A 230,686-nucleotide genomic window follows, 5' to 3' on the forward strand; every position below is an offset into this window, starting at 1 on the left:
TTATCAATCTCATTACGAGTCAAAAAAAGCAAAGGGCGGATTATTTTATCATTTTGAACAGGAATACCAGTCAGTCCTTCCAATCCTGTTCCTCGTGTAAAATTTATTAAAAAAGTTTCCAGATTATCATCAGCATGATGTGCGGTGAGTATGTAATCAAAATTTTCATTCTCGAGCAATTCGTAAAACCAATTGTATCGCAAAACTCTCGCAGCAACTTGAGTAGACAATTTATAATCTTTGGCAAAAGCCTCAGTATCAAACTGAGTTACATAAATTGGAACTGCATTGGCATCAGCATACTCCTGTATGAATTTTTGATCTCCAAAACTCTCCACTCCTCGAAGCTGAAAATTGCAGTGCGCTATAGCAATATCAAATTTCAATTCCTGAAACAAATGCAATAAAACCATACTGTCTAAACCGCCGCTTACAGCAAGAAGCAGTTTTTTTTGATTCAAAAAAGGAATTTCTTTATTGATATGATTTTGAAGTAAATCTTTCATTTATAACTCTTAATTTGTTGGATCTAATTTGAAGACATGCATCATTACTATTCAAAAATACTCATTATTATTTAAATCAAATTGTAATGATTACTGCTGTAAGACTTCAAGCATTGCTTTGGCTTTTAGTAGACATTCCTCGTATTCTTTTTCTGGAACAGATAAGGAAGTTATGGCACTGCCGACAGAAAAAGACACATATTCATTTGCTTCATTATAGAGAATACCGCGAATAACTACATTAAAATCGAAGTCTCCATCAGGTGTAAAATACCCCACAGCGCCACTATACAGACCCCGTTTTGTTTCCTCCAGTTTTTCTATAATCCTCATCGCAGCATACTTGGGCGCACCTGTCATACTTCCCATAGGAAATGTAGTTCTTAATGCGTCTACTGCTGCGTATTTTGGATCCATTTTGGAAGTAATTGTCGAGATCATCTGATGCACCTGCAGAAAAGAATAAATACCACAAAGTTCTTTGACTTCAACCGTGGCTTTTTGGGCTGTATGTGACAAATCATTTCGAACCAAGTCCGTAATCATAATATTTTCGGCTCTTTCTTTGGGATCCTGTTCCAAATTATTTTTTGAAATTTCATCTTCAACTGGGTCAGCAAATCGCTTTGAAGTTCCTTTTATAGGCTGGGAAATAAGAATTTCTTTTTCTTTTTTAAGATATCGCTCTGGTGATGCCGAAAGCAAAAATTGCTTATTATTCTTGAAAAAGACAGTAAACGGCGCCTGCGAAATTTCATTGAGTTTTAAGAATTTTTCTAAAGGATCAATTTTCGCATTCTGAGCAAAAAACTCCATGCAGAAATTAGCTTCATACACATCTCCCTGATGAATATGCTCTAATAATTTAACCACTTTATCCAAGTAACTTTGTTTCGAAATACGCTGCTGAACTGCAATAGTATTTGAAGTAATAGTATCTTGTTTTGCAAAATTAATAATGCTTTCAAAATCTTCTTCAATTTCATCATCACACATTTTTAGATATTGAATTTCAAGCTGATTTCCTTTAAGCAGAAATATTTTCTTTGGCTGAAAAAAGAACAAATCAGGAAAGTCCAAACCATCAAATTTATTGGATTCTAAATGCTCTACATCATTTTTCAAATCATATGCCAGATAGCCAAAAAGCCAGTCTTTGGCAGTCTGCTGGTATTGTTTTAAATCTTCAAATGCATTATGGTAATCTGTTTTTATTGATGTAAACGCATCGACAGCCAGGACACAGTCAAAATTAGAATATTCATCGGAAAAAGAATTGCTGTCCAGAAAAGTGATCTCACGAAATTGCTGTCCCCACCCCACTAGCTGCTGCTTAAGAGCAATTGGTTCCTCAATAATTTTGTAAATGGAAGTTCTCAAAAATTAATCTATTTATTAATTTCAAAATTACAATAAAAAAATAAGGTTTTTCAAGAAGAAATTTCACAAAACCGGCACATAGTTAAATAAATATTAAAAAAGTTTTTTCCTATTAAAACATCATATATTTGATACAGAATTCAAGCTTGAAAATTCAAAAACAATCATTCAAAAAAAAACTATTTTTCCCCCTTTAAAACTAAACCTATGAACAAAGTTTTGAGACGAAGCTTACTATTATTTACTGTTACTGCATTATTATTTATCGGCTGTAAAAAAGCGGAAGCTCCTGAAGAAGAAGCAGTATCTGCAGAAACAGTTTCCGCGGATACTGCTTCTTCATCAGCAGCTGTCGAAAAAGAAGGAAGTACGCGAAAATTTATCCGTACTGCCGATATAAAATTTAAAGTAAAAAATGTTGCAAAATCCACTTATATTATTGAAAACATTACCAATAAATTTGATGGATTTGTTACATATACCAATTTACAAAGTACTATTCTTGACCAATTTGAAACCAAAGTAAGTCTCGACAGCACACTCCAGACAATTCGATACAATGTAGAAAATGACATTACCATCAGAGTTCCTAACAAAAGACTTGATACAGTCATCAAATCCATAGCTAAACAAATCGATTTTCTGGATTACCGCCTTATAAAAGCCGACGATGTTTCGCTAAAAATGCTTTCCAACAAGCTTTCGCAGACCAGAAGTGCTGACAGCGAAAAAAGAATAGAAAAAGCAATTGATACAAAAGGCAAAAAAATTAACGACATCATGGATGCCGAAAATACTTTGGCCAATAAAAAAGAACAAAATGACAATACTAAACTAGAAAACCTGTCAATGGAAGACCAAGTCAATTTTAGTACATTAACACTCTAAATATATCAGAACGAATCGGTAAAACAGGAGATTATCGCCAGTACTAAAGATTCTAATTATTACAAGCCAAATATTGGCATCCGCATACTCGATTCTTTAAAATCCGGCGGATATGTTCTTCTTAATCTTATTGTTGTATTATTTGAAATCTGGTGGCTGCTAGTATTAGTTATTGGCGGTTATTTTCTATACAAGAAGTATAGTAAGAAAGAATAAAACATTTTAGAATCATTTTTTTATACAAAGCGGCTAAAATCTAAACCAAAAAAGGTTTTGGATTTTAGCCGTTTTATTTTGTGTCTTTAACCAATCATTAAAAGCCACAACTATCTCAATTTTAATATATTATTCACAATAAAAACAACATAGAAATAAGTAATAATAAAAAAATTAACTAAATTTGTAGTAGGACAAAGGACTTAGTTTTCTGCCTATGAAAACTATCAACGGTAAATGGATGAATAAAGGTATTAAACAGCAACTCACGCGGCCTTGAGCTATAGCTTATACATTTAACCAAAAAAATAAAAAATATGAAAACTGCCACTCTCTTTATCCGTACAATAATTGGTATACTGCTAGTTTTAGTTTCCCTTGCCTATTTCTTTAATTTAATGCCGGATCTTTCTACCAGCGGTGATTTCAAAGCTTTTCAGCTGGGCTTAATTTCTTCGGTATATTTAATGCCGATGGTTAAGGCAATTGAACTATTATGCGGCATTTCATATCTCACAGGAAAATATGTCACCTTGTCTAACATTGTAGTTCTTCCAGTGAGCATAAACATTTTATTTATCAATTTCTTTCTGAATCCAAACGGAATACCGCTTGCACTTTTTGTATTCCTTGGCAATCTATTTCTAATCTATAGTTATTGGAAAAACTACAAAAGCTTATTCAAAGCATAACAAACTATTATCTAAGATAGTTTCACACAATAACATAAAAAACACAAAAAACCCGAGAGATTTCTCCATCGGGTTTTTTCTATTTGTAAAGATGCGCCACAGTGCATCTCTGCAGTATCTATATTATACGTGCAGAGCTCTATTGTCTGTAGCTGCCAATGCTGCTTCTTTTACCGCTTCCGCAAATGTTGGATGCGCGTGCGACATTCTGGAAATATCTTCGGCAGAAGCTTTATACTCCATAGCAACCACTGCTTCGGCAATCAAATCGGCAGTTCTAGCACCAATCATGTGTACACCAAGAACTTCATCTGTTTTTTCATCAGCAAGGATTTTTACAAATCCGTCAAGATCTGCACTCGCACGAGCACGTCCTAAAGCTTTGAAAGGGAAACTTCCCACTTTATATTTTGTACCAGTTGCTTTTAACTGCTCTTCTGTTTGTCCAACAGCAGCAACTTCCGGCCAAGTATAAACAACACCTGGAATTAAATTATAATCAATATGCGGTTTTTGTCCAGCTAAGATTTCAGCAACCATAGTTCCTTCTTCTTCCGCTTTGTGAGCAAGCATTGCACCACGAACAACATCTCCGATAGCATAGATATTTGGAACCGAAGTCTGCAGATGATCATTTACTTCTACTTGACCTCTGTCAGAGATTTTAACTCCGGCTTTATCAGCATTCAATCCATCAGTATACGGACGACGGCCAACAGAAACTAATGAATAATCACCTTCAAGGGTAATTACTTCACCTTTTGCATTTTCTGCCTGAACGATTACAGCATCACCATTTCTCTCAACCGACTGCACTTTATGAGAAGTATAGAATTTCATTCCTTGTTTTTTCAGCACTTTTGTCAATTCTTTAGACAAAGCACCATCCATACCCGGAATAATTCTGTCCATGAATTCAACAACAGAAACCTGCGCTCCTAATCTCAAATATACCTGACCTAATTCGATACCAATAACACCACCGCCAATAATAACAAGGTGTTTTGGAACTTCTTTAAGCGCTAAAGCTTCTGTAGAGGTGATGATTCTTTCTTTGTCAATTTTGATAAAAGGCAAAGAAGACGGTTTTGAACCAGTAGCAATAATAATATTTTTGGCCTCGATTGTTTCCGATGTTCCGTCAGCTTTTGCAACAGCAACATGAGTCGCATCTACAAATGATCCTAGACCATTAAAAACAGTGATTTTATTTTTCTCCATCAGAAAATTAACTCCACCTGATGTTTGATCGACAACCGCCTGTTTGCGGGCAATCATTTTTTCTAAATTAACTTTTACATCACCCGAAAGTTCAATTCCATGATCGGCAAAATGCTTAATTTCAGCATAATGGTATGAAGATGAAAGCAATGCTTTCGAAGGAATACAGCCTACGTTTAAGCAAGTCCCTCCCAAAGTTGAATATTTCTCTATAATTGCTGTTTTGAAACCCAATTGTGCACAACGAATAGCTGAAACATATCCGCCTGGCCCAGAACCTATAATGACTACGTCAAATGAACTCATAGTATGTGATTTTTATTTTTAGTGTTGCAAAATTAAGGAATAAAGTTTTGTTTAAAGTTTAATTTTCAAGGTTTTTTGTTCCAATTATAACGATTTCATCAACAATTTTAAAGAAACACTTTTAATAACTCAAGCAAATGCAGTATTCCACGTCTGGTACTTATATAAGCCCACACCCAGCGGGTTTAGAAATATTTAAAACATAGTTAGTTGTAAGAATTCTTGAGTTAGTTGTAAGAATGCCACGATTAGTTAAGGCAAATCCGCGGTTAGTTGACCTAAATCTTCAGTTAGTTGACCTAAATCTTCTGTTAGTTGTGGTAAAGTCACTAACATTGTTATAACTAACTGCGAATTTGCCTCAACTAACGGCTAATTACAGTCTTCTGAGGATAAATTATAATCTTCTGAGGCTATACCAGAGTTTTTAGAAGGTAAAATAATAACTGATTGACAAGAAGTACGTTTTATAGGATTATAATTATTATTCTCTATATTTGAAAAGAAGGAAATCTGACGGTTTATCATATAAAAAAATAAGTTAGCAGATACCAGTTAAAAAAACAATTACCTATGAAAGAAGATTTTATAACATTTGCAGAAGAGTAATCGTAGATAACAGAAACTAATAACAAAAAAAGATCACAAATAAATGCATGCAATTTTAATTATAATACCACTATTCTTTCAGATTATTTTTGGCAGAAAAGCTATTGGAGGAGATATTAAACTAAGCTTTGGAACCATTTGTTTAATTAGCTTTTTAGGCCAAATACTATTTACCATTTTAGCGTTTAATATAATTGTATATTCTCTTGAAAGAAACAATAATGCTTGCCGATTGCCATTAGTTGGACTTATAATGTTTTCGTTGTTGTTTACTGTAATTTTATTCATAACAATGATTATTCAAGACCGTATCAAAAAGTCATATGGAAATGAGGAAATTGAGGAAATTGACAAAGTCGAAGATGAGAATGATAAAATTGAAGAATATGAAGATGATGAAGATTGGGATTAATTGAAAACAACAATTAAAACAAAAACATCCAGACTGTAACTGTTACAAACAGATTTGGGCATTTAATGGAAAGGTATTTCCCTTCTTTATTAAAAACAAAAGAAAGCCGTTTTGATTCTTCAAAACGGCTTTCTATTTATTATTATTTCACTAAACTTCTTGAGTGTTCAGCTTACTGTTGTTACGGCTGAAACTAAAATAAATTATCAATCCGATGATTAACCAGATTCCAAAATAAATCCAATTCCAAACGCTTAATTCTGCCATCATATACAGGCAGCATATCAAGCCCAAAAGCGGAATCAGTGATAAGTTCTCTTTCCAGGACCAAAACACTAACCCAACGATAACGATACAAAAAATCCACATTGGTATTTTGTGTTTAAACAAATCAAATCCGCTTTCATATTTTATAGTATCCGAAATAGGCAGACCGGCAACTACGCTGGCATATTTAGCATCATCCTCTTTGTATTGGCTTAATAATTGCTCCGCATCAAGATTTTTTATATCAACAGACTTATTCTCAATACTTACCAGATATTCATACACTTTTTGAGTTTCTTCCTTATTCAGAGACGTGATTATAAATTCGGAATCATTGATTTTTGTCTCGTTGGTAATAAAATCCATAGTCGCTTTTTTATTGTAGGTAAAAGCCAAAACCAGAGCAGTAATAATCAATACCGGAAATATAAACTTTGAATTCACATAAGGCGTTTTGAATTTTCCTCTTGGAATATCAGTTCTGTTCTGCAAAGCCAAAACTCCCGCGCAGACCAAAACAAATGCAAACAAAGTACCAATACTGCACAAATCTGTAACCATCGTTAAATTCATGAACAAAGCTGGAACAGCAACTACAAATCCAGTCACAATAGTCGCATAAGAAGGAGTCTTGAATTTTGGGTGCACTGTAGAAAAACGTTTTGGCAGTAATCCATCACGGCTCATGCTCATCCAGATACGAGGCTGCCCCATCTGAAAAACCAATAAAACACTTGCCATTGCTACTACAGCACTTACAGCAATAATTCCCGATAACCATTTTAAATGCAGCTGATCAAATACAAAAGCTAATGGATCTCCCACATTCAAACTATTATAACTTACCATTCCTGTCAATACTAACGCTATGGCTATATAAAGAATTGTACAGATAATAATCGCCCACATCATTCCTCTTGGTAAATCACGCTGGGGATTTTTACATTCCTCGGCGGTTGTCGAAATAGCATCAAAACCAATATAAGCAAAGAATACTGCCGAGACTCCCTTTAAAACTCCCGAAACTCCATTCGGTGCAAACGGATTCCAATTAGCAGTGTCAACATAAAACATACCTACAGCAATTACTAGTAAAACAATGCAGAGTTTAACAATAACCATAATGTTGCTAGCATTACGTGATTCTTTCATTCCTCTATAAATCAATGCAGTAATCAAAACAATAATCAATAATGCAGGAAGATCGGCAACAAAATGAAAGGAACCTATCATTGGCGCTGTTGTCCAAGCTGTATAAGCGCTCTGCATTCCTGCACTTAAATTTTCAAAAGACTTCCCTCCTTCCATCAAAGCTGTAGCATCTTTGAAACCATTAGAAGCTGTCAGATAATCCATTTGAACCCATTGCGGTAAATCTATCCCGCCACTGGAGAGCAGTCCTGTAAAGTAATCACTCCATGAGATCGCGACCGTTATATTCCCGACCGAATACTCCATAATCAAAGCCCATCCTATAATCCAGGCAATTAATTCTCCAAAAGCAACATACGAATACGTATAAGCACTTCCCGAAACTGGCACCAGCGAAGCAAATTCGGCATAGGCAAAAGCGGCAAAACCACAGGCAACAGCAGTAAATAGAAACAGAAAAATAACAGCTGGACCTCCGTCAAAACTGGCTTTCCCAATCGTACTGAAAATACCGGCACCTACAATCGCAGCAATTCCAAAAGCAGTTAAATCTTTGGTGGTCAAATGCTTTCCTAATGTTTCATGCCCTTCCAAGTTGTTTTTCTCAACCTGCTTTAAGATATCCTGAACTGTTTTTTTTCTAAAAAGCCCTTTTAATGCCATGTTGTTAATTTTATTATTAAATAACCATAATTTAGTGTTCTTTTCAATAATATTTTCAATAAAAAAATATTAAAGCTCAAATATATAAAACAAATTCAATCTTTAAAGTTATGAATTTGATTTTTTACAGCAATTAAATATAAAAAATCATTTCTCTTTTTTAGGCTTTCTTTCAAATATACAATTCAAGAAAATCTCCATAAAAAAACGGAAATATATTCGTTTATGTAATTATATTTTAGCTACGCACGCTGTAAAAGCTGTACTTTATCTTCTTTTATGTCTCTTGCAGTCAATAGTGAATTAGACATCAGACTGATTGGGTTTATAAATTCTTTGTGGTGCAGTTTTTTTATCTACATTAGTGTAATAAATTCAGGATCAACTTCTAAAACCAAAACAGTAATGGATATAAGTATACTAAATCAGACCGAGGCTTGGGTAATTGCTCTTTTACTTTTTATATTAATGCTTATTTCATGTTTTATTGGAAAACGCACGGGAAATTATATTCGGAATAAAAAAGACAATAAAGACAAATCGACTGAAACTTCAGGACTTGTTGCATTGCTTTTTTTCTTACTTGCATTTACATTCGGAATGAGCGGTGACCGTTACGATTCTCGAAGAAAAATTGTTATCGAAGAAGCAAATGACATTGGAACAGCCATACTGCGAAGTGATTTATATCCTGATTCCACAAGAACTTTGTTCCGCAAGGATTTTAAAGAATATGTCGAAGCAAGAATTTCTTACTATCAAGTAGGCGCAGATGTAAAAGGAATTTTGAAAGCTGACAGTTTATCTCAGGTGATTTCGGGCAAATTATGGAAACGCGCCTGCAGTCTTTCCAAAGATCCTGCCAACCTTGCTGCAACCCAGCAGATGATTCCCGCTTTAAACACAATGATTGATATTACCACTTCCCGAATTGCCGGAGAGAAAGCAAAAGTTCCTGAAAGCATTTTGATTATGTTATTTTTTCTGGCTCTTATAAGCTCATTTTATGGCGGTTACTCCGAAGGGCGCAAAGGCAAAATTGACTGGCTGATCCAAATTGGATTTTGTCTTTTGGTGTCGCTGGTTGTTTTGTTCACACTGGATTTGGACAGACCGAGAAGAGGTTTCGTAAATCTTGATGTGCCCAATCAGACCATAATTGATTTAAGAAAGAATTTTGAGTGATTTTTTGCCTGAAGATAATATAAAAATAAATCATTTTTTGACACGTTTATCTGCTAGAATTTACCGCATTACTTCTTTGTAAAAGTGAATTTAATGATTGTTGGATTCCTTGCCCCTGATAGCAGTGGCAGCCTCGAAAATTAGAACACTATTTTTTACTTCCTGTATAGAGCGACCAGCGGAAGCTCCTGTACGGGAAAGTAAAAAAAGTGTTCTAATGGAGAGCTACAGCGGATAGCAGGATAAGGCACATTACTATTATTCATTTTGGAAATAATGTAAAACAGGAACGTTAATCCAAATTTATTGGCAATTAGTTTAATAAACTTGGCTAAAAAAACTACTTTTGATTTCTTTATAAAAAGATTAAAAATGATTTTGAAGAAGTCTCTGTTATTTCCAACTATATACCTCCTGTTTTTTGCTGTCATTGGTTTTGCCCAAAGAAGAGAGATGCATCCTAAAAATGAATTTCGAGCGGTATGGATTGCTACCGTTGTTAATATTGACTGGCCTAAAAACAGCTGGGATTCTGTAGAAAAACAGAAAGCAGATTTTATCCAGGTTTTAGACACGTATCAAAAACTCAACTATAATGCAGTCGTTGTACAGATACGTTCAGTAGGTGACGCTTTATATCCCACCATATTAGCACCTTGGTCCCGTTATTTAACTGGATCTGAAGGGAAAGCCCCAGCTGGAAATTTTGATCCTCTCGAATGGATGATCGAAGAAAGCCACGGACGCGGTTTTGAATTTCACGCTTGGATGAATCCGTATCGCGCCACGATGGATTTAAAAACCGAAAACTTAAGTATTGATCATGATTATAATAAACATCGCGATTGGATGATCGAGTATGGCGGTAAATATTACTACAATCCTGCGCTGCCAGAAGTTCAAAAGCATTTAACTGCAATCGTTGAAGAAGTGGTGATTAAATATGATATCGACGCTGTACATTTTGATGATTATTTCTATCCATATAAAATAAAAGGGCTTGACTTTAACGATACAGCATCATACCAAAAATATGGAAACGGTCTTTCTCTGGAAGACTTTAGACGTTCGAATGTTACCGCTTTTGTCAAAAATATTTCTTTTGGCATTAAAAAACTAAAACCGTGGGTGCAGTTTGGCATCAGCCCGTTTGGAGTTTGGCGCAACAAATCTGTTGACCCAAAAGGATCAGATACCCAGTCTGGTCAGACCAATTATGATGATTTATTTGCTGATCCTATGGAATGGATGAATAACAATTGGATCGACTACATCATCCCGCAATTGTATTGGAGTATTGACCACAAAACAGCTTCTTATGCTAAATTAATGAAATGGTGGTCTGAGAATGTCCCAAATAATACTGCCTTATACATTGGAAACAGCTCGTATAAAATCAGATCGGATTCAGATAAACACTGGAATAACATGTACGAAATTACGAATCAGATTGACCTTACGCGAAACTATCCAAATGTCCAGGGAAATGGTTTTTTTAGTGCCAAATGGTTTATCAATAAAAATCAGGATGTGGTAAAATATCTCAAAGAGAACCAATACAAATATCCTGCTCTGCCATTGCCTGTTCCCAACTTTAAAAAAACGCTTACCGAAACTTTGCTGATTAATTCAATCACTAAGGACTCAGCCAGCTATTATATTACTTTTAAAAAGCCTAATCTTCCGACACAAGTGCGCTACATTGTTGTGTATGGCGCTAAAAATTCAGCCAAAATAAAAACCAATGATGTCACTCAAATCATAGAAAAAATTGCTGTTACCGAAGAAAATAACGAATTTAATATTGAAGTTCCTGCTTACAAAATGATTGGTAAAGCAGCGTTTGCTTTTACTTACATCGATTATTATGCTAACGAAAGCCCAGAAACTGTAATTGATCTGGAAACAGAAACGCAGACGAAGTAAAGTTTAAAATAGTTTAATATTGTTTTAACTTTAAACTGTTAGCCCTCAAACAAAATTAAACCTTTAAACCTATAACCCCTTAAACCTCCTTAAATAATGAAAGACAGTAAACCTTGGTATTGGATTCCGTTTTTAAATTTTGCTTCGGGATTTCCGTATGCTATTATTATTTCGGTATCGGTGATTATGTATAAAAATCTGGGAATTGCGAATGAAGACATTGGGGTGTATACCAGTTTATTATACCTGCCATGGGTAATCAAACCGCTTTGGAGTCCGTTTATTGATTTGTATGCCACTAAAAGAAAATGGTTTTTGGCGATGCAGTTAGTTATTTCAATTGCGTTTTTAATTGTGGGACTGACCATTCCTGCAAATCACTTTTTCATGCTGAGTTTAGCATTATTTTGGGTTGCTGCGTTTGCATCTGCATCAAATGATGTGGCGAGCGACGGTTTTTATATGCTGGCTTTAGCCAAAGAACAGCAGTCTTTTTTCTTAGGAATCCGAAGCACATTCTACAGACTTTCGATGCTTACCGCAAATGGGCTGATTGTAATTTTGGGAGGATATTTGGAAAACAAATTCGGGGATAAAAGCCAAGCCTGGTCTTACACTATGATCGTTGTGGCGCTGATTATGGCATTATTAACAATCTATAATTTTTTCATCACTCCAAAAGTGGAAGAAACCAAAGAGATCGAAAGTACTCATAAAGCGAGCTTCGGTGAAGTATTTGCTACTTTTTTTCAAAAGAAACAAATCGGTATTATACTGGCTTTCATTTTGCTTTTCAGATTGGGCGAATCGCAGTTATTAAAAATGCTGACTCCCTTTTTGATTGATGAAAAAGCCAAAGGAGGTATGGGTTTAACTACCGAAGATGTCGGGATTATATATGGAACCTTTGGAGTTGCTGCGCTTGTTGTCGGGGGAATCCTTGGCGGAATAGCTATTTCAAAAGGAGGACTGCGCAAATGGATGCTGCCTATGTTCTTGGCAATGCATCTGCCGATAATTGGTTTTGTTTACTTATCACATTTTCATCCTGCTGCAGCTTTCAATCTGCATTTAGAATTATACTTTTACACTTTTGATTATGTTTTAAACCCTTATATTACAGGAGTAATAATTGCGGAACAATTTGGATATGGCTTTGGTTTTGCTGCTTTTATGATGTATTTAATTTACGTTGCAGAAGGAGAATCAAAAACTTCGCACTACTCGATTGCAACAGGTTTTATGGCTCTGGGAATGATGGTGCCCGGAATGTTAAGCGGTTATATACAGCAATATTTAGGTTATGGAAATTTCTTTATCTGGGTGTTTTTGGCAACGATTCCAGGATTAATTCTATCTCAGTTGCTGCAATATCCTGCTGATTTTGGAAAGAAAACGGAGGAGAAATAAAACTTTTTTTATTCCAAATTCAAATATTGAAAAATGAAGAAGCAAATTGATTTTGAATTATGTCACAATTAAGTAATCAAACAGACGAGAATTCACTTTTCAACAAAGTATCCGAGTTACTCGAACTTGCCCGCAAACAAGTTGTAACAACGGTAAATCTGACTATGGTTCATACCTATTTTGAAATAGGAAAAATGATTATTGAGGAAGAACAGCAAGGAGAGATTCGCGCTGCTTATGGGAAAGCCATTCTAAAAGACTTATCCGCCCGGCTTAAAGAACGTTTTGGAAAGGGTTTTTCAGAACAAAATTTAAGAAATATGAGGCAATTTCATCTTGCATACTCAAAATACGAGAAGCCTTCTAGTAAATTACAAAATACTAACAATCAATGCGATTCAATTCGACAGAAGCCTTCTAGCGAATTGCAAAATACCAATAAAAAACTAGATTCGATTCAGCAGAAGCCTTCTAGTAAATTCAAATTAAGCTGGTCACACTATCTTGTTTTAATGCGGATAGAGAACAGTAATGAAAGAAGTTTCTATGAAATCGAAGCATTTGAACAAAACTGGTCCGAACCACAGCTCAAACGCCAATATCATTCGAGCTTATACGAACGATTAGCTTTAAGCCGTGATAAAAATGAGGTAATGAAACTTGCTATTGAAGGGCAAAAAATAGATAGACCTCAAGATTTATTAAAGAATCCACTAACATTGGACTTTTTAGGATTACAGGAAAAGCATTCTTATACAGAATCCGACTTAGAGCATGGCATCATCTCAAAATTACAGGACTTTTTATTAGAATTAGGCAAAGGCTTCCTGTTTGAAGCCAGACAAAAAAGATTTACATTTGATAATGATCATTATTTTGTAGACTTGGTTTTCTACAATCGATTACTCCAATGCTATGTAATAATCGATTTAAAAACAGAAAAATTAGTCCATCAAGATTTAGGACAAATGCAGATGTATGTCAATTATTACGACCGTTTTGAAAAGCTGGAACACGAAAAACCTACAATTGGAATTTTACTGTGCAAAAAGAAAAATGATGCACTTGTAGAACTTACGCTTCCAAAAGACTCTAATATTTACGCTTCCGAATATAGTCTGTATCTCCCTGAAAAAGAACTTTTACAGCAAAAACTCATGGAATGGGTACAAGAATTTGAAGAAGAAAATTCATAAACAATGACACTAGAACAAAAAATAGGACAATTCTTTTTTCCTGCCGTTTTTATCAACGATACAGAAGAGAACATTCTGGAAACAGAACGTTTAATCAAAGAATACAATATTGGAGGGCTGACATTTTTTCACAGCAGAGCCAGTGCGGCAACTAATTATGAGTCTAAGAAAAAAGTAGAATTTAACGACGATAGTTTTCAGCGTTTGAAAGACCTGATTGTTCGTTACCAAAAATGCGCCTCTACCCCCCTATTAATGAGTATTGATGCCGAATGGGGCTTGGCCATGCGTGTCGAAAAAACACCGCAATATCCTTATGCAATTACTCTTGGTGCTCTGCCTGAGAGAAAAATCGATTTGGTATATGAAGTAGGAAAACAAATTGGATTGGACTTAAAATCGGCGGGGATTCATTATAATTTATCTCCTTTGGCTGATATTAACAACAATCCTAATAATCCAGTAATTGGTTACCGCTCTTTTGGTTCCAATAAAGAAAAAGTTGCTCAATACGCATTAGAATATCTTCGCGGTATGTCTGATGCTGGGATTTTGGGATGCTTAAAACACTTTCCAGGACATGGAAATACGAGCGTCGATTCACATCTAGGATTACCTGTTTTACAGGAAAATCTAGAACAATTACTCGAAAACGAATTAATCCCTTTCATAAAAGGCATTGAAAATCAGGTCGATTCTATTATGATAGGCCATTTGGCTGTTCCCGCATTGAATGATGGAAAAGAAACATCGGCCACTTTATCCAAAAATATAATAGAAAAACTGCTGCGGGAGCAATTGGGTTATGACGGTCTAATTATTTCGGATGCCTTGAATATGCACAGCGTTTCCAAATTATATGATGTGAAAGGCCAGCTGGAATGGGAAGCTTTTAATGCTGGAAATGATGTACTTTGCTTTGCTGAAAATGTACCCGAAGGTATTCAGGAAATACTAAAAAATGCAAGTCCTGAACGTATCGAAGCCAGTTTGAACCGCATCATGAAATGCAAACAAAAAGCAGGACTTTTTGACGAAAACAAAGAGACTCCAGCCGATTTTGATTTTAAAACGGTTTCGGCCTTAAATAGAAAAATAGCCGATTACTGCATTACCGAAATAAAGGACAAAAACAGTTCGATTCTGCTTTTTGATTCTAAAAATAGAGAGCGCCTAGCCAAATTAAGTATTTATAAAACGATTGACAATTCATTTTTCAAGACTTTAGCTTCGGTCCTGCCTTCTCCGGAATACGCAATAGAAAATGCCGGCGAATTAATTGAAACAACTCTCAAAGAAGATCTTGCCCCCTTTGATACGATACTAATATCCTTATTCGTTCCAAAAACCAAACCATTAAACAAATTTGATTTAGAAGATACTATTTTGGCATTTTTGGGCGAATTATTTGAAACAAAAAAATGCATTCTCTATGTTTTTGGAAATCCATATGCACTGCAGGTGATTCCAGATCTGGAAAAAACTATCGGGATTGTAGTCATGTATCAGGATTTTGTGGAATTTCAAGAAAGCGCTGCCGAACAATTATTAGAGGACAAAAAAGGCAAAGGAGACCTACCAGTTTCTATTACAGTCATTTAAAAACAACAATAATCACGCACTATTGCTTTATAAATATTAATAATAAAAATTTATTTACTATCTCTTTCTATCAGCCTTATATTTGCACCAATAAAAATTTAAATAACTAAAATTAATAAATATGTCATTAGTAGGTAAAAAATTCCCAAGTATTGCAGTAGATGCTATCTCAGAAATGGGTGACAACTTAAAAATCAACATCTTCGAAGAAGCAGTAAACAATAACAAAAAAGTACTTTTGTTTTGGTACCCAAAAGATTTCACTTTTGTATGTCCAACAGAATTACACGCTTTCCAAGCTGCTTTACCAGAATTTGAAAAAAGAAACACAATTGTAATCGGAGCTTCTTGCGATACTAACGAAGTTCACTTTGCTTGGTTAAATACTCCAAAAAACAATGGAGGAATTGAAGGCGTAACTTACCCAATTCTTGCAGATACTAACAGAAACTTATCTAACATTTTAGGAATTCTTGATATTGATTCAACTGAGTATAGCGAAGATACAGATTCAGTAATCATCGAAGGTTCTAACGTTACTTTCAGAGCTACGTACTTAATTGACGAAACTGGAAAAATCTTTCACGAAAGCGTAAACGATATGCCATTAGGACGTAACGTAAACGAATATTTACGTATGGTTGACGCTTACACTCACATTCAGGAAAAAGGCGAAGTTTGTCCTGCAAACTGGGAAGCTGGAAAAGAAGCAATGAATGCTGACAGAAAAAGTACTGCAGAATATTTAAGTTTAAACTAATAAAAAGTTTCTAAGATTCTAAGTTTCTAAGTCGCAAAGACTCTCTGAAACTTAGAATCTTAAAAAAAGAATACCAAAATATCATACTTTAATTAAAGTTGCTAAGTTTCTAAAAAACTTAGAATCTCAAAATCTTAGTAACTTAGAAACTCAAAAAAAATATGTTAATCGAATTAAACGAAGATACATTAGGAGCCCTAGTTGCTCAGAATGAAAAAGTGGTAGTTCAATTTTCGGCTTCATGGTGCGGTAACTGCAGAATCATGAAACCAAAATTCAAAAAACTGGCTTCAGAAAACGAAAGTATTTCATTTGTTTTGGTAGATGCTGAAAATTTTCCAGAATCAAGAAAACTAGCCAACGTTAGCAACCTGCCAACATTTGCCACTTTTGTAAATGGAAAATTAGTAAACGAAACCCAAACCAATAAGCAGGAAGTTTTGATCGAATTGGTTAATGAGATTGTTTAATCGTTAAATTGGCCAATCGTTAATTTGTTTAATTGACTAATAAATCATTGACAAAACGATAAACGTATAAACGATTAAACAAATAAACAGTAAAACATGAAGTTACCCGTAATAAAACATTTAACCCAATTCATCGAAGAAAACGATCAGGATTACCTCATCGAAACCATTGAAGTACTGGAAGCAATGACCGAAATTCCTTCATTGAAAGACGAAGAATTAGATGTCATAGGCGAATTAATTTCGAATATGTACGGCGCCCTTGAAGTTCACAAAATGACACAGCAGGGAACCGACAAAAAAGAGGCTCTTAATAGTTTCATGAAAAGAGTATTGGGATCTATCGACAAATAAAATATTTATAAATTAAAAAAAAGAAATGCACTCCTTAAATATGGAGTGCATTTCTTTTTTTATGATACGCCAATAGAATACATTATGTTTTAAGCAAACTATTTAAGAGACTTTCTAAAAAAATAGTTATAGCAATTCGAAATATAATATCGAATAAAAAACACTCTAAAGCACTCTTTATAAACACTTTATCAAACAAATAAATCAAAGAGGATTTGTATTCTCAAATTTTAATTTATACGGAAAATTTTCATCGTTGGCATTATTATCATCCCAAACATGATTCACATGTTCTGTTGGTGCGCCGGTAACAACAAGCCATAACTCTTTACTATCTTCCTTTATTAAAATTGATGCTGAGCCTTTTGCATCCCTTTGTATTGTTTCATAGACAGCTTTATTTTGACTATTAACTGTCACAAAACCCCAGCGCCAGCCTGCAATTGTCTTCCAATTATTATCTAGTCCCTCAAATGTAACTGATACATTTGTGCCAGCTGCGGGAACTTTAAGCTTTATGGCATTATATCCGTAACTTTGAGGAATCTGCTCCAAAGAAATCTGAAAATAACCATCATTGACTGCCGTTAAACTCGTTTTGTGTTTATATTCTTCCTGTTGGGATTTTGGCAAAGCATTGATAAAATTGTTGTTGTTTTCTCCCAAGGGATAATCCCAAGTTATATTTTTACAGGCATATTCAAAAACCTCATCATTGAATTGCTCCTGTGTGATTTTTGTAATTCGTTTATAAGCTTCTATCGGATGTTCTGGCTTAATGGCTTCTTTCCAGACTCTTCCGAGAAAATCTTTCCCGTGTTTTTGTTTCCAATATTCCATTAGATACATAGATTGGTATCTGATATCTTCATGCGAAAAGTTCTTGTGCACATTTTTTAAAAAATAAGGTAACTCACGTGTAAATTCAGCAGGATAAAGCTGCCAGGACATATACTGCGCACATTGTTCCCAAAATGACCCCACATAATTCTGATCTCTAAAACCATATCCTCCATCACAATTTACCTGGTATTGAAAAGAATGCCCAAACTCATGAGCAATTACATTACCAACTGGATTACAAGTTGTTGGATTTACCCATAATGCGCCGATAACATTGTCATAACCAGCCCCTGTTGCCAGCCATTCATCCTGATAAATCAGCATCACGATCATTCTGTATTGATCTGTTTTTGATTTTCCTTTCTGGACAAATTTCATTTCATCTCTGTAATAGGCATAAAATTTTTCTGCTTTTTCTATGAAATCTTTAAGATTTACGCGCATACTTTCTTTTTGAGTAACGGTTGGATCATCACCAAAACCAGCTTCCCAAAAAACGATAATATTCTCAGAAGAAGCACTTCGCTGGTAACACCATTTACTGCTTTTAGAGTTAAAATCATTTTGCTTTAACTCAATAGGTATGTAAACTTCTTTTCCTGTAGTAGGTTTTTTTCCAAAAATAAAAGGGGAATCAGCCGGAGGAATAACCACTTCAACTTTGGATTCGTTGCTCTCAGCAGAACAAGAGGTAAAAAGAAACATGCAGACTATTATATTTTTTAAAAATAATCCCTTTATAAAATGATTTTTCATGATTACTAATTTGTTATAAAATAAAAAAAGGAGGTAAAAAAACATTTTACCTCCCATAAAAACTAAAACTAACTCAAAACTTTTTATTGTATATATCCTGGATTTTGCTTCAAATTACTATTTCTTTCCAGCTGAACCTTCGGTATTGGAAGAATAGCTCTAAAATCACCTGAAGGATTTGCTTTATTTGAGAACCATGATTTTTTTGAAAATATTCCAAATCGTATTAAATCTTGTTTTCTATGCGCTTCTCCAACAAATTCCCAAGCCAATTCATCTAAGAAACCTCCGTATTTAATATCAGCACCACCTTCATAATTGGTAATTACACCTGCTTCATAAGTACCATATTTATAAACACTTCCTCCTAACAGTTTGGCACCTGTAACAGTTGCTTTGGCCGGATTAGTCTTTCTAAAATTTCTTTCTCTTACTCTTGTAACAATTTCTGCCGCTTCATCTGCTTGTCCTGTTCTTAACAAACACTCTGCTTTAATCATCATAGCATCGGCTAATCTATAAAAAGGAACATCATTACTTGTTTGTGCAATTTGACCTTTACCAATTTCATATTTAACCATTCTATACCCTTCGTTAATTTCGCAGCCATTAACATCTGTCAAGTAGTTAATATATTCAAATTGTTTACCATCTACCATTATTGGTTCCCCTTTGCTATCAAACTGTTTCCCTCCCAGCCAAGAATCTTTTAATCTTTGATCATCAGGATCATAAGTATCTATAAATTGAGGTATCCCACTAGAACCATTCCAAGGCCCACCAGCTAATTCATAAGTTGCCTGACTTGGTGCAGCTAATGTTTTAAATGGCCAGTAACTTCCACCAGCTTTTTTTTGATCAAAAGGAATAGAAAATATCTGTTCTGAAGAAGATTGATTTTCTATTATGAAATTATCCAAATAATTAGTTGTCAAAGCAAACCCACCATTATTTATAACATCATTAACCTGAGCTAAAGCTTCGTTCCATTTTGGCATTCCTGTATATACTTCAGCATTTAAATACAATTTGGCTAATGTCATCTCAGCAGCCCATTTTGTAACTTTTCCATAATACTTAGTTTCTCTCTTATTATTATCATTTAAATAAGGTAAAGCTTCTTTTAGTTCACTTTCTACAAAATCATATACTTCTTTACCTGTATTTTGTGTTGGCAAAAATCCTTTAGGTAAATCATATTTGGTTACAATAGGAACATTTCTAAAATTATCCAATAATAAATAATAATAAATGGCTCTTAAAGCTCTTAGTTCCTGAAAAATAGCTTCTTTATTTTCAAGATTTGGTATTTGTTCTATTTGATAAATAGCTTTATTAACATTATTTACACCTCCAAACAAATAAGCCCAATTCCCTTCTGCATGAGGTAGCGGAGCTTCATACGTGTGTTGGTGCATTGTAATGTAATAATCTCCCCAGCCAATACTTTTTCTTAATGGCGTTACTATTAAATCTGATGATTCTTCATATAAACAAAAGGCCGCATCCCAGCCCCAATAAACATCTCTAAATGATGTATATGCTGGTGCCATAAGACTTGCCAAATCTTCTGCCTTAAATACAGTTTCCTCTGCAATGACTTTATCATAAACATTCTCATCTAAATTGGTGCATCCTGTTCCTAAAAGCAGTAAGCCAGAAGCAAGAATTTTATATATTATGTTTTTATTTTTCATTTTGAATTAATTTAAAAAGTTACATTTAATCCTAAAGTTATGCCTGTAGTACTTGGATATTTATCCCTGTTGTCCATTCCTTGAGACGTAGGATCTTCTCTTTTTATTTCAGGATCTAATCCCTTGTATTTTGTAAATGTGGCTAGATTGTTTCCAGATACATACAATCTCATTGCATTTAAAAATTTAAATGGCTCAACATCAAAATTATAAGATAACGTTACATTATCTACCTTTACATAATCTCCTTGTTCAATATAATAACTTACGTAAGTTGGATCATAATTTAGTACCGCCTTATCATACACTTTGTCAAATGATGAAGCTAACATATTATAATCGGTTTTAGAATTTGCATAAAACATACGCTGACTATTTAGTATTTGAAAATCGAAAGCTCCTGTCAACACTACACTTAAATCAAATTTTTTGTAGCTAAAAGTATTGGTCCAACCTGCATAATATTGCGGAATACCATTCCCTAAATATTGCTTATTAGTATCATTGTACATAGAAGGATCAAGTGTTTTTCTTGTACCGTCTGGCAATTCAACAATCCATTTTCCATCATTAGTAATATCTACCGATTTTAGGCCCCAAAAATTACCTAATGATTGACCAACTTCTAATCTATGTGTATCAAATGAAATTGGATCCCCTGTGTTTCCTCTATTTATATAATCTCCTTCAATTTTATATAAATCATTAGAAAGACTTGTTAATTCATTTTTATTGTGTGAAAAAGTCATTGAGGAACTCCAAGTAAAATTATTCGTTTTTACAGGAATGGTATTTAGTAGAATTTCGATACCTTTATTTTCCATTTTCCCAACATTAGCAATAGTCCAATCATATACATTAGGAGGTTTGGGCACAGAGTATCTCCATAACATATCACTTGTTTTTTTACTATACACATCAACACTTCCGCTGATTCTATTATTAAAAAATCCAAAATCAAGACCTAAATTTACTTCTGCCGTTTTCTCCCAACGCAAATCAGGATTTGGATTGCTGGCTGGCTGTAATCCCCTTACCCATTTTCCATCATTATAAAAATAGCCTTCATAATTGTACAATGTCAGTGACATATAAGAGTCATTAGGTATTACTCCTGTTTCTCCATAACCTGCTCTTAGTTTTAAAGTATTTATAGCAGTAACATTTTCTAGAAAAGATTCTTTGTTTATACTCCATCCCGCAGAAACTGCTGGGAAATTACCCCATTGGTAATTTTCACCAAATTTAGAAGATCCCTCTCTCCTGATACTAACTAATAAATCGTATTTACTATTAAAGTTATAGTTAACTCTACCAAAGAATCCAATTAATGTATTATCATTTTTATAACTATCCATCCTTGCTAATCCATCAGTCAAAGCATTTCCTGTATTCAAATTATTATAGGTAAAAGCATCAGTAGGGAAATCAGAATTACTAGCCGAAAATCCTTGATTTACATTATATTGATAACTATAACCTCCTAATACTGTAAATTCATGTTTGTCTAAAATTTTATGGTATTTGGATGTTATCTCAACTAAATCATTATCACTCGTACCTGTATCCCTGGAAGCCACACCATTTCGTGAATTTATAGTATTTGAATAATGTTTTTTGGTTTCATAATACCCATTAAAGCCTGTATTTTTATTTTTTGAGAACTGTGCTCCCACATCCCATCCTGGTAATAAATCAAGAGTTAAATTAGCAGTAAATCTCTGCCATGTTTCATTTCTATCTTGTTTTGTTTCATTCATGATAGCAACAGGATTATAATACTGAAACTTTTTTTGAGTAGGATAATCTCCTTCATAGGTTCCATCTGGGCTGTATACAGGAGCTGAAGGATTTCTAATCATAGCTTGTCTATAAGCATAAGCAGCTCTTTCTTCATCAAGACCCATATTTCGGGTACCATTAAGTAAGCTTAAATTAATTTTTAACTTATCTTTTAACATCGTATGATTTACATCAAATGAAAATCGATACTCCTTATTAAATGTATTGTTAAAAACTCCTGTTTCGTTAACATAATTAAGATTTACTATATAATTTGTCTTAGCCGATCCACCTTTTAAAGCTAAATTGTGGTTTTGAGCAAATCCACTTCCAGATATTTCGTCTAACCAATTGGTATCAGCACCACCATCGTCATAAGCTATTCTTAATCCTTGAGCACGAAAATTTCTTTGTTGTGTGGCATCCAAAAAATCAGCCTTATTATAAAAATTATTTATTGTAGCAAATGTAGAATAGGTAATGGTTGGTGCAGTTTCTTTATTCACCGTTTTTGTCGTAATAAGAATTACTCCATTTGCCCCTCTTGTACCATAAATAGCCGCTGCAGAGGCATCCTTCAATACATCTATAGAAGCGATTTCATTTGGCGCAACTGTATCAATGCTTCCAGGTACACCATTAATTAATACAAGAGGTGCAGCTGACCCTTGTAAAGTAGAAATTCCACGCAAAGTAATATTTGGTCCTGATCCTGGATCTCCAGAACCATTACTAATTGTTAAACCAGCCACTTTTCCTTTAATAAGATCGGAAGCATCTTTAATATTCCCCTTAATAAAATCCTTTTCCTTTACACTAGCGATTGCAGTGGTAACTCTAGATTTTTTCTGAGTTCCATACCCTACTACTACCACTTCATTTAATTGTTCGTTACTTTCTTTAAGAACTATATTTATCTGACTGCGGTTTGCAATATCGATCTCCTGAGTTAAAAAACCTAAATAGCTAAAAACTAATTTAGAATCTGATTTTTTAACTGTAATCTCATATTTTCCATCAAAATCAGATAATACACCGCCAGGCGTATTTTTTTCCGAAATCGTAACTCCCGAAAGTGGCACTCCATTAATATCCTTAATAGAGCCTTGAATCGTTTTTTGCGCAAATGAGGTAAAAAAAGTTAAAAGCAAAAAAGTGGTCAATCCAATTTTTCCCTTCCAAAATTTACCTTCAAAAATCTGCATTGCTGAAAGGTTAGTAAAATTCATAGCTTTTGTTTTGGTTATGGTTAAAAAATTCCTTTTTGTTAATTCACAAAAATCATTTGTGTAATTTAAACACTTGTAAAATTAGATTATAAATGCAACAACAAACACCAACAATTTATCCTAAACCAATATTATATTATCCTTTTATTCTATTAATTCACCCAAATCTGAATAAATTAAACACTAACAAAAAAATATTGTTAATTCTGTAATAATAATTCATACTTATTAATGATATAAGTAAAAAATAAAGGAAGCCTGCAAAAAATTAACATCTTAAAATTTTACACATTATAAAACCTTTTACAAAAAAAATTATCAAAAGACAAATAAAAAAGACCATTACATCATATTAAAATAATTTATGATGTGATGGTCTTTTTTAATTCGGAACTATCTATTTCAAAGGTATTTCAGGAATTTCAACACCCAAGTCAATTGTTTTTACATTTCAATAAATGAATAAATTATTTACTGCTCAGCCAAGACTGTAACATCTTTTGCTGCGTATCATTGACTGAATCCAAAAACTGGAACGAGTACTTTTTTGTTTTAGAATCAGAATCTAATTGTACTTTCATTTTTAAACCAGCATAGGATAAATACTTGTCATAATTAATCTCTTTCGTAGTGTAAACGTACTCAAATACATCTGCCAGTGAGATTCCTGCAATGGTTTCGCAGGCATTCTGGAATTCAGCATCTGTAAATCCGCGTTGTAATTTTTTATAGTATTCCCAATAAAGAAACTGCATCACATTGTCCAAAGATTTTTTGTTCTGCGTTGCCTGACGAATGGCAAAATCAAGAATCAGGCCTGCAGCAGGTCCTTTTTCATAATACGATATTGCTCTATTGGCATCTTCTCCTTGTTTTCCAAAAGGCCCGTCACTCCAGGTTTCATAACTAGCCTGCGTTAATGACTGATAAAATCTGCCTGGGCTGTTTTCAAAAGCGTTAATACTGCCCTCGAAATAATTAAATAAAGTCTGATCACTTACAAGTCCCGCTCTTTTTACAATTAGGTATTCATAATACACAGACAGTCCTTCGCTTACCCATAAAAGGTTTGTTTTACTGCCTTTATCATAATCAAATGGTCCTAATTCAAAAGGTCTTATTCTTTTTACGTTATAGTGATGAAAATATTCATGAGCCAAAAAATTCATCATGGTATTCATGGCATCAGGATTGTCTAATCCGTTTCCATCAAAACTTATAGTTGTATTATTTAAGTGTTCAATACCGCCCTGACCAGGACCGATTCCTATAAATGTATATTGCTTGTATGGAATATCGCCGATAATCGCTGCTGCAGATTCTACTACTTTCTTTAAATTATTCATGAAAGTAATTTTATCAAAACTGCCCAATTTATATCCAATGAAACGGTGCTCAATTCCATTCACTTTGAATGATGGCAATTCTTCTAAATCACCAATTAAAAGAGGACAATCATACAAAATATCGAAATCAGGTGCTGTGAATTCATTCTCTTTTCCTGCGGCCTGATCTAAACCTGTTGCTATTTTGAATCCTTTTTTAACTCCCGATATTTTTACAGAAACAGGAATATTTATATGTCCGTTGATATACACAAACAAACTATTTGGGATAATATAAGCATGCGTCTCATCTAGATAACTATTGGCAACAAACTGCTTATCGGCTTTTACATCGTAGCTCAATGTAAATGGTCTTCCTTTTTCAGTTTTAATCTGCCATGTATTTTCATTTATGTTTTTTACAGCCAGATTTTCACTATTGCTTTTGGTTGCAAAATTCTCCACCATTTTACTATAACTCATTATTTGATAATAGCCTGGCATCCAATTTGGCATTTTGAAATCAATAGTCTCCTCTTTCCAGCCCGAGCAGCTAAGTTCAACATGAAAATAATGATTCTCAGGATTTGGCATGGAAACTGTATACCTCAAAACAGGGTTTATAGATTGTGCTTGTGCAGTATTATTTACAATAAAAAATACATTCAATGATAAAACAAAAAGAAATATAGTTCTGTATTTATTATATATGGCTGATAGATTTTTCATGAATTTCACTAATTTACAATCCATTCATGAATCCCCGATGATTTATCAACTGGCAATTGCACTTCCATCTTTAAAGCTGTAGTTGTTACAGGTTCAAATTGTACTGAATTATATTTATCCTTAGCTATTTCAGAAATAGAGATGTTCTTTACAGGAACCCATTCCTCTCCTTTTTTATAAAATAACTTCCATGATGCTGGAACTGCACAGCCACCCCAAGGCGTATCATCATACCAATACACTCGGGAAGATGAAACTGTATAGGCTTTATCAAAATCATATTGTACAAATTCGGCTGAATTATTTTTTGGCCACCAATGTAAATAATTAGCCTCTTTATCAGCAGAATTAGCCGGCTCGTATTGGTCGTTTAAAGCTTTTAGCATTAATTTACTTCTGGATGAAGAACTTACCACACTTCGTGATGCAATAGTACTCGCAGGTTTTGGATTTGATGCAGATGCCTCATACGGAATCCAAACTTCCATTTCATTGCTTCCTCTGTTATTCCAAGCATAATAAGGAATAGCATTTACCACACTTTTGGTCTGTTTTAGTTCTTCGCTGTTCTCTATTCTGCTGGAAGTTAAACCTACTGTCGAAAGTTCTAAAATACCATTTAACTTGTCTGCTTTATAACTCTCCGTTACAGCAGCATTTTTATCTACAACAATACTCTGCACACTTTTGTCCGGCTGATCAAATCCTTCAAGGCAGTACACAATAGGTCCTTTCTGCAATGCAAACCTATCAGTATCTGATTTTACATTCTCGTTTGCAAGTACTTTTTGAATTGGCATAGGAAAATCTACAATTACTTTATCTCCTTTGGCCCATTTACGATTAATAACAGCATAGCCTTTCTCAACAGTATAATCTATTTTTTTTCCATTCACTGAAATAGGAATCTGTACAGAATTACTATCTGTAAAACGGTATAAATCACTGGATACCGGCTTGTTTACTGCCCAGCCTGGTATACGGATGTGTACTGAAAAACTCGCCGTTTTGGAAGGATCTACATTCAATGCAACACTTCCGTTCCAAGGGTAATTTGTCTGCTGTGTTAATGAAACTTTTGCAGCATCAAGATTTACATCCATTGTATTGCTCATAAAAAGATTTACATATAAATCATTTGCGTTGTGAGCATAAACATAACCTGGAACTGATGGCAAAAATCTAGTAACATTAGAGATACAGCAGGCACAGCTAAACCATTCTCCACGCTGATGCTGCCCCAATGAAGCTAAAGGATTTGGATAGAAAAAATGATCCCCGCTTAATGAAACACCAGACAGTAAACCATTATATAAAGTGCGTTCCAGAACATCAATATATTTTGAATCTCCATGCAGTAAAAACATTCTTAAATTCCAATATACATTACCAATCGATGCACATGTTTCTGCATAAGCTGACATATTAGGCAATTCGTATGCTGCACCAAATGCTTCTCCCGCTCCAGTAGCTCCTATTCCTCCTGTAATGTATAGTTTTGTATCGACTACATCGCCCCAGATATTATCAATGGAACTAAGGTATTGCTTATTACCCGTTAACGCAGCTACATCAGCCATACCCGTGTACATATATGCCGCACGAACTGCATGACCTACTGCAGTTTTTTGATCCACTACTTTTTTATCGGCCTGATTGTATGTATCTCCTCCAGGTCCTCGAACATCCAAAAAGAATTTGGCTAAATCAAGGTATTTTTTTTCTTTGGTAACACGATATAATTTTACCAAACCCATTTCTACAATCTGGTGTCCTGGATAAATCTGCAATTTTCCCTGACCAAAATCCTTAACTAATAAATCCGCATTTTTTATTGCCACATTCAGCAGCGTACGTTTTCCTGTCGCTGTAAAATGAGCGGTTGCTGCTTCATATAAATGTCCCGCGTTATAAAGTTCATGGCTAAGATCTTCATCTTTTACCCAGCGCTTATCTCCTATCCAGTCATGCGGATGCTCGGCATGAACAGTTCTAAAAGTATACAAATAACCGTCTGGTTCCTGTGCTGCAGCAATTATTCCAACTAAAGTATCCAGCTGTTTTTCCAGAATAGGATTTTTTTTAACCTGCAGTCCATAAGATGCTCCTTCTATCAATTTATATACATCGGTATCATCAAAAGGAAATTCGGTAAGTTTATCTCCAGGAATTGTTTTCGAAGCTCTCAAAAAATTATTGATCCGCCCCGTTTCCCTGCACTTTTTTAAAATATAAGGAATAGTAACCGATGCATTAACTTCAATCTTTGGTTTCCAAAAATCATCTGTCAAATGAACGTGTGTAAAATCCACTGGCTGAATTGGATAATCATTCTTTTGAGAATAGGCTACGCTGCTTATCCCTATCAAAATTGTCAATGCGGTCTTTTTTATATTCGGTATCATTATAGAAATGTTTTAATCGTTAATGTTTGATTACTCAGCCACGCTTAGCTGTAATTTACTTTCCTTTATTTACGAAGTAGTAATAAATTGGAATTCCTAAGAGCACTATTGCTAATCCTGGCAGAGAAGAATTGTACTTGTATATTAATAACATAATGCAGATGCTGGAAGCTGCAAGGATATAAATAGCAGGTAATACTGGATATCCAATTGCTTTGTACGGTCTTTCTAATTCCGGTTTTGTTTTTCTTAATCTAAAAATACCCGCTATGGTTAAAATGTAAAAAATTAAAACAACAAATATTACATAATCCAGCAGTTCATTGTATTTACCGCTTAAACAAAGCACCGATGCCCAAATACACTGAATCCACAATGCTTTTCCAGGGACTCCATTTTTATTCAGTTTTGATAATTTTTTAAAAAACAGACCATCTTTAGCCATTCGGTGATAGACTCTTGCTCCTGAAAGTATCAATCCGTTATTACAGCCAAAAGTAGAAATCATCAATAATACAGCGATAATATAAGTTCCTGAGCTTCCAAAAATATGCTGGGAAGCGACAACACCAACGCGGTCATTTTCAGCATGTGCAATCTCGTCCAGTGTAAGTACTGACAAGTACATCATATTAGTTGCAACATAAATAATAGTTACAATCAGCGTTCCAAGAAAAAGGCTTCGGCCAATGTTTTTAGAAGGATTTTTTATTTCGCGGGCAATAAACGTAACATTATTCCATGAATCACTGCTAAACAAACTGCCAACAAGACTCGCCGCAACAGCTCCCATTATTGCAAATCCCGAATACGGAACAAGTGTATTTCCTTCTAACTTATTTATCGAAAAACCGGAACTCCAATTCGCTTTCCAAATATCAGCTTTTGCTCCCAGTATAAAACCAAAAATGATAAGACCAAACAAGGCAATCAGCTTTACCATTGTAAAAACGGTCTGGATAATTTTCCCTTCTTTAACCCCTCTGGTATTAACATACGTAAGAAAAACAACTAGAATAATAGAGGTTAACTGCGCAGCTGATATCTGTAAAATTCCTAAATCTAAAATTATATTATTCTCACTCAAGGAAGGAAAAACATAAGCTGCAAATTTGCTGAAAGCAACACCAACCGCAGCAATAGAACCCGTTTGTATTACTGCGAAAAAACTCCAGCCGTATAAAAACCCTGTAAGCGAATTAAAAGATTCTCTTAAATAAACGTACTGCCCTCCGGCTTTTGGAAACATACTGCTTAATTCTCCATAGCTCAAAGCCGCCGCTATTGTAAGGAAACCTGTAAGCAGCCATACCAGCAGTAAAGCACCAGCCGATCCTACATTGCGGACAATATCAGCACTTACTATAAAAATTCCTGATCCAATCATTGATCCAGCAACTATCATAGTTGCATCTAATAAGCCTAGTGACCGCTTAAAATTGTTTTTCTTTGTTGAAGATTTCATTTGTAGGTTGGTTAGTTATTTACTTTTTTTCATTTGTACTGCCTGGATGATGCAGTATTACTTTTTAAAATTTGGATTTAAAGATCCCTAAATCTTTTTCAATGGAACAACGATGATGGGTAATAAATTATACTATTAATTTACACCAGAAAGTCAATCAGTATGAAAGGAACCACCCTTTTTTAATTAAATCTTTCTACGTCAAATGCTTTAATATCAATACTGGTCGGTTCTCTATTAATTAATTGAGAAACTAATTTTCCCGTACCAGGACCAAGACTAAGCCCCATCATTGAATGTCCCGTTGCTATAACAACATTATTATATTTTTTTATTTTACCGATGTAAGGAAGCCCATCTGCAGAACAAGGTCGGTAACCATACCAAATATCCTCTTGCAATGGTTTCTCTATATCAAATTCCGGCAGAAAATCTTTTACCGCTTTTAGCACACCTTCTATACGGCCGTACTGAGGTTTTGCTGTCGTAGGAACAACTTCCATTGTACCTCCAAATCTAATTTTATTGCCATCCATAGGTGTAATGGCTACTCTTCCTTCGGCAAGAATCATTGGATGATTAACTTTATAAATAGAGTTTTCTAATGTTAAAGAGTAGCCTCGCCCTGGCATCAGCGATATTTTTGCACCAACTAATTCAGCTATTTCTTTACTCCAGGCTCCTGTTGCAATAACAACATCATCAGCTGTATACGCTTCTTTATTTGTGATTACTTTTGTAACTGCTCCGTTCTCTTTTTCGAAAGAAGCTGCTGTTTCTCCATATTTAAAAGTAACCCCATTAGCCAATAAATATTCTTTTAAAACTTTCATCAGTTTGTCCGGATACACATGAGCATCACATTTAAACTGTAAAGCACCTATCGCATTAATTTTTGCCTGTGGCTCTAATGCCTGCAATTCGCTGTAATCTAATAAACTTACATCCAATCCCAGCTGATGTGCTTTTTCAACTGTATGATGAGCATGTTTTGCCACGGCTTCTGTCTGAAAAACTTCGAGCATACCTTTGTGTTCGTAGCCAAATTCAAAACCTGGAATTTTATTCCATGCCTCAAATTCGTGCTGGCTTAATAATGAAATATCACGCAGCGGTATTGCAGACTTAATTACATTTGTTTCAGTGGCGCTTTTTGCAAAATTCAAACCCCAATCAATTAGTGCTTTATTAAATGACGGCTTTACATAAAAAGGACTTTTTGGGTTAAACATCCATTTGAAGCCCTGCCATATAATTCCTGGCGCGGCCAACGGTATAAAATGGCTGGGACATACGTATCCTGCATTTCCATAGGAACAGTTATTTTCAAAATTATCTTTATCGATAACGGTGACTTTACAGCCACTCTGCTGCAAATAAAATGCTGAACTAAGTCCTATAATTCCTCCGCCAATAACTATAACATTTTTCATAACTAAATTCTTTATCTGGTTTTATTAAAATTTGTAAAATTTCCAAGTGGTTTTAAAATCCCTCTGCAAAGGCTGATTGGTCAGCAATGCTCTCAATAATTCAATTGGCATTGCATTTTCATGCAAAATGGCATCGTGATATTCCTTGTAACTCATTTTTCCGTTTACAACCAATTCATTTTTTAATGCCGTAAACTGCAATCCGCCTATCATATAGGCAATTTGGTATAGAGGACTGTATCCGCCCACAAATGAGCGGCGAACTTCGCCTTCGGCATTGGCGCGTTCATGACCAACTCTGTCCACCAAAAAATCAATACACTGCTGCGGTGTCCATTTCCCTAAATGATAGTTCAGCGAAAAAATAATTCGGGCGCAACGGTGCATACGCCAAAACAGCATGCCGATTTTATCCTGAGGTGTTTGAGGGAATTTTAAATCCCATAACAGCATTTCCCAGTATAATGAGTTTCCTTCGACCCAAAATGGCGTATCAAAATGACGGTATGCTTTATATCTGTCTCTCATAAACTGCTGCAGATGATGACCTGCAATTAACTCATGATGTATTGTTGCTCTTGAAAAATTCGGGTTATTGCCACGCATGCTCATCATTTTTTCGCCATACGACATACTGCTCGTTGGATAAGAAACAATAAGAGATTCTCCTCCCAGAAAAAACGGATTTACTTTTTGCGCTTCAGGAGACATCATGTACATTCTCCAGGTTTCTTCGGCAATTGGCGGAATTGTTAAAAGATTATTCGTTTTTAAAAAATCCACAGACTGATTGTATAAATCCAGCATTGCCTGTGGCTGATCTCCAGGTGCTACATATGAATTTTTTACTTTTTCCTGAGCGGCTTTCCAGTTATCTCCAAAACCCATTTCGCGGGAAGCTTTCAATAATTCAGCATCGCACCACGCAAATTCCTTGTTAGCAATAGCAACTAATTCTTCCGGCGAATACGGAATAAATTCTGTCTGTAACTGACGTATTATTTCGTCTCTCCCGATTGGATTCCCAATAATACCGCTTCCATCATCTTTTTGAATACTTGTTTCTACTTTTTTTGACTTTAATAAAACTGCGTATTCTCCTAATACAGCATCAAGTTCCGTATATGTTTTGGGTACCCACCAGGAAAACAAAGGATCATAACCATTGTAGAAATCGTAATAATTCTTTAAAATATTCTGTAAGCCTTTTGTGTGTGATACTGCAAGTTCTGAAGCGGCTTTGTCAAGACCTTCGGATTTATTTACAATTTTTATCTGCTCACCAACAGCCTTGCGTAAATCTTCCATTTCTTTGGCAACAGCTTCGGCATTTACTTTAATTCCTCTGCGGCGCGGTTTTTCCAGTGTATATATTTTTTCTTCAAAAGGAAAATATTTTTTTATTCTTTCATACGTTTTCTGTTGCTGCTGTAATTCATACTGTTCGCTGTTTAAATTTCTGTTGAATAAAATATAATCTACTTTGCCATTGTTGCTCATGGCATCAAAATTTAAACTCTCTAATTGTTTTTTATAATCTGCTATCAGCTGCTGCAGACGCGTTCTTCGTTCCGGAGTATTGTAATTGCTTGGATCGTATTGAACTCCATAAGTATCAGCAGTACTATTAGTCGAATAAAAACGCATAATGCTTCCTTTATCGGCATCATAATGAACCATCGCATTATTTACTTCACTGGTCTGCAGATATAAATCACTATTGAAATTCTGGGCAATCACAGGTGTTACTGCCAATGCTAAAAGCATTGTAAAAATCAAAGCGATATTATTTTTAAAGAATTTAATCATAAGTGTTTTTATATTATAATTTGAAAAGCTCCTGTACAGAAAAATATTCCTTAAATTATTGATTTAACTCATTGCTGTTGCGGTCTGGAGGATCTACTCCCAATAAATGTTTTACAAAAAAATCACGTTTTTTTAATCTTCCATAAGGTCCACCATCACTGTGTCCCATGCCTGGCACTGGTAAAAATTCAAAAGTCTTTCCTGATTTAATCAATGCATCGGCTACACGATAAGTAGATTCCGGCGGTACATTTTCATCGGCTTCGCCAACAATCAATAATAAATCACCTGACAATTTGCTGGCATTAGTAACATTCGACTGTTCTTCATAATGTTTGTCAACGGGATAACCCATCCATTGTTCATTCCACCATTGCTTGTCAACACGATTATCATGGCATCCGCATGCGGCAACACCTGCTTTGTAAAACTCAGGATGAAATAATAATCCGCCTAAAGCATTTTGTCCTCCTGCAGAAGTCCCATATAATCCTACTCTGGAATCATCAACATATTGATATTTTTTTGCCAAAGCTTTTATCCAAAGAATTCTATCTTCAAAACCTGCGTCTTTCAAATTTTTCCAGCACACATCATGAAAAGCTTTGGAACGATTTGCAGTTCCCATACCATCAATCTGCACAACAATAAATCCCAGCTGCGCTAAGCTCTGCATTTCGGTAGTGTATCGATCCATAAAGTTTTTTGGTACAAAAGAATCCTGTGGGCCAGCGTAAATACTCTCAATTACAGGGTATTTTTTATTTGGATCAAAATTAGCAGGACGGCAGATTATACCCCAAATATCGGTTATTCCATCTCTGCCTTTTGCGTGAAATGGTTCTGGTAAAGACATTCCTGTTGCTAAATAGTCTGAAGCATCGGATTTTTCAATATCCATTATTTTTTTTCCATCCAAAGTACGGTGAAGTTCAATAATGGTTGGAATATTAGGTTCTGAATAGGAATCTAAGTAATACTGTTTATTTGGTGAAAAAGCTACGTTATGATTCCCTTTGGCCTGAGTAAGACCGATTAATTTTTTTCCGTCAAAACTAATACGGTAATTATGAATGTAATAAGGATCTTCGCCGGCATTCATTCCGCTTGCCGAAAACCATATTTCTCTTTTGTTTTCATCAATACTGTCAACACTTCTTACAACCCATTCCCCTTTGGTAATCTGATTTTCTTTTCCATTCAGACCATCAACTAAATACAGATGCCTCCACCCGTCTTTCTCCGAAGTCATTACAACTTCATTGCTTTTTTTCAGATAATGTGTAAATAATCGGGATTCGTAAATAAAAGTTTTAGCCTTTTCGTCAACTATCGAACGTGTTTCAGCAGTTTGAGTATTTACTTCAAATATTCGGAAACGCTGATGACCGCGATCAACTTTTTCATACGTAAAATAACCTGCATCTCCATTTCTCCAATGCAATTCGGGTGCATCGAAAAAATCAATTACAGGAGTATTTACTTTTGAAACTTTTTGATTTTCGACATGAAACAAAAACATTTCATAAGTTGTAAAAGGATCTCCCGGCTGTTTATACGGATTAGAACGTAACTGTCCGCGGGTAGTATTTGCCACTGAAGTTAGAACATAATGAACTGGTAAATCAACAATAGGAGTTATATGATACCCAACAATGTATTTACTGTCCGGAGACCATGCCAAAGAACCGTATGGTTTTTCTTTGGTGCCGTCTTTTGTAAACTGAACTGCTTCTCCTCCGCTAACCGGTTTAACAAATACATTATTGTCTTTGATGAAAGCCAGCCATTTTTTATTGGGTGAAATTGTATCTGTTCTAAAAGATTCCCATCTTGCCCATTGATTGTTAAAACCAGAATACTTTTTAAGATCTTTAGCTAATGCCGTTATTTTTTTAATACTGTAATCTGATAATGAAACTTCAAAATAGCTCTTGTCATATTTTAAAGCAATTGAGTTTGCTTTAGCATCATAATTTAAACTGTCAATAACCAGACTTTTTTGAGGAAGCGTTTTTCCTGTAATCTCACTTAAAGCTTTTTTGAGTTTAAGTTCTTCAAACAGTTTACTTTTTACTCCTTTTGAAGCATCAGCCAAGATATATTCCCTAACACTGTCCTTTAAAATATTACAGTACCAGAATGTATTTCCGTCTTTTTGCCAATGCGCATTTACTCTTGTTTTAAAAACTTTATTTTTGACCGCTTCGTCCAACTTTGATGCTTGCCTGTACCGCTCTAAAATTTCAGATTTTGAAGGCTTGTAAGGAACAATCTCTTTATTCTGGGCATAAAAATTACAACTTAGAAATATTAGCAAAAAAGCAATGGGTAAATTATTTTTCATATTCACAGGATAAAGAGACTCTACTATTTATTTAATTCTATACAGGCTATAATACTTGAAATCCATGAGCATAAGGGTCATCTTCATCATCAATTATTATGGTATTGTAACCATAAACTTTTGCCCAGCCTTGAATACTTGGAACAATTGCTTTAATGTCGCCAATACTGGTTTCCTCTTCAATACGCCCGATAAATTTGCTTCCTATGTAACTTTCATGGACAAATTCTTCGCCCATTTTCAGAAGACCTTTAGCATGGAGCTGCGCAATTCTTGCTGAAGTTCCAGTTCCGCATGGCGAACGGTCTATCGCTTTGTCTCCATAAAAAACAGCATTTCGACCTGATGAAGTTGGATCCAAAGGAGATCCTGTCCATAACATATGACTTACATCCCGTATCGTATCATTTTCGGGATGAATGAATAAATCAGGATATTTTTCATTAATTTTTTTTCTGACTACCTGACTGTACTGTACAATTTTGCTTGCTGTAAAATCCTGAACTCCTGAGAAATTTTTCTGAGGATCAACAATCGCATAATAGTTTCCTCCATAGGCAACATCAAACACTAATTCGCCTAATTCGGGGCAGTCTATTGTTAAACCTTCGGCAGCTAAATACGATTTGACATTCGTCAGTTTTACCCATTCTACCTTTTTATCTACCTGCTTGTATTCAATTTTCACCAAACCAGCAGGAGCTTCCATGTTTATTTTGCCTGCTGTTTTTGGCGTTACCAAACCTTCTTCAATAGCAATAGTTATAGTTCCTATTGTACCGTGACCGCACATTGGCAGACAGCCGGATGTTTCGATAAACAAAATACCAAAATCATTATCAGGATTGCTTGGCGGGAATAAAATACTCCCGCTCATCATGTCATGACCTCTTGGTTCAAACATTAAACCTTTGCGAATCCAATCGTATTCTTTCAAAAAATGCTGCCGCTTTTCGCTCATGTCTGCCCCAATTAAATTAGGACCTCCGCCAGCAACGACACGCACCGGGTTACCGCAAGTATGTGCATCTACACAAAAAAATGTTTTTCTTGCCATTTTTTAAACTGGATTATTTGTTTGAACATTATTAACTAATCTGGAAATTCCGAGAGGATTTTCATTCTGAAGCGCTTCAGGTAATTGTGCATCAGGCCAGTTTTGATAACTGAAAGGTCTAACCCATCTTTTGATGGAATCAATCCCAACCGCAGTAAATCGGGAATCAGAAGAAGACGGATAAGGTCCTCCGTGAACCATAGCTGGGCAAACTTCAACACCTGTAGGCATTCCGTTAAAAATGATTCGTCCAACGCGATTTCCTAAAGCATCTACAACTGATTCAAAATTATCAATCTCATTATCTTCTGCTAAAATTGTACCTGTTAACTGGCCTTCGAGTTTATTTATTATAGCAACCAGTTCCGATTCATTTTCACACTGCACTACAATTGAAAAAGGTCCAAAAACCTCTTTATGCAGCACAGGATTTTCTAAAAAGTCTTTGCCTGACACAGTTAGTATTTTTTGCAATGCGTAATTTGGATTCTCACTTTCATCATAAGCCGCTACAACCTGTACTCCAATTTGTGAACTTAGTTCTTGATTGTTGACCTTATAGTTTAAATGAATTGATGGATTCAGCATACAGCTCGGAGCAATTTTTAAAATTTCGCTGGCAAGCTGCTCCGTAAACACCTTTAAATTTTCATCTTTAACAGCAAGGATTAAACCTGGATTAGTACAAAACTGTCCTGCTCCAAGAGTTACAGATCCCGCACAGGCACCTGCCCATTTCTCAGAATTTTGTTTTAAAACTTCTGGTAATATTACGACAGGGTTTATACTTCCCATTTCAGCAAATACTGGAATTGGTTCCGGACGTTTTGCAGCTAAGTCATACAATGCACGGCCTCCTTTTATACTTCCTGTAAATCCTACTGCTTTTACTAATGGATCTTGTACTAACTGAACACCTACTTCAATACCGCTGCTGTTCAAGTTAGAAAAAACACCTTCTGGCATGTTTGTTTTTTGAGCCGCTTTTACAACTGCCGAAGCAACCATTTCGCTGGTTCCCGCATGCATTGGGTGACTTTTTACAATTACCGGACAGCCTGCAGCCAATGCAGATGCTGTATCACCGCCTGCTGTAGAATATGCAAACGGGAAATTACTGGATCCAAAAACAACGACGGTTCCTAATGGCCGCATCATTTTGCGGATATCAACTTTTGGCAATGGAACTCTGTCAGGAATAGCAGTATCAATTGTCGCTTCTACCCAGGAACCTTCTGCAACTAAGTCTGCAAAGGCATTCAGCTGACCAATAGTTCTGCCTCTTTCGCCTTCAGCTCTTCCTCTAGGCAGACCAGATTCCTGACAATATACGTCCAGTAAACTGTCTCCCAAAGCCAATATCTCTTCAGCAATTGTTCTGAGAAACAGTGCTTTTTCCTTACCAGTACATTTCTGGAAAGATAAAAATGCTTTGTTAGCAACAGTTGCCGCTAATTTAATTTCATCAGCCGTTGCTTCGGTAAACTGCCAAGGGTTCTCAATATTTAACTGCGGATTAAACGTTTTGAATGTTTTATCGCCGCTTGCCAGCAGCTGACTCCCAATGTAATTTTTTCCAGTAATCATTTATTCTATATTATGTGATTAGATAATGCTAATTTTAAGATTGAAAAGCTAATTTCAAAATGTATTAAAAACTACAGGCTTTTGTAGTCTGGAAGTACAGGTCTTGTTTTTAATGAACTATTAATGATATTCAATACTCTTTCTCTTTCAGCACCTATCAGCGGAAGTCTTGGAGCACGTACATATTCAGTTCCTAATCCTGCACCAACCTCGGCTAATTTAATGTTTTGAACTAATTGTGCATTAATATCTAGCTCCAGCAAAGGTAAAAACCAACGGTAAATAGTCAATGCTTCCTGAATACGTCCTGCTTTGGCCAATTTATAAATTGCAACTGTTTCTTCTGGAAAAGCATCTACTAATCCTCCAACCCATCCGTCAGCTCCCATAAGTAAACTCTCCAGTCCTAATGTATCAACTCCAGTAAGAACTTTAAGTCTGCTTCCAAAGCGATTAATTATTCTGGTTACATTTGAGATATCTCTTGTTGACTCTTTTACTGCTTGAATGTTGTCTAATTTCAAAAGCTCTTCAAACATATCTAAAGTAACTTCAATTTTATAATCAACCGGGTTGTTATAAATCATAATAGGTAATGAAGTACTTTTGGCAACTTCAGAAAAATATTGAACTGTTTCGAAATCCGTAGCTTTATAACGCATTGGAGGCAGCATCATCAATCCTCTTGCTCCATTAAGTTCTGCTGTATGGGCTGCTTCAATAGCACCTCGTGTTGTCTGTTCGGCAATGTTCATAATAACAGGAACTTTCCCGTCAACTATACGAACCGTTTCTAAAATTAACTCTTGTTTTTCCTCTTCCAAAAGAGTACTTGCTTCACCTAGAGTACCTCCAAGGATAACCCCTTCAATACCTGCATCTAATTGAGCATCAAGATTTTTTTGAAACATTTTAAAATCTAATTTGTCATCAGCTGTAAAATTTGTTGTGACAGCTGGCATTACACCTTTCCATTGAATATTCATAATTATATTGTTTTTTTATTTATTCAAAGATATTAAGCCATCAAAAAAAATTTAACTAGGGTTGTTATCTAAAACTGATACAATATTATCTCATTTGTAGCATTATACCAAAAAGTAGATTAATTTTAATTTATCTTTTATTTAATTTTATATCTTTCCAAAAAATATCTAAAAACATACTCAATGAAAGTTTTTCCATTTAAAATCCCCAAATCAAGTGAAGAGGCATTTATTTATCAAGAAGATAGAGAATTTATTTTTTATGATAAATACCATCAGCATGAAGAAATTCAGATTTGCTATATTAAAAAAGGAGAGGGTACTATTTTAGTAGGTGATATGATTTCTCAATATCATAAAGGAGACATATTTATATTAGGAAGCAACTTACCGCATGTTTTTAAAAGCGATCCATCCGAAAGTCATAAAATGTCTGTAATGCTTACCATCTTTTTTACAAAAAATGCATTTGGAAAAAACTTTTTTAATTTACCCGAATTAAATTCTATTGAACCTCTTTTTAATGCCATTAAAAATGGTGTACAGATAAAAAATGCAAAACCTTCCATAATCCGAAAATTTGAAAAATTTAAAGATGCAGATAAGTACGACCGTCTTATACTTTTTTTATATTTATTAAGATCCTTTAATTCGTCCGAAAAAACACCTCTTTCCAATTATGTTTTCAATAAACCTTTTACTGATGCGGAAGGAAAAAGAATGCAGATGGTTTTTGATTTTGTCATGAATAACTATAAAAAAAATATCACATTAGATGAAGTGGCCCAAATTGCTACTATGACAAAAAATGCTTTCTGCAAATATTTCAAAACAAGAACCAACAAAACATTTTTTCAGTTTTTAATCGAAATAAGAATTGAGCATGCTGCAAAACTATTGGTTAAAAACAAAGAATTATCTGTGATTGAAATATCGGAACTTAGCGGATTTAATAACATTTCCAATTTCAACAGAAAGTTTAAGGAAATAAAAAAGAAAACTCCTTTTGAATTTAAAAATTCGCTTTCTAATTAAACATAAAAGCAAAATCTCTAATAATATAATGACAGTTCTTTAAACATATATCAATAATCATTAACAAACAGTAAACGCGAATATTTTTTTTCTAATAATAAAGTAACCGATTTAACCACAGTTAATTTCAAAATTTTTAAAAACCCTTAACAATCGAAACTGTTTAAATATTAACAACCAATATTTACCTAGATTACAAAAAGTATCCTAAATTTATATTCTAAAATCAAAAAGGAATAATATAGTATTAGATATTGATAATAAAATCCGCCTTTCTCTATGTAAAACCACATACTTTTGGAAATAGCACCACTATTGACTGCCAAAAAATTAGTGCAGCCAAGAATAATCAAACATCTAAAAACTTACAACAGCATGAATAGAAAGCATTTATTCGTTTTTATATTACTAAGCATAAATCTAATTTCTTTTGGACAAAATCCGAAAGTATATACTCTTGCAGATACCTTAAGAGGAAGCATAACTCAAGAAAGACAATGGTGGGACGCATTGCGCTATGATATAACTGTAAAACCAGATTATAATAACAAAACAATTCAGGGCAGTAACTCTATAACTTACAAAGTAATCAAAGGAAAAAACAATACCAAAATGCAGATTGACCTGCAAAATCCTCTGGTTATTGACAGCGTCATACAATCTGGAAAAAAGTTGAGTTTTAAAAAAGAAGGAAGTGTCTGGTACATAGAAACACCTAAATCTAAAACAGGAACAACTCAAAAAATAGACATTTTTTATCAAGGAAAAGTTCATGAAGCAATAAATGCTCCTTGGGACGGAGGATGGATCTGGACCAAAGATGCACAAGGCAATCCATGGATGACTGTAGCCTGCCAGGGACTTGGCGCATCAGTATGGTATCCGTGTAAGGATCATCAAAGTGACGAACCAAATCAGGGTGCGAGTCTTACTATGATTGTTCCCAATACATTAACAGCTGTTGCAAATGGAAGATTAGAATTCAAAAAAGATAATAATGACGGAACTGCCACTTACAAATGGGGTGTTGTAAATCCTATCAGCAATTATTGCATTATTCCTTATATAGGCAAATATGTAAACTTTAAAGAAACTTATGCTGGTGAAAAAGGAAATTTGGACTTAAATTATTGGGTACTTGATTATAACTTGGAAAAAGCCAAAAGCTATATGCCCACAGAAGTGCATAATATGTTAAAAGCATTTGAATACTGGATGGGACCATATCCATTTTATGAAGACGGCTATCAGCTGATTGAAACTTCACATACCGGAATGGAGCATCAAAGTGCTGTTTCATATGGTAACCATTATAAACCTGGATATAGAGATAGAGATCTCTCTGGGACTGGATGGGGAATGAAATGGGATTTTATCATCATTCACGAAAGCGGTCATGAATGGTTTGGTAATAATATCACTACAAATGATTTAGCCGATATGTGGGTACATGAAGGATTTACAAATTACAGTGAAACTCTATTTGTAGATTACATTTTTGGAGAACAAGCTGGAAATGAATACAATGCCGGTACACGAAAAGGAATCGCAAATGACAGACCTATTATTCCTGATTATAATGTTAATGCTCAGGGAAGCGGTGACATGTATCCAAAAGGAGGTAATATGCTTCATTCAATACGTCATGGAATCGATACTGATGATTTGTTCCGAAAAGTAATCAGAGGATTAGGAAAAGATTTTTATCATCAGACAGTTACTTCTAAACAGGTTGAAAATTACGTTTCAAAACAACTTAATTTTAATTATGAAAAGGTATTTGACCAATATCTTAGAACGACACAGATTCCAAGCTTTGAGTTCTATTTTAATGAAGATAAATCTAAAGTTTTCTATCGCTATACGAACTGTGTAAAGGGATTTAATCTGCCTTTAACTTTAAAAAACAGTACTGCAAAAATCAAGATAATACCTTCAGATAGCTGGCAGAATATTTCTTTGACAAAAGACCAGCAATCGTTGTTTAATGTCGAAGCTATTACTAAAATGTATTATATAAATCCAGTTTCAGTAACAGCCGTAAAATAGAAATATATCATTTGACTACTATTAATAAATTTACAATATCCTAAAAAATGAAGAAATTAACTCATCTGTTTTTCTGTTTACTGCTTAATCTTTTTTTCATTGGAGCCAGTGCACAGAAAATAAAATGGACCAGCGACAATAGTGGCTTCTACAATGCCGAAAAAGGAGAAATCATCAAGTACCAATTGCCAGATTTTAATCGGATAAAAATAATCGGAGCAAACCAGCTTACTCCAGAAGGAAGTGGAAAATCACTGGATATTAAAGATTTTAAATTCAGCCAAAATGAAAAATTAGTTTTAATCTATACCAATTCTAAAAAAGTATGGAGAGAAGAGACCAGAGGTGATTATTGGCTTTTCAATAGAGAAACCAATAAACTGCATCAGATAGGAAAAGGCAGACCGGAATCTTCACTGATGTTTGCCAAATTATCGCCAGACAACAATTCAGTCGCCTATGTGAGTAACCATAATTTGTATGTAGAAGATATTGCTTCGGGAAAAATAACACCTTTGACCACCGACGGAACCGACCGCTTAATTAACGGAACTTTTGACTGGGCTTATGAAGAAGAATTCAACTGCAGAGACGGTTTTCGCTGGAGTCCGGACGGAAAAAGCATTGCGTTTTGGCAGATTGATGCTACTAAAATTAAAAACTTCCTGCTAATCAATAATACTGATTCTTTATACTCTTACACCATTCCCATTGAATACCCAAAAGCTGGTGAAGATCCTTCGGCCTGTAAAGTTGGCGTAGTTAATATTGCTACACAGCAGACAGCATGGATGGCAGTTCCAGGTGATTCAAAACAGCATTATATCCCGCTTATGCAGTGGATTCCTGATGGTTCTTCTATAATGATTGAACAGCTGAACCGCAAACAAAACGAAGCAAAACTATTTTTATGCAATCCTAAAAACGGAGAAGTCAAACAAATTTATACGGAGAAAAACAATTCATGGGTTGATGTGCAGACAACCCAAAATGAAGGCTGGAAATGGATCAATAACGGAAAAGATTTCCTTTCTCTTTCAGAAAAAGACGGATGGCGCCACTTATACCGCATTGACAAAACAGGCAAAGAGACTTTAATTACCAAAGGACAGTATGATATAATAAGCCTTGAAGCAATCGATGAAAAAACTGGTTTTGCTTATTTCTTAGCTTCTCCCGAAAATGCTACACAACAGTATTTATACAAAACAGCACTTAACGGAAAAGGAAAATTACTAAAAGTATCTCCTAGCGATGAAATCGGTACTCATGAATATGATTTATCTGCCGATGCAAAATATGCAACCCACAGCTTTTCTAACCATAAAAACCAGCAGGTATCCGAGTGGGTAAACCTTGCTGACAATAAAATAATCAAAGAAATAAGCAGCAATAAAACTCCAAGTGGCAATGTAGAAATGATTAAGATTACTACTAGCGACAACATAACTCTTGACGGATGGATCATAAAACCAACTCCATTTGATCCCGCAAAAAAATATCCTGTTATATTTTATGTTTACACTGAACCAGCTGGTGCAACTGTAAAAGATGCTGCGGGTTATGCCAGCACCTTTTTATACAATGGAGATATTGCAGCTGACGGATATATTCAAATAAGTTTAGACAGCAGAGGGACTCCAGTCCCAAAAGGTTCCGAATGGAGAAAATCTATATATCAAAAAATAGGTGTTTTAAATATTAGAGATCAAGCATTGGCAGCTAAAGAAATATTAAAATGGCCATTTGTAGATGCTGACAGAATTGCCGTTTGGGGATGGAGCGGCGGCGGATCGACAACCTTAAATTTAATGTTCCAATATCCTGAAATTTATAAGACCGGAATAGCCATTGCATCAGTGCCTAATCAATTATTATACGATAATATCTATCAGGAACGCTACATGGGCTTACCGCAGGAAAACAAAGAACCTTTTGTAAAAGGCTCACCGATTACTTATGCTAAAAATCTTCAAGGAAACCTATTGCTTGTTCATGGTACCGGAGACGATAATGTGCATTATCAGGGGGCGGAAATGCTTATCAACGAATTAATAAAAAACGGGAAATATTTTGAAATGATGAGCTATCCAAATCGTACCCACAGCATTAATGAAGGGGAAGGAACCTCTGAACATTTAGCGCAGTTATTCACTAAATATCTGCAAGAACACTGTCCAGGCGGAGGAAGATAATATCATTTTATACACAAATAACATAAAAAAATGTTTAGCAGAGAAACTTATATCCATAGAAGACAAGTCCTAAAAAAAGCAGTAGGCAGCGGACTTATTATATTTCCGGGTAATGAAGAGGTCGGAATGAATTACAGAGATAATATCTATCATTTTAGACAGGACAGCAGTTTTTTGTACTATTCAGGAATTGACCGCCCTTCCCTATTTTTGTTAATTGATGTCGATGCAGATATTGAAATATTATTTGGCGATGATTTAACAATTGAACAGACGGTATGGACCGGACCTCAGGAATCACTGGCTATTTCTGCCGAGAAATCAGGTATTACTGCTGTACAGCCATTCTCTTTTGCGGAAGCGATAATTAAAAACGCTCTGCAGCAAAAAAAGGCTTTACATTTTCTGCCGCCTTATCGTTCTGCGATAACTTTAAAACTGAGCAGCTGGCTGGAAATTAATCCATCTTTATTAGCTGCAAATGCGTCAGTTGTTTTATCAAAAGCTATTGTGGCGCAGCGTTCCTATAAGACTAACGAAGAAGTAGCTGAAATTGAGAAAGCAGTTGACATTACAGCAGCCATGCATCTAAAAGCAATACAAACGGCCCGCCCGGGAATGGCCGAATATGAAGTTGCTGCTCAGGTAGAAAGTACTGCCACTAGTCTTGGGGGTCATCTTGCCTTTCCAACGATTTTAACCGTAAACGGACAATATTTGCACAATCATGCGGGGGCTAATATTCTGCAGGAAGGACAATTGGTTTTGTGCGACAGCGGTGCCGAAAACTGCATGCACTATGCAGGAGATATGACCAGAACTTTTCCTGTTTCATCTACTTTTACAACCCAGCAGAAAGAAATATACAATATCGTTCTGCAGGCAGAGGAAGCTGCAATAGCAACTCTAAAACCTGGGACTTTATTTAAAAATTCACATCTTACAGCCTGTAAAGAAATTTTAACTGGATTAAAATCTCTTGGTTTAGTCAAAGGAGATTTGGACGAAGCTGTAGCAGCAGGTGCTCATACTCTATTCTTTCAATGCGGTTTAGGACATATGATGGGAATGGATGTGCATGATATGGAAAACATTGGAGAAGAATATATTGGTTATACCGATACTTTAAAAAAGAGCACCGAATTTGGACTGAAATCACTGCGTCTTGGAAAAGAACTGGAAGAAGGATTTGTGCTGACAGTAGAACCCGGTATATATTTTATCCCAGAATTAATAGACCAATGGCAGGCCGAAAAGAAATACAGCGAATTCATTAATTATGATAAAGTCCAAGCCTACCGAAATTTTGGAGGCATCCGCATCGAAGAAGATTTCTTAATTACAAATGATGCCTATAGATTGTTAGGCAAGCCTCTTGCCAAAACTGCTGAAGATATTGAGACGCTGAGAAGCTATTAAATGGATTGAAACAAATTTTATTATTATAAAAAACAATGGAGCTTTTAATCAAGCTCCATTGTTTTTTATATTATTCAGCTAGTGTTATAATTTAAAGAGGTTTTGCATTGACTATATTTACCTTATAAGGGAAACTTCTATATTCTTCTTTTTCATTGCCAAAAGAATGTTTTTCATGCTCTGTGGGCGCACCGCTGACAACCAGCCATAAAAATTCGGTGTTTTTTGGCACTGTAAATTCGGCTTTGCCATCATTCTTAAAAACTTTGCTGTACACTCGGTTTCCATCTTTTAATGATGCTACAAAACCGTAACGCCAGCCGGCTTTTTCTTTTAAAACAGAAGTATAACCATTGGCTCCAGCCAAACCTTTAAAACTCAATTTAACTTTTGTTCCCGCCGTTGGTACGGTAAGTTTAATGCCATTATAACCATAATCCTGAGGCGAATTAGAGGCATCTATCTGATACCATCCATCTTCGGTCTGGTTCAATTTGGCGGTATGCATATTTCGATACGGTTTTGCCACATCCTCCACCCTTTTCAAATCCCAAGTGATAAATTTTCGGGAAGCATCAAATATTTCATCATTGAACTGCTCTTGTGAAAAGCTGTTAATTCTTTTGTAAGTCATCACTACATCTTCTCCCGTCTGAGTCGATCTGCACAGGTTTCCCCAAAATTCTATACCGTGTTTTTGTGACCAGTACTCCAGTACATAAGGCGAATGGTACATATTTACAGGATGCAGAAAAGCATAATGCGTTCCTTTTAGAAAATCTTTAAGATGGTAATTTTCAAAAGTCATCCATTCAGGATATACCTGCCAAAGCATATATTGCGCAGACATTTCCATCACAGGACCATCAGGACCCGTTTTGCTGTCGACTTGGCTCATGTATTGAAACGAATGGCCAATTTCATGTGCCAATGCTCCGTACGGAATTTTATTTATTCGGGCAGCAGGAGTCCATAAAACTCCAACTTCTCCTTCTCCGCCGCCAAAAGCTGTGTTTTCATCACCACCAAAAACATAAATCAGCAGTTTGTATTTATCACTTACCGAGTAGTGTCCCTTCTGCACTAGCTTTAAATCATTTACATAAAAATTATAAAAGCGCTCACATTCGGCGATTGCCTGCTTTGGATCAAAGCGCTTTTTCTCATCAGCATTTAGCATTGGGTCGCTGCCGTATTCTTTGTGCCAAAACATCGCAATATTATCCGATTCTATCATACGGCTGTAACTGTAGTCACTGTCCGGAGCATCATAATTATTGTTTTCCGGCACGTACCAGACTTTAGCAGGAATGAATAATTTTTTTGAAGTTTTTTCCTGAGCATTGCTTACGCCAAAAAATACTAAAAAAATAAGACTGATGCTTTTTATAAAGTTGTTCATTGCTTATTAGTTTTTTGTAATAATTGCTGACCAGCCTCCGCCAGATGCCATTTTTGCAGTTATCTTTGAGTTTTTATCTACTTTCAGCGTATCTATTTTATAGTCCTGTGCGTAGGTATCTACATTGCTGCCGTCTGCGTATGCTTCCATCGAAAAAGAACCGTCACCAAGGAAAGAAAGATCTATAGGCAGTTCTCTGGCATCTGAATCTGTCATGCCACCAATAAACCATTTATCAGCCTTTTTTCTAGCAACGACAATATAATTTCCAACAGAACCGTGAAGGACTTTGGTCTCGTCCCAGACAGTTGGTATCTGCGTAATATAATCTACCGTTTCCTGTTCTTTATAATAAATCGAAGGTGACTCACACATCATCTGCAGCGGTGCTTCATACACCACATACATCGCAACCTGATGCGCACGTGTACCCAAAGTCATTGGACGCGTAAAACTGATGGAAAAATTCTTAGGTTCTTTATTAATCATCGAACCTGGCGTAAAATCCATAGGCCCTGCCGCCATACGTATAAACGGAATAGTTACTGTATGCTCTGGCGTGATTTCGTCGCTCCATTTGTTATTTTCATTACCTCTTACGCCTTCGTAATTCATAACATTAGGATACATACGCTCTAACCCTGAAGGCTTGAATGCACCATGAAAATCGACCAGCATCTCAAGTTTGGCACACTCTCTGGCAATCTGCTCATAAGAGTTTACCATATACTGATCGTTTCGCTGCATGTAGTCAATTTTGATACCTTTGGCACCCCAGCTTTTGTATGTTTCAAGAATCTGCAGGAGGTTTGCATCCAATGGTTTCCAAAGTACCCAAAGAATTATCCCAACGCCTTTCTCTTTTCCATAACGAATCAGTTCTTTGACATCGATATCAGGATTAAAGTCCAGAATCTGTGTAGTCGATTTTGTCCAGCCTTCATCAAGAATCACATATTCGATTTTATTTTTGGAAGCAAAATCAATAAAATACTTGTAGGTTTCTGTGTTTAGACCCGCTTTAAAGTCAACACCAAAAATATTATTGGCATTGTACCAGTCCCACGCAACTTTTCCTGGTTTTATCCAATCTGTGTTTTTAAGAACATTTGGTTTTGCCAATTGATACGCCAGATTGCTTTCTACAAATGTACGGTCATCATCGCTTATCATAAATACACGCCAAGGATAAGCTCTTGCACCAGATGCTTTCGCTATATAATCAGCCTCTTTTTTGATGGTCTGCACACGGTCTGAATTTCCGTTTTTATCAACTGCTTCTAAAACATATTTAGGAAAAATGGCGTCCAAAGTTGTGTTTCCATTCCCTTTTAAGAACAAACCTGGATAATCGATAAGAGCTGTTTCAGTAAATAAAACCTTTGCTTTATCTGTGGTAAAAAGTACTGGAAGGCTGCAAAAATCCTTTGAAGCAATTTCGGGCAGCGCTTTGTCTATATACAAACGCTCATTATGGGAATACATCGATTCTTCCTGAGGAAACAGTGAACGTGATCCTTTTGGAAAAGTAAAAGAAACTTTCTCTGAAATCACCTCGCGCTTTGCTTTGGCTTCATCTATGAACTGATAGGCGGCACCGTCGTTGTAAGCACGAAAATTAAGTTTGTAATTCCCCTGATAGGTAATCGAAAGCTCTGTATATTGGTCTTTTATATCAGAATCTTTATGCGATATTACAGCATGAATATTTTCGGAAACACTTTTGATCGTGTGATTTTTAACCTTCGGATTAATTCCAAAATCGGTACTGGCTGAAAAATCCATTCCAGCTTCTGCATTTTCAATGATTAAATTGCCGTTTAATGAGGCTGACCATGAAATTTTGTCTGAATTATTTATTTTTATCTGAATGCGCCCGTCCGGAGATTTAATCTCATACGTTTGAGCCGAAGCCTGATACATGGACAGCACTAAACCGCATACAATCAATAGTCTTTTTTTCATCTTTAAATTCTGTTACTTAAACATTATTTTATTTTTTTGAACCTTTGCCTTTTTTGGGTGCCGATGTTTTCATCAGGCTGGTTATCTCTTCTTTTGCAAGAGCATAATCATACATTTTTAAAGAAGTCATATAACCGGTGTAATTTTCGCCGACATCCGAAGCACCAATAATGATTTTAGCTTTATCAACCGCTGATGACAGCATCATATTCTGTGAATTATCAAGTACGCCATCTACATAAATTTTCTCTACGACACCATCAAAAGTCAATACGATATGATGCCATTTATTTTGTTCAGGCAATTTTTTATACCTCATATCAAAATGACCGTCCAAATGCGGCGCAGCGCCGTAATGCCCGCTGTTGTAAGCCAATGCATTGTATGAATTTGCTAAGTTATATTGATTTCTGTCACACCAGGAAGCCAGCATTTCGCCTTCTTTATCTATTTGAGGATTCTTTACCCAAGTGGCAACCGTGTAAGAACCATTCCAAGCCAGACTTTTAGGAACAGGTTTATCTAAAACTAAAGCACCATTAGTAAATTTAATCGCTTTTATGCCTTCGTTATCTGCTGCCAGAGTTACGTCTCCCTCTTTTATAAATGTACCTCCTATCGAACCTTTATTTGACATTTTAGTCAGTGAGTTTGTCTGTTTATCATTGACAATATCAAGATCAACCAGCATTTTATGAGAACTTACAGCAGCTGGCTCTCTATTTGATTTTTTGTTTTCTAACTGCAGCGGTATTTCAAACAGCGAACTATATACTTTAATATTCCAGACTGCAGCATAAAGTCCTGATTTTTCGGTACCCAGAACTGTTAGTTTTAAATAACGCGCCGAGATGTCATTATCATCAATCATTGGACTGCCTGCGGTGTGATTTTTAGATTTGTCTGCGTATACTTTCCAGTCTTTGCCGTCTGCAGAATACTCCAAAGTATACTGATAATAGTAACTTGCAAATTCAAATTGGGTCATTACCCTTTTTATACTTTTTACACTGCCTAAATCTATTGTCAAATCTTGCGGAAACTTATTACTGCCCGCTTTCCACATAGTAGCATTATTGCTGTCAGTCGCAAAATTAGGCTCGTATTTATAATCGTATTCTAATGACTGCAGATGATAATAAGAAGATGCTGTTGCACTTGCATTTAAAGCAATATTTTCAGGCATATTCGATTTTACAATATTCCCGATACCTTTAGAAGTAGGCACAACGGCTTTTATGGTATAGTCATTTTCAAAAATCATTTTATCAATACAGACCTGTCTTGCAAGACCGCCGCGGGTCATTGGATAATCATGTTTATGATAAACAATATAATAATCGTCTCCATCCTGTAAAACCGAATGATGACCAGGACCATGCGTGGTTTTGTCTTCGGTAGTGCTCAAAATTGGGTTGTTAGCACCTTCGGTAAATGGACCATAAGGCGTATCTGCATACGAATATCTGACATTGTAAGTTTCATCATGGCAGGAATCACCGGAATACATTAAGATGTATTTGTTTCCTTTTTTCATCATATATGCTGCTTCAAAAGGCTTTGGAGTCTGGCTCAGCGGAATGTTTTTTGAATTCATCATCTCCTTCATTGTAGAACCATTGAGTTCACCCACGGCATAGCCGCCATTGTAGTGTACCCAAGTTCCCCAATAGCTGTATATTTTGCCGTCAGTATCTCTAAAAAACTGCGCATCCAACGATGGAAAACCTTCTCTTGGATAACCATTAGAAATAACTGGTTTGTCGTTTTCGTCTAATTTTTTCCATGGCCCAATTGGAGTATCCGACACATAACCGTATATATTACAACCAATTTCGCAGTTTCCAAAATACAGATAATACTTTCCGTCATTGCCTACTACGATATCCGGTGCCCAAAAATTGGTAATTGGTTTTGATGTAAATGGAGGAATTTCCATGATATAATTATACCAGTTTTGTAAATCTTTGCTGTACCAGACTGTCGGCGCACCTGATGCCAGCATTTCGTTATCGGTAGTAGCATAGATGTAATACGTATCTCCAAATTTTTTAATAGTAGGATCTGCAAAATAGCCTGGTAAAATAGGATTTCCAGCGTTAGACAAGTTAACATTTACTTTTTCCTGCCCATAGCTGCTTACTATAAACAATAGCAGTGCATGGATAAACAATATGTTCTTTTTCATCATTTTAAGACATTAATTTTAAAAAACAACAAAGGCAATCTCTAAAATTGCCTTTGCCCCAGTATAACCCTCAAACCACTAAGAATTATTTTTGCTGTAATTTTATCTGAATGCTTTTCTTTTGCAAAGGTATTTCGTATGCACCTCTTACTTTGGTGTAAGGCAGCGTAATATCTTTGTTTATTCTTAAATAAGCGTTTGGTGTAAACTCATTTGCAGCATTTAAGGTAATCTCAACCTCATCTGTTTTTGTGTTATAGGTTACTTTTTCAAAAGTTCCAGCATCTAATGTTAACCACAATTGTTTTGGGGCAATAAATACTTTCGATTTTGAAGCGGTTGTTATTTTTACTTCGACTACATCTCCTTTTGTGGTGATATTACCTCCAAAGGCCAACCATCCTAAATCATCTTCTTTTGTAATATAAGTAGCCGTATTAACTGCATAGCCATAAAAACCAGAACCATAATCTCCAGAGATATAATCAATTCTTAATTCTGTTGGATAGGAGTGAAATGCGGCTGGACCAAATCCATCTTGAGTAATGTTTGAAATACCTCCTAAAAGACCTCCATAACCCACTTTCAATAAATAAAGATCATCCGATTTTTTTCTATATTGTTTTAATACTGGAATGGCATTTAACGAAGATCCGTAATGATGAATCTGACGCTCTACTCTTGATAATTTTCCGCCGTATAAGAAATCCCAGTATCTGCGCGCATTTCCATTATATGCCCAGTGCGGCATTGTAGGCATATAAGCCAAAATTGCGTTTAGAGTAACATCTGCCTTTTCCTCATATCCAAAATAATCAGACCACATATATACCTCTTCCTGACCTGTAGAATCCCATGGCATTTCACTTCCAAAAGGATATTCAAGTGCTCTCCAGTGATTCGCTCTTTCTTTCATATTGGATTCTAATTTGGACGACATATCAGTAAGATTTTCTGTCTTCAAATCCTCTAAAATATATAAAAATATAGAACCTTCCATTTGACCAAACTGTGCATAGTATGGAGCCTGCTCAGTCATTGCTATAGATGTATAATAGGCTTGTTTTAAATACCAGTCCCAAGACTTGCTGGTAACTAAACCTGTATTGTATCTTGCTAATCGGTACAATGTCCAGTAGGCTGCAGCTACGTGAGGATAATTATACGATCTTCCTGGATCATTTGCGTCTTTATGTTTCCATGCAGCCCAAGTAGAGTAATCAATATCTTTACTGTAAGTTCCCTTTGGCAAAGAATCCGGCTCATAATAGAAAACACTTTTTTTAACTCCGTATTTGTTCTTTCCTTCACTGTATTGAATATTTCCCCAAAGCGTTTTATCTACAAACTGCTCTAATTTTTTAATTTCTTCCTTATCAGGCTGAATAAGCTGTTTCATTATAGCAGCCAGCCAGCCTCCTGCTCCGCCTTCGTCACTTAAACCTGCTACCCATGCACGGCTGTCTTGTGTAAGCTGTTTTTTGGTTTCATAATCATAACTGATTACAGAAGGGTTTCTTTTAAAAATTGGATCAGGCTGATCAAACCATTGTGCAGTTGTCAGGAAATGACCAAAATCTTTAATAACTTCAGGTTCTGACTTGATTACTTTGTAATTAATAGTTTGTTTTATACCATTTTTATAATTGATTGTTAATCTGGCACCTCCCCATTTTACACCGCTAACTATATATTTCTTTAATCCTTTGACAGTTTTACCGTCTTCTTTTATTTGAAGTGCGCCTTTTGGCTCAATTTCGAATGAGCTTACTTCGCTTTTATAATTTAAAAATAACTGTGATTTGATATCCTGCGGAAGAACATATCCAGGAATACTTGTCGCTACAGGAAGTTCTTCTTTTACAAGTATATTCTGGATGTCCTCAATTCCTTCTGACAATGCCAATTTTATGGCGAAACTTTTGGATTCGTTAGCTTTCAAAATTAATGATGTAGGCTTGTTCCATTGTTCTACGCCTTTCCATTCATTCTCAGCATAGGCTTTGCTGTATACCATCCATTCATGAAATCCTTCAAAAACGATACTTCTTGGAGTTGGATCATCATTTAATGGGCGATACGCTTCAAAAGCCATATTTTCTTCGGGCATTACTACTAGCGCCGGTCCTTCTCCACTTAATCTTTTAACCTCAAGATATCCTGCATCCATTCCAATGTATGGGTCAAAGAATACATTTTGAGCATGTGTTTCATTAAGGGATTTGCCTTCAAGAATATTATTGAAAATCATTGGAATTCCTAAAGCTCCAATTTCAATATTAGCAGCTGTTTTGTTGGTGATTACGAATCTTAAAACCAAATCATTGCCACTGGTTTCATAATATCTTTTAATCGTAACCGGAATATCAGCAGGCAGCGTATTGGCTAAATCTGCTGCAGCTAAAATTTTCTGTGAAGTTTCCAAAGGTGTAACTGTCCCGCGTTTTGCTGCGGTAGAATAACTTTTCCAGCCAGCGTTTCCTTCTTTAATTTTCAGATTGATATCTCCTAAATGATATAAACCGTCTTTGTCTCTAATTTCCAGTCTGTCGCTTGGTGTAAAATCAAAGTTCAGATTTTTATTAGATCTAAGACCTGCAACTGTCTGTGATGCTTTGACCAATTTTAACTGAAAAGCGGGAGTGCTGTATTTTTGATATACCTCAGCAATACCTAAAGTAGGCTCTTTCTTTTCGATTCTGCTCCAGTAATCTTGGGCTTGAGTACATAATGTACCCGCTAAGAATAGTAAAAAGCCAATTCTGTATTTTATATTTCCCATGGTTAGTGTTTATCTATTTATTTTTTAGTTTTTTTAATCTTGAAATTTATTTTAGTGTTACATCCAAATAAACCGAATGGCGTCCATAGGTGTTATAAAAAGGCTTAAAAATAACTCCGTCAATAACAAATTGTAATTTCTCTGGATCACCATTTATCGATTTACTTATGTCTTTAGCGTCGAATGTTACTTTTCTCCATTCTTTTAATGGCTCGGATTCCTGAGCTGCAAGCAGAATAGGTCCGTAAAATAAACTAGCAATATTCTGCTGATCCATTACTGGGTCTAGATGAAACTGAAATGGCATTTTCAGTTCGATTGTATCACCATTTTTCCATTTACGGCTTAAAGAAAGATAGCTTCCCGGAACTGCTTTAACTTTTTCTTCCTTACCGTTTATTTTTACAAAAAAGCCTTTGATCGCCCAGCTTGGAACACGCACATTAACATCAAATTTTCCTTCGCCGTTAATCGTTAAAAGTGTATGATCTTCATTAGGAAAATCAGTTTTTTGTACTATTGTTACATTTCTTTCCGCCCATTTTAATGTAGAAGGCACATAGAGGTTTACATACAAAGCCTGGTTATCAATACTCTTGAAATAAATCGAATTCTGAAACTTTGTGTTGCTTTCTAAAGCTGTTCCATTACAGCAGGTAAAACCATTCATTCTTGCATTTCCAAACTGTTTTACTGAACCTGGGCGCAATGGAATATGATATGTATTGGCTGGGGTATTCTCTGCAACCGAAGCAAGAATATCATTATAAAGACCGCGTTCGTAGTAATCCATATATTCGGCACGCTGATCGTAAAGAAACAGATTACTAGTCAATTTCAGCATGTTATAGGTTGCACAAGTTTCATTTTGTCCTCCTGCCGAAAAACCGTTTTCATAAATTGTAGCCGGCTGGCTGATAAAACATTCTGCATTTGCAGGGTTGCTTGCTCCGGCTACTCCCCCAATACTGTACATATAATCACTTGTGGTTTTGTACCAAAAATTATCAGCAATACGGTAATAATCAGGAGTACTGGAATCCTGATACATTTCCAGCGCTCCCATAATCTGCGGTATATGCTGGTTGGCATGCAGTCCGCGGAAAGTATCTACGTTTTTCGCCAGACCGTGGGAATGCTGTGCATCTCCATAAAATACTTTGATGTTGTCGAACATTTGGGCAACTTCCAGATATTGTTTGTCATTCGTTATTCTGTAAAGTCTTGCCATAGCCTCATTCATTCCTCCAAACTCTCCGGCAATGTAGGTGTTCCACATGGTAATAAGTGTCTCGGTTGGCAGCTTAGCCATACGCGAATGCACCCAAGTACCCATACCTTTGGCAACTTGAAGAGCTTTTTCATTACCACTCACTTCATATATATCCATCAATCCAGCAAGTATCTTATGTAGAGTATAATATGGAGCCCAAATTTGTGTTTTCTGTCCACCGTATTTTGCTCCTTTTTCCAGCATTATGAATTGATCCGGAGGATAGGCACTAATGAAACCTTTACCCCAATTCCAATAATCGGTACGCATGCCTTCACTGCTCAAATCCGAATCATACTCTGTTTTCCCCGGACCTTTAGGAACGGCTGTAGGATCTGACACAGAAGGACCTCCTGCTGTTTGTGGCTGTCCTGACATTTGTGCCAATTGATAAAGTGTATTAACCATATAATCCATCTTATCAGCAAAATTCTTGTGTAATTCTTTGTCATATCCAGTGCCGGCATACGCCTGAGCAATTGCTGTTAAGTAATGTCCCGTCGCGTGTCCGCGTAATTTAGTGTCCTGAGTGTCCCATACTCCCAAAGCATCTGCTCCTTCGGGCTGTACTTGACCAAAAGCATTGCGAAACATATACAGGAAAGAATCTGGATTTGTCTTAGCAAGGGTTTTTATGAACTTATCGCGGTTTTCTATAAATTTTGTATTGTGTCCGTGAAGATCCGAATCTAATGACACTTCGTCCAGATTGAAAGCTTTTAACTTAAGATCAGGTGTCGCAGTTTCTTTAGCCGTTTTTACAGTAACAACTGCTTTTGGCTTTAAGTCAGTGCCTGCCACAAATCCTTCTACCGTGTACTGCCCAGCCTTTAGCACTGATGTATTATCTTTTGGCGCAGGCCAGATAACACGTACTTCCTGACCCTCAATTCCATTTTTGTAAACACCTTTTAAATAGCGCGGTAATCGCGGAAGACTTCCTACCACTGTCTCTATTTTAACATCAGAAACACTTGTTAGATATTGATTGTACAACTGAGGTGTAGTCTTTGAAAACTTTGGCAGATCGCCTGCTGCAGTTTCAGTTTCTTCTTCCTCTACCCCTTCTTCTTTTAATGCATTATGATAGATTTTTCCAATTTCTTTCTCAGTTAATGGAACTCGGTACAATCGTAAATCATGCAGTTTTGCATTTAGATAAGAATCCTCAGATAAAAATGATTTTCCTATATACAGCATGTTATTAGTACCTGCAGTAGTATCAAACAGCTGCTCCAATTTGAGTTTTACGTTCTTCGCAGCATTTACAAGAACACCGTTTACATAAGTATTTAATGACTGCGAAGGAATATCAATAACAATTGCTACATGATTCCACTTATTAACTTCCAAAGCTGGTGAATCTGTTTTATATTTTATACCCGAACCTGAAATAACTTCAGTATGAAAGCCAGCATCTTCTTTGGTTCCCGCCGGTGCAGCAAAAAAATGTGATTTAGCATTTTTTCCAAAATCGAAAAAATACTGATTGCGCTGTGCAGAGCGCAGATAAATCCATCCTGATATAGTAAGTGATTCTTCGCCGGCAAAAGCTTCTCCGGGAATTGCAACAAAAGCTTTGTTTTCTGCAGATACGGAAAGCACTTTACCAAATAATTCATCATTAATGAAATTCAATTTAGACTCCGAAATTTTGCCGTGTAGGTTATTTCGTGACCAGTCCTTTGTATCACCGTCTAAAACATAACGGGCAATCAGTCCTGTTTCTCCAATACCGTCCAAAATCTGATCGCCTTGTGCCAGAACAGATGTATTCATGGAACCAAAACCTATCATTGCACAAATAAAAATCTTATATAATTTCATAATTAGCTTTTTTCAATATTTATTTAACCTTAAAGTCTTTATTTTTTTTATCTGAAAGAATTTTTAATCAAAGACAAACCCTATTGTTCTATCGTTCTAAACATCTTTGATAAGATCTGCTTGAATACATATTTATCAATAATTCGATTGTGACAATGAATATCCGCTGCGAAATATTTCTGCTTACTGCTATGTATTTTGATATTTGTAAAATTAAATGCAATTATGATAATCTGCACAACTATATTTTATCCTAACCATATACTATATTATCTTATCTAAAATATTTTTTGGCACTTATCTGATTAGATATTGCATAAAAAAGATATCTAAAGTCGGGAATTTATTTTGATAATGAAAATTTATGTCCAAAGTTATCCTTCGTTTAGTATGCCAAATAAAGATATAATAGAAGCCAGTCCTAAAACCTCAACCCCAAACCCCTCTCCAAAGGAGACGGGAGCTATTGATGTATATTATTTTAGATATAATAGAACAGAAAATATTAAAACATTAGTATAAATAGACAAAGCTGCTTTACCAGCAGCTTAACACCTTAACTCTCTGCTTTTTTACACTGGCTGTATAAAAAAATAACGATGACCAGCAGGTAATTTAAAGATGGATTATACTTTTTAATAATTAAAGTATGCTTTTTAATTAATAAATTGTTCTTTTTACTTTATAAAGTATGCTTTTTAATTAATAAATTGTCCTTTTTGATTAATTAATTGATATTTTTAATTAATAAATTGTCCTTTTTGATTAATTAATTGCTCTTTTTAATTAATAAATTGTGCTTTTCGATTAATTAATTGCCCTTTTTAATTAATAAATTGTGCTTTTTAATTAATTGATTGTTGTTTTTAACTATTTAAGTGCTTTTTACAGCTATTCAGTTGTTATATATGCCTTGAAGGCTAATAAAAATTTAATGGATTACTCCCTTAGTTAACCTCACCCCAACCCTCTCTAAAGGAAAGGGAGTTAGTAACTACAAATTTTCTAAACTAAATATTTCAATCATCCTAAAAAAAAAGGGTAACCAGCAGTTAAACTGGTTACCCTTTTTTTAAAGAAATAAAAAACTAATTTATGTTTAGTGTAATATTATATCTCACCATTAGACCGTTATGTACCAAAGCCATTGAGACAACATAGGTATCGCCCGATACTGTTGAATTTGGAAATTGGCCCACATTGAATATACCATCGGGGGCATATTCTACATATACCAGCGAATTATCATTGTAGCCCTCTGCATTACCGTTTTTGCTAAACCAAAAGCCAGGAGGATTTGCCGTATAACCTTTTATTAGAGTTCTATCGTCTTTATTGATACCATAAAAAACAATATTGCTTTTTAAATCGGCTTCTGTAGTTTTTAACAGCTGTGCTGCCTGAGCTAAATCTATAGTAACCTGATAACCCGAATAATCATTAGTAGGCGGCTGATTTGTCACTAACTCAAAAACTCCCTCATAAACTGGTTTTGTAGAATGGAAACTCAGATCCAGATAAATTGCAGTATCTGGTGCAAAAGCATATTCACCTGATGAAAAATCCAATGGCAGCATATACGAATCTGTACTTTCTGTATTGATCACTTTTGGATCGAGCAGATAGGTTATTGTTAATTCATGCTTGCTTTCGTCAGCCACTATCGATTGAAAACTATAGCTGCCTGCTGGAAAACTCACATAATTGGTATTATTAGCTGTATTATAAGCTGCTACTTTACTTGGATTCGCAGTAAAGATTACTTTGGAAATATCCAGATTATCAAAATCATATTTAGCCAAAATTTTCAAAACTGGTTTAGCTACTGTATCATCAATAGTATATTTCAGTACATTTTTGTCGAAAATAACAGTCGGTTTTGATATAGCTACATGTACCAGAGCCTGAGTACCTACTTCGCTGTTAACTGTCTCACCGCTGTTTGACTGCAGTTTTATTGGAATCACATAATTTGCAGAAGCTTCTAAACCTAACTCATCTACAATTTTTTTAATATTAAAAACAATCGGCAAAGTAGTTTCGACTGCTTTAAGTTCTAATGACTTGGTTAGCGTATAGTAAGCTTCCGGAAGTATTTTATAATTGCTTTCCTGAAAACTATTGTAGTCTTTTAAAAGCTGTTCGTCAATTTTTAAAGTTACGTTCAGAGGCTGATCATCTTTGTTGATTATTTTCAGCGAATAGCTAAATTCCTCATCTACTGTTGACATTTTTGCTGCCTGAAATCCATAGGTCTCAAAATACAGATCAGCATTAAAACTCGTCCTTTCATTTAAACTTTCATCTTCCGAGTCGTTACAGGACACGAATAACCCAGAAAGTAATACGCATGTATATAAAATTAATTTTTTCATCTCAATTATATTTAAATTATTTTCTGGTTAGTTTATGCAAGTGCACTGTTATATTATATGTCCCCTGTGCATGAAAACGAAAAGCAAAAGCTACCTGTATATTTACATTGTACTCATTAAGATGCCCTTTTGGAATTTTAAAATAGGAAAGAGCATCACCGCCTTGATCCCACATTTGTCCTTCAACAACAACAACATTAAAATAAGGAAATGTAAAACCAATTAAACCCGGCATCTGATGTTCAATCGCTGTATCTGTCAGAACAGGTTTAAAATAAGGATCCCAGTTATTTAACCAAGGCCATGTTGGCAACCATCTGCTAATCTCGCCTGCTTTTGGGTTAAAAGCGACTCCATTTTTATCAACGAATTTATAAATACATTTCGTTTCCTCTTGAGTGCCAGGAACATAATCTACATCTACTGTTATGTTTTCATCATCTGTATTATTCAGGGTAGAACCATCAGAATAATCTCTAACCCTTTTAAAAACTAATGAATAAGGTGCTCCGGTAGAATTTGTTAAAACAATTTTAGCAGCATCTTCTATGGTTTTCTCTCCTTTTGTATTACTTACCTTCAAATCTATTGAATAAGTACCTCCCGGCAGATAAGTCGTTGCCGGAGTAAACTCCATGCGTCCTCCGATAGGATTTATTCTAAATGGCTGCACAATACTGTCTTTAAATCTGGAATTAAGCAAAGCCATAGTAGAATCCAGATAAGTCACCGGCTGGTCATATACCTTAATATTCTGAGGTTTCTTAAAAACTTCGGTTACATCTTTTCCTTCTGAATCTTTTACTTTTAAAAGCTCAACATTTAGAGGAGACGAAGAACCATTAGCTACAATGGGAGAAGAATAAGTAGTTTTTCCTCTTTCTACATAATAGATACTATTATTGTAAAAAATATTATCGCTTAAATAACCTATTTCCGGTTTTTCGCAGGCTACAGCAAGTAATAGTATTCCTGCTACTGTTGCTGCTCTAATTATATTTTTTCTCATAATTATTTTACTTTAAAATTAATTTCCCAGTCCTTTTGAAAAAAGATTAAAAACATGTGTATTATTCAGCACATGAAGCACTGTTCCTTTGCCATTTTGGGTTAAAATATCTGTCGTCTGGCATACTTCATTTAATTTACCTTCCTTGCAGTAATACAGAAAATAAACCGGAGCATCACTATGCTGGTAGTACACATTATCCAGCGTTTTTATTTTTTTCACTGTAATTAAAGTATCTGCCTGAGTTTTATATTCCTTACCTGCAGTAGTTGCTGTATTCAATTCTATTTTTTCATTAAATACATACTGCAGAATACTATGAGAAGTTACCTCTGGATCATTTAATAAATCATCCAATGTATATTTAGCCTCATCAGAACCCGTGCTTGCCTGAAGGGAATCTGTTTTAATCTTTAGAAAACGTCTTATGCTGTAATCATTAGGCGCAAAGAAAGCCCCTGATGAATTTATGGTTTCTTTCAGATTGTAATGATCTACCAGCGTAATAAGAGTATCAAACATCTTATACTTATGTGCCTTTAGATAATCATAGGCTGTTAATTCGGTCTCAGCTTTAGCTACTCCGCTGTCGGTTAAATAGTCATCTTTTGTACAAGCGGTAATACTCATAAAAAGGATTAAAACTATTATGCTGTTTTTTAAAAATAAATTCATACTTGCTGTTTTTATATATTTATTTATAATGATCTTGTTATTGCGCCTCTGATTTCCAATATTCGGTTTGAGTAAACAGTATATTAGTCTCTATAAGTGTTGGCTGTATTGGCCAATAGCTCTTTCCGTTTTCGAACTGGCTAGGTGTTATTTTATTAGAACTTGAATCTCCAAATTTATACACCTTCTTTTCGCGGGCCAAACGTACTAAATCATAAAAACGGTGTCCTTCCATAAACAGTTCTCTGCCGCGTTCCTGAATAACTGCCTCAAATAATTTATCATTTGCTGCGTTCGATTCTTCCAGACCAGCCTTTTCACGAATACTGTTTAATGTTGTTCTGGCTTCAGTATATTTGCCTTGTGCTGCCTGTGCTTCTGCCTGCAGTAAAGCAATATCTGCTAAACGAAAAACCACTATATTATTAATACTCAAAGGCGACGTAGGACTAGCATACATAACTTTGGAATATTTCAGCAGAATAGGCCAATCGCTTGAAAACTCAGCAAAACCTTTTGTTCTCCTTAAATCATTAGGATTGTCAAAGAGAGTCTGTTTTAATGTTGTTAGATCATATTGCCAGATTGTTTCTTTTTCATTCAGACGTGTTTTCAAATATTCTCCTCTAAGCAAATAGTTAGTAAGACTCTGACCGTTTCCTGCCTGAGCTTCTTTTTCTGAATTTTGAGCAATTTCAAATATGGATTCTCTGGACTGACCGCTGAAAATGTCTATGTAATTATTACGGTCTATATAGCTGTAAAAATTACTGTTGATAACATTGCCCGCAGCGGCTTCACATGCAGCATAATTACCAGACCAAGCCTGAATATGCGCAAGCAGTGCCCAAGCAGCACCAGCATTGGCACGAACAACTTTATCAGTATCAACATTATAATCCCATGCAAGATGTTTTATAGCCTGCTGGCAATCTTCGGTAGCTTTAATCAGTACTTTGGCGACATCTTCCCGTTTATAATTTTTTATATCAACGACATCGGGATCGGAGCTGTCAATAATCGGCACATTCCCCCAGACACGAGCCATATAAAAATAGGAAAAGGCTTTTATAAAATAGGCTTCACCAATATATTGATTATACTGGCTTTCGTATTCCGTAAATTCTTCTTTCGGAATTTCAGGAATGTGTTTGAGACACAAATCGGCTTGCTTTATAGCAGAATAAAATATTGAAAAATCTCTTACTTTATACATTGGTTTCCAATTGTCAGTCACTGCAACAGATATTCCTAATTTAAATTTCATGATGTCTGTAAAATCGCTTCTCAGCTCTTTTTCGGTCGAAAAATAATCGGTTCCAAGATCTCCATGTGCATAGTATGATAATCCTGAATTCAACGCTTTTCTTAATTGCGAATAACCTCCTGCAACTGCTGCATTAGCATCCTCACCATTTCTCCAAAAAGTAACATTAGAGGGCTGGCTAATTGGCTGTTCGTTCAAATAGTCAGAACAGGAATTCAGGAATACAACGACAAAACACAAGCTTAGTAATTGTACTGTATATTTAATTTTATAATCTGTTTTCATCTTTTGATTTTTTTGATTTTTAGAAAGTAGCTGATAATCCAACAGTGAACTTAATTGCCAATGGATAATTGTTCCCTGTAGAAAATCCATCTGCACCAACAGCCTCTGGATCAGGTAATGTTGATTTTGTGAATAATGCCACATTATCTGCCATTCCATAAAACTGTAATGCACTCAATCCCATTTTTTTACCAAAACTTTCCGGCACATTATAACCCAATCTTATATTTTTTATCCTAAAAAAACTTCCGTCTTCAATAAATTGAGAATTAGCGATATGGAAACGGTCTACTCTGCTATTATTATCAAGCAATGTTCCAAATTCAGCATCAGTATCACCAGGTCCCTGATAATAATTCAGATCTTGAATAATACCAACTGTTGATCGTAACCCCCAAGCCGCCCAAGGAACGTCAGATCTTGATCCGTTAAGTCTGTCGGAAACATAACCATTCCATATTTTGCGTCCATATACAAAGTTGCAAAATATTGACATAGACCAGTTTTTATAACGGAAATCATTAATGATACCTCCTATTGCTTCTGGGTTAGGGCTGCCTGCATACTTTTTGTCCAGACCATCAATTATAAAATCCCCGTTTTGATCTACATATTTAGGATCTCCAGCTCTAATTGTTTGTCCGTCAAATTTCATTTTCTGACCTGTTAAAGGATCTGTCGGCACTTCAGCATCAGATGCATAAACTCCTTGTGTATCCCATACTCTGTAATTAAATAACGGCATACCTTTCGTCAGTGTATATTGCAGCCATGGATCACCAACTGTCAGATCTTTACCGCCATCTGGCAGTCTGGTTACATAATTATCATTGAAAGCAATGTTAAACGATGTGTTCCATTTAAAATTGGAATTGTTTCCTAAATTGACTGTCGAGATTGTAAACTCATACCCTGTATTTCTGATATCTACAGCATTACCACTGTAAAATTTATACCCTGAGGTTGCTGGTGCCACCATATTAGAATAGAAAACATCCTGAGAATCACGTGCATACCAATCGGCGTTGATTTGTATACGATTATTAAACATATTTAAATCTACACCAATATTAACCTGCGGATATTTCTCCCAGGTTACATCTTTGGATCCTGCAAAGTCACCATAATTTTGAACTACAACCGGCACACCATTGTATGTTGTTGCCTGAGCGGGATTATTTTGACCAAAAGAGGAGCCGTCGTAACTGGCATTTCCTGTATAGATATTATATTGAGCATAATAACTGGCTGGGTCATTACCTGTTACTCCATAACTGCCTCTGAATTTCAGAAAATTAACAACCTCTTTAACAGGTTCAAAAAAAGCTTCTTCGGAAACCAGCCAGCCAGTAGCCGCCGAATAAAAATCAGTCCAGCGTTTGCTTGTATTATATCTTGATGATCCATCTCTTCTGTAACTGCTAGAGAATAGATATTTCTCTTTAAAATCATAACTAAAACGGCCAAATATACCCATTCTAGTCTTGGTTTCCAGATAAGAATTACCACTCAAATCTGCTCCTGGAGAAATATTGTAAACAGTACTTCCCAAAATACCCTGCCCGCGTAAATAAGAGCTTTTGTTCTCTTGTGATGACACTTGATGTCCTAATATAGCAGAAAAATGATGCTGATCATTTAAGCTTTTCGTGTAGGTCAAATAATTTTCCAGTTCTTTTATATCCGTTATATAATTCTCACTTACTGCCGCATCTTTATCCGCTTCGTAGATATCTGTACTTTGAAATTGGTCCCGCCTGTTTTCAGAATAATTAAATGAAAATGAGCTGGTGAATAAAAAATCTTTTGAAAGATTAATATTCAGCCTCGCATTGGACAAAAGTCCCAGTCTCTTATCCTCATCCAAATTTCCCGCCTGCCCTTGATATGATTTTCTTTGTTTATCTGTAAGATTCCAAAAAGAACTTGGAAATTCCCATGTACTAAACGGAAATGTTTGTCCATTTCCAAATCCATGATCTGTATCCATATAGGATGGCATCATATTTACAGTAAAATTTATTTTATCACTAAGGTATAAAGACAAAAACAAGGTTGGTGAAAATCTTTTTAATCTGTAACCAATAATAACACCTGTTTCATCATAATACCCAAGAGAAACTTTATACTGGTTTTTCCCAAAGGCACCACTGACACTGGCATCAACATTACTGATTTTTGCATTCTGTATAAAAAGTTCCTGCCAGTCTGTATTGTTATTAAAAGATACATTCAAACTGTCCGTCAAGGCCATATTGAAATTTTGATCTAGATCTTTGTAATTTCTGCTGATCGCATCTAATTTAAGCTGACGCTCCATTCTTCCTACAGTTACTTTTCTCAACGAAGGTTTCAGACCAATTCCTGCATAAGCATTTACTCTAAAAGTAGGTCTCTGATTTTTAGATCCCGCCTTTGTTTTGATCAAAATAACACCGTTTGCTCCTCTGGAACCATAAATTGCCGATGCCGAAGCATCCTTTAAAACATCAACCGATTCAATTTCGTTAGGGTTAAGTGAGGCAAGCGGATTATTCCCATAAGAACTTGGCATATCATTTATATCGTAAATTATACCATCTACAACATAAAGCGGATAACTGACACCTCCCAGACCCACACTATTGGATCCTCTAATATTAGTAACGGTTCTAGCCCCAGGTTCTCCAGATGTACTTAAAGAGGTAAGACCCGCTACTTTCCCTGCCAATATCTGGTCAATCGAAGCATAAGGAACATTCTCGATATCTTTAGCTTTTACAGTAGTCATGGCACCTGTAACCGTTTTCTTCTGTACACTCTGATATCCTATAAGCACAACTTCTTTAAGGCTTTCTGCTTGATCGGACATAACAACACTGATTTCAGTTTTACCATTAATTTCGACCTCTTGATCTTTCATGCTGAGAAAAGAGAAAACTAATACATTCTTTTTTTCAGGAACATCAATACTAAAATCACCATTTTTATCGGTTACAGTACCTCTGGAGGTACCTTTGACAATAACATTAACACCAGATAACGGGGTGCCAATTTCATTCATAACTTTCCCTGATACAATTTTGTCCTGAACTTGTTCCAATGGTACAGTAAATGTTTCGGCCCTAATAATACCAACTTTAAATAGCGACATTATGCATAGGAGTAAAATTGTTTTTGAAAGTGTGACAGTTTTACTTTCTTCAGTTTTCTTCATAATTTACAGAGCTTATTTAGTTAAATTAATTTTTAGTTAATAATTCAGATTTTCGAGGTAAAATCAAAAAGCTGTCTTTTTGATTTTTTAGCTTCAAAAAAATATTAACATCGGTTTAAAATTTATTCCAGACTGAATCCATAATCACCGCAGAATATATGATTCACTGCAGTCTTAAAAACAGAAATAAATAGTAAATAAAGGAATCGGGATTAATTAAAAAGGCGCTGCCTATTAACGGATGAAGCGTAATTCTTTGCAGTTTTCATGATTTTTAATTTTTTGGTTAGTTAGATTATTTTTTTGTTAAAAAATAAAATTTTAAAAACCTGTTTTTTAGTGATTCGCACTATCAAAAACAGAATTAACAATAAGCTAATTATAAATCGACATAATCTGATATACGTTCAATTATTGACAAATAATTAACAAATTTTATTTAATATTTTTTTAACATTTGTAAATTTATAAGTCTTTATAAAAGTTAAACAACGATATTTTATCCGAACCGAATACTATATTATCTTATTTAAAATATTTATAAGTCGATTCTCCACAATTTCCTACAATGGAATTTTATGCTCTATATTTCAGTTTTTTAAATTGATTTTACGATAACTTTAAAAGGACATTTTCCAAGACATATTTGTCTGCTATCATCTATAAAAAAATAAGCAGCTGTTTTGAAAATACGGCATACTTTTCTAAACAAAATTCAATTACCTGCTTCTCAGGCAAATCACCAAAAGCATTTAGATGTGCGAGGAAAAGGCAAAGGCTCAGAAAAAGTTTCCAAAACAAGACAATTAAACATTCAGATTAATATATGTCTTAATCGTGATCAGCCCTGCTGCCTCAAATCTGGAGTATATAGAAATAAGTAATCCCAAAAACACATAATGGTTTTTGGGATTTTTTATATAAAGATGTATGGTCTTTTTCTTAGATTAATTCAAAATTCGATATTCGTTTGGAGTACTGCCAACATGCTGTTTGAAAAATCGGGTAAAATGCTGCGGGTATTTAAAACCTAATTCATAAGCAACTTCATTAATTGTTTTTGCAGAATCAAATATTTTATCTTTGGCCACTTCGATAATTTTGTTCTGAATGTATTCCTGTGCCGATTTGCCGGTTTCTTTTTTAATCAAATCACCAAAATAATTCGGTGACAGATTAAGTTCGCCGGCATAATAAGCAACAGATGGAAGTCCTAATATATTTGGTTTATCTGACGAAAAATAGCTATTCAGTAATTCTTCAAATTTTTCTACGATTCCTTTGTTTTCAGTATCTCTGGTAATAAACTGGCGGTCATAAAATCTTTCGCAGTAATTTAAAAACAATTCAATATTTGATGCAATCAGTTTTTTACTGTGTTTGTCAATAGACTGCTTTAACTCAATTTCAATCTTATTAAAACAGTCAAGGACAAGCTGTCTTTCTTTTTCGGATAAATGCAGTGCTTCGCTGGTGCTGTAACTGAAAAAATTATAGTCATTAATACTTTTTGCAAGTGATGTGCCACGAATTAAATCGGGATGGAAAACCAGTGCATGCCCAATAGGCTGGTAATAATCTACTTTGTTTTCAACATCTATAATCTGTCCGGGAGAGATGAAAACTAAAGTTCCTTCCTGATAGTCATAATAATTACGGCCATATTTTAAGTCCCCACATTTTACCTGCTTTAAAACTATGCAGTAAACTCCAAAATGCATTTTAGGCCCCGTTCTTTCCTTTGCTTTTGAGAAATCAATAATGCTGACTAACGGATGCAGCGTTTCATGATTATTAAAATCATTATACTGGCTAATGGTATCAAAATTAAATACTTGTCCCATGTTTTTTTATCTTTTGTTATACAAATTTAGCTATTAAAGTCTATATCTAATACCGACTTACTTATAATCAGTAATCTTGGTAGCAGATTCAGTAATCCGTATACCAGTGCCGTCGTATTTAGTTTGCAAATTTGTAATGCAAAGAATTATAAAGCTTTAAATATAAAATTATAATGAAAAATATAAAATTAAATAACGGTGTTGAAATGCCAATTTTGGGTTTTGGTGTATTCCAAATGCAGGACATGGCAGAATGCGAACAGGCAGTAATAGATGCAATTGAAACTGGTTATCGATTAATTGATACCGCAGCTTCTTATATGAATGAACAAGCTGTTGGAAACGCTATTAAAAAAAGTGGTGTTGCCAGAGAAGAGCTTTTTATAACAACTAAACTTTGGGTAAGCGATGCCGGATATGAAAATACAAAAGCAGCTTTTCAGAAATCTTTAGACTCATTACAGCTGGATTATCTGGATTTATATCTGATACATCAGCCTTATGGTGATATTTATGGTTCGTGGCGTGCCATGCAGGAATTATATCAGGAAGGAAAAGTTAGGGCAATTGGTGTTTCGAACTTTCATCCCGACAGAGTCATGGATTTAATAACTAATACAGGTTTCATACCCGCAGTAAACCAAATAGAAACGCATCCTTTTCACCAGCAGAAAGAAACACAAAAATTTCTTGAAGATAACAATATACAGATTGAATCCTGGGGGCCATTTGCAGAAGGTAAAAATGATATTTTTAAAAATGAAGTTTTAACAAAGATTGCTGCAAAGCACAATAAATCTACTGCGCAGGTTATGCTGCGATGGCTCACGCAAAGAGGAGTCGTGGCAATTCCAAAATCAGTACGCAAGGAAAGAATGGCAGAGAACTTCAATATTTTTGATTTTGAACTACCAGCTGACGATATGAATTCTATTCAGACATTGGATACCAACGAAAGTTTGTTCTTCGATCACAGAGATCCCAACATGGTAAAGTGGCTGAGTGAACGAAAATTAAGCAGATAACTAATTATAAAAGATAAAATGGATAGAAGGTCAATATTAAAAACAGCAGGTTTAGCATTAGCAGGAAGTGCGTTGCTTCCTTTCAGTACATTTGCTTCAGAAATGGCAAATGATGATTTGGATCAAAAGGATAACTTACTATTACCCGCATCTGGTAAACGCAGATTAGGGAGTTCTTTGGAAGTTTCAAGTATTGGTATCGGTGTACAGAATATGAGCCGAACTTATCAGACTACAATTCCGCTTCGGTCTGAAATGCACAACATCATTCACAAGGCTTTTGATAATGGCGTCACTTTTTTTGATGCAGCCGAAGCCTACGGTTCTCTCGAAGTAGAAAGAATTTTAGGAGAAGGCATTGCCTCTTTTCGTAATAAAGTTGTTGTTGCAACTAAATTTGGCTGGGATATTGATCCTGAAACCGGCCGATGGCAGGGCGGACTCAATAGCAGACCCGACCATATTAAAAAGGCTGTTGAAGGAATGCTGAAACGTCTTCATACGGATCGTATAGATTTATTATACCAGCATAGAGTTGACCCGCAGATTCCCATCGAAGATGTAGTGGGAACGATTCAGGATCTTATGAAGGAAGGCAAAGTTTTGAATTATGGTCTTTCCGAGCCAGGACCGCAGACCGTACGAAGGGCTCATGCCATACATCCCGTTGCCGCTATACAAAATGAATATTCGCTCCTGTGGCGCGGTCCCGAAGAAACTATTATTCCGCTTTGTGAAGAATTAGGTATTGGCTTTGTACCTTGGAGTCCGCTGGGAGTTGGATTTCTCACAGGCGCTATCGATGCCAATACGCGTTACGCGCAAGGTGATATTCGCGGAGGAGAATCAAGATTTTCGGCAGATAATATAAAAAACAATCTGGCTCTTGTTGACGTTATAAAAGAATGGAGTATCAGAAAGCAAGCTACGCCGGCTCAGATTTCCCTGGCTTGGCTATTGGCCAAAAAGTCTTTTATTGTGCCAATTCCGGGTACAACCCAAATGGCGCATATGAAAGAAAATGCAGGTGCAAATGCTGTGAAATTTACTGTAGCTGAACTGCAGGAATTTAATAAAGAAGCTGATGCTGTCAAAATTTTCGGCGAAAGACTGCCTGCAGGAATATTGGCAATGTCGGGAGTAGAGGCCGCTGAGAAGAAAAAATAATTAAATTAATAATATCCATCAAATAAAAACTTAGATATGAAAGCAATACTAACAGCACTGTTTTTTATAATTTTTACTCAGTTATCATCTGCACAGGGAAATACAGATACAGCCAGCAGCAAAAAGATTTCAAAGGCTGAACAGGAACTTCTTGATCTTTCAAAACTAAAATGGCAATGGATGTCCGATAAAAATGTGGACAAGTTAGGGCACTTTTTTCATGAAAAATCCGTTTTTGTTCATATGGGAGGCTCATGGGGAAAAGAACAGGAAGTTAATGTTATTAAAAGTGGCGGTATTTGGTATAAAAAAGCAGACATACAAGAAGCATCTGTGAATATTATCGGAAATACAGCAATCGTTCTGAATAAGATTACACTTCTCGCCGTAGTTGGCGGTAATGAAGTCACTAATCCATTCATGGTAACGGAGGTATATGTGAAAGAAGGCGATGAATGGAAACTTGGTTCCCTCTCGTTTACCAAACTATTAACACCTTAACGAATTATTTTAAAGTAACTTACATCTAACAGTTTTTTTAGTTACTAATTACTTAGGCTGTTTGCTAAAGAGATGAGCATAATATCATAAATGAATGTAAAAGAAAATATTGATTAAAAACTTTTTGTTAATCTAAATGTATATTTTATGAAATCTAAAATTCAATTACAGCTTATTATAATTATTATGTTTGGATTTATAGCGTGTTCAAAACATAATAACGACAATGGTAACGAAAATCCTGAGCCCGAAGTTCCGGCAACAGGAACTCCGGTTGAAACTAATCCGCCAAATTCGAATTATAAATCTGCTTTTTCAGGACAGACCAGAATTAATGGTGTAACTACTGCCACTGCATATCGGGGAACTGTTATTTCTTCGGGGTTAACAGCACCCTGGGGTATAACCAGTCTTCACGACGGCCGATTATTGATTACAGAGAAAGGAGGAACTATGCGTATTGCAACAACCACAGGTACACTAGGAAGTGCTATAACAGGGATTCCTGCTGTCAATTCTTCGGGACAGGGAGGATTGTTAGGTTTGTGCATTGATCCACAGTTTGCATCTAATAGAATGGTGTATTGGGTATTTTCCGAAAATGTAACAGGAGGCACACAAACTTCGGTTGCTAAAGGCAGACTTTCCAATGATGAAAAAACAATTGAAAATGCAGCAGTAATTTATCGTGCCAATCCATCGGCCAACAGTACTGCACATTATGGAGGCCGAATTTTATTTGATGCTGCTGGTAATCTTTTGGTAAGCACCGGCGAAAGATCTAATACAAATACCCGTCCGTTTGCCCAATCCGTTTCGGCAGCGATAGGAAAGATTTTGCGAATTACGACCTCTGGCGCACCAGCACCGGGCAATCCTACGTTTAGTGGCGCAGGAGCTCTGCCGGAACTGTACAGCATCGGGCATAGAAATCCGCAGGGATTAGCGATACATCCAGTTACAGGAGATCTTTGGCAGAGTGAGCACGGTCCGCGAGGAGGCGATGAAATAAACCGCGTCCAGCCTGGAGCAAATTATGGATGGCCCACTATTACTTATGGAATTGAATATGGCGGTCAGCCTGTGGGTTCAGGTATTCAGCAGCAGACTGGCATGGAACAGCCTGTTTACTATTGGGATCCCGTAATTTCTCCCAGCGGTATGACATTTTATAAAGGAAACCGTATTCCAGAATGGCAGAATAATCTTTTCATTGGAGCTTTGAGCGGAATGCATATCGCAAGACTGGTTATTGTAAACAATAAAGTGACAGGTGAAGAAAGACTGCTTGCGGGCGAAAACCAGCGTTTCCGGGATATTACTCAGGGATTGGACGAGGCTTTATATGCAATTACAGATGGCGGAAGACTGTATCGAATTGACAGGCAGTAAAATTCTAGATTTTATAAAGGGAGCAAATAACACAAAAATCTTTAAAATCAGGATTTGATATTAGATTCAGTCATCTGAATAAAACCAAATCCTGATTTATGTATTTAAAAATCCCTATTCTAATTATCAGCACTAGACAGCTTATAAATCACAGTTTTTCCATGACTTAAACTGTGTCTCTTGATGTTCAAAGTGTTGCTCGCATAATACCCGCTAGGCATATTATGGCAGATATGGCTTTACTATAGTCAGTTTATCTCCAGACAGATCGACCTCAAATAATTTTGGAATTCGTATTGTTTTGCCATTAACTTCCTTATGGCTGTGAAGCGACATAAGCCATTTACCTTCAAATGTTTTAAATAACATCCCGTGACCAAAATTTGGCGGTGTCAGAGGTTCTTTTTCCTGAATCCACGGACCGTCTAAAGTACCGCTTACAGAATAGGCAGCTCCTTGAGTATAAACATCATAAATCCAGCTGGTCCAAAGCATGCCTAAACGCCCGGAGTCTGTCTTAAACAAATAAGGGCCATCGGTAACTTTATTGGGCTTATCATTACCGGCGGCATCTTTTTCCCTGCTCCAAGGCGAGTCACTTGCTTTAAAAAGCAGTTTCCCTTCTCCAATCGAACCGCTTAAATCTGGTTTTAGCTCTATTTTTTCAATAGTTCCATTACCATTCTGCAGCCATTCATAACAATAAATCATATAAGGTTTTCCATTTGTATCAATCCAGAATGTGCCATCAAGCGTTGGTTTATTAGCAGGCAGATAAATATCGTCTTTCATTGGCAGATAGGGTCCTTGAGCTTTATCACTTACTAAAATATGGCTTGCGCGCCGTTCAATAGCGATACCAGCGACCGTATCTATTTTTTTATTCTGATTTGTAAAAGTGGCAAAGTAGTAATATTTATTTTTAAACAGATGTAATTCTGCAGCCCAAATCATAGGCTTTGGTCCCATCCAGGAATTTGGGTCCGTTTTGGCTGCATCATACGGACCATTCCATAATTTTAAATCTTTGCTCTTCCAGAGTAAACCGCCAGTGCCAGTCATATAATACATATGGGTTTCCTTGTCTGCTAATATAGCTGGATCACTTAATCTGATTGAATCCAGAGGAACAGCTTCTTTTAGCGGTCTTTTTTTCTGCGCATGCACTGCCGAAAAATATAAAAAACATATACAGACAGAAAAAATAAGACTTGATTTCTGTTTAAAATAATATTGTGATGATTTCATTTTTGATGTTTTTTTTAAATTAATCCATAAATTCTATCCTAACGCATTATGCAGCGTTAAAAAATTATATTGCACAAGTTAAATCTCATTTACAAAGTAATGAAGTAGCAGAAAATTTCAACGGGGGCAAATTGGAAAAAAAAGAGGACTAAAATTGTAAATTGGTATTTTTTCTTGTAAAAAAATGAATTATTCAAAATATCTTAACAGTTGAACTTAATAAAGAATTACTTATTGAAAAACTAGTAAGTATATAAAAAACGTTATCTAAACTATCAGAAATAACTACTTACCTCCCAGCCCATTTCTTACCAAATGGTAATTGCAATCTGTTCATTGTTTTTGTCCTTTGTAAAAAAACAGAAACGATGAATAACAAAAGAATTTTACTCACAGGCATTACCGGCTTTTTAGGTTCCCATACCGCCATTCAGCTTTTAAATAAAGGGTATGAAGTGGTAGGAACACTGCAAAACAAAGACCGAATAAATTCCATTCGGGAAATCATTAGCAGAAAAACAGCGAATATTGATAAGCTAAGTTTTGCTGTTGCGAATCTGAATGACAGTGCTATTTGGTTCGAACTGACCAAAAATATAGATTGTGTGCATCATATTGCATCGCCTTTTCCGAGAGAACTGCCAAAACACGAAAACGATCTGATAGTTCCTGCAAAACAGGGAACTCTGAATGTGTTGAAAGCGGCAAGTGCCAATAATGTAAAGCGTGTGGTTATGGTTTCCTCAGTTGCTGCCATTGTTTACGGAAAGTCAAAAGACGAACTGAATAAAGTCTTTGACGAAAGCGATTGGACAGATGAAACCAGCGACAAAGACACCACACCTTATTTTAAAAGTAAAGCAATAGCCGAAAAAGCGGCTTGGGAATTTATAAAACAGAACAATTCAAATCTGAAATTGGTAACAGTTTGTCCGGGAGCTATTTTAGGACCTGTTTTGGAAAATGATTTTGGAACATCTGCAAATATTGTCATTAAAATATTAGACGGAAGTTCACCAGCCCTGCCCAAAATTGGATTTGATGTTATAGACGTCCGCTCGGTTGCCGATTTGCTGATTAAAGCGATGGAAATACCAAAGGCAGCAGGAAACCGTTACATTGCTTCTTCGGGTTATATGACATTCAAGGAAGTGGCCATGATATTGAAAGAGCAGTATCCCAGCAAAAAAATCCCTACAGCAGAACTTCCCAATTTTGCCGCGCGGTTATTTTCTATCTTTGAAAAATCACTGAAACCAATCTTAATTGAATTGGGAATAAAAAGAAAAACGGAAATCACTAAAGCACAGAAAGATCTGCAGTGGAAGCCTTTGTCACCAAAAGCAGCAATATTGGCCTGCGCAGAAAGTGTTTTTGAAAACGGAATACTAACATAAATGGAAAAATTAAAATCGGTATTGGGTTTTGGCGGTATTCTTTCGGCAGAAGACATCGGTTACATCGTTTCGCATTATAAAAGCAGAACCTTGAAATCGGGGCAACATTTTCAGGAGTTTCATAAAATTTGCAATGAAATCGCTTTTATCGAAAACGGAATTGTAAGAGTCTATGCAGCTGATGAAAATGGAAATGAAGTGACTAAATATTTCGTAAGAGAGAATCAGTTTTTTGTTGATTTGGAAAGCTACTACACTGCAAAACCTTCTGCAGATGCTTTTCAGGCAATGGTAGATTGTGAAACGTATACTATTTCGAAATCGGTTCTAGAAAAACTGTGTGAAGAGGTTCCTAATCTGTTCATTTTTATAAAAAGCCTCACAGAAACTGCTTTACTGAACAAAATCAAGGATAATGATTTTTTGAATTTTGGAGATGCCAAAACAAAATATCTTGAATTTGTCAGACGCTATCCCGCATTGGCACAGCAGGTACCACAGCAGTATATTGCTTCCTATTTAAAAATCACCCCGCAGTCGCTAAGCCGGTTACGGAAAGAACTTGTAAAAGGAAACAATCGGTAATTCTGATCCATATCATAATTATTTTGAACTATAAACTTCTTAAGAAATTAAGGAGTTTTTTTAATGGTAATAACTTCAAAAATTAAATTCGATTTTAGATTCATTCCAAATAATTTTTTAGGATAAAAATAAAAATCCTATTTTTACAATCGTGAAACTTACAAGCACCATACTATCAGTCATTTTTCTATTGCTTTCATGCATGCCTTGTGCAGATATGGAAGCAGATGGTTCTGCACATTCGAAATCCGAATTAGTTTCAGCAGACAATCATTCGCACACTGCGGGAAGTGATTTGTGTTCGCCGTTTTGTATCTGCAGCTGCTGCGGTTCACAAATGACTGATTATTCACATTTTTCGGTGATTGATTTTCCTATCGTTTTTAAAGTGATAAAAAAACAATTGCCTACTTACAAATCCATTCTTACTTCCAATTTCTACGGAAGTATCTGGCAGCCACCTCAATTAGTATAATGACGCCCGAGTAATTTCGGGTTAGAAAGCTGTGCTTAGCTGTTAACAAATTCAGCCACAAATTACACTAATAAACACCAATTACAGTCCTTTTTAATTATACAAATAATTAAAAATCCTGAATTCGTGCAATTTGATTACAATTGATTTGAATTAGTGATATTGGTGAATTCGTGGCTAACAAATAGAGGCAAATGTACTATCTGCCTATTTCAAATTCATTATACATTTCAAATGTTAGACAAGATTATACAATTCAGTATAAAGAACAAGTTTGTTATACTGCTTTTTACCCTTGTGCTTCTGGCCTGGGGCAGTTATTCCGTCAAGCAGTTACCGCTTGATGCCTTACCTGATATCACCAATAATCAGGTGCAGATTATTACCACCGCTCCCACTCTTGCGAGTCAGGAAGTGGAGCAATTAATTACGTATCCGTTGGAACAGGCTGTGAAAACCATTCCGAAAGTAATAGAACTGCGAAGCATTTCGCGTTTTGGCCTTTCGGTTGTAACAGTTGTTTTCAAAGAGGATGCGGACATTTATTGGGCTCGGGAGCAGATTTTTCAAAGAATTAAAGCAGCTGAGGAAAACATCCCAAAATATGCCGGTTCTCCGGAATTAGCACCAATATCCACAGGACTTGGCGAGATATTTCAATATGATGTTTATGCCAAAAAAGGTTACGAAGACAAATACGATGCCGTAAAACTGCGAACCATTCAGGACTGGATTATCATTCCGCAGTTACAGGGAGTTGAAGGCGTTGCCGATGTAGGAAGCTGGGGAGGAAAACTAAAACAATACGAAATCGCAGTTGATCCAAATACGCTGAACAGTCAGGGAGTAACCATCACGGAGATTTTTGATGCTTTAGAAAAAAATAATCAAAATACGGGCGGTGCTTATATCGAAAAAGACGAATATGCCTATTTCATCCGTGGAGTCGGAATGGCTTCAGGAATCAACGATTTACAGAATGTAGTTATCAAAAACCGAAACGGTGCGCCTGTTTTGGTTCGTGATGTGGCGACTGTACGCGAAGGAATTGCACTGCGTTATGGAGCATCAACCAAAGACGGAAAAGGAGAAATTGTCTGCGGATTGGTTTTAATGCTAAAGGGTGAAAACTCCAGCGCTGTTGTCGAAAGAGTAAAAGAAAGAATGGAGCAGATCAACAAATCCTTACCCGAGGGAGTTGTTGCCGAACCATTCATTGACAGAGGAAAACTGGTCAATAACGCCATAGGAACAGTGACCAAAAACCTGGTGGAAGGAGCTTTAATTGTAATCTTCGTTCTGATACTATTTCTTGGAAACCTTCGTGCCGGATTAATCGTTGCTTCGGTAATTCCGCTATCGATGCTTTTTGCGGTGATACTGATGAATTATTTTGGCGTAAGCGGGAATCTGATGAGTTTGGGAGCAATTGATTTCGGAATCATAGTCGATGGTGCTGTAATTATTGTGGAAGCCACAATGCACCATTTGGCAAAAATCAAGAGGAAGCAGGAACTGACGCAGGAAGAAATGGACAGCGAAGTCTATTTATCTGCTTCCAAAATCAGGAACAGTGCTGCCTTTGGAGAAATCATCATTCTGATTGTGTATCTGCCGATTTTGGCATTGGTAGGAACAGAAGGGAAAATGTTCCAGCCAATGGCGATGACTGTTGGGTTTGCCGTTATTGGCGCTTTTGTTTTGTCATTGACGTATGTGCCAATGATGACTTCTTTGTTTTTATCCAAAAAAACAGAACACAAACCCAATTTCAGCGACCGAATGATGGCGTGGTTTGAAAGTAAATATACTCCGATTCTGAACAAAGCATTGGGAATGAAAAAAACGGTTCTTTTTACTTCAATAGGTCTGTTTGCTGTCGCCTTATTTACTTTCCAAAATATGGGAGGCGAATTTATACCAACGATTGAAGAAGGTGACCTCGCTTTTGAAACAAGAATAATGACTGGAAGTTCGCTAACTTCAATGATAAAAACGACGACCGAATGCGAGAAAATATTAAAGGCAAAGTTCCCTGAAATAAAAACCATTGTAACGAAAATTGGAAGCGGTGAAATCCCAACCGACCCTATGCCTATTGAAAATGGTGATATTATTATTGTTCTAAAAGACAAAAGCGAATGGGACAATTATGACAACTGGGAAGAAATTGGAGAGGCAATGAAAAAGGAAATCCAGGATAATTTACCTTATGTAAATATTGAAGTGTCCCAGCCTATTCAGATGCGCTTCAATGAACTGATGACAGGAAGCCGAAGTGATATCGCCATCAAAATCTTTGGAGACGATCTGGAAGTTTTAGATACCAAAGCCAAAGAATTAATTTCGAAAATTAAAAAAATTGAAGGTATTGGTGATTTAAAAGCGGATAAAGTAACGGGCTTACCACAAATAACCGTCAAATACAATTACAATAAAATCGCTTTATACGGACTGAACATCAGCGATATCAATCAGATTATCCGTTCGTCATTTGCAGGAGAAAGTGCCGGAAAAATATATGAAGAAAGCAAGCGTTTTGACATTGTTGTTCGATTGAACCAAGACAATCGTGCAGACATTTCAGACGTTAGCAATTTGTTTATTCCGTTGCCAAACGGTCAGCAGATTCCGCTTTCGCAGGTAGCAACCATCAGTTACGAGCAGGGTCCTGTTCAGGTCGCCCGTGAAGATGGTAAACGACGAATAACTGTTGGTCTAAACGTCCGCGGACGTGATATCAAAAGCGTGGTTGAAGAAATTCAAGAGAAACTGCAGACGAACTTTAAGCTACCTGCGGGCTATTATGTGACATATGGCGGGCAGTTTGAAAACCTGATAGAAGCCAATAAAAGGCTATCTGTAGCTCTTCCTATTGCACTGGGACTGATTATGGTTTTACTGTATTTCACCTTCAACAGCATCAAGCAGTCTTTATTGATTTTTACTGCCATTCCGCTATCGGCGATTGGAGGAGTATTTGCGCTTTGGTTAAGAGGAATGCCGTTCAGTATTTCAGCAGGAATTGGTTTTATTGCGTTGTTTGGTATCGCCGTTTTAAATGGAATTGTTCTTATATCTTATTTCAACCAATTGAAAACAGAAGGCATTACTGATCCTCTTCAAAGAGTTTTAATCGGAACCAAAACGAGATTGCGCCCTGTTTTAATGACGGCTGCAGTAGCTTCTTTAGGATTTATGCCAATGGCCTTATCCAACAGTGGCGGTGCCGAAGTACAAAAACCTCTGGCAACAGTTGTTATCGGTGGATTGATTTCAGCAACAATACTGACACTGATTGTACTGCCAATACTTTATTTGTTATTCGAACGTGGAATTAAAAGAAAAAACACAATGAATACTTCAATAACTACAATAATCGTTTTGCTGATCAGCACTTTTTCTTTTGCTCAAAATACCCAAACGGTAACTTTGGAACAAGCTGTTTCCTTGGCAAAAAGCAATAATGCCACATTGAAAATAGCCGATAAGGAAATCGAAAAGCAAAACACTTTGAAGAAAACTGCTTTTCAGCCCGATCCTTTGGAGATTCAATATCAAGGCGGGCAGATCAACAGCGCTGATTACGATCATAATGTTTCGGTACAGCAATATTTCCCTATTGGAAAAATAACGAAAGCCAACCGACAATTACAGGAAGAACTCGCAAAACTGGCAGAGAAAAACAAAGCCATCTCTGAATATGAGATTGAAAAAGCAGTGACTTTAGCCTATTATCAATATGTATACGGCGTTGAACTGCAAAAACTCAACAACGAACTGAATTCAATTTATACCAAATTCCTTAAAAATGCGGAACTGCGTTTCAAAACCGGTGAAAGCGGAAATATTGAAGTCATCAGTGCCAAAGCCAAAGTAAAAGAAATCGAAACCATCAAAGCACAGATTGAATACGATTTAGTTATTTACCAAAAACAGCTGCAGTTTTTTGTGCAGAGTGATAATGTTGTCATTCCTAACACGGCTTCTTCTTTGCAATACAAAACAGAAGCAAAAACAGAAGCTTCTGTGGCAGAAAATCTGGTAAGCGATTATTATTCACAGCAGATGCTGGTCAGTCAAAAAGAAACCGATGTGTTTAAAGCACAGCGAATGCCTAAATTAGGATTGGGTTATTTTGCCCAAACGATCGATACTCAATCTTTGTTTCAGGGATTTACGGCAGGTTTGCAGATTCCGCTGTTTGGTGGTGTAAATTCGGCTAGAGCTAAAGCATCTGAAATCAGTGTTTCGCAGTCGCAGATGCTGTTGGACAGAAATAAATTAGCCTTAAAACTGAAAAAAGAAGAACTGCAGAATGAATTTGACAAACAGCAAAAAGCACTGCAGTATTATCAAAAAGAAGGATTGGAATACGCGGATCAGATTATCAATACGGCGCAGAAAAGCTACGCCAATGGTGATATGAGTTATTGGTCGTACATCAGTTTTCTGAATCAGGCGATTGATATTAAAAAGCAAAATGCCGAAGCGGTTCATTTGTACAACCAAAGTGCTATCGAACTGCAGTTTCCATCCATTTCAAACAATTAATATATTCATTATGAAAAATATAATAATCAATAAAATACTCCTGCTTTCTATTTCCTTTTTTCTGCTGGTTTCCTGCAGTCAAAAGAAAACCGAAGAGGAACATGAAGAAGAACAATCAGAAACCGAAGTAGCTTTAACCGAAAAACAAGTCCAGACCATCGGCATTGAAACCGGAAGCATTGAAATGAAAAACCTCAATACCATCATCAAAGCAAACGGCTATACGGCTGTACCGCCACAAAACCGTGCAGATGTTTCTACACTGATTGGCGGTGTGGTAAAAGATATTTTTGTGTTGGAAGGAACCTATGTTACCAAAGGCAAAACACTGGCAACTCTTCAAAATCTGGAAGTCTCCGGAATGCAGGAAGAATATCAGTCGGCCGTGGCGAACATTGAATATCTAGAGCAGGAATTCAAACGTCAAAAGACTTTGAGTGAAGAAAATGTCAATCCGAGAAAAACGTTTCAGGAAGTAAAATCAAAACTGGCTTCAGAAAGAGCTAAAGCACAGTCTGCCAAAAACAAACTACAGGCATTGCATGTGAATCCAAACGGCAGTACGTCGTTGGTTCCGATTGTAGCTCCAATCAGCGGTTACGTTGGTAAAATCAGTATCACTAAAGGCGCTTTTGCAGATACAGGAATTACGCTTTTTGAAGTAGTCGACAACAGCCAGATGCACCTTGACCTGAATGTGTTTGAAAAGGATTTGGGCAAAATCTCCATCGGTCAGGAAGTCGATTTTATATTGACCAATCAATCGAATAAATCCATCAAAGGAAAAATATTTGGCATCAATAAATCATTTTCCAATGAAAGCAAGACAGTTGATGTACACGCTAAAATCAACCCCGGCAATACCAAAGATTTGATTCCCGGGATGTATGTTGCAGCGAATATCAATATTTCGAACCAAACCGTTCCTGCACTGCCAAAAGATGCTGTTGTAAAAAACGGAGATAAGTATTTTATCTACATTCAGGAAGACAAGCACGAAGAAGTTTCCAAAAAAGAAGAAAGCCACAAAGAAGGAGAAGAAGCGCATAAAGAAATTCATTTCAAAGCAATTGAAATTGCCATAGGCACAACCGATTTAGGTTACACCGAAGTGAAACTGATTGAAGAAATTCCATCGGATGCTAAAATCGTAGTGAAAGGCGCTTATTATTTATTGGCACAATCAAAAGGCGGAGGCGAACACGAACATTAAAGCCTGAAAAGATGCAACATAAACACAAATATGATGCTTAGGACATCTTCACTCGCTTTTTTATTCAAAACTTTGGTATAATGCTGCGTCATACTCAAACTTTTATGCTCCTAGAAATCAAGCCTTAAATCATTTTTTTTTGTTTTTCTTAATAATAAAACTGTTCAAGTATACGGATTTAAAATTCCAATCAAATCCAAAATGCAGTTATCCTTTAGAGATAAGTACATCAATGATTCTTGTTTTTATAATTCAAATATTCCCAAGTCAAAAATAGATTATAATAAAAATCCGCTCAGTGTAATTCAAAAACGATTACATCCAGCGGGTTTTACTACAATTACAAATTATTTCCCTTTGTTTCTGGCTTTTGGAACATCTGAAATATCATAAAGAAATAATTAGAAATCTACCAAACTTCTATTTTTAAATAACATTTTTGGATCAAAACTGGGGAATTTCTACCAAAATATAAGTTTTAACTAGGATGGCCTTCCTTTTTAAGAGTCTGAACGTAAAACCAAGTTTAGATAAATCTACAATCGATACAAATGCATCTATAAAACGAACCTGATTATCTGGAGAAATAGCTTCTTCTAAACTCGAAATACGCATTTGATGGCGGGAAATTCCTGTGATATGTTGCATTCTTAAAAATACGAAAATTCCTGTTTTGACACAACTTTTTTGTTATATTTGGTGATATACAAACGGAGGTTTTTTCACAGACTGACGCTAGCTACGATATTTACACAAACCTTAAAAAAATGAATAATCAATCAAAACTTGCAAATAGATTTCGCGAAGTAATTTTAAATGGAACTTGGATTGCAAATACAAATTTTAAAAATGAATTAAATAATTTGGACTGGAAAATTGCAGTTGAAAAATATCAAAATCTGAATTCAATCGCAATTCTTGCGCAACATATTCATTATTATATCGAAGGATTGAAAAATGTATTTCTAGGCGCGAATTTAGAAATAAGTGATAAGTACAGTTTTGACTTTCTTCAAATTAATTCACAAGAAGAATGGGGAAATTTTCTCGCTAAATTTTGGGCTGATTCAGAAGAATTTGCTGAATTAATTGAAAAGCTAACCGAAGAAAAACTCAATGAAAATTTTGTTAAAGAACAGTATGGAACTTATTTTAGAAATGTTGACGCAATGATTGAACATAGTTATTATCATTTGGGACAAATTGTATTAATAAAAAAGATAAGCAGCAATCTTGCTGAAATCCCAAACCTAACTTGACAAAACATTGAAAACAAAATCCAACATTCCAATAAATTATCAAGGAAGTGAAGCTATTGGAGGTATTTATATTGTACATCTATCAATGACTGACATTAACCATATTGAAATTGACAATATGGGAGTTCACAGAGATAATTATTATGCGTTTTTTGTACTTACAAAAGGCAGCATCAAAATGGAATGCGACACAGTGGAAATTGAGTTTGATGCCGTAAGTATTGGTTTTGTAAGACCCTTTCAAGTACATTCTATTAAGCAAATATCTGACGATACAGAAGGTTATTTTATCAGCATTGCACCTTTCCTTATTCCAAATGTCTGCTCAGATTTATTCCAAAATTTAGAAATTAAAGAGCAAAACAGAAAAATTGACAAAGCATTAATAGAAGATTTACAAAGTAATATTTCTTTGCTGCATAATACTTTTAACAAAAAACAACCGAACAAAGCTCAAATTATTAATGGTCTTTTCAATGCTTTGATTTACAATTTTGCTAATTTGTTTCAATCAAATATACCACCGATAAATTTACCAAAAAATCAATCAAGATTGATTTCTGCCAATTTCAAAAAACTAATTAATCAAAATAATTTTTCAGAAAATCCAGCTTTTTTTGCAAAGAAATTAAATATTAGTACCTCTCATCTAAACGACTGTGTAAATTCAATAACAGGAAAATCTGTTACATACTGGCTGCAAAACGCTATGATTTTAGAAGCTCAAAGACAGCTTTATTACACGGAAAATGATGTAAAAGAAATTGCATACCATTTAGGATTTGAAGACCATTCCTATTTTTCGAGATTATTTAAAAAACTAACTAACGAAACCCCGCTTACGTTTCGGAAGAAATTCCGTGAATAGTCCTATCATTCCCTTTTCATGTTCAACTATCAATGTGTGCTATTGCATCAATTTTGTAAAAAATTAAATGCAGAAAGATTATGCCATCAGTACCAAAATTTATAGGCGACTTTATGGAACTTGCCTTTATTGAGAAAACGTTTAGCAGTAAAATTTGTAAAGCAACGGTTGTTTCAACAAAAATGACAAGCCGAAGTATAAAAACTATTATGTTTAAGAGTGTTTTTCCACAAGTAAATTTCAAAATCGGACAAGCAATAATTATCAGAATAGATGACACGAAATATCGAAATTATACGCCAAGCAAATGGAATAGTGAGTTAGGCACATTTGAAGTGGTTTTTCATATCCATAACAATGGACCAGGCAGTAAATTTATCGAAAATTTGAAACCTAACGACCAGCTAACGGTTGGCCTGCCAAGAGGATTTAATATTTATAACCAAAAAGCCAAATACCATTTCTTTTTTGGTGATGAAACCTGCCTGAGTGTTTTCAAAAGTTTGAAAGACGAAATAAATAAGGACGACAATAATTATTTAGGTATTTTAGAACTTGACGAAACTGCCATGAAAGTTCCCAACGAGATTGGTGTTGTTGTAGATATTGTAGCCAAATCGCCGAACAAAGCAGAATTTGCTATTGAAGCGCTGCATAAAATGGAAACCAAGTGCTGGGACTTGTGGAAGGATGGATATTTTTATTTGATGGGCAATGCAAAATCAATTCAGAATTTTCGAAAAGCATTAAAAGAAAAAGGTATACAAAGCAGAAATATTTACACAAAGCCTTATTGGGCAGACGGTAAAATTGGAATTTAACATACCCGAAAAATAATAGCAGAATTAAAACTGACGGGTAATAAAATTGCGTTTCATTATTATGCTTTCATTCCTACGCCATTAATCAAACAAAACCTGAACTGAAACTTGCATTAAAAAAGTCTATTTCATGTTCTATTTTTGCGACTTAATCTCGTTTAGTATACGTTCAACTTCTACCCGTTGGCGTTCTGCTTTTTCACCAAATGCCTTTTGTCTTCTTTTATGAATAATTTGATTCTCATGGAGTTCTTTTTCTATTCGAATAAGTTCTTTTTCTAAAGCTAATGTTTCACTGTGGTTATAAACCAAGAGAGCTAATAACGATGTAATACTGAAAAAATAAAAACGATATTCTGGCAATAAGTATTTTATTTTTGACAGCATAATATATTGTTTTAAATATTCTTTTGAAGTAAAAAAAGTGTAAAGTAAATTTACTGCAAATTGATAAAAAATAGAATACTTCTTATGATCTGAATTTTTAACTAAAGAACTTCACAAAAATAATTTAAGTCCTACAAATTTAATAATTTTATAAAAGGATCAGACCATAAAACCCAAACCTTAACAATCCTGCTTAATGACAATAAAAAGTCACTCGTTTTGAGCTTTTAACTCCCATACTGAAAAGTTCATTTTATCTTTCAATATTTTCATATCCTCACTAACTTTTCTATCCAAAACTTTGGCATAGTGCTGTGTTGTTTTCAAATTAATATGCCCCAGCATCTTGCTTACCGTTTCTATCGGAACGCCATTAGACAGAGTTACCGTCGTCGCAAAAGTATGTCGGGCAATATGAAAGGTTAAATCCTTTTTGATACCGCAAACGTCTGCTATTTCTTTTAAATAGGCATTCATTTTTTGGTTGGACAAAATAGGAAGCAGGCGGTTTTCATTTTTGCAAATCGGATGGTTCTCGTATTTGTTAATGATTTCCTGCGCCACCGGCAACAATGGAATTTTTGAAGCAATGTCCGTTTTTTGACGATTTTTAAAAATCCATTTGTCGCCGTCGATACCTAATGCTACATTGTTGGACATCAATTGTTGGACATCGATATAGGCTAAACCTGTAAAACAGCTAAAAATAAATATATCGCGAACAAGTTCCAGACGTACAGAAACGAATTCTTTATTGATAATGTCTTCGATTTCTTTTTCGGTTAGAAATTCCCGAATAACTTCCTTGACTTTGGATTTGTAGTTAGCAAATGGATCTTTACTAAGCCATCCATTAGCCAAACACTGGTTGATGATCTTGTGAAAGTTCTTGACGTATTTCACAGCCGTATTATTGGCACATTTACGCTCGCTACGTAAATAGAATTCATATTCGGTTACAAAGGCATGATCTATCTTTTCGATGGCTATGTCACTTATATTATATTTCCATGAAAGAAAGCTTTTGGTGTGTTTTAGTGAAGTCTCATAACGTTCATGTGTTCCTGCTGCATATTCCAAACCTATCAATTCTTTAATCTTACGATTGTGCTCAACGAAGACTGGAATCAGCATTATTGATCTTTCTTTAACTCCTAATAGCCTATTTTTAAATTCTTCAATATTTATGCTAACGGAATCTTTCAAGAGTTCAAAATGTACCTCATTAATTCGATTTCTAGTAAAATCAAGTAAACTATTTATTGAACGGGCTTCTTCTGAACTGCCTTTCATTTTGCTTAATTCTGCCGACCATTTGCAAGAATCAATGAATTTTTTCGTACTATACTCAAATCTTTTTCCATTAATTGTTATCCGTACATAAATGGGGAGAAGTCCCTTTGAATTGGCTTTGGTCGATTTTGCATAAAAATGCAAGGTGATTTTTTCTTTCATTTTGGTAACCTTTAAATTATACAATAATTTATTGTAAGGTTTGCCACTAAACAAGATGTTCAAATTTTGAATGAGCAATTGAACTGGTATCTCCGCTATTAATTTACACTAGCAGTTAAGTAATTGCTTTTCAATTTAGCGAGACCCAATTTTCGTAAATTATTGGGGTCTCGATTTTGAACCTTTTAGTTTAATAAAGAATGAATTTTCTGGATAGGCTTTAAAAGAAAAAACCCCGAAATTCATAAGATTTTCGAGGTTTTGTTTCCCTTTGGGATTTTTTCAGCGGAGAAAGAGGGATTCGAACAAAATTCTCGCATCCCGCTTTTATACTGCATTTCTAATATTTTTTTGACTATTGCGCCATGATTCTGCCATGAAAATTTTCGCCATTTTTATAAATATTGAAAGTTCTAGACTGGTTTAAATCAGCTTAATTTTACGTTATAATTCTTAATTAATTCTAAAACAAATATACGCTTTTTTAAGACAAACAATGACAAATAATTTTAAACATTTAAGGCGGTAACGGGGAATGGAAGAATAATTGCACTGCTTTTTCGACAGAAAAACTGTTATCTCCCTTCTAATTGCGATCTTAACATTGTGATTAGATCAAATGATTCTTCTTCAATCCATTGTTCATTCTTGATGAGATCCTGAATCAGTAGTAATTCCTTTTTATTGAAATTTTCAATCTGTAGTCCTGATAATTTCTTGTTTAAATTCCAGTGACTGTCATGATAAGCAATGTAGGTGCTTATCTTTTTATGGGGTAGATTTGGATATAGAAGTATTATATCCTTGTTTCTGAGCTTTAGTTTCCTTTTTATCCTCTCGTAAATTTCTAAACCTGCCAAATCCCAGTCACAGCAATAATAGAAGGGTTTAGGCAATTCAAACTCATCAATGTCGTCAAGTACTTTGATATTATTACCGCCAACGTACCATAATTTTACATTGGTGTTTTTAGCAATCCAGGGCTGTTTTAAGAAAGACTTGTTTTCACAAATTATAACTGCATCGGGATTCTGCCTGTCAACGACAATCCTCCATTGGTTTTCCTTTTTGTCTAAAGGAAATTGAGTGATATCTAAAATCTTAAAAACAGCATTTCTCAGCCCTATCTTATTTTTTAAGTATTTTGAGATGTCAAAAAACTCGTTGGAAAAATCCTCAATATTGGTCGGTTTACTTTTCAGTTCGGCTTTATTTTCTTCGATTAGCATCAATGTTTTTACTTCTTCCAGAGTAAAGCTATTTTTGGCATTGGCTTCAATACCGTTACTTTCTAAAAAAAATTTAGCCTCATCATACTGCATTTTAAATTCTCTCTCGTAGAATTCCTCAAACCCTTTAGCTGAAATGATTACCTTTATGTTGTCTCTCTTTAAATCAAGAATTCCCTTGTCATTTAAGAGGTAGCTGATATAAGGATGTCCCTGGATAACAGCCTTAGTCTTTTTTAAGTGATAGATGTCATCTAAAGCTTTAAGTTCTTTCCATGTTATTTTTTTATTCATCGTCTGGCATTGAATTTATATAGTCACTAATGTCTTCTACAATTTCTTCAGAAAATATACCAAGGGGAGGAACATAACTCTCCATGTCAGCGAGATTATTTTCATTCATGATATAAATATACTGATCTCCTGCTTTAATGTCTCCTGCAGTTTCAATTGCCATGGTGATGATCTGATAATTTTCTTTTTTAGCGAGTTCATGCAGCATGTCGTAATTGCTTCCCAGCCCTTCCGCTTCATCAATCGACATAATCTTCAGGCCTTTTTTGTTTTTTTCTTCAATCAATGAAAGGCGGGCAAGGCATAGTAAAGCATTTGCTGTATATGTCTGTCCGTTGCTTCCTGAGTTTGCTTCTCCATTCTCAAGCTTCAACTCAAATTCCAAATCGAAATATGATTTTGGGTTCATAAGATCCTGAGGCTCGACTTTTGGACTGCCCCCAATTTTTTGGAAGGCTTTTATCATCATTTTATCAATATCAATTTCTTCTCTAAGCTCGCTGAACAGGCCTGTATTAACCAGTTGGTTTGCAAGCTGCTTGCGAAAAGTCCCTAGCCAGCTTTCCGGGTAATGTATTGATTTATTGGCAGTAAGTGCTGCTCGGTTTCCACCAGTAATTACTTTATTCTTTTTCTTAAGGTAATCGTCTATATCATGGACTTTTGTCAGATGTGCTGAATAGGTCTTGTATACCTCATTAAATATACTGCTTAAAATCTCAATTTTTCTAGATCCTATTTCCTGAATATTAAGTGCAAGTTTATTAAGTCTTTCTGCGATGTTGGAGTCGATGAGCTCTTCATCGACGGCAGAGCTTTGAAAGACGGTCGGGAGCATCACACTGGCCAGTTTTCCCATAGAAATAGATTCATCAATTTGATAGCCGTCCATTTTTTCAATAATTGACTTTAGTTTCTCATAGTACGATATCTTAGCTGTTTCAGCCTTATTTTTAAGGGAATTATTCCCGCCCTCGTCAGGGTTTAATAATTCGTGAGTATCTGGTTCAAAGTCAATTCTGGACTGGAATATTTCGCTGTTCAGTTCTTCTGTATTTTCCAATTCACGTTTTGCGACATCGATAAAATTATTCTTTTGGTCAATTTCTTTCCCAAGCTTCATGATTTCGAGATCTAGGCTGTACTTTAGTTCCAATAGAACTACCTTGCTCCCATCTCTAGTCTTATCGGCATATTTCCCTTCCAAATCGGCCTTCTTTAATCCGGCCTGTAGCAGAAGATCCTGCAATTGCTGTTGTTTTTCTGCCAATGATTCCCTGCCGGTTTCAATTTCATTTTCTACGGTTTCAGTTGTGATATTTCCCCTTCCTATAAAGAGTTCCTTTTCAAGTTTTTCAATTGCCGATTTCTGCTCTTCAAAAGAGTTTTCCTGTTTTAAAATATCCTGGTACTGCTCATGAAGGGAATCATGTTGCTTAAGAATACTGGCTTTATCCAAGTACAAGGCAATGGACTGCTCAAACTTATTCTCTGTAATATCAATACTTTCATCTACGCTGAAGCTGATCAGGCTGTCTTTCTTTTTATAAAGCAGGATGTGATCTTTAGGATTAGTGAACTTAAACAAGAGCTCTTTGTATTTGAGCTTTTGGTTCTTCTGCTGTAACAGTGTTTTCAGTTCAGATTCAATACCTCCCTTCAGCTTTGACAGGGTGGGCGTGATGGTATCAGGATCTGCAGTATTGAGGACCTGTGTCTTGGAATATTCTATATATTCGAATATACCGTCAAAATTAAGCCAGAATCCGTGTTCAGTGGCATCTTTAATGTCGAGGTTTTCGAAGAGCTCATGCGGAAAAGGCAGGTACCTGCTTTCAGGTTCTGGTGCGGGCATATTCCTATCCATCTTTTGAAAGTAGATCAGTACGCTTTCAACTGAATGGGATATTGGAAATAAAAGGTTCTCCAAAGCCCATTTCAAGAGTGATTCAGGATTGGCAGTATCTGAAAATTTAGATAAGGATTCAAGATCTGCTATTTTGTTTTCCAGACTGATTATTTCTGTCTGAAATTTTTGTTCTTCATTGTCAAAATCTTCAAACCAAGGCGTATCTTCAAAACTTTCCAGAAGGCCGTTTTCTTCAAGGTAATTTATGAAGTTAAGCACATTTGATTTATCCAGGTCATTTTGTTTTTGGTCCCTAAACCATTTTTTGACCTGCTCAATTTCATTATCATTTGCAGAAAGCCATTTCTCTACTGTTTCAACCTGTTCTTTGGATTTTTCAATTTCTTTATAATTGCTTTTTATCTCACTAACAGTTTGCTCAGGGTGTGTGATCCTGCTATCAATCTTTTTCTTGTTATTCAAAAGCTGCATCAGGTCATTTAGGCGCAAGGACAGAAGATTATTTTCAATATAGAGGTGTCCCGCCTGATTTTTGGCCAGCTTCCCTGACGAAATACCCAGCTGGATTTCTGCTTTGTTTTTTACTGTCGTCCAATAGTTAAACCTTTTGACCAGATAGCTGCTGTAAAGTGTTTTGAAAGTTTTACTTTTTTCCACAACGGCTTTCAAAAGGTTTTCCTTCTCGTTAATGAGCTGGATTTCCTCCTGGAACCTCTTGTGTTCGTGAAAATCATTATTAATATTATTGACCTCTTCGGTATACCTCTGTATGATACTGTTTTGTTCTTCGTCGCCAAAAAGAAATTTCTTAATACTTTCAGATTCAACTTTAAAACCTTTTCCCCTGGAAAAGGATCTTAATATACTGGCATAAGTCCTAAGTGTTTCATCTTTGGTTAAGTCTAGGGACAGTATATTGTTGGAATAGAGAATATTGTGGTATTTTTTTCTGCTAAATACCTTCATCCGGGCTTTTTCAAATTTATCGCAGAGATTCCCAACAGTATCTATCTTCTGGTCAATGATCAGATCTTCAGTCAGTATTGGACTGCTCATAGGGTAGAGATCGTCCCAGTCGTAGCCATTTTGTATGATAAACATTTCTGCGGCATTGCTTGTACTCTCAATATAGGCACCAATGGTAATGAAGTTTTTATTACGGATCTCGATATTTATAAAGACGTAACCTCTGGACGATGCTTTACCCTTCAAATCCAGCAGCATCCCTTTGACATCGCGCTGTTTATTTCCATCAGTTGCAGATTTAAATTCACTTGAGCCGATCAGGATCAACTGTATGATATCGGCGACCATGCTTTTCCCACTACCGCTTTCTCCGCTGAAATCTGTACGATAGGGATGGAAAAGGTAGTCGGCATTAAAATGCTGCTTAATACCAATGGTGGATAAACTGTATATTCTAGGGAAATTATTATACATCTTTCATTTCTTTTAACAGGATGTCTATTGTTTCTATCTGTGGTTGGTAGGCTGCACGGAGTCTTTCAAAAGAAGGCATTATTTTGAATTTATTCTTACTATCCTCGTTATCCCACATCAGCCAACCCAGTTCACCAAACTTGTAAAATGCCTTTTTTATCGTATCCTCAAACCGCTGGTCATTTAAGTCTGAGCTCTTATCAGAAGAATTATCATTTACTAGTTTTCGCAGCGCGTTCTTTTCTTCTTCATATTCTTCATAAAGCAGGGAGGTAAATTCTGTAATACTGTCCAGTTCAATATTGCCGTCCATCCTGAACATCTTTAGAAATAACATGCCGATTATAACATGCTCGGTTTTCAGGTAATCCTTATTATCGGCAGGGATACTGCTTCTTCCAATCTCGTTTACGTCAAGGAAGTAGTATTGGTTAAACTCACCTCCTTCCTTGCAGAGGTTAAGGTTAAAAAAATCTCTATAGTAGTGTTTTAACGATAAATAGTTTTCGCTTAAAAAGCGGTAAAGTTCAGGCATCAGGGGATATTCCCTTTGGATGTGCATTCCGTTTTTTAAAGAATAGTCCAATTTGGCGAAGACTAACTGCGCCTTTCTTTCAAAAAGGAAATTATACTTTTCTATTTTTTCTGAATTGTCATCTGCCATATTGATATACCTTTATTTTGACCTGTATAAGATACTTCTTTATTGATGGTTATACTGTATTTGTTTTTTAGTCCAGCACTTCTTCTAAGGGTGTTATGTGCCGTTTTTACTGCAATGGATAATTTTTCAGTATCCAGAATTTTAAAGAAAAAAGGAGTGAACTCTAAGATGCTGTTCTGCTCGAGCTGAAAAAAAGCAAGTTCTGTCCAATATTTTACACGCTCTTTCTCATACTTCCACTTGGCCGTCTTATCGACTAAATCTTTTCTTTTGGACACATTAATTTCTCTTTTAGAGATAGTGATGGGAGCCTTTGGACTTATTTCCCTGATGGGGATTAATGTAAGGCGGGTAACATATTCTGAGTCTCTGAGCTTAAAATCAGGGATGCCATCAGGAAATTGGATGTATTTGTTGCCCATCCGCTTTTTGACTGACGAATGTTCTAGTATATGGGTGAGGAACTTGTTGGTCTTTCGATCAAAGTCTTTTTTGTTAAAATCATATATAAATTCCCTGATTCTTGGCTTAATCTTTTCGATTCTTTTACTGACCTGCTCGAGCTGGTTTCTGGAGCTGTCGTGAAAATCCTGGACCTTTTTTATATTTTCGACATAGACGCCCGCTGTATTTTTTTCAAGAACAGCTGTAAGGATTTCGTCGATATCGTATGATATCTGAAAAGCATTTCTTAGTTCGGAGGCCTGTTCCTTGATAATGTCCAATCCCATTTCAATTTCTTTTAAAATCACCTGAATTTCGCTGCTGTGAGACTTTACAATGAGTTTAAAGTCGCTCACCGATTCGTTGACCTGCTGATCCAATATTTCGATTTGGGAAGAGAGCGAGGGCATTCTGATATCAAAGTGGTCTTCAACCCACAGATTAAAGTCCGTTCCTGATTCTACAGCGGTTGTCAGGCTGTTGAAAAGCTCAATAAAAAACCTCTTTATTTTGGCCGGATTATATTTGGCAATAAGACGTTTTTCAAGGCTCTGGCAGAATTCAAGGCCGTATTTTTTGAATTGATAGGTTCTTTTGGTCTCGTTACGCCAAAGAAAAGATTCCTGAAGCCTTAATATAACATTATTGTTCCTGTTATGCTCTGTACGGACAGATTCATTGCCCTGGTCCTTAAAAACCTTATTGATGATGGAAACTATATTTTCTTCGGTAAAATCATTTTCCTTATATTTCCCATAAAGCGATAAAATAATTAATCCATCATTTTTTTCAGGGACTAATTTCTCATATTGATCTTTTGCTTCTATGTATAAGTTAAAGCTATCCAATTAGAATTTGTTAAATGGTAAAACGAAACTTTTATTTTGTAAAAAATAAAAAAATAAAAGTTAAATTTAATGATTTTTTTTACAAAATTCACGTTTTGTTCTGAGCATTTTAAATATTAAAAACTCTTTGTATGCAAACACAAATTGAGTAAAAGTTAAGATTTTTTCCTTTCTCAGTCTCTAGTTTTTGTTTGTACATTCAATAACTTATAGTTATCGGTAAACACCTATCTCGCTTTTAGAATAGGCAACCAAAAAATCAACTAACTCATTGTTGCTGTCAATCCAATGAGCAAGGTTTAAATTTTTTGTGACTTGCTTTTTTATTTTAGCGTTCTTAAAGGTAAATGAATATTCTTCATCGAAAAACCCTTTTTTAAAGTGTTTAACACTGTGACTATAACTTAATTGGAATAATTTCAAAATCGCAGAATCGTGGTAGCCAAGGGTACAGTCAATAAATTTAGTCATTAAGACGTTCTTTTCATTTCTGAAAAAGCTGACTATATCTTTACTTACAGGATCTTTTCCATTCCATGCCAACTGTCCATTAAAAACAAGAAGCTCCTCTTTTTCCAATAAGTCTGCACAAATCAAGTACATCGGAAGGTAATCATCCGGTAGGCCTAAAGCAGTTCTGACGATGCTGTCAAAAACAGATTGTGGCGAATATATGTGTATTATGATCCGGAATGGTGAATTCAGGTTCTGCAAGTGTTCAAAGATATGCTGGATATGTTTTTGCCAGTCAGTATTGTTAAGCGTTGCCGTTTGACATTTCTCCTTGATTTCTGTCAGGCGGTCTTTGTGTGTGGATTCACATATATTAAAATACTTGATCTGATTATTTCCATCAAGGCCTTTAAGTTCACTGATTAATTGTTCATCAGAAGAACGCGGATCATCAGCGTAAATTCCAAATTTGCTAATATGGCTAATTGTCCAGTTGGTCTGAGCCAGTTCTGCTTCAAATTTTGATGGGTATCCTATTTCCCCGCTATCGGCATAGTCTTCTTTTAATACAGCACATTGTATTATATTTTCCAGATAATCCCGATATTCCTCGAGTGATTCAAATTCTTCTGCCTCCATGTCAAGGTCCTCATTTCCTTGTAAAAGCTCTAAGTATTTAGGAATTGATTGCGATTGAAATGCAAAACATGTTGCATACATATACATTATACCGTCTTTTTCGAGATTAGCATCCATGGATACAACCACGAAATTTTCAAGACCAAATGCTTTGCACTGCTCTTGAATAATAGCGACAGCAACGTCCCTCTTATCGGGCGAAGAGAAAAGGTCCAACCAGTAAACCGGGCTGAATTGTCCTGTGAGCTGGGTGATTTTCAGGGGTACGATGATCTCTTTGGCGATAGGACGAAAGCTATTGTCAGTGGTTAATTTTATTCCTTTAATATCGAGGGTAGTCTGGTGATGGCATTCGGAAAATGGCAGTAAGAGCTCGCTCCAGTGGGTAGAGACAATAATGCAGCGGATTTCGCTGTCCCGAGCATGATAATTCTGTTTGAGAAGTGAAATATATTTAAAAAGTTCCTGAAGAGTCTGTCTTGAAGCCTGCTGGCTTCGTTTTATTTCAATTACCACGAAATTATTAAAGCGGTCTTTCGCCAATATATCCACGAATCCGTTTGAGCCCGATACGTTTGGAAGAAAATGCTCTTTTTCCAGCAGTGTCAGTCCGCTTTCAATAAAATCCAATTGTCCAGCAAGGTAATCCCGGATAGTGGCTTCTGACAAGTCGTTTTTCATTTGGAACGTTTAAGTTAATTAAATATAGATTTTTACTAAATTTTTTCGCGAACAAATATGCCAGGAATTTTTTGATTACAAGGGCCTATGGCAAAGAAGTGGTTTTTTTTATATAAATCTTATTGCTGTAGGAAACCGTGTTTTGTAAAAAAAACATTTAAAGGGTCCACAGCTGATTTGTTAAAATTGAGATTACCTAGGAAAAAATGATGGATTTATTATGGCCAATTTTTAGTTGGCCACAATCTTACCGCTATTTTTAAATAAATCAGAAAGTTTCGCAAAACTAAAGCCAACATATAAATAAGTAGGCGATTGATCTTTTGGTGAGATCATATGAAGGTTTACGCCATAACCGAAAAAAATTTTATTTTTAAATAAACCGACTTGAAGTCCAGTTCCAATTTCCACATCTTTAGCAGTACTGAAATCTAAATATGAAACATTTAATCCAATCGATGGTTCCAAGAAATTGACAAACTTTCTTTTTTTAGTAAGTGTGACGTAGCCTGTTTCTTTATTTATTGTTTTTTCAATTCCTCTGTCTTCTTTGTTATATGTCCACATCAATACTACTCCGCCAGAGCCTTTGAAGTTACTTGGTGAAACGGTTGATTGATCAACATCTGATTCATGTTGCCTTTTTATTAAAGCAAACATATCCGTAATTTCAGTTTTCCAGCCTGTCTCTCGAATATAATATTTTCCAATTGGCAATCTTGGGGAATTTTGCATCTTGTCTTTTTTAGCATCAAGAATCCAAGTTACATACAGATTTAAAACTTCATTTGATTTTGCACCGCTTTTTCCCAAATCTATGGTGGCATAAACAAGCTTTTTATATATTATTTTCCCAGCAGCAACTGATAATTTTTCTGAAAGTTCCTGTATATTATTTTCTATAAAAATATAATTAAATTTTCTTTCTTCTTCTCTTTTTTGAAGTTCAATAGTAAATTTAGTTTCATCAAAAGAATTGTTTTTTTCAATTGTAGTAGCCATGAGAATTTTTTCAAATGGAGATCCTTTAAATTTAGAAAGTTCAAATAGTGACTTATATGTTTCTGTAATTAATTCAGCATTATTTAATAATGCTAATTCCAATGCTGGATCATTGTCTTCATATTTTAATTGCACATTTGATAATTTTTTTTGAGCATCAATAAGAGTTTTTTTAAGAGCATTATATCCTACTAAATCCTTATTTATTAGGGACAGAAATGCCTTCGTTGCATCCTCTCCTCCTGATTCAAACGAATTCAAGTAATCTAAAACAATACTCACTTCAGTAGAGGCGTAATTATATGATCTTTTAAATGTATTAATATAAATGGCTCTGTCCTCATTATATTGTTCATTATAGGCTTGCAGCATTGTTTCAACTTTATTTTTTATTTCCTTAACTGTAAGACCTGGATCGTCTAATTTATTTTTGCTGACCTTAACAGAGGAACTGTAAAAATCATTATATCTATAATTTTCGATTTCTAGGGCGGCAGCAACAACATCACGAATATTAGGATTTTTTGAATCAACTAATTTTTTAAAGTCATTATTTTTTTCTTCAATAATCTTTTTACGTGTAATATCATCCTTAGTAAAACTGCCATAATACTCAATAAAGCTATAATCTGTATCTTTGAGTTCTAAGAACATATTCAATAATTTCTTTGCTATTTCAAATGGAGGTTCTGATTTAATTCCTATTGGAATTCTTTCTACACCAATTTCTGAATATGGATTTACTTCAATTTTTCTGGTGCCATTTTCTCCTGATATTTCAGCTTCTAATGAAATTGTACCTTCAAAATCTTTGTTTGAAATAAGTGCTGTTTTTGCGAAATCTATTTTTATTTCGCCATTAACATCTATGTAATTAAATTTTTGATTTGGAATAATTTTATTACTTTCCCAATTCCAAATAGTATCAAACTTTCCTTGAGATGTAGTTTTTTGATACAAAACTGTAAGATATTGTCTGGGGTCTATTTCTTCTAATGTAGTACTTTCTTTTGTCTGAGAAAATAAACCAGTTGTAAGAGATACTAAAGCAATAATAAGTGCACGATTAATTGTAAAGATAAATTTCATAAATTTTAGTAATTAGTTGTTAATTAAAAGTATATAGATTTAATTTTAATAACTGTTTAATAAATTTTTTGAAAATTTGGGTGTAATTTAATTGATTTAGTGAAAGTAGCTAAAAGATTTAAAAAATACAAGTATTCATACTTATATTTTTTATTTAACTTACTTATAATCAGAAAGATGATTTTTTAAAGTACGTTTTAGTTGGATTTACCAGTGAAACGGTGATGAATAAACAAATAAAGAAAAAAATCAAGGTTTTACTACCTGGTATGTAAATAAAAAATTCTTTGCTTTTATTTAAAAAAACTATTCACTTGAAATTACTTTAAGATTAATACCTCCCTCTTTTTTAAGATGATTTAGTGTACATCCTAATAAATTCAGAATGGGCGCAGAGACATTAACTTTTGAAAAACCAGGTTGTACTATGAAAATATCATATGCAATTGGTTTAGTCCACTTGGCAATATTTAACAAACTTTCTAAATCATCAATACTACCTTTTTTTAATCGTGTTTGACCTTTCTGTATTTTTTTTATTTCTCTTTTTATTAAGTGATTAAATAATTCGTGTCCTTCTCTATATTTCCACACTAAGGACTTTTGTGCTTGTCCACAAACCTCATAAAAATTTTTAATTTCATTTGATATTTTACCTCCGATAGCATATTTTAAATGATACAATTCTACATTTATTTCATTTTCGAGATTTTTAATAGTAATTATGTCGGCTATTTCTCCGCTATTATCGTCATTGTAAATTATATCATAATTACCCGTAGATAATTTTTGAATACAATGATATTGTATAGAATCTTCTTTTATAGTTCCAAAACCTTCGGATTCATTTCCTATTGACACCCCTCTCCAATTCCAAGCGATTATATCTTCTCTTGGATAATCTAAAATGTCCTCATTAAATTTAACATAATCATTGCCTTGTAAAAAGGAGCCATCATGGAACCATAATTTTGGTGGAAATTCATTGAAAAATTCTGTAATGGTATGAAGCTTTGTACCTATTTTAACTGTTGCATCATTTGATGAGGTTTTAACTATTTCAAAATTATATTCTAAACTATCATTAATTAATTGTTTTGATAAGTTTAATTTAAATTTTATTTGCTCTACTTCTGTATCAAAAGAAAAATACAACTCTCCATTTGTATCAGGATTTAGAATGTTAATTTCTGAACTTGATAAATCAAACTCATTCCTACCTACTTTAAAAATAATTTTTGTTTCTATTTGCTTATATATAGAATGATGCCAATCGGCAGAAATAGGGTATATATTTGGAGGCCTTGTTGAACATTTTATAGGCTTTATTGAATTTTTAAATAAAATATTTGAATCTATGGCATCATTTGATAATTTTTCTCCAACATTATCACACCATTTTAGAAATTCATTTACAGTCCCCCTTGAATATGACCAAACTCGACCTTTTCTTGAGCAACCTATAGAAGTCATTTCTCCATTTTCGAACCCAATACCAAATACATTATTACTGATTCCTGATTTTTCTTCTGCTAATGATAGGCCTTCTTGTACACCTTTACCATAATATGATTGAAAGCTGATATCTTTTCCTAAGCCTTTTCTTAATCCAAAATTAAATAATTTAACTCTATCTATTTTGTGAAATGATTTGAAAACATTCTCATCTTTAATTAAAACTGCCTCTTTTTCGTTTCCTATAATTGCATTTGCCAATTCTTGGTATTGGCTTCCTTTTTCAGAAGAATTAATGAAAAGCAAATTGTTTTTTTGCTCCCAATAAGCTATATAAATATCCCATTCAATATTATATACGTCATTAAAACTTCCCCAATCCACATTCTTTCTACTACCTAATAAAATTATAAGTGTTTGTTTTTCACTATTTATTGCAGAAAATTTATGCTCATAGTTATCATATCCTTTTATGCCTTTTTTAAAATTACTAGGAAACCAGTTGTTTGTTTTGTTTTTATAGACTACTGCACTAAAAGCCGGACGAATATCTTGAAAAGGAATTATAGATTCTTCTAAATGATTAAATCCCGATAAAAATTCCTGCAACTCTACCTGTTGTTGGGTAGCCTGTAAACTTAATGTTGGCAAAATAGAATTCCAGTTAGATTCTTTTGCATAAAGTAAACTTAACTCTTCATTAATATCAGGTTGATATAAATTTGCAATAAAACTAGCATTTCCTAATACTGCATCTCTACTTGTTCGTGTAAATCTTCCTGCAAATTGCAAAGTGATGGGTAAGCTTTTTCTAACATCGTGGAATGCCGCTATTTTTAGTTCTGGTAAATCAAAACCTTCTCCCAGCATATCTACACAAACAATAATTTTATGTTCCTTATTTACAATGGCTTGTTTTACATTTGTCTTTCCTAAAATTGATGAATGAATTAGTATTGGAGACAAATCAGTATGTTCACTATATATTTTAAAAACTTCGGTTGCTCTATATTTATCTTTACATCTTGCCATTAAAATATGTTCATAACCATTTGCAAGATCTTCTCTTAATTTTTGAACGGCTACTTGGGCTATTCTTATATCTGAACTTTTTTCATCATATTCACGTATAGGGATAAAATTAATCTCTTTAAAATATCCTTGCTCTTGTGCTTCTTTTAATGAAAAATTATAAATTATTTTTCCATCTAATATCTGTCCATCATTTCTGTAAGGCGTGGCAGTAAATTGTACTACTTTTTTTTTGTCGAACGATTGTATAAATTTATTCCAATTTTTAGCCTTTGAATGGTGAGCTTCATCAACAAAAAGATGTGAACACAATTCAGTTATTTTTCTAATTGTTCAAATGGTCTACCCGCTACTAAATCCATAGTAGAAATTATGACATTACATTGATCAAAAAAAGTTTCTAGTTCTTCAACCGTTTTAAATCCGGTTTGCAATATCCCTACTTTAGGATACTTAGCAGTTTGATCCAAAATACTTTTTCCATTTTTATCTAACTGTTTTAGTAAACCAAAATTTGAAAATTTATTAGCTAATTGATTTCGCAATGGATCAGATGGAACTGTTACTAATAATTTTTCACATCTATTTGCCACTAAAATGGACATCATTGTTTCTGTTTTTCCAGTTCCAGTTGGTAGTACAACAGTTGCTATATCATTTGCATTTGTTAGATGTCCTAAAATTGAATGAATAGCACCAATTTGAGGATTCCGTAAACCTATATTACCTTCAATAGGATCTTCTTCCTTAAAATTAAATGTATTTTTCCAAGAATTAGTTATACTATAGACAGAATGATTGTTTTTTTGAGGGTGCTTGAGCCAATGTGTTACTGCAATTAAAGAATTTTGCACATCATTACTTGTGAATTTCTTTGCCAATAGTACATATTCGCAATTGTCGTCAACGTCGTTTTTATTTGATGTAATGCAATAATGATTATTTGAATTGTCTGCTGCTACTATTTTAATCTCATCAGTAGTAACAATTTTAAGGTGAAGTTCATTTTCATTACTAATTAAATAAATTATTATATTTTTCTTTGGACCTTGACCTATTTTTTCTTCAGTGTATAATTTAGGTATTTTTAAAATCATAGATAATTCATTTATATATAGTAGTAAAAACAAATATATGAACTATTTAACGTTAATAATCGCTCATTTTTTTAAATTTTACACGCTTTTCTATTTTTTAAAATTTAATTGCTATCATATTTTATAGAGTCTAAATGAATTGACAACTAATAAGGAAAAACTTTCCAGTATATTTCAAAACTATAAAACTTAGTTAGTTAAATTTAAACCGGCAGATTATTAATCTATTCATTTTTTATTATTTTGTACAATTGGCAATTCTATACCTATTTTATAAAACTTCACATAATTATTCACGGGTACATATTCAAAATTATCTTTTACAAAATCTTTTCTTTCTGATTTTTGATCGGAAAAGATTATTAGGCAATCAATAACTTCATTATGTTTATCTTCCATTTCTAACTCTTTGTAAATGGATTTCATCCTAGCGTAACCGCTTACTTGGCGAATATCCTCTTTACTAATATTTCCATCTTTGTATTGAGGTTTGTATTTCGCATCTACCACCATTTGATACTTTTTATCCTTAGTATTAATTATAAAATCAATTTCTTGGCGGTTTGTTTTTAAATGGTATTCAACTTCATCTTTAAATGGAAATAGTTCTTTTAATTTGGCAAATACGTACAATTCAAATAATTTACTCATATCAATCCAAAAGGGAGGTGTTTGTACTTCAATTGGATGTACTGTTGATATGGTATAACCGTATCGCTTTAGTATAAACTTTGCCAATTTTAAGGCTTGTTGGTATTCTTTATATAATGGGTTTGGTTTTATTGTTTTTAGTTCTTCAATTTCTACTTTCTCATCTACTGAATGAAAGGCTGACTGGATATAATTGAATAAATCCTGTAATTGTTCGGGATTAATTCCCTTTATGTTTTGTATAGCTTTTTGAGAGAACAAAAGTGCTTTCTTTAAAACCTTATTTTCAATGGTGTTTATTCCAAATTCATCATACTTGCAATAACTGTAAAGCATTTTGTTTTTAGCATGATTATTTTTGATAGTAGCATTCACTAATATTTTTCCTTTAATCCTACCGTTTAAATTTTTAACCACTGGATAGTATGATTTTTTCAGTCCTTTTTGAACTATCCTTTTCAATAATTGCAGGTACTGTATCACTAGAAGTGGTGATAATAAATCCTGAGTTTGGTCAATTTTAATACAAGGTTTATCAAAATTAATTTCACATAAATACTCTAAATGATTGAAATTTTCAGGTTCTTGTAAAGCATCAAAAAGCATTCTAACATAATTGACTTCTGATTTATCTTTGTTTAATTTAGGTTGAATGTATATTGGTAATTCATTCTCAACAAACCAATCTACACCAACAAAATAAGAAGCTTCAATATTTAATCCTTTACTATTTTTTGTTATTTCATAGCAACAACCATCACTTTTTTTCTGCTTGAATAATTTTTTATGAGACTCAATAGTAGTAAAAGCCGATAAATCATATTCAATTGATTTCGGGTTTTTATAACCATATTGTTCCTTAATGATAATCATTATAAACTACTTATCAATGTTTCTATCTCTTTTGATTGCTTTAAGATGCCATCTTTGACATATTCTTTTAAAATTGGAACAATTTCATATTTCAATTTTAGCCTTATTTGTTTTATTTCGTCTAGCGGATTGCCTGCTTCGTCTTTTTCTTTTGTGATAAAATAGCTATGTCCAATCATAACATCTTCAGGTTTAAATTCTGGAGATAAATGCTTTGATGCCTTAAATTTTGGATTCTTCCAATCCACAGTATCATATTCTTCAATAAATAATTCACAAACATCTTTGAATTTATTTAAACCAGCAGGTCTTATAGGTTCAATATCAGGTAACACATCTACAAAGGCGAAACGCCTTCTTATTGCATAATCAATATGACCTACGCTTCTATCTGAAGTATTCATTGTACCAATGATATAAAGATTGTTTGGAAGTAGTAAAGTCCTATTAGGTTCTTGATCGTCTTCTGATGTATCATACAAACTTTCAACTGAAGCTTCTTTAAGATTGTTTTTTTCATGATTATACCTGTATTCTAATGCATATATCAATTCACCAAGTACCGAAGGCAAGTTGGCTCTGTTGATTTCATCAAGAATCAATACATACTTACTTTTGGAATTATCAAAAGCTTCTTTTGCAAATTCCATCAAAATTCTATCTTCAACTTTGTAGAATACCTTATTATCTGAATTTGTTTTAGCTGATATTCCTCTTACAAAATCCTCATAGCTATATGATGGATGAAATTGAATTATTTTGTATTCTCCTCTTGAAATAATTTGATTGGTCTTGATTTCAATCTCAATTTTTCCCTTTAAGTCAAAGTTTCCAAATAAGAATTGCATAAATTCAATATTTGTGACATCCGAACCTAAAGCTTTTTTTCTTTCATTAAATAATTCTTGTACTTTTAAATTTTTCTCAAAAGCATCCAATGAAGAATAATTTTCACCAAATAATTTTAAAATATTTTCAAGACAAGGTATGCTATTAACAGGAAAATATTTTTCAGGATAATAACTATGCAGAATTTTTAGTAAAAAGCTAGTTCCTAGGAAGGTGGTTGCTAATTTTATGTTTTTATCTTCAAGTAGGTCAGCTATTAGTTGTACTATTCTTTTAGTAGCTTCATCATCATTTTCAATATTTGAGGCCAAGCCATGTTTACTGTATTCATTTTTGATTTTGCTCCAATAAATAAGATAAGACCTTGCACTACCAGGGAAATAATAACCTAAAGAAATCAATCCTCTTTCAATCCACCAACAAAAACTGTCATTTGATCCTGTTCCTATACAATAGCTTTCTTTAGATATATCCTTGAGATTTGCAATAGGAAATTTAGATTTGAACTCATTTAAAAGTTCTCCATGTCGACTTCGTGCTTTTAAGACTTCTTCACTTTTAGTGTCAAAGTTTTTCAAAAAATTATCAATTAATTGAATTGAATTTGTAATTACGGAAGCTTTAGTCATTTCTTCCGCTATTAACTTGGCTAATCTTGTTTTACCCGTTCCAGGAGGACCTTGAAGAATGATTTGTTTTTTATATTCGAGTAAGTCTATTTTGTCTTGCATTTCCTTTTCTTTTTTAACTAATTGATACCATTTATTAATTCTCTTGAATGTAGAGTTTCCCTTTTCCACTTGGGCAAAAGTACCTTGAAAAGGCATGTTTTGATATAGTTCATTTAAGTCTGGAAAAGCTTTTACAGCAGTATTGTAATTACTTATAATTTGAACTGAATAATCAATTCCAAAAGAAGGTTGTTTAATTTGATTATTTGGAATTCTATCTAATATTTTTACTAATGCAACTGGTATAGACCCCTTGTGAACTAATATAATAGAGCCAGATTTTAGATCCAAAAAGCGTTCTCCAGCATATTCAATGTCAGATGTAATTTTATTTTGAGAAAGCACTTCGTCAGTTATAGTTTCACCTTCTGAACCTGCTTTCATTTGCATTCTGTAAAAAATTTGGCTCATTCTTCTTTCGATTTAAATAGTTCTTTGTTTTTGCATTCTTCTAAAAATTTCCTTTTAATTGTATTCTTAACTGACTTATAATTATGAGTTGTTGCTCGTATTACTTTATCATAATATTTTTCAGCATCTTTAATATCACTTATTGATCTAGCATTTTCAAAGTCATCATATATATCCTTGTACCATTCTTTGGCTTCATGTTTATTACAAATCAATTCATCATATCTGCCATAATAATCTATAGTACCATCCACTTTATATTTTGTTTCAATTTTAAATATTCTTTTCCAAGATTCAAGTTCTTCAGGGTTAGTATTACAACTTATAGTTAATTTATAGTCCGATGGTACTATTTTTTCATTTATTTTCGGCGAAACTAAATCAAAGTTAATTTCAATTTCAGGATGATTAGTTGAATACGGAAAAAATGCCAATTGTCTTCCTTTTATATGTTCAATCGGGTCATTAGTGCTTTTGTTACCAGAATTACACTTATAGCACATAGGAGATAAATTTTTGAAATTGATCGCACTAAAAGGATAAATAGCTTTAGGGAGATAATGATCATAAGCTTCCCGAGTAGAAACATAATTTCCATCAATTGGATATATGCCACAAAAAGGACAAATACCATCATCATTTAATTCTATAAAATCATTGTAATGAGATATTATCAATTTGTCATTTAATTTACCAAATATTTCTAAATTAAAAGGAGACTCATTTCCATACAGTTTAGAATAAAAACTCTTTAAAGCATTTGCTAAATCAGGATATTTATTCTTTATTTCGTCATAGCAAATTGGATTTTTTGTTTTATCGGCACACAGTAAAGAGATATTATTATTTGAAGAGTAAAAATCAATTAAATCTAGTTTGAATCTATCGTCTTTAATTTTTGCAAACTCACTGAAAATGTTTTCTATCGAACTATTAAAAAAATAAGCAGATTTTCCTTTCTGATTTTTAACCGCACTGGTAGGATCATAATCTACATTACCAAGATCTTCATAAATATCTTTTAATTCTTGATTTCCATTTAATTTTTCGATATCAAAATCATCTTCTGCTACCAACCAAACATCATAAAACAGGAAGTCAAGATATTCTTGGAGTTTTTCGATGTCGTGTTTTATATATTGATAAGTAAATATCATTATTTGCTTTCGATTTGATCAATAATTTCATTAATAAATAACATACTTTCTACAGATTCACCAATTTCTTTCCGGACTTTACAAAGAAATACTTGTTTATCTGTTGATTCATCGAATTCTTTTCTCAGTTTTTCAATTTTATCATTTGCATAAGTACCGATTGTATCTGGCTTATTAAATATTCTTAATGTGATTTTATTAACAGAGGTTCCCAATGTCTGAAACTCAGGAAAACTACATGTTACTTCTTTTGTTTCATCATCTTTTACAAACACATGGACATACTTTGATTCACTATCAGAAACCAAGTATGGCGAATGTGTAGTAATTAACATTTCTCTCATATTAGCTGACTCTTCTATCGCAAAACAATTACGAATACTAGAAATGAACTTGGCTTTCCAATTAGGATTAAAGTGTGTCTCTGGTTCATCTAGCAAGAACAAACAACTTTCATTTTTGAACAGCAAACTAAGTCCTAATGCATGTAAAAACTGATGTTCACCATCAGAAAGTTCTTTAGTGAATAAAGGTTTAGAAAGTCCCTTTTTCTTTATCCAAAGGTTTTTAAACCTAATGATTCGATCCTCTTCTAATGGGTTTGGATAGATATCATGGTTGATGAAAATATTTTTCGATTGATATACCCTTTTTTTATCCTCATCTGATACAACGTAAGCATTGAGTTCCAATAAGATTTGAAATAGTTGAAATAATTGCAACGGATCCTTTTTTCCATCTTTTGTAAAATAAAATCCAAAAGCATCTTTTGTAGCTTGTGTTACTTTATAATCAAGAATCAAATATTCTCTTTTGTCTTCACTAAATAATTCTTCATTGCTTTGAATCTCAAAAGAGGTGGCACACTTCTTTAAAATCTCAATACTGTCCCTAAGATTATGCGTTAGTAAAATTTGATTGTTTCTTCTACTATAAATTTCATCAGATATAAGTTTTCTATCGCGCAAAATATCATTATGTAAATCGAGATACTTATCCAGACAAATAATCAATCTGAATTCGTCTAAGTCTTCGAGTTCAACCTCTTCATTGAAAGGAATTAACATTTTTTTATCTTGCATTAAAAGATTACAGAGTAAAATAGCTTGACTATAATCCTTATCTAGATATACTAATCTACCTTCGGACTTGGGCGGAAATCCAAAAGGCTCTTCATGTGTAAGCTTATCTGCATATTCATCAAAATGCAGAAAACGAGTTTTGAAAAAAGGAAGACTCAATAATTCATTTTCGCCTGACGAATAACCCAATATATATTTTGGTAATAGTAACTGAATTTCCTTTTTACCAAGGAGTTCTATTTTATTAGAATACTCATTTCGGTTTAACCATTTAAAAACGGGTATTTGGCCAACTTTTTTTGTAATGCTAATCTTGGCCTTAATTTGGTTGATTGGAATTTCGGGCAGTTCATTAATTGCCTTATCCATCAGTTCAATTGGGATATCCATAAAATATTCCAATTCAAATGCATCTATAACACAAGACCGATTATCAAAACCTGTTGGATTTTCATCATCTTGAAGAAAACCATCAGGTAAATAATCATTAAACATGCAGTCCAAATGATAAAAGATATTTGCCAAAGCTTCTAAAACATTAGACTTACCACTTCCATTTCTACCAGCTAAAATATTGGGGTTGAAATTATGAGCTAACTGATAGTCAAAATCTCTAAGGAAATAGATTTCAAAACCATTTTGCAATGATCTGAAACCTTCAGGTGTATTTACTTTAAAACGAATTAGTTTCATTAAATCACTTTTAGCATTATTTTCTTAATAGTTTGAGGTTTTCCTAATTCTATGTCCAGAATTTCAACTTCTTCAAAAGTTTGGGTTAACAAAGCATCATCACCATCTATTGCCTTAAATATAAATTCTTTCATTTCTTCATATTTAAACCAATCTCCTCGGTCATAAACCACTTGATTATATTTCTTTTCCAAATCTTCGATTGTAAATAGTTTATTTGAAAAATATTTCTTGAAGAAAAATACAAGATCTGTTGTTTTATCTTCTATACTGCCATATTGCATAATTATGTCTTCTGGAATACCGTAATATTCGTCTAAAGACATTGAATTATAATCAAATTGATTACTAGAGAATAATTTTATATAGGGATATTCATCTAAAATTAATTTTGGCAAAAGAGCAATATATCTTTCGACAGATTTATGCTGATCAATTTGCCAAGGTGTGAATTCCTGGATTTCAGAATGAAATTGTTCGCCAATTTTATTTATTTCCATTAAATCATCACTAAAATCAACTTCATTGATGTCACCACCTTTTATCAGAGAATATATCTTTGACCTTAAAGATTTTGATTTCTCAATATATAAAAGACCGTTTTCATTTATGTAAGAATCATTTTCTTTTTTATTCTCTATAATCTCTATAATTTCAGCTTTGTTTTTTAATGTTCCTTCGTTGCCTCCCGTTATATCATCTTTCACCTCTTCAAGGTCATTTTTTTTTGAATCCTCCATATCTGAAATATTTAATTTGCTTAAATCTAGTTCACCTTTAAATGCTCTTTGGCTAATACTTTCGTATAAGTTTTCGAGTTCTTTAAGGCTTAATTTAAAGGCCTGTTTTATTACTTCAATTTTATCTACAATTTGAACAAATTTGTTTTGAAGAGGTAATTCAGGAATTACAATTGGAAATGATCTAATATCATTAAAATTTAATCCAGCTTTAACTGCCGATCTGTTTTTACGTTGAATAGCATTATTTCCAAATGGCATGTTATAAAAATAGGCGGCATATACTGGATTAATGTTTTTGTTTAATCGGATTAATGCTAAGTGTTGGTTAATATATGCCTCACCAATGTTTTCAGGTATAACAGATGTTCTTCCTAAGTCAGCTGTTATAGAAATTACCAAATCACCTGGTTGAACTCTCGTTCTCTCAGATTCTGCTGATTTGGGTGGATTTACATAAATCAAATTATCGGTTCGAATAATTCCATTTCCCACATTCTGAATTCTTAAAAATTTAGCTCCATTTTCGGTATAGTATTTAGCCCATCCACGAGAACCGCTGGTTAAATATGAAATGTTATTGCCCAATGTATCAATGTCCGTCTGCTTAATTTCATCATATCTCCCAAACATTGATGAGAATGTTGACTTCAAAAGTTCATCCAATAAATCAATACTTTGCTTCCGTTTTTGAATTAATGATTCACATTGTGAAAGAACTTTCGCAATGCGTTTTTGGTCTTCAATATCCTTTGGAAATTCAATTTTAATAGACCTAATATTTTCGTTGTTGAGAATTGGAAGAATTGCATTCTTGGCTTTACTTCGCAATAAATGCTTATTGGCTTTTAACCAATAATAAAAATATTCAAAGTATACTTCCTCATTCGTACGAATACCTGTTATTTGTTGATTTGTGCATGATTCAATAGTTGTAATACCTAATTTGCCTATATCTCCAATTGCACCAATAACTACGGTGTTTTTTGGAAGAATTGTCGCTTTGTTTTCGGCTAGAGCTTCTTCGGTAATTGTGCGATTTGATTTTCCTAAAAACTTCTCTTTGTCTAAATCACCTGGTGTATACCAATTTATATTACCATTATAATATCGTTCTTCTTTTGAGGGAGGAGTTTTGCCAGTCTTTATGAGGGATTCTATTTCCCCAATTGTTTTTTTTATAATTTCCATTAAAACAGACTTTTTAACTCTTCTAATCCTCTAATAATTTCTTTTTCAAGGCCATTCTCTCCAATCAATTTATCTAAAATAATAGCTGGCTTTTCATAAATAATCTCTTCAAAATTATCTTCTCTATACTTGGAGAAACTTAAATCAAAATTTTCCTCAATAATTTTTTTTATAGGAACAAAGAAAAATTTACCTTTCCTATCATACTCAATTTCTGTATTTCTTGATTTAAATTGATGAACTATATCTTGCAAGTCACCATATCCCTCCTTTTTAGTTCGTTTATCATCTAAAGTATAACCATCCGATTCCATATTGTAGAACCAAACATTTTCTGTTGTACCACCTTTTGTAAATATTAATAAAGCTGTACTTACACCAGCATAAGGTTTAAAAACCCCACTTGGTGCTGTAATTACTGCTTTTAATTCTGACTTTTCAATCATCAATTTTCTTGCTTCAACGAAAGCTCCGCCAGTACCAAATAGAACACCTTGAGGTATAACAATACCTGCAGTACCACCCATTTCAAGCATGTTGTAAATTCGTTCAATAAAAAGTAATTCTGTTTTTGTGGTTTTCAATGATAGCTCTTCATTGATGTCACCTTTGTCAATATTTCCCGTAAAAGGAGGATTAGCTAATACAATTTTATATTGAGCATTTTCGGTATAGCTTTTACTTAATGTGTCTTTGTAATCTATTTGCGGGCTGTCAATGCCATGCATCATTAAATTCATTAAACCCAATCTTACCATGGTTTGGTCAATGTCGTAACCATGCAAACTTTTTCCTAATATTTCCTTTACATCTTCGGTAAGTAATGCACTTCTGCTACTACGAATAAAACCATCTTCATCCGCTTCTTTTTTATTTTTTTCTTTATCGATTTGCGTAATCATGTATTGATATGCTCCTAATAAGAATCCACCTGTACCGCAAGCAGGGTCAGCAATACGATGTCCTAATTGTGGGTCAACTAATTCAACCAATAATTTGATGATATGTCTAGGTGTTCTAAATTGTCCGTTTTTACCAGCCGCCGCAATTTCACTTAGTAGCATTTCATATACATCACCTTGAATATCTTGAAAATCTTGCCCTTTTTCGTTGGCATCTTTTTCCATTTCTAAAAAAATGGCATCAATAGTATCAACAGCTTCTTTTAAAAGCGAAGGTTTTGGGATAATGAAAACAGCATTTGCCATGTGTTTAGTAAATGAAGCATCCTCATTATCTAATTCTTTAATAAAAGGGAAAACATATTGTTGTACATAGGAAAGCATGTTTTCTGTAGGTGCAATACGCTTAAATTGACTCCAACGTAAGCTATGCTTATCTACGCCTTTTGTTTTTTCAATTTCAGTAATTTCTTCTTTAGAAGCATTTGTTTTTGGTCTATCTTGTGGTAATACATAAATACCTTCAAATTTTGATTCATAAGGTATTCCATATTCGATATTTGCAATGTTGTCCAAATCATTATCATCAATTTTTTTCATGAACAGCAAATAAGTAATTTGCTCAATTGCTGTTAAAGGATTTGATATACCACCGCTCCAAAATTTTTGCCAAAGATCATCAATCTTTGAAGCGATTTGCGGATTACTATTTATTAAACTCATTTTATGCTGCGAATGTTTCTGTTAGTGTTAAAATGTCTTGTATCTCGGAAGGTGAAAAAATCCCCCGAATACCTTTCGGGTGTATTATTGTAAATGGAGCCTGTATCAAATCTCTTTTTTCAATTATACCTCTTTCAATAATATAATTTTTTAATAGGTTTAAGAATTCTATTTGTCTGGAAGTTAAATTTGTATGTTCAACAATAAATTGCTGAACTGCTTTACTTACCTGTTCATCAAAACTTTCTAATATTTCAATTCCTAAGATATGTTTGATAAATTGAATAAACTTTGCTCTCTGATGTTTATATACTTTTCGTAAAAGAGACTCTGTAATATGAGGATCTTCTTCATAAAGTTCTTCAGCCAGTTGTTGGGCTTCTTCTTCTGAAATTGTAATACCTGATTTTAGTCTCTGTAAAATTGGGTTGCGTTCTGTGAGTTCAGCAATTTTTTCTTCTACCATTTCACGATATTTTGTAATACTTACTGCTTCGTTTCGTGGGCCAAACTCAACCATTTCTTTTGTTTTCAAAACATCTTGCAAATTCAGCTTTGCAGGACCATCTGATTGAAAGCGTTGTTCTCTGAATTTAATTAGTGGTGAAATTATTTCAGATAGTTCGTCAAAACCATTATCAGTTATAATTGACCAGTAATGATTCGTTAAAATTTGTTTGAGAAATGAAGTATGCTTTGCGACTATATTTATCGACAAAGGTAACTCACTTACGATAGTAATGATGTTTTCTTTTAAAATTTCAAACTTTTCATTTTCTTCAGACAAATGAGTTAGTGAAACCTCTAATACATCTTTTTGAAATCGCATCGCTTTGAAATCAGTTTGAGATACTGTTCTAAATAATGGTTTTATTGTATGGCGTAAAAAATCAAATTTTTCATAAGTTAAATGAGACCAAAAATTATCTTCTTTTGCTTTTGCTAAATCAGTTCTTGAATCTTGAATTACTACTGATTTTGTTGGAAGTTCAGAAATTTGTGTACGTAGCTTTTCAATTTCTTTTTGAGCAATTTCGGTTTTGTTTTTTTCTAATGCCTTTTCAATCTTGTCTATTCGAATACCAGCAAAGCGGACAGGTAGCGGGATTTGAGCTTTTAACTCTTTTCCCTTAGGATTCAGTTTGAAGTATTCGAAATTGTCCCAGCAGTCCATAATTAAGAAAATATCTTTCTCAGGACACCAAGGTTTTATTTTGGTTCTTTCTAATAATCTAGTTCCTCGACCAATCATTTGCCAAAACTTAGTATAAGAAAAAACAGGTTTTACAAATACTAGATTTACTAATTCGCGAACATCAATTCCCGTATCCAACATATCCACACTAATTGCAATACGTGGCATGTCATTATGTGTAAACTGATGTAACAATCCACCTTTACCGTAAACTCTTGGATCATCTGATACCATTACTTTTGCCAATTCACCAGTGTATTCAGGATAAAGAGAATCGAAAATAGCTTCAATTCGTCTTGCGTGGGCTTTCGTAGCGCAAAAGAAAATTGTTTTACCTGGGAGAACACCGTTCGGGTCTTTAATGCATTCCTCCATAAACTCTTTAACAATGGTCACGTTAGTTCCCTTGTTAATTACCTTTTTTTCTAAGTCGGTCCCTTCAAAATTTATTTCTGCAACTTCTTTACCTTCTAAGATTAATTGTTTTTGGTCTTCAAGGCTTATGGTTCTTTTACTTATTCCTTCTTCTTGAAATTTCGTTTGAATTTTCATTACCTGAAAATCACAGAGGTATGAAGGAATATTGTTTACTGCTTCCTCATAGGAGTAAGCAAAAGTTGGTATTCCATCTTCACATTCAAAAAGTTTAAAAGTATTGTGGTCAATTACATCTGTTGGCGTAGCAGTCAAGCCTAGTGTAATTGTATTGAAGTAGTCTAAAACTTCTTGATAAGTGTTGTAAATAGAACGATGACTTTCATCTACCACAATCAAATCGAAAAAATAAGGAGATAAAGAATTGTCTTTGTCCCTAATAATGTTTAACATAGTTGGATAGGTCGAAGTATAAATCCGTCTATCTTTTGCAATTGATTTTTCGCCAATTTTTGGCCAAGCCGGTTCGTTTGGCAAATATTCCTTAAATGCTTCTAAGGCTTGGTTTCTTAATGCAATACGATCAACTAAAAACAGAACTCTTTCGACCCAGCCAGCTTTCATTAAGGCATCAACCATTGCAATTGTAGTTCTGGTTTTACCCGTACCAGTTGCCATTACTAAAAGGAATGTTCTTTTCCTCCTGTCTATTCCTTCCATCACAGAACGGATAGCTTGAACTTGATAATCTCTTCCTGCAATATTGGAATTGATTAATTCTGTTACTAATGGTTTTCGATTTTTTCTAATATATTTATATCGTTCTAAATCATCCCGAGTCGGAAAACCATGTACTTTCTTTGGAGGATAATTTCCTAAGTCCCAAAAGAAAATATCATGTCCATTTGTAAAAAAACAAAAAGGTAATTCACCACCTTTTTCATTTTGAATATTATAGCAATACTGTTTGGCTTGTTCTTTTCCGATATTTGCGTCTACAAGTGATTTTTTGGCTTCTATAACTGCAAGTGGTTGACCATCTTTACCTAATAAAACATAATCACTAAACTGATGCCCTTCATATTTAGTTCTAGGCTCATTAACTTCATGAGGTAAAGAAACTTGAATATTGAATTCCTCTATTACTTGTAAACGATCATTAACATTCCATCCAGCTTGTTTAAGGCGATGGTCAATGATTTCTTTGCGAGTATGTTTTTCGTTTTTCAAAAGGGTGTATTTATGCACAAAACATCCAAACATACTATAATAAATCGATATCTACAATTAGAAAATAAAAGAGATGTAAATAAATTATTTTTAAATTTGTTTGCCTCTTATTTTAATTTGTTGATATATAAAACATATTTTGAATTGACTTTTGGTTTATTAAGTCTTTTGTTTTTTCTTATAATAATATTTTAAAAAAAAAGAGACTCGAAAGTCTCTTTTGTGAATTAATATATCATGATAGGGCTATTTCCCTTTTAGTAATTTTTCCAAATATTCGACCTTATCTTTCTCGGCTTGAACTAAACGTTCGTAAAGTTTTTTGTTTTCCTCGTAAGCTTCTACTAATTTGTCTAAAGGATTAAATGTACAACCATAATTTACGGCGGAAGAATTATCTACATGATAAGTGTTTCCAATAATATTTAATACGGCTTCTTCAGAAAAACTTTTTATCGCTTCACTGGTAACACCTAATACTTCGGCAATTGCTTTTAGTTTTTCTTCATCTACTGTTTCACTTCCTTCAATGTTAGAAACAGACTGCTGACTCACGCCAATTGCAACAGCAAGTGCTTCTTGTTTCATACCTCTAAGCTCTCTAATTCGGCTGATATTTCTTCCAATATGTTTTGATTTTGTTGCTGTGTCCATAGTTCAAAGGTATTTAAAAAACTTTAGAAAATTCACTTTTAGTAAAATACAAGATCGCATTTGTAAGATACAATTCCCATTAGTTCGGTACGGTACAATCTATTGCTTACTTGCTGTGTATTAAACAAAAATACAACTTTTCGGATAAGTTTTAACTAAAACAGCAAAATTATGAAAACTTCAAAAAAACTTTCATATCCAAAACTCGAAAACGAGTTTTTAGAAAATATCTTGGGACAATTAGTTAATCAGTATACTATCGTTCAGATATTTTTCACCAAACAAGAACCTCCTTCCTTAAACTCACATCTTGTAATTAATATCTGTGAAAAGATAGATGCTGAACAGCTACAACAGAAAAAATGGATAACAAAAGTTAGAGATCGTTATCAGATCAATGTCTATTTCATTTATTCAGGTAGACTTCATCATCGATTTTCTTTTGGACATCCATTTATTGAATTTTACTGTCAGCCTTCGGCTCTTATCTACCAAAATGAAGACTCTGTAAATCCGCTCATTATTAAAAGAAGTTGGAAGAAGTATAGTAAAAAATTTAATGTCTTTGCAGAATGCTTTTATCACGACCACGATCTTTACAAATCACAAGTCAAAAATCTTATTTCAGAAGGTGCCTCAAAAAGTGTGTTTACATCGTATGAAAGATTAATTGTGCACGATCTTGAATATTTAGAAGAATTATATTCAGGAAGTACCTCCACTTCACTGGATTTAAATGAAAGTATCAATAATCTAATTCAATACATTCCCGAGATTCAAAAATGCTTTGTGAAAAATAGTCGAAGCAAATATTATCTTGCTGATCTGTTTGCAAAAGCAAAAGAAGCAACTACTGATGATGATGTAATACATAAAAATGAAATGTATGAAGCCCTTGGTATTGCTGAACAAAATCTCTACTGCATGATTGAAAAACGCTTTGGCGAATTAAAGAAATTAATAAAAAAAAGATGTTTTGAAAAGCAGGAAGTTTTATATCTGAATGATAATGTAGCAAAAGATGAAATTATTGATATTACTATAGAGACCATATTAAAATCGGTTGAAGCCGAACAAATATACTTATATCATCAAATCGCTAATCATGATAAAACGACTTATTATTTAATGCTTATAGCTGTAGGAGCGGGAAATGATAAATTAAAATTAATCAATCAATCTCTAAAAAGCAAAATGGAAGGAAAATATGATTTCGTTTTGATAAGCCATAATCGTAGCTGGATTCAAAATAGCCTGTATCAGCATCAAAGTTTCTTTTCCAAAATAATACAAAACAAATATCTGATATATTCATCCAGCGAATACCTTCCTGAATTTCATTGGGAGATTCCACACAATCCTTCTCACGCTGATCTACATTTTTATTATAAGCCAGCCAAAGATACAGCCATGCAATTTTTTAAAATAGTCGAAGGTATTAAAGAAAACTACCAAGGTCTTGATTCCCTTTTTACATTGTTTTTTATGTCTTTTTGTAGAACATATATTTTTTGCAAGACTTATTACCTGCCTAATTATTTATCTAATCAAACATTATGGCAGTTGTGTCTATATGCAGATTCCAACATGCGAAAATATAATTATTTAATAGAGCAGTTCTGGACAGATTTCTTTCCTTATTTAGATAGACACATGAACCTTCGTCATGATTTATCAAAGCTCAACAAAGAAAAGGTAGATCAGATGAATACTATAGTTGAGAAGCTAATGGATGAATTACATAATTTGGTTATTGAAGGCGGGTTATTGAATTCTGAACAAGATTGACCCATTGTTATTTGATATAATTAATCAATTTAAAAATAAAGATCATGGAAATAGATGAAATTGAAAGACTAGAAAAATTTAAAGAACTGACTGCTAACTATCTCAGTGCTTTGAAGCCTGTGAAGGATAAAAGCGGGATTCATACTGCAAAAATAAGAGTCTATGATTATTATGAACTCGCTTCTATTATTAGAAATCTGTTGAAATTATGTATTGTGGCTCTGGATCAGGAGGGAGCAGAAGTTCCTAGTACGGTAAAAAATCAGTCAATTGACGTTGGACTTATACTGGGTATTGCTCTGCAGTTATTTCCAATAGATGAATTTGAACTGTTAAATGAAATAAGCATATTATTTCCTCCAGATTCTAGAAAGTAAGATAAAAGTATAATAAATGACAAACAATCATATTTTCAATTAACATGATTCCATTTATAAATTTAATAAAACGCCGACTTCGGAGGTGTTTTCCAGCCCCTGCAAGGGCAAGTGGTTTTGAGATGCTGAATTCATTTCAAGCATCTCAAAACACAACTTGCCATTACCTTTGTGGTAATATTATTGGAATGGATTTATTGAAAGGGCTTGATGCCCTTTTTTTATTGTAGTGTTATAGAGTAATTTGTTTCAGAAATTATTTGGGATCCAGGATTATATAGAACAGCCCCATCATATAGTTGTGTTTTTCTTAAAGTCTCAGGAATACTGACTCAATAATTAGCTTATATATCCCTATTTATGGATGTATGCAGGCAATCAGGCAGACAAGTACTCAGGAACTCTTGCATGCAAGTATGTAGGTATGTAAGCATGCAGGTATGTTGGCATACCTGCATGCTGGCATTCCAGAATCCCAGAATTCAAGTTTTCCTGCCTGTCTGCATTCTTGAATTCAAGAATGCAGACAGGCAGGAATGCAGGTGTAAAAGCCTTTTATAATCCTGCATATTTTGTAAAAGAGAACCTTTAAGCATAAATGCTTTTAAAACAATAAAACTGTAAAAGCATAAAACTATAAAAATGCTTTACTATAAAAGCTTAGATTTTTACAGATATATTTCTGCCAAACCTCAAAAGTACAATTGAACCTGTGCAGAAACCAAGAAAAAATATATTTTTAAAAGAAAACTGAAAAACCGTAAAAAAGAAAAAGAAAGCAATTTCACTTGACGGGATTCATGCAAACCAAAAGGAAACGGAATAAGTCCCGAAGGGTGGTTTGTGAGGGACGAGCAAAACATTATGCCGTAGTCTATTGGTTTGCATGAGAATCCCGTCATAACTTCGGTTTCTTTTTATTATTTTTTTTGGGTGGAATATAAAATAAAGCCCTAAGATAATTCAAACCTGACTTATACTGCCAACCAAGACATTAAAGTACCTGAATAAATACTATAAAAGCTTTAATAATTACCTTTTGCCATAAAAATCAAGGTCATGAAAAAAGATAAACAGAAAGACAAAACGCAGAAGAAAAATAAAAAACCGACGTCTCTAAAACCTGAGGAGAAAAAAAACAAGGAAATTAAAAAAAATAATAAGAGGTTAAAAACTCCATTTGTGCAGATAGACAGAGGCGGAAACATTTTTACCAATTTCTTTTCTAATTTTCTCAGACAGCTTAAAAACCCTACAAGTACAGGATTGGGCAAGCTTTTGGATAAACTGCTGGTCATTAAAATTAAGGAAAGTGAAAAGAAACCGACAGAGAAGCCCCAGAAGCCAGTGGATATAATGGGACCTGTAAAAACGGTTTTCCGTAATATAGACAACATCGGAAATAATAATTTAACTCCAATGGAAAAAGAATCGCTGAGACAGCGTACAAATCAATCTGTGGATCTCAAGGGGGAACATAGTAATGAAGAGGTAATACGTAAGTCTGGAAAACCCCGCTTAGGGATGTAGTCTTAGTAGAGCCAATAAACTAAAAAAGAAAAACAATTCGGTTTTTAAAACATTTTTTAAAGTAAAGCTAAATCCAGTGATATGGTTTGTCTTTACGGTTTAGATAGCAATACATCTCTTCCTTTTCGAGTTCAGGAAAGAATTTCAAGGCATCTTCAATTGCATAGTTCGGAAGAAAGGAAATCTCATCACGGACAGTTCTAATTACTTTTTCACGCCCATAAAAACGTACAATTTCGTCAATTTGATCCTGACCTCCACGCTCAACAATACGGCCAATTACCATTTTATATCCCCCATCCCAATCAATCTTATCAAATTTAAAATCCCAGAAGAATTTAGGGTTAAGATTGGGTATATGTTTAGTTAATGGCTTCATTTTTTTTAAAATTTGTAACTATTAAAGATAATCTTTTTTAAGTGTATTACCTACGAAATCCTCTCTTTTTATTGGGATTAATTGGTAAATCCTCTCTTTCTGATTTAAATTTATATAATTGATTCTTTACCGCCAGTTCCAGCCGTTTTTGGATATTTTTCCAGTTTTGCTGTTTTTCTTTTAGCATATCCACGCCTTCAAATGTGGTAATCTTGTCATATGTGTTAAGACCTATTGAAGCCCAGTACGGGTCTTTATCATATTTTTTCTGATATGCTTGAAGGTAGAATTTTAAGGGTTCTTGTTCAAGCATAAAGTACATATCGACAAAATCCTTGTATCTGTCACCGCTTTGATGAATTGCGTGGAGTTTCATTGCTCCAATGTCTTCATTGGAAATCATGCGGACTCCTTCAGTTTCTTCTACAGAATTAAGAAGAGGGTAATTGTGAGTAATAAGATCTATCTTAATGTCATCTATGTGCGTAAGAACAGTGTTCTGTGAAAGTCTGCTTTCTTTCAGATTTGCACCATAAGTGTCATGTAGATATTTGAGCATCATCAGCGAATCAAAATCTTTTGTTGTGAAAAGATCTATATCTATTGATAGGCGGTGTCCTAATCTCAAGGCTAATGCCGTACCGCCGACCAATATGTAGTCTTTTAGTTTTTCGTCTTTCATAAGCCTTTGGAGAAGTTCCCACATCTCCTTAGTAACGGTTTCTTTGCAGAGCATAATTTTATATTTTCAGAAAAAGTAATTCTGAAAATGGCCTGCTCTGGCTTAGTGTCCTTAGGTAGCTTTATTTGTCTGAAGTTGTCTTAATTGTGAATCTTTAAATTGGTATCATGTGACAAGTACTTCCTCTTAGCTCCAAGTGATCCGCATTTCATGCTTGCCATAGATAATAATGTATTATTGATTTTAGAATTCTTTAAACAATAATATTTAGTTATATGGATCATACCGAAAAAATCAATTTGCACAAAGGTGGCAGGCCTTTAAAAAATGATCCTGCTGTTCATCGCTACTCAATTAGTCTTACTGCTGAAGAAAATGCCCGGTTCCTGACTCTTTTTGAGACATCAGGGATGCATGTGATGGCTCACTTCATTACAGCCTGTGTTTTTCAGAAAACCATAAAGACAGTAAAGATTGATAAAGCAACAATGGATTATTATATGCGTCTCACCTCATTTTATAGCCAGTTCCGTTCAATTGGGGTTAATTATAATCAGGTTGTTAAACTATTGTATAGCCGTTTTTCCGACAAAAAGGCATCTGCTTTTTTATACAAATTGGAAAAACAGACGACTGATATGGCGGTATTGTGTCAAAGAATCATAACTCTGACTGAGGAATTTGAAAAAAAAATATCTTAAAAAATAGGACTTTCCATCATATCAGATGCTATGAATTCCAAATTGAATTTATCTCTAGCTTGATCAGGAGGTAAGCAAACTTATTACCTATCAACTCAGAAAATATGTTGTTTTCTGCATCTGAAAAAAGCCAATCACAGCCAAAAAACACCATTCAAAACGGTAGGTCGATTTATCTTCTATTACTATAGTACTTTGGTTATATCAATGTGCTTTAAAAAAGCAATTGTTACTAAAAAATGATCTATAATAAGTAAATAAGCATTTTATGGAAGAAATTATAACTAAAGAAGATTTAAGACAGTTTGGTTTGTTATTATTGGATAGTATGCGAAGTATAATTAAAGAGAGTCATGGTAAAGCTGAAACAGCAGAAGGTGAATGGTTAAAAAGCAAAGCAGTTAGAAAACTATTGGATATATCGGCAGGTACAATACAGAATCTTAGAATGACTCAGAAGGTCCGATTTAAAAAAGTTCTAGGGTCGTATTATTATAACAGAGAAGATATTCTAAAGTTGTTTAAAGATGAAACAAACGGATAAACTAAATGAAAAACTGCTTATAGATTATTTGTCTATTTACATAAATGATTCAAAGCTGAATGTGTGGCACCTGATGATTTTAACCGCAATTTTGATCTTGGGACACAAGCAAAATGAGTGGTCTAAGATAAAAGTCAGCCGTAGCAGAATTATGCATCTTTCACATATAAAAACACTGCCTACTTATCACAAATACTTTAAAGAGCTTCAAAATTTAGGGTACATAAGATATAAACCTTCCTATCATCCAAGATGTAAAAGCGAAGTTGAGTTACTTTAAAGAGGTTATCTCAGTACATGAGTTAACCTCTTTTTTGTTCTTATGGGCAAGACTAAGCAATTTTATACTTCTCTTTTATTATTTGGATTTCTTTTTCAAGTCTGCATAGCAAAGCAGAATCTTGCTGGGTCATCTCAGTTTTTTCAGAGTTAAGCTTTTTAGTAAGTACAGACATTTCTCGGCCTATCGAAGCTTGTTCTGTAATGGCGTAGCTTTCGGTCTGCTTTACAGAAGAGTGCCCAAGCATTTCTTTTACTACGTTAATAGGTACATTATTATTTAATGTTATAGTACTGCCAAATGTCCTGCGAGCCATATGTGTATTTAGTGTAAATGGAAAACCGCATAATACAGCAATTTCTTTAAGATATGCGTTCATTTTTTGATTGGAGACAACAGGAAGTATAGTGCCTCGTTTAAGACATAATGGATGTTCTTTGTATTTTTCAATGATATTAAGTGCCTTAGGAAGCAATGGTACATTAGTCGAAGAGTTCGTTTTTTGTCTTTCAGACATAATCCACTGATTGCCGTCAACACCATCTTTAATGTCAGCATTTTTTAGCTGATATGCATCAATGTAAGCCAGACCTGTGTAACATTGGAAAACAAAAATATCCCGCACGGTATCAAGTCTCTCAATGAGAAAATCATGTTTTTCTAGTTTAGCTAAATCATTTGCAGAAATAGGCTTTTTTATGATTTTAGTTTTTCTGCTTTTAAAACTTGTAAAAGGATCTTTTGCAATAATTTCTTTATCAATGGCACGGATGACAATTTTTTTGAAGTTGGCAATGTATTTAAGAGTGGTGTTATTTGCACATTTTCGGACAGTACGTAGGTAAAACTCAAAGTCCTTTACAAATTCAAGATTTAAATCAATAAATTCAAAATCATCAGCTTTGTGTTTGAATTTTATAAAAGCAGTTACATGGTTTTTAGTAATATTGAACCTCTCTAAGGTTGCTTCTGAATATCCATTACCCAGAAGAGCTTTCATTTCATCATTGTGTATTTGGAATTCTTTCAACACTGTCGTTCTGGGTGTTATTTTACCCATAATATGATCCATAATTTTCTTCGAAGTTATAGGTTTACCGCTATATAAAATTTCCGTTTTTATTTCGTGAATTTTCATCATTAGCGAATCCAAGAAAAAGTTCAGAGATTTTGCATCTTCTTTGGTGCCGACTGCTCTTTCAATTTTCTGGTTCCAGCGCTCAACGTCCCATTGCCTTCTGGTAGATGCTTCTTTCGGAATACCGTCAACGGTTATTCTAAAATAAACACTTCTAATTTTACTCTCATTTCTGGGTGCTTTCAAAAAGAAAATCAACCCAAAGCTGTTCTCTAGCATAATTCAACTTATTAGATTAGTAAATGTAGAATTATAACCTCATTTTAACAAGATGTAAACGCTCTTAACCCCTTTGAATATAAGGCTTAGATAAGAAATTTGTGGCGCACTAGCAAGTTTTTAAAATGCGCCACGATTGTGCCACATAAATTTTGTGCATTTTTATAAATATTGAAAACGAGTATAAAATAAAAAACCCTGCAAATCATTAGATTTGCAGGGTTTACCGCTTTTTTAAGCTTTTTTTGAAAACTTTGAAAATCTTGTTTTTCCTTTGTTTTCGAGCTTTTGCGGAGAAAGAGGGATTCGAACCCCCGGACCTGTTACAGTCAACAGTTTTCAAGACTGCCGCATTCGACCGCTCTGCCATTTCTCCAGTATGTCGCTATCATTTCCTGATTGCGAGTGCAAATATAAGAACCTTTTTTGGTTATGCAAGTGTATTTTTAGAAAATTTACACCTCTTTTTAAAGGAACTTTTTAATTGTTTCATTTACTATGCGTTACACACAAAACTTTTTTTTAAAAAATTTTCTATAACTAATGAATCATTGGCAAAAGTGACTAAAAAAAGCTTTGGCTCACATTATAATTGCGTGTTAGCAGTCAAAATAATAAAAAAATCCCTCCGAATATAATTCCGAAGGATTTTTTTATTATCGAGGACTGACCAACCAATCAACAATTAACCATCAACAATTAACCATCAACAATTAACCATCAACAATTAACCATCAACAATTAACCATCAACAATTAACCATCAACAATTAACAATCAACAATTAACAATCAACAATTAACAATCAACAATTAACAATTAACAATCAACAATTAACAATCAACAATTAACAATTATCAATTATCTAATACTTCACATATTCTGTAATTTCCAGCCCGTACCCTATCATCCCTACTCTTTTGCTTTGCTCAGTATTGGAAACTAAACGGATTTTAGAAATATCGATATCATGCAGTATTTGAGCTCCAATTCCATAATCTTTGGTATCAATAACAACTTTAGGAGCTTTCATTGTCCCCTCAGATTGGAGGGCTTTCAATTCAGTAATACGGTTCAGTAAATTTACAGCCGACATATCCTGATTGATAAATATAACGGCTCCTTTGCCATTATCATTTATAATTTTAAACATATTATCTAATTGCTGATCAACATTATTAGTCAGTGTTCCTAATAAGTCGTTATTTACCTGCGAAGAATGGATCCTTGTTAATATAGACTCTCCAAGATTCCATGTTCCTTTAGTCAGTGCGATATGAATCTGCTTGTTGGTAATCTGCTCGTAAGCTCTCAGACGAAAAGTTCCAAAACGGGTGTTGATATCGAAATCTTCCTTTTTGATAATTAAGCTGTCATGCTGCATTCTATAGGCTACCAAAGCTTCAATAGAAACCAGTTTTAAATTGAATTTCTTAGCCACTTTAGCCAGTTGCGGCAGGCGGGCCATAGAACCGTCTTCATTCATGATTTCAACAATCACCCCAGCTGGTTTAAAACCTGCCAAACGGGCAAAATCAATAGCTGCTTCAGTATGTCCTGTTCTTCGCAGAACACCGCCCTGTTTGGCAATCAATGGAAAAATATGTCCGGGACGAGCCAAATCATGGGGCTTCGTGCTTGGATCAACTAATGAAAGTACTGTTTTAGCTCTGTCGGCAGCCGATATTCCGGTTGTTACCCCTTTACCTCTCAAATCTACCGAAACGGTAAAAGCAGTTTCCATAGGATCGGTATTATTATTTACCATTACGTGCAGTCCTAACTCTTTACAGCGGCTTTCGGTTAATGGAGCACATATTAAACCACGGCCGTGTGTGGCCATAAAATTGATCATTTCGGGAGTTACTTTATCGGCAGCAGCCAAAAAATCACCTTCATTTTCGCGGTCTTCATCATCAACTACAATAATAACTTTGCCTTGGCGAATGTCTTCGATGGCTTCTTCTATAGTGTTGAGCTGTATTTTTGTAGCAGACATTTTATTCTTTATTTTGAGATGGAATTATTTTTTGAAATATTTTCTGAAATGCTTTCTGTATAGGCGTCAATAATACATCAAGATTTATCAGGCCAATATCATTTGTTGCACGGTATGTTAGTAAAAGTGCCAATGGCGTTAAAATCATCGAGGACATCCACGAGCCAAAAAAAGGTGCAAGGCCGTCTTCCTGAGAAATTCTTTTGCCAAAGGTATTGATAAAGTGAAACGATATAAAAATCAATACTGCAAATACGATTGGTAAGCCAATCCCCCCTTTTCGAATAATAGCACCCAAAGGAGCTCCTATAAAAAACATTAAAAAACAGGCATATACAATAACAAACTTATCATTTAATGACAAAATATGGCTGTTTATATTTTTCTTTTTATTGTCCAGTTCGGTTTTAGTAGCATCAATAGAATAAAGCAGACTTTGTGCATTACTGCTGGCAGTCGCCAAAATCGTTCCCTTTTTTTCATTATCAAAAAGAGATAATAAATTTTTCACCAGTCCTTTTTTTCTTGGAGCTGGTGCTTTATTATTATTAAGAACCTGCAGTCTAGAGGTGCTGGTTTCCGAAAAAGCGATAATATCATTATCTCTGTTTTTATTCAGGGAATCCAAAGTATACTTTAAATCACTAACATTAAGCATGTTATTTGTATTCGACACCGATTCGTCTTTGGTATCCACTTTATTCATTTGGGATAAATCGATATTGATCCGGTAAACTTTAAAGGAACTTTTTGCAAAAGGCAGTTTGCTCCTTTCTTCATACTTTTTGGGTACAATATCTTGATAATAGTTCCCGTCGTTTAAAACCAGCTGCAGCAGATTTGTTTTTTCATTACTTATTAATTCTCCGTTTGTGGCACGGATTACCGTTTTACCGCCATCCCCGTTTTGTGCTTTTTGATGAATCGTAATACCGGTCAGACGATTGCCGTTTTCCCCTGATTTTTTATTCACCTTGATATTGTACATCCCGACATCACTGAATTGCCCTTCAGTAATAGCCAGAGCAGGCTTAGCCTGAGCAATATTTTTTCTGAAATTGATAAACTTAAATTCAGCATACGGAATCACATTATTAGCAAATAAAAAAGCAATAATGCTCAATATCGCAATGGCAATAGTCAGGCTTCGCATAGCCCGCTGCAGTGAAATTCCGGAAGATTTCATCGCCGCAAACTCATAATGTTCAGATAAGTTTCCAAAAGACATTATCGAAGCCAATAAAATAGAAAGCGGTAATACCAAAGGCACAATCCGGGGCATCGAAAAAGCCAAAAATTTAACTACCATAAAGAAATCCAGATCTTTACCGGCTAATTCAGCTATAAACAGCCAGACAGTCTGCAGTATGAATACGAAAAAGAGGATAACAAATACCGTGGCAAATGTACCTAGAAAAGTTTTTAATAAGTATTTGTCTAGAATTTTCACTAAATAATTAGTCTAATTTATTGATGTAATAATTGGGATATTTACTCGCCGCAAAGGTAAATTGATTTTTTGGTAAAGCCTGATTTGTTTTAAAAGAATTCACGGTCAAAGTCGTTTTTGTGCCTTTTTTGCCAATTTCAATAATGTTGTAGATATTATTGGTTTTAGAGTCCACCCCTACCAAAATCTCTTTTCTCTGATCTTTTGGATTGCTTGGTACCAATTTAATATACTGGATTTTTTTACCGCCCGCATTCTGAACGATATCCATCGAAAATTTATAGCCTTTATTAAAAAAAGTCAGCATTTTTGAAGGAGTAATAGCTGCCTCATCTTTATCATTCAGGGTCGAAACAGTGATTTCTTCGTCTTCAGGAACAATAGTATACGTCTTTTTTCCATCAAAAAGCTTCGTAATACCCATAAAATTCAGCACATATTGATTCCCTTTCATAACAACAGTTCCTTTGCTGTCCTGATTAATATTCTCTTTAGCATTATTCAGTGAATATTTAAAATCAATGGTTATATTATCGTAACTTTTCACTTTAGCAGTTACCTTATCCAATAAAGCTTTCGCTTTTGCATCTTGAGCCTGAGAGGAAAATCCAATAAAAAAGATCATTAAAAATCCCAAGATCATCTTAACTCCTATTTTGTTCTGTACTGTCATTTGTTCTGTGTTTTGTATCAAATTATTAATTCATTTGGGATCAATTATTCGGGCGTGACTCTATTTAGGAAAGGGGCTTATTTTCGCGGCGGTCATTAGCCCCTTCCCTAAATAAAGTCGGGCTATCCATGCTACTTTGGTAGCTTATTCCTATCCCTCACGCAAATCCGGGTAACGGGAAATTTAGTGCAAAAATAAAAAGCTAAAAGGCGAAAAACATTAAAAAAAAGCTAAATTATTAATACATGGAGATCAAAGTCTAAAAGTCCAAAATCAAGCAGTCTAAAAATCTAATTTTCATTATTAAAAAACTGATCCAAGCTGGCCATATCCTGTATGTTCACGCTTCTGGCCTTACTGCCTTCAAAAGGGCCTACAATTCCAGCTGCCTCCAATTGGTCGATTAGTCGCCCTGCTCTGTTATAACCCAGTTTCAGTTTACGCTGCAATAATGATGCCGAACCCTGTTGCGCATTTACAATTACCTCAGCAGCTTCTCTAAATAAAGTATCTCTTTCCGAAATATCCATTTCTAAACTAAGACCACCGTCTTCACCAACAAATTCGGGAAGCAGATAAGCGGTCGCATATGCTTTTTGTGAACCAATAAAATCAACAATTTTTTCCACTTCAGGAGTATCCACAAAAGCGCACTGCACCCTTACAACATCATTCCCATTAGAGTAAAGTAAATCTCCGCGGCCAATTAACTGATCAGCTCCCTGTGTATCAAGAATAGTTCGTGAATCAATTTTTGAAGAAACTCTAAACGCAATTCTCGCAGGGAAATTGGCTTTAATCAAACCTGTAATAACGTTTACCGAAGGTCTTTGAGTAGCAATAATCAAGTGAATCCCAATTGCCCTGGCTAATTGCGCTAGTCTGGCAATAGGCATTTCGACTTCTTTTCCAGCCGTCATAATCAAATCGGCAAACTCATCGACTACTAATACAATATAAGGCAAAAATCGATGCCCGTTTTCAGGATTTAATTTACGGGATTTGAATTTTTCATTGTATTCCTTGATGTTACGAACCATCGCATCTTTCAGCAGATTATAACGGTTGTCCATTTCCACACACAGCGAATTCAGCGTATTTACTACTTTTGCATTATCGGTGATAATCGCATCGTCAGTGTCAGGAAGTTTGGCCAGATAATGTCTTTCGATTTTATTAAAAAGTGTCAGCTCGACTTTCTTCGGATCGACCATGACAAATTTAATTTCGGCAGGATGTTTTTTGTAAAGCAATGAAGTGATTACTGCATTCAGTCCAACCGATTTTCCTTGTCCGGTAGCACCTGCCATCAGTAAGTGAGGCATTTTGGCCAAATCGACAACAAATGTTTCATTCGAAATGGTTTTCCCCAAAGCAATAGGCAGTTCCATTTCGGCTTCCTGAAATTTAGCAGAACCAATCACGCTTTTCATAGAAACCATCGTAGGATTCTTATTCGGAACCTCGATTCCAATAGTTCCTTTTCCAGGAATTGGAGCAATAATACGAATTCCTAATGCTGAAAGCGACAAAGCGATATCGTCTTCTAAACTCTTAATCTTAGAAATACGGATACCGGCTTCGGGTACAATTTCATATAAAGTTACCGATGGACCAACGGTAGCTTTAATTTGTGCAATCTCGATTTTGTAATTGCGGAGTGTCTCAACAATTCTGTTTTTGTTCTCCTCTAATTCTTCCTGATTGATCGTAATGCCGCCGGTCGAATACTCTTTTAATAAATCGATGGTAGGATATTTATAATTGGATAAATCCAACGTAGGATCAAATAATCCAAAATCAGCTACCAATTTTGAAGCTAAATTTTCTTCTATAATGTCTTCTTCAGGAGCTTTTTCAATTACAAAAGCTTCCTCTTTTATGGGTTCTGGGTTTGGAGGCAGAATATCCATCGGAAGCGGCTTGAGCGTAGGCTCCAGATTAATTTCAGAAGAACTTGAAATTGTTGGTTTTAAAGCCTCTTTATTAATTTCAAATTGAGAATTAGCTGTTTTTAAATGAATGTCGTCTATTAAATCTTCTTCCAGTTCTTCTGCAGGTTCTTCTACAGCAAATTCTTCCAGATTATAACTAGGATCATTTGATGAAACTACTGCCTGACGGACAGCCATATCTTCACTAATCTCTTTTTTGGTACTTTCAAAAAACGACTGTACTTTTTCTGGAGATACCTGCAGTTTGAAAATCAAATATATAATCAGCCCGAAAATCAGCCCTAACAGCGTACCGGTTTTTCCTATATAATCCTGAAGAAATAAATTTAGTTCATATCCGATAGTACCTCCTAATTCCGGTAACGATGCAGCAAAAAATCCAAACAGAACAGATAAAACAATAATGGCAAATAAGTCCCAAAACCATGTCGCTTTCAGCTTTTTGATCGAAAGATCTAAAACTAAATACATTCCGGTAAGGAAAAATAAACGCACAAAAAGAAAAGAGGCAATACCAAAACCGCGGTATATAATTAAATCAGCAAGATAGGCTCCAAATTTTCCGAGCCAGTTTTGAATTACTTCTTTGCGGTCAGTCAATTCAGAAACAGCACTTTGATCTATTTTCCCATAAATAAAAAAGGAAACAAATGCTACCAATAATGCTATCGAAAATAAAACCAGAAGAGCACCCAAAACAATTCTGTGCTGTTTAGTTAACTGCCAGGATTTTACATCTTTGGATTCGGAATCTTTCTTTTTATCTAAAGTTTCTTTTTTTGTAGATTTTGCCATTCTTGAATTAAATTGAACCTATAAAAATTTTGGGATATAAATAATAAGACCAATAGCTATTGCTGTTAATGCAGCAAAAAATACAGCTCCAGCTGCAATATCTTTGATAAAACCAATTCTTTCGTGATAATTAGGATGAATAAAATCGGCAATTTTTTCGACCGCTGTATTCAATCCTTCGATACTCATCACCAATCCGATAGCCATAGTTTGAAAAAGCCATTCGGTGGTAGAAATATGGTAATAAAAACCAGCAATACTCATCAGGATTCCAAGAGAAAACTGAACCATTATACTGTGCTCGGTAGTTATTAATTTTACGGCTCCAAGAAAAGCGTATTTCACGCTTTTCAACCGGCCGGTAAGTAATGTATTGTCTTTTTGAAATTCCATCGTAGACGTTTAAAGTACTGCTAATGCAGCTTCATAATTAGGTTCATGCGCAATTTCACCAACTTGCTCTGTATGAGTTACCACACCATTTTCATCAGTAACAATAATTACTCGGGAATGTAAGCCAGCTAACGGTCCGTCAACAATGTCAAGACCATTGTTTTTTCCAAAAGTACCTTCCTGAAAATCAGATAAGTTTACAACATTTTCAAGTCCTTCAGCACCACAAAAACGTTTTTGGGCAAATGGCAGGTCTCTAGAAATACATAAAACGGTAGTATTTGCTAAACTGCTGGCACTTTCGTTAAATTTTCTAACAGAAGTAGCACATGTTCCAGTATCAATACTTGGAAAAATATTCAAAACTAATTTTTTGCCTGCAAAAGTGCTTAAATCTGCAATAGACAAGTCGTTTTGAACTAATTTAAAATCAGCCAGTTTTGAACCTACTTTTGGTAATTCACCTGAAGTGTGGATTGGATTTCCTCCCAACGTTATAGTCGCCATATTTTTTGTTTTTTTTGTGAGGTTCAAAAGTAAGGATTAATATTTGAATCTAAAAGTATTATATAATTTGTCACGGCATTCGCTTTTAAAAATTTCCGCCACAACCCGAGCGATAACGAACAGACGGAGCAATTACACAAATTGTCACAAATTGTCTCCAGAATTAGTTCTAGTTTTAAAACGAATGCCGTGCAGCGAACGACTCCCTTTTTAATCCAGATAAAAAGCAGTAAATTGCAGCTTCGACAATTCCATACAATCAGCACAAATTATCAATAGATGAAAGCTCCCGTTAAACAAATCTGTATCATTTTTTTATTGCTTTTAACCTCTGTAGTAAAGGGCCAAAAAACATCCATAAACTTTATAGAAAACGATTATAAACTGGCACTTGAACAATCCAAAGCTTCTAAAAAACCGCTATTTATTATGGTTTATGCTACCTGGTGTTCCCATTGCAACAAAATGAAAAGCACGGTTTTAAAAGATCCCGCAGTAATTTCTTTTTACAACAGTAATTTCATCAATGTAATGATGGATTCGGAAACGCCTGCTGGAAAAGAATTCATGAAAAAGTACAGCATAAAATCCTTTCCTGTTTTTCTTTTTTTGGATGAAAAAGAAACCCATCTATACAGCACCGGCGGGGAATTTACTACCGACGAATTTATTGCTGAAGCCAAAAAAGCCTTAAACCCAAATATGCAGCTGCCGTATTTGGAAAGAAAATTTAATGAGGATATTACGAATTCTGAAAACTGCATTCTTTATCTGAGTGCTTTACGAAAAAGTGTCGATTCCGACAAAAGCGATGATGTAACAGCCAAATATTTAGCTGCGCAAAAAGACCAGCTGATAACTGCTGCTAATTGGAAAATTTTGGCATTTGGCGTGAATGAATTAAATTCAAAAGGTTTTGAAACAATTATAAATCATCAAAATGATTTTGCTAAAGTATCTTCCACAAAAAGAGTCGAAGCGAAGATTATGAGTGTGGTCAAAAAAACGCTGACCCAAAACATGAATTATTTAGATTCTATCAACTATTCTAAAAATAGGATACTTGCAAAAAACATCAATATTGCAAAAGTAGATTCTTTGGTTTTTAAGTATGATTTACAAATGTATGAGGGCATCAAAAGCTGGAAAAATTATCAGCAGACTACTTTAGAATCGGCAGAGAAACTAGCTTGGAATGACTACCCAGCGATTAACAGTATTTCCAAAATTTACATTGATCATATTACCGATAAAGAAGCTTTAAAAAAAGCTGTTGCTTGGGCTAAACGTTCCGTTGAAATCAATAATTCAGCCGAAAGCACTCTTTTGTTGGCGAGACTGTACAATAAAATCAATGATAAAAAAGCAGCAATAGAAAATGCGAGAAAGGCCAAAGCTATAATTAAAGCAATGGGCTGGGATACAAAAGATGTAGATCAATTCCTAAAAGAGTTAGGCACAAAATAAATGCGTAAGACAATTATTAGAACGTAAAAGGCAGCAGTTTTAAAAAAACAGCTGCCTTTTTTATTGAATTCTACAGATTCAAATTTCCTTCAATTCCGTCATCCATAGTTTTACCTGTTATAAAAGCCACAGTCATTTTGGCTAATGCCACCACTTTTCCGTTTTTGTTATTCCAATAATATCCTTCATCGGGAACTACTTTTATCACGCTTAAATTGGGATCATCTTCACCTTCTGGCATCCAGACTTTTACAATTGGAGTAAATAGCTCCTTTATGATTTCCCTGTCATACAAAATTGTAGCATGACCATGCAATGTCAAAAATTGGTCGTGAGGTTCTGAGAAAAAAAGTTCCACTTTGGAATTTTCTAATATTTCATGGTTCTTTACACTGGTCTTATCGGACAAAAACCAAAGAACCCCTTCCTCATCAACTTTCTGTGCAGTCATTGGTCTAGAATTCAGCTTGTCTCCATTGTAAGTACAGAACATGCACGTTTTTATATTTTCTGCTAAATCTTTTATTTTCTGAACAGCAGAACTGTCTTTTAAATCTTTATGATCTCCCATAACTTTATATTTTTAAACTGTTAGTTTTCAGTAATTAACAATTTTATAAAGTTCAAGTTTTAATGGTATTTCAAGTTATATAATTAGCTGAAAAAATTATTGAATTATAATTCTAAATTTGAAATCTCTTGAATGGAAATAGGTTTCTAAAAAGTTTATTTGGTAACAATTTTCAAAATCAATCGTCATACCCAGAAGAAAATACAAATATGAAACTGACCCTCAAAAATTTCGAACAGTCACCGCAGCTTTATGCAAGAATAGCAGGAATGCTTTATTTATTAATTATTATAGCAGGTGTATTTGGCCAGCTTTTAGTTCGAAATAAATTACTTGTTTATGGAGACGTCGCTGCGACTGCAGGCAATATCATGAATTCTGAATTTCTATGGCGGGTGGGTATTAGTGCAGATCTGATCATGCATATTTGTGATCTGCCAGTAATGATAATTTTATATTACCTGTTAAGACCAGTAAACAAAAAACTTGCTTTGCTTAATTTGTCTTTTAATTTAATACAGACTGCTGTTTTGGTCATCAATAAATTGAATCTGCTGGCAGCATTATTCTTCCTAAAAGATACTGAATATTTAAAATCCTTTAGCCCAGACCAGCTAAATTCTTTGTCTTATCTTTCGACTAAACTGCATGATTTTGGTTTTGGAATCGGATTAATATTTTTTGGGTTTGTCTGCCTTATCGAAGGTTATTTATTTTTTAAGTCCCGCTATTTTCCAAAAACAATTGGAGTTTTAATGTCAATTGCGGGCTTATGCTACTTGACCAATAGTTTTGTACTGATTCTTGTACCGCAATTTGCAGATATCACATTACTGATGCCGTGTTTTATTGCAGAATTATCACTTAGTTTATGGCTGATTTTTAAAGGTGTAAATCTATCGATCTGGAAAAATTCGGCTAGTAAAAACATATAAAAAAACCTGCCAGAAATTAATCTTAAGCAGGCTTCTTGTTTGAAATAATTGAGTTAGTAAGCACGTTTATTTCTAAGTTTTATTTTTCAATCGATCTGTTAATTCGCGTTTATAGGTAATTCCGATTGGCAGTTTTTCCTTTTTGATAAGGACAAAATCCTTGTCGGTATCGTCAATTTTATCGATTGCTGCGATATACGATTTATGAATTCGGATAAAGTTTTTTTCGGGAAGTTCTTTTTCTAATTCGGCAGTCGTAATCGAAGCCAGATACACTCTTTTTGTCGTAAACAGCTTCACATAATTTCCAAAACTCTGCGCATATAAAAGCTCGTCTAATGCAATGTCAATCATATAACCGTCAACCTTTACTGCAATTGAATTTACAATCACTTCTACGGGTTCGGTTTTGATGATTTCCATGGAGAAAAAACGCTCAACAGCCTTCAGAAATCTTGGAAAATAAATAGGTTTCAAAAGATAATCAATCACGCCATAATCATAACTTTCTAAAGCAAATTCAGAATAAGCTGTCGTTAAAATCGTTTTGGGATGATTCGGAATAATTTTCAGCAGTTCCATACCTGAAATCTCAGGCATATTAATGTCCAAAAACATCAGATCGACCTTATTTTCCCGAAGATAATCCATCGCTTCAATGCCATTATAGCCCTGAAAAACCAATTCTAGTTGCGGATTCTGTTTGATATAATTTGCCAAAACATAATGCGCTGCCGGCTCATCGTCAACAATAATGCATTTTTTTGGTTCTTTCATTATACAAACTTTTTTAGCTGCAGTTTTAAATCTACAATATAAGTATTTTTATCATCTTTAATATCCAGCTGGTACTCTTTTCCATAAATCAGATTCAAGCGTTCGATGGTGTTTTTCAAACCGATTTTAGTCGAAACCACATCCGTTTTCTTCGGAATTGAATTCACAACATGCAGATGCAATAAACCGTTTTCGACGGTAATAATAATTCGGACAAAACATTTTTCGATAGCGCAAGTTCCGTGTTTGAAAGCATTTTCTATAAAAGCAATCAATAACATGGGCGAAATTTTATAGGCATTCTCATTGTCAATTTTACTATCATACGTAATATCACAGCGGTAACCAACACGCTCTTTTTCCAGCTGAATATAACTATTGATAAACTCCAGTTCATCTTCCAGCGAAACGCATTGTTTGTTATTACTTTCCAACTGATAACGCATTAACTGCGAAACTTTCATGATTAAATCGGGAGTTCTTTCAGGGAATTCTAAACTAATTCCATAAAGTGTGTTGAAAGTATTGAATAAAAAATGAGGATTCAATTGTCCTTTCAGAGAATTTAACTGCATCTGATTGAAAAGCAGTGTTTCATCTGTCTGTTTTTTATTAATTCGGTAGAATTTAAAAACAATTATCGGACTCAAAATACAGACCAAAGTTCCCAAAACACTTGCCAGCTGATAGACATAACTTCGCTGATGCGAGTTTTGATACAAATGACATTTGGCAAACATATCCAGATCTGTAATTTCATATAAGACTATCGAAAATACAAATACTCCCAAGAGGGTTAAACCAATATATGCCAGCGGTCTTTGTTCTTTGAATAATATAGGAAGTATAAAAAAACGGTTGAACTGGGCGTGCATGTATAAAATGCAGTAGAAAAAAATACCCATCAAGATGGAAACGAAAGAACTGAACAGCATCCAATCGTTTTTCAGGGTATAAATCGTAAATGAAAAACTGACGACGGCAATTTCCTGCCACCATTTATTCTCCATTATATCATTAAACTTTTTGTTCATTTTCATACTTAAATAGTTTACAAATTAACTACTATTTTTTAATTATTATTCGCAATAAATGACCAATTGAATTGGTCATTTATAATTGCAGTACATCATTTAAGGAGACATATATCCGCTTAAGAGGAATAATTTTGAGGCATAATTTCACATTTGAGTTTTATGTATTTCAAAAAAATTACCTTATTCATTTACCTGATTTTTGCCAGCTCCGGCTTTTCACAAACCCTGTCTTTGAAAGAAGCGCTAAAAACAGGTCTTGAAAACTACGGCTCTGTAAAAGCAAAAAACAACTACAGCAAGGCTTCTCAGGAAACACTTAAACAATCCAAACGCGATTATCTCCCTAATCTGAACCTGTCTGCACAGCAGGATTACGGAACTATCAATGGGCAGAATGGTGCTTTGTACGGTTTCAATGGTCTTGGAACCGCTTCTTCAGGTCCCGCACTTCCGGAGCAGAACTGGAATTCGGCTTTCGGAGCTTTGTATCTTGTTAATATGAACTGGGATTTTTTCACTTTCGGAAAAGCACAGGAAAAAATCAATTTGGCCAAAGCAGATGTTCAGGTTAAAGAAAAAGATCTGAATCAGGAAAAATTCCAACAGGAAATCAAAATTTCATCGGCTTACTTGAATTTATTAGCAAGCCAACGATTATTGATTTCACAGCAAAAGAATTTGAGCCGTGCCGAAGTTTTCAAAAAGACCGCTGTAGCCCGCGTTAAAAACGGATTATTAGCCGGAGTCGATTCTACATTGGCGACAGCCGAAGTTTCGAAAGCTAAAATCGCTTTGAATCTGGCACGTAATTTCGTCAAAGAACAAAACAATAAACTGGTCGATTTAATGGGTGTGACACCGCAGGATTTTATCGCCGATACGCTTTTTGTGAATCAGATTCCAAAACAATTGGCTTTCGCCGAAAAAGCTCCTGACAGCCTTCATCCGCTATTACAGTTTTATAAAACAAAGACAGATTACAGCAGTCAGCAGACCAAATTATACAAACGTTTTTATTACCCAACGATGAGTGCGTTTGGTGTTTTGCAGACTCGTGCTTCTGGTTTTAATACCGGTTATGCTGTCGATCAGACTGCTTTTACACGAAATTACTGGGACGGCGTAAATCCAGACCGTTCTAATTATTTAGTCGGAATTGGAATCAGCTGGAACCTGACCACTCCGTTCCGAATGAGTAAACAGGTACAAGCGCAAAAATTTGTAACCGAAGCTTTGAAAGAAGAATACAATCAGGCGGACAGGGAACTGAAATCACAGCTGAATTTTGCCGAGGATAAAATAAAAATCACTTTGGAAAATTATGCCGAAGCGCCGATTCAGGTGAATGCCGCACAACGCGCATACATTCAAAAATCAGCTTTATACAAAAACGGTTTAACAGATCTGACCGATTTGACACAAATCATGTTTACGCTGAACCGTGCCGAAATTGACCGCGATATCGTCAACAATAATGTATGGCAGTCGTTCTTACTAAAAGTAGCAGCCACGGGCAATTTTGACTTATTTACAAATGAATTTTAATTAACAACCAGATGAATTTAATACGTTTTGCACTCCGCAAACCCATCTCAATATTAGTATTGGTGGCCGGTTTATTTTTCTTCGGAATTGGCGCCATCAAGGACATCAAAGTAGATATTCTTCCGAAAATGAATCTTCCGGTAATTTATATCGCTCATCCATTTGGAGGGTACACTCCCGACCAGATGGAAGCTTATTTTGCCAAAAACTACGTGAATATTTTACCGTTTGCCAATGGTATCAAATCGGTTGAAACCAAGAATATTCAGGGGTTAATGATTATGAAATTAACCTATTACGAAAACACGAATATGGCGCAGGCCGCTGCCGAATTGGGAGCTCTTTCGAACCGAATTCAGGCGGCATTTCCTCCAGGGACACAGCCTCCGTTTATCATCCGTTTTGATGCTTCGTCTTTGCCGATCGGTCAATTGGTTTTGAGCAGTAAAATACGTTCTAATAATGAATTACAAGATTTAGCTAACGTCTATGTTCGTGCTTCGTTTACTTCGATTCCGGGATTATTGTCTCCGGCACCTTTTGGCGGAAGCCCAAGAACGGTAGAGGTTAACGTCGATCCAGACTTACTGCGCTCGCACAATATGACACCCGACCAAATTGTAGAAGCTATCCGCATCAACAACCAGACAGCTCCTTCTGGAAATGTCAGGATTGGCGATATCAATTACATTTCACCAACGAATAATACGATTAAGAATATTAAGGATTTTGAGCAGATTCCGTTGTTTAAAGGCGGGGTTCAGAACCTGAAATTAGGCGATGTAGCTACTGTAAAAGACGGTGCCGATGTGACCAACGGTTATGCTTTGGTTAATGGGAAACGTTCGGTTTATATCAGTATTGCAAAGGCTGGAGACGCTTCGACCTGGGATGTGGTTCACAAATTAAAATCAGAACTGCCTAAAATTCAGAGTACGCTTCCCGAAGATGTACAATTATCATACGAATTTGACCAGTCGGTTTATGTCATCAATTCGGTTAAAAGTTTGATTACCGAAGGAATTATCGGAGCGGTTTTGACTGGTTTAATGGTATTACTATTCTTAGGCGACCGCCGTGCCGCTTTGATTGTAATTCTGACGATTCCAATTTCGATAATTTCGGGCGTTTTGTTCCTGAAATTATTCGGGCAGACGATCAACTTAATGTCACTGAGCGGACTGGCGCTGGCCATTGGAATTCTGGTAGATGAAAGTACCGTAACGATTGAAAATATCCATCAGCATCTCGACATGGGAAAACCTAAGGCACTCGCTATTTGGGATGCCTGTCAGGAAATTGCACTGCCTAAATTATTGATCCTGCTTTGTATTCTTGCGGTTTTTGCACCAGCCTTTACGATGGTCGGAATTCCGGGAGCCTTGTTTCTGCCATTGGCATTAGCGATCGGATTCTCGATGGTAATTTCTTTTTTACTGTCACAGACTTTTGTTCCTGTAATGGCAAACTGGCTGATGAAAGACCATCCAAAACACGAACACGCACCGAATATCACAGATGACGAAGCTGAGTTCAACGCCTGTGGTTTAACTCCGGAATCAGAGAAACATCTGATTACACAGAAAAAAGAATATGTAGAAAGAGAAGATACTGACGGCAACGGAAAAATCAGTGCTTTCGAGCGTTTCAGAATTCGTTTTATGCGAACAATTGATCGATTGTTTCCTTATAAAAAAGCAGCTGCTTTAACGTATTTGATTACTGCAACTGTGCTAGCGGTTCTGTTTATTACGTTTATCGGAAAAGATGTTTTCCCAAAAGTCAATTCCAGCCAGTTTCAGCTGCGACTGCGCGCTCCCGACGGAACCCGTCTGGAACGTACTGAAGAAAAAGCCATTTTAGTTTTGAAAGAACTGAAGAAAATGGTCGGCACTGAACATATAGGAATATCGTCTGTTTATGTGGGTCAGCACCCGTCTTTGTTCTCGATTAACCCAATTTATCTGTTCATGGCGGGTTCTCACGAAGCTGTTTTTCAGGTGAGTCTTAAAGATTATCATGCCGATATGGATGAATTTAAAGACGAGTTCCGAGCGCGAATCAAAAAGATACTGCCGGATGTAAAAATGACTTTCGAGCCTATCGAATTAACCGATAAGGTTTTGAGTCAGGGCTCTCCTACTCCAATCGAAATCCGAATTGCAGGAAAAGACAAAAAACGAAATGAAACCTATGCAAATCAAATCGTAGATAAGCTTAATAAAATAGACTATTTCCGTGATGTGCAGATTGGCCAGCCGATTCATTATCCGGCGATGAATATTGATATTGACCGAACCCGTGCAGCCGAATTGGGCGTGGATATGGGTGATATTTCGCGTTCGCTGATTGCTTCGACATCTTCCTCTCGATACACCGAGAAAAATACGTGGATTGATGAAAAATCAGGATTATCGGTAAACGTTCAGGTTCAGGTACCGCTTAATCAGATGAAAAGCAAAACCGATATTGGAGAAATTCCGGTATTGAAAAACTCGCTTCGTCCCGTTTTGAGCGACGTTGCCAAAATCACACCTGGGTATGTAAGCGGTGAAAACGACAATTTAGGTGCTATGCCGTATATTACGGTTACCGCCAACATCCATCAAACCGATTTGGGGACGGCGACAAAAGATGTGGATGCTGCGATCAGTTCATTGGGCGAACTGCCACGCGGTTTATTCATCACGCCAATTGGAATGAGTAAAGTATTGAGCGAAACATTAAGCAGTTTACAAGTTGGTTTATTAGTTGCCATCTTTGTAATCTTCTTAATGTTGGCTGCTAATTTTCAGTCGTTCAAAGTTTCACTTGTGATTTTAACCACAGTTCCGGCGGTAGTTTTAGGTGCCTTATTGATGCTGACGATTACCGGCTCAACGCTGAATTTACAATCGTATATGGGAATCATTATGTCAGTTGGGGTTTCGATTGCCAATGCTGTTTTATTGGTTACCAATGCCGAACAATTGCGAAAAATAAACGGCAATGCACTCGAATCAGCGCGTGAAGCGGCGGCCTTGCGTCTTCGTCCGATTATCATGACTTCGGTGGCGATGATTGCGGGAATGTTACCGATGGCGATTGGTCACGGCGAAGGAGGCGATCAGGTTTCACCGTTGGGAAGAGCCGTTATTGGCGGACTGTTATTCTCCACCTTTGCGGTGTTATTGATACTGCCGCTGATTTTTGCCTGGGCGCAGGAACATACCACAACACAATCCGTTTCTTTGGATCCTGAAGACGAAGAAAGCATCCATTATATCTCATCATTAAAATCTAACAATGAAAAATAAAATTATACTATCGACAGCGCTATTCCTTATAGCCTTATTTCTCTTAAACAGCTGTAATTCCAAGAAAGAAGAAACTGCTGCTGTTACAGAAATCGAACCTAAAACAGAAACCTTTCTTCTGCAAAAAGAAAAACTAACCACCGAACTGCGTTTGCCGGCCGAATTAACCGGTTTTCAGCAGGTGGATTTGTATGCCAAAGTAAGCAGTTTTGTGAAAATACTGAAAGTCGATATTGGTTCGAAAGTCAAAAAAGGACAGCTTCTGATTGTTTTAGAAGCTCCCGAAATCAGTTCTCAACTGGCTGCAGCCGAATCAAGATTACGATCGATGGAAGCGATTTATGCTACCAGCAAAAGCACTTACAACCGTTTGTATGAAACGAGCAAAGTAGAAGGAACGATTTCCAAAAATGATCTGGAAATGGCCAGCGGTAAGAAAAATTCGGATTACGCCCAATATCAGGCGGCGATTGCTGCGCACAAAGAAGTTTCGATTATGAGAGGCTATTTGGAGATCCGTGCTCCTTTTGACGGCGTTGTGGCAGCAAGAAACGTGAATTTGGGAACCTTCGTTGGGCCTACTTCGAGTTCTCCATTATTGACAATTCAGCAGCAAGACAAACTGCGTTTGGCGGTTTCTATTCCGGAGCTGTACACGGGTTATCTGCACCAGGGCGACGAAATGAGTTTTAATGTAAAATCACTGCCGGATACTTTCAAAGCGACTATACAGAGAATGTCCGGCGCTTTGGATTTGAAACTGCGTTCCGAAAGAGTCGAAATGGATGTGCACAACACCAAAGGCAATTTACTGCCGGGAATGGTTGCCGAAGTGGTTTTACCGCTGAACGCTAAAGACAGCACTTTTGTAATACCAAAATCGGCATTCGTGAATGCTGCGGAAGGTACTTTTGTGATTAAAGTCGTAAACCACAAAGCCACCAGAATCGACGTTAAAAAAGGAAGAGAAATCGATGATAAAATTGAAATATTTGGTGATTTGAATTCAAAAGACAAACTGATAAAAATTGCTAGCGAAGAAATTAAAGAAGGTGACGATATAAAAGAATAGTTTATTTATTTAATTTGGTTAATTTGGGGCGAAAGTGCTGTAAGACTTAGGTTTTACAGCATTTTTTTTATGGAGCTGATTACTTCGTCAGTTCGCTTAAAAATTGACATATTTAAAAGTTTGAGTAAAAACAAAATCAAAATAAAACCTTACATTTAGCACTAAATCCTTAATAAATTATATAGATGTCAAGTTTATTAGATAAAACAGAATTTACTCAAGAAGATATTTTAGGAATAATTGCTTCAAGAACAGAAGAATCAATTAATATTGATTTTAAAGATGCTAGAGCATTATCATCTGGTGACGGTAAAGAAATTTCAAAAGATGTTAGTGCATTTGCAAATTCAGATGGTGGACTTATTTTTTATGGAATAAATGAAGAAAATCATGTAGCAACTAGTACTTCTTTTGTAGATGGAAATAAATATAATAAAGAATGGCTTGAGAATAAAATAACTTCGAACATACAACAACGAATTCAAAATTTATTAATTATGCCGGTACGTTTTGATAATGATGTTACCAAAACGGTGTATGTTGTCAAAATTCCTAAATCACCTAATAGTCCTCATTTAAACGGTGATAACAAATATTACCGAAGATTTAATTTTAAGTCTGTACCAATGGAGGAATATGAAGTTAGAGATTCATATTTACGATTTTCTGCAAGTATGATTAAAATAGATAGTTTTATTGTACAACTTGTTAATACAAATTATATAAATCGTTATGAATTCAAAATTGAAGTTCTCATAACTAATACAGGTAATCACGTCGCCGAAAAATATAAAATTGCTGCCATAATAAAAGCAACTATACAGGCGGAACTTACAGCTACAAATCCATATAGCCTCACGAATAATTTTGAGGAGGGTCGTATTTTGTCTACCAATGTAGTTCCTGCAATATTTCCAAGTGAAAAATTGAACATATTAACTTTCAACTTATCAATTCTTAATGAAAATATTTTAAAATTCATAGAAACTTCAACAATAGAATTTACAGTATTTAATCATGGTTCAATAAAAACATCTAGTAATAACCAAATTATAGGACAGATGAAAAAACTTGTAGAAAATAATAATTTCCCCCGCTAGCGCGAGCGTCCCGCTCGTGCCCGCAATCTTGAGGAAAACTTATTTTAATACTATGAGCGAAAAGTACAAGTTTGGAGAAAAATCGGGAGCTTATTTTATAAGTTTTGCTACAGTGAATTGGATAGATGTTTTTACAAGAGACGTTTATTTTTCGGCTATCACAGAATCTCTAGATTTTTGCAGAAAAAACAAAGGAATGGAAATTTATGGATATTTTATTATGCATAGTCATGTCCATTTAATCTTCCGTTCCGCATTAGGTGATCCATCAGGATTAATTAGAGATTTCAAAGGCTTTACATCCAAAAAACTATTAAAATTAATAGAAGAAAATCCACAAGAAAGCAGAAAAGAATGGATGTTGTGGATGTTTGAAAGAGCAGGTAAAAAAAACAGCAATGTAACCTTTAGACAGTTTTGGCAGCAAAACAATCATCCAATTGAAATTTGGTCATTGAAAGTATTTGAACAAAAACTAAATTACATTCATAATAACCCCGTTGAAGCAGGATTTGTAACAGATCCCATAGAATGGAAATATAGCAGTGCTAGAAATTATGGCAATAATGACCATACCATTCTGGAAATAGATATAAATTAATTTTGATTACGGGCACGAGCGGGACGCTAGCGCTAGCAGAGGACAAGTACAAAACAAACGTAACCTTAAATAACAGAAATAAATATTTTAAAGTATGAAAGAAAAACCCTCCAGCAAATCATTAAATCAGATAGAGCCATTCAATCAAGCACAAATTGATATGTGCAAAGGTTATGCAAATGGTTCTATTGGTGTTATAGTCTCAGGAGTTATTTGGCTCACATCTGCATTTACAGCAAATCAATATTCACCCAAAAAAGCAATTTGGACGCTCTTTATAGGAGGAATGTTTATCTATCCCATAAGTATAATAATTAGCAAGTTTATTGGACTTAACGGAACACACACGAAAGGTAATCAATTGGGAAATTTAGCTATGGAAGGGACAATATGGATGATTATGTGCTTACCACTTGCTTTTGGACTTTCATTGCAACATACAGAATGGTTTTTTCAAGCGATGCTTTTAATTATTGGTGGAAGATATTTAACATTTTCGACAATATACGGTAATAAGATTTATTGGTTGCTGGGTGCTATTTTAGGCACCTCAGCATACTTATTATATAATTTTCAAGTTCAATCCTTTGGTTCATTATTGACGGGTTCATTTATTGAAATTTCTTTTGGACTGTTTATGTTTCTATCATTTCGTAGTGGCAACATAAAAACTATGAAATAAATTGATTGACACCCCGCTGGCGCGAGCGTCCCGCTCGTGAACGCAAAGTAGAACATCATTTTAAACAATACTAAAGATAAAAGTAAGATCAAGTAACAATTGAAGGATAACCTACATAAAAGGATATTTTAGAATACTGTTGTCAGGATTGTGTATACGAGCCGGATGCTCGCACCAGCGCAGAGGACTGCTATTGGCAAAAAAATATGAAAAAATAAATTTCTCGCTTAGCCCCGATTGCAGTGAAAATCCTTGTGTGCCGGGGTTCGGCACGCAAGATTATAACGAAAAGCGGGACTGAATTTCTTATAAAAATGAATTTTCTGCTCCTAAAATCACAAAACGCCCCCAAACCTATGTAACTATAAAACAGAATACTATGCTGCTCTATTGAACGAATGTTAATCAGTATGACCTACAAACGTAATAGAAAAAATATTTGAATTTCTTAACTATTGGATTGTTTTCTATAAATCGCACCTTATGCAAACGATTAACTTTGTATAATGGAATAACTCACTTATAATAAAAAAAATATGGAAACTACAAATGTAAAAGCTTACGGAACCGCATCAGCCGATGCGCCTTTGGCACAGATGAATATCCAGCGCAGAACCGCCACAGCAAAGGATATTGAAATTGATATTTTGTATTGCGGTGTCTGCCACTCTGATCTGCACACTGCTAGAAACGACTGGGGATTTACAACTTACCCAACAGTTGTTGGTCACGAAATTGTGGGGAAAGTGACCAAAGTAGGAAGCGAAGTAACGAAACTAAAAGTGGGTGATTTTGCAGCTGTGGGCTGTATGGTAGATTCGTGCCAGACCTGCGACAGCTGTAAACAGGATTTAGAGCAATACTGTTCTAATGGATTTACAGGAACGTATAATGGAAAAGACAAACATTTGGGCGGAATGACCCTTGGCGGTTATTCGGAGAAAATTGTAGTTGAGGAACATTTTGTCTTGAAAGTGCCTGCGAATCTTAATCTGGCTGCCACAGCACCTTTATTGTGTGCGGGAATTACAACCTGGTCACCGCTTCGCCACTGGAAAGCAGGGAAAGGAAGCAAAGTAGCCGTTGTAGGATTGGGCGGATTGGGTCACATGGCGATAAAACTGGCAAAAGGTCTAGGCGCCGAAGTAACGCTGTTTTCGAGAACTCCGGGCAAAGAAAAAGATGCTTTGGAACTGGGCGCTGATTCGGTGATAATTTCGACTGAGGCGGATCAAATGGGAGCTGTAAACGGGAAATTTGATTTAATTATCGATACCGTTCCTTACATTCATGACATCAATCCTTATATTGGAACTTTGAACACCAACGGAACTTTAGTAATTGTCGGTTATTTAGGAGGCATAGAACCGTTCCTGAATACAGTTCCGATGATAATGGGACGAAAATCGGTGGCGGGTTCTTTGATTGGCGGGATTGCCGAGACTCAGGAGATGCTCGACTTTTGCGGTGAACACAACATCGTTTCCGAAATTGAATTAATCAAAATGCAGGACATCAACGAGGCTTATGAAAGAATGCTGAAAAGTGATGTTCGTTACCGTTTTGTAATTGATATGGCCTCGCTTAAATAAGCCAATGTCATTCTAATTTTCTAAGAATCATTCGTATCTAAAAACTAAAAAACCGTTATCACTTTAAATTTAAGCGGTAACGGTTTGCTGAAAAAAAAATTATTCGGGTTACTAATTCAAAATTATTTTTTTTCTAATTCTCGTATATAATTGACCAGTTTCCAGCGCTGATCATCATTTAAAAGGTCAAAATAGGGAGCCATAGGTGCTCGGCCATTGGTTATTTTCCAGAAAATAGCTCCATCTGACTGGTTTTTTACATTTAACGCCACTAAGTTAGCAGGCTGAGGGCTTAAGGATTGGCCTGCTTCACCATTTCCCTGTCCATTATTTCCGTGACACAAAACACACATTTGGTCGAAGATTACTTTACCTTCATTTGCAGCTTTTTTATTTCCTACAAATGGGTTCGTTAAGGAGCTGCTATATTCTGGTGCCGACCAGCTTATTTCCTGCGCTATACTTGTTGTTCCTGACACAATTAGTAAAGCGAATACCGTTAGAAATCTGAATTCTGCTTTCATGGTCTGAATGTTTTTAATTATGAATCAAATTTATGAAAACGTTATAGCAGGAAACCTGATATTTATCATGGAATCAATAAAACTCCAGACAAAAACCAAAATAACAGTACAAAAATTAGTATATTAAAAATAAAAACTTAATTAATTGCTTATTTGATATATTTTAGCACCAAACTGCCCACACAATATCAATATAATTAACACAAAATGAGTTTTACTATTTTATGTTCTTTATCCAAATTACTGCTTTATCAGATACCCAGAAACTGCGGAGTTATAGCATATGAATGTATTGTTGCAAATGCAGGAAAGCATCAAAAAACCACTAACAGCAGCAATATTTTGTAAGAAACCGAATTAGAAAACAAAGTAATTTTTATCTCCTGACCCCGATTACTTCGCTATACTTTTATTTTTTATCGGAATTCAGTAAACTTCGTTTGCGGGGTTTCAACACAAAAGATTGCAGCAGAGTGGGACGATAATTTGTTATGAAAATGAATTCTCTACTGCCAAAAGGCAAGATATTCAAAAGATTAGCTATTTACAGGATGATTATGATTTCTGCAAAAAAATATAATTTCAGTGATATAATACTATTTTTTCAAATTAAACGATAATTAAGTATGTTTGTAAAATAGTAAGGCTCTGATTTGCTTAAAAAATTAGAGTTTTTAATTTAAAAATACATGGGATTTATAAAAGATAATTTATACAGAATTTCAAATAAAAACCTTGTTGGGCTTTTTAAAAAACAATCCGTTTATCCATACTATCATATCATCAGAGATGATAAAGCCGCTCATATTGAAAATTTATATCAATATAAAAACATAGCCCAATTTAAAAATGACCTGGAAGTTTTATCAAAAAATTTCAGCCCCTTGAGTTTAGGTGATTTAACTGCTAATAAAAACAATGGCTTCCTGATTTCTTTTGACGATGGTTTAGAAGAAATTTACAGTGTTGTCTTTCCTATTTTAAAAGAAAAAAATCTGAAAGCGATCTTTTTTGTAAATCCAGTTTTTGTGGATAATAATGAAGGTTTGTACAAACATTATATAAGCGTTATTATAAATCATTTAAAGGATCAAAATTTCCGTAAAGAAAGTTTAGATACGATTAGTTCTATTTTTAATTTTAGTTATATTTCGAATGATGATTTTACAGCAAAATTTAAAAACATCCGTTTTTCAGACAGAAATAAGATAACTGATGTCCTAAGCTATTTAAATATAGATATACATCATTATCTAAAAACACAAAAGCCTTATATTTCGAAGGAACAGATACAGGAAATGATTGATCAGGGTTTTTATTTTGGAGGACATACAATGTCGCATCCGCCACTGGAACAATTAAGTTTTGAAGAACAGAAAAAGGAAATTATAGATTCTATAGATTGGGTCAAAAATACCTTCAGCATCGATTATTCCTTATTTGCATTTCCATTTTCAGATAAAAAAATATCTAAAAGACTGCTTACTGAGCTGCTTGAATATGACAAGGATATTTTATTATTTGGAAACTCGGGATTAAAAAAAGATTTTGACAATCGAATAATTCAGCGCTTTTCAATTGAACATCCAAAAAAAGATATCAAAAAAATTATTGTCACAGAAAATCTATTCAAGTACTACAATAAAGTTATTGGCAAATATAAAATCAGCAGAAAATGATTGAAATAAAACAAATTTCTAAAAAAAATGTTCCCTTATTATTTGAAGACAAATCATTTTGGAATCATGATTTTTTATCAATTAGCAAACACAGACTATTATCTCACTATAGAAACCCAAATAGCCAAGATGATGATATTGTTTTAATTCTAGCCTATTTAAATAACGAAATTGTGGGCTACATGGGAGTTTTTATTGATCGAATAATACTCGATAATGCTGAAACTAAAATAGGCTGGCTAACCACTTGGTGGGTTCACCCAAAAAAAACATTTAGATTAGGCGTAGGACGCCAAATACTGGACACTGCTTATCAAATTAATGATGGCAAAGTGGGAATTTCTCAATTTACTAAAAGCGCCAAAAGAGTATACGACAAAACCGGCTACTTTTATACATTAAATGAAAATTTAGGCGTTAAAGCCGTTTTGAGAAGCAACTTAATTTTTGTTATCCCAAAATTATACCCAAAGATAAATTACCTTAATCCTTTATTAAATTTTACAGACAGTTTTTTAAATCTGTTTATCGATTTAAAGCTTTCTTTTCAGGAAAAACAGCTGTTAGGAAAATTGAAAAATGTAGAATTAGAGTATTTAAACAAGCCCGATGAAGAAGTCTTAGAAGTAATCAATAAATACAACAAAAATGATATTTCTAATAAAAAAACAGATTATTTTGAGTGGCTAAAAGCATATCACTGGGTCCAGGAAGCTCCTCTTTTGCAGTACACAAACAAAAACAAATATGAGTTCTCAATCTATGATGAACAGTTTAATATTTATTTTATTAAGATTATAAAAGATTCAGAGTGTATCGGTTTTTTAGTGCTGCAAAGGAGAAACTATGTATGTAAAGTTTTATTTGCTTATTATAACCAGGCCAAAGATGCTGATATAGTTGCAGCGATCATCAAACTACAATGTATAAAACAAAATGTACGCGAAATAATCTGTTATGATGAAGCAATCTGTGCTAATTTCAAGCAGTCAAATGTATTTATTTATAAGACAAAAAAAGTAAAACAGTCAATAATCTCAAAAGCATTTGGAAAGACAGATTTCACCGATGTAAAAATGAATTTTGGAGATGGAGATTGTTGTTTTGCATAATTATAAAACTGACTAGTAGTCCCGAAAGAGAACGGCTGGAACAGTAATATAAAATTAGTTAAATCGGAGCAGAATTTATTTTGTTCCGATTTTTTTTAAAGCAAAACGGAATTTCCCAACAGCATTGCAGAGATAGTTTCTCAAAAGTTAAACCAACAAAAAAACCGTTACTTCTTAAATAATATGAAGTGACGGTTTTTTCTTAAAAAAAATATTTCCAGGTACTAATTCAAAACTATTTTTTTATTTCTTAATATATCTTTTTTTATCTGTTTAATGTTCAAGACAATACTGCTTTTGTAGCTTTTTCCAGCGAGTAAATAATAAAAAAATCAAATCTGATATTTCGTGCAAAATTACATTATCATCAAACGAAAAACAATATCACACCACCGAATTACATTATATTTAATTAAATTTAGTTTTAATTATTTATTTCTCACTATATTTAACATGAAGGATTTTGAAAATTTATCAATATCGACAGAAATCAATTTTGTTTTTTAATGGATTTTAATGAATGGTACGGTATTTTTTAAACTAACTGCCCAATCTAATGATATTAGAAGATAATCTGCTTTATTTTATCTATTGGAAATAATATAAAAACCAAAAACAGTGTAATATGCTTGTAATTTTCAACGCTTTTATAAAATTTTAAAAATTATAAGTGATAAAACGCCTTTATCAGATAACTGCACAATAAATACAAAATAATACTTATGAAGGCAATGGCTGCCAATATAGAGATGCTGTTAACAATGATATTGGGAATGAATTTTAGTTTGGGATGCACATAGTAAGGCTCACGATGTAAATACTCGTGAAAATTTTTGGCTGCTATTTTTACTTTCTTTTTAATACTAATAAATAATTTGAAGTAAAACTGACTAAAAATCTAACACCAGTAAAGATAGTCAATTTGACAGCTGCTTCACACATATATTATTAAAAAGCAACATGTTTAAAATTATATCAATCCCGTTTCCTCACTAGTACATAATAAAAAAACCGTCTCATTTTATTAAACAAGACGGTTTTAAAACTATTTGAAAACGATTACAAAATATAATCGGTATTGATGAAATTCGATTCTTTACTGTTTAATAATTCCTGCAGAATTTCATTATTATATGCATTGTCTTTTGAAGCAACGAAAGTTCTAATTGAGAACGAACGCAAAGCATCATGAATACTCAATGTTCCGAAAGCAGAATCTTTTCTTCCTGTGAAAGGGAAAACGTCTGGTCCTCGCTGACAAGAACTGTTCAGGTTAACACGACAAACCAAATTAACCAAAGTATCAATAAGCGGTGCGATAGTTTTGATGTTTTTACCAAACAAACTTACCTGCTGCCCGTAATTTGATTCAGCCATATCATTTAATGGCTCCTGAATATCTTTGAAAGTCAAAATTGGCACTACTGGTCCAAACTGCTCTTCATGATAAACACGCATCTCTTTATTAATTGGGAACAAAATAGCTGGGAATATAAAATTATCAGAATGCTCTCCACCTTTTGCATTAATAACTTTTGCACCTTTGCTGACAGCATCATCAATTAATTCCTGAATATATGCTGGTTTTTCGGTCTCAGGAAGCGGTGTTAAAGCAACTCCTTTTTCCCAAGGATTTCCAAATTTCAGTGCATCTACTTTCTCTGCAAAACGCTTGTTAAATTCAGCCGCTACATTTTCGTGAACATATATAATTTTCAGTGCAGTACATCTTTGTCCGTTAAAAGATAAAGTTCCTGCAATACATTCCTGAATTGCCAAATCCAAATCGGCATCTGGTAATATAATCGCTGGATTTTTGGCTTCTAATCCTAATACCAAACGAAGTCTGTTTTTATTAGGGTGCTGATCCTGCAAAGCGATAGCTGATTTACTGTTTCCAATCAAAGCCAAAATATCTACTTTTCCAGATTTCATTATCGGAGAAGCGATTTCTCTTCCCCTTCCGTAAACAATACTGATAACTCCTTTTGGAAAACTTGTTTTAAAAGCTTCTAATAAAGGTGAAATTAATAGAACACCGTGTTTTGCCGGCTTAAAAATTACAGGATTCCCCATAATCAAAGCAGGAATAAGCAGTGTAAATGTCTCATTCAGCGGGTAGTTGTAAGGTCCAAGACATAGAACAACTCCAATTGGTCCTCTTCGCACCATGGCATTAATTCCCTGCACTTTCGAAAAATAGGCCGAACGGCTGTTTAATTCTTTATAGCTTTCGATAGTATCCTGAATGTATTCTACCGTTCTGTCAAATTCTTTTTCAGAATCTCCTAATGTCTTACCAATTTCCCACATCAAAAGTTTAACTACTTCTGTACGGGTCTCTTTCATTTTGACTACAAACTTTTCCATGCACTTAATGCGGTCAACAACTTTCATAGTTGGCCACAATCCTTGTCCATTATTAAAAGCTGCTTCGGCAGAAGCTGCAACTTCCAGTGCTTCTGCTTCTCCCATAAATGGAATAGAACCTAATAAAGTCGGTTCATACTTCTCAGTTGAAGATATCGTTGAATATACAGGTGTAGTTTTTCCAGTCCATTTTTTTAATTCGCCGTTTACCAGATAAGTATCCTGATTAAGCAGCGACGTAATTTGAAATTCTTGAGGTATTGTATTCATTCTTGGTTATGTTGGTTAATTTCCATTAAATTTAAAAAGAGGTGCTGGCCTCTTGTTATGATGTTATACTACATCACCTTCCCATTCTATAATGCCACCGAGTAAATTATAGGCATTATCAATACCTAGCTCGTTCATTATTTCACATGCTTTTGCACTTCTCATTCCAGAACGGCAATACACATAATAATTTTTACTCTTATCTAATGCTGCAATAGCATCAACAAACTCCTGTCCTTTATGAATATCAATATTAATAGCACCTTCTATTATGCCTTGGTCGCATTCATCTTCGGTTCTTACATCTAAAAGAACTGCATTTTCATCGGCTTCCTTTTGAGAAACCCATTCTTCTTGTGTCAAATTCATAATATATATTTTTTTGTAAAAATACAAGATTTTCCTCAAACAATGGATGCCTTTTTTACGAATTATACAATAAATAAAAGAAAACGTTTTCGTAATAAAGAAACCACTCTGACATCATATCATAGACAATTTCAATTATAAATAAGCACCCATTTTTAGTATTTTTACATCCTTGTATTCAAGTTAATTTTTAAATAGACATCAAAATGCCAGAGCTGTTAAAAAAAATATTTCCTTCGTTCTCAAACGAATTAATTCAGGACATCAAAACGAATGAAATTATCAAAACGTTTAGTGCCGGAGAAGTGATTATGCGCACTGGACAATACATAAAAAATACTGTTCTTTTAGTTAAAGGAACAATCAAAGTCTATCGTGAAGACAGTGACGGAGGAGAATTTTTCATGTACTACCTACAGCCTGGGCAAGCCTGCGCGTTATCGATGGTTTGTGCGGTCAAAAATGAAAAAAGCAAAATCATGGCAAAAGCCGTTGAAGATGCCGAAATCATCATGCTTCCATTATCAATGATGGACAAATGGATGATGCAGCACCGCAGCTGGTACGAATTTGTAGTAGGTTCTTATCGCAATCGACTAGAAGAAGTGTTAGAAGTAGTTGACAGCATCGCTTTTAGAGCAATGGACGAACGCTTGGAATTCTATTTAAAACGTCAGGTAGAAGCCTGCGGATGCAAAGAACTGAAACTTTCTCATCAGGAAATTGGCTCTGATTTAAATACATCAAGAGAAGTTATTTCGAGACTGCTAAAAAAAATGGAACAGCGAGGTTTGGTAATTTTACACCGCAACCAGATTGAGATACTGATGTAAAATTTTCAAATTTCAAAAAAAGTCTAAAGTCTAAAAATCTATATTCTAAATAAATCCCACAACTTTTCCAAAAGTGACAAAAGTTACCAAACAACTGTAATAGTCTTTGCATCTTTGCTGGAAACAAAAACAAGGCATGGAATATTTCGGTTATTTGGCAGCAGTCATAATAGGTCTATCACTAGGATTAATCGGTGGTGGCGGTTCTATTTTGACCATTCCGATATTGGTCTATTTGTTTAAGATTGACCCAAAACTGGCAACAAGTTATTCGTTGTTCATTGTGGGAATTACAGCTTTATCCGGATGCTTCAGCCATTACCAAATTGGAAATCTCAAAATCAAATCAGCATTGTATTTTGCAGTTCCTTCAGTATTTTCAATATTGGTTATTCGGGAAGTAATCATTTTAAAGATTCCAAATATCCTTTTTACAATAAATGATTTTCCAGTTACCAAAAGCTTTCTAATCATGATCATTTTTGCAGTTCTGATGATTGCTGCATCTTTTTCTATGATTTCCAAAACCATAACGCAGACACAAGTTCTCCATACTAATTATTGGCAGCTGTCCGCAATTGGGGCAGTTGTCGGAATCATAACTGGTTTTCTAGGTGCTGGCGGTGGTTTTTTAATCATTCCTGCACTTTTGTTTTTCGCTAATTTACCCATGAAACAGGCAGTTGGCACTTCGTTATTAATCATTTTTATAAACTCAGCTATTGGCTTTTTGGGTGATTTATACATTCATACACCTATCAATTATACTTTTTTGGCAAGCATTTCAAGTATGGCTTTCATAGGAATGCTTATCGGAACACGATTATCAAAAAAAATAGACGGTTACAGACTCAAGCCAATTTTTGGCTGGTTTATTCTGATAATGGGAATTTACATCATTGTCAAGGAGCTTTTTTTAAGAAGCTAAGAAACTGAGTTTTTTAAGTTTCTGAGATTTTAACTTAGAAACTTTTAAAACTTAAACTTAGCATCTCAGAGTCTTAAAATCTTAGTAACTCAAACAGAAACTTAGTAACTTTATACAAAATAAAAATCATGCAGATAGAACAAATATATACAGGATGTTTGGCACAGGGAGCTTATTATATCACTTCCAATGGCGAAGCGGCGATAATTGACCCGTTAAGAGAAACACAGCCTTATTTGGACAGAATTGAACGTGACGGTGTGAAACTGAAATACATTTTTGAAACCCATTTTCATGCCGATTTTGTTTCGGGTCATCTTGATTTAAGCAAAGAAACCGGCGCTTCTATAGTCTATGGACCAACTGCAAAACCCGAATTTGAAGCCATTATTGCAACTGATAATCAACTATTCGAAATAGGGAATATCAAAATAAAAGTCCTGCATACTCCCGGCCATACATTGGAAAGTTCTACTTATTTACTAATTGACGAAAACGGAAAAAATCATGCCATTTTCTCTGGTGATACTTTGTTTATTGGCGATGTTGGAAGACCGGATCTTGCTCAAAAAGCCGCTTCAATGACTCAGGAACAGTTAGCTGGACTGCTGTTTCATTCGTTAAGAGACAAAATCATGACCTTGACTGATGACGTTATTGTATATCCAGCACACGGTGCAGGTAGTGCATGCGGCAAAAACATGAGCAAAGAAACGATTTCGACCATTGGAAACCAAAAATCCAACAATTATGCATTGCGAGCTAACATGTCCGAAGCCGAATTCATAACCGAAGTAACCGACGGACTCTTGCCTCCCCCAGCCTATTTTGGCATGAATGTAGCGATGAACAAAAAAGGATATGACAGTTTTCAGGAAGTTTTAAAACATGGAATGAACGCTTTATCAGTCACTGAATTTGAATCGGCAGCAGATGAAACTGGTGCATTATTATTAGACACACGAAAAAACAGCGATTTCGCTAAAGGCTTTATTCCGCAGTCCATAAACATTGGTATTGACGGTGATTTTGCTCCGTGGGTAGGCGCTTTGATTGCCAATGTAAAACAGCCAATTCTATTAATAACCGAACTGGGACGAGAAGAAGAAACCGTAACTCGATTGAGCCGTGTAGGTTTTGACAATTTAATTGGTCATTTGAAAGGCGGTTTCGAAAGTTGGAAAAATTCAGAAAAAGACATTGACACAATAAACAGAATCACTGCCGAAGAATTTCAAAAACAAGTAAAAATTGGCGAAAGCAAAATAATCGATATCCGTAAAGAATCCGAATATGCAGCCGAGCATGTATCCGAGGCTTATTGCAAACCATTAGCCAGCATCAACGACTGGATAAAAGACATCAATCCAGACGAGCACTTTTTCATGCATTGTGCGGGAGGATACCGCAGCATGATCGCGTCCTCTATTCTGCAGGCCCGTGGCTTCCGAAATTTCAGCGAGATTGAAGGCGGATTCAATGCCATCGCCAAAACTGATATTCCAAGAACCGATTTTGTGTGCCAAAGCAAACTATAATAGCAAAATTCAATTTCAATGGCAATGGCAATACAAAAATTAAAAAAGTAATTAGGGCGTGACCCCATTAAGTTAAAAAATTTTAGATTAAGGATTAACGATTTTTGACCCAAGCGATAGCGAATTGGCGTAGCATTTTAGATTTGTTGTTAAGAATTGTTCAATCGTCGATTTTACGCGATTTCTTATATCTGAAATCAAAAATCGTTAATCAAAAATCAGCAATCATTTTATCATTTAATCCTTAACTTAATGACATTGGCTTCTATCCCTCACGCATCCGTAAAACAGTATCACAAAATGGAAAACAATAAAGATTTTTGGAACAGTCAATATCTAGCCAACACATTAGGCTGGGATCTCGGAACAATTTCTCCACCTCTAAAAAGCTACATTGATACTTTACAAGATAAAAACATTCGAATCTTAATTCCTGGTTGTGGCAATTCCCACGAAGCCGAATATCTATTGGAACAAGGATTTACAAATATTACCATTATCGATATTGCTCCATCATTAGTAGAAAAATTAAAAACCAAGTTCAAAAATAATCTTAACATCACTATTGTATTAGGCGATTTTTTTGAGCATCAGGGTGAATATGATTTAATACTGGAACAAACTTTTTTTTGCGCTCTGCCTCCTGCTATGCGTGAAAATTACGTTTCAAAAATGCATCAGCTTTTAATTAATGAAGGAATAATTGCCGGCCTATTATTTAACCGTACATTTGAAAGCGGTCCCCCTTTTGGCGGAAGCCAAGAAGAATATGAAATACTTTTTAAGGATTCATTCCATTTTTTAAAAATAAAAGTATGTCAAAATTCTGCCTCACCAAGGGCTGGAACTGAATTGTGGATTGAATTTCAAAAAAAATAAACCCAAAAGAATGAAAGATTTACTGTTAAGCAACTGGCATGCCATGCGGATTTTCCGCCTGGCTTTTGCCGTATTTCTATTCGTGCAGGCATACAATACGCACGAATGGTTTTTTATTATCTTTGGATTGTTTTTCTTTTTTCAAGCTCTATTTAATTCGGGCTGCGGACCAAATGGCTGTGCCGTTCCCAAAAATAAATACAATAAAAAATGAGTACTTTCAACGACATAATTCAATCGGAAAAACCAGTATTGGTCGATTTTTTTGCTACATGGTGCGGACCTTGCCAGACATTAGCTCCAATTTTAAAAGAAGTAAAAAACAATTTGGGTGATCGAGTTTCGATCATCAAAATTGATGTTGACAAAAACCAGCAGATTGCTGCACAATATCAAGTACGCGGCGTTCCTACGATGATTCTTTTTCAAAACGGAAAACAGTTATGGAGACAGTCTGGAGTATTAAGTACTGCCGATTTAGTTAAAATTATTGTAGAGAAAAGTTAATTAATAATGCTTATTCAAAAAAAATAATAATTTTGAATCACTTTAAAATCAAAAATCAATAAAAAATGAAAAACCTAATCACCATTGTAGCAGTAGCTCTTTTTTCAGCAGGCATGAATGTTAGTGCTCAAGAAACTAAACCTAAAGAAACGACAAAGAAAGAGTGCACTGCCAAAGAAAAAAAAGCATGCGACAAATCTAAAAAGTCTTGTTGTACTGCAAAATCGACAAAGAAACTGTAATGCAATTAATTTATAATGCCCCTAGAAGAGTGTTGAAATAATTCGACACTCTTTTTTTTTGTGATTTTTCACAGTAAAATCATATGCTCTGTATCATGATGATACCCCAAAAACTATTCTATCGGTAACCATTTATGAATGATAACATCCAGATCATCTTCGATTATTGGCTTCGAAACATAATCATTCATACCAAACTCTAGACATTTATCTTTTTCACCAACCATAATTCCTGCAGTCAAGGCAATAATTGGTACTTTATCACCATTTTTAAGAGCCCGGATTTCGCGGGTTGCATCATATCCGTTTTTTATTGGCATTTGAATATCCATTAAAATCAAATCGGGATTATTGATCTCAAATTGCTCAACCCCTTCCTGACCATCCCGTCCTTCCAGAATAACAGCATTTGGCATAATTCTTTTTACTAACGTTTTTGCTAAAAACATATTAATTTTATTGTCTTCTACGATCAATATTCGGAGTATATCTAATTTCTTAGCTTTTCTGACTTTTTGCATTTCATTGACTGCTGTCAATTCTACAAAACTGTCATTTATGGGCTGTGCTTTTTTAAATTTTATATAAAAGAAAAAATCACTTCCGTCACCGTATTTACTTTTTAGCTGCAAACTGCTTTTCATTAGTCCCAGCAGTAAATTAGAAATTGCCAGACCTAAACCGGTCCCGCCAAATTTTCTCGATGTAGCACTATCTTCCTGAACAAACGAATTGAAAATCTTTTTTTGATTATACTGCTTAATTCCAATGCCGGTATCTTTTATCGAAAATTTTATTAACGTGTTCTTTTTTCCAGATTTAATTGCCGCAACATCCAATATTATATGACCAAAAGAAGTGAATTTTAAAGCATTGCTGATTAAATTCACTAATATCTGTTTGAGTCTTATTGAATCTGCGTGAATGTACTGCGGAACACCAGGTTCTATCACTAGAGTTAAGGTAATATTTTTTAAATTAGCCTGATGCTTAAACAATTCTATTACTTGATGAAGCAGCCTAAAAAAGTCAACATCTTCTAAATGGAGTTCTAATTTCCCTGATTCAATTTTTGAAAAATCCAAAATATCATTAATAATTTCCATCAATGAATTGGCAGAAACATTCACTGTCGACATATACTCCAATTGATTTGTCCCGAGTTCAGTTTTCATCAATAAATCAGTAAAACCCACAATTCCATTTAATGGTGTTCGGATTTCGTGACTCATATTAGACAAAAAATCTGATTTGGCTTTATTGGCTTCTTCTGCCTGAATTTTAGCTTTTTTAAGTTCTTTATTGGTCTGCTTTAATTTCTCGTTTATTTCTTCATTTTCATTGTACTTTATGTATAGATCTTTTTCACTGCTTTCTGCCTTTTCTTTAGCTCTGATTAATTCTAATTCTAATAATTTGTGCTCGGTAATATCCCGGATAGTTCCCAAAACAACCAAAGGTTTATTTTCTTCATCCCATTTTAAGTTCCCAATTCCATGTACCCAGCGTTCTTTTTTATCGTTAACTCTTATGATTTTATATTCCCTGTCAAATTGTTTTCTTTTACCAAGCACCTCTTCTTGGAAATAAACAGCTAAACTCTCCCTCCAGTCTGGATGTACTAATGAGGTCCAGCTTGCTTCATCCAGATCATAATCTGCATCAATACCTAAAATACTATCCAGTAAATCAGTACGTGTCCATTTTCCAGTGGACATATTGATACTGTAAGTTCCTATTTGAGCAATGTTTTGAGTTTCTTTCAAAAACAGTTCGCTTTCTTTGAGCTTTTCTTCTGCTTTTTCTCTTTCGGTCACATCTTTTACAAATAATAAAATTTGCTTTTCTGAAAGTTTAACAGCATCAATTGACCAGCGGTGAATGGTACCATTTTTATGTATAAATGGCAATGTATCATTTGAAGTTTCTTTTAAAGAAAGTGTTCTAAAAATAGATTCAATATTTTCTAAAAAATCCGATGGTGTTATATCAATTAAAGATTTTTTTAATAATTTGTTTTTTGAATATCCCGTTATTTTGGATGCGGCTGGATTCACTTCTAGAAAATATCCTTCTTTATTAACTACCAAAACTCCATCGGGTGCATTTTCTACGTAGTTTCTAAATTTAGCATTACTTCTCTGTTCACGCTCTTTATCTCTGATGATCTCAACTTCTTTTTCTTTTGCCTGAATTTCACTTTCTATTCGTTTTTTCTCTGTAATATCTTGTGCTATTCCTTGTATACGTATAACTTCCCCTGTATCGTTTAATATGGGAATTCCCGTTCCGTAAACCCATTTAAATCTTTTGTCTGGAAATAAAATTTTATGTGTTGCTTCATAAGCCTGTTTATCTTGTATGCATTTATTTATCCTGATCCTTATTAATTCTTTATCTGCCTGGGTGAAGTACTTCAAATAAATATCAAATAAATGAGCTGTAGGTTTATCCTCCATTTCAAAAATACGATACAACTCGTTAGACCAAATTAAATCTTTATTTATAACATTCAATTCCCAGCTTCCAATTTTTGCAATTTTTTGAGCATCATTAAGCAAGCCTTCATTCGCAGATAACTGTTCTTGAATCTTTCTAATTTCAGTAATATCCCTTCCTATTGAATAAATCAGATTATCGGATGGATTTATAATAGAAGTCCATTGCACAGTAATGGGCTCACCCTTTTTTGTAATAATTCGATTTTCATAAATTATGGTTGTTTTATCCCTTAGAAGCCCTAAAATCGCTTCCTCAGTTTTGGGAAAATCTTCTGGGTGAATATATCGGGCAAAGTCATTCAGAAGCAATTCCCGCTTGGAATAACCTAATTTTTTAATGAATACAAGATTAAAATCAGTGAGATTTCGATTTAAATCTGAAATACAAATAAAATCTGAGGTTTCCCGAGTGAAAAACTCAAAATTTGCGATTGAATTTATTTTCTTTTGCAACAGCAAAATTGTGCGTTCTTGCTTTTTTATTTTTTGTAACAATTCTTCAACAGATGGTAATTTTTCTTTCATATCTGCAAAATATATTAGTTATGTAATCATAAACAAAATCGCTTTTCTATTGGAATAAGAATTAATTAGAATTGGGCTGTATCTTTAAATAATACAATACCTCACTAATAAGCAAAAGCTAATTTGAGATAGCAGAAAAAATTTTGTAGAAGTTGGGAAACTAAAGATATAAAATTTATTTGAAAAAACATATTAACTAGAAAAACCAGTTAAAAACGTATCTTATTGAGGAGGATGAAAAAATGCAGTTTACAAAAGAATATAAATAGTGGATGCTTTATGAAGAATAGCATTTAGTACGATTTAAAGAAATTTTCTGGTTTATTTCTTTAACCATTTGTGCATTATATTTTCCAAATCGGTTTGTATGATCGGCTTGGTAATATAATCGGACATTCCGTGCTCGATACACTTCTCTTTCTCCCCGTTTAACACTCCTGCGGTCAAAGCAATTACTGGAATATGCGTGATGGCTTTGGATTTTCTAATAGCCGATGTAGCATCATAACCATTTTGAATAGGCATCTGAATGTCCATAAAAATAAGATCGGGAAGTTCAATTTCGGATAAAACAACCGCGTCATATCCATTTGCGGCTTCAATTATCGTACAATTTGCCACAAGCTTTTTCACTAGTGTTTTAGCCAAAAGCATATTTATTTTATTGTCTTCGGCAATTAATATTTTGTAATTCTCTTGTGAATTGAAAAAATTTGAAACTCTGCTTCCATCTAAATTCATTTCAAAATCTAAAATAGCTGCCTTTTGATTAATTTTATTAGAAGAAATAACAAAAAAGAATTCACTTCCTGTTCCATAAAAGCTATTTAGTTTTAGCTCGCTGTTTTTTAACGCTAAAAGCTGGCTGGAAATAGCTAATCCTAAACCAGTTCCTCCATATCTTCTGGTAGTAGTATTATCTGCTTGAATAAAAGATTGAAAAATTTTCTTTTGATTTTGAATCTTAATACCGATTCCCGTATCAATTACCGAAAATTTAATCTTAGATATTTCTGCATCAGCTTCAACTTGTGCTATATTTAATTTAATATGCCCAGAAAAAGTAAACTTCATTGCATTACTCAACAAATTAACCAATATCTGCTTCAAACGGAAAGAATCTCCTTTTATATATTGTGGTACATCTTGACCAATATGAAGCATTAAATCAATTTTTTTATGATTTGCTTCGTATTTAAATAAATTTATAATCTGATTTGACAATTCGTACAAATCAATTTCTTCAGAAATCAATTCCAGCTTCCCGGATTCTATTTTAGAAAAGTCGAGAATGTTGTTGATGATTTCCATTAATATATTGGCAGATTCATTAACGGTTGTAAGATACTCTAACTGATCTTTATCAAATTTGGTTTTCAGCAGCAAATCTGTAAAACCTACAATTCCATTAAGAGGTGTACGAATCTCATGACTCATATTTGCCAGAAAATCAGATTTTGCTTTATTTGAAGCTTCTGCTTTTTCTTTTGCTTTTATAGTCTCATCAATTTGTTTTTTTTGGGTAATATCCTGAACAACTCCTTTCAGAGCAATCACATTTTTATTATCATCAATCACGGGAACTCCAGTACAAAAAACCCATTTTACAGTTTGGTTAGGCAATACAATTTGATGCTCCATTTCATAAGGCACACTGTTTGCAATTGTCTTATTAATATTCATTCTTAATACTTCAGCATCTTTGGGCAAAAAACAAGCTAAGTAATTCCCGTAAAGCTCTGTATCATTTGGTATTTTTTTAAATTCGAAAATCTCGTACAATTCGTTGGACCAGTTTAATTCCTGAGTTATTAAACTAAAATCCCAACTTCCTATTTTTGCAATTTTTTGCGCTTCATTCAGAGATTTTTCACTGGATAATAGTTTCTCCTGTGTTTTTCTAATATCAGTAATGTCCCTAGCAATCGAATATACTAAGTTATTGGAATGATTTAAATTGGATTTCCATTGCAGAATAACGATTTCACCATTTTTTTTAACATATCTGTTTTCAAAATCAACTACTGGGGAATTTTTTGGTAACAATGTCAATACAGATGAAGTCTTTTCCAGATCATCAGGATGAATAAATTCAAAAAATGGTTTCGATAATAATTCTTCTTTTGAATATCCCAGCACATTAACAAAAGAGTCATTAACCATTTTAAAATAAGCATCATTACCTACAATGCATGCTAAATCAGGAGAATTTTTTATAAAATACTCAAAATTGATTTTATCCTCCTTTTCGTTATGTAACGCTTTTATCAGCAGTTCCTGCTCCTCAACTTTTTTAAGAAGCTCTTCATAGCTAAACTCTTGCATTGACTTTTCCATAACCCGACTTTAAAATATTGCAACTTGAATGTCTCTTTTTTTTTATAAATATAATATAGTCTGACAAATAAAAAAACACCAAAATGTTAAAAGAGAAAAAACCGCCAATTTTTTGCTGATAAAATACTCTTTTAATCATTTTGATGCTTTATTTGATAATCATAAGGTTAACTATTTTAAAAAGCCATCTGTTTTGCTTAAATAATTTTAAGCTTCTATTTTGTCCTCTTCGAGAGCAGTTTCGAATTCCATCGGATCTTCAAAATCAGATTCTTTTATTATTTCGGGTTTAGAGTTTTTGCGCGCATTAAACTTTTCTAAATCTTCCAATTCCCCATCTTCACCTGAAAAATATGGAAAAACATCCATAATAGGAGATTCTGAAATAGCAGGAATTGCATATTCGCCCATAGTAGTTTTCATTACATGAACGGTATTATCATATGCTTCCCTTACATCATTAGCTTGAATTAATAGATACATATTGGATTTTCTTTCTTTCCCGCTTTCTTCATCATAAGCCATTAAGGAAACTTTGGATTTAAACCAGCGATCCGTGTTTTCAAAAGGATGAATTTCTGCATAATTGGCCATTTTTATATTAGTGATTTTAAATTCCTCACTAATATAAGCCGACATTTCTTCGGTAATTCTGCTTTCTGCTTCTGTATATGACAACGCATCTACCAGATAAGGCTCTGTTGTAACCTTTTGTGTTCCTGTTGCTTCATCAGTTTTTCTGTATTTAATTTTGCATTCGTACCAAATTGTGCTCATATATCTGTTTTTAAGGATGCCAAAGATAGATTTTAAAGAAAAAATAAAATCTAATTCTCAAAATAGATATTCACAATTTATTTATTCATTGTAAATCAGAAAATTATACATCTATTAACACTTCCTAAAATTGGTTTAGGTAATTTTATACACCATATAAATTTGCTTTTAAATACGTTAAAATAATGTTAAAACAAAACTAAACAAGTGTTTAATTTAAACAAGTGTTTAATTTTGCACTATTAAATATAAAACAGTGGAAAACGATTTAAACGAAAAACAAATTCAGATTTTGCAGGTAGCAGAGACGCTCTTTGCCGAAAAGGGATTTGATGGCACTTCGATTCGGGATATTTCGAAAGAAGCAAAAATCAACGTGGCCATGGTTTCTTATTATTTTGGCAGTAAGGAAAAGCTACTGGAGTCTTTGGTATTATATAAAACTTCAGGGCTTAAGGAACTTCTAATCGATTTAATAGAAGAAGAACTGGAGCCAGTCCAAAAAATTTACAAATTAATTGACCTCTATGTCAATCGGCTTAACTGCAACAAAGGAATTTACCGAATTTTACATTTTGAATTAGCCTCTAAAAAACGAGTTTTAGAATTGGAATCTTTTTCAGATATAAAAAAGGCGAATCTAAAATCGCTGGAAATTATAATTAAAGAAGGTCAAGCCAAAGGAGTTTTTAGAAAAGATGTCACAATCGAACTTCTAACACCCACTATTCTAGGTACTTATTTTCATTTCCAGATGAACAAACCTTTTTTTGAAGTAATTTTAGGTCTAAATACAGAAGAAGAATACAATAATTATATACATACAACTCTAACAATGCACATTCAACAAACCATTAAAGCCCTCTTAACATATGAAAGTTAGTTATTTAATACTTTTTGGAGGTTTCTTCGTTGGAATTTCATCTATAACGGCCCAAGAAAAGACCAATTTAAAGCTGGAAGAGGCTATACAATTGGCTTGGACAAAAAGTAATGAAGTTACATTGGCGAACACCAAAGCAGACACCAAAAAACACGAATTACAATCGGCAAAGAACAATCAGTATCCTGATTTAACACTTTCAGGGCAATTTCTTGGTTTAAACGAACCAACAATCAGTTCAAGCCTTATTAATGGAGACTCAAGTGAAGAAATGCCTGTTCCGGGCCATATAGCAATAGGCCAAGCCAGTCTGAAAGTTCCAATATTTTCTGGATTTAAAATTCAAAATAGCATCAAACTTCAGGACAATCTATTCCAGGCCGAAAATGCAATGGCTTCTAAAACGAAAGAAGATGTGGCAATGAGAGTAATAAACTATTATGCCAATTTGTACAAATCCCAAAGAACCATTGAACTAATAAAAGAAAATCAAAAAAGTGCACAGCAGCGTGTAACTGATTTTATTGCTTTAGAAAAAAATGGAATTATACCTCGAAATGATTTATTAAAAGCTCAGCTTCAGGTTTCCAGACTTCAGCTGTCGCTTGATGAAGCTATCAATAACGAAACCATATTCAATTACTACCTTGTTACTCTATTAAAATTGCCAACAGGAACAAAATTAGTAGTTAACGAAAGTGACCTGATTAACTTCCCTAAGGATGAAATTCCTACGGACGAGAAACCAGCATTTGAAAATCGTAAAGATTTGGAAGCATTAAAATTTCAGGAAAAAGCTTCTTTAAACCATCTAAAAATGGCTCAATCCAACTATTATCCAACTATTGCTTTGACCGGAGGATATGCTGCATTAAATATACAGCACGTTTTGACGGTCCAAAACGCCATGTTTTTAGGCGTTGGCGTATCCTATGACCTAAGCGGTATTCTAAAAAACGGTACTGAGGTAAAAGTTGCAAAAAGTAAAACTCTTGAGGTACAAAATTCTGAAGAATTATTAAAAGATAATATTCGAGTACAGGTACAGCAAGCGATAACTAATTATGATCTGGCAGTAAAACAAAGTATTGTTTTAACCGAAGCTGTCGGACAGTCTACCGAAAATTATCGTATTGTAAAAGACAAAAACGAAAATGGCCTTGCTGACACCAATGATCTGCTGGATGCCGATGTAGAACAGCTTAGAGCAAAAATCAGCGAAACTATTTCCAAAGTTGATGTTATTCAAAAATATTACGAATTACTATCAACAACCGGACAGCTATCACAAACCTTCAACCTTTCTAAAATATAACCATCACCATGGAAAAGAAAAAAACAAACACCAAATTCATTATAATCCTAACGGTTTTAATCCTTGCAGGTGGAACGTATGGAATTTCAAAATACATTCATTCTCAAGGTCATGAGGAAACGGATGATGCGCAGATAGAAAAAAACATGAACCCAATAATCCCTAGGGTTTCGGGATATATCAGTAAAGTATATGTTAAGGATAATGACTTTGTAAAAAAAGGAGATACTTTATTTACAATAGATAAAAGAGACTATCAGTTAAAAATTGAAGAAGCAAATGCTGCTTATGTAGGAGCTGAAGGAAGTTTTGAATCTGCAAAGGAAGAAATTGGAAGCGCATTAGCAAATGTTGCGGTTTCGAATGCCAATATACAATCTGCTGGAGGAAATATTGAGACTGCCAAAATTAGATTGGGAAGAGCAAACAGTGATTATGTACGTTATGAAAATTTATACAAAACGCATTCGATCACCAAACAGCAATATGAGCAGGCTCTAGCTGCCAAGCAAGAAGCAGAAAGCCAAGTACGTATTTTGCAGCAGCAGCAAAAAGCAAGTTCTTATCAAAAATCAGCTATTGAAGCAAAATCAAGAGTTTCTGATAAACAAACACTTGTGGCTGCCGCTAATATTAAAAAAGCAAAAGCATTGTTAGAAGTAGCTCAGTTAAATTTGACTTACACTGTAGTAACCGCTGCAATTGACGGTCAGGTTTCTAAAATTGACATTCAGCCAGGACAATTGGTACAAGCAGGGCAGTCTTTATTTTATATCATCAATAACAATGAAGCTTGGGTTGTGGCTAATTTTAAAGAAACACAACTAAACAAAATGGTTGTTGGGCAGAAAGTAACGATAAAAGTTGATGCATATCCGGACTATGATTTTAAAGCTACCTTAACTTCATTTTCGCCTGCTACAGGTTCCCGTTTTTCTTTACTGCCGCCAGATAATGCTACAGGAAACTTTGTAAAAACGATTCAAAGATTACCAGTAAAAATCAGTTTAGATCCAACAAATGATCCTGAAAAAGTAAAATTATTGCGTCCAGGTATGAATGCTGATGTTGACGTACATTTAAAATAAAATGACAAAAAAAGTACAAGCACCAGACGACGACTTAGTAGAGTACGGCTACAGGCGTATTCTTATCACTATTACAGCGGTACTTTGTGCCTTGCTGGAAATCGTTGATACAACTATCGTAAACGTAGCGCTTACCGATATGCGTGGAAGCCTTGGGGCAACCTTAACCGATGTTGCTTGGGTAATTACAGCTTATGCTATTGCAAATGTTATTGTAATCCCAATGACCAGCTGGTTATCGCAGCAATTTGGAAGACGTAATTACTTTGTAGCTTCGATTATACTATTTACAGTGTGTTCATTCCTCTGCGGAAATGCGACAAACATTTGGGAATTAGTAGCCTTTCGATTCGTACAAGGTATGGGAGGAGGAGCCTTATTAGTAACAGCGCAGACAATCATCACCGAAAGTTACCCTATTGCAAAACGCGGAATGGCTCAGGCTATTTACGGAATGGGTGTAATTGTCGGGCCAACACTTGGTCCGCCTTTGGGAGGTTATTTGGTTGATAATTATTCTTGGCCTTACATTTTTTACATCAATATTCCGTTGGGAATTATCGCAACCGTTTTGGCAATTTCTTTCGTAAGAAGTCCAAAATATGGCGAAAAACTAAAAGCAAATCAGGTAGATTGGTGGGGAATTATATTATTAGCGGCTTTCATTGGTTCTTTACAGTTTGTTTTAGAACATGGACAGCAGGACGATTGGTTTAATGATCCGGTGATTTTAACCTTAAGCGTAGTAACCATTATGGGGTTAATACTCTTTATTTGGAGAGAGCTAACGTATAAACATCCTATTGTAAATTTAAGTGTTTTAAAAGACGGAAACCTGAGAATAGGAACCGTTATGTGTTTTATTCTTGGTTTCGGGTTATATGGTTCAACGCTAATTATTCCAATTTATACGCAGTCCATCTTAGGCTGGACAGCTACCGATGCGGGATTATTACTAATTCCAGGTTCGATAACCACAGCATTTATGATGCCTATCGTGGGTAATATGATTCAAAAAGGAGTACCGCAAACCTATATGGTAGCAGTAGGATTCTTAATCTTTTTCTTCTTTTGTTTTATGATGTACGGCAATATGACTCCCGATACTGGAGTAGAACATTTATACTGGCCATTGATTTTGAGAGGAATTGGATTGGGATTATTATTTGTACCAATAACCACCCTTTCATTGTCAACCCTGAAAGGAAAACACATTGGAGAAGGAGCCGCTTTTACAGGAATGATGCGTCAGCTGGGAGGTTCGTTTGGTATCGCCATCATTACCACATTTATCACCCGCTGGAGTCAGGAGCACCGAGTAAATTTACTCACGCATTTGGACCCAAGCAATTATCAGGTACAGCAGCGTATTCTTGGACTTCAGAGAAATTTTATGTCCAAAGGATTTTCCAGCAACGAAGCCTTAGACAAAGCCTATAAAGTGCTAGAATTTTCAGTAATGAAACAAAGTACGGTTTTATCATACATGGATATTTTCCTTTATTTAGGAATCATGTTCTTATTCTGCATTCCAATTATCCTTTTGGTCAAAAAAGGAAAAAACAAAATTGATCCTTCAGAGGCAATGCACTAATTCTAGATTTCAGATTTTAGACCGCAGATTTTAGATTTAAAAAACTCCGAATCTCACAAATTTATATGTGAAATTCGGAGTTTCTTTTTTTTGGAGCAGAAAGATTTGGCTTTTTAATCAGCATTGTTCCCGCTTTCCACTACAATCTCTTGTACTGAACCCCAGTACAAGAGGATTTTCGTTTTAATCGGGGCTAAAGAGAAACATTTTGCTTTTTACAAAATTTCCAAAACAATATTAATCAACAGATTAAAATCCATTTATACAATATTTCTCACTCTTATAGAACTAACGAACCAGAGCCATTAGGCTCGACTCATTTTATAGAGCTGTACTTTAGTTCAGTTTTAATGCAAAACACGAAAAAATAAGCCATGAATTTATTTTTTTATATTTTCAAAATAAACTCTACTAAATCTATGGTATTAGTGAAATTATTTTTATAAGTTTGCACAACAATAAAAGCATCATAGTCAAATGTCTTTTATAAAATATCACTTGGTTTTGGTTAGCTACTTGATTTTTTTTTTGGAGCCATTCATTCGAAGTGAATGGCTTTTTTATTCTTTAAAACGACATGAGATATAATAAAAACAGAAATATCGCAATGCATTGCTGTAACATGAAAATTCCTCTTGTTACTTAATCTTATTTGCTCAAAAAAAGCTCTTTTGTAACAACTCAAAAGAGCTTTTTTTTTATAAAATCCCCCATGTATTACAAACAGTTTTTAGCAAAACCTATTCAAAATGACACTTACAAAGCAATCACTTTTAACCTTTATTCTTTTATTTATATTTACTATTTCACAAGCTCAGAATGCAACAATAAAAGGAGTTGTTACCGATAAGCAAAACAATTCATCCATAGAATTTGCAAGTGTAGCTCTACTAAAACAAATTGATTCTACAATTGTAACCGGCGTATTGACAAAGAATAAAGGGACATTTGCAATTCCGAAAATAGACTTAGGCAACTTTATACTCAAAGTAGTTTCTGTTGGTTACCAAACATCGTATTCTAATTTCACTGTATCAGACAAAAGCCAACACATCACCTTGGATATATTTTTAAATGAATCATCCAAATTATTGGGAGAAGTAGTTGTAAAAGGACAAGGAAGCAAAATTACAAACAAATTAGACAAGCAAACCTATAAGGCAAACCAATTCGAATCGGCAAAAGGAGGAAGTGCAACAGATGTTTTAAAAAATCTTCCCTCCGTTTCGGTCAACAGTGCAGGTGAAATAAGTGTCCGAGGTTCGACAGGTTTTTTGGTACTCATTAATGGCAAGCCTGTTTTAACAGACGCGCAGACGATATTGAGTCAATTACCTGCCAATACTATTGAAAATATTGAATTAATCACTGCTCCCTCAGCAAAATATGACGCTGACGGGAAAGGCGGAATTATAAACATCACTACAAAAAAAGGAACGACCGATGGTTTTGCTTTGCAAACAAATATTCTAGCAGGTTTGCCATCCACTACAGATTATGACAACCTTGAAAACCCATTACGCTTTGGAGGAGATGCAACCCTTAATTACAAAAAAGACAAATGGGATATTATCCTTAGCGGAAACTATACCAGAAACGATGCCAACGGCAGAAGAGAAGGATATGTTTATACCAAGGATTTCGATAACAACACCATTACTTATTTTCCTTCGGAAGGTGAACGAAGTTTTGACAGATATAATTACGGAGTACGAACAAACATAAACTATTCGGCTACTAAAAACGACATATTTGAAATCGGTTTTTTTGCAAGCAAAAAATACCAACAGCGAAGAGCCGATATTGTTTATGATAATTCAACAGTTGATATCACAACTGGGGATATTTTGAGTCAGTTCACTTATTTTAATTCAAATCTGCAAAATAAAGAAGGTGAGTTTTTATTAGGCAATTTTAATTACAGTCATACCTTTCAAAATAATTCAAAACTTGGCGCAACGGCTATATTTGAAAATGCCGATTTATATGGTAATACCGTCAATAAAAATTTAGATTATCCCAATAAGAAAACCCTTTTTCAATTGGTAACAAACCCCTACACAAACCCAATTAACGGCTATCGATTAAAATTGGATTACAGTGCCACTATTGGGGAAGGAAAATTAGAAACCGGTTATCAATACCGATGGGACAAACAAGACGGAACATTCGATTATAATGTAACACCGCCAACAAACCAACCTGATATTGCTAAATTTAGTGGGACTGCAAAATCAATAAATATCATTAATAGTGCTTATACCCAATATTCCAGCAAGTTTTCAGAACTTCAATATACCGCGGGATTAAGGTATGAATACGCCACAAGAGAAGTCGATTTATCATCAGATCCTAATACTCACTATCTAAATCTGAGCAACTTTTTTCCATCTGCCAACTTACTTTACACAATCAATAAGGAATGGAATATTAAATCTGGTTATAGCAAAAGAGTACAGCGAAATAACAACTTTGAGCTAAACCCAATTCCCGAAAGAGAACACTCGGAAACCTTAGAACAGGGCGACCCTGATTTATTGCCTCAGTTTATAGATCTTGTTGAGTTAGGAGTCAATCACAATTTCAAGAAAGGCTCCTTTTTTGCAACGCTGTATTATCAAAATATTAAGAATCCTATACAAAGAGTCAATAGTGTGTATGCCGATACTATCTTGAACAGGGTTTTCACCAATGCAGAAAAAGCAAGGCTCATTGGCTTGGAATTTGGTACTACCCAAAACCCAGCAAAATGGGTCACTGCTTATCTGGGAGCGAATGTGTACAACTATAAAATTAGCGGTCATTTGGATGTGTTGGGAGCAACCTCAGATGTAAATAATGCCGACTGGGTGTATTCAATCAATATGAATACAACGTTCAACTTAGGAAACAACTGGAGTATGCAGGCCAACGTTAATTATTTATCAAATCGACCTACCGCACAAGGCGAAGATTCAAGTTTTCTTTCACCCAATACGTCTGTGAAGAAAACATTTGGGAACGGCAAATATGCTGTGGGACTGCAATGGCAAAACATGAATCTTGGTTTTATGGATGCCAATCAACAACGAATTACGACTTGGGGAAACGATTTTTATACCACAACAAACTATATTTATGAAACAGATGTTTTCTTGTTGAATTTTAGTGTAAACCTCAACAAACTGAGTAGTAAAACAAAACTACCTGCCAGCGAACTGGGAGAAAAGGAATTTTAGCGAAAATGATAAAATCAAATTAGAAAGAACACGGATTGCAAATAGCCACAATCAGAATTCTGAAATTCAAAATTGTTAATCATTTTTAAGAGTAGAAAGTTTAGGTGTTTTTTAGGAAAAATCCTTCCGATTTCCGCTACAATCTTATTGCCCGAAAGAGGCAATAACTTGTTCGAAGATAACAGCAGACATTCAAAAGCCCGCTTCAAGCAATCCAAAAACTGCATCAGGGAGACGGATGACTCTATCAGGGAGACGGATGACTCTATCAGGGAGACGGATGACCCTATCAGGGAGACGGATGACCCTATCAGGGAGATGGAAGCTCGCATCAGGACGACGGAAGACTAAATCAGAGACACGGAAGCTCGTATCAGGGCATTTTTTTTTCTGCCAATACCCTATTTTACTGGGCGGAGTATAAAAAAGAGGCATAATGAATAAATTACTACTTTGTAGGTATACAATTATTATTTTCTATATTTGAAGGAAGTATCAAAAAAGCATTTATCTAATTAAGCTACCCAATATGAAAAAATTAAATCTAATTATCCTGCTGCTTTTAACTTTTAACAGCTTTTCGCAAGATGTAAATGATAAAATAAAACAGTTTGAAAGCAACTTAAACCATTGGGATAAATCAAAAAGTAAAAAATGGTCCTTAAAAGAAAGAATGGCTTATTATGAAGTTAATGCCGTGAGCATAGCAGTAATTAAGGATTACAAAGTAGAATGGGCAAAAGCCTATGGCTATGCAGACCTTTCCGAAAAGCGATTAGCAACAGTACAGACACTTTTTCAGGCAGCTTCGATCAGTAAGTCTCTCAATAGTCTGGGCATTTTAAAACTGGCTGAAGAAGGCAGACTGGGGTTAGATAATGATATAAACAATTATTTAAAAGATTGGAAATTCCCATACGATTCCATTTCGAAAGGAAAAAAAATTACCATTGCAAATTTATTAAATCATACTGCAGGTTTATCTGTTCATGGTTTTGGCGGTTACCAAAAAGGGAAAGATCTGCCAACAACTATACAAATTCTCAATGGAGTAAAACCTTCCAATTCAAATGCTGTTCGGTCTGTATTTGAACCTCGCTTAAAATTTCAATACTCGGGTGGCGGAACTACAATTACCCAATTAATCCTCGAAAACACAACAGGAGAAAAATACGAAGAGTACATGCTGAAAAATGTTTTGACTCCATTGGAAATGAACAGCAGTTCTTATAATCAGCCTCCCGTCAAAGGGAAAGAAAATTTGCTTGCAACAGCTTATAACCTTGACAAAGAAGTAAAAGGAAAGTATCATATTTATCCTGAAAAAGCAGCCGCAGGTTTATGGACAAACCCTACAGATTTAGCAAAATATATTATTGACACACAACTGTCGTTATTGGGTAAATCAAATAAAATATTATCCAAAGAAATGACTGCAAAAAGACTAGATAATAATTTCGGGGTATTCGAAAATGATTTTAAAGGCACAAAATACTTTGGTCATAGCGGTGGAAATGAAGGTTTTGTATGCTATTACGTAGGAAGTCTGGAAGATGGAAACGGAATAGCCGTAATGACAAATGGGCGAATGTTTCCCATAATTAATGAAATAGTTTCCAGCATTGCCAGCTTAAACAATTGGAAAAATTACCCAGTGGAACCTCAAAAAGAATCAATTGCCTTAACCATAAGAAAAGAAAGCCAAAAGAATATTGATAAAGGAATTGAACTGTATAAAAACCTCAAAAAGAATAACACCGCTGAATATAATTTTTCTGACGAAAGTGAACTAAATCAGCTTGGTTATGAATTTTTACAAAATGCAAAAATTGAATCAGCAATTAAAATTTTTGATCTGAATGTAAATGAATTTCCAAATTCAGCAAATGTATATGACAGCCGTGGTGAAGCTTATTTTAATAATAAAGAATACTTGCTGGCAAAAAACGATTATTCAAAAGTATTGACATTAGAGCCAACAAATCAAAACGCAAAAGAAATGCTTTTGAAAATTGAAGGTTTATTGAAGAAATAAAGCTAAATGACTTGTTGCAATAGTCAAAATTAAGCTAAAATTACAAAATGAACAACATCAACATTATCAAATGCAACCGAAATCATTCAGCAATTATATCTGACTTGATTATTGATTTATTAAAAGACTTTAACGATCGAAGTGGCAGCAGCTTTGTTATTGACAGAAACTATATACTAGAAACGATCAATAAATTAATTGACCGTGAAACTTTCGGATGTTATGCTGCCTTTGAAAATCAAGTCCCTATTGGACTTATCACAATATCGCACAGTTTTGCGATATATAACGGCGGTGATTTTGGAGTAATTACGGAACTATATGTTGATAAACACAAACGAAGCTGCGGAATAGGAAAACTTCTTTTAGAAAAAGCTTACGAATTTGCGAAACAGCATAATTGGTCAAAATTGGAAGTTGGTGCACCAAATAAATCCGAATGGCCCAGAACAATTGACTTTTATAAAGAAAATGGCTTTGAAGAGAAAGGCCCAAAATTACGATTAAACTTAAAATGAATGAAAACTCAGGATATCAGCTATGCATAAGCCTTTTCGTCACAATCTACAGCGGTCTTCCCGGGCTGTGGATTGCAGAAATCCTGAGAAAACAAAATGCTTCATTTTTTTACTCCGTTAAAAATTTTGCAATAACTAAAAATATTGATTTTTATAAACGCTTAAAGCTAGACTTCTTCGTATACTGCATAAAAAACACATTCTTTAAACACTGCAACATCAAAATTCGAATATCAAAAAAACCAAATATAAGCGAAATTGATAAACTGCTCAATGAAATAACAATATCCGAATTATGTCATTTTTTTGGGTTTGTGTTTGTGGTGGTATTTCAAATTACAGCTTTATTTTTGGGTTTATACATAATGTTTTTCTCTTCATTTCTATTCAATACCATATTTAACGTTTACCCCGTTTTATTGCAGGAACGAAATAAATTAAGACTCAGAAACTTTCTTACAACTTTATAATATTAATCAGTAATTTGAAAAATAATCTACTATGAATAAAAGAATTAAATATGCATTTTTTATATGTTCTTTGTTTATAACTGGCCTTGTTATTGGGAGACTTGGCCAAAGTTATTTTAGATTTTCGGGTTATAGATTTTTATATCACACTTGCTGGATCACAAATTATATTTTAATTTTAAGTTCATTCACTTGGGGAATCATAAACGCAATTCTTGTATTCAAGGAAAAATATAATTTGTCCAAAATGATTATCTGCTTAACCGTAAGTTTATTACCAATTATTTATATTCTAATAATGATTGGTCTTATTTCTATGGAAAATTAAAAATCACAAAACTAAGATTTGTTGTATTTACAAAGTGAGACCTATTTTTAAGCAAAGAATATTCTGCTTACTGAAATCTGATAACTGCCAACTGATTTCTACCTAGTAAAAACCAAACTATTCCCTTTCGACAAATTAGCATCAAACTGATAGCCTTCATAATTAAAAGCTTTTAAATCGTCAATCGTTTCGGCATTGGTATCTATAATATAACGAACCATCAATCCTCTCGCCTTTTTAGCAAAAAAACTGATCATTTTAAGCTTACCATCTTTGTAATCTTTGAATTCTGGAGTAATAACTGGCACTTTCAAAGCTTTCACATCCACAGCTGAGAAATATTCATTGCTCGCCAGATTAATAAACAGTTCTCCTTTTTTAAGCTCTTTATTTAGGGAATTGGTAATCGTTTTTTTCCAAAACTCGTATAAGTTTTTGCTTTCGCCAATAGGCAGTTTCGTTCCCATTTCCAGTCTATACGGCTGAATCAAATCCAGAGGCTTCAAATATCCATACAAACCCGATAAAATACGTAAACGATCTTGAAGCAGATCAAGTTTTTCGGCAGGAATCGTATAAGCGTCCAATCCTGTATATACATCACCATCAAAAGCATAAATCGCCGGACGTGCATTGTCTGGCGTGAAAGGGGTTTTCCAATCTTGGTTGCGCTTCCAGTTCAAATCGGCCAGTTTCTCTGAAATAGCCATTAATTCGGATAGATTTTTTGGCGACTGCTGTTTCAAAACTTTATGTACCTGTCGAGATTCTTTTAGAAAAGAAGATTCTGTATGTTTGGGCGTTGGTAATTCCTGTTCGAAGTTAAGCGATTTGGCTGGAGAGAGTACAATTTTCATATTTATGATTAGGCTTTCGAATTCTTTTTTTTAGTGATTCCAAAAATACAAATTGAAATCTAGAATTCAGAAACAATAAATTGAATTGTTTAATGCAGTCATAGATTTTTAAAATTTTAACCGCAAAGTTCGCAAAGTATTACGCAAAGTCACAAAGCTTTGCGTGCCTTGCGCTTCCTTTGTGCCCTTTGCGGTTAAATGATTACTTTTCCATCTGAACAGAAGTCACAAATTGTTATACTATTTTATGTATTTTTGATTTTATAAAAAATAAAACACTTCCAATGATTGAAATTAAAAGAGCCTATATACAAGACCTTTCTACTATACAGCAAATAGGTATTAGCTGTTTTACCGAAACATTTTCGGAAATAAACACTCCCGAAAATATGAAGAAATACCTCCAAGAAAATTTCAATACTGCTCAGTTATCTTTAGAAATAAACAATCCCGATTCTCCATTTTATATCGCCTATTGCGACAATGAACCTGTTGGCTATTTAAAACTAAATTCTGGAAATGCACAAACCGAAACGATTGAAGACGAGACAATCGAAATCCAGCGTATTTATGTGTTAAAGGCTTTTCACGGAAAAAAAATAGGACAGCTCTTACTCGATCAAGCTATAAAAGTGGCTCAGGAATCTAATGTCGATTATGCTTGGCTGGGCGTTTGGGAAGAAAACCACAGAGCCATACAGTTTTACGAAAAAAATGGTTTTTTCACATTCGATAAACATATTTTTACATTGGGCAATGACCAGCAAACCGATTTATTAATGAAACTGCCAATAAAGACCAAAGCCTAATGACTGCTACCCCATCAATTACAAAAAATTCAAAATCCATACTCAACGCCGCTGTGATTGTGGCAGCACTTGGTTATTTCGTTGACATTTATGATTTATTACTTTTTGGAATTGTCCGTACCGACAGCCTGAAAGATCTTGGCATAACGGGAGATGCTGTTCGGGATCAAGGGGAATATCTTATCAGTATGCAAATGTTTGGTATGCTTTTCGGAGGAATTTTGTGGGGAATTTTAGGAGACAAAAAGGGGCGGATATCCGTTTTGTTTGGCTCTATTTTATTGTACTCGGTGGCTAATATTGCCAATGGTCTGGTAACTACCGTTGATGGTTATGCCTTTTGGCGATTGATTGCAGGTATTGGATTAGCGGGTGAATTGGGTGCCGGAATTACTCTCGTCGCCGAATCCCTGCCTAAAGAAAAACGCGGTTACGGAACTATGATTGTAGCTTCGGTGGGTGTTTCGGGAGCAGTTGCTGCTTATTTGGTTTATCAGTTTTTTCAGGACTGGCGCTTATGTTATTATGCCGGAGGTGGTCTTGGCATTCTGTTATTGTTTTTAAGAATCAGCATTACTGAGTCGGGAATGTTTAAACAAGTACAGCAAAGTGATGAAAAGAAAGGAGACTTCCTGTCTTTATTTACCAATTCTAAAAGATTTTCAAAATACCTGCAATGCATTCTTATCGGCGTACCGCTTTGGTTTTTAGTCGGCGTTTTGATTACTTTTTCACCCGAATTTGCAAAAGCCCTCGGCGTGCAACAGGCAGAAACTATAGCCGCAGGAAAAGCAATTGCCTTTTGCTATGCAGGTTTGGTTTTCGGAGATATTGCCAGCGGTTTATTCAGTCAATGGTTCAAAAGCAGGAAAAAAATTATGTGTCTGTTTTTGATTTCGAACCTAATAATGGTTTTTATTTATTTGAACGCCTACGGAATTTCACCTTCTGCTTTTTATCTGCTTTGCTTTGTCATGGGAGTTTCAGTCGGATATTGGGTTTTGTTTGTAACCATCGCTGCAGAACAATTTGGAACAAATATTCGAGCAACAGTTACAACAACAGTTCCCAATTTTGTTCGAGGCTCACTTCCGCTGATTATTTTGATTTATAGCTTTTTCAGAGACCGTATTTTTGAAGGTAATATTCTCAAAGCAGGAATGATTGTTGGCTCCTTATTATCAATAGCTTCATTACTGGCATTATGGAAATTAAAGGAAACTTTCCATGTTGATTTGGACTATATCGAGAACAATAACGAAACTTTTATTTAAACCAATTTCATCTGAACTAAAACAAATTCCTGAATATTTGTTATATTTGAATGAAATTTAGAAAATGAAATTATTTTATCCTTTCTTTTTTTCGATGATATGCCAACTGGGTTTTGCGCAATCGGCAGAAACTTATTTTGAAAAAATCAGAAACAACGAAGCCGAACTTACGGCTTTTTTTGCACAAATGCCCAAAGGAGGCGACTTACACCACCACTATTCCGGTTCCATTTATGCAGAGCCATTACTGGATCACGCCATTGCTAAAGATTTTTATCTGAATACCCAAACCATGGCTGTAAGCCAAGAGAAACAGTCCGGAAATGAATGGATTTTATTTTCTGATTTGCAAAAAAATGGAGAATTAGATGCTTACAAACAAAAAGTAATGCACAAATGGTCTGCCAAAGATTATAACAATGTTGATTACCCATCAGACAAATTGTTTTTTGAGTCTTTTATGAAATTGGAACCCGCCACACAGGGAAATTTTGAAGCTGGTTTATTGGAACTAAAAAACAGAGCAGTCAAAGAAAATGTCAGCTACATTGAAACCCAATTATCAATAATTCCCTGCGACATAAAAACTGATGATTTAGTCAAATACAACAGCTATTTGAGAAAATTGTCGACAGGTAAAAATGAAAAAGCGGTAATGCAGTCTCTGGATTCGCTGTATGCCATTTTCATTAAAAAAGACGCCAAAAAATATGCTACCGATTTCAACACCAAATTTGTTGGCAAAATGCACAAGGACCTCAAAATCGACGACGGCCAATTCACGATGCGTTATCAAAATTTTGTTCTTCGATTTATGGAACCGGTGGATTTATTCAAAAATTTAATCGTTGCTTTTATCTCGGCAGACAGCAGTCCGCTGATGGCGGGAGTCAATATCGTTTCTCCCGAAGACGGTGAAACTTCGATGAAAGATTATTGGTTACATATGGTTATGTTCAAATATTGCCACAGCCGTTTTCCAAAAGTAAAATACGCTATGCATGCCGGTGAACTTACCTTGGGACTTGTCCGCCCTGAGGAATTAAGCTGGCATATCAATTCGGCGGTTTATATTGCTGGAGCCAACAGAATTGGTCACGGAGTTGACATCGCTTACGAAGATAAAAGCTATGATTTAATGCGTTACATGGCAAAGAATAATATCCCTATTGAAATTAATCTTACGAGCAACGAATTTATTTTGAAAGTTAAAGAAAACCGCCATCCTATTTTATTGTACAAAGAATTTGGTGTCCCAATCGTCATAAGTACTGACGATGCCGGAATACTGCGTACTAATATGACCGAGCAGTATGTTTTACTTGCCAAAAGGTACAAAACCATTACTTATAGCGACATTAAACAATTTGTCTACAACAGTATAAGCTATAGTTTTATACAAGATCCTGCGGTAAAAAAACAATTGACACTTGACTTAGATAATCGTTTTAAGGCTTTTGAAGCTAATTTTCTAATGAAATAAATTAAAAAATCGCTTATCCATTAAGTTTAGACTTCCTTACTAAGCTTTTTTTAAATAACTCTCGCAAAGGCGCTAAGATGCAAAGCTAAAAACATGTTTCTTTGCGTCTTAGCGCCTTTGTGAGAAATAAAAGCCTAAACTACGCTTAACTTCCGATTTAAAATCCTTTAAAACTCATTTTCAACAGAATACATTTCATTGTTATCAAAACACATTTTTTGTTGATTTTTTTTAAATAAATATAAAATATAACAATTAATTAAAAACAATAGCTATATTTGAAAATAAATAGTATATTCCCTACTTTTAATTAACCCCCAATCTTTTAACCAAATGATGAAAACTACTTTAACTTTTATTGCTTCCCTATTTACTTTTTTCATGTATTCGCAGGATGAAAACTTGGCAAAGAAAATAGATTCTATAGAAAAAACTTTTAAATACCAACACGGATCTATTGATTTGAAAAATGGAATCGGGAAAATAAATGTCCCGAAAGGCTTCAAATATCTCGAACCTGTGCAGGCTGAGCGAGTATTAGTTGATATCTGGGGAAATCCAAAAGGAGAAAACTTAACACTAGGATTGCTTTTACCCGAAAACCAAGGAGTAATGAATGAGAACGGTTATGTTTTTAATATTCAGTATGATGAAATCGGACATGTTGAAGATGATGATGCCGACGATGTTAACTATGATGATCTGCTTGCCGAAATGCAAAAAGAAACTATTGAAGAAAATAAAGAACGTCAAAAAGCAGGATATGAACCAGTAACTATTGTAGGCTGGGCTGCAAAACCATTTTATGACCAAGACAGGAAAATACTGCATTGGGCAAAAGAAATAAAATTTGGTACAAATACTGTTAACACTTTAAACTATAATGTTAGAATCCTTGGCCGAAAAGGAGTTTTGGTATTAAATGCGATTGCAACTGAGAATGAATTGCCATTGGTACAAAAAGACATTAATAAAGTTCTTGACATCGTTCAATTCAATGATGGGTACAAATATGAAGACTTTGATTCCAATGTAGATGAAGTTGCTGCTTGGACAATTGGAGGTCTTGTTGCCGGAAAAGTTTTGGCCAAAGTTGGTTTCTTGGCTATACTCGCAAAATTTGGAAAAATAATTGTATTAGGATTTTTAGGGCTCTTTGGTGCTTTCAAAAATAAAATAAGAGGATGGTTTTCTAAAAATAATGAAACCGAAAATGAAGAAGAACCAAAACAGCTTGAAGAACCGATAGCTCAAATAGAAGAAACAGAAAAGAAAGAAGAACCTGAAACAGTAGACAGAGAACTTTAACAAACTATATTTAAGACAGTACAAAGCCTCATTTTTGAGGCTTTTTTATTTGATAATCTTCTTAAAAATTTGAATTATATGTCTAATTTTGCCAAATTTAATTTTTTACTTCAATACACGTAAAATGAAACATTGGGACATTCTTTTATCCAATCAGGTTGATAAAAAAAGCTTTATAGATACTTTGTTATCAAGCAGAATAGAAGGAAAACTTTCGGTTTTTAATAACCAGAAAGGGATTTTATTTTCTGATATTGCTATTCAGAAATTAATAGAAGAAGAATACATACACGATTCCATGGAGGCCACTGCTAAATTCCACAGAAATCTGCGCACCTTTTCATCCGGAGAAAGAAAAAAAGAATTTTTAAAATACTGCCTCAGACAAAAGCCAGATTATATTATTCTGGATAATCCTATGGATCATTTAGATATTGCTTCACGCATCGAATTATCTGCTGAGATTGCTTCCATTTCACATTCGGTTGGTATTATTCAATTGGTAAACCGAGCTGTTGATCTGCTTCCGTTTATTGCCAATAAAGCGCAGATAAATGATAATTCATTTGAATTACATGACATTAACACAATCGAACATTCACTTGAAAACAACGAATATAAAATCCCGATTCACAAAGAAATTTTCAAAGACGGTATTCTAATAAAAATGAATTCGGTTTCTGTTTCTTATGATGAAAGACCTATTATCGATTCGCTGTCATGGACTATTAAACAGGGGGAATTCTGGCAGTTAATTGGCCCGAATGGTTCTGGAAAAAGCACACTTCTATCGCTGATCACAGGCGAAAATACCAAAGGCTACGGTCAGGATATTGAACTCTTTGGAAGAAAAAAAGGCAGTGGCGAAAGCATTTGGGAAATCAAGAAGAAAATCGGGTCTTTCTCAACATCAATGACCGATTTATTTAACAGAAATACCACTTTGGAAGAAATGATTCTTTCCGGTTTTTTTGATTCCATCGGATTGTACAGACAGCCAACAACCTTGCAGCGAAAAATTGTTTCCCAATGGCTTGATGTAATCGAAATGACTCCTTTGAAAAAGAAAATATTCAATCGGCTTTCCATTGGCCAGCAAAGACTTGCGCTTATAACCCGAGCAGTTCTCAAACACCCACCGTTATTAATTCTAGACGAACCACTTGAAGGTTTAGATGACCATAATGTGGCTTTGGTAATTGAGCTTATCAATACGATTAAAAAAGAAACGAACATAACGATTCTCTTTGTTTCGCATAGAATGGAACCCAATCTTGCGCCGAATTCGGTTTTGGAACTGCTGTCGTGTCCAACAGGATCAAAAGGAATTATAAAAGCTTTTGCTTCTTAATTACGATTTTCTGTAAATAATCCAGTAATCATAATCATTGCGAGGAACGAAGTAATCACATTTTCTGGGTTACATTTCTTAGTTAGTTTGCTTCGTTCCTATCAATAATGTGTTTTTAAACACCTCAAGAATCCGCAAACTTGTTATTCCGACGGAGGAGGAATCTTCGCTTGCTATTCCGCACCGTTAAGGACTTTCTTTGTCGAGCCACTTGCGGAGATTCCTCCTTCGTCGGAATGACAATATTGGGTGTAAGAGAATTATTTGAACTAAAATATAATGCATCAAAATAGAAAAATACTACTCCATGAGGTAAGAATGATTTTATAAAGTTTGTAACTTTTATACCGACATCACGTATAATAATTTTAACTTTAAATCTAAAAAACTCATGGGTCCATTTATGATTGCTCTTTTAGTCTTCGGGCTGATTATTCTTTTTTCTTCCTTTTTTACAGTTAAACAGCAGACCGCGGTTGTTGTAGAACGTTTTGGTAAGTTTTTGAGTATCCGCAACTCAGGTTTACAGCTTAAAGTACCTATTATTGACAGAATTGCGGGTCGTGTAAACTTTAGAATCCAGCAGCTGGATGTAATTATTGAAACACAAACCAAAGACAATGTGTTTGTGAAAATGAAAATTTCGGTACAGTTTAAAGTCATTCCGGAACACGCTTATGAAGCATTCTACAAATTGGAATATCCGCATGACCAGATTACTGCTTACGTTTTTGACGTAGTACGTGCCGAGGTTCCGAAACTTATTCTGGATGATGTTTTTGCACGAAAAGATGATATCGCAATTGCAGTAAAAAGAGAATTAAACGAAGCAATGATGGCGTATGGTTATGATATCATCAATACTCTGGTTACCGATATTGATCCAGACATTCAGGTAAAAAATGCCATGAACAGAATTAATGCTGCCGAAAGAGAAAAAACAGCTGCTATGTTCGAATCGGAAGCGCAAAGAATCAGAATTGTTGCAAAAGCTAAAGCCGAGGCCGAAAGTAAAAAACTGCAAGGTCAAGGTATTGCCGACCAAAGAAGAGAAATTGCACGTGGTCTGGTAGAAAGTGTTGAAGTATTGAACGAAGTGGGAATTAATTCTCAGGAAGCATCAGCTCTGATTGTAATTACACAGCATTATGATACACTTCAGGCAATTGGTGCCGATACGAATTCTAATTTAATTCTCCTTCCAAATTCCCCGCAGGCAGCAAGTGATATGCTAAACAATATGGTAACAAGTTTTTCGGCTTCCAATATTATTGGAGAACAAATGAAAAAACAGCCAAAACGTGTGAAAAAAGTAGATAATACATCAACTGATTTTAACCCTTCGGATACTTCTAATCCAACGGAAACTGTTTAAATATAGTCCCTAGTTGTTGGTGATTAGTCCTTAGCAATTAGAATCTATTGATACATAAAAAAAGAGAAGCTTTGAGTTTATATAATATAAATTCAAGCTTCTCTTTTTACTTTTTCTCTTTTGTCTTATTGACTAAAGAATACTTTTCACTATTTGCTATGGACTAAAAACTAAGGACTAAAAAACTTATAAATCACTCCTCATCATCCACATGATGTGACTTAGAATACCCTCTCCATTTCTCAATACAATCCTGAAAATCTTGTGGCAATTCGGTATCAAAACGCATCATTTCACCTGTATTAGGATGTACAAAACCAAGTGTTTTAGCATGCAGTGCCTGACGTGGCAACGCTTTAAAACAATTCTCGATAAACTGTTTGTATTTTGTAAATGTTGTTCCTTTCAGAATCAAGTGACCTCCGTAACGCTCATCATTAAAAAGCGGATGACCAATGTGTTTCAAGTGTGCACGAATCTGGTGTGTTCTTCCAGTTTCCAATTTACAGGAAATCAATGTTACATACCCAAAACGCTCCAATACTTTATAATGTGTAATCGCCGGTTTACCAATTTCAGGATCCGCAAAAACGGCCATCTGCATGCGGTCTTTCAAATGTCTCGCCAAGTTTCCTTCAATAGTTCCGGAATCTTGGGCAACATTCCCCCAAACCAATGCAATATATTCTCTTTCGGATGTTTTAGCTTCAAATTGTTTCGCCAAATGTGTCATCGCAGCTTCTGTTTTGGCAACAACCAATAATCCCGAAGTATCCTTGTCAATTCGATGAACCAAACCTGGGCGCTCACTGCTGTTCATTGGTAAATTCTCAAAATGAAATGCCAATGCGTTTACTAAAGTTCCTGTATAATTTCCGTGACCTGGATGAACTACCAATCCAGGCGGTTTATTGATTAACAAAAGAGCTTCATCTTCATATACAATATCTAGTGGAATATCCTCTGGATCTACCCTATTCTCAAACGGCGGATGCGAAAGCATTACCTGAATCACATCAAAGGGTTTCACCTTATAATTCGACTTCACTGTCAAATCATTCACAAAAATATTCCCGTCGGTGGCGGCGTTCTGAATTTTATTTCGTGTTGCGTTTTGAATCAAGCCCATCAAGTATTTGTCAATCCGCAAAATGGCCTGCCCTTTCGGAACCTCAAACCTGTAATGCTCAAATAACTCTTCGTCTAAATCCTCTATGGGTTCAATATTATTGTTCATTCGCTGGTGTTGCTGTTTCTGTTGCGGGAACAGCTGTACTGTCCACTGGTTCTTCTTCCTGATAACTCTCTTTTCCGTCTCCCAAAACCAAATCAATTTTAGAAGCTTTCAATACTCTGTCCCCTACTTTTAGGTTTCTGCCTTTATAACGCATTTCAAGAACCATGTCTTTTCCTAAATTAGGAACATAAGTAATTGTCCCCGCTTCAAGTCCCAAAGCCTTTAATGTAGGCACAGCCTCACGATATGTTTTCTCTATTAAATCCGGAATTCTCACAGATGAAAACCCAGATGAATTTATCTTGATATATACTTTTCTGCCTACTTTTACCTTTGTACCAGGCATTGGATCCTGCTCTACAACACTATATTTTGGATAATCGCCTCTAAAATCAACACTATCCAGCAGCTCATAATCCAAATCCAGTTCGTCCAGTTTCTCTTCCACTTGCTCCTCGGTCAATTTTCTCAAATCTGGAACAGCAATTTCATGCCCATGATCAGTTGTAAAAGTCAGCCAATGCATAAATAAATAGGCTAAAACTGCAATAATTGCAAATGCAATTGCCACTTGTCCAAAAAAAACGCGGCTCGTAAGATATTTTTTTAAGCTCATAAATATTTTTGTTTCCCGCAAAGATAAAGCTATTTCGTTTCAAAAAAAATGATAATTTTGTTTAGAATAGGTTTAATCGGCTAATCGGTTAAACGTTTAACCGATTAAACGAATAAAATGAAAAACATTGCCATCATCATGGGCGGCTATTCAAGCGAATACAAGATCTCACTCATTAGCGGAAACGTAGTTTACCAATTTCTGGACAAAACAAAATACAACGGATTCAGAGTCCATATTTTCAAAGAAAAATGGGTGTATGTTGATGACAATGACAATGAATTTCCAATAGACAAAAACGATTTTTCAACAACTGTAAACGGAACCAAAATCACTTTCGACTGCGTTTTCAATGCCATCCACGGAACACCAGGCGAAGACGGACTGATGCAGGCCTATTTTGAATTAATTGGTCTTCCGCAGTCATCCTGCGACTATTACCAAGCGGCATTAACGTTCAATAAACGCGACATGCTTTCTGTTTTAAAACCGTACGGAATCAAAACTGCCACTTCCTACTATTTGAACAAAGGCGATATAATCAATACTGCCGAAATTATAAAAACTGTCGGTTTGCCATGTTTTGTGAAACCAAATAAATCAGGTTCAAGTTTTGGAATCTCCAAAGTAAAAACCGAAGCTGAACTGCCAATCGCAATAGAAGTTGCTTATAAAGAAGATAACGAAATCATCATCGAAAGTTTCCTTGACGGAACCGAAGTTTCTGTCGGAGTCATCAACTATCAGGGAGAAACAATCGTTTTACCAATCACCGAAATTGTTTCAGAAAATGATTTCTTCGATTATGAAGCCAAATACGAAGGAAAATCACAGGAAATAACTCCTGCCAGAATTTCCGAAGAAATGACTCAAAAAGTTAGCGAAGCAGCAAAACGTGCTTACGAAGTGCTAAAAATGAAAGGTTTCTCCAGAAGCGAATTCATCTTTGTAAACGGAGAACCGCACATGCTCGAAATGAATACCATTCCAGGATTGACAACAGAAAGTTTAATTCCGCAACAAGCCAAAGCAGCCGGAATTACATTGACAGATTTGTTTACCAATGCTATTGAGTTAGCGCTTAATTAAGAAGCTGAGTTTCTGAGATGCTAAGTTTCTAAGCTTAAAAAATCTCAGAAACTTAGCATCTCAGAAACTTTAAAAACAAATGAACAAAACCAGAATCGAAGCCTTTAGCGATGGCGTATTAGCAATTATCATTACCATAATGGTTTTGGAAATAAAGGCACCAGAAGAAGATAGTTTTGAATCCTTAAAACATTTAATTCCAGTCTTCTTGAGCTATGTTTTGAGCTTTATATATGTTGGGATTTATTGGAACAACCACCATCATATGTTTCAGGTTGTTAAAAAAGTGAATGGTTCCATTTTATGGGGCAATCTTTTTTTACTCTTCTGGCTTTCCTTGATTCCGTTTGCTACTAGCTGGATTGGAGAACATCATTTTGCAGCAACACCAATGAGTATTTATGGTTTTGTTTTATTAATGTGTGCCATTGCATATAATCTGCTTCAAAATAAAATTATAAAGCTGGAAGGAAAAGATTCGATTCTACACCGCGCCGTTGAAAAAGACTTAAAAGGTAAAATATCAGCATTAGCCTATCTTTTGGCAATTCCATTAGCTTTTGTATCACCTTGGATTTCTGGCCTTCTTTATATATCTGTAGCGATGCTCTGGATTGTTCCAGATTCCAGAATTGAAAAACTACTAAACTAAAATGAAATGAAAAAAGCCATATTCCCAGGATCATTTGACCCAATAACTTTAGGACACGAAGACATCATTAATAGAGGCATTTCGCTTTTTGATGAAATCGTAATAGCCATTGGAGTCAATGCCGAAAAAAAATACATGTTCAGCCTCGAAGAAAGAAAACGCTTTATTGAAGAGACATTCAAAAACGAGCCAAAAGTTACCGTTATCACTTACGAAGGATTAACTATCGATTTATGCCAAAAAGTAAAAGCTGATTTCATTTTGAGAGGGTTGCGCAATCCCGCCGATTTCGAATTCGAAAAAGCCATTGCCCACACCAACAGACGATTATCTAAAATAGAAACTGTCTTTTTATTAACCGCAGCACGAACTTCCTACATCAGTTCCAGTATCGTGAGAGACGTTATCCGAAATCATGGAGAATATGAAATGCTAGTTCCCGAAGCGGTGAGAGTGAAATTGCATAAATAATTAAGAATTCTGAAATAATTTTCAGCCCTAAGAGTTTTTAAAAACTGTTAGGTCTTCATAAACTTGCAAAACCTTCCATTTAACCGTAATTTTGCAGTCTAAAAAACACACCCTTTATAATGAGCTTCGAAAGAGAATTAAATAAACGCAGCGGTTCACAATGTGAATTATGTACTGCCACTGAGAACCTAAAAGAATACCAAGTATTACCAACTCAAAAAGGAGGTTTAGACGAAAGCATTTATGCCTGTTCTACTTGTATCGATCAAATAGAGAATCCTGGTCATGAAGATTTAAACCATTGGAGATGTTTGAATGACAGCATGTGGAATGAACATATTCCAGTGCAAGTGGTATCTTGGAGAATGTTAAGCCGTTTGCGTAATCAAGATTTACTAGAACAAATGTATCTGGATGAAGATACGCTGGCATGGGCACAAGCCACAGGAGAAGGCGAAGATGATGAAAATAAAATTATTCACCGCGACGTAAACGGCGTAGTTTTGGCACACGGAGATTCGGTTGTTTTAATCAAAGACCTAAAAGTAAAAGGATCAAGCATGGTGGCCAAACAAGGAACTTCTGTGCGTAACATTCGCCTAGACCACGAAAATGCTGAATATATTGAAGGAAAAGTCGATGGACAGCAGATTGTAATTATCACACAATACGTTAAGAAAATATAGTTTGCAGATTGCAGATTGCAATAAAAAAAAAGTCCTCGAAAAATCGAGGACTTTTTTGTAATTTATTAGCTCTGTAATCTTAAATCTTATAACTACAGTCTTAAATCTTTCTACTAGCTTTTTTGAAATAATTTTTCAACTTGTTCTCTTGATAGCGGCTCAGAAATATTGGTAGAACCAGCTTCTTTACTGGAAACCATAAATTGTACTGTAGTTTTATCAGAGCTAGCAATATAATGCAGCCAAACAAAATTATTAGGTAATTCCAATTTTACATCATTAAGAGGACTTGCTGTAAATCCGCCAGTAATGATTTTATAAAGACTTTGATATGCATTATCAACATTTTTAAAAGTAAAAGCTTTTAAAGACGGCTCAGCATCCTCAGATTGAACTGTGGTATAGAAAAAGGTAAACTCATCACCAATTTTCTGAACATAGAAATTATTATTTACTCTGCCTAATTTCTCAACAGGTACAGTTTCAAGAACTTTAATCTGGCTAAATCCAATAGAACTAATAAACAAAACAGCAATCGCAATAATTTTTTTCATAATTTATCTGGGGTTTTAATGATATACTCTATTCGATAAGTATTTGCCAGCAAACATAATAATAAAAAAAATTAACTCCTTTATCAATCCTATTTTTTATTAACATAAAAATCAATTATTTTGTTTGTAATTTCAATTTCAGAATACAAACCACAATAATAAATCATTCCAAAAACTATCGTTTGGGATTATTTACCGCAAATCTTACTACCTAATCTGCATTAACTACCATGTAATTAGGATCTTCAATTATATTTACATCAATAATAGCTTCAGCATTTTTTAATAATTCAATACAGTCTGGGCTTAAATACCTTAAATGTACTTTCTTACCAATCTTAGAATATCGGTGTGTGACTGTATTTAAAGCTTCAATCGCTGACATATCAGCAATACGGCTTTCTTTGAAATCAATAATTACTTCATCAGGATCATTCAGAACATCAAATTTCTCTGCAAATACTGTAGTTGAAGCAAAAAAGAGAGGGCCGTATATTTCATAGTGCTTTACTCCGTTATCATCAATATACTTTTTAGCACGAATTCTTTTGGCACTTTCCCAAGCAAAAACTAAAGCCGAAACTACAACTCCAATCAAAACAGCCAAAGCCAAATTATGCAGTAAAACGGTAATCAAAGCCACGATTACTACAACAAAAACATCGTGATTTGGCATTTTATTGACAATTTTTAAACTCGCCCATTCAAACGTTCCTATTGCAACCATAATCATAACTCCAACCAACGCTGCCATTGGCAATTGCTCAATAACTGGAGCACCAAATAAAATAATTAGCAGGATAGTTAATGATGCTACGATTCCTGACAAACGCGCTCTAGAACCTGCGGAAAGATTTACTAAAGTCTGCGCAATCATAGGACAGCCTCCCATACCGAAGAAAAACCCATTCAATATGTTAGAACTTCCCTGTGCAATGCATTCGCGGTTACCGTTTCCTTTAGTGCCTGTAATTTCATCGACTAAATTTAAAGTCAGTAATCCTTCAGTCAGTCCAACTGCTCCCATAATCAATGCATATGGAAAAATCAATCGTAAAGTTTCCCAATTAATTGGAATATTAGGAATATGAAATGGAGGAAAACCACCGCTGATTGATGCAATATCTTTCACCGTTTTAGTTTCAATTCCGAAGAAAAAAACCAAAACAAACACAACAATAATCGCTATTAAGGAAGCAGGAACAGCTTTGGTTAATTTTGGAACCAGCATTACTATTCCAATCGTCAAAGCCACTAAACCAGCCATAATATACATTGAACTTCCGGAAAGCCAGACAGCTTGGTTGTTAACTATCGTTTTAAACTGCTCCAGCTGCGACATAAATATCACAATTGCTAATCCGTTTACAAATCCAAACATAACTGGACGCGGCACCAGTCTAATGAATTTCCCTAATTTAAAAAAACCAACCAAGATTTGCAATACACCAGCTAAAGCTACAGCTGCAAAAACATATTCTAAACCATGGGATTTCATCAAAGCAATTAATACAATCACCGTTGCACCTGCTCCGCCTGAAATCAATCCCGGTCTTCCGCCAAATACTGCTGTCACAAGACCTGCTATAAAAGCCGCATACAATCCCATCAAAGGAGGGAATCCAGCTAATATTGCAAACGACAACGATTCTGGAATCATCGTCATAGCCACTGTAAACCCTGCTAAGACTTCAGTTTTATAGTTTACTTTCTGTGAGAAGTCGAATAAATTAAGTAGTTTTTTCATGAATAATTTTAGAATCAAACCGAGTACTGACTATTCTTCTTCTTTTTTAATCACTTTTCTGGCAACTTCAATTTTGAATTTCTTGCCTTTCATTTTTTCGTCTTTAACAGCGAGCAGTAAGTCTTTTACTTTATTGAATTTCACTGCTGCAAACGAAATAAAATCCTTCACTTCAATTAATCCTAAATCACCTTTTTCGAGTTTTCCTTTTTGGGAAAAGAAACCTACAATATCAATTTTATTCAATTTATTTTTCTTTCCTCCGCTAATGTAAATGGTTTGAAACTCGGGCGGTTTTGGCAGATTTATACTGTTTTCTACATTTAAAACTGGCATTTCATAATCAACATAATCCAGTTTTTTTTCACTTTCATTTACAATAAGATAAGCGGAACCCGAAGCCTGCATACGGGCAGTTCTTCCGTTTCTATGTGTAAACTCATCTTCTTTTAATGGCAGATGATAATGAATTACGTGTTTCATTTCGGGAATATCCAATCCACGCGCTGCCAAATCTGTAGTGATCAAATAACTCATACTCCCATTACGGAATTGAATTAAAGATCTTTCTCGTTCCTCCTGATCCATTCCGCCATGATAATAGGTAGCATAAATTCCTTTTTCGTTTAAAGTGTCGCTGATTCGTTCGGCAGCATCACGATGATTGCAAAAAATAATCGCCGACTGTGATTTTAACGAGCATATCAAGTTGAATAGGCTTTCTAATTTGTCCTTACTTTTAGAAATTACCATTTTGGTAACCAAATTACTTGCTTTCTCTTCTTCAGATGGAATAAAATCTAAAACTGTAGGATTTACAACTCGGGTGTATTTTGGAATTTCAATGTCTGATGTAGCCGAAACTAAAACACGTTTGTTAAGCTTTGAAAGTTTCCCAATGATAAATGACATTTGTTCGTGAAAACCTAACTGCAGCGATTTATCAAACTCGTCCAAAATTAAAGTTTGAATCTTGTCCAGTCGAAAAGTACCTCTGTCGATATGGTCAGCAATTCGGCCGGGAGTTCCTATTAAAACAGCTGGAGGATTACTCAGATTTTTGATTTCAGTATCAATAGAATGTCCGCCGTAGCACACATTTACTTTGTAATCGGTTCCCATTTTTTTCCAAACCTGCTCAATCTGCAGTCCAAGTTCGCGTGACGGAACTAAAATCAGGCATTGAACCGATAAAATTTCGGGCAGCAGCATTTCGAAAATCGGTAATAAAAATGCTAATGTTTTTCCGGAACCTGTTGGAGAGAGCAGTAAAACATTATTGTCATTTAGGATAACATCCTGCGCAGTTTCCTGCATTTCATTTAGGCTTTCGATACCTATATTCAGTAATATATTATTGGAGTGGTGTTTCTTATTCATTTTGCAAAGGTAATCAAAAATAACACTTTGCTTTCGAGGTCAATATATTGGCTGCAAAAAAACAAAAAACACGTTTAATGATTGAAATCATTTGCTGTGGTTATGACTTAATTAAAAGCTAGGATGATGGCAAAAGAGCAAAATGTTTCTCTTTAGCCCCGATTACTTCGTCAGTTCGCTTCGCTCGTGTGCAGTGAAAATCCTTTTTGTTTTTTCTTTAAAAATAAAAAGATTGCAACGGAAAGCGGGAACAATGTCTCAAAAAATATCTAATCTTTCAGCTCCAAAAAATTAACAATAGAATCCAACTCAAAAAGCTTCGGTAATTCTAAAATAAAACCCCCAATCTCCACGGCCTGCAGCAATATCAATTCCGGCATTTACTTTTTGACCAGCCTTTTCAATTACCTGATAACGGATACCTGCACCTATACTTGGTAATGGTTTGCTCCATGAAGCTCCGGAATCATACCAATCGCCTGATGCTGCGCCTTCTTCGGACTTTCTATAGGCAATTCCGAGTCCCGCGAACCCAACGTACCCCCATTTTTTGTAAAAATTATTTCGAAATTCCGATTGAACTGTATAGGTTTGATTTCCTCTGTATTCCCCTTGGGTATAACCTCTTAGATCCGTTTGACCAATATAATCCTGTGAAGCAAAAGGAACGTCTCCAAAATTGGCTTTCATTGCAAACCTGCTGGCTAAAATTTTATGGTCTCCCAATTTTTTATAATGATTTACATATAACATTGTTTTTATGAAATCATTATCGTTATCCAACCATTCAGGCACCATTGAAAATCTTCCATCAATGAAAATTCCTTCACTTGGATTATAGATACTGTTTCGGGTATCATAACTAATTGGTATAGACAGTGAATTAGTGTCATTTGGCTCTACAACTTCACTGCCATCCGGAAGTGTAATCGTTACATCAGAACGCATCATAAATCCCCCGAGTCCCAAATAAAAATTTTCAAAAACCCTTCTCTGCAATGCAAATGCAATTAAACCTCCTTTTGTAGTGTACGGAGTTTCATAAACACCTATAACTCCTCCCGTACCGCCATCCTCAAAATCCTGAAAGGCCTGAAAATTATAATTGATATATCCAACAGCAGTAATTATCCTCCAATTATCTTCCATTAGATAAAGACGCGTTCCCAGCATCATGTAGTAAGAATCGTTTGTTGCATAATTACCAACTGCCATAACTCTGGAAAGAGGTGCTTTTTTTGAATTATCTGCCTTAAAAAGTCCCATAGCAATTGCGCCAGCGCCAGCGCCCTGCGAACGATCATAAGTCAAAGTTGGTATAGGCATAAAAGCAAATTTCTTTTCTTTCTTTTTTACGGAATCGCTATCTTTTACGGTATCCAAAACATTCGCTAAGAGAGAAACTTCTATCGTTTTTTTACACAAAAAAGGTTTAACATTTTTAGAAAATGAAAACCCAGAAGATGCATAAAATAAAAATGAAATAAGTAAGACAGTTCTTTTCATTTAAATTAACTTTTAGATAGAAAACAAACAAGATACGCTTCAAAACCTTTAATCAATTGAAAACTTACAATGTGATTTTCAACAATTATAGTATCAAATATAAGGGATTTAGAAATTTAAAACGAATTTTATTCATCAATAAACCAGTTAATTGTCAGCAAAACAAAAAATCATGCTGTCAAATAAATAAGTTAATTCATTAAAAAAAGAGAATATTAGAAGTGAAAATTTGATTTACTTAATCAAATTTTCTTCTTCAAACAGAAGCTTTATATTTTCATAGGAATTTTGCAGTGCTTCCTTTATCTGCTCAGGATTCAGCCATGCAACTTTTTCAATTCCTTCTTCCAGCTGTCCTTTTAGAGTACCTTCAAATGTAGACTGCATTTCAAACCAATGGGTAATTTTCAGTTTGTATTTACCATTTCGCTTGAATATATGATAGGTTTTTTGAAGTTTTTTTACAACTTTCAATTCGTTCACGCCAGTTTCTTCTTCCACTTCGCGCATTGCCGTTTCTTCAATCAGTTCGCCTTTGTCGGTACCACCTTTTGGCAGATCCCATTTTCCGTTTCTAAAAATGAATAAAACTTCACCTTTTTGATTATATACCAATCCGCCGCCAGCTTTATTTACAGGAATTTTTGCTTTAAGCGTTTTCATAATCACGCTTTCGTCAGGATGATAGAGATATGCTTTCTTAATTTTATTCTGAAACATTTTCACAATAACTTGCTTAACATCAATACTATCAAGCAAGAAAAGCTGAAAATCAGTTTCCTTCGAAATTTGATTTGTCAAAAAAAGTGGTTTGTCGTTAACAAAAACTTTATACATTTGTATTATGATTTTTAATAAAGATACAGCCGAAAAAACAGCCGAATTGCTTTTGCAAATAAATGCAATTAAATTGAATCCAGGAAATCCTTTTACATGGGCTTCTGGATGGAAATCGCCTATATATTGCGATAATCGTTTAATCCTCTCGTTTCCAGCCATAAGAAATTATGTTAGAGATGAATTTTCCAAGAACATCGAAAAACAATTTGGGAAACCAGATGTAATTGCAGGTGTAGCTACTGGTGCAATAGGCATAGGAATGCTTGTTGCCGAGAGCATGGGACTTCCTTTTGTGTATGTTCGCCCAGAACCAAAAAAACATGGACGTCAGAACCAAGTGGAAGGTTTTTTACAAAAAGGACAAAGCGTAGTAATTATAGAAGATTTAATAAGTACTGGAAACAGCAGTTTGCTAGCCGTTGATGGTTTACGCGAAGCCGGAGCAGTCATAAAAGGGATGGCAGCTATATTTACATATGGTTTTGATGTAGCAGACAATAACTTTAAAGATGCTAAAATTGACCTCTACACTTTAAGCAATTATCAAAATTTACTGAATTTAGCCGTTGCTAAAAAGTACATCACAGAAAATGAAGAACAAACTTTGAGAGAATGGAACGTGAGTCCATCAACTTGGAGTATATAAATTTTAGATTGCAGATTTTAACTGCAGTAAAACAAAATAACAAAAAATGAATTTAGAAAGTCCAAAAGTTACCGTTGAAAAATCAAGCCAAGAATTATTCGACTTATTAAGTGATGTGAAAAACTTCGAAAAATTAATGCCGGATAATATTGCAAAATTTGAAGTAATTGGTGAAGATGCTTTTATTTTTGGATTAAAAGGAATGCCTGAGATCAAACTGAAAATGAAAGAAAAAACAGCTCCAAACAAAATAGTTTTGGGTGCAGCAAGCGATAAGCTTCCGTTTTCTTTAGTAGCCAATATTGACACTGTTTCCGAAAATTCAAGTGCTGTAAAACTGGATTTTGAAGGCGAATTCAACGCAATGATGGCAATGATGGTAAAAGGACCAATTTCAAAATTTATTGAGACCTTGGCAGCCAATATGACAAAACTATAATACCCTTTATAAACAAACAAAAAAGCCTTTTAGTTTTTAGCTAAAAGGCTTTTGTTTTTAATATAACATCTGCACTTCTTTAAGACTGTATTCACAGACAGTATCATCTTCCAATTGGATCTGAAGTTTTCCTACGGCTGAAACGCCTTTTATAATTCCCATAAAATTGGTTTCATTTTCATCGGAAAAAGCGACTGGCACACCAATTTTAAATAATTCATTAATGTACTCTTCCCACAAAGAGGAAGCTTTTACAGCATACTCAGCTATTATTTCATTTATTTTTGACACTATTGAAAAAAGAATTTCTTCTTTGTTAAAGACTTTATTACAAACCAAAGCCAAAGAAGAAGCTCTGGGCAAATTATCAAATTCTGTTTGATTCACGTTCAATCCCAGCCCGACAATAGATGTAATTGCTCCTTCTCCTTTAATACTGTTTTCTATTAATATGCCACCAATCTTCTTATTAGCTGACATAATGTCGTTTGGCCATTTGATGCTTAATTCAGGAATATCGTATTCTTTTAGTGTACGGATTACTGCAAGTGAAACTACTACATTGAGATTAAAAACCGTTTCAGAATCAAACAAAAAACGCTTTACCAACACACTCATAATAAGATTCTTACCCGGCTCAGAATCCCACTTCGCCCCCATCTGCCCCTTTCCTTTTAACTGAGTTTCAGCACTAATAACTGTAAAATTTTGAACCTCCTGCTTGTTCGATAAACCTTTTAGAAACTCATTTGTAGAATCTATGGCATCGAGTTTGATTAACTTCATTTGTGTTTATTTTGCAAAAACATAATTTAATATTATGTTAAGGTTCAAAATTAATCACAAAAAATGGTAACTTTACAAATTCATATAAAAAAATACATGGCGAAAAAGATTATAAACAATGATGCTCTATTGGCAAACATCATAAAAGGAATAGAAGAAGTAAAAGGAAGTGATATCGATATTTTAGATTTAAGAGAAATAGACACTGCAGTTTGTGACTATTTTGTAATATGCAATGGTAATTCAAATACTCAAGTAAATGCTATTGTTAATTCAATTCAAAAAACAGTTTCTAAAGATTTAAAAGACAAACCTTGGCATGTTGAAGGTTCTGATGTAGCCGAATGGGTATTAATGGATTATGTTCACATCGTAGTACATGTATTTCAAAAACACATTCGTGAATATTACAACATAGAAAGTCTTTGGGGTGATGCCAAAATCACTAAAATCGAAAACAAATATTAAAGAAACAATCTTCTAATGGCTAAAGAAAATAATCCAAATTCAAATAAATTTAAGGTAAGTCCTTGGTTAGTATACACTGCAATAATATTGATTTTTTTAGCAATAAGCTTTGCAACCGGCGGATCAAACTTTCAAGAACCAGGTCAGCTAAAATCGTCTGAGATTGATAACATGCTGGCTAAAGGACAAATTAAAAATGTTGTCATTTTCAATAATAAAGATGCAGAAATTTATCTTTCGGATGCTGCATTAAAAGACCCTGCTAATAAAAAAGTTGCGAAAAATGTTTTAGATCAGCCTAACAAAGGCCCTCATTACACTACAAAATTTGGAGATCTTAAATCATTTCAAGAAAAACTTGACAAAGCCAAGATAGAAAAGAAGTTAGTTGACTACGATTTTAAAGATTCTAGCAACTGGACTGATATCTTGATAAGCCTGTTGCCTATCATCATCATCATTGGTGTATGGATTTTTATTATGCGAAAAATGTCTGGAGGCCCAGGTGGCGGAGGCGGACAAATTTTCAACATCGGAAAATCTAAAGCTAAACTTTTTGATGAAAAAACAGATATCAAAACCACTTTTAAAGACGTAGCCGGACTAGAAGGTGCAAAAGAAGAAATACAGGAAATAGTAGAATTCCTTAAGAATCCTGAGAAATACACTAATTTGGGAGGTAAAATCCCTAAAGGAGCATTATTAGTAGGGCCTCCAGGAACTGGAAAAACTTTATTAGCCAAAGCTGTTGCAGGAGAAGCGCAAGTACCATTTTTCTCTTTATCTGGTTCTGATTTTGTGGAAATGTTCGTAGGAGTTGGTGCTTCACGTGTCCGTGATCTATTCAAACAAGCTAAAGAAAAATCTCCAGCTATTATTTTCATTGATGAAATTGATGCAGTTGGTAGAGCGAGAGGAAAAAGCAATATGTCTGGCGGTAACGATGAAAGAGAAAACACTCTGAATCAATTATTGACTGAGATGGACGGTTTCGGAACTAATTCTAATGTTATTGTTTTGGCCGCAACAAACAGAGCCGATGTACTAGATAAAGCCTTAATGCGTGCAGGACGTTTTGACAGACAGATTTTTGTTGACTTACCGGATATCCGCGAAAGAGCTGAAATTTTCCAAGTTCACTTAGGACCTATCAAAAAAGTAGAAGGACTTGATCTTGATTTTCTTGCCAAACAGACTCCAGGTTTTTCTGGTGCTGATATTGCCAATGTTTGTAACGAAGCTGCTTTGATTGCTGCAAGAAACAATAAAACTGCTGTTGACAAGCAAGATTTCCTTGATGCCGTAGATAGAATCATCGGAGGTCTTGAAAAGAAAAACAAAATCATTACTCCTGAGGAAAAAAGAGCAATTGCAATTCACGAAGCAGGTCACGCGACTGTAAGCTGGATGCTTGAACATGCTGCACCGCTTATCAAAGTAACTATTGTTCCCCGCGGACAAAGCTTAGGAGCTGCCTGGTATCTTCCAGAAGAAAGACAAATCGTTAGAACAGACCAAATGCTTGACGAAATGTGTGCTACTATGGGAGGCAGAGCTGCAGAAAAAGTAACTTTTGACAGAATTTCGACTGGAGCACTTAGTGATTTAGAAAAAGTAACACGCCAAGCCCGTGCGATGGTAACTATTTATGGCTTAAATGACAAAATAGGAAATGTTACTTATTACGATTCATCAGGACAAAGCGAATATAATTTTTCTAAACCTTATTCTGATGAAACTGCCAAGATTATTGATGCGGAAATTTCAGAATTAATTGAAGGACAATATGAAAGAGCTATTCATATTTTAGAAGAAAACAAAGACAAATTAAACCAATTAGCAGATATCTTAATTGAGAAAGAAGTAATCTTTAAAGATGACTTAGAAGCTATATTTGGAAAAAGAACTTTCGACAAAAACTTAGGCGAAGTAGTTTCATAATTTGAAAATTAACAAATATTTAAAATCTTAATTCAAAACCTCGTTTTGAATTAAGATTTTTTTATCTTTGAACGTTTTCAAGTCACACAAAACGTTTAGTAAAAATTATGAATCTTTTTAAAAAATTATTTGGTTCCAACGACCCTTCATCTGATGAAGGTAAAAATGATAATTCAAATAAACCAAATCCAGATATCAACTCCCCTTTGGATGAGCAATTCATTTATAATTTTAAAAAAAACGGCGGAAAATTTTTATACTGCGAGAATTTAGAAGAAGTAAAAGAACAATTTGAAAACATACTTGAAGAAAATGATTGGTTTGAATGTGAAGCCTTATGCTATGAACCCAAATTGTTTTTTTTATTAGATGAAAACAAGCTTACATACGGTCAAAACTTAAACCCTAAATTTTTATTATCTGGCTGTGAAAACCTAGTAACTGAGGAAGGATCTATTTTATTTTCATCCAATCAGATTAAGCAGAAAAAACCCAATGACCTGCCTGCTAATATAGTAATTTTAGCAAAAACAAGTCAGATTGTTGAAGGCAAAAGCGAAGGCCTTAGCGCTATTAGAAAAAAGTATTTAACAGAATACCCTACCAATATTACTACTATCAAATATTTTGAAAAAGCCAAAGAGGAAGATTTCACTCAGTATGGAAGTTCCGCAAAAAATTTATACCTATTGCTCTTAGAAGATCTTTAAAAATGAATGAAACACTAAAAAGATCAATATCAGGGGCCGTTTATATTTTATTACTAATAGCCTCAATACAATACTCTATAGAAACTTTTTTTGTTCTATTTGGAGTTTTTTTATTAATAGCAGTAACTGAATTTTGTAATCTTGTACACTTAAACAAAATTGCTCCAACAATAATTGCATGTTTATTCTATTTCTTTTTCTATAAAATTGCCATAGCTGAAAAAGGAGATGGTATTTTATATGCATTAAGGTATAATAGGAATTTTGATTTAGCTGTACTATTTTCGTCCCTTATTGTTTCATTAAAGTGTATCGTATTTTTATTCGATAACAAAAATTTAAAAGTAGATTCTTTTTCAAAATTTGCTTATTTAATCGGATATATAATTTTACCATTTGTAATTATTACAAAAATACCTTTTGGAATCAAGGGCTACAATCCAAACATCCTGATCAGTATATTTATTTTAATATGGACCAATGACACCTTTGCCTACTTAGTTGGAAAGTCAATTGGAAAACATAAATTATTTGAAAGAATATCTCCCAAAAAAACCATTGAAGGATTTTTAGGAGGAGTAGGATTTGCATTAATTGCAAGTTATTTTATTTCAAAATATTTTTTAATGCTTCCTGAAAAAAATACTTACATATGGCTTATAATAGCATCAATTGTTAGTGTTTTTGGCACTATTGGAGACTTAGTTGAATCTAAATTCAAGCGGATTTCAGAAAAAAAAGACAGTGGAAACATTATGCCAGGCCATGGAGGCATCTTAGATCGATTAGATAGTGTTATATTTGTAGCACCAATTATATTTTTATTTTATCAAATTTTAAATTATGTTTCATAAAGAAGGAACTCAAAGTATTTTATTAGGCACAATTGTTACTGCTATTGTTTTTTTAGCATCAGACTATTTTATCCAGACAGAATGGATTAAAATGACCATTGAAATTGTAACTTTACTATTGTTGATTATCATTTTGCAATTTTTCAGAAATCCAAAAAGAACTGTTGAAATCAATGAAAATCATATTATTGCTCCTGTAGACGGAAAGGTAGTTGTGATTGAAGAAGTGTTTGAAGGCGAATATTTTAAAGACAAGAGACTTCAAGTTTCAATCTTTATGTCTCCTATAAATGTTCACGTTACTCGTTACGCTATAAGCGGATTAGTAAAGTTTAGCAAATACCATCCTGGTAAATTTCTTGTGGCTTGGCATCCAAAAGCCAGTGAAGAAAACGAAAGAACAACCATTGTTGTTGAAAATAAAACTTTTGGAGCTATTTTGTACCGCCAGATTGCAGGTGCATTAGCAAAACGTATTGTGAATTATGCAAAAGAAGGTATGCAGGTAGTACAAGGTACCGACGCTGGTTTTATTAAATTTGGTTCAAGAGTGGATATTTTTTTACCAATAGGCACTCCAATTAATGTTACACTTAACCAAAAAGCGATTGGAGGAAAAACTATAATTGCAATTAAGGCTTAATGATTGAAAAAGATTTAGATAAACAATTTCAAGAAGCTGTAGAAATTGCTTCTTTTATGACACAAGCATCTTTACCGCAGGATGTACAATTACGTCTTTATGCCTTTTACAAACAGGCAACTTTCGACAAAACGAATTTTATTGTTACCGATAACTCTGATTTAAGAAATGCATTCAAAACCAATGCCTGGATTCAAATCAGCCATCTTACACAAGATGAAGCCAAGGAAAAATATATCAAATTAATTCATTCTTTAATAAACTAGCCGTTTTATTTTCATGAAAAAAATCACTTTTCTCTTAGCAAATCTGTTCTTTATTTCGGCCCTAATTTCTTGTAATGAAAAAAAAATGACTGAGGTTGTAGAAGTTCCATTACCAACAGTACAGGAAAAAATAAAAATTGGCAATCCAAATGATGTAAAAGCAGCCGAAGGTTCTTTTCAAATGGAAAAAATTGCTTTTGGATATGATGCTTTGGCTCCAGATATTTCTGCTTTAACATTAGAGTCACATTATGGAAAGAATTATTTATCTTTTACTAATAACTTAAACAAAGCAGTTTTAGGTACAAAATTCGAAAATCTTACCATAGAAGAATTACTAAAAACATTAGATATTAATGATGCTTTAATTCGCAATAATGCTGGCGGATACTATAATCACAGTCTATACTTTAAAACTATCTCACCAAAAGCTGGAGGAGAAGCAATAGATACATTAGCATCAAGCATCAATAAAGACTTTGGCTCTTTTTCTAATTTCAAAACCCTATTTAAAGAAACTGCTGTAAAGCAATTTGGATCAGGATGGGTTTGGCTGGTAGTTGATAAAACTGGCGTGCTACAAATAACAACTACGCAAAATCAAGATAATCCATTAATGACATATGCACCTGTTGTTGGATTTCACGGAACTCCTATTTTAGGAATTGATCTTTGGGAACATGCTTATTTTTTAGATCATCAGTACAAAAAGAAAAATTATATTGATGCTTTTTTCAATGTTGTAAACTGGCAGAAAGTAAACGAAAATTACACAGCGACTTTTAAAAAATAACAAACAATAATAGAAAAGCTTAGACAATCAAATCAAAAATGTTAAAAGATCTCTCATTGAGATCTTTTTTTTTGTTTATTAATCTTGTTTTTTGTTAAAATTAATTGAAAAATATATTTTTAAACAAAAACAATGTCAAAAAGAATCTTAAATTAGTTAAACACTGATAATGTATGAGTTATAGAAATTTTACAAAGTAATTTTGCACTTCCAAAAAAAAACAAAATGAAAAAGAATCTTTTTACAATATGTTTACTTACTGTTGTGTTATTTCAAGCCTGTCAATCAGATGATATATCTAACAGCAATACTACAGAAGAATCAAAAGTACTTTTAAATTCAAATTCCACAGAATTATCTAACCGCATGGATCATTCAAATTCTGGTGTTATAACATTAAAAACATCAAAATTAACATCCAGAAATGCTGCCTCACAAGGTGCAGATAATTTCCCAATGTCATTATTAGCTGAAGTAAACCCTCCAATATATGAAGGAAAAAAACTTACTGCAACTCATGTCGACGTAAAAGACAATTATGTATATGTTTCATACAATACACAGGGAGAAACTTACCTAGGAGGAATAGATGTGATTGATGTTTCACAGCCAAATAATCCTAAATTAGTAGTGCAGGCGATTTTACCAAATACTGATATCAGCACTGTACTATATAATAATGGCACGCTTTTTATCTCTGGTGCTTCAAGCAGGGATGCTAATCCAGAATTGACTTCTTCAGCATTTGTAGCAAAAATGCCTCTGCAAAATGGATTGCTGACTAATAATTATTCTCCAATTTCTTTAAATGGAAATGTTGGAACCGGTGTTGTTGCAGCAAATTCAAATTATTTCGCAATCTCTGGAAATAATGGTGTTTTAGCAAAAATAAGTAACACTTCAAATATAATAAATACAGCTATTCCTGTTGCCGATTTAAGAGCTTTAGGTTATATCGACAACAAAGTAGTTGTTCTTAGCGGTACGGAAGGTGTAAAAATCTACAATGCCGATTCTATGACATTAATTTCTTCTATTAAAACTTCATCTGATGTTCCAGATGCGAAAAGAACAATTGATTTTCAAGGAACAAATCTGCTAGTTGCTGACGGATACAGTGGTTTGAAAGTTTTTAGCTCAACTGGAAGTTTATTGCAAACATTCGGTTTACCAACAGGAATACCAGACGTAAATCAGGAAGATATTGTTACTAATGCAGTATCTGTAAATGGTGATTATGTATATAGCGCTAATGGCGGTGCTGGAATTGCTGTTTATAAAAACACCAATAACAGCCTAACTTCTATCGGAAGCATCTTCTTGGGCGGTTCTGCTAATTATGTAAAAAGTGCGGGCGATTATATTTTTGTGGCTACAGGAACTGGAGGTTTAAAAATTATCAAAAAACTCTCGGCTTCTATTGACTGTACTAGTTTTCCAACATATAAAGGAGGAGATTGGCTAAATGTCAATTCAGGTGATAACTTCAGTTACCAAGGCTCGGCTTCATTACAGGGAATAAATGTAAATCAAAATTTAACGTTTTGCGGTTCACTTTCAGTTGCTCAAGGCCTAAACATCAATAGCGGCGGTATATTTACGATGAAAGGTTCTATGGCACAAGGTAATTACAACAATCCTTATTTATCTTTTAACGTAAATGGTACTTTAAAAATAGATGGAAGCGTCGTGATTTATGGTAATCTTATACTAAACAGCGGTGCACGTGTACAATTTTCTTCAGGTTCGTCTATTACTATTTATGGAAATGTGACTAAAAACAGTGGTGTAACCATCACAGGTGAGTTTACCGACTCGATGAATAAACTGAAATAAATAATAGTTTCGAAATGTTATAAACAGAAAGGCTGTTTCATCAATTGTATGAAACAGCCTTTTTTTATTGAAAATTCTATTTTAAATCAGCTTTTTACGAGTATTTACAGCTGGTAGATAAATGATTCCAGAGGTTTAATAGAAATCCCAGCTTTTCCCTCGCCATTTACTACTATTAATTCAACAGTACTGCCGTATAATTGATCCTTCAGTGTATAGCTTCCATCTTTTAAACTCCATTTAGTAATAATATCCGCAGGAATTTTTAACTCAAAAGTATTTGTAACTTCTGAAGAAAAATTAGTCAAAACTATTAGTTTTTGGTTTTCAGACCAACGAGTAAATGAATAGACATGGTTTGGGTCATATCCATGACCAGCCTGACGGTTTACCTCCTGAAGATCTTGAAACTGTCCCATAACAGCTGGGCTTTTAGCAGAAAAACTCAAAAGCCTTTTATAAAAATCACGCAGCTCTTTTTCGCTTTGTGTAAGTTTTCCTCCATCAAAAGCGCCATCGTTCATCCATCGCTGATGATTTGGCACTCCCACATAGTCAAAAATTGAAGTTCTGGAATGTGAACCAAATCCTCCATTTTCATTTCCGGCCTCCCCTACTTCCTGACCAAAATAAATCATTATTGGTGCCGAAGTTATCACAGCAGAAACAACCATCATTGGTTTTCCTTTTTCGGCAGAACCAGCAAATTCGGGACTAGCCAACCGCTGTTCATCGTGATTGTCCAAAAACTTCAACATGTGAACATCAATATCTGCTAATCCACTTTGAATATACGACAAACCATCCGGAGGTGTTTTTTGCTGAATAATATCTTTCAATTTATCATAAGTCTCTACTTTATCATACAGATAATCCATTTTTCCCAAATGAATATAATTGCGATATTCTTTTGGATTGTAAACTTCTGCCATTAAGAAAGCATCAGGATTTGCAGTTTTTATTGCAGAGTTCATATAACTCCAAAACTCATATGGAACCATTTCGGCCATATCATATCGAAAACCATCCACTCCCTTTTCAGTCCAATACAAAGCAATATCCCTAAATTTAATCCAAGAACTTGGAACACTTTTATCTTTCCAAAATTCAAAATGTTCTTTGTAAGAAAGAGCATTAAAGCCAGTTGGCAATTCAGGGAAATCTTTGGTACCATCAGGTCTGATACCATAATTTACTTTAACAGTTTCGTACCAGTCATTTTTATCCGGTTTTGCCATTCTGGAACCGTTACCAGTCCATTTAGCAGGGTTTTCATCAAATTTTCCATCAATAAGAGGATTGCTTTCTCCATTTAAAGGCTTGTCACCATCAGGCAGCTGGAATGGAGTATTGGGAATGTAATAAAAATTATTATCTCTTTTGTACTCAACAGTAACATCATCATCGGCACCAAAATCTCTTACTCCTTTCGGATTGCTTTTACCTTCATATTTACGAGCAATATGATTGGGTACAATATCAATAATTACTTTAAGATTTGCTTTGTGAGTACGTTTTATCAGCGCTTCAAATTCTTCTAAACGTTTTGCTGGATCTACTGCCAAATCAGGATTAACATTGTAATAATCTTTAACAGCATATGGTGAGCCTGCTCTTCCTTTTACCACTTCAGGATCATCATTTGAAACTCCGATAGCTGTGTAATCACGTATCACAGCATGATGAGGAACTCCTGTATACCAAATGTGAGTGACACCAAGATCTTTTATTTCCTGAAGTGCTTTGTCTGTAAAATCATTAAATTTTCCAACTCCATTTTCTTCAATTGTTCCCCACGGTTTATTCGTCGTGTTTTTATTACCAAACAATCGGGTAAAAACTTGGTAAACTACTGCCTTGTTTTCAGAAACGGTTTCTTTCTTTTGTACACCCATTTTTATATCTTTAGTTTTACATGCTGCAGTCATAAGCATAATACCAATTCCTGCCATTACTATTTTTTTTGTACTCATTTTATTAAATCATAAAAAAATTAAAAATATACAATTGATGCTTATCAGCACCTGTATTATTCTATAAATTTAAAAATTTTTCAAAAAAAACAATGGACAGTATTCTCGAATCTTTATTATTTACAAATCAAAAAATCACTACAACGTAATAGCCAAACTCTTTGTTTATAACTATTTTATTTTCTAAAAAATGTTCTTCTCTTTATAACGACAGCCTTTTATAAATAAATCTTAATATCTATAGGGTTTGTCTCAATTTTCATAAATTTACACAAAAATTAAAACCATTGAAGAAATCTCTATATTTCATTATCTATAGCCTGCTAATGCTTAGCGCAAACTTTGTTTCAGCACAAGCTTCCAAAAAAATTATCATCGAACAATCTGACTTTGTTGATGTTGATAAAGATAAATACCCAGATGCCGTTTTACTTACCCGAAATGTAAAAGTGAGCCATGATGGTGTAATCCTAACTTGCAATAAAGCTTATTTTTTTCAGAAAGAAAATTATCTGAAAGCTTTTGGAAATGTACAATTAGTACAAGGAGACACTTTATATCTAAATAGTAATTATGCCGAATATAGCGGTGAACTAAAAAAAGCCTTTGCAACCGGTAACGCAGTTATGACTTCTCCAGATGCCACTCTTGCCACCGATACCATTAATTTTGACAGAAATGTTCAAGAAGTATTTTACAATACAAACGGAACTATAATTAACAAGGAGAACACTTTAAAAAGTAAATCTGGAAGATATTATGTAACTCAGAAAAAATTTCAGTTCTTAACTGCAGTCACGCTTACCAATAAATCATACGAAATCAAATCCAACCATCTGGACTACTACAGTAATTCAGGACATTCTTATTTATTTGGTCCATCAACAATAACCAGCAAAACTAATTTCATCTACACCGAAAAAGGTTTTTATGACACCAAAAAAAATCTGGCACATTTTTTAGATAAATCCTATATAAAATATGATGACCGAATTATCAAAGGTGACAGTTTATATTATGATCGAAATAAAGAATTTGCATCGGCGACACGAAATGTAAAAATAACCGACTCCGTTAATCGGGGGGTAATTCGGGGGCATTATGCTGAATTATTCAAGAAAAAAGATTCCATGTTTGTTACCAAAAGAGCTTTGGCTGTCAATTTTGTAGACAATGATTCTGTTTATATTCATGGAAAAAAGCTTATGGTTACCGGCAAAGAAGGTGACAGAATCATTCGAGCCTTCAATAATGTTCGCTTTTACAAAACCGATATGAGCGGAAAATGTGATTCTATCCACTCCAGTTCCAAAATTTCTTTAACAAAATTGATAGGAAATCCAATATTATGGAATAATGAAAGTCAAATTACCGGAGATTTAATGCATCTTATTGGCGATAAAAAAACACAAAAACTAGATTCACTCAAGGTTCTGAATAATACTTTTCTCGTCTCGAAAGACACTTTGGGAACAGGTTATAATCAAGTCAAAGGGCAAAACTTATATGGGAAATTCCTAGAAGGAAAACTGCATGAAACTGATATTATAAAAAATGCTGAAGTAATATATTACAGCAGAAATGAAGCCAATGAATTAGTTGGGATTAACAAAAATGTAAGCAGTAAAATCAATGTCATTTTTGATAATAATGCGATAGAAGACATGACTTTTTTCAAACAGGTAGACGGTATCATTTATCCAGAAACAGAGCTGCCCGAAAATGCCAGAATACTAAGAGGTTTCAAATGGCGGGGAGATGAAAGAATAAAGTCAAAAGATGATGTTTTTAGCGAAGAAGAAAATGCCGAAGAACTCAAAGTCATTGAGGCAACTAAAAAGGATAAAGAAAAAAAAGCAACTCCGATGAAAGTTCGAAAAGAAACTTTGAATTATGATAAGAAGAAGGAAAAGATTTAAGATTGAGGAACAATGATTTTTGAATGCAGGTTTAAACATCTGAAATCAAAAATCGTTAATCTTTAATCAGCAATCAAAACATTAATAAATATAAAAAAGTGAATCCGGATTTTATAAAATACCAGGCACAAACTTCACCATATCCTTTGGGAATGGAAGTATCACAAGCTATTGGTTCCTATATTTTTGACACAAATAATAAAAAGTATCTGGATTTTGTAGCGGGAGTTTCGGCTTGTACACTTGGTCATCAAAACAAAAGGGTAAATGACGCTATAAAAGATCAATTGGATAAATATTCGCATGTTATGGTCTATGGCGAATATTCGCAGAGTCCAGCTGTAGAATACTGCAAATTAATGGCTTCACTCCTCCCTGCTCCGTTAGACAAAACCTATTTGGTCAACTCAGGAACAGAAGCGATTGAAGGAGCATTAAAACTTGCAAAAAGAGTAACTGGAAGAAGCCAGCTCATTTCATGCCACAATGCCTATCATGGCAATACAATGGGATCGATGAGCGTAATGGGATTTGAAGAACGTAAGCAGGCTTTTCGCCCATTGCTTCCCGACATCGATTTTATAACCTTCAATAATGAAGCAGATTTACAAAAAATAACTACCAAAACAGCGGGAATCTTATTAGAAACTATTCAAGGCGGAGCAGGTTTTATTGAACCTGATAATGACTTTTTAAAGAAAGTAAAAGAACGATGCAATGAAGTAGGCGCTTTAATGATATTAGACGAAATACAGCCTGGATTTGGAAGAACAGGTGCTCTTTTCGGATTTCAAAATTATGATGTTGTCCCGGATATTGTAGTCATGGGAAAAGGAATGGGCGGCGGAATGCCGGTAGGCGCGTTCACAGCTTCATCAGCAATGATGGATTTATTGACTGAAAATCCAAAATTAGGACATATTACGACTTTTGGCGGTCACCCTGTCATTGCGTCAGCTTGTCTGGCAACTTTGAAAGAATTAACTGAAACCACAATTATTACAGATACTTTAGAGAAAGAAAAACTCTTCAGATCGCTTTTGGTACATCCTTTGATACAGGAAATACGAGGAAGAGGATTAATGCTTGCCGCTATGACAGCGAGTGCAGACATTACAAATGAAGTGATTCTAAAATGCCAAGATCAAGGTTTAATTCTTTTCTGGCTGCTATTTGAAGGCAACGCCATCAGAATTACTCCTCCGCTGACCATTTCCGAAGAAGAAATTCGGGAAGGATGCGCTATAATTCTTGACGTGATGAATGAGATGATGATTTAAGATTTTAGACTGCTGAAATAACATTTAAGAATTGTAATTGATATTGATTTTTGATATTGTCATTGAAAAACCTGTTAATTAAATTGTTCACAACAAATAGTATTCTTCCTCATATCAACAATACGTTTCCTTAATTTTATTTAAGGATAATTTAAAAATACACAGTATGCAGTTAAGCAACGAAGAAGAAGATTATAACTTATCCCTATCCAAATTTGAGTCCATGTTGAAAACCAACAAAGTACTCTTTTTTGATTCCGAAGAATTTGAAGAAATCATTCTTCATTATCTTGATATGGGCAAGTCTGCATTGGCCAAAAAAGCTCTAAAACTAGCTTTGGAACAACACCCAAGATCCAGCGGTTTAAAATTAGTTCAAGTAGAAATGCTAATTTATGATGACAAACTCGAAATAGCCGAAAAGCTATTGAATGAGCTGTATGCCATTGAACCTACAAACGAAGAAATATACATTCAGAAAGCTAATATCTGTTCCAAAAGAGACCAGCATGAAAAGGCAGTCGAGATGCTTAAAATAGCATTGCAGTACACCGATGACTTTGCCGATGTTTACAACTTAATTGGCATGGAATACCTTTTTATGGACAATCTTGAATTAGCCAAAGAAAGCTTTATAAAATGCCTTGAAGAAGATTTAGAAGATCAATCTGCTTTATATAATGTGGTTTACTGCTTCGAATTTTTAGATCAAAATCAAGAAGCAATTACCTATTTAAACAAATACATCAATCAAAATCCGTACAGCGAGATTGCTTGGCATCAGTTAGGACGTTTGTTCTATGGCGTTAAGGAATATGAAAGTGCTATACGTGCATTTGATTATGCAACTCTTATTGATGAAGAATTTCTTGGTGCTTTTATGGAAAAAGCAAAAGCACTGGAACGTCTTAAAAAATATGATTTAGCTATTGAAAGCTATAACAGAACATTGGAACTAGATGATGCTACTTCATACGCTCTGCTTCGAATAGGGAAATGCTATGAAAGATTAGGCAACAAAGTTTTAGCGCTTAAATACTATAACAAAACCGTTCATGAAGATCCATTACTGGACAAAGGATGGATTGCCATTACAGACTTTTATGTCCGTCAAAAAAACTTCCAGAAAGCATTATTTTTTGTCAATAAGGCATTAGCAATAGACAATCAAAACAAATTATACTGGAAACGTTTCGCTGCTATTAATAAACAGATGAACTTGTTTGAAGAAGCCGAATTTGGATATAGAAAAGCAGTTGAATTTGGAGACTACCAGCTTGACACTTGGTTGTTTTGGGTAGATATTCTTCAATTTTTAGGAGAATTTGAAAGTGCCATTCAAACATTACTGCAGGCTTCGGAGTATTTCCCAGAGGAAAATGAAGTAGAATACCGATTAGCTGGATTGTATTTTATGCTTTCTGATAATATCAAAGCAAAATTTCACTTAAGTAATGCTTTGCGCTTAAATTATGACAACTACATTCTTTTAGAAGATTTATTCCCTGTAGTTTGGGCGAAAAAAATGGTTAGAAATTATATTGACAAACATAACAAACAATAATGATTGAAGTTTTAAGAAGACGTTTTGGTTTATTAGGCCGTAATATTAGCTATTCCTTTTCAAAAGGATATTTTACAGAAAAATTCAGCAAGGAACATTTTGAAGGCTGCAGTTATGAAAATTTCGACATTTCGGAAATTAATTATTTCACCGAATTAAGAAAAAACAACCCTGATCTTAATGGACTAAATGTTACCATACCTTATAAACAGGAAATACTGCCTTTTTTGGACAAATTATCTAAAAATGCAACTGAAATAGGAGCCGTTAATACAATAAAATTTACCAAAAAAGGAAAATTAAAAGGATACAATACCGATTATTATGGCTTTCAAAAATCATTGGAACCACTATTGGAACCACACCATAAAAAAGCACTGATTTTGGGGACTGGAGGCGCTTCAAAAGGAGTTGCTTTTGCATTAGACAAATTAGGAATTACCTACACTTTTGTATCTCGCGAAGCCAAAGAAAACTGTGTAGATTACCAATTTATCAACGCAACAACATTTGATAATTATCAAATTATTATCAATTGTTCACCTGTAGGAACAAGTCCAAATGTTGATGCTTTTCCGCTTATTCCTTATGAATTCTTTACAGAAAAACATATTGCTTACGACTTAATTTATAATCCTGCTGAAACTGCTTTTTTACGCAAAGCAAAAGAACACGGAGCCAAAATTAAAAATGGTTTGGATATGCTTATTTTTCAAGCCGAAAAGGCCTGGAAGATTTGGAATAAATAAAAAAACAGGGCAAGAAGAGATTATCATTGCCCTGTTTTTTTTTGTTTAAGATTTAAAAAAGACTATTTCAGCTGTAGTTCAATTTTCTTAAAACTCACGTCCATTTCCTTAAAAATTTCTGGAATGCTGTCATTCCAGGGACTAATGTTTCTGCGCAATACAGCTCCGCTTTTGGTTTCCCCAACTATCAGCATACGATTGACAACAATATTGTTTAAATCCGCTTGTTTTTTAACAGTTTTCTTATAGTTAATTTCCTGATAGAACAACAATTTATCCATCGGAATAGTAACTCGTACCCATTTATCACCTAGAACTGCCTGATCCAATTGAAAAATAATTGAACCGTTGAAATTTGTGTTATCGCCAAGTGTAATTCCAATATTGACTTTACCTTCATCCAAAGCATCAACAATAGAATCATTTACATAATTAACATACATTTTTTTTATATTTTCTACTGTTGGAATTCGGGTTTTGGCAGTGTTAATTTTTAAGTCGAATACTAAACTTTTAATATCTCCAAACTTATAGCCTTTCGAAAGGATATTGCATTCAAAACCATTTGAATGCTGATGGTTCCAATCGGCAATTTTTTTCAATAATATAATATCGAGAGTGCTTACGTTATTACAGCTGTTATTTGCTTTAGCATTACTATTAAAGCTGTAATTACTTCCTTCCAATTTCAAATTCGTCCACTCAGTGGCACTGCCATTTATAGTATGGTTCCAACCGCTAAAATTTAAATCGGAAAGGTTCCGATCTTTTACACCACCATCATAATCACCAAGAAGACTGAATATTTTACCTTCAGGAACTATGCCTTGGCCACAATCAACAATAATAGCAGTTGAATAGCCTTCATAATTCGTGAACTGCTGTATGTGTTCGCTGTCTGCCTCTGTGTTAATTACAGATAATGGAAGTGATTTATTGCTGCCACACCCTATTAAACAAAAAAACACGAAGGGTAAGGAATAAGTTTTAACAAGTGACTGCATGCTCTATAAAAATATTTTTTTTTATACAAATCTATAAATACTATTGTCAGCTATTTGGAAATCAAAAGCTAAAATAAATATAATGAAACAATTCACAATAGCCCAAAAATACATCTTTACCGATTCTAAAAATCCATTGTCAGGATATCATTTCTTCTCTTACTTATTTTTTATAAACTAAAAAAAAAGAATCAACTAAGTAGAAAGAGTTTAAACAGTATCCGAAAAGAAAGAATTCTCTTTATAACACAGCTATAAACAGAAGTTTTATTTTGTATTGTGGCGCACCTTTAGTATCTTTCGCATTCAAAAAATAAAAACCTTATACATTCACAAAATGTTAGAAGAAAAGAACGATAACCTGTCAATTCAAGAAAATGAGACAGACGGAAAAACAGCAAATGAATTGCAGGAAGCAGTTCAATCAGAAGCGTCTATAGTAACCGAAAATGAAAGCAGTGATCTTGCGGCAGGGGAAAATACAGTAAATCCTGTTTCTGAACCAGTAACTGCTGATGAAGATGCTACGGACGAAAAACAAAACGTAATCGACGCTATAGCGGAAACAAATGCCGAAGAAAGCGAAGATGAAACGTTAAAAGAACGCCATGATATACCAATGCTTGATTATGAAGCATTGCCAATGGATACACTTGTAAATGAATTGAAAAATTTAGTTACAAATGAAAAAGTGATGTCCATCAAAGAGCATGTCGAAGAAATCCGAAAAGCATTTTTAGCAAAATACAACCACCTTATCGAAGAAAAAAGAGAAGAATTCAATCAGGAAAATCAAGATCCTAATGAAGAATTTCAATACCATTCTCCTCTAAAATCAAAGTTCGATCAATATTATACAATTTACAAAGACAATAAAAATACTCATTTTAAGAGCTTACAATCCAATTTAAAATCCAACTTGGAAGTTCGATTGGCTATTGTAGAGGAACTAAAAGAATTAATCAATCCGCAGGCCAACATCAAAGACACTTTAAATCATTTTAATGAGTTAAGAGACCGTTGGAAAAATGCTGGATCGATTCCAAAAGACAAATACAACCACGTTTGGAATAATTATCATTTTCACGTTGAGAATTTTTATGACTATCTGCACTTAGACAGAGAAGCTAGGGATATTGATTTCAAATACAATTTGGAACAAAAACAAAAAATCGTCGCGCGTGTTGAAGAACTGCTTAAAGAGGCTGATATCAATAAAGCTTTTAGAGAATTACAGGATTTACACCGCATCTGGAAAGAAGATATTGGTCCTGTTTCTAGAGAACACCGTGATGAAATCTGGAACCAATTCAGTGAACTTACAAAAAAAATGCACGATAAACGTGAAATTTTGTTCGAAAACTTAAGAGGAACTGAACTTGAAAACTTAGAAAAGAAAAAAGAAATTATTGCCAAAATTGAAGTTTTAGCAACCGAAAAAGTGAATGCGCATTCACAATGGCTTTCCCAAATTGAAAAAGTAGAAGCACTGCGTTCTGAGTTTTTCTCAGCCGGAAAAGTTCCATCTGACGTGAATGAGGCTACTTGGTCTGCTTTCAAAACTGCCGTTAGAAACTTCAACAGTTTCAAAAATTCTTTCTACAAAGACATCAAAAAAGATCAGAACGACAATCTGAATAAAAAAATAGCTTTGGTTAAAAAAGCCAAAGAATTACAGGAAAGCGTTGATTTTGCCAGCACTACTCCTATCATGAAACAAATTCAGGAAGACTGGAAAAAAATTGGTCATGTTCCTAGAAAATATTCGGATAAAATCTGGAACGAATTTAGAGAAGCCTGCAACCATTATTTTGATAAGTTAAAAGAGCACAAAAACGTTGAAAACGCAGACGAAGTTGAAGCTTTTGACAAGAAGAAAACTTATCTGGAAACATTGAGAGAATTCCAATTGACTGGTGATCACAAAACCGATTTGGATGCCATCAAACTGCATATTGAAACTTGGAAAAACTTTGGTAAAGTTCCTTTCCCAAGAAGACATATCGAAGGGAAATTCAACAAAATCCTGGATGCATTGTTCGAAAAATTAAGCTTAAGCAAAAAGGATACTGAAATGATGCGTTTCTCCAACAGAATGGAGAATCTTTCTGAAAGTAACGATACCAGAAAACTCGATAATGAGAAAATTTTCCTAATACGCAAAATTGAAGAAGTACAAAATGAAATTTTCCAATTGGAGAATAACATTCAGTTTTTTACCAATACCAAAAATGCAAAAAAAGAAAATTCGATTGTATTAGAAGTCCGTAAAAACATCGCTATTCACAAAGAAAGTCTGGATGTTTGGAAAGAAAAACTAAAACAACTGCGGAATTTGAATCAGGAATAAAATTATTTCCTTAACAGATATTGAGCCTCAAACCGATAAGTTTGAGGCTTTTTTTGAATAAAATACACAATTTTAACTTTCATTTACCATATAACATTCTTAAACCAAAAACTTAATCTCTATTTTTGCAGTATGAAGAACTTTTGGAAATTTATTGTATTTATTGGACTGCTGATGCAGTTCGGTTTTGCCTATAGCGCAAATCACGATACTATAATTTCTTTTCAAAAGGAAAGCAGTACTGATATTAACAAAGAAAGTTTAAGTGTTTCTCATTTCGTTCAGCCGAGTATAGAAAGAGGAACTCCTGATCTAAAATCCAACAGCCGTATTCCTGTTGACATAAACGACAGCAATACTTTACTCCCATTATTTTCTAGCCTTAAAGAAAATAACCTAAAAATAATTCTATCGGATCAAGACATCGACAGATGCACAAAAGTTTCGATTCTATTATTTCCCTTCCATTATTTTTGGTGATTTAATACCATGATTCCGTTTTAAAAAAGTCAAAAGACTTTTATAGCTTCCTGATTCCTTCTGAATTCAGGAGAACAAATCATTATATAATTACTAAAAATAAAAACATGGATACATCCGTAACAATAATCGGTCTTATAATTACAATCTTAATAGGCATTCCAATAACTTTAGTCTTCCGTTCTAACATAACAAACAGAGCAAAAATAAAAGATATAAAGAAACAGTACAGCCAAAACAATCATTATAACTTTGAACACACCGAAACACAGAACAAGAAGATTCTATCTATAGATCAAAAAAACAAAGGGTTTCTTCTTATCGATTTCAGTTATAAAAAGGACACTGCTTATTTTGTAGATTTAAAAAACATTATTTTGTGCAACCTATTAACAACTAATGAATCTAAATCAAATACCGTTTCAAAAGTCGAAATAGAATTAGTTCATAAAAATTCTATGAAAAAAGAATTGATTCCAATTTACAATATCGAAAATCAATATTTAGATTTTAACTGTTTGTTTGAAGATCACAAACTAGCCCAAAAATGGGTTGGTTTAATCAATAAAACCATATAATAAATCAACAAAGAGGCTCAAAAGAGCCTCTTTGTCCGTATATGATTACAACAAAATATGACAATTATCATTTTAATCCAAAAAAAGTCAGCCTAATTTTGTCATTTACATTAAAATGCGAAATTATGAAAACCTCACTAATTCAAAAATACAATGTACCAGGGCCTCGTTACACAAGCTATCCTACGGTTCCTTATTGGGATGAGTCAGGATTTACAAAGGAAATTTGGCTTCAGACCCTAAAAAAATCTTTTCAGGAAAGTAATGACAAGGAAGGCATAAGTCTATATATCCATCTACCGTTTTGTGAAAGTTTGTGCACCTTTTGCGGCTGTAATAAACGCATCACCAAAAATCACAATGTCGAAAACCCATATATTGAAGCAGTTTTAAAAGAATGGAATCTTTACTGCGAAATATTGGACGAAAAACCAAAAATAAAAGAAATTCATTTGGGCGGAGGAACTCCAACATTTTTCTCAATAGAAAGCCTTGAAACCTTAATGAATGGAATATTTTCAAAAGCCGAAAAAGCAGAAAACTATGAGTTCAGTTTTGAGGGACATCCAAACAATACGACTCTTGCCCATTTGCAGAAATTATATGATTTAGGTTTTAGAAGAGTGAGTTTTGGCGTTCAAGATTATTCTGAAAAAGTACAAAAAGCGATTCACCGAATTCAGCCTTTTCATAATGTAGCCAAAGTTACTTTTTGGGCAAAAAAAATAGGATATACTTCCATCGGTCATGATATAATCTTTGGCCTGCCATTTCAGGAAGTTAAAAATATAGTGGATACAATCGAAAAAACAAATTCATTACAGCCCGATCGGTTGGCCTTTTACAGTTATGCTCATGTACCTTGGATAAAAGGAAACGGACAGCGCGGATTTCATGATGAAGACATTCCAAAAGACGATGCCAAAAGAAAACTGTACGAAGTTGGAAAAGAACTGCTTTTTGAAAATGAGTATTACGAAATTGGAATGGATCATTTTGCCTTGAAGTCAGACAGTTTATATAAATCATTTGATACTAAAAAACTGCACCGAAACTTTATGGGCTACAGCTCTTCCAAAACCCAACTGATGATTGGATTGGGCGTTTCATCCATCAGCGACAGCTGGTACAGTTTTGCACAAAATGTCAAAACAATCGAAGAATATTACGAAGTATTGAAATCAGACGAATTGCCGGTTTACAGAGGTCATTTATTATCTGCAGAAGATTTAATCATCAGAAAACACATTCTGAATCTGATGTGCCAATTTGAAACCAGCTGGGAGGATGCAGCAAATTATGTTCCTGAAATTCCTGAAATTATAATACAACTGAAAGAAATGGAAACTGATGGTTTACTGATTATAGAAAAAAACAAAATCATTGTAACCGAAGAGGGAAAACCATATGTGCGCAACATCTGCATGGCATTTGATTTAAGATTAAAAAGAAAAGCACCAGAAACAGCATTGTTTTCAATGACAATTTAAAAAAGACATAAGGATAGATTAATCCTTTAAAGCATCATCTTAATTATTAAATTCATCTTTTTTTAAGCTCTTGGGGCGTGTCCCTCCGTCTCGTCCGAAAAAAGACGAGACTGCAGGCCGGGCTGTACGTTCCCGCTTTTTTTTGATCCCGTAAAAAGCGGGATCAAAAAAAGAGCTCCACTGCCATCCCTCACGCAAACAGAGAATTATCTCAGGTAGTTTTGCATAAAGTACTCCAGAATAATATTTACATAACTGAATCTATGCAGTTTTAGAACTGAATTCGGCATATGCATTCGTTTTCATAATGTCTATTTTGAAATCGCCGTCTTCGTCTTTCATAATAATAACACTGTCAAAACCTAATTTATCAAGTTTTTCAATTGTCGCCAATTCTCCTTCCTGAAGCTGCAAAACTCTTCGCAACAGCCAATCGGACAAAGCTTTGTTTGGATTTGTCATTAAGGCTTTTGAATTTTCCTGGCAGACTTTTGCAGTAAAAATTTCGCCAGTTGGAATCTGCAAATTAAAATCCTGATCCCGTTTAGGAAAGAAATCCGGATAATTTTTATGCAGTTCAGCAGGAATTGGAATGTAAATTTCTCCAAAATCTCTTTTTCTTCCATTCGCATTCCATTGATTTAAACCGCTTCTCTCAAAAATAAATTTTTCTCCTTTCTGAATACCGTAAAGAGGCAGAATCACATAATTTTCACCTTTTACAAGTTTATCAGAAGCTGTTTTTAAATTCTTATTTTCTTCAAACAGCTCAAGCAGCAAAGAATATGGATCTTCGATTATATCAATTGGCAGACGAAAAGCACTCTGCGGAATAATAAACTTTCTAAAAAGTGTACTTTTTGAATAATTGAAAGTGTATAAATTATGTCCGTCTTCAAACTGTAGACTCGTTTTATTATCCTTTACCGAATGAATATTAGCAACATCAATCAGATTATAATCTGTTTCAAAAAGCAATAATTCTTTTTCTCTGCGGGCGACAATATGATAAAGTGAATTCTCAATATCATAAACACGATTCGCTAAATTTATTCTGTCGTTTCTAAATTCACCAAGCTTTACAGCAAGATCCTTACCTTTAAAATCCTTTAAAGTTCTCGACAAAGAATTGAATTCTGCTACCTTTTCGGTACTGGAACTACCATTAGAGACAAAAGTTTTGAGACCGACACCAAGTGAATTATAATTGGCGTCAAAAGCAGTATCAGATCGGGAAAGATTTCCTGCATTAAAACTTCTGCAGAAAATATTCTCAGCTACCCGATAATTGATAAATGGAACAGCACTTTCGCTGAAAAGACCCGAAAGTTTTGAAACTGCCGAAAGTAATTTTAGGTAATTCCCGTTGTTTTCTATGTCAATTTCTGCAAAAGACTTCATAAAACACTCAAAATTGGTTGCTAATTCATTCAATTAATATGCAGTTAACTAAATTTTCAGCTTGAATATAAAGTTTACTATTCGCCAAATTTAACAAAATGTAATTTTCTAAATCTCTTTAATTAGAAAACCTTTTATGAAACTAATTAATGACAATTAGCTTTTTCCTGTATAAATAAACTCATATTTGAGGGAGAAACATAAGGAATTCCAAGACCCAATCCTCTCAAAATAAATAATACGCCAATTGCAACTCCTACATACGGAATCACTTTTTGAATCCTATTCCGAATAGAAATTGTTAGAAATGAGTTGACATATACCACCAGACTCATAAGAGGCACGGTTCCTAAACCAAAGAGCAACATATACAGTACTCCAAAACCAGCGCTCTGCATAGCGATTGCGCCAAACAAAGCTACATAGACCATACCGCAGGGCAGAAAACCATTCAGCAGCCCGATGATAAAAAGAGATTTGAAACTTTTATTTTTGAAATGACTGCCCAGATTTTGCTTGATTTTTGAAATCCAGCAATAAACTGGTTTCGAGAAATTATATTTGGCAAAAATCTTTTCGGGAATTACAATTACCAAAATCATCGCAGCTCCAATAAAAATAGATAGTTGCTGCTGAATACCGGCCAGAAACAAACCTTTACCCAACAGTCCAAAAAGCAAACCAATACTTCCATAAGCTGTTAATCTTCCTAAATGATAAGTAATAATCTGGATTACTTTTTTAGCAGGATTATTTCGCTCCACAGGCAGCATCATAGCGATAGGACCGCACATTCCCACGCAGTGAAAACTACTGATTAAACCAAATAAAAAAGCAGTATAAAGCATTGTGATTTTAGATTTTAGATTGCAGATTTTAGATTGCAGATTTGGGCAAGAATGATTTAAAAACTAAATCTTATTTTCTCCAACTTCTTTAATCTATCCTCTTTTATCTATTTTCTTTATTCTATTTAATATAAATCTTTTCTTTGGTCAGATAGGGCTTTCCTTCATATTTCCATTCCATATTAATGTACCATTCGCCGCCAACAAACTTATCTTTAGGTATAAACAGCGAAGCCGAATCTGTAAACGAAAGCGGTACCTGAAAATCAAATTTCTTGTTGGAAGCTCTGTACAAAGCGACTGTTCCTTTGATTTCATTTGGTGAAAAAACAGCAGGAAAAGAAACGGTTACACCTTTTGTATCTACAGTAATTGCAGGTTTTTCTTTTAAATCATGAGCGTTTTGAATACGAGCCATTTCATCCTGAAAATGAACATCATGCTTGTAATACTCTTCTACCACCAGGTCATTATCATACTTACTGTCGGATTGCACTTTTAAAACAAAATACATAATAAAGCTGATAAACAGCGCGAATGCAATCACAATATAGGTTCCCCAATTAATTTTCATTATTATTTTCTTTAAATATTTTCAATTACTAATTTTATAATAAGCCAAACCTAATCAAAACTACGAGGGCTTAAAAAATTAGTATAAGTTGTTTCTATTTTTTTGTCACCTTCGTAAAGATCAATCTCTAATTTGGTCCTGTCACTTTCCAATAAAAAACGGTTAATTTCGATAAACATAGTACCGCTGGACATTTCGTGCTTAGGTACTTTTAATTCCTGAACACCAACTACTTTCAAAGTTCCTTTAATTCCAACCAGTTTAAAATGCAGATCATTAATATCATGATTCGTTTTATTAATGATTTTAAAAGTATAAATATTACTAATGTTCTCTCCTTTATGCTGGAATAACTGCCCTGGAAGTCTCAAAATAGTAGCTTCAACTTCGGTTCTTAAAAACAGTAAACCTGTCAGCACACCAACTAATATCACCAATATTGCTGTGTAGCCTTTCATTCTGGCAGTAAATTTAAACTTCGCCTTGGTTTCTATTTCGTCTTCCGAAGCATAACGGATAAGTCCTTTCGGCAATCCTACACCTTCCATTATAGTATCGCATTCATCAATACAGGCCGTGCAGTTTATGCATTCAAGCTGCACTCCATTGCGGATATCAATTCCTGTCGGGCAAACATGCACACATTGTTTACAATCGATACAATCCCCTTTTCCCGAAGCGGCCCGATCTTCCTGTTTATTGAATTTGGCTCTTCCTGCTTCTTTTTCTCCACGAACGAAATCATAAGCCACGTTTATTGATTTTTTATCCAATAAAACGCCCTGCAGTCTTCCATAAGGACAGGCAATAATGCAGACTTGTTCTCTAAACCAGGCAAAAACAAAATAGAAAACACTTGTAAAAATCAATAGCGAAATAAAACTGCTCGAATGTGCCAAAGGCCCATCCTCAATCAAACGAAATAATTCGTCACTTCCAATAAGATATGCTAAAAACACATTTGCAATTAGAAATGATATCAAAAGAAAAACAGACCATTTTAAGGCTTTCTTTCTAATTTTATCACCATTCCATTCCTGTTTTTCCAATCGGGTCTGTGCTCCCCTATCGCCTTCTATCCAATATTCAACACGGCGGAAAACCATTTCCATAAAAATAGTCTGCGGACAAATCCATCCGCAAAAAATCCGACCAAAAATAACCGTGAATAGAATAACAAATACAACACCAATAACCATAAACAGGACAAAAATATAAAAGTCCTGCGGCCAAAAAGGAAAGCTAAAAATATTAAAACGGCGTTCCAAAACATTGAACATCATGAACTGGTTTCCGTTTATTTTTATAAACGGATTCACGATAAGAACAATCAATAAAAAATAACTGACCCACTTTCTGTAATCATAAAACTTACCAGATGGTTTTTTTGGATAAATGTATTTTCTATGGCCTTCCTTATCGACAGTCCCGATGGTATCTCTGAAAGATTCGTCCAGTTTGCTTGACATTTTTTTGTTTTTTAAATAATAAAAAGAGCTTTCTCAAAGTAGTGAATTTTGACAAAGCCCTTAATTTTTTTTATAAATTATTTACTATTTTACTTCAGTACTGTCTGCTGCAGGAGCTGTAGAAGCAGTTGCTGGCGCTCCATCTTCTACCCATATATCACCGTCTGGTGCTTTTGGATCTTTCGGATTACTTCCTCTTAAAGAAATCACATAACTAGCAACAGCCTGAATTTCTTTTGGTTTCAAAGTACCTTTCCAGGCAATCATTCCTTTACCATCTCGGCCTCCATTGGTTATAGTGTGGAATAAATTCTTGATTCCACCACCCAAAATCCAATGATCATCGGTTAAGTTTGGTCCAATTTGTCCTCCACCATCAGCTCGGTGACAAGCTGCGCAATTGGTCTCAAAAATAGTTTTACCATTCGTTAAATCAGCAGGATCAGTTAGTAAAGTTACGGTTTTTTCATCCATTAAATCCGGAGCTGTTTTCATATATTCGGCTACTTCAATTTTGGCCTGATCTACTTCAGCTTTCAATTCAGCTTCCTGATCTGGAGCTCCCATAATCTCATAACGAACTAAATAGATAACTGAGAAAACAATACAGGCATAGAATAAATATACCCACCATGGCGGTAAATTGTTGTCCAGCTCCTTGATTCCGTCATAATCATGATCCATCAATAATTGCTTTTCGTCTTCAACAGAAGCAGATTTAGTAAAACTGTTTACTATTTTTTTATACCAATTATCTTCTTCTATTCCCAAGGCTTCCTGCTGCGCTTTCTTTTCTTTTTCTTCATCGGACAGCAATAGATAACTAATTTTATCAACTGCTGATAAAGTTATTTCGATTGCAATCAAAAGAAAAAGCAACACAAACAAAAAGACAGCAACCATAGGGTATTTTATAAATGCTGGCCTATTTCCTGAGTCGATTAGATATTCCAGCAGCCCAACAGCAGCAAAAAATATAAAAAGGACTCTTAGATAAGATGGAATTAATTTTTTCATCATTTATTTTTTTGAAATTGTACAATTAGTCTTCTAGCGGGATTTGGCTTATTTCGTCTATGGTCTCTTTTTTATAGGAGTAAACCCAAAGTCCTAAACCAATAAAAAAGAAAAAGAAAATCAGCAACGATAGTATTGGAAATATGGCAACACCTGCAATGGTTTCCATATTGTGTTTTATTTGCTCGAACATAACGTTTACTTTTAATTATTCTTTTACTTTAATATCTGTACCCAGCCTTTGTATGTAAGCAATCATTGCTACAATTTCTCTTTCGTTCATTGGAACAAATTTTTCACCTTTTGCTAAAGCTTTTTTCTTGCTGTCATCATAACTTTTCACAAAATCAGGGTCATTTTTAAGGCTTTCTTCAATTGCAATTGCCTGTGCTCTTAAATCTTTCAATCCATTTGCAATCTGTGCGTCATCATAAGGAACCCCAAGAGTCTTCATAGCTTTCATTTTCTTTTCAGTCATGGAAATATCCATTGCTTTATTATCGAACAGCCATTTATAGCTAGGCATAATAGACCCTGCTGAAATACTCTGCGGACTCCAAAAGTGATTAAAATGCCAGTTGTCATTGTATTTTCCTCCAACTCTTAACAAATCGGGACCAGTACGTTTTGAACCCCATAAAAATGGATGATCGTATACAAACTCTCCTGCTTTAGACTGTGGCCCATAACGCTCTACTTCACTTCGGAAAGGACGAACAGATTGTGAGTGACAGCCCACACAGCCTTCACGGATGTACAAATCACGACCTTCCAATTCTAATGGAGAATAAGGCTTAACACTTGTGATTGTCGGGATATTGGATTTCACCATAATCGTTGGCACAATCTGGATAATTCCTCCAATTAATATTGCGATTGTCGCGAAGACAGCCATTTTGATTGGTTTTCTTTCCAGCCAAGAATGGTATTTTTCTCCTCTAAGTCTTCCTGAACTAATGGACTGCAAAGCTGGAGCTTCTGCTAATTCATCTTCAACTTCTTCACCTGCTCTAACTGTTTGGATAATGTTGTAAACTAACGTAAACATACCAACTAGATACATAGTTCCTCCGATAGCTCTCATCCAGTACATTGGCATAATCTGAGTAACAGTTTCAAGGAAGTTACCATAAGTTAGGGTTCCATCAGGATTAAACTGTTTCCACATTGAAGCCTGAAGAAAACCAGCCAAATACATTGGCAATGCATATAATATAATCCCTAATGTTCCAATCCAAAAATGGAAATTGGCCAATTTAGTAGAATACAAAGTCGTTTTTGTCATTCTTGGAATTAACCAATAAATAACTCCAAAAGCCATAAAACCGTTCCAAGCTAATGCTCCAACGTGAACGTGTGCAATAATCCAGTCCGTATAATGCGCTATTGCATTTACATTTTTAAAAGATAACATTGGTCCTTCAAAAGTAGCCATACCATAACCTGTCATCGCTACAACAAAAAACTTCAAAACTGGTTCTTCACGTACTCTGTCCCAAACTCCTCTTAAAGTAAGAAGTCCGTTAATCATACCTCCCCAAGATGGAGCGATCAGCATTACTGAAAATACAACCCCTAAGTTCTGAGCCCAATTAGGCAAAGCTGAATATAATAAATGGTGAGGTCCAGCCCAGATATATAAAAATATTAATGACCAAAAATGGATGATAGACAATCTATAAGAATAAACAGGACGATTGGCAACCTTTGGAACAAAATAATACATCAGTCCCAAAAATGGTGTTGTCAGGAAGAAAGCAACTGCATTATGACCGTACCACCACTGCACCAGTGCATCTTGTACCCCTGCATAAACTGAATAACTTTTCATGCCGGAAATTGGCAATTCTAAACTATTAAAAATATGAAGTACGGCAACCGTAATAAATGTGGCTAAGTAAAACCAAATGGCAACATACAAATGGCGCTCTCTTCTTTTTAGCATTGTACCAATCATATTGATACCAAAAGCTACCCAGATTAATGCAATTGCAATGTCAATTGGCCATTCCAACTCAGCATACTCTTTTGATGAAGTATATCCTAATGGAAGTGAAATAGCTGCAGCGACAATTATTAACTGCCAGCCCCAAAAATTCAGGTTACTCAAGAAATCACTGTACATTCTGGCTTTTAATAACCTTTGCAGTGAATAATAAACACCCGCAAACATAGCATTACCAACAAAGGCAAAAATCACGGCATTGGTATGTAAAGGTCTTAATCTTCCAAAACTTAACCATGAAATACCATCGGTCATATTTGGAAAAAGAAACATCGTAGCCAATATAAGACCTACTAACATTCCCACTACTCCAAAAAGTATGGTCGCATAAATGAACTTCTTTACAATTTTGTTGTCATAATAAAATTGTTCCATTTCCATATTTGTAATTGTTTTTAAGGTTGTAAAAAATAGCTTTAACCATTAAAGATTAAAGAGGAGTTTAGCTTTTAATTTTAGATTTATTTTGGGAAGATTTTATTAATTCGTCGTCAAAAAGCATTCTGACCGACGGGGTATAATCATCATCATACTGACCTGATTTTACCGCAAAAACAAAAGCAATGAAAAATCCAATAGCGACGAATATACTAATGGCAATTAATAAATAGATAACACTCATAAACTTAAATATTAAGTTAACAAAATTATATTTATCAGTTTTTATAAAAAATGACAATTATCATATTTAATCCAATATGTTAAAATTATGAAAAAAAATCACATAATTATGTAACTTTTTTATTTTATTTTTCGCGAATAGTAATTGCTCATTATTGTAACAAAGCTCACTATAGTGATGGTACTCAGCGGCATAATAATTGCTGCTACCAATGGTAAAAGGTTACCTGTAATAGCAAACGACAGTCCAACGACGTTATACAAAAGTGAGAGTGTAAAACTCATTTTTATAGTCGAAATGGATTTTTGTGATAATTTTAAAAAATAATGCAGTTTTTTAAATTCTTTTGCATCCAAGATAGCATCGCAGGCGGGAGAAAAAACATTTACGTTTTCAGATATGGAAATACCAACGTTACTTTGTGCTAAAGCTCCAGCATCATTCAGCCCGTCGCCGACCATCATTACATTTTTACCCTGATCCTGCAAAGCTTTTATAAACTCAAGTTTCTGCTCAGGTTTTTGATTAAAAATCATTTCGGTGCCTTTTGGCAGAATCGTTTCCAACAGACTGCGCTCTCCTTCATTATCTCCTGACAAAACTTTCAGCTGGTACTGCGAACTCAATTTATCAAACAGCTCAGACAATCCCTCTCTGTATTGATTGTTAAATATATATTTTCCAAAATACTCTTCTCCTATTCTAATATGAACAGAAGTCTGCTGCATTTCGCTTTGTCCTTTTTCACCGATAAAATTAGCTGATCCCATTTGTATAGAAACGCCTCCAGCCACAGCCTGAATTCCCTTTCCTGTTATTTCTTCGAATGCATCTAATTGCAGCCTTTTTGCTTCGGGTAGAAAATCATACAGCATTCGGCTCAAAGGATGATTCGAAGCACGAAGCACACTTTTCAGCATTGACAAATTAGTATCGTCTAATATTTTGCCTTCATAGGAAATATTCGATTTTGAATTTGTGGTTATAGTTCCTGTTTTATCAAAAACAATAGTATCGACTTTCGCAAGCTGTTCAATCACTAAAGCATTTTTGAGATAAAAATGTTTATTTCCAAAAATCCGCAGCATATTCCCCATCGTGAAAGGAGCCGTCAGTGCCAATGCGCAAGGGCACGCCACAATCAGTACGGCCGTGAAAACATTGAAAGCTGTATTGGCATCAAAAAATATCCAATAACCAAATCCTGCGAATGCTATCAGCAGAAGAATCGGTGTAAAGTAACGGCTTATACTATCAGTAATTGTTTTATGTTTCTGCTCAACCTTTTTCTGAAAAACATCATTACTCCACAATTGAGTCAGATAACTTTGGGAAACCGAATGCAGTACTTCCATTTCGATAACTTTCCCAATCTGTTTTCCGCCGGCAAAAACTTTATCTCCAGATTTCTTTGTTATTGGAACTGCTTCGCCGGTAACAAAACTATAGTCAATTTCGGCTTTATCGGATATTAAAATTCCATCTACAGGAATTAATTCTTGGTTACGGATCAATAATCGATTGCCTTTTTCAATTTCATAAACAGGAATACTTTCTTCGGTGGCATCTTGATTTATTTTGGTAATGGCAATCGGAAAATACGATTTAAAATCTCTTTCGAAACTAAGAAAACTGTAAGTTTTGATTTGGAACATTTTCCCCAAGAGCATAAAGAAAATCAAACCAGTTAAACTATCAAAAAAACCGGAACCATAATCCATTACAATATCAAAAGTACTGCGTATAAACATCACGACAATTCCCAAAGCAATAGGAATATCAATGTTCAGCATTTTGGATTTTATACTTTTTATAGCCGAAACATAATAACCACTCGCCGAATATAAAAAGGATGGTAATGACAATGCAAAAATTAACCATCTGAAAAAAGGTCGGTAATTATCCAGCCAAAATTCTTTTACTTCAAAATATTCTGGAAAAGAAAGCAACATAATATTTCCGAAACAAAAGAAAGCAACACCTAGTTTATAAGTCAGGCTTCGGTCAATATTGCTTTTCCCCGTTTCATAATTTTCTAAACTTATATAGGGTTCATACCCAATGGAACTTAATAAGTGCACAATGTTTTTTAGGGAAACATTCTCTGGATTGTAGTTGATTCGGACTTTCTTTTCGGGAAAATTAACCTGTGATGTGTTAATTCCTTTTTGAAGACGCTGAAGGTTCTCTAAAATCCAAATACAGGAACTGCAGTGAATATGAGGAATACTCAGCGAAACAATGGCTGTTGACTCTTCCTGAAACTCTAACAGCTTAGCAACAATACTTTCATTATCTAAAAAATCATATTTACCATTAATATCCTGCGGAGTAGCACCTGGTGATTTCTCAAAATCATAGTAACAAGTTAAGTCATTCAGGCTGAAAATTTCATAAACTGTTTTACATCCGTTGCAGCAAAATTCTTTTTCATCAAAGACAATTTTCTCCTCTATTACTATACTTAAACCACAATGAAAGCAATTTTTATTCTCCATAAATTAAGGGGGTAATTTGAACGAACAAAATTCGAAAATTGATTGTATCTCAACAATGATATTTATCATATAAATGTATAACTTTGTAGTCGAAAATACAATTTCGTTATGAGTAAATGTGAACAATGTATCGTAAGAGAATTTAGCTCTTTAAAGGCACTAAATAAAGACGAACTTATAAGAATTTCAGAATGTAAAACTTCTAAAACAATTAAAAAAGGAGAAAACATTTTTGAAGAAGGAGAAAATGTTAATGGTATTTTCTGCATCAAAGATGGCATCTGTAAATTGACAAAATTGAGTCCAAACGGAAAAGACCATATTGTTAAATTGGTAACCAAAGGAGAATTATTAGGCCAGCGTTCTATGATAAGTGATGAACCGGCTAACTTAAGTGCCGTTGCCCTTGAAGATATGCAGGTTTGTTTTATACCAAAAGCTGAAATATTAGGCTTCTTCGATAAAAACAATCAGTTTTCGATGAATGTTATGAAAACGATTTGCGGTGATCTGCGATTGGCCGATGATCACATGGTTAATATGGCTCAAAAATCGGTAAAAGAACGTTTGGCAGAAACCTTGATTTATTTGCATGAAACTTTTGGCACCAATGCTGACAAAACCTTAAAAATTCAGCTTTCCAGAGATGAATTAGCCAGCATGATCGGTACTGCAACTGAAAGCTGTATCCGTTTATTATCTGATTTTAACAAACTTGGATTGATTGAATTGGTAGGTAAAAAAATTGTTTTAAAAGACATTCCAAAACTAAAAAAAATAGCAGACTAAAGACAGTTAGCAGTATTCAGAAAGCAGTTGGCAGTGTTGAGCTGACATATTTGTCGTAAACTGCTTTCTGAATACTGTTATTAAAGTTTCTTCGCTTCGTTCCAGAAAACATCCATTTCGGCAAGAGTCATATCCATTAAAGGTTTTCCTAATTCTTCGGCCTTGCTTTCCAGATATTGAAAGCGTTTGATGAATTTTTTATTGGTTCGTTCCAATGCATCTTCGGGATTTATATTCAAAAAACGGGCGTAATTAATCATTGAAAATAAGACATCCCCAAATTCGGATTCCATTTTATCCTGATCGCCGGATGCTACTTCAGCCTGCAGTTCCTGTAATTCCTCCTGAACTTTATCCCAAACCTGATGTGGTTCTTCCCAATCAAATCCCACTCCTTTTACTTTGTCCTGAATTCGGCTTGCTTTTACAAGTGCTGGCAAGCTTCTTGGAACTCCTTCCAGAACCGATTTTTTACCTTCTTTCAGCTTTAGCTTTTCCCAATTCTGTTTTACTTCTTCCTCATCTTTAACCACAACATCGCTGTAAATGTGAGGATGACGATAAATAAGCTTTTCGCAGATATCATTGCAGACATCAGCCATATCAAAATCATTCGTTTCGCTGCCAATTTTAGCATAAAAAACAATATGCAGTAATAAATCTCCTAATTCCTTTTTTACTTCGTTTAAATCATTGTCCAGTATTGCATCGCCCAATTCATAAGTTTCTTCGATAGTAAGATGACGAAGAGTCTGCAGAGTTTGCTTTTTGTCCCAAGGGCATTTTTCACGCAAATCATCCATTATGTCTAATAATCGTTCAAAGGCCTGGAGCTGATTTTCTCTTGTATACATTGCGTTATGGTTTTTTGTAAAAATAAGAAATCCTGTCAGGAAAACATCTTGACAGGATTAAAATATATTCTGAATAACTTTTAAAATTACTCTTTTTTAGCTGCCGCTTTCTTTGCAGGTGCTTTTTTAGCTGGCGCTTTTGTTTTCTCAGCTACTGCTTCTTCTACTGCTGGAGCAGTTTCTTCCGCTACAGCTGGAGCTTCGTCAACTAGCAATCCTTTTGCCTGAAGTGTATTGTACCAGCTCACAATTTTCTTTACATCTGAAGCATATACTCTTTCTTCATCATATTCCGGCAATACTTCTCTAAAGTAAGTCAATAAAACTGCGTTATCTTCTTTATGAGAAATTGTCTGTCCTTTGTTTTCTTTTTTTGAGATGTTCTGGATAATTTCAGCCAAAGGTTTTTCACCTTCATAAGTATAAATAGAAATTTCAGACAATAGACTTACATTGCTTTTTAAACTAACCGTTATTTTTTTTCCATCCAATAATGACTCAGCTACAAAACCTGTACGTGTTTGCACTTTTAAAACATATAAACCTGGTTTCCCTGAAATCGATAATATTTTCTCTAAACTCATTTCTATTTTTTTTATTATTCTTTATTAAAATCTGAAAACTTAATTCTGCTTACTTACAATTATCTTCCTTTTTTGGCAAAAAACTTCATTCGATAATCCTGAAATGTTTTCCCTTCGGCAATGTTTTTTAATTTCTTTTGAATCAAGCGTTTTTTTAATGATGAAATTTTATCTGTAAACAAAATCCCTTCAATATGATCGTATTCATGCTGAATAACTCTGGCAATTAAACCGTCAAATACTTCGGTTTTCATAACAAAATCTTCTTCACAATACTCAATTGTTACGGTTGGTTTTCTGTAAACATCCTCGCGTACATCTGGAATACTTAGACAGCCTTCATTAAAAGCCCATTCTTCACCTTCTTCTTTTATTATTTTGGCATTAATAAAAGTCCTTTTGAATCCTTTCAATTTATTTTGCTCATTATCTTCTAAATCGTCATCTTCACTGAATGGAGTTGTATCGATAACAAACAAACGTAATGACAAACCAACTTGCTCGGCCGCAAGACCAACACCGCTTGCATTATACATGGTTTCATACATGTTTGCAATAATTTCTTTCAAATTTGGATAATCTGGAGTCAATTCCTCCCCTATTTTTCTTAAAACAGGATCACCATATCCTATAATTGGTAATATCATTTGATTTATTTTTTATTAATATCTGGCTTAAATAAAGAAAAATATCCTTTTAATTAAGGTCGCAAAAATAGTAAAAAAATAGATAATGATTTATCTCTCTATAATAATTAGCATATTTTTGTAATATTATATTTGACAGATTAAATAAAACCGTACAAAGACGTTTATAACTTCCCCTTTACATCAAATTACATTACATGATTGCCAAGATAGAAAAATTCACTGACAGCACCTATTTCACCAATGCACTAAAAGCAACGATATCGGCAGTGATTCCAGTATTAGTATGTACCTATTTTGGTCATTTTGAAATTGGTTTTACTATTGCTCTTGGTACGTTTTTGACTTATCCATGCGACATTCCAAGCAGTTTGAAGCATAAAATAAACGGAATAATTGTCACTGCATTTTTGGTCGCCGGAGTCAATTTATTAATCAATCTCACCTACCCTTTTCCATTTATTTTTTACCCGCTTTTTCCCTTATTGATATTCGTTTTAGCGATGCTGTCTGTATATGGACAAAGAGCAACATTCACCTCGTTTTCGGCATTATTATCAGCCTCATTATCATTTGCACACATGCATACTGGCTGGGAAATGATTCAGTACTCAGGTTTGATACTTGGAGGAGGATTGTTTTATTTACTTATTTCATTACTATTCCACTACATAAAGCCCTATCGGTATGCAGAACTGCAAATTGCCGAATGTATCAAATTAACAGCTAAATATCTTAAGCTAAGAGGAGATTTGTGGAACAGTACTGCCGACAGAAAAGCAATACTGGAAAAACAGCTGCACCTGCAGGTTGAACTCAACGACATACATCATAACATCCGAAGAGTACTAATTGGTAAACAAATGAATGCTGTTTCCTCTCATCAAAACAGAAAAATGCTGATTGTTTTTGTTTCTTTATTAGAAATACTTGAATTAGCTTTATCTACCTCATTTGATCATAACAGACTGCATCAAAAATTTGACAAACACCCTAAAACTCTGGCTACTTATCAAAGTCTAGCTTATAATCTGGCCTCAACACTAAAACAATTATCAAAAAACATTGTAAAAAAAACCACTTATATCCCTGAACATACCTTACGAAAACATCTGTCGGCTCTGGAAAATGCTATTAGCGAATACGAAAATGAATTAGGAAAATCCGAAGCTTCAGAAGGGGTTTTGATGCTAAAAACAATGCTTGAATATGCCGAAAATCAAATTGATAAAATCAAAATTATCGAGCGTGCTTTTACATCAGTTGCTAACAATTATGATTTTAAAGGAAAAGACAAAGATTTAGAAAAGTTTTTGACACCCCAATATTATCCTATTAGTACTTTAATTCAAAATATAAGTTTTTCATCAACAATATTCAGACATTCCCTGCGGTTGACTGCCGCTATCATTTTAGGGGGGATCGCAGGAAAATTTCTTCCATTTCAAAATGTATACTGGATCCTGATGACGATTATCATCATTATGAGACCTGGTTATGGACTTACTAAACAGCGATCCATACAGCGTGTCATCGGAACCATTATCGGAGGTATAATTGCATTTAGTATTTTAGCATTAATGCCAAATTATTTAATATTAAGCATCTTAGCAATTCTCAGTATGCTTCTTGGTTTTTCTTTTGCCCAAACCAATTATACGGTAAGCGCCACATTTGTTACCATGTATATCGTATTTATTTACGGCATATTAACGACAGATTATTTAGATGTTATTCAGTTTAGGGTGATTGACACATTAACAGGAGCATTAATTGCTTATTTTGCCAATCATTTTTTATGGCCTTCATGGGAATATATTAAGGCACCTCAATATTTAGAAAAATCGATTGTTGCAAATAGAGACTATTTAAAAGAAATCTTTACTTATTATACCAAGAAAGGAGAAGTTCCTACCTCTTATCGTCTGGCACGAAAAAATGCTTTTATTGAAATTGGAAATCTTATGGCTTCGTTCCAAAGAATGTCACAGGAACCAAAGTCGAAACAAAAAAACATTGTATTACTCTATAAACTAACAGAACTCAATCATTCATTACTTTCATCGACCGCTTCATTAGGAACTTATACTCAATCGCACAAAACTACTGCTTCCTCAAGAGCACTTACCATTGTAGTCGAAAAAGTGCTTAAAAACTTAGATCAGGCAATTGCTCTTTTAGAAAGAGAAATCATTGTTGATCCTAATGAAATATCAAATGAAGAAATAGCCAACCGATTTACCGAATTAAAAAACATTCGTCAAAACGAGCTGAAAGAAGGAAACATAATAGACGAAGAAGCTTTTGCTTTGAAAATGCAGGAAGCTCAATTGGTTATAGAGCAATTAATCTGGCTGACCAATTTGTCCGAAGGAATTTTAAAAAACACCAAAAAGCTTATGGAAGATTGAATAAAAACACAATGACAGCTTTTCGGTCTTGTGCAAAACCGAAAGCTGTCATTAAGTATTTATTGATTTATTTAACTATTTTAGTTTCAAGACTTCAGCAGTTTTATTTCTAAGACTTGCCAATAGCTCTGGATTTTCATTTAATGCCAAACCAAAAGAAGGAATCATCGCTTTCACTTTTTCCTGCCATTCAGGAGAATTAAACTGCTCTGGGAAACATTTGCTTACCAGCTCCACCATAATAGAAACCGCAGTTGAAGCTCCAGGTGAAGCTCCTAACAATACCGCTAAAGTTCCGTCATTTGTATTTATAATTTCAGTACCAAACTCTAATTTTCCAATTAACTCTTCATCTCTTTTGATAACCTGAACACGCTGTCCGGCTCTTTCCAGTTTCCAGTCTTTGGTTCTGGCACCAGGAACATATTCACGCAATGCATTAATTCGGTCCTTTGGAGACTGACGAACCTGCTCAATTAAATATTTAGTAAGCGGAATGTTTTTATAACCAGCAACAATCATTGGGATTACATTATCTGGTTTTATT

The 230,686-nt window shown here is 34.5% G+C and carries 179 protein-coding genes and 1 tRNA gene (2 of these 180 cut by a window edge); 90 read left to right on the forward strand and 90 right to left on the reverse strand.

What is annotated here, in order from left to right; translation table 11 throughout:
* Positions 1-506: the start of a tRNA lysidine(34) synthetase TilS gene (tilS, locus tag C8P67_RS03390; RefSeq protein ID WP_115810416.1), read on the reverse strand. It extends 805 nt beyond the left edge of the window; the window shows 506 of its 1,311 coding nt (coding positions 1-506); it begins with the start codon at positions 504-506; its stop codon lies off the left edge, out of view.
* Between the two features lie 90 nt (positions 507-596).
* Complete coding sequence (locus C8P67_RS03395) at positions 597-1,886, reverse strand: anthranilate synthase component I family protein (protein ID WP_115810418.1); 1,290 nt, start codon at positions 1,884-1,886, stop codon at positions 597-599.
* Positions 1,887-2,093: 207 nt separating this feature from the next.
* On the opposite strand from C8P67_RS03395, the gene C8P67_RS03400 reads away from it, so the two are divergent.
* Positions 2,094-2,774: a DUF4349 domain-containing protein gene (locus C8P67_RS03400; RefSeq protein WP_245980363.1), complete on the forward strand. Its 681-nt coding sequence runs from the start codon at positions 2,094-2,096 to the stop codon at positions 2,772-2,774.
* A 533-nt stretch (positions 2,775-3,307) separates the two neighbouring features.
* Entirely contained in the window at positions 3,308-3,682 is a 375-nt protein-coding gene (locus C8P67_RS03405) for a DoxX family protein (protein WP_115810420.1), read from the forward strand.
* A gap of 123 nt (positions 3,683-3,805) precedes the next feature.
* Here C8P67_RS03405 and lpdA read toward each other — a convergent pair whose 3' ends face one another.
* Positions 3,806-5,209 (reverse strand): dihydrolipoyl dehydrogenase, encoded by a 1,404-nt coding sequence (gene lpdA / locus C8P67_RS03410; protein WP_115810422.1) that lies wholly within the window; start codon positions 5,207-5,209, stop codon positions 3,806-3,808.
* A 652-nt stretch (positions 5,210-5,861) separates the two neighbouring features.
* Between lpdA and C8P67_RS03415 the strand changes: the two genes are divergently transcribed.
* Entirely contained in the window at positions 5,862-6,230 is a 369-nt protein-coding gene (locus tag C8P67_RS03415) for a hypothetical protein (RefSeq protein ID WP_115810424.1), read from the forward strand.
* Between the two features lie 150 nt (positions 6,231-6,380).
* Here the strand turns inward: C8P67_RS03415 and C8P67_RS03420 are convergent, their stop codons facing one another.
* Positions 6,381-8,312, reverse strand: coding sequence for an APC family permease (locus C8P67_RS03420; protein WP_115810426.1), 1,932 nt, complete (start codon positions 8,310-8,312; stop codon positions 6,381-6,383).
* A gap of 405 nt (positions 8,313-8,717) precedes the next feature.
* Here C8P67_RS03420 and C8P67_RS03425 point away from each other — a divergent pair, with 405 nt between their 5' ends.
* The 8 genes from C8P67_RS03425 to C8P67_RS03460 all read left to right on the forward strand — a co-directional run bounded on the left by C8P67_RS03425 (position 8,718) and on the right by C8P67_RS03460 (position 17,215).
* Positions 8,718-9,497: a bestrophin-like domain gene (locus C8P67_RS03425; protein WP_147298196.1), complete on the forward strand. Its 780-nt coding sequence runs from the start codon at positions 8,718-8,720 to the stop codon at positions 9,495-9,497.
* Positions 9,498-9,869: 372 nt separating this feature from the next.
* Complete coding sequence (locus C8P67_RS03430; protein ID WP_115811032.1) at positions 9,870-11,423, forward strand: glycoside hydrolase family 10 protein; 1,554 nt, start codon at positions 9,870-9,872, stop codon at positions 11,421-11,423.
* A gap of 96 nt (positions 11,424-11,519) precedes the next feature.
* A complete protein-coding gene (locus tag C8P67_RS03435) occupies positions 11,520-12,833 on the forward strand; it encodes an MFS transporter (protein WP_115810430.1) in 1,314 nt (437 codons plus the stop codon).
* A gap of 59 nt (positions 12,834-12,892) precedes the next feature.
* Positions 12,893-14,029, forward strand: coding sequence for a PDDEXK nuclease domain-containing protein (locus tag C8P67_RS03440; protein ID WP_115810432.1), 1,137 nt, complete (start codon positions 12,893-12,895; stop codon positions 14,027-14,029).
* Positions 14,030-14,032: 3 nt separating this feature from the next.
* A complete protein-coding gene (locus tag C8P67_RS03445) occupies positions 14,033-15,631 on the forward strand; it encodes a glycoside hydrolase family 3 protein (protein WP_115810434.1) in 1,599 nt (532 codons plus the stop codon).
* 121 nt (positions 15,632-15,752) lie between these two features.
* Positions 15,753-16,391: a peroxiredoxin gene (locus tag C8P67_RS03450; RefSeq protein WP_115810436.1), complete on the forward strand. Its 639-nt coding sequence runs from the start codon at positions 15,753-15,755 to the stop codon at positions 16,389-16,391.
* Positions 16,392-16,552: 161 nt separating this feature from the next.
* A complete protein-coding gene (locus tag C8P67_RS03455) occupies positions 16,553-16,861 on the forward strand; it encodes a thioredoxin family protein (protein WP_115810438.1) in 309 nt (102 codons plus the stop codon).
* Positions 16,862-16,957: 96 nt separating this feature from the next.
* A complete protein-coding gene (locus tag C8P67_RS03460) occupies positions 16,958-17,215 on the forward strand; it encodes a DUF6952 family protein (protein WP_115810440.1) in 258 nt (85 codons plus the stop codon).
* A gap of 204 nt (positions 17,216-17,419) precedes the next feature.
* Here C8P67_RS03460 and C8P67_RS03465 read toward each other — a convergent pair whose 3' ends face one another.
* The 12 genes from C8P67_RS03465 to C8P67_RS03520 all read right to left on the reverse strand — a co-directional run bounded on the left by C8P67_RS03465 (position 17,420) and on the right by C8P67_RS03520 (position 38,665).
* Entirely contained in the window at positions 17,420-18,814 is a 1,395-nt protein-coding gene (locus C8P67_RS03465) for a DUF6055 domain-containing protein (protein WP_147298197.1), read from the reverse strand.
* Positions 18,815-18,897: 83 nt separating this feature from the next.
* Entirely contained in the window at positions 18,898-20,511 is a 1,614-nt protein-coding gene (locus tag C8P67_RS03470) for a RagB/SusD family nutrient uptake outer membrane protein (protein ID WP_115810444.1), read from the reverse strand.
* An 11-nt stretch (positions 20,512-20,522) separates the two neighbouring features.
* Positions 20,523-23,522 (reverse strand): SusC/RagA family TonB-linked outer membrane protein, encoded by a 3,000-nt coding sequence (locus tag C8P67_RS03475; RefSeq protein WP_211319882.1) that lies wholly within the window; start codon positions 23,520-23,522, stop codon positions 20,523-20,525.
* A 467-nt stretch (positions 23,523-23,989) separates the two neighbouring features.
* On the reverse strand, positions 23,990-25,576 hold the full coding sequence (locus C8P67_RS03480; protein WP_170141404.1) for a M61 family metallopeptidase: 1,587 nt from the start codon (positions 25,574-25,576) through the stop codon (positions 23,990-23,992).
* Positions 25,577-25,584: 8 nt separating this feature from the next.
* Positions 25,585-27,981: a glycoside hydrolase family 127 protein gene (locus C8P67_RS03485; RefSeq protein ID WP_115810448.1), complete on the reverse strand. Its 2,397-nt coding sequence runs from the start codon at positions 27,979-27,981 to the stop codon at positions 25,585-25,587.
* A gap of 55 nt (positions 27,982-28,036) precedes the next feature.
* Positions 28,037-29,446, reverse strand: coding sequence for an APC family permease (locus tag C8P67_RS03490; RefSeq protein ID WP_115810450.1), 1,410 nt, complete (start codon positions 29,444-29,446; stop codon positions 28,037-28,039).
* 182 nt (positions 29,447-29,628) lie between these two features.
* Positions 29,629-30,879 carry an NAD(P)/FAD-dependent oxidoreductase gene (locus C8P67_RS03495; RefSeq protein ID WP_115810452.1) on the reverse strand — a complete coding sequence of 417 codons (1,251 nt, stop codon included), beginning with the start codon at positions 30,877-30,879 and terminating at the stop codon, positions 29,629-29,631.
* Positions 30,880-30,903: 24 nt separating this feature from the next.
* On the reverse strand, positions 30,904-32,688 hold the full coding sequence (locus C8P67_RS03500) for a DUF885 family protein (protein ID WP_211319883.1): 1,785 nt from the start codon (positions 32,686-32,688) through the stop codon (positions 30,904-30,906).
* A 55-nt stretch (positions 32,689-32,743) separates the two neighbouring features.
* Entirely contained in the window at positions 32,744-35,035 is a 2,292-nt protein-coding gene (locus C8P67_RS03505; protein ID WP_115810454.1) for a S9 family peptidase, read from the reverse strand.
* A 46-nt stretch (positions 35,036-35,081) separates the two neighbouring features.
* Positions 35,082-36,092 carry a 4-hydroxyproline epimerase gene (locus C8P67_RS03510; RefSeq protein WP_115810456.1) on the reverse strand — a complete coding sequence of 337 codons (1,011 nt, stop codon included), beginning with the start codon at positions 36,090-36,092 and terminating at the stop codon, positions 35,082-35,084.
* A 3-nt stretch (positions 36,093-36,095) separates the two neighbouring features.
* Positions 36,096-37,679: an aldehyde dehydrogenase (NADP(+)) gene (locus C8P67_RS03515; protein WP_115810458.1), complete on the reverse strand. Its 1,584-nt coding sequence runs from the start codon at positions 37,677-37,679 to the stop codon at positions 36,096-36,098.
* Between the two features lie 71 nt (positions 37,680-37,750).
* On the reverse strand, positions 37,751-38,665 hold the full coding sequence (locus C8P67_RS03520; protein ID WP_115810460.1) for a dihydrodipicolinate synthase family protein: 915 nt from the start codon (positions 38,663-38,665) through the stop codon (positions 37,751-37,753).
* A gap of 183 nt (positions 38,666-38,848) precedes the next feature.
* Between C8P67_RS03520 and C8P67_RS03525 the strand changes: the two genes are divergently transcribed.
* The 4 genes from C8P67_RS03525 (at position 38,849) to C8P67_RS03540 (ending at position 45,363) form a co-directional block, all read left to right on the forward strand.
* Positions 38,849-39,700, forward strand: coding sequence for an AraC family transcriptional regulator (locus C8P67_RS03525; RefSeq protein ID WP_115810462.1), 852 nt, complete (start codon positions 38,849-38,851; stop codon positions 39,698-39,700).
* 297 nt (positions 39,701-39,997) lie between these two features.
* Positions 39,998-41,749 (forward strand): M1 family metallopeptidase, encoded by a 1,752-nt coding sequence (locus C8P67_RS03530; RefSeq protein WP_245980364.1) that lies wholly within the window; start codon positions 39,998-40,000, stop codon positions 41,747-41,749.
* A gap of 47 nt (positions 41,750-41,796) precedes the next feature.
* Positions 41,797-43,944 carry a S9 family peptidase gene (locus tag C8P67_RS03535; protein WP_115810464.1) on the forward strand — a complete coding sequence of 716 codons (2,148 nt, stop codon included), beginning with the start codon at positions 41,797-41,799 and terminating at the stop codon, positions 43,942-43,944.
* A 30-nt stretch (positions 43,945-43,974) separates the two neighbouring features.
* Entirely contained in the window at positions 43,975-45,363 is a 1,389-nt protein-coding gene (locus tag C8P67_RS03540) for an aminopeptidase P family protein (RefSeq protein WP_115810466.1), read from the forward strand.
* A gap of 91 nt (positions 45,364-45,454) precedes the next feature.
* Here the strand turns inward: C8P67_RS03540 and C8P67_RS03545 are convergent, their stop codons facing one another.
* The 11 genes from C8P67_RS03545 to C8P67_RS03595 all read right to left on the reverse strand — a co-directional run bounded on the left by C8P67_RS03545 (position 45,455) and on the right by C8P67_RS03595 (position 67,451).
* A complete protein-coding gene (locus tag C8P67_RS03545) occupies positions 45,455-46,765 on the reverse strand; it encodes a DUF6055 domain-containing protein (protein ID WP_115810468.1) in 1,311 nt (436 codons plus the stop codon).
* Positions 46,766-46,771: 6 nt separating this feature from the next.
* Positions 46,772-48,730, reverse strand: coding sequence for a glycoside hydrolase family 97 protein (locus tag C8P67_RS03550; RefSeq protein WP_115810470.1), 1,959 nt, complete (start codon positions 48,728-48,730; stop codon positions 46,772-46,774).
* 28 nt (positions 48,731-48,758) lie between these two features.
* Positions 48,759-50,918, reverse strand: coding sequence for a family 43 glycosylhydrolase (locus tag C8P67_RS03555; RefSeq protein ID WP_245980365.1), 2,160 nt, complete (start codon positions 50,916-50,918; stop codon positions 48,759-48,761).
* 85 nt (positions 50,919-51,003) lie between these two features.
* A complete protein-coding gene (locus C8P67_RS03560) occupies positions 51,004-53,700 on the reverse strand; it encodes a DUF5695 domain-containing protein (RefSeq protein ID WP_115810474.1) in 2,697 nt (898 codons plus the stop codon).
* Positions 53,701-53,746: 46 nt separating this feature from the next.
* Positions 53,747-56,800, reverse strand: a complete 3,054-nt coding sequence (locus C8P67_RS03565; protein ID WP_115810476.1) for a beta-L-arabinofuranosidase domain-containing protein — start codon at positions 56,798-56,800, stop codon at positions 53,747-53,749.
* A gap of 1,088 nt (positions 56,801-57,888) precedes the next feature.
* Positions 57,889-59,175, reverse strand: a complete 1,287-nt coding sequence (locus C8P67_RS03570; protein WP_115810478.1) for a BT_3987 domain-containing protein — start codon at positions 59,173-59,175, stop codon at positions 57,889-57,891.
* A 16-nt stretch (positions 59,176-59,191) separates the two neighbouring features.
* Positions 59,192-60,184, reverse strand: a complete 993-nt coding sequence (locus C8P67_RS03575) for a hypothetical protein (protein WP_115810480.1) — start codon at positions 60,182-60,184, stop codon at positions 59,192-59,194.
* Between the two features lie 18 nt (positions 60,185-60,202).
* Positions 60,203-60,859 carry a hypothetical protein gene (locus C8P67_RS03580; protein WP_147298198.1) on the reverse strand — a complete coding sequence of 219 codons (657 nt, stop codon included), beginning with the start codon at positions 60,857-60,859 and terminating at the stop codon, positions 60,203-60,205.
* A 37-nt stretch (positions 60,860-60,896) separates the two neighbouring features.
* Entirely contained in the window at positions 60,897-62,411 is a 1,515-nt protein-coding gene (locus C8P67_RS03585; protein ID WP_170141405.1) for a RagB/SusD family nutrient uptake outer membrane protein, read from the reverse strand.
* Positions 62,412-62,430: 19 nt separating this feature from the next.
* The gene (locus tag C8P67_RS03590; protein WP_115810486.1) at positions 62,431-65,607 is read right to left on the reverse strand and encodes a SusC/RagA family TonB-linked outer membrane protein; all 3,177 of its coding nucleotides are present in this window, start codon (positions 65,605-65,607) and stop codon (positions 62,431-62,433) included.
* A 947-nt stretch (positions 65,608-66,554) separates the two neighbouring features.
* Positions 66,555-67,451 (reverse strand): helix-turn-helix domain-containing protein, encoded by an 897-nt coding sequence (locus C8P67_RS03595; protein WP_115810488.1) that lies wholly within the window; start codon positions 67,449-67,451, stop codon positions 66,555-66,557.
* Between the two features lie 173 nt (positions 67,452-67,624).
* On the opposite strand from C8P67_RS03595, the gene C8P67_RS03600 reads away from it, so the two are divergent.
* The 4 genes from C8P67_RS03600 to C8P67_RS03615 all read left to right on the forward strand — a co-directional run bounded on the left by C8P67_RS03600 (position 67,625) and on the right by C8P67_RS03615 (position 71,536).
* Complete coding sequence (locus tag C8P67_RS03600) at positions 67,625-68,476, forward strand: aldo/keto reductase (RefSeq protein WP_115810490.1); 852 nt, start codon at positions 67,625-67,627, stop codon at positions 68,474-68,476.
* 18 nt (positions 68,477-68,494) lie between these two features.
* A complete protein-coding gene (locus tag C8P67_RS03605) occupies positions 68,495-69,643 on the forward strand; it encodes an aldo/keto reductase (protein ID WP_115810492.1) in 1,149 nt (382 codons plus the stop codon).
* Positions 69,644-69,679: 36 nt separating this feature from the next.
* A complete protein-coding gene (locus C8P67_RS03610) occupies positions 69,680-70,144 on the forward strand; it encodes a nuclear transport factor 2 family protein (RefSeq protein WP_115810494.1) in 465 nt (154 codons plus the stop codon).
* A gap of 147 nt (positions 70,145-70,291) precedes the next feature.
* The gene (locus C8P67_RS03615) at positions 70,292-71,536 is read left to right on the forward strand and encodes a PQQ-dependent sugar dehydrogenase (RefSeq protein WP_115810496.1); all 1,245 of its coding nucleotides are present in this window, start codon (positions 70,292-70,294) and stop codon (positions 71,534-71,536) included.
* A 222-nt stretch (positions 71,537-71,758) separates the two neighbouring features.
* Here C8P67_RS03615 and C8P67_RS03620 read toward each other — a convergent pair whose 3' ends face one another.
* Positions 71,759-72,784: a glycoside hydrolase family 43 protein gene (locus tag C8P67_RS03620; protein ID WP_115810498.1), complete on the reverse strand. Its 1,026-nt coding sequence runs from the start codon at positions 72,782-72,784 to the stop codon at positions 71,759-71,761.
* Between the two features lie 368 nt (positions 72,785-73,152).
* On the opposite strand from C8P67_RS03620, the gene C8P67_RS03625 reads away from it, so the two are divergent.
* From C8P67_RS03625 to C8P67_RS03650, 6 genes are all read left to right on the forward strand, one after another.
* Positions 73,153-74,181, forward strand: a complete 1,029-nt coding sequence (locus C8P67_RS03625; RefSeq protein WP_115810500.1) for an SDR family oxidoreductase — start codon at positions 73,153-73,155, stop codon at positions 74,179-74,181.
* On the forward strand, positions 74,182-74,766 hold the full coding sequence (locus C8P67_RS03630) for a Crp/Fnr family transcriptional regulator (RefSeq protein ID WP_115810502.1): 585 nt from the start codon (positions 74,182-74,184) through the stop codon (positions 74,764-74,766).
* A 151-nt stretch (positions 74,767-74,917) separates the two neighbouring features.
* A complete protein-coding gene (locus C8P67_RS03635; RefSeq protein WP_245980366.1) occupies positions 74,918-75,241 on the forward strand; it encodes a DUF6660 family protein in 324 nt (107 codons plus the stop codon).
* Positions 75,242-75,475: 234 nt separating this feature from the next.
* Positions 75,476-79,795 (forward strand): CusA/CzcA family heavy metal efflux RND transporter, encoded by a 4,320-nt coding sequence (locus tag C8P67_RS03640; protein WP_115810507.1) that lies wholly within the window; start codon positions 75,476-75,478, stop codon positions 79,793-79,795.
* Between the two features lie 10 nt (positions 79,796-79,805).
* Positions 79,806-81,008, forward strand: coding sequence for an efflux RND transporter periplasmic adaptor subunit (locus tag C8P67_RS03645; RefSeq protein WP_115810509.1), 1,203 nt, complete (start codon positions 79,806-79,808; stop codon positions 81,006-81,008).
* A gap of 201 nt (positions 81,009-81,209) precedes the next feature.
* Positions 81,210-81,401 carry a hypothetical protein gene (locus C8P67_RS03650; protein WP_115810511.1) on the forward strand — a complete coding sequence of 64 codons (192 nt, stop codon included), beginning with the start codon at positions 81,210-81,212 and terminating at the stop codon, positions 81,399-81,401.
* A gap of 51 nt (positions 81,402-81,452) precedes the next feature.
* Here the strand turns inward: C8P67_RS03650 and C8P67_RS03655 are convergent, their stop codons facing one another.
* On the reverse strand, positions 81,453-81,656 hold the full coding sequence (locus C8P67_RS03655; protein ID WP_115810513.1) for a hypothetical protein: 204 nt from the start codon (positions 81,654-81,656) through the stop codon (positions 81,453-81,455).
* Between the two features lie 119 nt (positions 81,657-81,775).
* Here C8P67_RS03655 and C8P67_RS03660 point away from each other — a divergent pair, with 119 nt between their 5' ends.
* The 3 genes from C8P67_RS03660 (at position 81,776) to C8P67_RS03670 (ending at position 83,956) form a co-directional block, all read left to right on the forward strand.
* Positions 81,776-82,267 carry a DUF1572 family protein gene (locus tag C8P67_RS03660; protein WP_115810515.1) on the forward strand — a complete coding sequence of 164 codons (492 nt, stop codon included), beginning with the start codon at positions 81,776-81,778 and terminating at the stop codon, positions 82,265-82,267.
* Between the two features lie 7 nt (positions 82,268-82,274).
* Positions 82,275-83,135, forward strand: a complete 861-nt coding sequence (locus C8P67_RS03665) for a helix-turn-helix domain-containing protein (protein WP_115810517.1) — start codon at positions 82,275-82,277, stop codon at positions 83,133-83,135.
* An 80-nt stretch (positions 83,136-83,215) separates the two neighbouring features.
* On the forward strand, positions 83,216-83,956 hold the full coding sequence (locus C8P67_RS03670) for a siderophore-interacting protein (protein ID WP_115810519.1): 741 nt from the start codon (positions 83,216-83,218) through the stop codon (positions 83,954-83,956).
* Between the two features lie 135 nt (positions 83,957-84,091).
* Here the strand turns inward: C8P67_RS03670 and C8P67_RS03675 are convergent, their stop codons facing one another.
* From C8P67_RS03675 to C8P67_RS03755, 18 genes are all read right to left on the reverse strand, one after another.
* On the reverse strand, positions 84,092-84,343 hold the full coding sequence (locus tag C8P67_RS03675; protein ID WP_115810521.1) for a hypothetical protein: 252 nt from the start codon (positions 84,341-84,343) through the stop codon (positions 84,092-84,094).
* A 210-nt stretch (positions 84,344-84,553) separates the two neighbouring features.
* Positions 84,554-85,798 (reverse strand): site-specific integrase, encoded by a 1,245-nt coding sequence (locus C8P67_RS03680; RefSeq protein WP_115811041.1) that lies wholly within the window; start codon positions 85,796-85,798, stop codon positions 84,554-84,556.
* A 575-nt stretch (positions 85,799-86,373) separates the two neighbouring features.
* Positions 86,374-87,321: a hypothetical protein gene (locus C8P67_RS03685; protein ID WP_115810523.1), complete on the reverse strand. Its 948-nt coding sequence runs from the start codon at positions 87,319-87,321 to the stop codon at positions 86,374-86,376.
* A complete protein-coding gene (locus C8P67_RS03690) occupies positions 87,314-90,631 on the reverse strand; it encodes a hypothetical protein (RefSeq protein ID WP_115810525.1) in 3,318 nt (1,105 codons plus the stop codon). Before C8P67_RS03690 ends, C8P67_RS03685 begins: the two co-directional genes overlap by 8 nt.
* Positions 90,624-91,295, reverse strand: coding sequence for a condensin complex protein MksE (locus C8P67_RS03695; protein WP_115810527.1), 672 nt, complete (start codon positions 91,293-91,295; stop codon positions 90,624-90,626). Before C8P67_RS03695 ends, C8P67_RS03690 begins: the two co-directional genes overlap by 8 nt.
* Positions 91,268-92,587 carry a hypothetical protein gene (locus tag C8P67_RS03700; RefSeq protein WP_115810529.1) on the reverse strand — a complete coding sequence of 440 codons (1,320 nt, stop codon included), beginning with the start codon at positions 92,585-92,587 and terminating at the stop codon, positions 91,268-91,270. The genes C8P67_RS03695 and C8P67_RS03700 overlap by 28 nt, the downstream gene beginning before the upstream one ends.
* 213 nt (positions 92,588-92,800) lie before the next feature.
* Positions 92,801-94,360 (reverse strand): endonuclease NucS domain-containing protein, encoded by a 1,560-nt coding sequence (locus tag C8P67_RS03705; RefSeq protein WP_115810531.1) that lies wholly within the window; start codon positions 94,358-94,360, stop codon positions 92,801-92,803.
* 231 nt (positions 94,361-94,591) lie between these two features.
* The gene (locus C8P67_RS03710) at positions 94,592-96,451 is read right to left on the reverse strand and encodes a hypothetical protein (protein ID WP_115810533.1); all 1,860 of its coding nucleotides are present in this window, start codon (positions 96,449-96,451) and stop codon (positions 94,592-94,594) included.
* A 306-nt stretch (positions 96,452-96,757) separates the two neighbouring features.
* Positions 96,758-99,250 (reverse strand): DEAD/DEAH box helicase, encoded by a 2,493-nt coding sequence (locus tag C8P67_RS03715; RefSeq protein WP_245980367.1) that lies wholly within the window; start codon positions 99,248-99,250, stop codon positions 96,758-96,760.
* Between the two features lie 5 nt (positions 99,251-99,255).
* Positions 99,256-100,035, reverse strand: coding sequence for a DEAD/DEAH box helicase family protein (locus tag C8P67_RS22320; protein ID WP_245980368.1), 780 nt, complete (start codon positions 100,033-100,035; stop codon positions 99,256-99,258).
* A 228-nt stretch (positions 100,036-100,263) separates the two neighbouring features.
* Positions 100,264-101,559: a 5-methylcytosine restriction system specificity protein McrC gene (locus tag C8P67_RS03720; protein ID WP_115810535.1), complete on the reverse strand. Its 1,296-nt coding sequence runs from the start codon at positions 101,557-101,559 to the stop codon at positions 100,264-100,266.
* Positions 101,559-103,550: an AAA family ATPase gene (locus tag C8P67_RS03725; RefSeq protein ID WP_115810537.1), complete on the reverse strand. Its 1,992-nt coding sequence runs from the start codon at positions 103,548-103,550 to the stop codon at positions 101,559-101,561. Before C8P67_RS03725 ends, C8P67_RS03720 begins: the two co-directional genes overlap by 1 nt.
* Entirely contained in the window at positions 103,547-104,707 is a 1,161-nt protein-coding gene (locus C8P67_RS03730; RefSeq protein WP_115810539.1) for a hypothetical protein, read from the reverse strand. Before C8P67_RS03730 ends, C8P67_RS03725 begins: the two co-directional genes overlap by 4 nt.
* Complete coding sequence (locus tag C8P67_RS03735; RefSeq protein WP_115810541.1) at positions 104,707-106,482, reverse strand: restriction system-associated AAA family ATPase; 1,776 nt, start codon at positions 106,480-106,482, stop codon at positions 104,707-104,709. Before C8P67_RS03735 ends, C8P67_RS03730 begins: the two co-directional genes overlap by 1 nt.
* Entirely contained in the window at positions 106,482-108,413 is a 1,932-nt protein-coding gene (locus C8P67_RS03740) for a restriction endonuclease subunit S (RefSeq protein WP_115810543.1), read from the reverse strand. Before C8P67_RS03740 ends, C8P67_RS03735 begins: the two co-directional genes overlap by 1 nt.
* Positions 108,413-110,038, reverse strand: coding sequence for a class I SAM-dependent DNA methyltransferase (locus C8P67_RS03745; protein WP_115810545.1), 1,626 nt, complete (start codon positions 110,036-110,038; stop codon positions 108,413-108,415). Before C8P67_RS03745 ends, C8P67_RS03740 begins: the two co-directional genes overlap by 1 nt.
* Position 110,039: 1 nt before the next feature.
* A complete protein-coding gene (locus tag C8P67_RS03750; RefSeq protein WP_115811043.1) occupies positions 110,040-112,838 on the reverse strand; it encodes a type I restriction endonuclease subunit R in 2,799 nt (932 codons plus the stop codon).
* A gap of 246 nt (positions 112,839-113,084) precedes the next feature.
* Positions 113,085-113,492 carry a helix-turn-helix domain-containing protein gene (locus tag C8P67_RS03755; RefSeq protein ID WP_115810547.1) on the reverse strand — a complete coding sequence of 136 codons (408 nt, stop codon included), beginning with the start codon at positions 113,490-113,492 and terminating at the stop codon, positions 113,085-113,087.
* 171 nt (positions 113,493-113,663) lie between these two features.
* Between C8P67_RS03755 and C8P67_RS03760 the strand changes: the two genes are divergently transcribed.
* The 3 genes from C8P67_RS03760 to C8P67_RS03770 all read left to right on the forward strand — a co-directional run bounded on the left by C8P67_RS03760 (position 113,664) and on the right by C8P67_RS03770 (position 117,187).
* Complete coding sequence (locus C8P67_RS03760) at positions 113,664-115,280, forward strand: hypothetical protein (RefSeq protein WP_115810549.1); 1,617 nt, start codon at positions 113,664-113,666, stop codon at positions 115,278-115,280.
* Between the two features lie 44 nt (positions 115,281-115,324).
* Entirely contained in the window at positions 115,325-115,657 is a 333-nt protein-coding gene (locus C8P67_RS03765; protein ID WP_115810551.1) for a hypothetical protein, read from the forward strand.
* A 1,059-nt stretch (positions 115,658-116,716) separates the two neighbouring features.
* Positions 116,717-117,187: a hypothetical protein gene (locus tag C8P67_RS03770; RefSeq protein ID WP_115810553.1), complete on the forward strand. Its 471-nt coding sequence runs from the start codon at positions 116,717-116,719 to the stop codon at positions 117,185-117,187.
* A 67-nt stretch (positions 117,188-117,254) separates the two neighbouring features.
* Here the strand turns inward: C8P67_RS03770 and C8P67_RS03775 are convergent, their stop codons facing one another.
* Together C8P67_RS03775 and C8P67_RS03780 are read right to left on the reverse strand one after the other, a co-directional pair.
* On the reverse strand, positions 117,255-117,566 hold the full coding sequence (locus C8P67_RS03775) for a DUF6922 domain-containing protein (protein WP_115810555.1): 312 nt from the start codon (positions 117,564-117,566) through the stop codon (positions 117,255-117,257).
* A 46-nt stretch (positions 117,567-117,612) separates the two neighbouring features.
* On the reverse strand, positions 117,613-118,302 hold the full coding sequence (locus tag C8P67_RS03780; protein ID WP_115810557.1) for a nucleotidyl transferase AbiEii/AbiGii toxin family protein: 690 nt from the start codon (positions 118,300-118,302) through the stop codon (positions 117,613-117,615).
* Between the two features lie 221 nt (positions 118,303-118,523).
* Here C8P67_RS03780 and mobA point away from each other — a divergent pair, with 221 nt between their 5' ends.
* From mobA to C8P67_RS03795, 3 genes are all read left to right on the forward strand, one after another.
* The gene (gene mobA / locus C8P67_RS03785; protein WP_115810559.1) at positions 118,524-118,949 is read left to right on the forward strand and encodes a conjugal transfer protein MobA; all 426 of its coding nucleotides are present in this window, start codon (positions 118,524-118,526) and stop codon (positions 118,947-118,949) included.
* 268 nt (positions 118,950-119,217) lie between these two features.
* Positions 119,218-119,493 (forward strand): MerR family transcriptional regulator, encoded by a 276-nt coding sequence (locus C8P67_RS03790; RefSeq protein ID WP_115810561.1) that lies wholly within the window; start codon positions 119,218-119,220, stop codon positions 119,491-119,493.
* Positions 119,477-119,773, forward strand: coding sequence for a hypothetical protein (locus tag C8P67_RS03795; protein WP_115810563.1), 297 nt, complete (start codon positions 119,477-119,479; stop codon positions 119,771-119,773). Before C8P67_RS03790 ends, C8P67_RS03795 begins: the two co-directional genes overlap by 17 nt.
* Before the next feature lie 52 nt (positions 119,774-119,825).
* On the opposite strand, the gene C8P67_RS03800 is transcribed toward C8P67_RS03795, so the two are convergent.
* From C8P67_RS03800 to tpx, 8 genes are all read right to left on the reverse strand, one after another.
* Entirely contained in the window at positions 119,826-121,130 is a 1,305-nt protein-coding gene (locus C8P67_RS03800; protein ID WP_115810565.1) for a site-specific integrase, read from the reverse strand.
* A 291-nt stretch (positions 121,131-121,421) separates the two neighbouring features.
* Positions 121,422-121,506, reverse strand: a tRNA-Ser gene (locus C8P67_RS03805).
* 488 nt (positions 121,507-121,994) lie between these two features.
* On the reverse strand, positions 121,995-123,128 hold the full coding sequence (ribB, locus tag C8P67_RS03810) for a 3,4-dihydroxy-2-butanone-4-phosphate synthase (RefSeq protein WP_115810567.1): 1,134 nt from the start codon (positions 123,126-123,128) through the stop codon (positions 121,995-121,997).
* Position 123,129: 1 nt separating this feature from the next.
* Positions 123,130-124,578, reverse strand: coding sequence for an LptF/LptG family permease (locus tag C8P67_RS03815; protein ID WP_115810569.1), 1,449 nt, complete (start codon positions 124,576-124,578; stop codon positions 123,130-123,132).
* 7 nt (positions 124,579-124,585) lie between these two features.
* Positions 124,586-125,221 carry a LolA family protein gene (locus C8P67_RS03820; protein ID WP_245980375.1) on the reverse strand — a complete coding sequence of 212 codons (636 nt, stop codon included), beginning with the start codon at positions 125,219-125,221 and terminating at the stop codon, positions 124,586-124,588.
* 320 nt (positions 125,222-125,541) lie between these two features.
* Positions 125,542-128,001, reverse strand: a complete 2,460-nt coding sequence (locus tag C8P67_RS03825; protein ID WP_115810573.1) for a DNA translocase FtsK — start codon at positions 127,999-128,001, stop codon at positions 125,542-125,544.
* An 18-nt stretch (positions 128,002-128,019) separates the two neighbouring features.
* Complete coding sequence (locus C8P67_RS03830; RefSeq protein ID WP_115810575.1) at positions 128,020-128,394, reverse strand: diacylglycerol kinase family protein; 375 nt, start codon at positions 128,392-128,394, stop codon at positions 128,020-128,022.
* Between the two features lie 9 nt (positions 128,395-128,403).
* Positions 128,404-128,901: a thiol peroxidase gene (gene tpx / locus C8P67_RS03835; RefSeq protein ID WP_115810577.1), complete on the reverse strand. Its 498-nt coding sequence runs from the start codon at positions 128,899-128,901 to the stop codon at positions 128,404-128,406.
* Between the two features lie 279 nt (positions 128,902-129,180).
* Here tpx and C8P67_RS03840 point away from each other — a divergent pair, with 279 nt between their 5' ends.
* The gene (locus tag C8P67_RS03840; protein WP_115810579.1) at positions 129,181-130,368 is read left to right on the forward strand and encodes a thioredoxin family protein; all 1,188 of its coding nucleotides are present in this window, start codon (positions 129,181-129,183) and stop codon (positions 130,366-130,368) included.
* A gap of 70 nt (positions 130,369-130,438) precedes the next feature.
* On the opposite strand, the gene C8P67_RS03845 is transcribed toward C8P67_RS03840, so the two are convergent.
* Positions 130,439-130,939 carry a pyridoxamine 5'-phosphate oxidase family protein gene (locus C8P67_RS03845; RefSeq protein WP_115810581.1) on the reverse strand — a complete coding sequence of 167 codons (501 nt, stop codon included), beginning with the start codon at positions 130,937-130,939 and terminating at the stop codon, positions 130,439-130,441.
* A gap of 209 nt (positions 130,940-131,148) precedes the next feature.
* Here C8P67_RS03845 and C8P67_RS03850 point away from each other — a divergent pair, with 209 nt between their 5' ends.
* A complete protein-coding gene (locus tag C8P67_RS03850; protein WP_115810583.1) occupies positions 131,149-131,874 on the forward strand; it encodes a DUF4386 domain-containing protein in 726 nt (241 codons plus the stop codon).
* Between the two features lie 72 nt (positions 131,875-131,946).
* Here the strand turns inward: C8P67_RS03850 and C8P67_RS03855 are convergent, their stop codons facing one another.
* Both C8P67_RS03855 and C8P67_RS03860 read right to left on the reverse strand, forming a co-directional pair.
* Entirely contained in the window at positions 131,947-132,651 is a 705-nt protein-coding gene (locus C8P67_RS03855; RefSeq protein WP_115810585.1) for a LytR/AlgR family response regulator transcription factor, read from the reverse strand.
* Positions 132,651-133,685 carry a sensor histidine kinase gene (locus C8P67_RS03860; protein ID WP_115811045.1) on the reverse strand — a complete coding sequence of 345 codons (1,035 nt, stop codon included), beginning with the start codon at positions 133,683-133,685 and terminating at the stop codon, positions 132,651-132,653. The genes C8P67_RS03855 and C8P67_RS03860 overlap by 1 nt, the downstream gene beginning before the upstream one ends.
* A gap of 162 nt (positions 133,686-133,847) precedes the next feature.
* On the opposite strand from C8P67_RS03860, the gene C8P67_RS03865 reads away from it, so the two are divergent.
* The 7 genes from C8P67_RS03865 (at position 133,848) to C8P67_RS03895 (ending at position 143,576) form a co-directional block, all read left to right on the forward strand.
* Positions 133,848-135,233, forward strand: coding sequence for a TolC family protein (locus tag C8P67_RS03865; RefSeq protein ID WP_115810587.1), 1,386 nt, complete (start codon positions 133,848-133,850; stop codon positions 135,231-135,233).
* 11 nt (positions 135,234-135,244) lie between these two features.
* On the forward strand, positions 135,245-138,529 hold the full coding sequence (locus C8P67_RS03870) for an efflux RND transporter permease subunit (protein ID WP_115810589.1): 3,285 nt from the start codon (positions 135,245-135,247) through the stop codon (positions 138,527-138,529).
* The gene (locus C8P67_RS03875) at positions 138,519-139,601 is read left to right on the forward strand and encodes an efflux RND transporter periplasmic adaptor subunit (protein ID WP_115810591.1); all 1,083 of its coding nucleotides are present in this window, start codon (positions 138,519-138,521) and stop codon (positions 139,599-139,601) included. The genes C8P67_RS03870 and C8P67_RS03875 overlap by 11 nt, the downstream gene beginning before the upstream one ends.
* Before the next feature lie 185 nt (positions 139,602-139,786).
* Positions 139,787-140,701: an AlbA family DNA-binding domain-containing protein gene (locus tag C8P67_RS03880; protein ID WP_115810593.1), complete on the forward strand. Its 915-nt coding sequence runs from the start codon at positions 139,787-139,789 to the stop codon at positions 140,699-140,701.
* Positions 140,702-140,753: 52 nt separating this feature from the next.
* Entirely contained in the window at positions 140,754-141,302 is a 549-nt protein-coding gene (locus C8P67_RS03885) for an REP-associated tyrosine transposase (protein ID WP_115810595.1), read from the forward strand.
* 94 nt (positions 141,303-141,396) lie between these two features.
* A complete protein-coding gene (locus C8P67_RS03890) occupies positions 141,397-141,984 on the forward strand; it encodes a DUF7010 family protein (protein WP_115810597.1) in 588 nt (195 codons plus the stop codon).
* 536 nt (positions 141,985-142,520) lie between these two features.
* Positions 142,521-143,576 carry an NAD(P)-dependent alcohol dehydrogenase gene (locus tag C8P67_RS03895; protein ID WP_115810599.1) on the forward strand — a complete coding sequence of 352 codons (1,056 nt, stop codon included), beginning with the start codon at positions 142,521-142,523 and terminating at the stop codon, positions 143,574-143,576.
* Between the two features lie 122 nt (positions 143,577-143,698).
* Here C8P67_RS03895 and C8P67_RS03900 read toward each other — a convergent pair whose 3' ends face one another.
* Entirely contained in the window at positions 143,699-144,100 is a 402-nt protein-coding gene (locus C8P67_RS03900; RefSeq protein WP_115810601.1) for a c-type cytochrome, read from the reverse strand.
* A gap of 689 nt (positions 144,101-144,789) precedes the next feature.
* Between C8P67_RS03900 and C8P67_RS03905 the strand changes: the two genes are divergently transcribed.
* Both C8P67_RS03905 and C8P67_RS03910 read left to right on the forward strand, forming a co-directional pair.
* Positions 144,790-145,779, forward strand: coding sequence for a polysaccharide deacetylase family protein (locus tag C8P67_RS03905; RefSeq protein WP_115810603.1), 990 nt, complete (start codon positions 144,790-144,792; stop codon positions 145,777-145,779).
* Entirely contained in the window at positions 145,776-146,891 is a 1,116-nt protein-coding gene (locus C8P67_RS03910; protein ID WP_115810605.1) for a GNAT family N-acetyltransferase, read from the forward strand. Before C8P67_RS03905 ends, C8P67_RS03910 begins: the two co-directional genes overlap by 4 nt.
* A gap of 1,059 nt (positions 146,892-147,950) precedes the next feature.
* Here the strand turns inward: C8P67_RS03910 and C8P67_RS03915 are convergent.
* Together C8P67_RS03915 and C8P67_RS03920 are read right to left on the reverse strand one after the other, a co-directional pair.
* On the reverse strand, positions 147,951-149,531 hold the full coding sequence (locus C8P67_RS03915) for an NADP-dependent glyceraldehyde-3-phosphate dehydrogenase (RefSeq protein WP_115810607.1): 1,581 nt from the start codon (positions 149,529-149,531) through the stop codon (positions 147,951-147,953).
* A gap of 63 nt (positions 149,532-149,594) precedes the next feature.
* Complete coding sequence (locus C8P67_RS03920) at positions 149,595-149,900, reverse strand: rhodanese-like domain-containing protein (protein WP_115810609.1); 306 nt, start codon at positions 149,898-149,900, stop codon at positions 149,595-149,597.
* A gap of 206 nt (positions 149,901-150,106) precedes the next feature.
* On the opposite strand from C8P67_RS03920, the gene C8P67_RS03925 reads away from it, so the two are divergent.
* The 7 genes from C8P67_RS03925 (at position 150,107) to C8P67_RS22055 (ending at position 154,827) form a co-directional block, all read left to right on the forward strand.
* Entirely contained in the window at positions 150,107-150,733 is a 627-nt protein-coding gene (locus tag C8P67_RS03925) for a Crp/Fnr family transcriptional regulator (RefSeq protein WP_115810611.1), read from the forward strand.
* Between the two features lie 136 nt (positions 150,734-150,869).
* Positions 150,870-151,661: a sulfite exporter TauE/SafE family protein gene (locus C8P67_RS03930; RefSeq protein WP_115810613.1), complete on the forward strand. Its 792-nt coding sequence runs from the start codon at positions 150,870-150,872 to the stop codon at positions 151,659-151,661.
* A 128-nt stretch (positions 151,662-151,789) separates the two neighbouring features.
* Positions 151,790-153,199, forward strand: a complete 1,410-nt coding sequence (locus tag C8P67_RS03935) for an MBL fold metallo-hydrolase (protein ID WP_115810615.1) — start codon at positions 151,790-151,792, stop codon at positions 153,197-153,199.
* Between the two features lie 300 nt (positions 153,200-153,499).
* On the forward strand, positions 153,500-154,078 hold the full coding sequence (locus tag C8P67_RS03940; RefSeq protein WP_115811047.1) for a methyltransferase domain-containing protein: 579 nt from the start codon (positions 153,500-153,502) through the stop codon (positions 154,076-154,078).
* 10 nt (positions 154,079-154,088) lie between these two features.
* Positions 154,089-154,292, forward strand: coding sequence for a hypothetical protein (locus tag C8P67_RS03945; RefSeq protein WP_115811049.1), 204 nt, complete (start codon positions 154,089-154,091; stop codon positions 154,290-154,292).
* Positions 154,289-154,585 (forward strand): thioredoxin, encoded by a 297-nt coding sequence (gene trxA / locus C8P67_RS03950; protein ID WP_115810617.1) that lies wholly within the window; start codon positions 154,289-154,291, stop codon positions 154,583-154,585. The genes C8P67_RS03945 and trxA overlap by 4 nt, the downstream gene beginning before the upstream one ends.
* 65 nt (positions 154,586-154,650) lie before the next feature.
* Positions 154,651-154,827, forward strand: a complete 177-nt coding sequence (locus tag C8P67_RS22055; RefSeq protein WP_170141406.1) for a hypothetical protein — start codon at positions 154,651-154,653, stop codon at positions 154,825-154,827.
* 113 nt (positions 154,828-154,940) lie between these two features.
* On the opposite strand, the gene C8P67_RS03955 is transcribed toward C8P67_RS22055, so the two are convergent.
* The 3 genes from C8P67_RS03955 to C8P67_RS03965 form a co-directional block, all read right to left on the reverse strand.
* Complete coding sequence (locus C8P67_RS03955; protein ID WP_115810619.1) at positions 154,941-157,853, reverse strand: PAS domain-containing hybrid sensor histidine kinase/response regulator; 2,913 nt, start codon at positions 157,851-157,853, stop codon at positions 154,941-154,943.
* 321 nt (positions 157,854-158,174) lie between these two features.
* Complete coding sequence (locus tag C8P67_RS03960; protein ID WP_115810621.1) at positions 158,175-160,190, reverse strand: PAS domain-containing protein; 2,016 nt, start codon at positions 160,188-160,190, stop codon at positions 158,175-158,177.
* Positions 160,191-160,397: 207 nt separating this feature from the next.
* Positions 160,398-160,967: a DUF4494 domain-containing protein gene (locus tag C8P67_RS03965; protein WP_115810623.1), complete on the reverse strand. Its 570-nt coding sequence runs from the start codon at positions 160,965-160,967 to the stop codon at positions 160,398-160,400.
* A 256-nt stretch (positions 160,968-161,223) separates the two neighbouring features.
* Here C8P67_RS03965 and C8P67_RS03970 point away from each other — a divergent pair, with 256 nt between their 5' ends.
* The 8 genes from C8P67_RS03970 (at position 161,224) to C8P67_RS22465 (ending at position 172,088) form a co-directional block, all read left to right on the forward strand.
* The gene (locus C8P67_RS03970) at positions 161,224-161,850 is read left to right on the forward strand and encodes a TetR/AcrR family transcriptional regulator (protein WP_115810625.1); all 627 of its coding nucleotides are present in this window, start codon (positions 161,224-161,226) and stop codon (positions 161,848-161,850) included.
* Complete coding sequence (locus C8P67_RS03975; protein ID WP_115810627.1) at positions 161,840-163,165, forward strand: TolC family protein; 1,326 nt, start codon at positions 161,840-161,842, stop codon at positions 163,163-163,165. Before C8P67_RS03970 ends, C8P67_RS03975 begins: the two co-directional genes overlap by 11 nt.
* A gap of 8 nt (positions 163,166-163,173) precedes the next feature.
* Entirely contained in the window at positions 163,174-164,253 is a 1,080-nt protein-coding gene (locus C8P67_RS03980) for an HlyD family secretion protein (protein ID WP_115810629.1), read from the forward strand.
* Between the two features lies 1 nt (position 164,254).
* On the forward strand, positions 164,255-165,847 hold the full coding sequence (locus C8P67_RS03985; RefSeq protein ID WP_115810631.1) for an MDR family MFS transporter: 1,593 nt from the start codon (positions 164,255-164,257) through the stop codon (positions 165,845-165,847).
* Positions 165,848-166,596: 749 nt separating this feature from the next.
* Positions 166,597-169,065 (forward strand): TonB-dependent receptor domain-containing protein, encoded by a 2,469-nt coding sequence (locus tag C8P67_RS03990; RefSeq protein ID WP_115810633.1) that lies wholly within the window; start codon positions 166,597-166,599, stop codon positions 169,063-169,065.
* Between the two features lie 529 nt (positions 169,066-169,594).
* Positions 169,595-171,100, forward strand: coding sequence for a serine hydrolase (locus tag C8P67_RS03995; RefSeq protein WP_115810635.1), 1,506 nt, complete (start codon positions 169,595-169,597; stop codon positions 171,098-171,100).
* Positions 171,101-171,147: 47 nt separating this feature from the next.
* Positions 171,148-171,618, forward strand: a complete 471-nt coding sequence (locus tag C8P67_RS04000) for a GNAT family N-acetyltransferase (protein WP_115810637.1) — start codon at positions 171,148-171,150, stop codon at positions 171,616-171,618.
* Positions 171,615-172,088 carry a glycosyl-4,4'-diaponeurosporenoate acyltransferase CrtO family protein gene (locus C8P67_RS22465; protein ID WP_115810639.1) on the forward strand — a complete coding sequence of 158 codons (474 nt, stop codon included), beginning with the start codon at positions 171,615-171,617 and terminating at the stop codon, positions 172,086-172,088. Before C8P67_RS04000 ends, C8P67_RS22465 begins: the two co-directional genes overlap by 4 nt.
* 426 nt (positions 172,089-172,514) lie before the next feature.
* On the opposite strand, the gene yaaA is transcribed toward C8P67_RS22465, so the two are convergent.
* Entirely contained in the window at positions 172,515-173,273 is a 759-nt protein-coding gene (gene yaaA / locus C8P67_RS04015; RefSeq protein ID WP_115810643.1) for a peroxide stress protein YaaA, read from the reverse strand.
* A 284-nt stretch (positions 173,274-173,557) separates the two neighbouring features.
* On the opposite strand from yaaA, the gene C8P67_RS04020 reads away from it, so the two are divergent.
* The 6 genes from C8P67_RS04020 (at position 173,558) to C8P67_RS04045 (ending at position 180,873) form a co-directional block, all read left to right on the forward strand.
* Complete coding sequence (locus C8P67_RS04020; RefSeq protein ID WP_115810645.1) at positions 173,558-174,082, forward strand: GNAT family N-acetyltransferase; 525 nt, start codon at positions 173,558-173,560, stop codon at positions 174,080-174,082.
* A complete protein-coding gene (locus tag C8P67_RS04025) occupies positions 174,082-175,356 on the forward strand; it encodes an MFS transporter (protein ID WP_115810647.1) in 1,275 nt (424 codons plus the stop codon). The genes C8P67_RS04020 and C8P67_RS04025 overlap by 1 nt, the downstream gene beginning before the upstream one ends.
* Positions 175,357-175,420: 64 nt before the next feature.
* On the forward strand, positions 175,421-176,839 hold the full coding sequence (locus C8P67_RS04030; RefSeq protein ID WP_115810649.1) for an amidohydrolase family protein: 1,419 nt from the start codon (positions 175,421-175,423) through the stop codon (positions 176,837-176,839).
* A gap of 336 nt (positions 176,840-177,175) precedes the next feature.
* Complete coding sequence (locus C8P67_RS04035; protein WP_245980369.1) at positions 177,176-178,147, forward strand: DUF2167 domain-containing protein; 972 nt, start codon at positions 177,176-177,178, stop codon at positions 178,145-178,147.
* 124 nt (positions 178,148-178,271) lie between these two features.
* Complete coding sequence (locus C8P67_RS04040; protein WP_115810653.1) at positions 178,272-179,498, forward strand: ATP-binding cassette domain-containing protein; 1,227 nt, start codon at positions 178,272-178,274, stop codon at positions 179,496-179,498.
* Between the two features lie 391 nt (positions 179,499-179,889).
* Entirely contained in the window at positions 179,890-180,873 is a 984-nt protein-coding gene (locus tag C8P67_RS04045; protein ID WP_115810655.1) for an SPFH domain-containing protein, read from the forward strand.
* A 193-nt stretch (positions 180,874-181,066) separates the two neighbouring features.
* Here C8P67_RS04045 and C8P67_RS04050 read toward each other — a convergent pair whose 3' ends face one another.
* Both C8P67_RS04050 and C8P67_RS04055 read right to left on the reverse strand, forming a co-directional pair.
* A complete protein-coding gene (locus C8P67_RS04050; RefSeq protein ID WP_115810657.1) occupies positions 181,067-182,110 on the reverse strand; it encodes an RluA family pseudouridine synthase in 1,044 nt (347 codons plus the stop codon).
* Entirely contained in the window at positions 182,100-182,726 is a 627-nt protein-coding gene (locus C8P67_RS04055) for a PASTA domain-containing protein (RefSeq protein WP_115810659.1), read from the reverse strand. The genes C8P67_RS04050 and C8P67_RS04055 overlap by 11 nt, the downstream gene beginning before the upstream one ends.
* A gap of 117 nt (positions 182,727-182,843) precedes the next feature.
* On the opposite strand from C8P67_RS04055, the gene C8P67_RS04060 reads away from it, so the two are divergent.
* From C8P67_RS04060 to C8P67_RS04075, 4 genes are all read left to right on the forward strand, one after another.
* Positions 182,844-183,815 (forward strand): D-alanine--D-alanine ligase, encoded by a 972-nt coding sequence (locus C8P67_RS04060; RefSeq protein ID WP_115810661.1) that lies wholly within the window; start codon positions 182,844-182,846, stop codon positions 183,813-183,815.
* Between the two features lie 79 nt (positions 183,816-183,894).
* Positions 183,895-184,467 carry a TMEM175 family protein gene (locus tag C8P67_RS04065; protein WP_115810663.1) on the forward strand — a complete coding sequence of 191 codons (573 nt, stop codon included), beginning with the start codon at positions 183,895-183,897 and terminating at the stop codon, positions 184,465-184,467.
* Between the two features lie 6 nt (positions 184,468-184,473).
* Positions 184,474-184,938 carry a pantetheine-phosphate adenylyltransferase gene (coaD, locus tag C8P67_RS04070; RefSeq protein ID WP_115810665.1) on the forward strand — a complete coding sequence of 155 codons (465 nt, stop codon included), beginning with the start codon at positions 184,474-184,476 and terminating at the stop codon, positions 184,936-184,938.
* A gap of 119 nt (positions 184,939-185,057) precedes the next feature.
* Positions 185,058-185,624, forward strand: a complete 567-nt coding sequence (locus C8P67_RS04075) for a PhnA domain-containing protein (RefSeq protein ID WP_115810667.1) — start codon at positions 185,058-185,060, stop codon at positions 185,622-185,624.
* Between the two features lie 113 nt (positions 185,625-185,737).
* On the opposite strand, the gene C8P67_RS04080 is transcribed toward C8P67_RS04075, so the two are convergent.
* From C8P67_RS04080 to C8P67_RS04100, 5 genes are all read right to left on the reverse strand, one after another.
* On the reverse strand, positions 185,738-186,178 hold the full coding sequence (locus tag C8P67_RS04080) for a hypothetical protein (RefSeq protein ID WP_115810669.1): 441 nt from the start codon (positions 186,176-186,178) through the stop codon (positions 185,738-185,740).
* 211 nt (positions 186,179-186,389) lie between these two features.
* Positions 186,390-187,925: a SulP family inorganic anion transporter gene (locus C8P67_RS04085; RefSeq protein WP_115810671.1), complete on the reverse strand. Its 1,536-nt coding sequence runs from the start codon at positions 187,923-187,925 to the stop codon at positions 186,390-186,392.
* A 30-nt stretch (positions 187,926-187,955) separates the two neighbouring features.
* The gene (locus tag C8P67_RS04090; RefSeq protein WP_115810673.1) at positions 187,956-189,305 is read right to left on the reverse strand and encodes a DEAD/DEAH box helicase; all 1,350 of its coding nucleotides are present in this window, start codon (positions 189,303-189,305) and stop codon (positions 187,956-187,958) included.
* Between the two features lie 309 nt (positions 189,306-189,614).
* A complete protein-coding gene (locus tag C8P67_RS04095) occupies positions 189,615-190,811 on the reverse strand; it encodes a BamA/TamA family outer membrane protein (protein WP_115810675.1) in 1,197 nt (398 codons plus the stop codon).
* 234 nt (positions 190,812-191,045) lie between these two features.
* Positions 191,046-191,648 carry an NUDIX hydrolase gene (locus C8P67_RS04100; RefSeq protein WP_115810677.1) on the reverse strand — a complete coding sequence of 201 codons (603 nt, stop codon included), beginning with the start codon at positions 191,646-191,648 and terminating at the stop codon, positions 191,046-191,048.
* 7 nt (positions 191,649-191,655) lie between these two features.
* Here C8P67_RS04100 and pyrE point away from each other — a divergent pair, with 7 nt between their 5' ends.
* Together pyrE and C8P67_RS04110 are read left to right on the forward strand one after the other, a co-directional pair.
* On the forward strand, positions 191,656-192,297 hold the full coding sequence (gene pyrE, locus C8P67_RS04105) for an orotate phosphoribosyltransferase (protein ID WP_115810679.1): 642 nt from the start codon (positions 191,656-191,658) through the stop codon (positions 192,295-192,297).
* Between the two features lie 46 nt (positions 192,298-192,343).
* Positions 192,344-192,736, forward strand: coding sequence for an SRPBCC family protein (locus C8P67_RS04110; protein ID WP_115810681.1), 393 nt, complete (start codon positions 192,344-192,346; stop codon positions 192,734-192,736).
* 57 nt (positions 192,737-192,793) lie between these two features.
* On the opposite strand, the gene C8P67_RS04115 is transcribed toward C8P67_RS04110, so the two are convergent.
* Positions 192,794-193,522, reverse strand: coding sequence for a biotin--[acetyl-CoA-carboxylase] ligase (locus C8P67_RS04115; RefSeq protein WP_115810683.1), 729 nt, complete (start codon positions 193,520-193,522; stop codon positions 192,794-192,796).
* Positions 193,523-193,618: 96 nt separating this feature from the next.
* On the opposite strand from C8P67_RS04115, the gene rsfS reads away from it, so the two are divergent.
* The 8 genes from rsfS (at position 193,619) to C8P67_RS04155 (ending at position 201,033) form a co-directional block, all read left to right on the forward strand.
* On the forward strand, positions 193,619-193,990 hold the full coding sequence (gene rsfS / locus C8P67_RS04120) for a ribosome silencing factor (RefSeq protein WP_100430043.1): 372 nt from the start codon (positions 193,619-193,621) through the stop codon (positions 193,988-193,990).
* A 15-nt stretch (positions 193,991-194,005) separates the two neighbouring features.
* A complete protein-coding gene (ftsH, locus tag C8P67_RS04125) occupies positions 194,006-195,931 on the forward strand; it encodes an ATP-dependent zinc metalloprotease FtsH (protein ID WP_115810685.1) in 1,926 nt (641 codons plus the stop codon).
* Positions 195,932-196,038: 107 nt separating this feature from the next.
* Positions 196,039-196,641, forward strand: coding sequence for an LUD domain-containing protein (locus C8P67_RS04130; protein WP_115810687.1), 603 nt, complete (start codon positions 196,039-196,041; stop codon positions 196,639-196,641).
* A gap of 2 nt (positions 196,642-196,643) precedes the next feature.
* Complete coding sequence (locus C8P67_RS04135) at positions 196,644-197,495, forward strand: phosphatidate cytidylyltransferase (RefSeq protein ID WP_115810689.1); 852 nt, start codon at positions 196,644-196,646, stop codon at positions 197,493-197,495.
* Positions 197,485-198,138, forward strand: a complete 654-nt coding sequence (locus tag C8P67_RS04140; protein WP_115810691.1) for a phosphatidylserine decarboxylase family protein — start codon at positions 197,485-197,487, stop codon at positions 198,136-198,138. The genes C8P67_RS04135 and C8P67_RS04140 overlap by 11 nt, the downstream gene beginning before the upstream one ends.
* Positions 198,138-198,404, forward strand: coding sequence for an acyl-CoA-binding protein (locus C8P67_RS04145; RefSeq protein ID WP_115810693.1), 267 nt, complete (start codon positions 198,138-198,140; stop codon positions 198,402-198,404). The genes C8P67_RS04140 and C8P67_RS04145 overlap by 1 nt, the downstream gene beginning before the upstream one ends.
* An 85-nt stretch (positions 198,405-198,489) precedes the next feature.
* Positions 198,490-199,197 carry a superoxide dismutase gene (locus C8P67_RS04150; protein WP_317125439.1) on the forward strand — a complete coding sequence of 236 codons (708 nt, stop codon included), beginning with the start codon at positions 198,490-198,492 and terminating at the stop codon, positions 199,195-199,197.
* Positions 199,198-199,422: 225 nt separating this feature from the next.
* Positions 199,423-201,033: an LVIVD repeat-containing protein gene (locus C8P67_RS04155; RefSeq protein ID WP_115810697.1), complete on the forward strand. Its 1,611-nt coding sequence runs from the start codon at positions 199,423-199,425 to the stop codon at positions 201,031-201,033.
* Between the two features lie 104 nt (positions 201,034-201,137).
* Here the strand turns inward: C8P67_RS04155 and C8P67_RS04160 are convergent, their stop codons facing one another.
* Positions 201,138-203,006 carry an alpha-amylase family glycosyl hydrolase gene (locus C8P67_RS04160; RefSeq protein ID WP_115810699.1) on the reverse strand — a complete coding sequence of 623 codons (1,869 nt, stop codon included), beginning with the start codon at positions 203,004-203,006 and terminating at the stop codon, positions 201,138-201,140.
* Positions 203,007-203,332: 326 nt separating this feature from the next.
* Between C8P67_RS04160 and C8P67_RS04165 the strand changes: the two genes are divergently transcribed.
* The 4 genes from C8P67_RS04165 to C8P67_RS04180 all read left to right on the forward strand — a co-directional run bounded on the left by C8P67_RS04165 (position 203,333) and on the right by C8P67_RS04180 (position 208,518).
* Positions 203,333-204,925 (forward strand): OstA-like protein, encoded by a 1,593-nt coding sequence (locus tag C8P67_RS04165; protein WP_115810701.1) that lies wholly within the window; start codon positions 203,333-203,335, stop codon positions 204,923-204,925.
* Between the two features lie 98 nt (positions 204,926-205,023).
* A complete protein-coding gene (locus tag C8P67_RS04170) occupies positions 205,024-206,205 on the forward strand; it encodes an aspartate aminotransferase family protein (RefSeq protein WP_115810704.1) in 1,182 nt (393 codons plus the stop codon).
* A 166-nt stretch (positions 206,206-206,371) separates the two neighbouring features.
* Positions 206,372-207,769 (forward strand): tetratricopeptide repeat protein, encoded by a 1,398-nt coding sequence (locus C8P67_RS04175; RefSeq protein WP_115810706.1) that lies wholly within the window; start codon positions 206,372-206,374, stop codon positions 207,767-207,769.
* A complete protein-coding gene (locus C8P67_RS04180) occupies positions 207,769-208,518 on the forward strand; it encodes a shikimate dehydrogenase family protein (protein WP_115810708.1) in 750 nt (249 codons plus the stop codon). Before C8P67_RS04175 ends, C8P67_RS04180 begins: the two co-directional genes overlap by 1 nt.
* A gap of 62 nt (positions 208,519-208,580) precedes the next feature.
* On the opposite strand, the gene C8P67_RS04185 is transcribed toward C8P67_RS04180, so the two are convergent.
* Positions 208,581-209,522 (reverse strand): hypothetical protein, encoded by a 942-nt coding sequence (locus tag C8P67_RS04185; protein ID WP_115810710.1) that lies wholly within the window; start codon positions 209,520-209,522, stop codon positions 208,581-208,583.
* Positions 209,523-209,859: 337 nt separating this feature from the next.
* On the opposite strand from C8P67_RS04185, the gene C8P67_RS04190 reads away from it, so the two are divergent.
* The 4 genes from C8P67_RS04190 to hemN all read left to right on the forward strand — a co-directional run bounded on the left by C8P67_RS04190 (position 209,860) and on the right by hemN (position 214,420).
* A complete protein-coding gene (locus C8P67_RS04190) occupies positions 209,860-211,872 on the forward strand; it encodes a DUF349 domain-containing protein (RefSeq protein ID WP_115810712.1) in 2,013 nt (670 codons plus the stop codon).
* 132 nt (positions 211,873-212,004) lie between these two features.
* Positions 212,005-212,352, forward strand: a complete 348-nt coding sequence (locus C8P67_RS04195; RefSeq protein WP_115810714.1) for a hypothetical protein — start codon at positions 212,005-212,007, stop codon at positions 212,350-212,352.
* A 107-nt stretch (positions 212,353-212,459) separates the two neighbouring features.
* Positions 212,460-212,930, forward strand: coding sequence for a hypothetical protein (locus C8P67_RS04200; RefSeq protein WP_115810715.1), 471 nt, complete (start codon positions 212,460-212,462; stop codon positions 212,928-212,930).
* 125 nt (positions 212,931-213,055) lie between these two features.
* The gene (gene hemN, locus C8P67_RS04205) at positions 213,056-214,420 is read left to right on the forward strand and encodes an oxygen-independent coproporphyrinogen III oxidase (protein WP_115811051.1); all 1,365 of its coding nucleotides are present in this window, start codon (positions 213,056-213,058) and stop codon (positions 214,418-214,420) included.
* A gap of 261 nt (positions 214,421-214,681) precedes the next feature.
* Here the strand turns inward: hemN and C8P67_RS04210 are convergent, their stop codons facing one another.
* The 9 genes from C8P67_RS04210 to C8P67_RS04250 all read right to left on the reverse strand — a co-directional run bounded on the left by C8P67_RS04210 (position 214,682) and on the right by C8P67_RS04250 (position 224,854).
* Positions 214,682-215,821: a phospholipase D-like domain-containing protein gene (locus C8P67_RS04210; protein WP_115810717.1), complete on the reverse strand. Its 1,140-nt coding sequence runs from the start codon at positions 215,819-215,821 to the stop codon at positions 214,682-214,684.
* Positions 215,822-215,967: 146 nt separating this feature from the next.
* Complete coding sequence (locus tag C8P67_RS04215; protein ID WP_115810719.1) at positions 215,968-216,669, reverse strand: sulfite exporter TauE/SafE family protein; 702 nt, start codon at positions 216,667-216,669, stop codon at positions 215,968-215,970.
* A gap of 121 nt (positions 216,670-216,790) precedes the next feature.
* A complete protein-coding gene (locus C8P67_RS04220) occupies positions 216,791-217,243 on the reverse strand; it encodes a FixH family protein (RefSeq protein ID WP_115810721.1) in 453 nt (150 codons plus the stop codon).
* Positions 217,244-217,293: 50 nt separating this feature from the next.
* Entirely contained in the window at positions 217,294-218,712 is a 1,419-nt protein-coding gene (gene ccoG / locus C8P67_RS04225) for a cytochrome c oxidase accessory protein CcoG (protein WP_115810723.1), read from the reverse strand.
* 84 nt (positions 218,713-218,796) lie between these two features.
* On the reverse strand, positions 218,797-219,729 hold the full coding sequence (locus C8P67_RS04230) for a cbb3-type cytochrome c oxidase N-terminal domain-containing protein (RefSeq protein WP_115810725.1): 933 nt from the start codon (positions 219,727-219,729) through the stop codon (positions 218,797-218,799).
* Positions 219,730-219,754: 25 nt separating this feature from the next.
* The gene (locus C8P67_RS04235; RefSeq protein WP_115810727.1) at positions 219,755-219,922 is read right to left on the reverse strand and encodes a CcoQ/FixQ family Cbb3-type cytochrome c oxidase assembly chaperone; all 168 of its coding nucleotides are present in this window, start codon (positions 219,920-219,922) and stop codon (positions 219,755-219,757) included.
* 15 nt (positions 219,923-219,937) lie between these two features.
* Positions 219,938-222,115: a cytochrome-c oxidase, cbb3-type subunit I gene (ccoN, locus tag C8P67_RS04240; RefSeq protein WP_115810729.1), complete on the reverse strand. Its 2,178-nt coding sequence runs from the start codon at positions 222,113-222,115 to the stop codon at positions 219,938-219,940.
* 61 nt (positions 222,116-222,176) lie between these two features.
* Positions 222,177-222,356: a cbb3-type cytochrome oxidase assembly protein CcoS gene (gene ccoS, locus C8P67_RS04245; protein ID WP_115810731.1), complete on the reverse strand. Its 180-nt coding sequence runs from the start codon at positions 222,354-222,356 to the stop codon at positions 222,177-222,179.
* Between the two features lie 119 nt (positions 222,357-222,475).
* Positions 222,476-224,854: a heavy metal translocating P-type ATPase gene (locus C8P67_RS04250; RefSeq protein WP_115810733.1), complete on the reverse strand. Its 2,379-nt coding sequence runs from the start codon at positions 224,852-224,854 to the stop codon at positions 222,476-222,478.
* A gap of 108 nt (positions 224,855-224,962) precedes the next feature.
* Between C8P67_RS04250 and C8P67_RS04255 the strand changes: the two genes are divergently transcribed.
* Positions 224,963-225,643, forward strand: coding sequence for a Crp/Fnr family transcriptional regulator (locus C8P67_RS04255; RefSeq protein WP_115810735.1), 681 nt, complete (start codon positions 224,963-224,965; stop codon positions 225,641-225,643).
* Between the two features lie 80 nt (positions 225,644-225,723).
* Here the strand turns inward: C8P67_RS04255 and mazG are convergent, their stop codons facing one another.
* The 3 genes from mazG to def all read right to left on the reverse strand — a co-directional run bounded on the left by mazG (position 225,724) and on the right by def (position 227,728).
* Complete coding sequence (mazG, locus tag C8P67_RS04260) at positions 225,724-226,497, reverse strand: nucleoside triphosphate pyrophosphohydrolase (RefSeq protein ID WP_115810737.1); 774 nt, start codon at positions 226,495-226,497, stop codon at positions 225,724-225,726.
* An 86-nt stretch (positions 226,498-226,583) separates the two neighbouring features.
* Complete coding sequence (locus tag C8P67_RS04265) at positions 226,584-227,081, reverse strand: DUF5606 family protein (protein ID WP_115810739.1); 498 nt, start codon at positions 227,079-227,081, stop codon at positions 226,584-226,586.
* A 59-nt stretch (positions 227,082-227,140) separates the two neighbouring features.
* Positions 227,141-227,728: a peptide deformylase gene (gene def / locus C8P67_RS04270; protein ID WP_115810741.1), complete on the reverse strand. Its 588-nt coding sequence runs from the start codon at positions 227,726-227,728 to the stop codon at positions 227,141-227,143.
* A gap of 197 nt (positions 227,729-227,925) precedes the next feature.
* Here def and C8P67_RS04275 point away from each other — a divergent pair, with 197 nt between their 5' ends.
* Positions 227,926-230,139 carry an FUSC family protein gene (locus C8P67_RS04275; protein WP_115810743.1) on the forward strand — a complete coding sequence of 738 codons (2,214 nt, stop codon included), beginning with the start codon at positions 227,926-227,928 and terminating at the stop codon, positions 230,137-230,139.
* Between the two features lie 75 nt (positions 230,140-230,214).
* On the opposite strand, the gene C8P67_RS04280 is transcribed toward C8P67_RS04275, so the two are convergent.
* Positions 230,215-230,686 carry the end of a malate:quinone oxidoreductase gene (locus tag C8P67_RS04280; protein WP_115810745.1) on the reverse strand. It continues 1,022 nt past the right edge of the window, so only the last 472 of its 1,494 coding nucleotides appear in the window; the start codon falls outside the window, past its right edge; it ends in the stop codon at positions 230,215-230,217.

The organism is Flavobacterium aquicola (assembly GCF_003385115.1).
Taxonomy (GTDB): Bacteria; Bacteroidota; Bacteroidia; order Flavobacteriales; family Flavobacteriaceae; genus Flavobacterium; species Flavobacterium aquicola.

What these genes read in the sequence shown, in the direction of transcription:
- C8P67_RS03425 (WP_147298196.1), top strand. Translation starts at nt 8,718, where the DNA reads ATGGATATAAGTATACTAAATCAGACCGAGGCTTGGGTAATTGCTCTT.
- C8P67_RS03755 (WP_115810547.1), bottom strand. Translation starts at nt 113,492, where the DNA reads ATGGACACAGCAACAAAATCAAAACATATTGGAAGAAATATCAGCCGA.
- C8P67_RS04130 (WP_115810687.1), top strand. Translation starts at nt 196,039, where the DNA reads ATGAATCTTTTTAAAAAATTATTTGGTTCCAACGACCCTTCATCTGAT.
- C8P67_RS04265 (WP_115810739.1), bottom strand. Translation starts at nt 227,081, where the DNA reads ATGAGTTTAGAGAAAATATTATCGATTTCAGGGAAACCAGGTTTATAT.
- C8P67_RS04045 (WP_115810655.1), top strand. Translation starts at nt 179,890, where the DNA reads ATGGGTCCATTTATGATTGCTCTTTTAGTCTTCGGGCTGATTATTCTT.
- C8P67_RS03765 (WP_115810551.1), top strand. Translation starts at nt 115,325, where the DNA reads ATGGAAATAGATGAAATTGAAAGACTAGAAAAATTTAAAGAACTGACT.
- C8P67_RS03680 (WP_115811041.1), bottom strand. Translation starts at nt 85,798, where the DNA reads ATGAAAGAAAAAATCACCTTGCATTTTTATGCAAAATCGACCAAAGCC.
- C8P67_RS03405 (WP_115810420.1), top strand. Translation starts at nt 3,308, where the DNA reads ATGAAAACTGCCACTCTCTTTATCCGTACAATAATTGGTATACTGCTA.
- C8P67_RS03855 (WP_115810585.1), bottom strand. Translation starts at nt 132,651, where the DNA reads ATGAAAGAACCAAAAAAATGCATTATTGTTGACGATGAGCCGGCAGCG.
- C8P67_RS03880 (WP_115810593.1), top strand. Translation starts at nt 139,787, where the DNA reads ATGTCAAGTTTATTAGATAAAACAGAATTTACTCAAGAAGATATTTTA.
- C8P67_RS03850 (WP_115810583.1), top strand. Translation starts at nt 131,149, where the DNA reads ATGAAACTGACCCTCAAAAATTTCGAACAGTCACCGCAGCTTTATGCA.
- C8P67_RS03915 (WP_115810607.1), bottom strand. Translation starts at nt 149,531, where the DNA reads ATGAATACAATACCTCAAGAATTTCAAATTACGTCGCTGCTTAATCAG.
- C8P67_RS22320 (WP_245980368.1), bottom strand. Translation starts at nt 100,035, where the DNA reads ATGATTTTAAAAATACCTAAATTATACACTGAAGAAAAAATAGGTCAA.
- C8P67_RS04250 (WP_115810733.1), bottom strand. Translation starts at nt 224,854, where the DNA reads ATGGAGAATAAAAATTGCTTTCATTGTGGTTTAAGTATAGTAATAGAG.
- C8P67_RS04215 (WP_115810719.1), bottom strand. Translation starts at nt 216,669, where the DNA reads ATGCTTTATACTGCTTTTTTATTTGGTTTAATCAGTAGTTTTCACTGC.
- C8P67_RS03900 (WP_115810601.1), bottom strand. Translation starts at nt 144,100, where the DNA reads ATGAAAGCAGAATTCAGATTTCTAACGGTATTCGCTTTACTAATTGTG.
- C8P67_RS04175 (WP_115810706.1), top strand. Translation starts at nt 206,372, where the DNA reads ATGCAGTTAAGCAACGAAGAAGAAGATTATAACTTATCCCTATCCAAA.
- C8P67_RS04115 (WP_115810683.1), bottom strand. Translation starts at nt 193,522, where the DNA reads ATGAAGTTAATCAAACTCGATGCCATAGATTCTACAAATGAGTTTCTA.
- C8P67_RS04050 (WP_115810657.1), bottom strand. Translation starts at nt 182,110, where the DNA reads ATGAACAATAATATTGAACCCATAGAGGATTTAGACGAAGAGTTATTT.
- C8P67_RS22465 (WP_115810639.1), top strand. Translation starts at nt 171,615, where the DNA reads ATGAATGAAAACTCAGGATATCAGCTATGCATAAGCCTTTTCGTCACA.
- C8P67_RS03445 (WP_115810434.1), top strand. Translation starts at nt 14,033, where the DNA reads ATGACACTAGAACAAAAAATAGGACAATTCTTTTTTCCTGCCGTTTTT.
- C8P67_RS03695 (WP_115810527.1), bottom strand. Translation starts at nt 91,295, where the DNA reads ATGGCAGATGACAATTCAGAAAAAATAGAAAAGTATAATTTCCTTTTT.
- C8P67_RS03735 (WP_115810541.1), bottom strand. Translation starts at nt 106,482, where the DNA reads ATGAAACTAATTCGTTTTAAAGTAAATACACCTGAAGGTTTCAGATCA.
- C8P67_RS03400 (WP_245980363.1), top strand. Translation starts at nt 2,094, where the DNA reads ATGAACAAAGTTTTGAGACGAAGCTTACTATTATTTACTGTTACTGCA.
- C8P67_RS04055 (WP_115810659.1), bottom strand. Translation starts at nt 182,726, where the DNA reads ATGAGCTTAAAAAAATATCTTACGAGCCGCGTTTTTTTTGGACAAGTG.
- C8P67_RS03860 (WP_115811045.1), bottom strand. Translation starts at nt 133,685, where the DNA reads ATGAACAAAAAGTTTAATGATATAATGGAGAATAAATGGTGGCAGGAA.
- C8P67_RS03500 (WP_211319883.1), bottom strand. Translation starts at nt 32,688, where the DNA reads ATGATTAAATTCTTTAAAAATAATATCGCTTTGATTTTTACAATGCTT.
- C8P67_RS03870 (WP_115810589.1), top strand. Translation starts at nt 135,245, where the DNA reads ATGAATTTAATACGTTTTGCACTCCGCAAACCCATCTCAATATTAGTA.
- C8P67_RS04040 (WP_115810653.1), top strand. Translation starts at nt 178,272, where the DNA reads ATGAAACATTGGGACATTCTTTTATCCAATCAGGTTGATAAAAAAAGC.
- coaD (WP_115810665.1), top strand. Translation starts at nt 184,474, where the DNA reads ATGAAAAAAGCCATATTCCCAGGATCATTTGACCCAATAACTTTAGGA.
- C8P67_RS03420 (WP_115810426.1), bottom strand. Translation starts at nt 8,312, where the DNA reads ATGGCATTAAAAGGGCTTTTTAGAAAAAAAACAGTTCAGGATATCTTA.
- C8P67_RS04030 (WP_115810649.1), top strand. Translation starts at nt 175,421, where the DNA reads ATGAAATTATTTTATCCTTTCTTTTTTTCGATGATATGCCAACTGGGT.
- C8P67_RS03605 (WP_115810492.1), top strand. Translation starts at nt 68,495, where the DNA reads ATGGATAGAAGGTCAATATTAAAAACAGCAGGTTTAGCATTAGCAGGA.
- C8P67_RS03430 (WP_115811032.1), top strand. Translation starts at nt 9,870, where the DNA reads ATGATTTTGAAGAAGTCTCTGTTATTTCCAACTATATACCTCCTGTTT.
- C8P67_RS04095 (WP_115810675.1), bottom strand. Translation starts at nt 190,811, where the DNA reads ATGAAAAGAACTGTCTTACTTATTTCATTTTTATTTTATGCATCTTCT.
- C8P67_RS04035 (WP_245980369.1), top strand. Translation starts at nt 177,176, where the DNA reads ATGAAAACTACTTTAACTTTTATTGCTTCCCTATTTACTTTTTTCATG.
- C8P67_RS03990 (WP_115810633.1), top strand. Translation starts at nt 166,597, where the DNA reads ATGACACTTACAAAGCAATCACTTTTAACCTTTATTCTTTTATTTATA.
- C8P67_RS03935 (WP_115810615.1), top strand. Translation starts at nt 151,790, where the DNA reads ATGCAGATAGAACAAATATATACAGGATGTTTGGCACAGGGAGCTTAT.
- C8P67_RS03595 (WP_115810488.1), bottom strand. Translation starts at nt 67,451, where the DNA reads ATGGGACAAGTATTTAATTTTGATACCATTAGCCAGTATAATGATTTT.
- C8P67_RS03540 (WP_115810466.1), top strand. Translation starts at nt 43,975, where the DNA reads ATGTTTAGCAGAGAAACTTATATCCATAGAAGACAAGTCCTAAAAAAA.
- C8P67_RS03710 (WP_115810533.1), bottom strand. Translation starts at nt 96,451, where the DNA reads ATGAAATTTATCTTTACAATTAATCGTGCACTTATTATTGCTTTAGTA.
- C8P67_RS04065 (WP_115810663.1), top strand. Translation starts at nt 183,895, where the DNA reads ATGAACAAAACCAGAATCGAAGCCTTTAGCGATGGCGTATTAGCAATT.
- C8P67_RS03890 (WP_115810597.1), top strand. Translation starts at nt 141,397, where the DNA reads ATGAAAGAAAAACCCTCCAGCAAATCATTAAATCAGATAGAGCCATTC.
- trxA (WP_115810617.1), top strand. Translation starts at nt 154,289, where the DNA reads ATGAGTACTTTCAACGACATAATTCAATCGGAAAAACCAGTATTGGTC.
- C8P67_RS03895 (WP_115810599.1), top strand. Translation starts at nt 142,521, where the DNA reads ATGGAAACTACAAATGTAAAAGCTTACGGAACCGCATCAGCCGATGCG.
- rsfS (WP_100430043.1), top strand. Translation starts at nt 193,619, where the DNA reads ATGGCGAAAAAGATTATAAACAATGATGCTCTATTGGCAAACATCATA.
- C8P67_RS04000 (WP_115810637.1), top strand. Translation starts at nt 171,148, where the DNA reads ATGAACAACATCAACATTATCAAATGCAACCGAAATCATTCAGCAATT.
- C8P67_RS03645 (WP_115810509.1), top strand. Translation starts at nt 79,806, where the DNA reads ATGAAAAATATAATAATCAATAAAATACTCCTGCTTTCTATTTCCTTT.
- C8P67_RS22055 (WP_170141406.1), top strand. Translation starts at nt 154,651, where the DNA reads ATGAAAAACCTAATCACCATTGTAGCAGTAGCTCTTTTTTCAGCAGGC.
- C8P67_RS03675 (WP_115810521.1), bottom strand. Translation starts at nt 84,343, where the DNA reads ATGCTGTCAAAAATAAAATACTTATTGCCAGAATATCGTTTTTATTTT.
- C8P67_RS03600 (WP_115810490.1), top strand. Translation starts at nt 67,625, where the DNA reads ATGAAAAATATAAAATTAAATAACGGTGTTGAAATGCCAATTTTGGGT.
- ftsH (WP_115810685.1), top strand. Translation starts at nt 194,006, where the DNA reads ATGGCTAAAGAAAATAATCCAAATTCAAATAAATTTAAGGTAAGTCCT.
- C8P67_RS03865 (WP_115810587.1), top strand. Translation starts at nt 133,848, where the DNA reads ATGTATTTCAAAAAAATTACCTTATTCATTTACCTGATTTTTGCCAGC.
- C8P67_RS03560 (WP_115810474.1), bottom strand. Translation starts at nt 53,700, where the DNA reads ATGGGAAATATAAAATACAGAATTGGCTTTTTACTATTCTTAGCGGGT.
- C8P67_RS03505 (WP_115810454.1), bottom strand. Translation starts at nt 35,035, where the DNA reads ATGAAAAATAATTTACCCATTGCTTTTTTGCTAATATTTCTAAGTTGT.
- C8P67_RS04020 (WP_115810645.1), top strand. Translation starts at nt 173,558, where the DNA reads ATGATTGAAATTAAAAGAGCCTATATACAAGACCTTTCTACTATACAG.
- C8P67_RS03565 (WP_115810476.1), bottom strand. Translation starts at nt 56,800, where the DNA reads ATGAAATTATATAAGATTTTTATTTGTGCAATGATAGGTTTTGGTTCC.
- C8P67_RS04230 (WP_115810725.1), bottom strand. Translation starts at nt 219,729, where the DNA reads ATGAAAAAATTAATTCCATCTTATCTAAGAGTCCTTTTTATATTTTTT.
- C8P67_RS03490 (WP_115810450.1), bottom strand. Translation starts at nt 29,446, where the DNA reads ATGAAATCTTCAACAAAGAAAAACAATTTTAAGCGGTCACTAGGCTTA.
- C8P67_RS03820 (WP_245980375.1), bottom strand. Translation starts at nt 125,221, where the DNA reads ATGATCTTGGGATTTTTAATGATCTTTTTTATTGGATTTTCCTCTCAG.
- def (WP_115810741.1), bottom strand. Translation starts at nt 227,728, where the DNA reads ATGATATTACCAATTATAGGATATGGTGATCCTGTTTTAAGAAAAATA.
- C8P67_RS03770 (WP_115810553.1), top strand. Translation starts at nt 116,717, where the DNA reads ATGAAAAAAGATAAACAGAAAGACAAAACGCAGAAGAAAAATAAAAAA.
- C8P67_RS03515 (WP_115810458.1), bottom strand. Translation starts at nt 37,679, where the DNA reads ATGATTACTGGAAAAAATTACATTGGGAGTCAGCTGCTGGCAAGCGGC.
- C8P67_RS03760 (WP_115810549.1), top strand. Translation starts at nt 113,664, where the DNA reads ATGAAAACTTCAAAAAAACTTTCATATCCAAAACTCGAAAACGAGTTT.
- C8P67_RS03690 (WP_115810525.1), bottom strand. Translation starts at nt 90,631, where the DNA reads ATGTATAATAATTTCCCTAGAATATACAGTTTATCCACCATTGGTATT.
- C8P67_RS03745 (WP_115810545.1), bottom strand. Translation starts at nt 110,038, where the DNA reads ATGAGTTTAATAAATAGTAATCCGCAAATCGCTTCAAAGATTGATGAT.
- C8P67_RS03525 (WP_115810462.1), top strand. Translation starts at nt 38,849, where the DNA reads ATGAAAGTTTTTCCATTTAAAATCCCCAAATCAAGTGAAGAGGCATTT.
- C8P67_RS03910 (WP_115810605.1), top strand. Translation starts at nt 145,776, where the DNA reads ATGATTGAAATAAAACAAATTTCTAAAAAAAATGTTCCCTTATTATTT.
- C8P67_RS03730 (WP_115810539.1), bottom strand. Translation starts at nt 104,707, where the DNA reads ATGATATTTACTTATCAATATATAAAACACGACATCGAAAAACTCCAA.
- C8P67_RS04220 (WP_115810721.1), bottom strand. Translation starts at nt 217,243, where the DNA reads ATGAAAATTAATTGGGGAACCTATATTGTGATTGCATTCGCGCTGTTT.
- C8P67_RS04110 (WP_115810681.1), top strand. Translation starts at nt 192,344, where the DNA reads ATGAATTTAGAAAGTCCAAAAGTTACCGTTGAAAAATCAAGCCAAGAA.
- C8P67_RS03945 (WP_115811049.1), top strand. Translation starts at nt 154,089, where the DNA reads ATGAAAGATTTACTGTTAAGCAACTGGCATGCCATGCGGATTTTCCGC.
- C8P67_RS03845 (WP_115810581.1), bottom strand. Translation starts at nt 130,939, where the DNA reads ATGGGAGATCATAAAGATTTAAAAGACAGTTCTGCTGTTCAGAAAATA.
- C8P67_RS03720 (WP_115810535.1), bottom strand. Translation starts at nt 101,559, where the DNA reads ATGATTATCATTAAGGAACAATATGGTTATAAAAACCCGAAATCAATT.
- C8P67_RS03465 (WP_147298197.1), bottom strand. Translation starts at nt 18,814, where the DNA reads ATGAAAAATCATTTTATAAAGGGATTATTTTTAAAAAATATAATAGTC.
- C8P67_RS03685 (WP_115810523.1), bottom strand. Translation starts at nt 87,321, where the DNA reads ATGAATAAAAAAATAACATGGAAAGAACTTAAAGCTTTAGATGACATC.
- C8P67_RS03825 (WP_115810573.1), bottom strand. Translation starts at nt 128,001, where the DNA reads ATGGCAAAATCTACAAAAAAAGAAACTTTAGATAAAAAGAAAGATTCC.
- tpx (WP_115810577.1), bottom strand. Translation starts at nt 128,901, where the DNA reads ATGGCGACTATAACGTTGGGAGGAAATCCAATCCACACTTCAGGTGAA.
- C8P67_RS03885 (WP_115810595.1), top strand. Translation starts at nt 140,754, where the DNA reads ATGAGCGAAAAGTACAAGTTTGGAGAAAAATCGGGAGCTTATTTTATA.
- C8P67_RS04060 (WP_115810661.1), top strand. Translation starts at nt 182,844, where the DNA reads ATGAAAAACATTGCCATCATCATGGGCGGCTATTCAAGCGAATACAAG.
- C8P67_RS03415 (WP_115810424.1), top strand. Translation starts at nt 5,862, where the DNA reads ATGCATGCAATTTTAATTATAATACCACTATTCTTTCAGATTATTTTT.
- C8P67_RS04100 (WP_115810677.1), bottom strand. Translation starts at nt 191,648, where the DNA reads ATGTATAAAGTTTTTGTTAACGACAAACCACTTTTTTTGACAAATCAA.
- ccoN (WP_115810729.1), bottom strand. Translation starts at nt 222,115, where the DNA reads ATGGAAATGGAACAATTTTATTATGACAACAAAATTGTAAAGAAGTTC.
- C8P67_RS03800 (WP_115810565.1), bottom strand. Translation starts at nt 121,130, where the DNA reads ATGCTAGAGAACAGCTTTGGGTTGATTTTCTTTTTGAAAGCACCCAGA.
- C8P67_RS03610 (WP_115810494.1), top strand. Translation starts at nt 69,680, where the DNA reads ATGAAAGCAATACTAACAGCACTGTTTTTTATAATTTTTACTCAGTTA.
- C8P67_RS03580 (WP_147298198.1), bottom strand. Translation starts at nt 60,859, where the DNA reads ATGAATTTATTTTTAAAAAACAGCATAATAGTTTTAATCCTTTTTATG.
- C8P67_RS04090 (WP_115810673.1), bottom strand. Translation starts at nt 189,305, where the DNA reads ATGAATAAGAAACACCACTCCAATAATATATTACTGAATATAGGTATC.
- hemN (WP_115811051.1), top strand. Translation starts at nt 213,056, where the DNA reads ATGAAAACCTCACTAATTCAAAAATACAATGTACCAGGGCCTCGTTAC.
- C8P67_RS04025 (WP_115810647.1), top strand. Translation starts at nt 174,082, where the DNA reads ATGACTGCTACCCCATCAATTACAAAAAATTCAAAATCCATACTCAAC.
- C8P67_RS04160 (WP_115810699.1), bottom strand. Translation starts at nt 203,006, where the DNA reads ATGAGTACAAAAAAAATAGTAATGGCAGGAATTGGTATTATGCTTATG.
- C8P67_RS03780 (WP_115810557.1), bottom strand. Translation starts at nt 118,302, where the DNA reads ATGCTCTGCAAAGAAACCGTTACTAAGGAGATGTGGGAACTTCTCCAA.
- C8P67_RS04180 (WP_115810708.1), top strand. Translation starts at nt 207,769, where the DNA reads ATGATTGAAGTTTTAAGAAGACGTTTTGGTTTATTAGGCCGTAATATT.
- C8P67_RS03550 (WP_115810470.1), bottom strand. Translation starts at nt 48,730, where the DNA reads ATGAAAAAAAGACTATTGATTGTATGCGGTTTAGTGCTGTCCATGTAT.
- C8P67_RS03985 (WP_115810631.1), top strand. Translation starts at nt 164,255, where the DNA reads ATGACAAAAAAAGTACAAGCACCAGACGACGACTTAGTAGAGTACGGC.
- C8P67_RS03475 (WP_211319882.1), bottom strand. Translation starts at nt 23,522, where the DNA reads ATGAATTTTACTAACCTTTCAGCAATGCAGATTTTTGAAGGTAAATTT.
- C8P67_RS04165 (WP_115810701.1), top strand. Translation starts at nt 203,333, where the DNA reads ATGCTTAGCGCAAACTTTGTTTCAGCACAAGCTTCCAAAAAAATTATC.
- C8P67_RS03960 (WP_115810621.1), bottom strand. Translation starts at nt 160,190, where the DNA reads ATGGAAAAGTCAATGCAAGAGTTTAGCTATGAAGAGCTTCTTAAAAAA.
- C8P67_RS04255 (WP_115810735.1), top strand. Translation starts at nt 224,963, where the DNA reads ATGAGTAAATGTGAACAATGTATCGTAAGAGAATTTAGCTCTTTAAAG.
- C8P67_RS04190 (WP_115810712.1), top strand. Translation starts at nt 209,860, where the DNA reads ATGTTAGAAGAAAAGAACGATAACCTGTCAATTCAAGAAAATGAGACA.
- C8P67_RS03955 (WP_115810619.1), bottom strand. Translation starts at nt 157,853, where the DNA reads ATGAAAGAAAAATTACCATCTGTTGAAGAATTGTTACAAAAAATAAAA.
- C8P67_RS03545 (WP_115810468.1), bottom strand. Translation starts at nt 46,765, where the DNA reads ATGAACAACTTTATAAAAAGCATCAGTCTTATTTTTTTAGTATTTTTT.
- C8P67_RS03740 (WP_115810543.1), bottom strand. Translation starts at nt 108,413, where the DNA reads ATGGAAATTATAAAAAAAACAATTGGGGAAATAGAATCCCTCATAAAG.
- C8P67_RS03975 (WP_115810627.1), top strand. Translation starts at nt 161,840, where the DNA reads ATGAAAGTTAGTTATTTAATACTTTTTGGAGGTTTCTTCGTTGGAATT.
- C8P67_RS03535 (WP_115810464.1), top strand. Translation starts at nt 41,797, where the DNA reads ATGAAGAAATTAACTCATCTGTTTTTCTGTTTACTGCTTAATCTTTTT.
- C8P67_RS03725 (WP_115810537.1), bottom strand. Translation starts at nt 103,550, where the DNA reads ATGAGCCAAATTTTTTACAGAATGCAAATGAAAGCAGGTTCAGAAGGT.
- C8P67_RS03790 (WP_115810561.1), top strand. Translation starts at nt 119,218, where the DNA reads ATGGAAGAAATTATAACTAAAGAAGATTTAAGACAGTTTGGTTTGTTA.
- C8P67_RS03470 (WP_115810444.1), bottom strand. Translation starts at nt 20,511, where the DNA reads ATGAAAAATAAAAACATAATATATAAAATTCTTGCTTCTGGCTTACTG.
- C8P67_RS03875 (WP_115810591.1), top strand. Translation starts at nt 138,519, where the DNA reads ATGAAAAATAAAATTATACTATCGACAGCGCTATTCCTTATAGCCTTA.
- C8P67_RS04145 (WP_115810693.1), top strand. Translation starts at nt 198,138, where the DNA reads ATGATTGAAAAAGATTTAGATAAACAATTTCAAGAAGCTGTAGAAATT.
- C8P67_RS04195 (WP_115810714.1), top strand. Translation starts at nt 212,005, where the DNA reads ATGAAGAACTTTTGGAAATTTATTGTATTTATTGGACTGCTGATGCAG.
- C8P67_RS04185 (WP_115810710.1), bottom strand. Translation starts at nt 209,522, where the DNA reads ATGCAGTCACTTGTTAAAACTTATTCCTTACCCTTCGTGTTTTTTTGT.
- C8P67_RS03795 (WP_115810563.1), top strand. Translation starts at nt 119,477, where the DNA reads ATGAAACAAACGGATAAACTAAATGAAAAACTGCTTATAGATTATTTG.
- C8P67_RS03520 (WP_115810460.1), bottom strand. Translation starts at nt 38,665, where the DNA reads ATGAATATTCAATGGAAAGGTGTAATGCCAGCTGTCACAACAAATTTT.
- C8P67_RS03440 (WP_115810432.1), top strand. Translation starts at nt 12,893, where the DNA reads ATGTCACAATTAAGTAATCAAACAGACGAGAATTCACTTTTCAACAAA.
- C8P67_RS03905 (WP_115810603.1), top strand. Translation starts at nt 144,790, where the DNA reads ATGGGATTTATAAAAGATAATTTATACAGAATTTCAAATAAAAACCTT.
- C8P67_RS03555 (WP_245980365.1), bottom strand. Translation starts at nt 50,918, where the DNA reads ATGAAAAAGAACATATTGTTTATCCATGCACTGCTATTGTTTATAGTA.
- C8P67_RS03705 (WP_115810531.1), bottom strand. Translation starts at nt 94,360, where the DNA reads ATGAAAAACGACTTGTCAGAAGCCACTATCCGGGATTACCTTGCTGGA.
- ccoS (WP_115810731.1), bottom strand. Translation starts at nt 222,356, where the DNA reads ATGAGTGTTATCTATTTATTAATTGCCATTAGTATATTCGTCGCTATT.
- C8P67_RS03510 (WP_115810456.1), bottom strand. Translation starts at nt 36,092, where the DNA reads ATGGCAAGAAAAACATTTTTTTGTGTAGATGCACATACTTGCGGTAAC.
- C8P67_RS04135 (WP_115810689.1), top strand. Translation starts at nt 196,644, where the DNA reads ATGAATGAAACACTAAAAAGATCAATATCAGGGGCCGTTTATATTTTA.
- C8P67_RS04200 (WP_115810715.1), top strand. Translation starts at nt 212,460, where the DNA reads ATGGATACATCCGTAACAATAATCGGTCTTATAATTACAATCTTAATA.
- C8P67_RS03435 (WP_115810430.1), top strand. Translation starts at nt 11,520, where the DNA reads ATGAAAGACAGTAAACCTTGGTATTGGATTCCGTTTTTAAATTTTGCT.
- lpdA (WP_115810422.1), bottom strand. Translation starts at nt 5,209, where the DNA reads ATGAGTTCATTTGACGTAGTCATTATAGGTTCTGGGCCAGGCGGATAT.
- C8P67_RS03480 (WP_170141404.1), bottom strand. Translation starts at nt 25,576, where the DNA reads ATGAAAAATCTATCAGCCATATATAATAAATACAGAACTATATTTCTT.
- C8P67_RS03585 (WP_170141405.1), bottom strand. Translation starts at nt 62,411, where the DNA reads ATGAAAACAGATTATAAAATTAAATATACAGTACAATTACTAAGCTTG.
- C8P67_RS03450 (WP_115810436.1), top strand. Translation starts at nt 15,753, where the DNA reads ATGTCATTAGTAGGTAAAAAATTCCCAAGTATTGCAGTAGATGCTATC.
- C8P67_RS04150 (WP_317125439.1), top strand. Translation starts at nt 198,490, where the DNA reads ATGACTGAGGTTGTAGAAGTTCCATTACCAACAGTACAGGAAAAAATA.
- ccoG (WP_115810723.1), bottom strand. Translation starts at nt 218,712, where the DNA reads ATGTCAAGCAAACTGGACGAATCTTTCAGAGATACCATCGGGACTGTC.
- C8P67_RS03495 (WP_115810452.1), bottom strand. Translation starts at nt 30,879, where the DNA reads ATGAAAAATGTTATAGTTATTGGCGGAGGAATTATAGGACTTAGTTCA.
- C8P67_RS03995 (WP_115810635.1), top strand. Translation starts at nt 169,595, where the DNA reads ATGAAAAAATTAAATCTAATTATCCTGCTGCTTTTAACTTTTAACAGC.
- C8P67_RS03920 (WP_115810609.1), bottom strand. Translation starts at nt 149,900, where the DNA reads ATGAATTTGACACAAGAAGAATGGGTTTCTCAAAAGGAAGCCGATGAA.
- C8P67_RS03655 (WP_115810513.1), bottom strand. Translation starts at nt 81,656, where the DNA reads ATGCAACATATCACAGGAATTTCCCGCCATCAAATGCGTATTTCGAGT.
- C8P67_RS03965 (WP_115810623.1), bottom strand. Translation starts at nt 160,967, where the DNA reads ATGAGCACAATTTGGTACGAATGCAAAATTAAATACAGAAAAACTGAT.
- C8P67_RS03840 (WP_115810579.1), top strand. Translation starts at nt 129,181, where the DNA reads ATGAAAGCTCCCGTTAAACAAATCTGTATCATTTTTTTATTGCTTTTA.
- C8P67_RS03940 (WP_115811047.1), top strand. Translation starts at nt 153,500, where the DNA reads ATGGAAAACAATAAAGATTTTTGGAACAGTCAATATCTAGCCAACACA.
- C8P67_RS03590 (WP_115810486.1), bottom strand. Translation starts at nt 65,607, where the DNA reads ATGAAGAAAACTGAAGAAAGTAAAACTGTCACACTTTCAAAAACAATT.
- C8P67_RS03980 (WP_115810629.1), top strand. Translation starts at nt 163,174, where the DNA reads ATGGAAAAGAAAAAAACAAACACCAAATTCATTATAATCCTAACGGTT.
- C8P67_RS03570 (WP_115810478.1), bottom strand. Translation starts at nt 59,175, where the DNA reads ATGAAAAAATTAATTTTATATACATGCGTATTACTTTCTGGGTTATTC.
- C8P67_RS04275 (WP_115810743.1), top strand. Translation starts at nt 227,926, where the DNA reads ATGATTGCCAAGATAGAAAAATTCACTGACAGCACCTATTTCACCAAT.
- C8P67_RS04140 (WP_115810691.1), top strand. Translation starts at nt 197,485, where the DNA reads ATGTTTCATAAAGAAGGAACTCAAAGTATTTTATTAGGCACAATTGTT.
- C8P67_RS03485 (WP_115810448.1), bottom strand. Translation starts at nt 27,981, where the DNA reads ATGATACCGAATATAAAAAAGACCGCATTGACAATTTTGATAGGGATA.
- C8P67_RS04210 (WP_115810717.1), bottom strand. Translation starts at nt 215,821, where the DNA reads ATGAAGTCTTTTGCAGAAATTGACATAGAAAACAACGGGAATTACCTA.
- C8P67_RS03620 (WP_115810498.1), bottom strand. Translation starts at nt 72,784, where the DNA reads ATGAAATCATCACAATATTATTTTAAACAGAAATCAAGTCTTATTTTT.
- C8P67_RS04235 (WP_115810727.1), bottom strand. Translation starts at nt 219,922, where the DNA reads ATGTTCGAGCAAATAAAACACAATATGGAAACCATTGCAGGTGTTGCC.
- C8P67_RS04155 (WP_115810697.1), top strand. Translation starts at nt 199,423, where the DNA reads ATGAAAAAGAATCTTTTTACAATATGTTTACTTACTGTTGTGTTATTT.
- mobA (WP_115810559.1), top strand. Translation starts at nt 118,524, where the DNA reads ATGGATCATACCGAAAAAATCAATTTGCACAAAGGTGGCAGGCCTTTA.
- C8P67_RS03650 (WP_115810511.1), top strand. Translation starts at nt 81,210, where the DNA reads ATGCAGTTATCCTTTAGAGATAAGTACATCAATGATTCTTGTTTTTAT.
- yaaA (WP_115810643.1), bottom strand. Translation starts at nt 173,273, where the DNA reads ATGAAAATTGTACTCTCTCCAGCCAAATCGCTTAACTTCGAACAGGAA.
- C8P67_RS04080 (WP_115810669.1), bottom strand. Translation starts at nt 186,178, where the DNA reads ATGAAAAAAATTATTGCGATTGCTGTTTTGTTTATTAGTTCTATTGGA.
- C8P67_RS03640 (WP_115810507.1), top strand. Translation starts at nt 75,476, where the DNA reads ATGTTAGACAAGATTATACAATTCAGTATAAAGAACAAGTTTGTTATA.
- C8P67_RS03930 (WP_115810613.1), top strand. Translation starts at nt 150,870, where the DNA reads ATGGAATATTTCGGTTATTTGGCAGCAGTCATAATAGGTCTATCACTA.
- C8P67_RS03460 (WP_115810440.1), top strand. Translation starts at nt 16,958, where the DNA reads ATGAAGTTACCCGTAATAAAACATTTAACCCAATTCATCGAAGAAAAC.
- mazG (WP_115810737.1), bottom strand. Translation starts at nt 226,497, where the DNA reads ATGTATACAAGAGAAAATCAGCTCCAGGCCTTTGAACGATTATTAGAC.
- C8P67_RS04075 (WP_115810667.1), top strand. Translation starts at nt 185,058, where the DNA reads ATGAGCTTCGAAAGAGAATTAAATAAACGCAGCGGTTCACAATGTGAA.
- C8P67_RS03455 (WP_115810438.1), top strand. Translation starts at nt 16,553, where the DNA reads ATGTTAATCGAATTAAACGAAGATACATTAGGAGCCCTAGTTGCTCAG.
- C8P67_RS03830 (WP_115810575.1), bottom strand. Translation starts at nt 128,394, where the DNA reads ATGGAATTTCAAAAAGACAATACATTACTTACCGGCCGGTTGAAAAGC.
- C8P67_RS03575 (WP_115810480.1), bottom strand. Translation starts at nt 60,184, where the DNA reads ATGAGAAAAAATATAATTAGAGCAGCAACAGTAGCAGGAATACTATTA.
- C8P67_RS03615 (WP_115810496.1), top strand. Translation starts at nt 70,292, where the DNA reads ATGAAATCTAAAATTCAATTACAGCTTATTATAATTATTATGTTTGGA.
- C8P67_RS03775 (WP_115810555.1), bottom strand. Translation starts at nt 117,566, where the DNA reads ATGAAGCCATTAACTAAACATATACCCAATCTTAACCCTAAATTCTTC.
- C8P67_RS04085 (WP_115810671.1), bottom strand. Translation starts at nt 187,925, where the DNA reads ATGAAAAAACTACTTAATTTATTCGACTTCTCACAGAAAGTAAACTAT.
- C8P67_RS03625 (WP_115810500.1), top strand. Translation starts at nt 73,153, where the DNA reads ATGAATAACAAAAGAATTTTACTCACAGGCATTACCGGCTTTTTAGGT.
- ribB (WP_115810567.1), bottom strand. Translation starts at nt 123,128, where the DNA reads ATGTCTGCTACAAAAATACAGCTCAACACTATAGAAGAAGCCATCGAA.
- C8P67_RS03925 (WP_115810611.1), top strand. Translation starts at nt 150,107, where the DNA reads ATGCCAGAGCTGTTAAAAAAAATATTTCCTTCGTTCTCAAACGAATTA.
- C8P67_RS03660 (WP_115810515.1), top strand. Translation starts at nt 81,776, where the DNA reads ATGAATAATCAATCAAAACTTGCAAATAGATTTCGCGAAGTAATTTTA.
- C8P67_RS03670 (WP_115810519.1), top strand. Translation starts at nt 83,216, where the DNA reads ATGCCATCAGTACCAAAATTTATAGGCGACTTTATGGAACTTGCCTTT.
- C8P67_RS03630 (WP_115810502.1), top strand. Translation starts at nt 74,182, where the DNA reads ATGGAAAAATTAAAATCGGTATTGGGTTTTGGCGGTATTCTTTCGGCA.
- pyrE (WP_115810679.1), top strand. Translation starts at nt 191,656, where the DNA reads ATGATTTTTAATAAAGATACAGCCGAAAAAACAGCCGAATTGCTTTTG.